150 protein-coding genes, 4 tRNA genes and 1 pseudogene are annotated in these 177064 nt (G+C 64.9%); 76 read left to right on the top strand and 79 right to left on the bottom strand.

What is annotated here, in order from left to right:
* The first annotated feature begins 157 nt into the window (after nt 1-157).
* Genes K2Y42_RS10045 through K2Y42_RS10030 form a run of 4 tightly spaced genes read left to right on the top strand, consistent with a single transcriptional unit; the run spans nt 158 to nt 3709 of the window.
* Complete coding sequence (locus tag K2Y42_RS10045) at nt 158-1111, top strand: metal ABC transporter substrate-binding protein (protein WP_291151802.1); 954 nt, start codon at nt 158-160, stop codon at nt 1109-1111.
* Nucleotides 1108-2001, top strand: coding sequence for a manganese/iron ABC transporter ATP-binding protein (locus K2Y42_RS10040; protein WP_291151800.1), 894 nt, complete (start codon nt 1108-1110; stop codon nt 1999-2001). The genes K2Y42_RS10045 and K2Y42_RS10040 overlap by 4 nt, the downstream gene beginning before the upstream one ends.
* Complete coding sequence (locus K2Y42_RS10035) at nt 1998-2849, top strand: metal ABC transporter permease (protein ID WP_291151796.1); 852 nt, start codon at nt 1998-2000, stop codon at nt 2847-2849. The genes K2Y42_RS10040 and K2Y42_RS10035 overlap by 4 nt, the downstream gene beginning before the upstream one ends.
* Entirely contained in the window at nt 2849-3709 is an 861-nt protein-coding gene (locus K2Y42_RS10030; protein WP_291151793.1) for a metal ABC transporter permease, read from the top strand. The genes K2Y42_RS10035 and K2Y42_RS10030 overlap by 1 nt, the downstream gene beginning before the upstream one ends.
* An 18-nt stretch (nt 3710-3727) precedes the next feature.
* Here the strand turns inward: K2Y42_RS10030 and K2Y42_RS10025 are convergent, their stop codons facing one another.
* Both K2Y42_RS10025 and K2Y42_RS10020 read right to left on the bottom strand, forming a co-directional pair.
* Nucleotides 3728-4495 carry a hypothetical protein gene (locus K2Y42_RS10025; protein WP_291151790.1) on the bottom strand — a complete coding sequence of 256 codons (768 nt, stop codon included), beginning with the start codon at nt 4493-4495 and terminating at the stop codon, nt 3728-3730.
* 58 nt (nt 4496-4553) lie between these two features.
* Complete coding sequence (locus tag K2Y42_RS10020; protein WP_291151787.1) at nt 4554-6854, bottom strand: EAL domain-containing protein; 2301 nt, start codon at nt 6852-6854, stop codon at nt 4554-4556.
* Nucleotides 6855-7108: 254 nt separating this feature from the next.
* On the opposite strand from K2Y42_RS10020, the gene K2Y42_RS10015 reads away from it, so the two are divergent.
* The 5 genes from K2Y42_RS10015 to K2Y42_RS09995 all read left to right on the top strand — a co-directional run bounded on the left by K2Y42_RS10015 (nt 7109) and on the right by K2Y42_RS09995 (nt 11787).
* A complete protein-coding gene (locus K2Y42_RS10015; protein WP_291151784.1) occupies nt 7109-7855 on the top strand; it encodes a transferase in 747 nt (248 codons plus the stop codon).
* Nucleotides 7856-8058: 203 nt separating this feature from the next.
* Nucleotides 8059-8550 (top strand): hypothetical protein, encoded by a 492-nt coding sequence (locus tag K2Y42_RS10010; protein ID WP_291151781.1) that lies wholly within the window; start codon nt 8059-8061, stop codon nt 8548-8550.
* 29 nt (nt 8551-8579) lie between these two features.
* The gene (locus K2Y42_RS10005) at nt 8580-9716 is read left to right on the top strand and encodes an ABC transporter permease (RefSeq protein ID WP_291151778.1); all 1137 of its coding nucleotides are present in this window, start codon (nt 8580-8582) and stop codon (nt 9714-9716) included.
* A 3-nt stretch (nt 9717-9719) separates the two neighbouring features.
* Nucleotides 9720-10550 carry an ATP-binding cassette domain-containing protein gene (locus K2Y42_RS10000; RefSeq protein ID WP_291151775.1) on the top strand — a complete coding sequence of 277 codons (831 nt, stop codon included), beginning with the start codon at nt 9720-9722 and terminating at the stop codon, nt 10548-10550.
* 7 nt (nt 10551-10557) lie between these two features.
* Nucleotides 10558-11787, top strand: coding sequence for an MlaD family protein (locus K2Y42_RS09995; RefSeq protein ID WP_291151772.1), 1230 nt, complete (start codon nt 10558-10560; stop codon nt 11785-11787).
* 40 nt (nt 11788-11827) lie between these two features.
* Here K2Y42_RS09995 and K2Y42_RS09990 read toward each other — a convergent pair whose 3' ends face one another.
* Together K2Y42_RS09990 and K2Y42_RS09985 are read right to left on the bottom strand one after the other, a co-directional pair.
* Nucleotides 11828-12097, bottom strand: coding sequence for a hypothetical protein (locus K2Y42_RS09990; RefSeq protein WP_291151769.1), 270 nt, complete (start codon nt 12095-12097; stop codon nt 11828-11830).
* Nucleotides 12098-12247: 150 nt separating this feature from the next.
* Nucleotides 12248-13213 carry a PfkB family carbohydrate kinase gene (locus K2Y42_RS09985; protein WP_291151766.1) on the bottom strand — a complete coding sequence of 322 codons (966 nt, stop codon included), beginning with the start codon at nt 13211-13213 and terminating at the stop codon, nt 12248-12250.
* Nucleotides 13214-13418: 205 nt separating this feature from the next.
* On the opposite strand from K2Y42_RS09985, the gene K2Y42_RS09980 reads away from it, so the two are divergent.
* Nucleotides 13419-13817: a hypothetical protein gene (locus K2Y42_RS09980; protein ID WP_291151763.1), complete on the top strand. Its 399-nt coding sequence runs from the start codon at nt 13419-13421 to the stop codon at nt 13815-13817.
* A 70-nt stretch (nt 13818-13887) separates the two neighbouring features.
* Here the strand turns inward: K2Y42_RS09980 and K2Y42_RS09975 are convergent, their stop codons facing one another.
* Entirely contained in the window at nt 13888-14556 is a 669-nt protein-coding gene (locus tag K2Y42_RS09975; protein WP_291151760.1) for a hypothetical protein, read from the bottom strand.
* Nucleotides 14557-14717: 161 nt separating this feature from the next.
* On the opposite strand from K2Y42_RS09975, the gene K2Y42_RS09970 reads away from it, so the two are divergent.
* The 12 genes from K2Y42_RS09970 to K2Y42_RS09915 all read left to right on the top strand — a co-directional run bounded on the left by K2Y42_RS09970 (nt 14718) and on the right by K2Y42_RS09915 (nt 31115).
* On the top strand, nt 14718-15566 hold the full coding sequence (locus K2Y42_RS09970) for an ImuA protein (RefSeq protein ID WP_291151757.1): 849 nt from the start codon (nt 14718-14720) through the stop codon (nt 15564-15566).
* Nucleotides 15460-17031: a DNA polymerase Y family protein gene (locus K2Y42_RS09965; RefSeq protein ID WP_291151753.1), complete on the top strand. Its 1572-nt coding sequence runs from the start codon at nt 15460-15462 to the stop codon at nt 17029-17031. The genes K2Y42_RS09970 and K2Y42_RS09965 overlap by 107 nt, the downstream gene beginning before the upstream one ends.
* Nucleotides 17032-17039: 8 nt before the next feature.
* On the top strand, nt 17040-20351 hold the full coding sequence (locus K2Y42_RS09960; protein ID WP_291151750.1) for an error-prone DNA polymerase: 3312 nt from the start codon (nt 17040-17042) through the stop codon (nt 20349-20351).
* A gap of 114 nt (nt 20352-20465) precedes the next feature.
* Nucleotides 20466-22916, top strand: a complete 2451-nt coding sequence (locus K2Y42_RS09955; RefSeq protein ID WP_291151747.1) for a TonB-dependent receptor — start codon at nt 20466-20468, stop codon at nt 22914-22916.
* A 75-nt stretch (nt 22917-22991) separates the two neighbouring features.
* Nucleotides 22992-23198, top strand: a complete 207-nt coding sequence (locus K2Y42_RS09950; protein WP_291151745.1) for a TOBE domain-containing protein — start codon at nt 22992-22994, stop codon at nt 23196-23198.
* 8 nt (nt 23199-23206) lie between these two features.
* Nucleotides 23207-23728, top strand: coding sequence for a hypothetical protein (locus K2Y42_RS09945; protein ID WP_291151742.1), 522 nt, complete (start codon nt 23207-23209; stop codon nt 23726-23728).
* 248 nt (nt 23729-23976) lie between these two features.
* A complete protein-coding gene (locus K2Y42_RS09940; RefSeq protein WP_291151739.1) occupies nt 23977-25089 on the top strand; it encodes an efflux RND transporter periplasmic adaptor subunit in 1113 nt (370 codons plus the stop codon).
* Between the two features lie 11 nt (nt 25090-25100).
* Nucleotides 25101-28211, top strand: coding sequence for an efflux RND transporter permease subunit (locus tag K2Y42_RS09935; RefSeq protein WP_291151737.1), 3111 nt, complete (start codon nt 25101-25103; stop codon nt 28209-28211).
* Nucleotides 28212-28335: 124 nt separating this feature from the next.
* Nucleotides 28336-29013 carry a response regulator transcription factor gene (locus tag K2Y42_RS09930; RefSeq protein WP_291151734.1) on the top strand — a complete coding sequence of 226 codons (678 nt, stop codon included), beginning with the start codon at nt 28336-28338 and terminating at the stop codon, nt 29011-29013.
* Entirely contained in the window at nt 29010-30398 is a 1389-nt protein-coding gene (locus K2Y42_RS09925; protein WP_291151731.1) for a HAMP domain-containing sensor histidine kinase, read from the top strand. The genes K2Y42_RS09930 and K2Y42_RS09925 overlap by 4 nt, the downstream gene beginning before the upstream one ends.
* A 146-nt stretch (nt 30399-30544) precedes the next feature.
* On the top strand, nt 30545-30808 hold the full coding sequence (locus K2Y42_RS09920; protein ID WP_291151728.1) for a DUF1344 domain-containing protein: 264 nt from the start codon (nt 30545-30547) through the stop codon (nt 30806-30808).
* 40 nt (nt 30809-30848) lie between these two features.
* Nucleotides 30849-31115, top strand: coding sequence for a hypothetical protein (locus K2Y42_RS09915; RefSeq protein WP_291151726.1), 267 nt, complete (start codon nt 30849-30851; stop codon nt 31113-31115).
* A gap of 68 nt (nt 31116-31183) precedes the next feature.
* On the opposite strand, the gene K2Y42_RS09910 is transcribed toward K2Y42_RS09915, so the two are convergent.
* The 7 genes from K2Y42_RS09910 to K2Y42_RS09880 are packed head-to-tail and all read right to left on the bottom strand — an operon-like array spanning nt 31184 to nt 39861.
* Nucleotides 31184-32263: a lipocalin-like domain-containing protein gene (locus K2Y42_RS09910; RefSeq protein ID WP_291151723.1), complete on the bottom strand. Its 1080-nt coding sequence runs from the start codon at nt 32261-32263 to the stop codon at nt 31184-31186.
* Complete coding sequence (locus K2Y42_RS09905; RefSeq protein WP_366512376.1) at nt 32253-34718, bottom strand: ABC transporter permease; 2466 nt, start codon at nt 34716-34718, stop codon at nt 32253-32255. The genes K2Y42_RS09910 and K2Y42_RS09905 overlap by 11 nt, the downstream gene beginning before the upstream one ends.
* Nucleotides 34715-35431 (bottom strand): ABC transporter ATP-binding protein, encoded by a 717-nt coding sequence (locus K2Y42_RS09900; RefSeq protein WP_291151721.1) that lies wholly within the window; start codon nt 35429-35431, stop codon nt 34715-34717. The genes K2Y42_RS09905 and K2Y42_RS09900 overlap by 4 nt, the downstream gene beginning before the upstream one ends.
* Before the next feature lie 2 nt (nt 35432-35433).
* Nucleotides 35434-36072: a nucleotidyltransferase family protein gene (locus K2Y42_RS09895; protein WP_291151719.1), complete on the bottom strand. Its 639-nt coding sequence runs from the start codon at nt 36070-36072 to the stop codon at nt 35434-35436.
* A gap of 15 nt (nt 36073-36087) precedes the next feature.
* Nucleotides 36088-37155, bottom strand: coding sequence for an XdhC/CoxI family protein (locus tag K2Y42_RS09890; protein ID WP_291151717.1), 1068 nt, complete (start codon nt 37153-37155; stop codon nt 36088-36090).
* Between the two features lie 5 nt (nt 37156-37160).
* Nucleotides 37161-39389, bottom strand: coding sequence for a xanthine dehydrogenase family protein molybdopterin-binding subunit (locus K2Y42_RS09885; RefSeq protein WP_291151716.1), 2229 nt, complete (start codon nt 39387-39389; stop codon nt 37161-37163).
* Between the two features lie 13 nt (nt 39390-39402).
* The gene (locus K2Y42_RS09880; RefSeq protein ID WP_291151715.1) at nt 39403-39861 is read right to left on the bottom strand and encodes a (2Fe-2S)-binding protein; all 459 of its coding nucleotides are present in this window, start codon (nt 39859-39861) and stop codon (nt 39403-39405) included.
* A gap of 311 nt (nt 39862-40172) precedes the next feature.
* Between K2Y42_RS09880 and K2Y42_RS09875 the strand changes: the two genes are divergently transcribed.
* From K2Y42_RS09875 to K2Y42_RS09860, 4 genes are all read left to right on the top strand, one after another.
* Nucleotides 40173-41264 carry an alkene reductase gene (locus K2Y42_RS09875; RefSeq protein ID WP_291151713.1) on the top strand — a complete coding sequence of 364 codons (1092 nt, stop codon included), beginning with the start codon at nt 40173-40175 and terminating at the stop codon, nt 41262-41264.
* Nucleotides 41265-41388: 124 nt separating this feature from the next.
* Nucleotides 41389-42090, top strand: a complete 702-nt coding sequence (locus K2Y42_RS09870) for a pirin family protein (protein ID WP_291151712.1) — start codon at nt 41389-41391, stop codon at nt 42088-42090.
* Between the two features lie 99 nt (nt 42091-42189).
* Nucleotides 42190-42789: an NAD(P)H:quinone oxidoreductase gene (wrbA, locus tag K2Y42_RS09865; protein ID WP_291151710.1), complete on the top strand. Its 600-nt coding sequence runs from the start codon at nt 42190-42192 to the stop codon at nt 42787-42789.
* A 193-nt stretch (nt 42790-42982) separates the two neighbouring features.
* A complete protein-coding gene (locus K2Y42_RS09860; RefSeq protein ID WP_291151708.1) occupies nt 42983-44506 on the top strand; it encodes a tetratricopeptide repeat protein in 1524 nt (507 codons plus the stop codon).
* 123 nt (nt 44507-44629) lie between these two features.
* Here the strand turns inward: K2Y42_RS09860 and K2Y42_RS09855 are convergent, their stop codons facing one another.
* From K2Y42_RS09855 to K2Y42_RS09840, 4 genes are all read right to left on the bottom strand, one after another.
* On the bottom strand, nt 44630-45658 hold the full coding sequence (locus K2Y42_RS09855) for a caspase family protein (RefSeq protein WP_291151706.1): 1029 nt from the start codon (nt 45656-45658) through the stop codon (nt 44630-44632).
* A gap of 36 nt (nt 45659-45694) precedes the next feature.
* Nucleotides 45695-46372, bottom strand: a complete 678-nt coding sequence (locus K2Y42_RS09850; RefSeq protein WP_291151704.1) for an OmpA family protein — start codon at nt 46370-46372, stop codon at nt 45695-45697.
* A 280-nt stretch (nt 46373-46652) separates the two neighbouring features.
* The gene (locus K2Y42_RS09845; RefSeq protein ID WP_291151702.1) at nt 46653-47213 is read right to left on the bottom strand and encodes an autotransporter domain-containing protein; all 561 of its coding nucleotides are present in this window, start codon (nt 47211-47213) and stop codon (nt 46653-46655) included.
* A gap of 44 nt (nt 47214-47257) precedes the next feature.
* Nucleotides 47258-47692, bottom strand: a complete 435-nt coding sequence (locus tag K2Y42_RS09840) for a hypothetical protein (RefSeq protein WP_291151700.1) — start codon at nt 47690-47692, stop codon at nt 47258-47260.
* A gap of 630 nt (nt 47693-48322) precedes the next feature.
* Here K2Y42_RS09840 and recQ point away from each other — a divergent pair.
* Nucleotides 48323-50518, top strand: a complete 2196-nt coding sequence (gene recQ / locus K2Y42_RS09835; protein WP_291151697.1) for a DNA helicase RecQ — start codon at nt 48323-48325, stop codon at nt 50516-50518.
* Between the two features lie 263 nt (nt 50519-50781).
* Nucleotides 50782-52416, top strand: a complete 1635-nt coding sequence (locus K2Y42_RS09830; protein WP_291151694.1) for a peptide chain release factor 3 — start codon at nt 50782-50784, stop codon at nt 52414-52416.
* Nucleotides 52417-52431: 15 nt separating this feature from the next.
* Here K2Y42_RS09830 and K2Y42_RS09825 read toward each other — a convergent pair whose 3' ends face one another.
* From K2Y42_RS09825 to K2Y42_RS09815, 3 genes are all read right to left on the bottom strand, one after another.
* Nucleotides 52432-54366, bottom strand: coding sequence for a hypothetical protein (locus tag K2Y42_RS09825; RefSeq protein WP_291151693.1), 1935 nt, complete (start codon nt 54364-54366; stop codon nt 52432-52434).
* 120 nt (nt 54367-54486) lie between these two features.
* Nucleotides 54487-55656 (bottom strand): hypothetical protein, encoded by a 1170-nt coding sequence (locus tag K2Y42_RS09820; protein ID WP_291151690.1) that lies wholly within the window; start codon nt 55654-55656, stop codon nt 54487-54489.
* Between the two features lie 35 nt (nt 55657-55691).
* Complete coding sequence (locus tag K2Y42_RS09815; RefSeq protein WP_291151687.1) at nt 55692-57032, bottom strand: amino acid permease; 1341 nt, start codon at nt 57030-57032, stop codon at nt 55692-55694.
* A 403-nt stretch (nt 57033-57435) separates the two neighbouring features.
* Here K2Y42_RS09815 and K2Y42_RS09810 point away from each other — a divergent pair, with 403 nt between their 5' ends.
* Nucleotides 57436-58509 carry an alpha/beta hydrolase gene (locus K2Y42_RS09810; protein ID WP_291151685.1) on the top strand — a complete coding sequence of 358 codons (1074 nt, stop codon included), beginning with the start codon at nt 57436-57438 and terminating at the stop codon, nt 58507-58509.
* Between the two features lie 194 nt (nt 58510-58703).
* Entirely contained in the window at nt 58704-60074 is a 1371-nt protein-coding gene (locus tag K2Y42_RS09805; protein ID WP_291151683.1) for a methyl-accepting chemotaxis protein, read from the top strand.
* 89 nt (nt 60075-60163) lie between these two features.
* Here the strand turns inward: K2Y42_RS09805 and K2Y42_RS09800 are convergent, their stop codons facing one another.
* The 5 genes from K2Y42_RS09800 to K2Y42_RS09780 all read right to left on the bottom strand — a co-directional run bounded on the left by K2Y42_RS09800 (nt 60164) and on the right by K2Y42_RS09780 (nt 65720).
* Nucleotides 60164-61438 (bottom strand): FAD-binding oxidoreductase, encoded by a 1275-nt coding sequence (locus K2Y42_RS09800; RefSeq protein ID WP_291151681.1) that lies wholly within the window; start codon nt 61436-61438, stop codon nt 60164-60166.
* 149 nt (nt 61439-61587) lie between these two features.
* Nucleotides 61588-62409, bottom strand: a complete 822-nt coding sequence (locus K2Y42_RS09795) for an ABC transporter permease (RefSeq protein WP_291151679.1) — start codon at nt 62407-62409, stop codon at nt 61588-61590.
* Nucleotides 62406-63287, bottom strand: coding sequence for an ABC transporter permease subunit (locus tag K2Y42_RS09790; RefSeq protein WP_291151678.1), 882 nt, complete (start codon nt 63285-63287; stop codon nt 62406-62408). Before K2Y42_RS09790 ends, K2Y42_RS09795 begins: the two co-directional genes overlap by 4 nt.
* A 35-nt stretch (nt 63288-63322) precedes the next feature.
* Complete coding sequence (locus tag K2Y42_RS09785) at nt 63323-64513, bottom strand: ABC transporter ATP-binding protein (protein ID WP_291151677.1); 1191 nt, start codon at nt 64511-64513, stop codon at nt 63323-63325.
* Between the two features lie 103 nt (nt 64514-64616).
* A complete protein-coding gene (locus K2Y42_RS09780) occupies nt 64617-65720 on the bottom strand; it encodes a polyamine ABC transporter substrate-binding protein (RefSeq protein ID WP_291151673.1) in 1104 nt (367 codons plus the stop codon).
* Nucleotides 65721-66020: 300 nt separating this feature from the next.
* Here K2Y42_RS09780 and K2Y42_RS09775 point away from each other — a divergent pair, with 300 nt between their 5' ends.
* From K2Y42_RS09775 to K2Y42_RS09705, 15 genes are all read left to right on the top strand, one after another.
* Nucleotides 66021-66686, top strand: coding sequence for a GntR family transcriptional regulator (locus tag K2Y42_RS09775; protein ID WP_291151671.1), 666 nt, complete (start codon nt 66021-66023; stop codon nt 66684-66686).
* 254 nt (nt 66687-66940) lie between these two features.
* Nucleotides 66941-68344: a glutamine synthetase family protein gene (locus K2Y42_RS09770; RefSeq protein ID WP_291151669.1), complete on the top strand. Its 1404-nt coding sequence runs from the start codon at nt 66941-66943 to the stop codon at nt 68342-68344.
* A gap of 233 nt (nt 68345-68577) precedes the next feature.
* A complete protein-coding gene (locus K2Y42_RS09765; RefSeq protein ID WP_291151667.1) occupies nt 68578-70002 on the top strand; it encodes an aspartate aminotransferase family protein in 1425 nt (474 codons plus the stop codon).
* A complete protein-coding gene (locus K2Y42_RS09760) occupies nt 69999-70742 on the top strand; it encodes a gamma-glutamyl-gamma-aminobutyrate hydrolase family protein (RefSeq protein ID WP_291151665.1) in 744 nt (247 codons plus the stop codon). Before K2Y42_RS09765 ends, K2Y42_RS09760 begins: the two co-directional genes overlap by 4 nt.
* On the top strand, nt 70739-72088 hold the full coding sequence (locus K2Y42_RS09755; RefSeq protein WP_291151663.1) for a glutamine synthetase family protein: 1350 nt from the start codon (nt 70739-70741) through the stop codon (nt 72086-72088). Before K2Y42_RS09760 ends, K2Y42_RS09755 begins: the two co-directional genes overlap by 4 nt.
* A 27-nt stretch (nt 72089-72115) precedes the next feature.
* Nucleotides 72116-73606, top strand: a complete 1491-nt coding sequence (locus K2Y42_RS09750) for an aldehyde dehydrogenase (RefSeq protein ID WP_291151661.1) — start codon at nt 72116-72118, stop codon at nt 73604-73606.
* Nucleotides 73607-73633: 27 nt separating this feature from the next.
* Nucleotides 73634-75082 (top strand): NAD-dependent succinate-semialdehyde dehydrogenase, encoded by a 1449-nt coding sequence (locus K2Y42_RS09745; protein WP_291151659.1) that lies wholly within the window; start codon nt 73634-73636, stop codon nt 75080-75082.
* A 42-nt stretch (nt 75083-75124) separates the two neighbouring features.
* Nucleotides 75125-76420, top strand: coding sequence for a 4-aminobutyrate--2-oxoglutarate transaminase (gene gabT / locus K2Y42_RS09740; protein ID WP_291151658.1), 1296 nt, complete (start codon nt 75125-75127; stop codon nt 76418-76420).
* Nucleotides 76421-76457: 37 nt separating this feature from the next.
* Nucleotides 76458-77780, top strand: a complete 1323-nt coding sequence (locus K2Y42_RS09735; RefSeq protein WP_291151657.1) for an aspartate aminotransferase family protein — start codon at nt 76458-76460, stop codon at nt 77778-77780.
* 11 nt (nt 77781-77791) lie between these two features.
* On the top strand, nt 77792-79288 hold the full coding sequence (locus K2Y42_RS09730) for a CoA-acylating methylmalonate-semialdehyde dehydrogenase (RefSeq protein WP_291151655.1): 1497 nt from the start codon (nt 77792-77794) through the stop codon (nt 79286-79288).
* A gap of 281 nt (nt 79289-79569) precedes the next feature.
* Nucleotides 79570-81060 carry a CHASE3 domain-containing protein gene (locus K2Y42_RS09725; RefSeq protein WP_291151654.1) on the top strand — a complete coding sequence of 497 codons (1491 nt, stop codon included), beginning with the start codon at nt 79570-79572 and terminating at the stop codon, nt 81058-81060.
* Nucleotides 81060-81512, top strand: coding sequence for a response regulator (locus K2Y42_RS09720; protein ID WP_291151652.1), 453 nt, complete (start codon nt 81060-81062; stop codon nt 81510-81512). Before K2Y42_RS09725 ends, K2Y42_RS09720 begins: the two co-directional genes overlap by 1 nt.
* A 14-nt stretch (nt 81513-81526) precedes the next feature.
* Nucleotides 81527-82552, top strand: coding sequence for a histidine kinase dimerization/phosphoacceptor domain -containing protein (locus tag K2Y42_RS09715; protein ID WP_291151649.1), 1026 nt, complete (start codon nt 81527-81529; stop codon nt 82550-82552).
* A gap of 94 nt (nt 82553-82646) precedes the next feature.
* The gene (locus tag K2Y42_RS09710; RefSeq protein WP_291151646.1) at nt 82647-83486 is read left to right on the top strand and encodes a lytic transglycosylase domain-containing protein; all 840 of its coding nucleotides are present in this window, start codon (nt 82647-82649) and stop codon (nt 83484-83486) included.
* Nucleotides 83487-83556: 70 nt separating this feature from the next.
* Nucleotides 83557-84315 (top strand): glucose 1-dehydrogenase, encoded by a 759-nt coding sequence (locus tag K2Y42_RS09705; RefSeq protein ID WP_291151644.1) that lies wholly within the window; start codon nt 83557-83559, stop codon nt 84313-84315.
* 115 nt (nt 84316-84430) lie between these two features.
* Here the strand turns inward: K2Y42_RS09705 and ald are convergent, their stop codons facing one another.
* Nucleotides 84431-85549, bottom strand: coding sequence for an alanine dehydrogenase (gene ald, locus K2Y42_RS09700; protein ID WP_291151641.1), 1119 nt, complete (start codon nt 85547-85549; stop codon nt 84431-84433).
* A gap of 137 nt (nt 85550-85686) precedes the next feature.
* Here ald and K2Y42_RS09695 point away from each other — a divergent pair, with 137 nt between their 5' ends.
* From K2Y42_RS09695 to hspQ, 4 genes are all read left to right on the top strand, one after another.
* Nucleotides 85687-86187, top strand: coding sequence for an Lrp/AsnC family transcriptional regulator (locus tag K2Y42_RS09695; protein ID WP_291151638.1), 501 nt, complete (start codon nt 85687-85689; stop codon nt 86185-86187).
* A gap of 274 nt (nt 86188-86461) precedes the next feature.
* Nucleotides 86462-87841 (top strand): polyhydroxyalkanoate depolymerase, encoded by a 1380-nt coding sequence (gene phaZ, locus K2Y42_RS09690; protein WP_291151636.1) that lies wholly within the window; start codon nt 86462-86464, stop codon nt 87839-87841.
* A 95-nt stretch (nt 87842-87936) separates the two neighbouring features.
* Nucleotides 87937-88992 (top strand): CoA ester lyase, encoded by a 1056-nt coding sequence (locus tag K2Y42_RS09685; RefSeq protein WP_291151634.1) that lies wholly within the window; start codon nt 87937-87939, stop codon nt 88990-88992.
* Nucleotides 88993-89135: 143 nt separating this feature from the next.
* Nucleotides 89136-89456 carry a heat shock protein HspQ gene (gene hspQ, locus K2Y42_RS09680; RefSeq protein WP_291151816.1) on the top strand — a complete coding sequence of 107 codons (321 nt, stop codon included), beginning with the start codon at nt 89136-89138 and terminating at the stop codon, nt 89454-89456.
* Between the two features lie 165 nt (nt 89457-89621).
* Here the strand turns inward: hspQ and K2Y42_RS09675 are convergent, their stop codons facing one another.
* Nucleotides 89622-90476, bottom strand: coding sequence for an invasion associated locus B family protein (locus tag K2Y42_RS09675; RefSeq protein WP_291151632.1), 855 nt, complete (start codon nt 90474-90476; stop codon nt 89622-89624).
* Between the two features lie 419 nt (nt 90477-90895).
* On the opposite strand from K2Y42_RS09675, the gene K2Y42_RS09670 reads away from it, so the two are divergent.
* The 6 genes from K2Y42_RS09670 to K2Y42_RS09645 all read left to right on the top strand — a co-directional run bounded on the left by K2Y42_RS09670 (nt 90896) and on the right by K2Y42_RS09645 (nt 97230).
* Nucleotides 90896-92701 carry an extracellular solute-binding protein gene (locus K2Y42_RS09670; RefSeq protein ID WP_366512374.1) on the top strand — a complete coding sequence of 602 codons (1806 nt, stop codon included), beginning with the start codon at nt 90896-90898 and terminating at the stop codon, nt 92699-92701.
* A gap of 34 nt (nt 92702-92735) precedes the next feature.
* Entirely contained in the window at nt 92736-93248 is a 513-nt protein-coding gene (locus tag K2Y42_RS09665; RefSeq protein ID WP_291151630.1) for a DUF1801 domain-containing protein, read from the top strand.
* A gap of 315 nt (nt 93249-93563) precedes the next feature.
* Nucleotides 93564-94376 (top strand): DUF6232 family protein, encoded by an 813-nt coding sequence (locus K2Y42_RS09660; protein ID WP_291151627.1) that lies wholly within the window; start codon nt 93564-93566, stop codon nt 94374-94376.
* A gap of 284 nt (nt 94377-94660) precedes the next feature.
* A complete protein-coding gene (locus K2Y42_RS09655) occupies nt 94661-96199 on the top strand; it encodes an AMP-binding protein (protein WP_291151810.1) in 1539 nt (512 codons plus the stop codon).
* A gap of 173 nt (nt 96200-96372) precedes the next feature.
* Nucleotides 96373-96675: a hypothetical protein gene (locus tag K2Y42_RS09650; RefSeq protein WP_291151625.1), complete on the top strand. Its 303-nt coding sequence runs from the start codon at nt 96373-96375 to the stop codon at nt 96673-96675.
* 120 nt (nt 96676-96795) lie between these two features.
* On the top strand, nt 96796-97230 hold the full coding sequence (locus K2Y42_RS09645) for a hypothetical protein (protein ID WP_291151623.1): 435 nt from the start codon (nt 96796-96798) through the stop codon (nt 97228-97230).
* Nucleotides 97231-97282: 52 nt separating this feature from the next.
* Here the strand turns inward: K2Y42_RS09645 and K2Y42_RS09640 are convergent, their stop codons facing one another.
* The 3 genes from K2Y42_RS09640 to K2Y42_RS09630 form a co-directional block, all read right to left on the bottom strand.
* Entirely contained in the window at nt 97283-97810 is a 528-nt protein-coding gene (locus K2Y42_RS09640; RefSeq protein ID WP_291151621.1) for a dihydrofolate reductase family protein, read from the bottom strand.
* 96 nt (nt 97811-97906) lie between these two features.
* Nucleotides 97907-101383, bottom strand: a complete 3477-nt coding sequence (gene mfd, locus K2Y42_RS09635) for a transcription-repair coupling factor (RefSeq protein ID WP_291151808.1) — start codon at nt 101381-101383, stop codon at nt 97907-97909.
* 93 nt (nt 101384-101476) lie between these two features.
* A complete protein-coding gene (locus tag K2Y42_RS09630; RefSeq protein WP_291151619.1) occupies nt 101477-101746 on the bottom strand; it encodes a succinate dehydrogenase assembly factor 2 in 270 nt (89 codons plus the stop codon).
* A gap of 275 nt (nt 101747-102021) precedes the next feature.
* Here K2Y42_RS09630 and recG point away from each other — a divergent pair, with 275 nt between their 5' ends.
* Complete coding sequence (gene recG / locus K2Y42_RS09625; protein ID WP_291151617.1) at nt 102022-104136, top strand: ATP-dependent DNA helicase RecG; 2115 nt, start codon at nt 102022-102024, stop codon at nt 104134-104136.
* A gap of 160 nt (nt 104137-104296) precedes the next feature.
* Here the strand turns inward: recG and K2Y42_RS09620 are convergent, their stop codons facing one another.
* The 4 genes from K2Y42_RS09620 to glmU form a co-directional block, all read right to left on the bottom strand.
* Entirely contained in the window at nt 104297-105148 is an 852-nt protein-coding gene (locus K2Y42_RS09620) for a DUF502 domain-containing protein (RefSeq protein WP_291151615.1), read from the bottom strand.
* 86 nt (nt 105149-105234) lie between these two features.
* Nucleotides 105235-106899 carry an SPOR domain-containing protein gene (locus K2Y42_RS09615; protein WP_291151614.1) on the bottom strand — a complete coding sequence of 555 codons (1665 nt, stop codon included), beginning with the start codon at nt 106897-106899 and terminating at the stop codon, nt 105235-105237.
* A 106-nt stretch (nt 106900-107005) separates the two neighbouring features.
* Nucleotides 107006-108826, bottom strand: a complete 1821-nt coding sequence (glmS, locus tag K2Y42_RS09610) for a glutamine--fructose-6-phosphate transaminase (isomerizing) (protein ID WP_291151612.1) — start codon at nt 108824-108826, stop codon at nt 107006-107008.
* 125 nt (nt 108827-108951) lie between these two features.
* Entirely contained in the window at nt 108952-110310 is a 1359-nt protein-coding gene (glmU, locus tag K2Y42_RS09605) for a bifunctional UDP-N-acetylglucosamine diphosphorylase/glucosamine-1-phosphate N-acetyltransferase GlmU (protein WP_291151609.1), read from the bottom strand.
* A 433-nt stretch (nt 110311-110743) separates the two neighbouring features.
* On the opposite strand from glmU, the gene K2Y42_RS09600 reads away from it, so the two are divergent.
* Entirely contained in the window at nt 110744-111652 is a 909-nt protein-coding gene (locus K2Y42_RS09600; protein WP_291151606.1) for a hypothetical protein, read from the top strand.
* A 46-nt stretch (nt 111653-111698) separates the two neighbouring features.
* Here K2Y42_RS09600 and K2Y42_RS09595 read toward each other — a convergent pair whose 3' ends face one another.
* The gene (locus K2Y42_RS09595) at nt 111699-112352 is read right to left on the bottom strand and encodes a glutathione S-transferase family protein (RefSeq protein WP_291151604.1); all 654 of its coding nucleotides are present in this window, start codon (nt 112350-112352) and stop codon (nt 111699-111701) included.
* A gap of 107 nt (nt 112353-112459) precedes the next feature.
* Nucleotides 112460-113455: a neutral zinc metallopeptidase gene (locus tag K2Y42_RS09590; protein WP_291151601.1), complete on the bottom strand. Its 996-nt coding sequence runs from the start codon at nt 113453-113455 to the stop codon at nt 112460-112462.
* Between the two features lie 413 nt (nt 113456-113868).
* Here K2Y42_RS09590 and K2Y42_RS09585 point away from each other — a divergent pair, with 413 nt between their 5' ends.
* The gene (locus K2Y42_RS09585) at nt 113869-114051 is read left to right on the top strand and encodes a hypothetical protein (protein WP_291151599.1); all 183 of its coding nucleotides are present in this window, start codon (nt 113869-113871) and stop codon (nt 114049-114051) included.
* Between the two features lie 189 nt (nt 114052-114240).
* Here K2Y42_RS09585 and K2Y42_RS09580 read toward each other — a convergent pair whose 3' ends face one another.
* The 3 genes from K2Y42_RS09580 to rpiA form a co-directional block, all read right to left on the bottom strand.
* Nucleotides 114241-114996, bottom strand: a complete 756-nt coding sequence (locus K2Y42_RS09580) for a glucose 1-dehydrogenase (protein WP_291151598.1) — start codon at nt 114994-114996, stop codon at nt 114241-114243.
* 63 nt (nt 114997-115059) lie between these two features.
* On the bottom strand, nt 115060-116424 hold the full coding sequence (gene gor / locus K2Y42_RS09575; RefSeq protein ID WP_291151596.1) for a glutathione-disulfide reductase: 1365 nt from the start codon (nt 116422-116424) through the stop codon (nt 115060-115062).
* Between the two features lie 130 nt (nt 116425-116554).
* The gene (gene rpiA / locus K2Y42_RS09570) at nt 116555-117277 is read right to left on the bottom strand and encodes a ribose-5-phosphate isomerase RpiA (protein ID WP_291151594.1); all 723 of its coding nucleotides are present in this window, start codon (nt 117275-117277) and stop codon (nt 116555-116557) included.
* A 137-nt stretch (nt 117278-117414) separates the two neighbouring features.
* Between rpiA and K2Y42_RS09565 the strand changes: the two genes are divergently transcribed.
* Nucleotides 117415-118107, top strand: coding sequence for an HAD-IA family hydrolase (locus tag K2Y42_RS09565; protein ID WP_291151592.1), 693 nt, complete (start codon nt 117415-117417; stop codon nt 118105-118107).
* Nucleotides 118108-118360: 253 nt separating this feature from the next.
* On the top strand, nt 118361-121111 hold the full coding sequence (gene topA / locus K2Y42_RS09560) for a type I DNA topoisomerase (protein ID WP_291151590.1): 2751 nt from the start codon (nt 118361-118363) through the stop codon (nt 121109-121111).
* An 11-nt stretch (nt 121112-121122) separates the two neighbouring features.
* Here the strand turns inward: topA and K2Y42_RS09555 are convergent, their stop codons facing one another.
* Nucleotides 121123-122031: an AraC family transcriptional regulator gene (locus K2Y42_RS09555; protein WP_291151588.1), complete on the bottom strand. Its 909-nt coding sequence runs from the start codon at nt 122029-122031 to the stop codon at nt 121123-121125.
* 196 nt (nt 122032-122227) lie between these two features.
* Here K2Y42_RS09555 and K2Y42_RS09550 point away from each other — a divergent pair, with 196 nt between their 5' ends.
* From K2Y42_RS09550 to rpmG, 5 genes are all read left to right on the top strand, one after another.
* Nucleotides 122228-122962 (top strand): SDR family oxidoreductase, encoded by a 735-nt coding sequence (locus K2Y42_RS09550; RefSeq protein ID WP_291151586.1) that lies wholly within the window; start codon nt 122228-122230, stop codon nt 122960-122962.
* A gap of 178 nt (nt 122963-123140) precedes the next feature.
* Nucleotides 123141-125456: a ribonuclease R gene (gene rnr / locus K2Y42_RS09545; RefSeq protein WP_291151585.1), complete on the top strand. Its 2316-nt coding sequence runs from the start codon at nt 123141-123143 to the stop codon at nt 125454-125456.
* Between the two features lie 87 nt (nt 125457-125543).
* Entirely contained in the window at nt 125544-125990 is a 447-nt protein-coding gene (locus tag K2Y42_RS09540; protein ID WP_291151583.1) for a DUF983 domain-containing protein, read from the top strand.
* A 13-nt stretch (nt 125991-126003) separates the two neighbouring features.
* The gene (locus tag K2Y42_RS09535; protein ID WP_291151581.1) at nt 126004-126750 is read left to right on the top strand and encodes an NUDIX domain-containing protein; all 747 of its coding nucleotides are present in this window, start codon (nt 126004-126006) and stop codon (nt 126748-126750) included.
* A 170-nt stretch (nt 126751-126920) separates the two neighbouring features.
* Nucleotides 126921-127088 carry a 50S ribosomal protein L33 gene (rpmG, locus tag K2Y42_RS09530; protein ID WP_291151579.1) on the top strand — a complete coding sequence of 56 codons (168 nt, stop codon included), beginning with the start codon at nt 126921-126923 and terminating at the stop codon, nt 127086-127088.
* A gap of 623 nt (nt 127089-127711) precedes the next feature.
* On the opposite strand, the gene K2Y42_RS09525 is transcribed toward rpmG, so the two are convergent.
* Together K2Y42_RS09525 and K2Y42_RS09520 are read right to left on the bottom strand one after the other, a co-directional pair.
* The gene (locus K2Y42_RS09525; protein WP_291151577.1) at nt 127712-129082 is read right to left on the bottom strand and encodes a PleD family two-component system response regulator; all 1371 of its coding nucleotides are present in this window, start codon (nt 129080-129082) and stop codon (nt 127712-127714) included.
* Between the two features lie 44 nt (nt 129083-129126).
* Nucleotides 129127-129534, bottom strand: coding sequence for a response regulator (locus K2Y42_RS09520; protein WP_291151575.1), 408 nt, complete (start codon nt 129532-129534; stop codon nt 129127-129129).
* Nucleotides 129535-129713: 179 nt separating this feature from the next.
* On the opposite strand from K2Y42_RS09520, the gene K2Y42_RS09515 reads away from it, so the two are divergent.
* Nucleotides 129714-130019: a DUF3572 family protein gene (locus K2Y42_RS09515; RefSeq protein WP_291151572.1), complete on the top strand. Its 306-nt coding sequence runs from the start codon at nt 129714-129716 to the stop codon at nt 130017-130019.
* The gene (locus K2Y42_RS09510) at nt 130012-130944 is read left to right on the top strand and encodes an ROK family protein (protein ID WP_291151570.1); all 933 of its coding nucleotides are present in this window, start codon (nt 130012-130014) and stop codon (nt 130942-130944) included. The genes K2Y42_RS09515 and K2Y42_RS09510 overlap by 8 nt, the downstream gene beginning before the upstream one ends.
* 16 nt (nt 130945-130960) lie before the next feature.
* Here K2Y42_RS09510 and K2Y42_RS09505 read toward each other — a convergent pair whose 3' ends face one another.
* Nucleotides 130961-131842: a cell envelope integrity EipB family protein gene (locus K2Y42_RS09505; protein WP_291151568.1), complete on the bottom strand. Its 882-nt coding sequence runs from the start codon at nt 131840-131842 to the stop codon at nt 130961-130963.
* Nucleotides 131843-132018: 176 nt separating this feature from the next.
* On the opposite strand from K2Y42_RS09505, the gene K2Y42_RS09500 reads away from it, so the two are divergent.
* Nucleotides 132019-132486 (top strand): RidA family protein, encoded by a 468-nt coding sequence (locus K2Y42_RS09500; protein ID WP_291151565.1) that lies wholly within the window; start codon nt 132019-132021, stop codon nt 132484-132486.
* A gap of 38 nt (nt 132487-132524) precedes the next feature.
* Complete coding sequence (locus tag K2Y42_RS09495; protein WP_291151563.1) at nt 132525-133286, top strand: glycerophosphodiester phosphodiesterase family protein; 762 nt, start codon at nt 132525-132527, stop codon at nt 133284-133286.
* A 13-nt stretch (nt 133287-133299) separates the two neighbouring features.
* On the opposite strand, the gene K2Y42_RS09490 is transcribed toward K2Y42_RS09495, so the two are convergent.
* The 9 genes from K2Y42_RS09490 to K2Y42_RS09450 form a co-directional block, all read right to left on the bottom strand.
* Entirely contained in the window at nt 133300-134166 is an 867-nt protein-coding gene (locus K2Y42_RS09490; RefSeq protein ID WP_291151560.1) for an SH3 domain-containing protein, read from the bottom strand.
* A 145-nt stretch (nt 134167-134311) separates the two neighbouring features.
* Nucleotides 134312-135502, bottom strand: a complete 1191-nt coding sequence (locus tag K2Y42_RS09485; protein ID WP_291151558.1) for an NADH-quinone oxidoreductase subunit D — start codon at nt 135500-135502, stop codon at nt 134312-134314.
* 8 nt (nt 135503-135510) lie between these two features.
* Complete coding sequence (locus K2Y42_RS09480; protein ID WP_291151556.1) at nt 135511-135942, bottom strand: GFA family protein; 432 nt, start codon at nt 135940-135942, stop codon at nt 135511-135513.
* Between the two features lie 5 nt (nt 135943-135947).
* Nucleotides 135948-136385 carry a GFA family protein gene (locus K2Y42_RS09475; protein ID WP_291151553.1) on the bottom strand — a complete coding sequence of 146 codons (438 nt, stop codon included), beginning with the start codon at nt 136383-136385 and terminating at the stop codon, nt 135948-135950.
* Nucleotides 136382-136843 carry a thioesterase family protein gene (locus K2Y42_RS09470; RefSeq protein ID WP_291151552.1) on the bottom strand — a complete coding sequence of 154 codons (462 nt, stop codon included), beginning with the start codon at nt 136841-136843 and terminating at the stop codon, nt 136382-136384. Before K2Y42_RS09470 ends, K2Y42_RS09475 begins: the two co-directional genes overlap by 4 nt.
* Nucleotides 136840-137274, bottom strand: coding sequence for a hypothetical protein (locus K2Y42_RS09465; RefSeq protein WP_291151549.1), 435 nt, complete (start codon nt 137272-137274; stop codon nt 136840-136842). The genes K2Y42_RS09470 and K2Y42_RS09465 overlap by 4 nt, the downstream gene beginning before the upstream one ends.
* Nucleotides 137271-137867, bottom strand: coding sequence for an NADH-quinone oxidoreductase subunit C (locus K2Y42_RS09460; RefSeq protein WP_291151546.1), 597 nt, complete (start codon nt 137865-137867; stop codon nt 137271-137273). Before K2Y42_RS09460 ends, K2Y42_RS09465 begins: the two co-directional genes overlap by 4 nt.
* 83 nt (nt 137868-137950) lie before the next feature.
* Nucleotides 137951-138457, bottom strand: a complete 507-nt coding sequence (locus K2Y42_RS09455) for an NADH-quinone oxidoreductase subunit B family protein (protein ID WP_366512378.1) — start codon at nt 138455-138457, stop codon at nt 137951-137953.
* Nucleotides 138458-138528: 71 nt separating this feature from the next.
* Nucleotides 138529-138894 (bottom strand): NADH-quinone oxidoreductase subunit A, encoded by a 366-nt coding sequence (locus tag K2Y42_RS09450; protein WP_291151541.1) that lies wholly within the window; start codon nt 138892-138894, stop codon nt 138529-138531.
* A gap of 387 nt (nt 138895-139281) precedes the next feature.
* On the opposite strand from K2Y42_RS09450, the gene K2Y42_RS09445 reads away from it, so the two are divergent.
* On the top strand, nt 139282-140541 hold the full coding sequence (locus K2Y42_RS09445; protein ID WP_291151538.1) for a sensor domain-containing diguanylate cyclase: 1260 nt from the start codon (nt 139282-139284) through the stop codon (nt 140539-140541).
* 95 nt (nt 140542-140636) lie between these two features.
* Here the strand turns inward: K2Y42_RS09445 and K2Y42_RS09440 are convergent.
* The 3 genes from K2Y42_RS09440 to K2Y42_RS09430 all read right to left on the bottom strand — a co-directional run bounded on the left by K2Y42_RS09440 (nt 140637) and on the right by K2Y42_RS09430 (nt 142065).
* Nucleotides 140637-140713 (bottom strand) — tRNA-Asp (locus tag K2Y42_RS09440).
* A 172-nt stretch (nt 140714-140885) separates the two neighbouring features.
* Nucleotides 140886-141401 carry an AAA family ATPase gene (locus K2Y42_RS09435; RefSeq protein WP_291151535.1) on the bottom strand — a complete coding sequence of 172 codons (516 nt, stop codon included), beginning with the start codon at nt 141399-141401 and terminating at the stop codon, nt 140886-140888.
* 148 nt (nt 141402-141549) lie between these two features.
* Nucleotides 141550-142065: a DUF1993 family protein gene (locus K2Y42_RS09430; RefSeq protein ID WP_291151532.1), complete on the bottom strand. Its 516-nt coding sequence runs from the start codon at nt 142063-142065 to the stop codon at nt 141550-141552.
* A 173-nt stretch (nt 142066-142238) separates the two neighbouring features.
* Between K2Y42_RS09430 and K2Y42_RS09425 the strand changes: the two genes are divergently transcribed.
* On the top strand, nt 142239-142574 hold the full coding sequence (locus tag K2Y42_RS09425) for a hypothetical protein (protein ID WP_291151530.1): 336 nt from the start codon (nt 142239-142241) through the stop codon (nt 142572-142574).
* A gap of 184 nt (nt 142575-142758) precedes the next feature.
* On the opposite strand, the gene K2Y42_RS09420 is transcribed toward K2Y42_RS09425, so the two are convergent.
* The 9 genes and pseudogenes from K2Y42_RS09420 to K2Y42_RS09380 all read right to left on the bottom strand — a co-directional run bounded on the left by K2Y42_RS09420 (nt 142759) and on the right by K2Y42_RS09380 (nt 155522).
* Nucleotides 142759-142833: transfer RNA gene (locus tag K2Y42_RS09420), tRNA-Val, on the bottom strand.
* Between the two features lie 451 nt (nt 142834-143284).
* Nucleotides 143285-143563 (bottom strand): annotated as a pseudogene (locus K2Y42_RS09415) (HU family DNA-binding protein); the annotation flags it as partial.
* A 329-nt stretch (nt 143564-143892) separates the two neighbouring features.
* Entirely contained in the window at nt 143893-146316 is a 2424-nt protein-coding gene (lon, locus tag K2Y42_RS09410; protein ID WP_291151529.1) for an endopeptidase La, read from the bottom strand.
* Between the two features lie 411 nt (nt 146317-146727).
* The gene (gene clpX, locus K2Y42_RS09405; protein ID WP_291151526.1) at nt 146728-147981 is read right to left on the bottom strand and encodes an ATP-dependent Clp protease ATP-binding subunit ClpX; all 1254 of its coding nucleotides are present in this window, start codon (nt 147979-147981) and stop codon (nt 146728-146730) included.
* A 395-nt stretch (nt 147982-148376) separates the two neighbouring features.
* Nucleotides 148377-149024, bottom strand: a complete 648-nt coding sequence (locus tag K2Y42_RS09400) for an ATP-dependent Clp protease proteolytic subunit (RefSeq protein ID WP_291151524.1) — start codon at nt 149022-149024, stop codon at nt 148377-148379.
* Between the two features lie 185 nt (nt 149025-149209).
* Nucleotides 149210-150565, bottom strand: a complete 1356-nt coding sequence (gene tig / locus K2Y42_RS09395; protein ID WP_291151521.1) for a trigger factor — start codon at nt 150563-150565, stop codon at nt 149210-149212.
* A gap of 101 nt (nt 150566-150666) precedes the next feature.
* Nucleotides 150667-150751 (bottom strand) — tRNA-Leu (locus tag K2Y42_RS09390).
* A 362-nt stretch (nt 150752-151113) separates the two neighbouring features.
* On the bottom strand, nt 151114-154299 hold the full coding sequence (locus tag K2Y42_RS09385) for a multidrug efflux RND transporter permease subunit (protein WP_291151518.1): 3186 nt from the start codon (nt 154297-154299) through the stop codon (nt 151114-151116).
* A gap of 71 nt (nt 154300-154370) precedes the next feature.
* Entirely contained in the window at nt 154371-155522 is a 1152-nt protein-coding gene (locus K2Y42_RS09380) for an efflux RND transporter periplasmic adaptor subunit (RefSeq protein WP_291151515.1), read from the bottom strand.
* A gap of 296 nt (nt 155523-155818) precedes the next feature.
* Between K2Y42_RS09380 and K2Y42_RS09375 the strand changes: the two genes are divergently transcribed.
* Complete coding sequence (locus K2Y42_RS09375; protein ID WP_291151512.1) at nt 155819-157438, top strand: glucan biosynthesis protein; 1620 nt, start codon at nt 155819-155821, stop codon at nt 157436-157438.
* A gap of 31 nt (nt 157439-157469) precedes the next feature.
* Here K2Y42_RS09375 and K2Y42_RS09370 read toward each other — a convergent pair whose 3' ends face one another.
* The 7 genes from K2Y42_RS09370 to K2Y42_RS09340 form a co-directional block, all read right to left on the bottom strand.
* Nucleotides 157470-157961, bottom strand: a complete 492-nt coding sequence (locus K2Y42_RS09370) for a ferritin-like domain-containing protein (RefSeq protein ID WP_291151510.1) — start codon at nt 157959-157961, stop codon at nt 157470-157472.
* A 74-nt stretch (nt 157962-158035) separates the two neighbouring features.
* The gene (locus K2Y42_RS09365) at nt 158036-158251 is read right to left on the bottom strand and encodes a CsbD family protein (RefSeq protein WP_291151507.1); all 216 of its coding nucleotides are present in this window, start codon (nt 158249-158251) and stop codon (nt 158036-158038) included.
* A gap of 129 nt (nt 158252-158380) precedes the next feature.
* Nucleotides 158381-159064: a VWA domain-containing protein gene (locus tag K2Y42_RS09360; RefSeq protein ID WP_291151504.1), complete on the bottom strand. Its 684-nt coding sequence runs from the start codon at nt 159062-159064 to the stop codon at nt 158381-158383.
* Nucleotides 159065-159155: 91 nt separating this feature from the next.
* Nucleotides 159156-160028 carry a 3-mercaptopyruvate sulfurtransferase gene (gene sseA, locus K2Y42_RS09355; protein WP_291151805.1) on the bottom strand — a complete coding sequence of 291 codons (873 nt, stop codon included), beginning with the start codon at nt 160026-160028 and terminating at the stop codon, nt 159156-159158.
* A gap of 404 nt (nt 160029-160432) precedes the next feature.
* A complete protein-coding gene (gene bcsS / locus K2Y42_RS09350) occupies nt 160433-161848 on the bottom strand; it encodes a cellulose biosynthesis protein BcsS (RefSeq protein ID WP_291151501.1) in 1416 nt (471 codons plus the stop codon).
* A gap of 254 nt (nt 161849-162102) precedes the next feature.
* The gene (locus K2Y42_RS09345; protein WP_291151498.1) at nt 162103-162639 is read right to left on the bottom strand and encodes a VOC family protein; all 537 of its coding nucleotides are present in this window, start codon (nt 162637-162639) and stop codon (nt 162103-162105) included.
* Between the two features lie 79 nt (nt 162640-162718).
* A complete protein-coding gene (locus K2Y42_RS09340; RefSeq protein WP_291151495.1) occupies nt 162719-163432 on the bottom strand; it encodes a peptidoglycan DD-metalloendopeptidase family protein in 714 nt (237 codons plus the stop codon).
* Between the two features lie 634 nt (nt 163433-164066).
* Here K2Y42_RS09340 and K2Y42_RS09335 point away from each other — a divergent pair.
* Entirely contained in the window at nt 164067-168128 is a 4062-nt protein-coding gene (locus K2Y42_RS09335) for a Pls/PosA family non-ribosomal peptide synthetase (RefSeq protein ID WP_291151492.1), read from the top strand.
* A 183-nt stretch (nt 168129-168311) separates the two neighbouring features.
* On the opposite strand, the gene K2Y42_RS09330 is transcribed toward K2Y42_RS09335, so the two are convergent.
* A tRNA-Lys gene (locus tag K2Y42_RS09330) sits at nt 168312-168386 on the bottom strand.
* Between the two features lie 202 nt (nt 168387-168588).
* Here K2Y42_RS09330 and K2Y42_RS09325 point away from each other — a divergent pair.
* The 3 genes from K2Y42_RS09325 (at nt 168589) to K2Y42_RS09315 (ending at nt 169924) form a co-directional block, all read left to right on the top strand.
* Complete coding sequence (locus K2Y42_RS09325) at nt 168589-168837, top strand: hypothetical protein (protein ID WP_291151489.1); 249 nt, start codon at nt 168589-168591, stop codon at nt 168835-168837.
* A gap of 385 nt (nt 168838-169222) precedes the next feature.
* Nucleotides 169223-169432 (top strand): hypothetical protein, encoded by a 210-nt coding sequence (locus K2Y42_RS09320; RefSeq protein WP_291151486.1) that lies wholly within the window; start codon nt 169223-169225, stop codon nt 169430-169432.
* Between the two features lie 6 nt (nt 169433-169438).
* Complete coding sequence (locus K2Y42_RS09315) at nt 169439-169924, top strand: hypothetical protein (protein ID WP_291151483.1); 486 nt, start codon at nt 169439-169441, stop codon at nt 169922-169924.
* A 344-nt stretch (nt 169925-170268) separates the two neighbouring features.
* Here the strand turns inward: K2Y42_RS09315 and K2Y42_RS09310 are convergent, their stop codons facing one another.
* The 8 genes from K2Y42_RS09310 to K2Y42_RS09275 form a co-directional block, all read right to left on the bottom strand.
* Nucleotides 170269-170550, bottom strand: coding sequence for a hypothetical protein (locus tag K2Y42_RS09310; protein ID WP_291151481.1), 282 nt, complete (start codon nt 170548-170550; stop codon nt 170269-170271).
* A 40-nt stretch (nt 170551-170590) separates the two neighbouring features.
* The gene (locus K2Y42_RS09305) at nt 170591-170899 is read right to left on the bottom strand and encodes a hypothetical protein (RefSeq protein WP_291151478.1); all 309 of its coding nucleotides are present in this window, start codon (nt 170897-170899) and stop codon (nt 170591-170593) included.
* A 135-nt stretch (nt 170900-171034) separates the two neighbouring features.
* Nucleotides 171035-171727 (bottom strand): M15 family metallopeptidase, encoded by a 693-nt coding sequence (locus tag K2Y42_RS09300; RefSeq protein WP_291151475.1) that lies wholly within the window; start codon nt 171725-171727, stop codon nt 171035-171037.
* A gap of 278 nt (nt 171728-172005) precedes the next feature.
* Nucleotides 172006-172404 (bottom strand): hypothetical protein, encoded by a 399-nt coding sequence (locus K2Y42_RS09295; RefSeq protein WP_291151472.1) that lies wholly within the window; start codon nt 172402-172404, stop codon nt 172006-172008.
* Nucleotides 172401-172709 (bottom strand): hypothetical protein, encoded by a 309-nt coding sequence (locus K2Y42_RS09290; protein WP_291151470.1) that lies wholly within the window; start codon nt 172707-172709, stop codon nt 172401-172403. The genes K2Y42_RS09295 and K2Y42_RS09290 overlap by 4 nt, the downstream gene beginning before the upstream one ends.
* Before the next feature lie 3 nt (nt 172710-172712).
* Entirely contained in the window at nt 172713-173441 is a 729-nt protein-coding gene (locus K2Y42_RS09285) for a hypothetical protein (protein ID WP_291151467.1), read from the bottom strand.
* A 903-nt stretch (nt 173442-174344) separates the two neighbouring features.
* A complete protein-coding gene (locus K2Y42_RS09280; RefSeq protein ID WP_291151464.1) occupies nt 174345-176051 on the bottom strand; it encodes a hypothetical protein in 1707 nt (568 codons plus the stop codon).
* A partial coding sequence (locus K2Y42_RS09275) for a hypothetical protein (protein WP_291151461.1) occupies nt 176051-177064 on the bottom strand: 1014 nt, incomplete at its 5' end. The genes K2Y42_RS09280 and K2Y42_RS09275, both read right to left, overlap by 1 nt.

Here is a 177064-nt window from a genome sequence, read left to right as displayed (position 1 = left end):
CTGCCCACTGCCCACTGCCCACTGCCCACTGCCCACTGCCCACTGCCCACTGCCCACTGCCCACTGCCCACTGCCCACTGCCCAACCCCGCCCTCTTGATTGTTGCAAATCATTCCTATATGCAGTTAAGGACAACCTCCGGAAGGACACTCCACAGATGTCGATGGGTGATGGCGCGACGCGCCGGTACGTGACGATCGCCGCGCTCGTTGCCGCCGTCGTACTCGCAATCGTGGCCTACCGGGGCGGAGCCGAGCACGAGGCGGCAGCCCCCCAAGGCCCCGAAGCCCCCAAGACGTTCCGCGTCGTCACCACCTTCACCGTCATCCAGGACATCGCCCAGAACGTCGCCGGCAGCGCCGCCGTCGTCGAGTCCATCACCAAGCCCGGCGCCGAGATCCACGACTACCAGCCGACCCCCGGCGATATCGTCAAGGCGCAGCACGCCGACCTCGTGCTCTGGAACGGCATGAACCTCGAGCGCTGGTTCGAAAAGTTCTTCGAGAACGTCAAGGACGTCCCGAGCGCGGTCGTGAGCGCCGGCATCGAGCCGGTCGGCATTCGCGAAGGGCCTTACACCGGCAAGCCCAATCCGCATGCCTGGATGTCCCCCAGCAACGCCCTCGTCTACGTCGAGAACATCCGCCGCGCCCTGGCCGAGCACGATCCCGCCAACGCCAAGACCTACGCCGACAACGCCGCCGCCTACGCCGAAAAGATCAAGGCGCTGGACGCGCCCCTGCGCGCTCGAATCGCGGCCATCCCCGACGCCCAGCGCTGGCTTGTCACGAGCGAAGGCGCCTTCAGCTATCTGGCGCGCGACTATGGCATGCGCGAAGCCTACCTGTGGCCGATCAACGCCGACGAGCAAGGCACGCCCCAGCAGGTGCGCAAGGTCATCGACCTGGTGCGCGAGAACAAAATCCCCGTCGTCTTCTCCGAGAGCACCATCTCCGACAAGCCCGCCAAACAGGTCGCCAGCGAAGCCGGAGCGCGCTACGGTGGCGTGCTCTACGTGGATAGCCTGAGCACCGAGACGGGACCCGTGCCGACGTACATCGACCTTTTGAAAGTCACCGTCGAAACGATTGCCGAAGGTTTCACCTCTTGAGCCTTCCGTCGATCAGCGCTCGCGATCTCACCGTGGCCTACCCCAACGGCCACGTGGCTCTCAGGGACGTGTCGTTTGAGCTCGCCTCCGGCACGATCTGCGGCCTCGTCGGCGTCAACGGCAGCGGCAAGTCCACCCTCTTCAAGACCATCATGGGCTTCGTCCGCCCCACGCGCGGCGAGGTCCGCATCTCGGGCCTCTCCGTGCGCGAGGCCCTGAAGAGCAACTGCGTCGCCTACGTCCCCCAGAGCGAGGAAGTCGACTGGAACTTCCCGATCCTCGTCGAGGACGTGGTGATGATGGGCCGATACGGCCACATGGGGCTCTTGCGCATCGCCTCACAGGAAGACCGTCGCAAGGTCGACGCCGCGCTCGAACGCGTCGGCATGACCGCCTACCGCAAGCGCCAGATCGGCGAGTTGTCGGGCGGCCAGAAAAAGCGCGTGTTTCTCGCCCGCGCGCTGGCCCAGGAAAGCCAGATCATTCTGCTCGACGAGCCGTTCACCGGCGTCGACGTCAAGACCGAGGCCGCCATCGTCGATCTCCTGCGCGCGCTCCGTGAGCGCGGCCACCTTATGCTCGTCTCGACCCACAATCTCGGCAGCGTGCCCGAGTTCTGCGATCAGGTCGTGCTCATCAATCGCACGCTTCTGGCCGCCGGGCCGACGCGCGAAGCATTCACACAGCGCAACCTCGAAAAAGCCTTCGGCGGCGTCCTGCGCCACTTCAAGCTCGAAGGCCCAGCCCTGCACGACGACGACGACAGCCGCGCCGTCACCGTGCTCACCGACGACGAACGCCCGCTCGTCTTCTATGGCGATACGCGCGCCTCTCCCCAAAAGGAGACGGCGCCCGCAGTGAAGCCGCAAAAGGACGAGGCCGGCACATGAGCGAGCTGCTGGTCCCGTTCGGATACGACTACATGGTCAAGGCCATGTGGGTCAGCGGTCTCGTCGGCGCCACCTGCGCGTTTCTTTCTGCCTACCTGATGCTGAAGGGCTGGTCGCTGATGGGCGACGCCCTCGCCCACGCCATCGTGCCGGGCGTGGCCGGCGCCTACCTGCTCCACATTCCGTTCGCCGCCGGAGCGTTCTTCGCGGGCTTTCTCGCCGCCCTCGGCATGTGGTTCGTGCGCCAGACCTCGAAGCTGCGCGAGGACGCCGTCATCGGCATCGTCTTCACGACCTTTTTCGCGGCCGGCCTGCTGATGGTCTCCATCTATCCGACCGCCGTGAATATCCAGTCGATCGTGCTCGGCAACATTCTCGGCATCTCGGACGGAGACGCCCTTCAGGTCGTCATCATTGCCGCGATCTCGCTCGCCATCCTCGGCCTCAAGTGGAAAGACCTGATGGTCGTGTTCTTCGATGAATCGCACGCCCGCACGGTCGGCCTCAACCCGACAGCCCTCAAGCTCCTGTTCTTCACGCTGCTGAGCGCCTGCACGGTCGCCGCCCTCCAGACGGTCGGCGCCTGCCTGGTGATCGCGATGGTCGTGACGCCGGGCGCCACCGCGTATCTCCTGACGGACCGCTTCGGCCGCCTTCTCGTGCTCAGCGTCGCCATCGGCGCGACGACGAGCATTGTCGGCGCCTATCTGAGCTTCTTCCTCGACGGAGCGACCGGCGGCATCATCGTCACGCTGCAAACGCTGCTGTTCCTGGCCGCGTTCGTCTTCGCGCCGAAGCACGGCCTGCTGGCCAGCCGGCGCAGCGCCAAGCTCGAAAGCGCGGCCTGATGGGCGATCCGCTCTCCTTCCTCACGGCCCCGCTCGCCTTCGAGTTCATGCAGCGCGCGCTGCTGGCCGCCGTGTTGATCGGCGCGGTCTGCTCCGTGCTCTCTTGCTATCTCGTGCTCAGGGGCTGGTCGCTGATGGGCGACGCGATCTCGCACGCCGTATTGCCCGGCATCGTGCTCGCCTACGTCACCGGCCTGCCGCTGGCTGTCGGCGCCTTTGCCGCCGGCCTCTCGTGCGCGGTCCTGACCGGCTATTTGAAAACGAACAGCCGCGTCAAAGAAGACACCGTGATGGGCATCGTCTTCTCCGGCATGTTCGGCCTCGGCCTCGTGCTGATGACAAAAGTCGAAACCGACCAGCACCTCGTCCACATCCTGTTCGGAAACATGCTGGGCGTGACGTGGCGCGACGTAGCGGAGATCGCGCTCATCTCGGGCTCCGTGCTGATGATCGTGCTCGCCAAGCGCCGCGACCTGGTGCTCTACTGCTTCGATCCGCAGCACGCCCGCGCCATCGGCCTGCCCGTCGGCCTCCTGCACTACGGGCTGCTCGCGCTGCTCTCGCTGACCATCGTCGCGTCGATCAAGGCCGTCGGCGTCATTCTCGTCGTGGCCATGCTCGTGACGCCGGGCGCCACCGCGTTCCTGCTCACGCGCCGCTTCGAAAACATGCTGGCGCTCTCCGCCGCCGTCTCCATCGGATCCTGCGTGCTCGGCACCCTGATCAGCTTCCACATCGACGGCGCGACCGGACCCTGCATCGTGCTGATCCAGTCGGCGGCCTTTGTGCTGGCCTTCCTGTTCGCGCCAGGTTCAGGCGTCCTGCGCACGCGCTCCGGAAACGAGACCGGAAACGCCTGACGCCGCGACGGCTCAGCCTCAGCGCGCCGTGCCCGTCAGGAAAATGAAGCCGGAATATCCGCTGCGGATCTCGCGGTCGACAATGCCGATCATCTGCGCCTTCACATGCCCCGCGTGGTGCTTGAACACGTCCTGGATCGTCTCCGGCGAGAGCTTCAACACGGGAAAAGGCCGGTCCGCCACGACATAGCCCTCGGAGCGCACCAGAAACGCTGCCGCCAGCGTGCCGCCCGTGCGCACCGATCGCGCGAACGCCGCGCAGGCCGCCTCGAACTCGTCCATCACGCCCGTGATCGACTCGGCGCAGAAGAACATCGTCGCCGCGTCCCACGTCCGCGCCGGGAGATCGAAGATCGAGCCTTGCGTCACCTCGCATTTGGATCTGAGCGACGGGATCGGATTCTCAGGCAAAGCATAGTCCGGCCCGTAGGCCTCGCGTGTCACGCCCCAGAAATGCTCCCATTGCGGGCGGAGATCGTCGCGCGCAAGCTCCGCCTTGAGCCATGCGACATTGGTCTCGGCATATTCCCATGCCGTCAGACGCCGCGCCCGCGGCAACGCGCAGAAGAACGGGATCAGGTTGGGGCCGGTGCCGACATCGACGACATCGAGATCGCCGGCCACGGGCGCCGCGCCCTTGAGCGTTTCCACGGCGACGCGGATGACGAGATCGTCATCGGGATGCGGTTCGCCGTAGTAATGCTGGAAATAGGCTTCCGAGTCGAACTTCGCCCACTGGAAATCAGCGTTGCCTTGCGGCCCGCTCGCCTCGCCGTTCCCGCCCATGACTGCTCCCACGTAATTTGCGCCTCGGACAGACACAAATCCCAACGTGGCGCCAAAATCAAGCCGATGCGGCGTGCGGAGGCGTTTCCAACTGCGGAACCTCGGTCACGGGCGAAACGCGGGGCACGAACCGTTCGAGCAGGCTCGTGAGCTGCGCCGCCTCGAGCGGCTTCGAGAAGTGGAAGCCCTGCATTTCTGTGCAGCCGAGATGGTTCATCATCAGCGCGTCGTAGTCCGTCTCGACGCCTTCCGCGACGATGCTCATGCCGAGACCCCGCCCGAGCGAGACCACCGACTGCACGATCGTGCGCGAAGCAAGCGCGTTCGAAACGTTGCTGACGAACGAGCGGTCGATCTTGATCTTGTCGAACTTGAAATTGCAGAGGTAGGACAAGCTCGAATAGCCGGTGCCGAAGTCGTCGAGCGCCGTCTTGAAGCCCATTGCCTGGATCGACTGCAGCACTTCCTTCGTGTGATCGGTCGCTTCGAGCAGCACGCCTTCCGTGATCTCGAGCACGATGCGCTCCGGCGCGACGTCATGCTCGGACGTGAGGCGCTGCAGGCGGCCCGCGAAATCAGCTTCCCCGAACTGCATCGGCGAAAGATTGACCGCGATCTCGAGATCCGGCCAGAGCTTGGCGTCCTTGATGGCGCGCTCGATGATCCAGTTTCCGAGCGCCGGCATCATGCCCGACACTTCGGCGATCGGAATGAAGGTCGCAGGCGAGATGTCGCCGCGCATCGGGTGGCGCCAGCGCAGCAGCGCCTCCGCACCAACAATGGCTCCGGTCCGGCACGACACGATGGGCTGATAGTGCAGCCGCAGCTCGCCGCGCTCGATCGCCGCGCGCAAATCGACTTCGATCGCACGCCGCGTCTCGACTTCCCGCGCCATCTCGGCGGAGAAGGAAACGGCGCGGTCACGACCGAGCCGTTTCGCTTCATAGAGCGCAATGTCGGCGTGGCGCATGAGCTGATCGGCCGTCTGGCCGTGTTCGGGCGCCATCGCGAGGCCGACTGAAACCGAGGCACGGATGTTCTGTCCGTCGATCGCGAACGGCTCGTCGAACGCATTCGTGATCCGCGCCGCAAGCCGCGCCGCGGCGTCCTGCGCATTTGCGGAGATGCACATGACCGCGAACTCGTCGCCGCCGAAGCGCGCCAGGAAATCGTTCGTGCGCAGCCGCGCCTTGAGGCGCCGCCCCACGGCCTTGATGAGCTTGTCGCCGACCTCGTGGCCGAGCGTATCGTTGATGTCCTTGAACCGGTCGATGTCCACGTAGGCCGCAACGGCGTGCTCACCTGAGCGGCCGCCGTCAGAAGTCCTCAGCCAGGCCTCGACCTTCTCGATCATGTTCTGGCGGTTGGGCAGGCCCGACAGCGCGTCGTGCTTGGCTTCGTGGCGCGAGCGCGCCTCACGTTGCGTGAGTTCTTCCGATGCCAGCTTGAGACGGGCGAACATGTCATTGCAGAACATGCCGGTCGCAAACACGCCGCACGCCAGCAGCGGCAGCAGAACGGCCAGCAGGAATTGGCCGGGACGCCGCGTCTCCCACGACAGGTATCCGACCAGCCCACCGTCGTCGCCGACGAAGGGATCGGACACGTAGCTTCCGGCCAGCACCTGGTTCGGCGTGAGCGAAAGGGTCGGCAGAAGGAGCGTGCGCGACAGCTTCGAGATGAAGTCGGCGTCGATGTAGACGACGCTGATGAGCAGCTTCGGCGTGCCCTTGAGCAGGGTCAGCTCGACGTTCGGCACGATGGTGAGGGCAGCAACGACCGCATAGCGCCCGCCGACCGAGAAGATGTGTCCAGACCAGCGGGCCGCTTCCACGGCGCCCGCGAGCACGCGATAGTTCTTCTGGGCCTCCAGGAACAGGTCGGGACGCGCCTTGAGCGTCGAAGCCCCGCCGCGCGCTTCCGAAATGACGGGAGCCAGAACGGCGCGCCGCTTTTCGAAGTCCGCCGGATCATGGCGCGTCGCATCCGAATACGCGTACAGAGGCCGATCTTGCGCGTCGAGGATGTAGACCTCGTCGTGGCCGTACGTTTCGGTCAGGAAGACGCCGAAGTTGCTGTCGGTAAAGTCGAGGTCGATGGCATCGGGCCCGATCTTGGTGACGGACTCGTCCCACCACGCCACGCTCTTCTGGCCGTCGAGCACATTCGCGATGCTTTGATTGAAGGCATTTTCGAGCAGCGAGCGCTCGGTCTCGGTCGCCGCGCGATTGGCGGACCAGCCGGCGAATGCAACCGTGGCGAGCAACACCATACCGAAAAACGAGACGGCGATCCGCGTCAGCCGTGTCAGGCGACGAAGATCGCCCTCGTAGAGGTCAGTCGTTTCTCCAAGTGCCATAGCTACTCGACCACACCTTGATGTCTGGGTCCCAGCTAAACCGCCGAACACCTAAGTCATTCTTAGGCGGAGCCACATTTGCTGCCTTCTCTCAGTTCGTAGTGAACAAAGGGTTAACGCTCGTTTTGAGATAACACAGCTTCGTGCGTTAACTCTTTTTCGGTTGCATTCAACAGATTAACGCTTTATTAAACCAATCGTCGGGGAACGACTTCAAGTTCTCTTGTTTATAGTGCCGTTGAGCAAATCTGACCATGGATGCACATCTCGTTATTCGTACGCGTGCAGACAGCGAAGAACTCCGGAAAGCCTCGCTCTCGATAGAGCAAGCCGCGTGGAGCGAGCTGGGATACTTAAATTTCACCCGCGCTCATTACGACCTCTACGCGAATCTACTGACGGAATACTCTGACTACCAACTTTGCCTCGTTGACGAAGACACGAACTATCCTGTCGCCGTCGCGAACTGTGTTCCCATCGACTGCACCGGCTCCGACGACCTCCCCCCGGAAGGGTGGGACTGGCTTGTAGAGACAGCCGCACGCCCGAAGGGCCGCCGCCAGATGCTGGGCGCCCTCGCCATTTCCGTGCCGGTCATCCATCGCTCCAAGGGCTACGCCCGCATGATGATCCGCGCTCTGATGGATCTCGCGGAGGCCAAGGGCCTGCATGGTCTGGTAGCGCCGGTGCGCCCCTCTGCGAAGGCGTTGCACCCCTGGGTCTCGATCGACGACTACATCACCTGGACGGACGACCGCGGCCGCGTGTTCGACCCGTGGGTGCGCAGCCACCTGTCGTCCGGCGGCAAGCTCATCGGTCCCTGCAAGCGCTCCATGGTCGTCGACGAGCCGCTCGCCTTCTGGGAGACCTGGGGCCGCCAGACCTACACGCGTTCGGGCTCCTATGCCCTTGATGGCGCACTGGTTCCTGTCGATATCGACGTCGAGCGCAAGGTCGGCCGCTACGAAGAGCCGAACATCTGGGTCGCCTACTCCTGCTGATCGGCGCGCCGGGCTGCTTTCGCCGCCACAGCCCCCAGCCACAGGCGGTCGCCCGCCCGACCGTCAGCACCCGGCCAGATGCCACAGTGATCCCACATTGTTGTCACGCAGCCGAGTTGCGCGGCGGCGATAATCAGTGTCTGGTGTGCCGGCGTATCGGATGACCCGGGGCTCCCGGACGCGAGCACAATCGAGGGACACACATGACCTCTGCACGGCCTCTGAACCGGCGTCGCGGCTTCGCCGCCCTGGTGGCACCCATCATGACCATCGGCCTCGTCTCGCCGAGCGCGGCCGAGCCGACCTTTTCACCCTTGCTCGGTTCCTGGGCGGGCGGCGGAACCTACAAGCTGCAGGACGGCACGACCGAACGCCTGAAGTGCGACGCCTATTACACCGGCAGCGGCACGCAGCTTGGCATCGCGGTGCGCTGCTCGAGCCCGAACAACAAAATCGAAATGCGCAGCAAGCTGAGCGCGAACGGCACATCGCTCAGCGGAAGCTGGGAGGAACGCACCTATAACGCCGGCGGCGACGCCAAGGGCACTCTGTCCGACGCCAAGCTCCACCTCGCCATCGTCGGCGGCGTGACAGGATCGATGACAATCACCTATGATCAGACGAAGCAAAACGTCGCAATCGCGACCGAGGGCACGGCCCTCAAGAGCGTGACGATCACCTTGTCGCGCAAGTAGGCTTCGAACATGAAGGAAGTGAAGGTCAGATGGGTTCGCCGCCCTCTCTAGCAGCCCGGCTCGGAACGGATCAGACCGTTCTGACGGCCGAAGGCTCTTGGACCATCGATCATGCCCACGACCTTGACGGACTGATCGACCAGACGCTGCGTCAGGCCCCCGCCGAGCGGCCCGTCGTGGTCGCCCTCGACCGGATCACGAACCTCGACACCTACGGCGCCTGGATGATCGAGCGCGTCGTGCGCGCGCGCGAAACCGGGATCGGCAAGGCCCGCCTGCAAGGCCTCCCGGACCGCTACCGCAGCCTTTACGAAGAAATCCGCAGCACCGAGCACGCCCCGCCCCCCGCGGCCTCGTCTCCGACGCCCCTTTCGGACCACCTCGCCAACCTCGGCCGCGGCACGGTTGCGTTCGGCCATGAGCTCGCCGCCTACGCCTCGATGCTCGGCGCGCTCGTCCTCGCCATCGGGCGTGCTATCGCAAATCCTCAATCGTTTCGCGGCACGTCCACCCTCCACCACCTCGATCGCGTTGGCTGGCGGGCCGTGCCGATCATGGTGCTCATTACGTTCCTGATCGGCTGCATCATCGCCCAGCAGGGCTTCTTCCATTTCCGAAAGTTCGGCGCCGACGCGTACGTGGTCGACATGGTCGGCATCCTCGTGTTGCGCGAGATCGGCGTGCTCATCGTCGCGATCATGATCGCGGGCCGCTCGGGCAGCGCCTACACCGCCGAGCTCGGCTCGATGAAAATGCGCGAAGAGGTGGATGCGCTGCGCACCATGGGCCGCGACCCGATCGACGTGCTGATCCTGCCGCGCATCATCGCACTCGTCATCGCGCTGCCGATCTTGACGTTCCTGGGATCGATGGCCGCCCTCTACGGCGGCGGTGTGGTGGCCTGGCTGTACGGCGGCATGAGCCCTGAAATCTACCTGCAGCGCCTGCGCGAGGCGTTGTCCGTCACCCACTTCGAGGTCGGCATGATCAAGGCGCCGTTCATGGCGCTGGTGATCGGTATCGTCTCCTGCGTGCGCGGTCTCGCGGTGAAGGGTAGCGCGGAATCGCTGGGCGCCGAGACCACCGCCTCGGTCGTGAAGTCGATCTTCCTCGTCATCGTCCTGGACGGCCTTTTCGCCATCTTCTTCGCCGCGGTGGACATGTAGCCCATGGTCGAAAAAGCAATCGAGAGCATGGCCGCAAGCAGAGACGTGAACGCGAGCGCGGACAACGTCATCGAGGTGCGCGACCTCGTAGTCGGCTTCGGCGACCGCACCGTGCTCAACCGCGTGACCTTCGATGTGAAGCGCGGCGAGGTGTTCGGCTTCGTCGGCGGATCGGGCAGCGGCAAGTCGGTCCTGCTGCGCACCATCATCGGGTTGATCCCGCGCCGGTCCGGCAGCATGAAGGTGCTCGGCACGCGCCTGGATGCCGCGACCGAAGAAGAGCGCCGCGCCATCGAGCGCCGCTGGGGCGTGCTGTTCCAGCAAGGCGCGCTGTTCTCCTCGCTCACCGTGCTCCAGAACGTGCAGTTCCCGATGGTCGAGTATCTCGATCTTCCCCAGCGCCTTATGGACGAGATGGCCGCCGTCAAGCTCGACATGGTCGGCCTCAGCCGCGCCGATCACGACAAGATGCCCTCCGAGCTCTCCGGCGGCATGACGAAGCGCGTCGCCCTGGCGCGCGCGCTCGCCCTTGACCCGGAGCTCGTCTTCCTGGACGAGCCCACCTCGGGCCTCGACCCCATCGCGGCCGGCGATTTCGACGCATTGATCCGCACGCTCCAGCAGACGCTGGGCCTCACGGTCTTCATGATCACGCACGACCTCGAAAGCCTGCACACCATCTGCGATCGCGTCGGCGCACTGGCCGACGGGCGCGTGGTCAACACAGGCTCCATCGAGAGCATGCTGGCCAGCGATAACCCGTGGGTGCAATCGTACTTCCGCGGGCGCCGCGCGTCCGCCTATCACACCCGTCCTGCCAACTCTGAGGCTTGAGCCGACCATGGAAACGAAGGCGCGCTATACCCTGATCGGATCCTTTGTCCTCGCGGTCACACTGGCCGCGTTCGCCTTCGTCTACTGGCTGGCGAATTCCGGAGGGCTCGCGGACCGGCAAGTCTTCCGCATCCGCTTCCAAAGCTCCGTCTCGGGTCTTCTCAAAGGATCGAGTGTCGTCTTCAACGGCATCCGTGTCGGCGAGGTGGTCGACATCGCGCTCAACGCGGACGCACCGAAGGAGGTGATGGTGACCATCGCCGTCGATCCTTCGACGCCCGTGCGCGACGACACGGAGGTCAACGTCGACTTCCAGGGTCTGACCGGCGCGCCCGTGATCGAATTGAGCGGCGGAGAGGCGACTGCCGCCCGCTTCGCCGCTGTTGCCGGCGAGCCGCCGCTGCTCAATGCCGGTACGGCCAGCACGCAGAGCCTGACGCAGTCGGCGCGCGCAACGCTCACCCGGCTCGACAAGGTGATCGACGACAACAGCGCGGCCCTGCATGACGCCATCCAGGGCATCAGCACCTTCGCGGGCGTGCTCTCGCGCAACTCCGAGCGCATCGACGGCATCCTCGCCGGACTCGAACGCTTTGCCGGCGGCGCCAAGGCGAAGCCCGGCATCTATGTTCTGACGGCGCTCTCCGGCAAGCAGGCCTGCAAGGGCGCGAAGCATCCGCAGCTCGTCGTCCCCGAGCCCGCTGCGGCCATGGCCTTCAATTCCGACAAGGTGATCGTGATCGGCACCCCGCCCGACAACAATCCGTTCGACAAGGCGCAGTTCACCGACAACATCCCCTCCGTCGTGCAGTCGAAGCTGATCGAAAGCTTCGAGAACTCGGATTGCTTCGACGGCGTGACGCGCCCGCTCGACAATCTCGAGCCGAGCGAGCAGCTCCAGGCCGAGATCCGCAGCTTCGCGCTCACGATGACGCCCACGCCCAGCGCAACCGTCGAGATCGCGGTCAAGCTCGTGAGCGCAGGCGGCAAGATCGAAGGCTCGCGCGTGTTTACGGAACAGACGCCGCTTGCGGCCGTAGACTCGCCGTCGGCCGTTGCCGCGCTTGATGCGAGCTTCGGCAAGGTGGCGGCTGCCATAGTGCCCTGGGTTGCGGACCTGCCGCGCGCTGCGGCGCCCGCAAAGGGCGCCAAGCCGGCAGACGGCGCAGATCCGAAGGACGACGATCTTCCGAAGGATGATGGGCCGGAGATGCCGGAGCCGCCCGCGGCGCCCTAGCGACAGCTAGAAGCGCCCCCGTCGCTTAGAAGCGGTTGGCTTAGAAGCGGTCGCGCCGCACGTCGACTTTCACGAGACCGGTTGCATAGGCGATACCCGCCAGCACGATGGCCAGCGGGATGGCGACGATGAGCACCATGGCAAACGTCATGGCCATGCCGAGCAGCGCGGCCAGTCCCACCATGACGACGAGCGCGAAAACGACGTAGGCCGCCCCGGTCGCAAGCCAGCGCCGCCAGCCGGTCAGTTCGGCGGTTTGCTGTCCATGACGATCGATGACGATGATCGTCTCCTCGGGTTTCGGTTTCATCGGTGTCTCCAGCCTCAGATGACGCCCTGGGGCGCACCGCGCAATATATAGGAAGACGCGAGCGAATTTCGAGCGCCATCGACCTAACCCTAGGGAACCGCTCCAAGATCCGGTGCGTCGATGATCCGGTGTGTCGAAAGGCCCGCGCCGTCAGGCGTCGGCGTCGGCCGCTAACGCCAGCCCGCCCTCGACGAGAAGCGGCTCCGGCAGCCCTTCCCCCGTCTGCTCCGTCAGAAACGCGTCGAGCTCGATCGCCGTCGGCAGCCCCAGCCGCGCGCCGAGACGCCGGCATTTGAGCGCCGCCGCAGCGGACGCGGCACGCGCCGCCGCCGCATCGCTCAAACCCGAGGCGAGCCCCAGCGCAAAGATGCCGTGAAACGCGTCGCCCGCCCCGGTCGTGTCGACCACCGGCACGGCGAAGCCAGCCTGCTCGCCACGTCCATCGCGGCCGCTCCAGACGTATCCGCGCGCGCCGCGCGTCACGCCGGCGTGCTGCACGCCGCGCGCATGCAGAGCCGCAAAGCGCGCTTTGTCATCCGGCCCTGCCACGAATGCCTCGAAGGCAGGCGCCGAAAAGATCGCGTAGTCCGTCAGCGCGATCACGCGATCGAGCAGGATGCCGCCACCGAGATCGATATCCGCAATCGTCGGTACACCCTGCCGCCGCGCCTCACTGAATGCCGCCTGCGTACCTTCGAGCCACGAGAGATCGCTGAGCACCGCGCCTGAGGACGCGATCTGTCCGAGCGGCAGCCACCCTGCCTCCATCGGCATGACGTGGTCGTCTTCGCTCACCACCAGCCGCTCGCCCTTGGCGTCCACCACGATGGCCGCCGTCGGCGTAGTCGCGCCCGCGCACGCGACGACGAACCCGGTGTCCACGCCACAGCGGTCGAGCGCGCGCAGCACGAGCTCACCGGTCTCGTCATCGCCGATCCGGCTCCAAAGCCGAGGCATGCCGCCAGCTCTCGCGATGGCAGCCGCGGCGTTCGAGGCCGAGCCTCCGCCCTCGTCGCGATGATCCAGCGCGCGCACCTTAGTCGGCTTGACGGGAAAGGCCTCGATGCGATAGAGGCGATCGAGCGCCGCATGTCCAACGACGATGACGGGTTTCATTTGGCGGGCATGATCCTGAAAGCAGAGCCTGGTCTCACACTGAAACGCTCCAGACGCCCGGAAGGTCCCACAGCGCGAAGCGACGCGCACCGAAAGCTCCGCTCATGTTCCAGCCGGGACAGAAACACAGAGGCCCCCGTGGCACTTTCCGGTCATCGGCGACCCGCACCGGGCGCCACACCGAGAAAATCGGCAGGAGCCCACCATGTACAAGATCGTCGCCATCGTTCTGTCCACGCTGCTGATTGCCATCTTCCAGATCCAGGCCGCATCGGCCGGCTGCGGCGGCGGACACGGCGGTTTCCACGCCTACCAGTCGAAGGCTCCGAGCCGCCACGCCGCCCAGCAGTCGCGCGCCCGAAAGGCTCAGGCCGTCGCGGCCGCCAAGCAGAAGAAGGCAGCTCAGATCGCCCGCGCCGAAAAAGCAGCCGACAAGAAGCCCGCAGCAACCGCGTCCGCAACCTTCACCGAGAAGACCGCCGAGACCGCAAGCACCACGGAAGTTTCTGACGAGAAGGTCACGGTTGCCGCGATCGATGGCGGCTGCACCAAGTTCATCGCCGCCACCGGCACGACCGCCAAGGTCGAATGCGCCAAGCAGTAAGCCGTTGCCGCACTGACAATCGAGACCGGGGCCCCCGCTCCGGTCCTTTTTGTTTTTAGGCGTCTTGCTTTCAGGTACCGAGCCACCGCCGCCGCATCTGCCATCCGCAGATCGCAAACCCCAAGGCGGCAATCGCACCTGTGAGTTCGGCGACATGCGTCTGCATGACGTAGTCCTGCCCGAGACGCTCGTCATACGTTGCGCGCGATAACCCAACCAGACGATCCGCACGAAACACGCGCCGGCCGTCCTTGTCTTCGAGGCGCCCGATCGCCATCACCGGACCATTGGCAACCAGCCCCGCAATGCGCACCGCGCCGCGAAAGTATCCGGGCGGCGCGTCGTCGCGCTTGGAATCGGTCCAGCGCGTTGTCAGTCGGTCGAAGTCGTAGTCGTCATTGCCGATCCGATACGTCCCCGACGCGGTGGTGACGTCGAGCGGCTGCTTGCCGCTGTCGAGGTTCCGCCAGCCCTGCCCGCGGCGCTCGCGCCGGTAGGCGACGAACCCGCCGTACAGCGGAGCGACCGAGGCCGAAATGTGCCCGTCGATGATCGCGAGCTGACCGGGCACGGCCGTGCCCACATCCGGAAGCGTTGCCAGCAGCGCGCGCTGGTCGGCGATGTCGCGTCTGGCCACGATGGCCTTGCCCGAGATCAGGGCCGAGACGAAAGCGAGCGCAGCAAAAGCGATGAAAAGCCAATCGGCATGCGGAGTTTTCGGATGCCTGAGGACTGCCATGATGCGATACGCCAAAAAGATCCGACGTCAGACCGACCCGCGCGGCACCATGCGACGCAGAAAGGGTTAGGTCAAATTTACTACGCGGCATCCTTGCTTTGTTCTCATTTTGTTCTATATTGTTGGCACATCCCAACCACCTGATCGGAGGCTTGCCGCTGATGACGCCCCCGCATGCCCCGCCCCCGCATGCCCCGCCCCCGCATGCCCCCACGGCCTCCCACACGCGCGATGAAACCGTGCGTGAGCTGCGCCGCATGCTGTCGCGCATCGAAAGCCTGCACATCGAAGGTGTGGACGGCGACGCCCCCCGGGGCCTGTCGTTCGGGCTCCCGGCGCTCGACACTCATCTTCCGCGCGGCGCTCTCTGCTTCGGGGCCATGCATGAGATCGCCCCCGAGAGCGAGGCCGATCTCCCCGCCGCGATCGGATTTCTGATTTCGCTTCTCGCCCGTGCGCCGGGCGCCGCGCCCCTTCTGCTCATTCTCGAAGCGCGCGGAATCGCCCGCAACGCACGCCTCTCCGGCCACGGCCTCAACACGCTCGGCCTCGACCCCGGCCGCGTCGTCCTGGTCGAGACCGCCAACGAGAAAGACACCCTCTGGGCAACCGAGGAAGCCTTGCGCTCGGGCGTGCCCGCAGCCGTCGCAACCACGCTCGGCGTCAAGTTGAACCTCAAGACGAGCCAGCGCCTGCAGGTCGCCGCCCGCGAGGCGCGCCTCCCGCTCCTGCTCCTGAGGCCGCCGGCTGCAGAGAACGCCGCCACCGCCACCACACGATGGCGCATCGCCTCGTCCGAAGCCGCCCGCGACCGCTTCGGCCTCACAACGCGTTGGCGATGGCGCGCCGCGCTCGAACGCTGCCGCAACGGCCGGCCGGGCGAATGGATTTTGGAGTTCGACCATGCCACGCATCGTTTCAGTCTGGCTGCCGCGCTGGCCGATCCTGCGCTTCCTGAAGGACGAAGCGCGCCACCGGTCCGAGAGCAAACTGCAAGGCGAGCCGGTTGACCCGAAGCGGCCGTTCGTGCTGGCCGATGCCGCTGACACGGCCAGCATCCTGGCCGTCAATCGCGCCGCCGGAGCGGAAGGCCTCGCACCAAGCATGCGCATCGCGGACGCACGCGCGCGCATCGGCTTCCTGCAGGTCCGCACCCACGATCCGGAAGCCGACGCGAATGCGCTCGCGCGCCTCGCCCATTGGAGCACGCGCTACACGCCCTCCGTCGCCCCGTTGGATGCCGCCAATGGCGCCGACGGCCTGTTTCTCGACATCACGGGGGCCGCCCATCTTCTCGGCGGCGAAGAGAAGCTGCTGGCCGACCTCGCGCGCCGCCTCGCCGCCTTCGGCCTCGACGCGCGGCTCGCTTGCGCGGAAACACCCGGCGCCGCATGGGCGATGGCGCGCTTCTCGCGCACGCCCGCCCCAATCCTGGCGGCCGGAGCGGAAGCCGAAGCGCTTGCCCCTTTGCCCGTCGAAGCCTTGCGGCTCGATGCGGAAACCGCGCTCACGCTGCGCCGGCTCGGCTTCAAGCGTATCGGCGCGCTGATGGGGCAGCACCGCGCGCCCTTCGCGGCCCGCTTTGAAAAAGCGCTCCTGAAACGCCTCGATCAGGCGCTCGGCCGTGTCGCCGAGCCGCTCGCCCTGCTCGCGCCGCCCGCGGTCTATCTCGCGCGCCGCTCGCTCATGGAGCCGATCTTCACCGAGGACGCCATCGTCGAGGTCGCCGGCACGCTGATGCACGATCTTGTCCCCGCCCTCGAACGCGATGGCGCAGGCGCACGCGCGGTGCGGCTGTCGCTCTATCGCGTCGACGGCCTGGTCGAAACGCTCGACCTCGCCCTGGCTCTCCCCACGCGCAACCCCGATCACGTCACGCGCATGCTGAAGCTGCGGCTCAATCGCATCGCCCAGGAGCTCGACGCCGGGTACGGCTTCGAAACCCTGACCCTCGCCGTCGCACTCGCCGAGCCGATGCAGGCGGCGCAGGTGGAAATGAGCGCTGCCGGCGCCAGCGCGCTCGAGGCAACGACGCGCCTCGCAAGCCTTCTCGACGCCCTGCGCCAGCGTCTCGGCCAGCACAGCGTCCGCCGGCTCGAAGCGCGCGCGCGCCATACCCCGGAGCGCAGCGAGACGGTCACGCTCGCCGCGCCGCAGACGCTGCACTGGCCGCCCCCGCGCAGCACACGCCCGGTTCTGATGTTTCCGCATGCCGAGCCGGCGGATGTCATCGCGCTTCTTCCCGATGGACCGCCACAGCGCCTCACGTGGCGCGGCCGCCATCACACGATCGCGCACGCACAAGGCCCCGAGCGCATCGCGGCCGAATGGTGGAGCATGCAATCGCCAGCCCCCACCCGCGACTATTATCTCGTCGAAGACAAAGCCGGACGCCGCCTCTGGCTCTATCGCGAAGGCATCCCTGGCCGTGAAGCCGCCGCCCCGCGCTGGTTCGTGCACGGCCTCTTCGCATGAGCCTGCCCATGCCCCGCCACATCACGCCGCGCTACGCCGAGCTGGCCGTCACCACCAATTTTTCGTTTCTGCGTGGAGCCTCCCATCCCGCCGAGATGGTGGCGGCGGCGGAAGCTTTGGGGCTCGACGCCATCGCCATCACCGACCGCAACACCTTTGCCGGCGTTGTCCGCGCCTTCGATGCCTGCAAGCAGCACAAGGCGATCCGGCTGATCGTCGGCGTGCGCCTCGTCACCGTCGACGGACTGGAGCTGCTCGCCTATCCCACCGATCGCGAAGCCTATGCCCGCCTCTGCCGCTTGCTCACGCTCGGAAAGCGCAAAGCCCCCAACACCGAATGCCACCTGACGCTCGAGGACATCCTTGCCGCCAGGGACGGCCAGATCTTCATCGCCCTCCCGCCGGACACGCTCACGCCCGGGTTTGAAACGCATCTCGAAACGCTGGCCCGCGCCGCACCTGCCGCGAGCTTCCTCGCCGCCGCTCACCGCCATCGCGGCGACGAGCCGCAACGTTTCGGGCGCTTGGCGGCACTGGCAAGTCTCGCCGGCACGCCCCTCGTCGCCATCAACGACGTGCACTATCACGAGCCCCGGCGCCGCCCTCTCGCCGACGTGCTCACCTGCATCCGCGAGACATGCACGATCCACGACGCGGGCTTCCGCCTCGACGCCAATGCCGAGCGCCATCTGAAGACGCCATCCGAAATGGCGCGCCTGTTCGCCGATTATCCCGACGCGATCCGCCGTACGATCGAAATCGCCGAAGCCTGCCGCTTCAAGCTCGACGACCTCAAGAACGAGTATCCCGACGAGCCGGTGCCGCCGGGCAAAACGCCCCAAGGGCACCTCGAAGATCTGGCATGGACCGGCGCCCGCTGGCGCTATCCGCGCGGTCTTTCGGAAAAGGTCGAACATCAGATCCGCGACGAGCTGCGCCTCATCGCCAGGCTCGACTACGCCCGCTACTTCCTCACCGTGCACGACGTCGTGCGCTTCGCGCGCAGCAAGGACATCCTGTGCCAGGGACGAGGCTCGGCCGCCAACAGCGCCGTCTGCTACTGCCTCGGCGTCACGGAAGTGAACCCCGAGACCAGCAATCTCCTGTTCGCCCGCTTCATCTCCGAGCAGCGCAAAGAGCCGCCCGACATCGACGTCGACTTCGAGCACGACCGGCGCGAAGAGGTGATCCAGTACATCTACGACCGCTACGGCCGTGAGTACGCCGCCATCTGCGCCACCGTCATTCACTATCGCTCGCGCCGCGCCATTCGCGAGGTCGGCAAGGCGATGGGACTGACGCCCGACGTGACGGCCGCCCTCGCCAAAACCGTCTGGGGCAGCCACGCCGACGGCCTTCCCGACAAGCACATCCGCGAAGCCGGCTTCGATCCGGAAAATCCCGCGATCCGCCAATCCATCCTGCTTGCCCGCGAGCTGATCGGCTTCCCGCGCCATCTCTCCCAGCACGTCGGCGGCTTCATCCTGACCAAGCGACGCCTCGACGAGACCGTCCCGATCGCCAACGCCGCGATGGACAAGCGCACCTTCATCGAGTGGGACAAGGACGACATCGACACCCTCGGCCTGATGAAGGTCGACGTTCTGGCGCTCGGCATGTTGAGCATGCTCAGGCGCGGCCTCGACTTCCTGCGCACGCATTACGATCGCCCCCTGGCGCTCGCCACCATCCCTGCCGATGGCACCGACGACGCGGAGAAAGTCTACGACATGCTGGGGCTCGCCGATTCCGTCGGCGTCTTTCAGGTCGAGAGCCGCGCGCAGATGTCGATGCTGCCGCGCCTCAAGCCGCGCCAGTTCTACGATCTCGTCATCGAGGTCGCCATCGTCCGCCCCGGCCCGATCCAGGGCGACATGGTGCATCCCTACCTGCGCCGCCGCGAAGGTATCGAAGCGGAGGTCTATCCCTCTCCCGCCCCGCCTCACTCCAAGGATGAGCTGAAGGAGATTTTGCAGCGAACCAAGGGCGTGCCTCTGTTCCAGGAACAGGCCATGCAGATCGCCATCACCGCAGCGGAGTTCACACCCGACGAGGCGGATGGCCTGCGCCGCGCCATGGCCACGTTTCGCCACAACGGCAACGTCCATCTCTATCGCGACAAGTTTCTCGGCGGCATGACCCGGAAAGGCTACGATCCGAAATTCGCCGAGCGCTGCTTCGGCCAGATCGAAGGCTTCGGCGAGTACGGCTTCCCCGAAAGCCATGCCGCGAGCTTCGCGCTGCTTGTCTACGCCTCGGCCTGGATGAAGTGTCACTATCCGGACGTCTTCTGCGCCGCCATCCTGAACAGCCAGCCGATGGGCTTCTACCAGCCCGCCCAGCTCGTGCGCGATGCGCGCCAGCACGGCGTCGAGGTGCGCGAGGCCGATGTCAACTTCAGCGCCTGGGACTGCACGCTGGAGCACACCAGCGCCAAGAGCCCGCATCGCTTCGCCGTCCGCCTCGGTTTGCGCCAGATCGAAGGCCTTGTCGAAGACGAGATGAAGCAGCTCGTCGCCGCACGCGGCAACGGATACGGCAACATCGAACGCCTGGGCGCAGCCGGCATCTCGCGCGCCGCCGTCGAACGGCTCGCGGCCGCCGACGCCTTCCGCTCGATGGGGTTCGACCGGCGCCAGGCGCTCTGGTCGGCGCGCAGGCTGCGCACCATTGGCGCGGCCGCGCACTATGAGCCGGCAGGCGGATTTGACGAAGCCCGCCGGCCCGGATCCTCAAGAAGAAAAAAGGCGCACGTCAACGAAACGCTGCCGCTCTTCGATCCCCATCAGGGCGACGAGCTCTTCCCCGAGCCCGCCGTGAGCCTGCCGACGATGCCGCTCCCCGAGCACGTCGCCGAGGATTACGTCACGACGGGCCTGTCGTTGAAGGACCACCCCGTCGCCTTCTTCCGTGAACGTCTGGGCCGCCTCGGCGTGACGCGCAACGCCGACCTCCGCGATCCGCAGAAGACACCGCACGATGCAAAGATCGTCGTCTGCGGCCTCGTGCTGACGCGCCAGATGCCCGGCGGCAAGAAAGTGGTCTTCGCCACGCTCGAGGACGAAACGGACATCGCCAACATCATCGTCTGGCCGAAAATCTTTGCCCGCAATCGCCGCACGGTCATGAGCGCGCGATTTCTCGCCGTACGCGGACGCTTGCAGCGCGCTGGCATCGTGGTGCACATTTTGGCCGAAAGCTTCATCGATCTCTCGGACGACCTCGCGCTCCTGCGCGATGCGGAAAGCCTTCAGCAGGGCAAATCCGGCCCGGCACCAGGTGCGGCCTCATTCCCACTACGCAGCCGCGATTTTCATTGAGAACGTCAATCAACCGATTTCAAAACTAGACTTGTCCTCCGTTATATTCTTATGAATATATCGTGAAAGGGAGTGGATCTGGCTGGGGGCCGGGTCCAGAGTTGGGGGACTAAGATGTTCAAGCATGTTTGCGCTGCCGTCGCGGCAGCAAGCCTTTCCGTGGCCGCTTCATCCGCGCTCGCACAAGATGCCAGCACCGCCACCGCAGGCGGCGACGTCACCGCAGACGAAGCAACGCCGCTTCCGCCCATCGTCGTCCAGTCGCCGAACGAGCCCATCGCGAGCCGCCGCCGCTCGAAGGGCGCCGGCGCATCGTCCACCCCCTCCACCGCGGCCGCATCCGATGGATCCGAAGGCTCCGGCAACACCGCCGTCCAAGGCGAAGGCCCGGCCATCGGCGTCTTCACGCTCGGCCAGCTCGACATGATCGGCGGTTCCACGATCACCAACGAGGCGATGTACACGTTCAACAAAAGCTCGCTCGGCCAGGCCGTCAATATTCTTCCGGGCGTCACTTGGCAGAGCACCGGCGCCCCGTCGGTAAACTCGAGCGGCGCGCGCAACGAGGGCGACATCTTCGTGCGCGGCTTCAATCGCTTCCAGGTCCCGCTCTACATGGACGGCGTCCGCGTCTATCTCCCGGCAGACAACCGCATCGATATGAACCGCTTTCTGACGGCGGACCTCGCAGAAGTGCAGATCGCGAAGGGCTACGTGTCGGTACTCAACGGGCCGGGAGGAATGGGCGGAGCGATCAATATGGTCTCCCGCAAGCCGACCAAGGAGCTTGAGATGGAAGCCCGGGTCGGCTCGGTGTTCGACGGCGACCTCGGCTCGATGGGCCAATGGAGCAGCTACGGCTACACCGGCACGCGGCAGAAGGGCTACTACGCCCAGATCAGCGGCTCGATCGTCGATCAAGACCACTTCGACATGTCGAGCGACTTCTCGCCCTCATCGTATTCGGTGCCAGGTCCCGGGCACGTCGCCACCTTCCCCTATGAGCAAGGCGGCAACCGCGATCGCTCCGACTTCAAGGACTGGCGCATCAATGCCAAGGTCGGCATCACTCCCAATGCCACCGACGAATACAGCATCAACTACACGACCCAGTCCGGCGAGAAGAATTCCCCTCTCCACACTGACCGCCAGATCGTGCAGGGTTATTTCAACGCTGGCTACCCCAATGGCAGCAACGGGAACTACCCCCGCTTCTGGACATGGCCGGAGTGGGACACGTCGAGCCTATCGTTCCTGTCGAAGACACAGCTCGGCTCGGCCTCGTACATCAAGACCAACGCCTACTACAACACGTTCGCCAACACGATTTCGTTCTTCCCTGACGCCACCTACACGAACCAACGAGTGGAGAGCCCCTACGAAGACGACTCGTACGGCGGCTTCATCGAAATGGGCACCGACCTCATCCCGATGAACACACTGAAAGGCGCGATCCACTACCGCAAGGACGCGCACGAAGATCAAAACGTCAGGTACGCCTATCCGAGCGGCAACCAGACCATTGCCGGCTATGGAAACTTGAGTCGCCAAGCGGAGGAGGGCTGGTCGTTCGCCCTCGAGAACACGTTCCACGCCACCCGCAACCTCGATTTCGTTGCCGGCGTGAGCTACGAGACCAACGAGGTGCTTGAGAACAAGGTCAACGGCATCGAGGCAGCATCTGACAGGCCTAGCATCGACGCGTGGAACTGGCAGGCCGCCGCCATCTATAATTACAGTCAGACCGGTAGCGTGCACGCCGACGTTTCGAGCCGCATGCGCTTCCCAACGCTGTTCGAACGCTACAGCACGCGTTTCGACAGCAAGATCCCCGATCCCAACCTGCCCCCCGAACGCGCGACCAACTACGAGATCGGCGCGAGCGACACCCTGTTTCCGGGACTGCGCGTATCGTCGGCCGTCTTCTATTCCGATATCGAAGACAGCATCCAGAATGCGTTCGTTGCTGCAAATGGCACCAACGGCAACAACGCGGGAATTATCGGTGTTTCTCCCGATGGCTACTACTACGGCGCGGAGCTGTCGGCCGATTACGATGTAAGCCCGACCCTACGCGTGGGCGGCAATTACACCTTCACAGAGCGCGATCTCGACTTCGCCGATGCTTCCACAGAAATTGCAGCCGCGTGGCAGAGAGAAGCTGTCGGACTGAATCGGATGGAAGGCCTGCCCAAGCACAAAGCGTTCTTCTACGTGGCCTGGAAAGCAACCAATCAGCTCACCCTGACGCCGAGCCTCGAGCTGGCTAGCGACCGTGTGGCGCTGGTTACGAACTGCTCGTCGACGCTTGTCTCAAACGGAAATGCGAACAATGCTTCCGCAGGCGCTTGCGGCAAAACCGCCCCCACGGCGCAGAACACATACCCCTCTTACGTCAATATCGGCAGCTACGCGCTGCTCAACTTCCGGGCTGATTACGCCTTCACCGAGAATTTCTCGGCGGCCGTCGGCGTGACCAACCTGCTGGATCAGAACTATTCGCTTGCCCAAGGCTTCCCGGAACCAGGCCGCCAGTTCTACGCCACTGCCCGCGTGAAGTTCTAGGTCTGAAGAACCCTACCGTCTCCTGGGCTGGCGTTGTATATGTGGCAAGCCAACGTCAGCCCTTGGAGCCGTCACATGAAAATCAGCGCGCGCAATGTCCTCGCCGGCAAGATCGTCGATGTGAAGAAGGGTGCGACCACGGCCCACGTGCGCATCGATGTCGGCGGAACCATCGTGACCGCCTCGATCACCAACGAGGCCGTCGATGAGCTGGCGCTGAAGCCGGGAATGGCGGCGTCGGCCGTCATAAAGTCGTCGGACGTCATGGTGGCGGTGGAATAGGAACGAAAATGCTGCGCATTCTTTTGCTGGCCTGGGCCGCCCTCGTCGCGGGAGCCGCCCCCTCCGCCGCGGCACCGGCTGTCGGCTGCGAAGGTTTCCTTTGGCCGCTCGCAACCGAAATCGCCTGGATGAAGGCGACCGACAGCGAAACGGTCGCAACCGGCGCGTCCCTGCCAGCACCCCCGAACGACAAGGCGGTCACCCTCGGCTTGAAGCCGGCCGCCGAGGTCACGCTGCCCGCCACGCCGACGAAAACGCCGAAGCCCGGCGACGACAAGACGTTCGCCGGCGTCGTCACGTTCGAGAACATCCCTCAGGGTCACTATCAGGTCACCCTCTCCGCCCATGCCTGGATCGACGTGGTCCAGAACGGAAAAGCACTCGAAGCGACCGGCCACACCGGCTCGTCCGATTGCCAATTCGTCCGCAAAAGCGTTCGCTTCGAAGTTGCCGACGGCCCAGTCGCCGTGCAGATCTATGGCTCTGCCGCCACAAGCATGAAATTCACGATCCGTCCGGCCGCGGACTAGAATCCGGCAAAGTTGCAACGCCTGATTGGGATTATCCCCCGGTAGAGCCGCATAGTCAGGCTTTGCCGCACAATGCGCTTGACCAACGCCAGTCCGTTGCTTGAAAGAATGCGCTGCATTTATTTTGATCACATGTCGGCTGCGACGATCGCGAAACGTCCTATGGGCGACGGACCGCAATGCCTGACGAACCAGCCATCGCAAAGGTGTGACGGCCGCCGAACATAGAGCAGAAGCTGAGAATTCTCATGTTGAAGCATATCTTTGCCTGGATGCTCGTGATCCTGGCCATTGCTGGCACGACAGGCGGGCTCGGCTACTACAAATACTCGGAAATTCAGTCCGCCATCGCCGCGTCCATGAATTCGCCTGAACCGAGCGAGGCCGTCCAGTCCGTTCGCGCTCACTCGGGCACATGGTCCGCCACGACGCGCGCCATCGGGTCCGTCGTCTCGATGCGCCACGTCGCGATCAAGAACGAGATCGCAGGCGTCGTGGCCGAGATCGGCTTTCGCTCCGGCGATATCGTCGCGAAGGACGCGCTTCTGATTCAGTTCGACGCGCGCCAGGAGCAAGCAGCCCTCGCCGCTGCCGAAGCCGACGCGCGCCTCGCCAAGATCACGCTCGAGCGCCGCGAAAGCCTGCGCAGCAGCGCCGCCTTCAACCAGCAGGAACTCGACCGCTCGCGCGAGGAATTCGCCGCCGCCACCGCCCGCGCCAACAACCTCGCAGTCGTTGTCGACAAGAAGCGCATCGTATCGCCCTTCCGCGCGCGCGTCGGCATCACCGATTGGCAGCCCGGCGCATACCTCGACATCGGCACCTTGATCGTCACCTTGCAGGGCGTCGATCCGGACGCGTATGTCGATTTCACCCTGCCTCAGGATAGCGCCGCGGCCATCCGCGCCGGCAGCGTCGTCACGCTGTCGGGCCCGGCCGTCCCGAACGGCACGATGACGGCCACCATCCTCGCCGAGGACAACTCGGCCGACGGCTCGAACAGCGCTGTGGGCTTCCGTGCAGTCGCCCCAGGGTTCGGCGAGCTTTTGCGTCCGGGCACCTTCGTCGATGTCACCGTCGAAACGTCGAAGCCGCAGCAAGCGGTGATGGTGCCGCTGTCCGCCATCCGCCGCTCGCCGAACGGGCAGAACGTGTTCGTCCTCGTCACGGAGGACGGCAAGCTGCGCGCGCGCGCCCGCCCCGTGACCACCGGGACCGTACAGGGTAGCGACATCGTCATCCTGCATGGCCTTGAGGCCGGAGAGCTGATCGCCTCGTCCGGATCGTTCAAGCTGCGCGAAGGTTTGCTCGTCCACACCGAGGCTCCGGCTGCCGCGACGCCCGAAGTCGGCGTGAACTGAGCGAGCCAGCCATGCGCGTCATCGACCTGTTTGTCCGCCGCCCGGTGATCGCGCTGGTTCTGAACCTGGCGCTGGTTCTGATTGGGCTGCGCGCGGCGACCCAGTTGCCGATCCAGCAGTATCCGCGCATCGAGAGCTCCTCGATCCTGATCACGACGGTCTACGTCGGCGCCTCCGCCGAGAGCATTCGCGGCTTCGTCACCACGCCCATCGAACGCGCCGTGTCGTCCATCACCGGCATCGACTACGTGGAAAGCTCGAGCGTTGCGGGGCTGAGCACCGTCACCGCCCGTCTCAAGCTGAACCATCCGAGCACCGTCGCCCTGACCGAGGTCGGCAACCGCCTCGGCCAGATCCGCAGCGAGCTGCCGCAGGAAATCGAAAGCCCTGTCGTCGAGGTGCAGCGCGCCGACCGGCCCTACGCGACGTTCTACGTCAGCGTCACGTCCGACGTGATGAAGCCGCCCGAGATCACCGACTACCTCTCGCGCAGCATCCAGCCGCGCCTGAGCACGATCGCCAACGTCCAGCGTGTCGGCATGGAAGGCGCCCGCCCTCAGGCCATGCGCATCTGGCTCGACGCCGACCGGCTCGCCGCCTTCAACCTCGGCGCAAGCGAGGTCGAGGCAGCCCTCCTGCGCAACAACTTCCTCGCCGCCGTCGGCCGCACCAAGGGCAGCGAGGTCCAGGTCGATCTCCTGGCCAACACCGATCTCAAGAGCGTCGAGGAATTCGAACGCCTGATCGTGCGCGAGGACAGCAACCGCATCGTCCGCATCTCGGATCTCGGCCGCGTCGAGCTTGGATCGGAAGAAGAAACGTCGAATGTGCGCCACAACGGCAAGGACGCGGTTTACCTGTCCGTCTGGCCGCTACCCGGCACGAACGAGATCGCGGTTGCCTATGCGCTGCGCGCCGAGCTGGAGCGCATCCGCCCCGATCTGCCCGCCGGCACCGAGATCGACCTCGCCTACGACGGCACGGTCTACATGGAGAACTCGCTGAAGGAGATCGCCAAGACCTTCAGCGAAACCGTCCTCATCGTCGGCTTCATCGTGTTCCTGTTCCTGGGCTCCTGGCGCAGCGCGCTGGTGCCGCTGGTGACGATCCCGATTTCGCTGATCGGCGCCATCGCGGCCATGATGGCGATGGGCTTCTCGCTCAATCTGTTGACGCTGCTCGCCATCGTGCTCTCGGTCGGCATCGTGGTCGACGACGCCATCGTCGTGGTCGAGAACGTGACGCGCCACATGCAGAACGGCATGGGACGAATCCAGGCGGCGCTTATCAGCACCCGCCAGCTCTTCACGCCCATCATCGCCATGACGATCACGCTCGCCGCCGTATACGCGCCGATCGGGTTCCTGTCGGGCCTCACGGGCGTGCTATTCAAGGAGTTCGCCTTCACGCTCGCGATCGCCGTCATCTTCTCCGGCTTCGTGGCAATCACCCTGTCACCGATCATGAGCGCCTACACGGCGACCGAAGGCGGCCACGAGGGACGCTATGCGCGCTTCGTCACGCGCAGCCTCGATCGCCTCTCCGAGGCCTACGGCAACGCACTCGACGTCATTCTCACGCTGCGCAAGCAGGTTCTGACCTTCGGCGCCTTCATCTGCGTGCTCACCGTGCCGTTCTACATGTTCTCCTCGCAGGAGCTTGCCCCCGTCGAGGATGAAGGCTTCATCCTCCTGATCGTGAACTCCGCACCCGACGCGTCTCTCGCCTACACCACCTCGCACATGGACAAGATCAAGAACGTCGGCACGGCGCTGCCGGAGTACGAAGCCATGTTCGAGATCGTCTTCCCCTCGAACGGCTTCGGCGGCTATTTGCTGAAGAACTGGCACGACCGGGCGCGCAGCGCCCACCAGATCCAGCCCGAGATTTTCGGCGCGGTTTCCCAGATCAAGGAGCTGCAGGTGTTTCCCGTGTTGCCGCCCGCCCTCCCGGGCGCCGGCAACTACGACGTGGAGCTCGTGCTGAAGGGCCCGGGCGCGCCCGAGCAGATGGCCGAGTACGCCGGCAAGCTCGTCAACGCCGCCTTCGCCAGCGGCCAGTTCATGTTCGCCGACACCGATCTCAAGATCGACCTGCCGCAGGTCATGGTGACGGTGCATCGCGAGCGCGTCGCCGACCTCGGCCTCGACCTCGCCGACGTCGGCCGCCAGCTCGGCGTGCTCGTCTCGGGCAACTACGTCAACCGCTTCACGCGCGAGGGACGCGCCTACAAGGTGATCCCGCAGGTGAACCTCGAAGCGCGCACCGCCGCCTCGCGCCTCCTCGACTACAAGATCCGCACGCGCGACGGAAAGCAGATCCCGGTCTCCGCCATCGCCAGCCTCGAAACGAAAACAGCCCCCCGCACGCTGACGCGCTTCCAGCAGGCCGACAGCTTCCGCGTGTTCGGCGGCGTCGTGCCCGGCGTGACCAAAGGCACCGCCCTCGCAACGCTCGAAGCCGCCGCGCGCGAGATCCTGCCCGCCGACTACACCATCGATTACGCCGGCGAATCCCGCCAGATCCGCCAGGAAGGCGCAACCCTTGCCGGCACACTCGCGTTCGCCATCGTGCTGATTTATCTCGTGCTCGTCGCGCAGTTCGGCAGCTTCCGCGATCCCCTGGTCGTTCTCGTGGGGTCGGTGCCGCTGGCGCTTTCCGCAGCCCTTCTGTTCACGTTCCTCGGCTTCACCACCATCAACATCTACAGCCAGATCGGCCTCATCACGCTCGTCGGCCTCATCGCCAAGAACGGCATTCTGATCGTCGCCTTCGCCAACGAGTTGCAGACGCAGGGATTGACCAAGCTGGCCGCCATCCGCGAGAGCGCCAAGACGCGCCTGCGCCCGATTCTGATGACGACGGCCGCAACCGTCTTCGGCCACCTTCCGCTGGTGTTCGTCACCGGGGCTGGCGCGGAAGCGCGCAACAGCATCGGCATCGTGCTCGTCACGGGCATGGCCATCGGCACGCTGTTTACCCTCTTCATCCTGCCGGTGATCTACCTCGCGGTGGCAGCCGAGCACCGCGCCGACGAGTGGGACACCGAAGTCGAAGCCCTGGACGCCGGCGGCACTCCGCCGCGCGAAGTGAACCACGGCGGCTCTGGCGCGTTCGTGTAACCGCCGCGCGCCGCAAAACAACGGTTTACCCTTACGAAATTGTAACGGCGCGGACAGTGGGCGGCCAACTCGGCGCAGCTATACTTGCTGCACGCCCACTCCATCCGACACCGAGGACGCGACAATGCGCGTGCTACTTATCGAAGACGACCCCGACACCGCCCAATACGTCATCAACGGTCTCGAGGAAGAAGGCCACACCATCGACCACAGCGCCGACGGGCGCGAGGGCATGACCCAGGCCATGGGCGAAACCTACGACGTGCTCATCGTCGACCGCATGCTGCCCGGCATAGAAGGCCTCGCCATCGTCAAGACGATGCGCTCGGCCGGCTGCAAGATCCCGATCATCTTTCTGACGGCCCTCGGCGGCGTCGACGACCGCGTCGACGGCCTCGATGCGGGCGGCGACGACTACCTCACGAAGCCGTTCGCCTTTTCCGAGCTCTTGGCGCGCATCAACGCACTTTCGCGCCGCCCCCACCTCAAGGGCGAGGAAACGCGCCTCAAGGTCGGCGACCTCGCTCTCGACCTCATCACGCGAAAGGTCTACCGCGGCTCCGCCGAGATCGACCTCCAGCCGCGCGAGTTCCGCCTTCTCGAAGTCCTCATGCGCAACAAGGGCCGCGTGGTTACGCGCACCATGCTGCTGGAGCGCGTCTGGAGCTTCCACTTCGATCCCAAGACCAGCGTCGTCGAAACGCACATCTCGCGCTTGCGCAGCAAGATCGACAAGCCGTTCGCGACCGAGTTGATCCACACGGTGCGCGGCAGCGGCTATAGCCTCCACGAGGGCCCGTGACGGGAAGCGCCGCCGTTCTGAAACGAACCCCGTTCCGGCTCGCGGCGACATTCACGGCTCTGTTCGCGGCAACCGTCGTCGCCCTCTTTGCGATCCTTTTCCTCGGCATGACCTCGCGCCTGACGGACCAGATCCACGTCCGCGCTCAGGAAGCGATGGAAGCGTTCCAGGCCATCGACGACGAGCGGTCGTTCCACGACCTCGCGGCCGTCGTCGCCAGCGAAAGCAACTCCGTCCGCCACGCCGACTTCATCGTCGAGCTGGTCGACAAGGACGGCCGCCACATTGCCGGCAACGTGCGCGACATTCCCGCGGCCGACGGCTGGATCATCCTCGAACGCGCCAAGGTCCAGCCTGGAAGCACCACCGGAGAACCGGACGATCGCTTCCACGCCATCTGGGAAAACGTCTCCGAAGGCCGCCTTCTCGTCGGCAGCAGTGACGGCGAGCTCAGGCGCACACAGACGTTCCTGCTCGAGGTGCTCGGCATCGGTCTCTTTGCAACGACCCTGCTCGGCGCCGCCTGCGGCGCCTTCATCGCGCGCCAGACCCAGCACCGCATCGACGCGTTCGCCCACACCCTCGCCGCCGTGTCCGACGGCAACATCAAGGCCCGCGTGCCGATGTCCGGCTCGGGCGACGACATCGACCACGTCGGCGAGCAGGTGAACCGCACGCTCGATCATCTCCAGAAGCTGATGGAAAACGTCAACCAGTCTTCCTCCGACATCGCGCACGATCTGAAGAAGCCCGTCGGGCGGCTGCGCCAGCGCCTCGACATCGCGCGCCGCGGCGCGAGCACAGCATCCGACTTCCGCGCCTCCCTCGACGGCGCCCTCGACGATCTAGACGGCATCATGGAGACGTTCGACGCATTGCTGCGCATCACGCAGATCGAAGCAGGTGCCCGCCGCGCCCGCTTCGCCAACGTCGATCTCGTTTCAATACTCGATGATGTCGCCGAAATTTATACGGCCGTTGCGGAAGACGCCGGCCATAGCCTCTCGTGGGCCGATGCGCGCTGGAAGCCCGCGCTCGTCAGAGGCGACCGCGAGCTGCTCGTCCAGCTTTTCGCCAACGTGATCGAGAACGCGATCCGCCATTGCCCCGCCGGCACCAGCATTTCCATCGCCCTCCACGAAGAGCCCGAGGGCTTCCGCGCCGAGCTTTCCGACAACGGTCCCGGCATTCCCGAGGCCGACCGCGAAAAGGTATTTCGCCGTCTCTACAGGCTCGAACGCGCCCGCACCACGCCCGGCAGCGGCCTCGGCCTCACGCTCGTTGCAGCCATCGCAGAGCTGCACGACGCGACAATTGCGCTGAAGGATCAGGCCCCTGGGCTCTGCGTTGCGATTTCGTTCCCAGGCGCCGCAGAGGCCGCCTGATCCGCCCCGTGCGAACGTGATCGGCCCTTACGAAACCGTATGCTCCCGGCCAAGCAGCGGCAAGATGAAGGGCGCATATCAAGGGGGCGCCAGGCAATGACCAACTGAAACGAACCCGAAGCCCGGCGAAACAACAGGAGCCCCCGATGTCTCTCAAAGTTGCCACGCCCCTCGTTCTCGCAGCTCTCACCGCCATGTCCGCAACCGCATTCGCAGCATCCCAGATGAAGACCGGCGACGTGAAATCCACCGACGCCGCAAAGCACGAGCTGACCCTCGCAACTGGCGACACGTTCGAAGTCGGCAGCCACGTCAAGCTCGACAAGATCAAGGCCGGCGACAAGGTCGCGATCACCTACGAGGTGAAGGACGGCAAGAACATCGCCTCTAAGGTTCATCATACGAAGTAACGCCGCTTAGGCGGCGAGAAAGAAAACACGGAGAGATCCCATGAAAGCCATGAAAACGATCGGCACTGTTGCCGTTGTTCTTGCGACCGGCGCGGGCGCTGCCGCGGCTGCCGGCGGCACGCACGAAGCCAAGGGGCGCATCGAGCATCTGAACCCGCGCGCACAGCACCTCACCGTCGGCCACCAGACCTATCGCTACGATCCCCGCGCGATGGGACAGGGCCTGCGCCGCGGCGAGAAGGTCAGCATCGTCTATCGCGAGGCCCACGGCCATCGCTACGCAATCAGGATCCTCCCTGCCGTGTGATCCAAGCTCACCGGTTGAGAGGGGGCGGGCTGCACTCCATCCCCCCAGTGCCCCGCCCTTCTCCTTTTTCAGTATCCGGTCATCTCAAGATACCCGTTGCCGGCGTGCGTGCCGGTAAAACGGATCGGCCCTTCCCAATAGGGAAACGTCGTGCCCATCCAGGCATCGGCATTGAGCGGCGCCGTCTCGATCCTAAGACCTTTGCTTTTCACCTCGACCCGCCACGTCACCGGGAGCGCTCTGCCTGCAACGCGGCGCGCCTCGCCCGGCGTCAGCACGATGTCTCCACTCGCAAGCGGCGTGACGTGGCCGTCGCGCCCGATCCAGTTACCCGACCTGTAGACGTCGCCCACCCCCGTGCCGCGAAGCTGGAACAGCATGAGCTTCTCGCCATCCGGCAGATGCAGCGACAGCCAATCCCATCCCTTCTGCTCCGCCGCGAGCGGCTGGCTGCTCCACTCGCGGTCCATCCACGCCGTGCCCGTGACGGCGACATCGCGCCCGTCGATGGTGAGCGTGCCCGACACCTCGAAGTTGGGCTGACTGTAGTAATAGGACGCCTGCCCGCGATCCGATTTTCGGCTGTAGCCGCGGTCGCCCTGCAGCACGGGCGCGCGATCCGTCTTGAGCGTCAACGCATACGAGAAATCCTTGCCCCCCGCCGTGAGCGTCAGCGCCCGTATTGCCGCATCGTGCGCATCCGTGCTCTTGAACGACCAGTCGTTGATCCAGGCCTGAAACGGCTGCGCCTCGACGCCCGCCTGCCCGATCCCGCCGCGGGCGAGCGTTTCCCCAAACCGATGCGTTGTTGCACTCGTCACGGCCGCATGCCCCATCCAGACCTGCTGGCTCGCCCAGCCGTCGCGCTGCGGCCCCGGCTCGAGCGCCTGCCGGAACAGCGTCCATTGCACGCCGTAGTCCGCGCCCGATGCGTCCTTGAGGTTGGCGGTCACGTACCACCACTCGATGCGAAAATCGGGGTGCGCGCCGAAGTCAGCGGGGAACACGATCTCGCGTCCCGGCACGACGGGCGCGAACCCGGCGGCATCGTCGCCGAGCCCCGCAAAGCCGCCCGCCGTGACGCGCGCGCTCCCCCACACGCAGAGCGCCAGCAGAACAGCGGCGGCAATGGCGCGGCTAACGCTCATTGGCGAACACCTTGAGCAGATCCTGCGGCGCCGTCCGCGCCAATCTCACGACCGGAATGATCGCCGCGACGAACGCCGTCAGGACCGCCAGCGCGAAAATCAGCGCCCATTGCGAGGGGAAAACATGAAACGGCAGCCGCCACCCGAACGCCTGCACGTTGACGATGGCCACGAGACACCACGCGAGCGCAAGCCCGAGGGGAACGGCGAGCACCGCCGTCACGGCCGCGAGCAGCACCACCTTGCCCACTTCGAGATCCCCGAGCCTGCGCCGCGTCACGCCCAGCGCCCACACCGGCGCGACCTGCGCCAACCGGACGCCGCTGAGCGTCAAAAGGCTCGCAAACAGCGCCACCCCCGAGACGAGCAGCGTCAACGTATTGAGCGCGCCCGTCACCGCGAACGTACGCTCGAAAATCTGCTTCGACATGGTCTTCAACGCCGCCTGATCCACGACGCGCGCGAGCTTGCCCCCGAGCGCCGCCTGCATATCGCGGATCAGATCGCCCGCCCGCCCAGGCACAACGCGCAGGCTGTAGCTCGTACGCCGCGCGTCCGGCCAATGCGCCACAAGCGCATCGACGTTCACGCGCACCTGGCCTTTGGGATTGCCGTAGTCCGGATAGAGGCCGACGATGGGCACGCGCCAGGTGTCGCGCGCCGTCGGCAGCTCGATCGCATCACCGATGCCGAGCGACATGCGCCGCGCCAGCTGCTCGCTCACGAGCGCGCCTCGCCCGTCGCGCATGGCATCCCATGCGCCGTCCGATTGCGCGAGTAGAGTGAAATGATCGCGATAGGTCGCATGATCGCGCGTGCCGAACACATCCACCGGCCAGCCCGCAATGCGCGTCTCGGCTTTCCACACCGGCAGCACCGCCGACACGTCCGGCCGTTGCCCGAGCCAGGCTTCGATCTCGCGCGCCTCGGGCACGCCTGCCGCATCGAAGTAGATTTCCGAGTTGAGCCGCTCGTCCAGCCACGCCGTGAACGTCTTGCGAAACCCTTCCACCATCGTGCCGACGCCCACATTGGCTGCGAGCGCCAGCAGCAACGCCATCAGCGCCAGCGACAGCCCCGAGAGCTGCTGGCGCGTATCCGCCCAGAACCATTGCGACAGCGCGCTGGAGGCGCCCCGCTCGCCCAGCCGCAGCACACCCGCCAGCACGAGCGGCAGCAGCAGCGCGGAGCCGAGCAGAACGCCCGCGATAACCGCAAAGCCTGCCTCGAGCCCCGTCCCGCCAACATAAGCCGCCAGCGCGATCGTGAGCGCCACGACGGCTGCGATCCCCTGCCGCTTGAGGTGCAGCGCCTGCGCCTCGCGCCACGCCAGCGGTTTCGCGATCGCCAGCACCGGCATGCGCGCGATCTTGAGCAATCCTGCGCCATACGCGGCGAGCGCCCCAGCCAGCGCCATGCCAAGCCCCGAGAGCCACCAGCGCGCATCAATGGCAAGATGTCCGCCCACATGCGCGCCGTAGAGCCCCTGCAGGCTCGCCGCCACATCCGGCAGCAACGCGGCCGCGATCAAGTAACCGCCGATGACGCCGAGCACGCCGGTGACCAATGCGAACATCACTGCCTCGCACATGTGCGCGGCGATCAGCGTCTTGAGCGACACCCCCGTCGCGCGCAGCGTCCGCACGCTCGTGAGCCGCTGCTCGAACGCGAGCCCGATGGACGCATGCACGATGAACAGCCCGACGATGAACGCCAGAAAGCCGAACGCCGTCAGGTTGAGATGGAAACTGTCGGTCAGCCGGGCGAGATCGCCGGTCTCGTCGGCCTTCTCAATCCGAAGCGTCTCGCGCAAATCGGAAGGCAAGGCCCGCGTCTCGGTGCCGGCCCCGGCCGCCAATATCAGACGCGACAGTTGCCCATCGCGGCCCAGAAGCGTCTGCGCCGCTCCGATATCGACCACCAGCAATCCTGGCGCGACGGCATCGGCCGCGGCCAGCGGCGGCAGCGTGCGGCCCTGCTCAGTTGCGGGCTGCGCACCGGGCGCGACGCCGAGCTCCGCGAGCGTTTCCGGCGCAACGAGAGTGCGGCCCGGCTGCTTCAAGAACGCTTCGAGATCGGCGCTTGTCGCAAGGTGGCCACCGGCTGAACTCTTTGGGCTGGTCAGCGGCTCGATGCCGACCACCCGGTAGGAAACCCCGCCGATGCGTAAAGTGCCTTCGAGCACCGGCGATACGGGCAACCCCGCGCGCCGCAGAGCCACGTAGCTTGTCTGGGGGATGAAGGAGCTGCCGGCCGCGACGAAACTCGCCGCGCCCGCTTCGCCCAACACGGCCGCCGCCTTGTCGTAGCTCGCGCGCGCCTGCGCGTTGAGCGCAGCCACGCCGCTCCACAGCGCCGTTGCGACGGCGAGCCCGATGACGAGCGTCGCCAGGTTCATCGGATGGCGCCGCCAATGACTGAGCAGCGTTGCGAACGTCCAGAGCGCCTCGCTCACGGCACCACCAGCACGCCCTTGGCGAGCGTCACCTGCCGGTCGAGGCGCTGCGCCAGCCGCGTGCTGTGCGTCGCCATCAGGAACCCGCACCCCGTCGCCGCGACGAGATCGAGAGCGAGCCCCAGCACGTCGTCGCCTGTTGCTTCGTCCAGATTTCCGGTCGGCTCGTCGGCGAGCAGAAGGCGCGGCTTCACCGCCAGCGCCCGACCGATCGCGACACGCTGTTGTTGTCCGCCCGAAAGCTGCTCCGGATACCGCCGCTCCAGCCCCTCGAGACCGAGCCGCCCCACGAGCTCCTTCTGCCACGCCGCATCGAACCGTCCCGCGATGCGCGCCTGAAACGCGAGATTGCCCGCGACCGTCAGGCTCGGCACGAGATTGAACTGTTGAAACACGATGCCGACACGCTCGCGCCGAAGCTCCGAGCGATCGCCGTCGCTCTGCCCAGTGAGATGCACGCCGTCGAGCACGATCTCGCCGCCGTCCGCGTCATCGAGCCCGCCGATGAGATGCAGAAGCGTGCTCTTGCCACTGCCGGATTCGCCGAGCAGCGCCAGGCTCTCGCCGCGCGCCAGCGCGAGGTCGACACCGCGCAGCACTGGCACTGCTCCCTGCGGCGAAGGATAGGCTTTGTGAACGCCCGACACGCGAAGCAGCGGCGAGGCGCCAGCCGCTGCACGATCCAACCCATGCGGCGCGTCGATGAGGGTCACGGTCAGATCCCCGAGATGAGAGAGTGTCCGGCAATGAGGCGGTTGAGGTCGGCCTGCGTGTCGATGTCCGCGAACAGGGCCGCATCGTCGAACGCCACATCAAGCCGCTCCGCGGCCAGCGTGTCCAGCACCGACTTCCCGCCCCGCGCGCCCGAGAGCGCAGCCAGCGCCGCAAACGCGCTCCGCGGCCACAACACGGGATTGCGCTGCGCTCCGTCCGCCGTGACCGGCACCACGATTTTGCACCCGCCGTGCGCTTCGAATTCGCCTGCGAGATGGCGGAACATCGCGGCCGTCAGGTTCGGAAGATCACCCGGCACGATGAACACGCCCGCGGCGCGGCCGTCCACGAGCGACATGCCCGACGCAATCGATCCGCCCATGCCCTCGTCCCACGCCGCGTTCGCCGCGAACCGCACGGCCAGCCCATCGAGCGCGCGCACATACGCCTCGTGATCCGCGCCCGTGACGACGATGATATCGCGAATGCCGGCACTGAAGATTTCCTCGGCCACCCGTCGCAGCAGAGGCGTGCCCGAGATGCTGGCCAAGAGCTTGTTCTCCGCGCCGAACCTGCGCGACGCTCCACCCGCAAGCAGCACGGCGGCGAGCGGAAACTGCCGCGTGTCCGCAACGCTCATGGCACGTCGATCATGTCACGCCCCGTGCCGGGCTTTGATCAACGCCCCGAGGATGGACACCGCGATCTCTCCCGGACCCTTCGCGCCGATGCGAAGGCCGACCGGCCCATCGATGCGCGCGATCTCTGCATCTGTAAGCCCGGCCGCGCTCAACCGCGCGACCCGCTTCTCGTGCGTCCGCCGCGACCCCAGCGCGCCGACATAGAAACAGGGCGAGCGAAGCGCGAGCATCAGCGTTTCGTCGTCGAGACGCGCTTCGTGCGCGAGCGTCACCACGGCCGTGCGGCTGTCGAGGCCGAGCGCCGGCAGCGCACGCTCGGGCCAGTCGTGGTTCAGCGGCACGCCCGCGAAGCGCTCCGCAGTGGAGAACGCGGTGCGCGGATCGACAACCGTAACCTGGAACCCCAAGCGGGTCGCGAGATCGGACAGCACCTGCGCGATATGGCCCGCGCCGACGAGAATGACGCGCACCGGCGGCGCCAGCGCATTGAGGAAGCGGCGCGCACCCGGCGCATCGTCGAGCTGGCATTCGCCAGCCGAGAGATTGGCGGCAACGCCGGTTTCGAACGCACCCGCGTCTCCGTGCAGAACCCGGCTGCCGCTTTCGAGGTTCGTCTCGACCACCAGCAGCGACCGCGACGCGCGCGCGGCCAGAACCGCATCCAGATAGCGGGCATCGTCCGCCCCGGTGAGCCGCTCGACGAGCACCTCGATCTTGCCGCCGCACGGCAATCCCACATGCCATGCCGTCTCGTCCGAGACGCCGTAGGCGAGCACCTTCGGTTGCCCTGCGAGCACGCCCGCGGCTTCGGTGATCACGGCCGCCTCGACACAGCCGCCGGAGACGGACCCTTCGAACCGATCCCCGGGACCGATCACGAGCTGTCCGCCCACCGGAACCGGGAACGACCCTGAGGTCTTGATCACGGTCGCAACACCCACCGTGCCGTACTGATCGAGCCAGCGGCGCGCGACGGAAACCGCATCACGTTCACCCGCACCCGCAACAGCATCGAGCGCATCGCGCTCCGAGAGAACCCCACCGGCTTCGCCGCCGGCATGCAAGAGGCCGGCATCCGGCATAGCGTTCACCCCAGTTTCAATCCGACATCGAACGGTAGCACCCGCACGCGCTGCCCCGTTCCCGCGGAAATCGCGTTGGCCACCGCAGGACCGACGGGCGGCACGCCGGGCTCGCCGATGCCCGTCGGGGCTTCGGCAGACGGCACGATATGCACCTCCACGCGCGGCATCTCGTTGATGCGCAGCACTTCGTAGCTGTCGAAGTTGCCCTGCTCGACGACGCCGTCTTTCAACGTCACCTTGCCGTGCAGCACAGCTCCGAGCCCAAATCCGACGCCGCCCTCGACCTGCGACCTGATGTTATCAGCATTGACCGCGAGCCCGCAATCGACCGCCGCCACCACGCGCTCGACTTTCGGCTTGCCGTCGACGAGACGCACCTCGGCCACTTCGGCAACGAAGCTCTTGAAGCTCTCGTGGACGGCGACACCGCGAAACACGCCCTCGGGCGCGGGGGTGCCCCAGCCCGCTTTTTCCGCGGCGAGCTTCAGCACGCTCGTATGGCGCGGATGTTTGGCGAGCAGCGCCAGCCGGAACTCCACCGGATCCTTGCCGCCCGCCGCCGCAACCTCGTCGATCATCGTTTCCATGACATACGCCGTGTGCGTATGACCGACCGACCGCCACCACAACGGGCGCACACCGACGGTCGTGCTGTGCAGCTCCACGTGCATGTTGGGAATTGCGTAGGGCGTATCCGATACGCCTTCGACGGATGTGCCGTCGACGCCATCCTTCACCAGCGCGCTCTCGAACATCGTGCCTGAAACGATGGACTGCCCCACGATGCGGTGATGCCAGCCCAGGATCGCGCCGTCCTTGTCGAGCCCCACGCGCACCTTGTGCACGTAGACAGGCCGGTAGTAGCCGCCCTTGATATCGTCCTCGCGCGTCCAGACCAGCTTGATCGGCTCGCCGCGGCCCGTGACCTTTACGATCTCGGCCGTTTCCGCGATGTAGTCCGCATCATAGGTGCCGCGCCGGCCGAACGAGCCGCCCGCCCACAGCGTGTTGATCGTCACGTCCTCGGGCTTGATGCCGAAGATCGCAGCCGTCACGGCCTGGTCCACTGTCTGAAGCTGCGACGCCGTCCACAGGGTCGCGCGGCCGTCCTTGAACTGCGCCACGCAGTTCATCGGCTCCATCGGCGCGTGCGCAAGGTAGGGAAAAACATACGACGCCTCTATCACCCGGTCAGCCTTGGCGAGCGCCGCCTCCGCATCGCCAGCCTTGGCGACAACGCCCGGCGTGTCCGCGAGCTTCTGGTATTCCGCGACCAGCGCGTCCGTGCCGCGCATGTCGGCCTTGGCGTCGTCCCAGGTGATCTTGAGAAGCTCGCGCGCGCGAATGGCCGGATAGGTCGAGGTTGCAAGAACGGCTACGCCGCGAGAGGTCGTCACGACATCGACCACGCCCTTGACGGCGCGCGCGGCCGTGTCGTCGACCGACTTCACCACGCCGCCGAAGCGCGCAGGCCGCGCGAGCGTCGCAACAAGCATGCCCGGCAGTTGCACATCCTGCGTGTAGAGACGCGCACCCGTCGTCTTCGCTTTCGAATCGAGGCGCGGAAACGATTTGCCGATGTAGGTGAACTGATCCGGCGTTTTGAGCGTGGGATCGGCCGGCACGGGAACGGCGGCGGCCTCCTGCGCGAGATCTCCGAAGGTCGCCGAATGCGCACCCGAGGTCACGACACCCTTGGAGACTTTGATGCTGTCCGCTGCGACACCCCAGCGCTTCGCAGCCGCCTGCACGATCATCGAGCGCGCCGCAGCGCCCGCCTTGCGATATTGCTCGAAGGAGTTGGAAATCGCGGTCGAACCGCCCGTGCCCTGCACACCAAACGCAAAATTCTTGTAGAGCGCGACATTGGCGGGCGAGAATTCCGGCACGACCTGCGCCCAGTCCGCATCGAGTTCATCGGCCACGAGCGTCGAAAGCCCGGTCGTGACACCCTGCCCCATGTCCTGATGCTTGATCAGCACCGTCACGACGTTGTCGGGCGAGATCCGCACGAACGGCGTGAAGACGCCGTCGTACGCGTTCGAGGCAGCGGCCGCTTCCGCGCCCGCGGGCACGCTTTCGATCAGGCCGCCAATGACAAGCCCCGCACCCGTTCCAAGCGCGAGGCGCACGAACGAACGGCGGTCCAGCGGCAACGCTGCACGCGCGCCAACCGCGCGGCGCGTCTCAGAAAAGGAAGGCAACCGAGAAAGATCGACTGGTCCCAGCATCGCGTGTCCCTCCTCAGCCCTTCAACGTCGTTGCGGCGTCATGAATGGCCGTCCGAATTCTCTGATACGTGTTGCAGCGGCAGATATTGCCGCTCATGGCGGTGTCGATATCCGCATCCGATGGCGCCGGGCTCTCAGCCAGCAGCGCGACCGCACTCATCACCTGTCCCGATTGGCAATAGCCGCATTGCACGACGTCGAGCTTCACCCACGCGTCGCGCACGGCGTCGGCGACGCTGCCCGAGATCCCCTCGATCGTCGTGACCTTGCGTCCCGCCACATCCGACACCGGCGTCACGCACGCGCGCACGGGCTGGCCGTCGAGGTGCATGGTGCACGCTCCGCACTGCGCCACACCGCATCCGAATTTCGATCCGACGAGCCCCAGTTCGTCACGCACCACCCAAAGCAACGGCGTGTCGTCCTCGACCGAAACCGTCACGTCCCGGCCGTTGATTTGAAACGTCGTCATGTGGAGATCCCCCTGTCGTCGCAATCCGTGTCATCGCACGCAGTATCCGCGGCCACGTGTTGGCCGTCGCGTCATGGGCAGCCTGGCCGCGCGCACCGGGCGAAAGCGCCGAAACAGCCCCGAGACCGGCCCCGAGCGGGCATCCGGCATGCGAAATTGGCATATGCGAACACCGCGGCAGTTTTTCCAGGGGTCGGAAAACTCTTCGCTTTCCGGTGTGCTTTACCGGTCGTTCGCCTAGAAATTCGGCACAGCACTTCCAATTCTCGCGGCGCGCTACATATGACCGCGAGGCCCGAAGGAGATCCCCAATGACCGACAAGCTTTTCACGCCGCTCACGATCGGCACCATGACGCTGCCAAACCGCATTGTCATGGCGCCCCTCACGCGCAATCGCGCAGCCGACGGCAATGTTCCGCACACCCTCAACGTGGACTATTACGCCCAGCGCGCGACGGCGGGCCTCATCATTACCGAGGGAACGCAGATCTCGCAGGAAGGTCAGGGATACCTCGCGACCCCGGGGCTGCACTCTCCTGAACAAGTCGTCGGCTGGCGCGCCGTGACTGATGCCGTCCACGCCAAGGGCGGCCACATCTTCGCTCAGCTCTGGCACGTCGGGCGCGTATCCCATACGTCGCTCCAGGCCGGCAACCAGCCGCCGGTCGCACCATCCGCCATCACGGCCAAGACGCAGGTCTTCACGACATCGGGCTTTGTCGACGCCTCTCCCCCGCGCGCCCTCGAAACGGCGGAAATCGCACGCGTTGTCGAGGACTATCGGAAAGCCGCCGAGAACGCCAAGATCGCGGGCTTCGACGGCGTCGAGCTGCACGGCGCCAACGGCTATCTCGTCGACCAGTTCCTGCGCGACGGCTCGAACAAGCGCCAGGACATGTACGGCGGCAGCCTCGAAAACCGCGTCCGCTTCCTGTCCGAAATCCTGGCCGCGCTCATCACCGTGTTTCCCGCAAGCCGCGTCGGCGTGCGCTTCAGTCCGTTCTCGAACTTCGGCGACATCGACGACAGCAACCCGATGGCGACCTTCGGCGCCGCCATCGCGCGCGCCAGTGAATTCGGCCTCGGCTATCTCCACCTCGTCGAGGGCCAGACGGGCGGCACGCGCGACCTGCCGGCGGGCGCGAGCATCCAGGCATTGCGCAAGCTGTTCTCCGGCGCCTATCTCGCCAACAACGGCTACGACAGGGCAGCCGCCATCGACGCCGTCAACTCCGGCGCTGCCGACCTGATCGCGTTCGGCCGCCCGTTCATCGCCAACCCGGACCTCGTCACGCGCCTGGCCCGCAACGCGCCCCTGAACGAGCCGATCCAGCGCACGTTCTACGGTGGTGGCGCTGAGGGCTACACGGACTATCCGACGCTCGACGCGAAAGCCGCCTAATCTCATTGCATCCAAAGCGGAACCAGTGTGCTCCAAACCAGCCCATTGGTTCCGCACCTGAACGATGGCATCTATCTCCTCGAAACCGGCGGCGCAGCACGTGCCGCCCGAAAGGAGCAGAGCCATGATCACCGTTCGCAAAGGCAACGAGCGCGGCGCCAGCAACTTCGGCTGGCTCGACAGCAAGCACACCTTCTCGTTCGGCCACTACTATGACCCCGAGAACATGGGCTTCGGCACGCTGCGCGTCATCAACGAGGACGTCGTGTCGGGCGGCAAGGGCTTCGGCACCCACCCGCACGACAACATGGAGATCATCTCCTACGTGCTCGAGGGCGCGCTCGCCCACAAGGACAGCATCGGCACCGGATCGGTCATCCGCCCCGGCGACGTGCAGCTCATGTCGGCCGGAACCGGCATCGCCCACAGCGAGTTCAACGCCTCCAGCAGCGAGCCCGTCCACTTCCTGCAGATCTGGGTGCTGCCCGAAAGCCGCGGACTTGCGCCGAGCTACGAGCAGAAGTCGTTTCCGGCTGACGCACGCCAAGGCCGCCTGACGCTGGTCGGCGCACGCGATGGCCGCGACGGCTCCGTCACGATCCACCAGGATCTCGATCTCTACGTCGCCAGCCTCGGCAAGGGCGATGCCGTGACGCACACGCTGCGTCCGCGCCGCAAGGCGTGGGTGCAGGTCACGCGCGGCGAGGTGGTCGTCAACGGAACCGCCATCGGCGCGGGCGACGCGGCCGCGCTGACGAACGAAACGGCCGTGAGCATCGGCGCCAACGACAACGCCGAGATCCTGCTGTTCGATCTCGCGGCCTGATGCCTGAGACCACCTGACACACGACCCGGAGCGGCCACTTCATACGCCGCTCCGGGGCACCCATCCGATCCAGCCACACCCAGCAAGAGGGCCCGCCCCATGACCAAAGTTCTCGTTCTCTATTATTCGAGCTACGGCCACATCGAACGCATGGCGGAGGCCATCGCCGAAGGCGTGCGCGAAGCCGGCGCCCACGCAGACATCAAGCGCGTACCGGAAATCGTCCCCCCCGAGGTCGCCGAAAAGAGCGGCTTCAAGCTCAACCAGACAGCGCCTATCGCCACCGTCGACGACCTCGCCGGCTACGACGCGATCGTGATCGGCACGCCGACGCGCTTCGGCAACATGGCCGCGCAGATGAAGAACTTTCTCGACCAGACCGGCGGCCTCTGGTTCCACGGCAAGCTGGTCGGCAAGGTCGGATCCGTCTTCACGTCCACGGCCACTCAGCACGGCGGCCAGGAGAGCACGATCCTCTCGACCCATACCGTGCTCCTGCATCACGGCATGGTCGTCGTCGGTCTGCCGTACTCGTTCCAGGGCCAGACCATCCTGTCGGAGATCACCGGCGGATCGCCCTATGGCGCGAGCACCATCGCCGCCGCAGACGGCTCCCGCCTGCCGAGCGAGAACGAGCTGGCGGGCGCCCGTTTCCAGGGCCGGCACGTAGCCCAGATCGCGGCCAAGCTCGCCGCATAGTTCGCGCGCAAGGTCCGCACCGCACGATCGGCCGGAACGGATATCCGTTCTGGCCGAAGTTGCATTCCGCGACCGCGAGAAATCAGCCACGTTGCCGTGAAAATCCCTGTATACCAGCGCTTTACATGCTTGCGCGTTTCGGGCCGATCATGGAAAGCTCACCTCGCTCTGCCCGCAGATCGAGGAGCTTCGCTTGAAACGGAAAATCGCGGTCATTCTTGCGGCGGATATCGCCGGCTACAGCCGCTTGATCGCCGAGGATGAAGAGGAAACGCTCCGTCGCTTCGAGGGCTATCGCGCCGTCTTCGAGGAGTTCGTCGAGCGCGGCGACGGCCGCATCTTCAACACCGCGGGCGACGCCATCCTCGCCGAATTCCAGAGCGCCGTGGAAGCCGTGCGCTGCGCCGTCGACGTGCAGGAGAGCCTGAAGGCGCGCAATCTCGCCTACCCGCCCAGCCGCCATATGAACTTCCGCATCGGCATCACCATCGGCGACGTGGTCGAGCGCGAGGGCGGCGACCTGCTTGGCGACGGCGTGAACATCGCCGCCCGCCTCGAATCCGTCGCCCCACCCGGCGGCATCTGCGTCTCGCGCTCGGTGCATGAGGCGGTCTCGGGCAAGATCGGCCTGCGCTTCGCCGATGCCGGACCGCAGACGCTGAAGAACATTCCCGAGCGCGTCCATGCCTACACGCTGACGCTCGACGAGCCGGAAACGCCTGTCGCCGTGACGAAGGCCGACACGCCGCCGCCATCCGCCCAGGCCATGGCTACGGCGCAGAAACTGGCCACAGCCCTGAAATTGAAAGGTGAGGCGAACGCGCTCAGCATCGTGCTCTCGCTTCTCGCGGTCGTGCTGGCCGGCGTCTACGCCTACGAATACCTGCCGGACTCGGTGCGCGAAAAAATCGGCCTCGCGAGCAAGCAGCCTCTCGATCTCGACAACGGCCCGGCGCCGACCGCGGAGGTCAGCCTGCAGCCGAAGGCGGACACCACTCCGCCGCCGGCAGCGGACACCCCGCCACCGAAGAGCGATCCTCCGGCCAGCATCGAGACTGCTCCTGAAGTGCAGCAACCCGAGCGTAAGGCCGAACCGAAAGCGGACCCCCAGCCCGAACCGAAGAGCTCGACGACGCCATCCAATCCTCTGGCCTCCCGCTACGTCCTGACGCGCCAGTGGAAGGACTGCCAGAACACGGAAAAGCCAGACGAGGCCGAAAGGGCCTGCAACGACCTCCTCGAAATCGGCGGCCTGGTCGATGCCGACTACGCCACCATCCACTACTCGCTCGGCCGCGCGCTCCGCGACAAGGGCGAGACCGACCAGGCCATCGAGCACTACGACGAGGCGATCAAGCTGAACCCGACCGCCGACGCCTTCAATCATCGCGGCGTCGCCTACTACGACAAGGGCAACTATCAGTCCGCGATCAACGACTACACCGAGGCCCTGAAACTGGCCCCGTCGAATGCAGACGCCATCAACAATCGCGCCTGGACCCGCTACAAGGCCGGCGATCTCGCGATGGCGCTGCAGGATGCGAACCGCGCCATCTCGCTCGATGGGAACAAGGCCTACATGTTCGACACGCGCGGGCACATCCACGAGGCGCGCGGCTCGCGCAGCGCCGCCATCAGCGACTATCGCAAAGCCCTCGCGCTCGACGCCGCAACCGACTCCAGCGCCGAGGGCCTGCGCCGTCTGGGCGTGAACTGAAGCGGGACGCGAGGCCAGCCTCGCACCGAACCAGACACGAAATGAACCCGCCCCCGAAATGAAAAAGGGTGCGGACCTTTTGGTCCGCACCCTTCAAACTTCGATCCGTCAAAGCGCGCCTGACTAGAGACCGGCGCCAACGCCCATGCCGAGACCCGGGGGCGGACCGCGGCGTGCCTGACGCGGAGCACCGCCACCACCCTGATTGCGCCGCTGCGTGGCCTGCGCGGCACCCTTCTGGCGCTTACCCATGTTCGGGGCAGCGCCCTCCTTGCGATACGTGGGCAACAGCGGGGCGGCCATGCCCGGAGCCGACGGCGTGAAGTAGTACGTGTCCGTCAGCGCGCTCTCTTCCCACGGAACCTGCCGGTTGGACGTCTCCGTCTGAACGTCGAGGCGAACCTTGATCATCATCTGGTGAACGTCGAGACCCGGCGTGCCGAGATGCTTCAACAGCGCCTTCGTAAACGGGCTGTTGCGTCCGCCGCCGTCGTCCGAAACGTTGTTGGGCTGCGTGGCGTAGGCGCGGAAGATGCCCGACGCGCCGCTCGTGGACGCAACGTTGACCTTCGAGATGCCGCGATGGAACGACAGCGAGCGAAGCTTCCGCGTCGCGCCGTCCTGCGCCACGATCTGCAATCCGAGCTCTTCCTTCGACGGCGTGTTGCGGCACGCGTCGAGGAAGATCATGCCGAGCTTGGCCTTCTGCATCGGCTCGATCACCGACGCAATGTTGACGAGGCTGTTGTCGAGCGCTTCCTTGCTCGCCGCTTCGTCCTCGACCTTGATCTCGGCCGGCATGTCGACCGGGATCAGGAAGTTCTCGCCGCTCAGCGAAATGCCGTGACCGGCATAGAAGAACAGGCCTTCGTCGCCGGGCTGAAGCTGCTCCGCGAAGTTCGCGAACGCCTCATGCATCTGGTCGCGCGTGAGGTTCGTGCCAAGCATCACGTCGAACGACAGCTTGCGCAGCTTGTCGGCCACGTCGGCCGCATCGTTCTGCGGGTTCGTGAGTTCCGACACATGCTGATACGTCGAGTTGCCGATCACGAGCGCCAGACGCCGGCCGGCCGCTTCGGCTGGCGCGACGCCACCGGCCAAGAAGGCCAATGCGATCGTCAGGATGGAATACGAGATCGTGCGCGTCCGCATGTCACTCTCCTTTGGATGAACCGCTCGCGGCGGCGATCACTGGTTCGGGTCGCTGCTCAAGGGCTTGCTGACGGACGCCGTCTTGTCCGTCATGTTGATGATCTGTACGCGACGATTGACGCTCGCGTAGGGCGCCTGCTTGTCCTTGAGACGCTCGGCGCCATATCCGACGACCGTCACGTTGCTCTCCGCCACGTCGAACTTCTCGGCGAGATACTTCCGCACCGCGTCCGCCCGCTTTTCGGACAGCGAGAGATTGTACTCGTTGCGGCCCTTCGCGTCCGTATGCCCGGCGACCATGATCGAGGCGTCCTTGAGCGAGTCGTCCTTGAGCGCCGTGCCCAGCGCGTCGAGCGACGCCTTCGACTTGCTCGAGATGTTGGCCGAGTTGAAATCGAAATAGATGACGAAATCGAGCGAGGGCTTGTCGCTCACCGCCTCGGCGAGCTGCTGGCGCTCCGGCACCGACAATCCGCGCGAGGCCGCCTTCGTCTTGAGATCGTCGATCACCTGCGCCTTTTCGATCTCGGCCTTGCTCGGCTTGACCGAAAGCCCGCGCGTCTTGCGCGGCTTGAGCGCTTCGATGATCTGCTGAACCGACGGCGTCGCATCCGCGCTCGCCGCGTCGCGGCTGGAAAACGCCGCCACGGATACGGAGAGGGCCGCCACAGCGCCGCAAGTCAAGGCTCGCGACCAGAAAACAAATGTCGACATCGGAACCTCCAATAACTCAGTCATCAGCATATCCCAGAGCTCAAACCCTGGCCAGTACTGATACTGCTCGACAAATCCCTTGAGCGGCAAATTGGTTAAAGCCGCCGCTCGTTGTTTCCTAAGGCACCACAAGCGGATAGGTGACGCTGTTCCCCGCGTGACAACCTTTCAAAATCACTCAGACAATTCTTGGACACGGCCCCGGATGCGGGTGCCGATGTGAACAAAAAAAAGACGGGCACGTAGAACGTACCCGTCTCCAATCGCGCTGTCGTGGCGTCTACTGCAGCTTGAGCGAAACGCCCAACCGCCCGCCAACGGTGTTCTGGTCGCCGGAGAATTCCGTGTAGACGGCTGCGCCGTATGTCCAGGGACCCTGGACATAGTCGTAGCCAGCCTCAACCAGACCGAAGTTGTTGTCCTGATCGAAGTCGGCGGTGAAGTCGCCGCGCACTTCGATATCCTCGGAGAAGACGTTCTTGTAACCGGCCGCGAGGTAGGGACGAGCAACGCCGCCGCCCATCTCCATGATGGTGAAGATCGTGCCCTTGATGCCGGCGTTCCAGCCTTCGGCGTGTCCGTTGATGGCCGTCGCTGTGCCGGGGATCGTGAAGCTGTCGCCGTCGACGTCGTACGAGCCGAGGTTGACGCGCGTGTCGAACTTCCAGCCGCCTGCCATGTCGAACGTGTAGCCGATCACGCTGTTCGTGTAGTAGCCGTCGACGTCGTAGTTGTACTTCCCGCCGGCGTTCTTGCCCTCGGCTTCACCCGAGAGGCCGATGATCAGCGACATGCTGTAGAAGTTGCCCTTCGACCAGAGATAGCTGCCGCCGTAGATCAAGGCGTCGATATCGTTCTTGAACGTCTTGGCCTCGTCGTCCTGCGTCAGGCCGTTGTAGCCGAGCAGGCCGCTGATGCGGACCTTGCCGCCGAATACGTGCCCGGCAGATCGTAGCTGACGTTTCCGAACACCGATCCTTCGTCCGTCTCGAAGTCCTGCGTGGTGCCGCCGCCCTTGACCTTCAGGCCATCGTGATTGGTGTGGCGCACGCGGCCGGTTGGCGCGGCGAAGGCCGCGAACGATCCGACGTTGAGCTGCTGGTTGACCATGGCATCGCCGATACCGTTCAGCGAGTTACCGAGCTGGGTGGCGACGTTCGCGGTGTCGCCGCACTCCGGGTAATCGATGAAAATGCCTGGCGAAACTTCGTAATTGTAGCAAGGCCCGAGCTGTGCCTGCGCTGCTCCCGGCGTCAGCGCCGTGAACAGAACCGCGGCGATACCGCCACCAAAGACCTTACCGAAAATGCCCCGATCCATATGCCCGTCCCCATGCACCGATGTGCGCCAGACTCAAAAATCCCGTTCGACTCACTTACTGCGATTCTCCAACGTGAAAACCGCGTCGCGCCGTCAGATGATGTGTCCACTGCGTTTATTCAGGGGATGTTGCGTAACGGCAACCTGTCCGTCGATCCAACCCGGGGCAAATGTAGACTGGCCGAGACAGGTTTCGAAGTTCAATTCGCCCTCGGACGATATGCTCAAAACCGCTTCGTGGGCTCATGTTGCTGAGGCGCAACTGAAATGCCTGGAGAGGGCGGGCGGGGGAAGCGCAGCCAGGAGCCCAACAGCCGTATTCGGTCTATTCGGGCCGCCCCCCTCCCGACGAATGGCGTCAAGGAGGGCGGGGGTGAAATGGACCCCTGGCGCGATCCGCATTTTAGGCGATCTGCCCCCGCGCCTCAAATAGCTGGTCCCGCATGACGAGCGTCTGGCCCGTCGACGCCAGCACAGAAGACTGCCAGCCGCCGAATACTTGGGATAGTGGACCGGGCTGGCCGGAGGGACCTTTCAGAATCGCGCTACAACTTTACGGCGCGCGACGCTTTCCTGCCGCGCCCGACACACAGCTCGATCCACGCCCAATCCACGCCATGGGACCCCAGCATGCCGCCTGCCGCGCTGCGCAAGACCGCCTCCCTCGCTCCCCTGGCTGCCGCCCCGAGCCTCGCCGAGGCGCGCAACGTGCTCGAGGAGGTGTTCGGCTACACGAGCTTTCGCCCTCATCAGGCCGAGATCATCGAAGCCCTGATTGGCGGCGGCGACGTGCTCGCCCTCATGCCCACGGGCGGCGGCAAGTCGCTCTGCTACCAGATCCCGTCCCTCGTGCGCCGCGGCACGGGAATCGTCGTCTCGCCGCTCATCGCGCTCATGCAGGATCAGGTCGATGCACTGAAGGAAGCAGGCGTCAGGGCCGCCTTCCTCAACTCCTCGCAGGACCGCAACACCCAGGATGCTATCGAGCGCCAACTCGTCGCCGGTTCGCTCGATCTTCTCTATGTCGCCCCGGAACGCCTGGTGCAGGATCGCACGCTGCGCCTGCTCGAGCGCGCCGAGATCGCGCTCTTTGCTATCGATGAAGCCCACTGCGTTTCGCAATGGGGCCACGACTTCCGCCCCGAGTACCGCCAGCTCAAGGTGCTCGCCAGCCGCTTCCCGAGCACGCCGCGCATCGCACTGACGGCCACCGCCGACCAGCGCACGCGCGAGGAGATCGCGACTGAGCTCTGCCTCGAAAACGCGCTCCGCCGCGTCGCCAGCTTCGATCGCCCCAACATCCGCTACACCATTGCCGAGATGGGCTCGATGAGCGCCCGCGAGCGGCTCTGGAGCTTCCTCGCCGCCGAGCACCCGAGCGACGCCGGCGTCGTCTACTGCCTCTCGCGCAAATCCGTCGACGAAACGGCCGCCTGGCTCGTGCGCAAGGGACGCAACGCCCTCGCCTACCATGCCGGGCTCGATCCCGAAGTTCGCCGCGCCGCCCAGGAGCGCTTCCTGAAGGAAGACAACATCATCATGGTGGCCACGGTCGCCTTCGGCATGGGCATCGACAAGCCGGACGTCCGCTTCGTCGCCCACCTCAACCTGCCGCGCTCCATGGAAGCCTACTACCAGGAGACCGGCCGCGCCGGCCGCGATGGCGAACCGGCCAACGCCTGGCTCGCCTACGGCATGCAAGACATCATCCAGCAGACGCAATGGATCGCCCAGAGCGAAGGCTCGGAGCTGTTCAAGCGCGCCCAGCGCCAGAAACTCGATGCGCTGGTGGGCCTCTGCGAAGCGGCCACCTGCCGGCGTCAGCAGTTGCTCGCCTACTTCGGCGAAACCGGCTCGCCCCCGTGCGGCAACTGCGACAACTGCCTCAACCCACCGCAAACCGTCGACGGCAGCGTTCCCGCCCAGATGGCCCTCTCGGCCGCCTACCGCACCGGCCAGCGCTTCGGCGTCGGCTATCTCATCGACGTGCTGCAGGGCAAAGAGAATGAGCGCGCCTGCCGCAACGGCCACGATCGATTATCGGTCTGGGGCATCGGCAAGGACACGGACGCTACCGTCTGGCGCAGCCTGTTCCGCCAGCTCACCGCCCTCGGCTATCTCGCCTCCGACGACGAAGGCCACGGCACCGTGCAGCTCACCGAAAAGGCACGCCCCGTCCTGCGCGGCGAAGAGAAGTTCCTGCAGCGCCTGGCGCCCGCCCGCGAGAAAAAAGCCAAATCCTCGAAGAGCGCCGCCGCCTCCGCCGAAAAGGTCGCCGCCTCCGACCGCCCGCTCTACGACGCGCTGCGCGCCTTGCGCCTCCGCCTCGCGACCGCCGCGAAGCTGCCGCCCTACGTCATCTGCCACGACAAGACGCTGGTGGAGCTTGCCACCAGCCGCCCGGCGGACGAAGAGGGCCTGCACGGGATCACGGGGCTCGGCGCGAGCAAGATCAAGCGTTACGGCAAAGCCATCCTGGAGGAAATCGCGAGCTTCGGCGCCAACACCGGCTTCGACAATCGCCTCTCCCCGACCGTCAATCGCACCCTGGCGCTGCATCGCAATGGCGTCACGCCGGAAGACATCGCCTCGGACCGCAACCTCGACGTCTCGACGGTTTACACCCACTTTGCCGACGCCATCGAAGCGGGCGTCCTCGCAGCCGACGACGTGCTCGATCTCGACCCGTCCGACCTCGACGAAATCCACGCCGTCTTCGAGCGCCTGGGCACGCTCGACTCTGGAAAGCTGGGCCCCGCCCACGCCGCCCTCGACGGCCGCTTCGAGTACGGCATCCTGAAATGCCTCCTCGCCGAGTTGGCCTAGCGCCGCTCCCGGCACGCACGCCGCCTCGCTCTTAGTGGAGAAATGCGCCCTGGCGCGGACCAGGGCCGGTGTGGCGTTGTGCTCATAGAAGCGACCCGCCTGCCTACTAACCGTCATCCCGGCGCAGGCCGGGATCCAGACACGTCGACAAATCAGGCCATCCCGCCGCCCGGTACCCCCGTCATTGGCCGTCGGGACAGGAGACCTGTCATTCTCCCCAAACGGTGCTATAGAGCCCGCAAAACGACGTTCCGGACAAGATGATGAGCAACGACGATCTGGCGGAAACGCCGGAGGACAGCGCCTCCGCCGCCGCACCGAAGCCCGCAGCAAGTGGCAAGCTCGCCGAGGAAATCGGCAGGCGACGCACGTTCGCGATCATCTCGCATCCCGACGCCGGCAAAACGACCCTCACCGAAAAGCTCCTGCTGTTCGGCGGCGCGATCCAGCTCGCCGGACAGGTCAAGGCCAAGCGCGACGGACGCGCCACGCGGTCCGACTGGATGGCCATCGAGAAGGCGCGCGGCATCTCCGTCGTCACGTCCGTCATGACGTTCGAGTACGGCGGCGCCGTCTTCAACCTGCTCGACACGCCGGGCCACGAAGACTTCTCCGACGACACCTACCGCACGCTGACCGCGGTCGACTCCGCCATCATGGTGATCGACGCCGCACGCGGCATCGAAGCGCGCACCCAGAAGCTGTTCGAGATCTGTCGCATGCGCGACATCCCGATCGTCACCTTCATCAACAAGCTCGACCGCGAGGCGCGCGAGCCGCTCGACCTCTTGGACGAAATCGAGAAGACGCTTGCGCTCGACACCGCTCCCATGGTCTGGCCGGTCGGCAAGGGCCGTGAGTTCCGTGGCACCTACGATCTCTATCAGCCGCGCATCCGCCGCCTCGACGAGAACCCCGACGGCCAGCCGATCACCGGCCCGGACGATCCGCTGCTCCACGAGTTGTTGGAGCCAGACGCCTACGCGCGCTGGCGCGAGGAAATCGATCTCGTCGACGCCGCGTGCGGCCGCTTCGATCTCGAAAAATTCCGCCACGGCGCGCTGTCGCCTGTCTTCTTCGGCTCGGCCTTGAAGAACTTCGGCGTGCGCGACGTGCTCGACGCGCTCAAGACCTACGCGCCGCCCCCGCTGTCTCAGCGCGCCTCCACGCGCGAGATCGAGGCAACCGAGCCCGCCATGACCGGCATCGTCTTTAAGATCCAGGCGAACATGGATCCCAATCACCGCGACCGCATCGCCTTCATGCGCGTCTGCTCGGGCAAGCTCACGCGCGGCATGAAGGTGAAGCACGTGCGTTCCGGCAAGAGCATGGCGATCAACTCGCCGCAGTTCTTCTTCGCCCAGGACCGATCGATTGCCGAGGAAGCCTTCGCCGGCGACGTGGTCGGCATTCCGAACCGCGGCGTGCTGCGCATCGGCGACGCCTTGACCGAAGGCGAGGACATCACGTTCCTCGGCATTCCGAGCTTTGCGCCCGAGATCCTGCGCCGCATCCGGCTCGAGGACGCGATCAAGGCCAAGAAGCTCAAGGATGCGATCCGCGAGATGGCCGAGGAAGGCGTCGTGCAGGTATTCTCGCCCATCGACGGCACGCAGCCGGTCGTGGGCGTCATCGGCGCGCTGCAGCTCGACGTGCTCGCCGACCGGTTGAAGCACGAGTACGGCCTGAAGACGGATTTCGACCCCGCCCCGTGCGACGCGGTGCGCTGGATCCGCTCCAAGGACCCCGCGGCCCTCAAGAAATTCATCGAAAGCAACCGCTCGTCGATCGCGACCGACCTCGACGGCGACTACGTCTATCTGCCGGGCTCGATCTTCAACCTCAATTACAACGCCGGGCGTAACCCGGACGTCGAGTTCCTGGAAATCAAGACGTAGGCGACCGGCCCACGATCACGCCTGATACGAAACCTGGGGCTGTGGCTGCGCTTGCTGCGGCGCCAATTCAGCGACCATGATGCTGGGATTTTGCCCGATCACGATTGGCTGGCCGAGCACGGCAACCCACTGCACCGTCGCCTGGTATCCGACATCGTTGAGCAACTGCTCGGTGGGACGGAATCCGGGCGCCTGGCTGATCGCCAGCGCCACCATCTTGCGGAACTCCGGCACCTCGAAATAGGACGTGTGCACAAGCTCGTTCCACGTCAGGTAGTCGGAGATCAGTCGCGACCGCGCATCCTCGCCCTCGGCATAGGAGAGCGTACTGATCGCCTCGCGGAATTTCGCGATCGACTGCGAGGCCATCGAATTGCTGTGCGCTGAAATCCTGTCGGCAACGTCCGCCGGCAGCTCCCACGTCACCGGTTCGAGCCACGACGGCCCGTAGTCAGCTCCGACGACGATTTCGCCTTCCGTGTCGTTGCCGAACGTCGACCGCTTCATCTCGGCCAGCGTGACCGTATTCAACGCCCGCGCAAGCAACAGGCTCGCGAACTGCGCCACGTATTCGATGATCTTGAGAATAACGAGGGCGATCACAGCAAAGACGAACGGCACCAGCACCACGGGGATCAGGAGCCGAAGAAGCCCGCCCATCCGTCCGCCCACGATCTCGTCATCGACGACCGCGCTCGACAGCTCGTCCGTCACGACGTGGAACAAAAGCTTGCTGTTGAGCACGTAGTCGGTGCCGCCACCGCACAGGCGCCCGCCCTCGCACGGCTGGCCGTTGCGTTGCAGGAACCGCCGCTTGAAGCGCTGCGCACGCTCCACGCTCGTGAACTCGGGGAACGACTGCTCAAGCTGACGGCGCTTTTCGCGCAACTCGCGCCGCGCATTGGCGGCCCGTTGCCGGGCCTCCTCGGCTGCAACCGGATTGAGACCGCTCTGTTGATCGGCCTGCTCCTGATACTCGCGCATACGGCCCGAGAAGTTCCGCAACTCCTCGCGCGCCCGGGTCGCCGCGCTGTCTTCCTCGACGAACTCCTGCACGTCGTAAATGCGGGTCTGCAGGAAATCCGCGATGCCGAGCATAATCGTCGGCGAGGTCACGAACAACAGATAGACGAGCGGCAGCGCGATCACGGACGCTTTCGTGATCGTCGAGGCGGCAAAGCCATCGTCAAAAAAATGAAGCTTCATGTTGGGCAGCATGCGCAGCCCCTGCACGGCCTCGTCGTTCTTGTGACTGAGCGGCAGCCATTTGCCCGCGTAGTGCTCGCGCGCTCTTCGCACAGTTCCTGCGCTGTACCCCTTCAACTCCCGCCCATCGAAGAAACGGAACACGATGTAGGAGAACAGGATCGGCAGCGTCATCATCACGCCGGAAAACAGCAGAGCCGTGTAATAGCGCTCGTTCCGCGCGCGGAAGCCGTGCGTGTAGAGCTCGCCCAGCACATAGAACAGAAACATCATGAACAGCATGAACGAGGCGACAAAGATCACCTTGCGCGTCAGCGTCAGCCGCGAGAACAGGAAGCGCTCCTTGCGCATCCCCACGAACGGCGTTCCGATGGTGATCCAGCGCTGGAGGTTCACGAGCGGCTTGCGCCGCGACACGCTCTCGATGAGCGCCGAGGCAATCACCGACCCGCCGTGGCTGTGCCCGACGACGACATACGGCTCGCCCTTCTTGTCGAGCCCGCGCAGCGTTTCGAGCAACGCCGAGCCCGCCTGGCGCCGGTCGATCTCGCTGTTCTGGGAGCGCCACGTGAACGGCACGACGTCGACCGGACCGTCATCACCCGCGACGTAGCTTTTCACCTCCTGCTCGAAGGTGCTGCCCTGCTGCCACCACTGAACGGGCGCCTGCGGGTTAATGTTGAGGGCGTCGGCTGTGCCCGCCGAATGCACAAACGTGCCATGCACATTGACGACGGTAGCCACGCAAGCCTCCCCACACCGCAAACAGAACGTCCCCGGAGATCACCGCGGATAACTCACAACCGTGACTGAAGCTAGGCAAAATCGCTGGACCCTTTCATCCATCCAGCGACCAGCCGCATGCTAAGGCTTTGCTTCTGCTCGCGCGGCCGACGTCCGGACCGCCACGAGCAGATTGGATTCGTTGGGGCGCCAACGGTAGCCGACCCCGAAATCGATCGGCGTCGCCCGGCCCTTGGCGAACAGCTCCTGCATTTTCGGCTGGTAAGCCCTGGGAAAAATTCCGAGCGGCCGCAGATAGCGCCCATACGGCTCCAGCCGCCAGGCGGAGTCTTCCAGGAAGCGCAACGGCACACCCGAGTCGTCCTGCACCAGCGTGCCGCTGTTCTCGACGATGAACGACCGCACCATCGAGAAATTGTCGGAATGCATCAGGTAGGATGCGCTCTTCACAAAACTGTCGCCCTCGCCGAGGCCCTTGCAGAACGCAAGAAACCCGCTCGCCTTGAGCCCGCCGTCCGACAGGTCGGTGTTGAAATAGTAGAGCGTCTTGTCGGGACCCGATCCGGACGAGAACTGGATCTTGGCGCCCGGGCTCGCCCCCTTGGGAAGCTCGCCGTTGAGCGGCGTGACAGTGCCGTCGGTATTGAGCGAGACGAGCGTCGTCTCCTTGATCGTTTTGCCGGAGCGCGCCAGGAACGTGTAGAGAATGGGCAGCGTGCCGGTGAGCTGTCCGTCGCGCAGCTGCGTCTTCATCTTCTTGGTGATGAAGAAGCTGTAGCTCAGCACCGAATTGAGCGAGTTCTGCAGGCCCCTGAGTTCGCCGCCGAAGGCACGCGGTGTCAGCAGCGTCAGGTCGGGCACCTGCCCCACCGGCTCGAGACCCGAGAGCACGTAGGTCGAAGCGCCATCAAAAAACGCGTCCGCGTAGAGGAAGTCAGGCCCGCTGAACATGTAGAACAGCACCGGCTTGCGGTTCGGTACGTGCTTGGCCGACCAGGCTTTGATCTTGGAGAGCTGGCGCACGGAAAGCTGCGACCAGGCCGTGTTGAAGTACTTCGAATGCGACTGCCACGACGCCTCTTTGGTGAACGCCTCGAGCGGAGAACCGGCCGAGGGGGCGAGCCCCCCGAGCACGCGCGCCGTGTCGTCGGGCGTGGCCTTGGCCACCGCGGCAGGCGCCTTTGCGGCCGGCGCGGCGGACGTCTGGGCGCTCGCCTGACCCGCCATCGTCATGTTCGCGAACGCAAGTGCCGCCGCGAGCCCCGCGAGAACCGCTCGACGCAATCTCATCTGCTGCAATCCCTCAATGTGTGAGTTGGTTGGCGTCACGTCCGTGCCTCATCCCGTTTCGACAGCGCAAACAGCGCAAGACCGGACGCCATAAGCGCGAGGCTGGCGAGTGACTGCCAGGGTTTTTCGAAAAGAAGGTAAGCCATCATGAAACCTGTGACGGCGAGGAACACGACCGGCGTTAGCGGAAAGGCCCAGACCTTGTACGGCCGCGAAAGATGCGGCTGCGTCACGCGCAGCACGATCACGCCCGCCACGGCCAGGAACGAGCACAGCGTCAGGCTGAACTGGATGAAGTCGAGCACGGCTTCGAAGCTTTGCGTCAAAAGCAGAAGCGTCACCACCGAGATCTGGAGCAGGATGGCCGTCGCTGGCACGCCGCTCCGGGTGTAGCGCGCAAACGGGCGGAGCAGCGCAAAGTCCTCGCCCATGGCCACCGTCACGCGCGGACCGATCCACATCATGGCGCTGATCGCGGACACGAGGCCGACACAGATGAGCCCCGCCACGATGCGCCCGCCCGTGGCGCCGAAAATATGCTCTCCAGCCACCTGCGCGACGTTGAGCTGCCCGGCCATGGCGCTCATCGGCGTCGTATAGAGAAACACGGCGTTGAGCAGCACATAGAGCGCAATGACGACCAGCGTAGCCCAGAACATGGCGCGCGGCAGCGTGCGGGCCGGATCGTGCACGTCGCCCGCAATGTAGGTTGCCGCGTTCCACCCCGAGTAGGAGTACATGACGAACACGAGGCTGACGGCGAACGGCGCGCTCATCAGGTAGCCGAGATCGCCCTCTTTCGGCAAAAACGAGATCGGCTGCGGCTCGCCGACCGAAAACCCTGCGATGATGAAAACGAGGATTAACGCCACCTTGATCGCCGTGGCCGCGTTCTGAAAGATGACGCTGGGCTGAGATCCGGAAAGCTGGACAAGCGTCACAGCCCAAGCCACGGCCAAACCGCACACGAGGGGCGGTGCCTCCGGCACGGCGCCCGCGAAGTACTCGCCGAACGCCATCGCGGCCAGCGCCACGGGTGCCGCAAACCCAACCGTCGCCGACACCCAGCCGGCCATGAAGCCGAGCATGGGGTGATAGATGCGCGATAGAAAATTGTACTCACCGCCCGAACGCGGAAACGCTGTTGCGAGCTCGGCGTACGAAAGCGCCCCGCACAGGGCCGCCGCGCCGCCGACGATCCACAGCATGAGCACGGCGAAACCCGACGGCAGCGACATGAGCTGAAAGCCGAGGCTCGTGAACACGCCGATGCCGATCATGTCCGCGACGGCGATGGCCGTTGCGGTGCCCGTCAGCACCGTCCGTCGATGAACGTCGGGTGCCCCGCCTGTCAAAGCGGCATCTGTCGCGGTCATGGTTTCGGGTCCGGATTGAATTGAGCCGGAACCCTATAAGGCGGAACACGGACCAACAAGCGCGGGCGGCAAAACGCCATCGCACGTGGCCGAAATGCACCTCCGGAGCAAATCGATCACAGTCCGCCCGCCTCATATCTTGGACACGATTGGTCGCTATGGCCAACCAGACCTGCTGATCTGCGGCCTGAAACAGCCGTCAAGGCTCAAGAAACCATTCCGAGCCTAGGGTGTTCGCAATGGGTACTCGCAGACCAGCGCTTGCCGACCAGTGTTCGGAGACCAGTGCCCGCAGACCGGTGGTCCCAACGAGGGCAATGACCAGGGCCTGACATGCCCCCTCGGACGACCAGCGGCGATGGCAAACAACGGCGATGACATGAGGCGTTTGGCCGGACCAGATATGACCCCTGTACGCACCGCTCGGCGCTCGCCTGCGCGCGCAGTGGGCGTTTGCGCAGTCGTGGCCGCCCTTGCCACCCTCTCAGCACCCGCCGCCTGGGCCAAGGCGACGCCCGTCAAACCCAACCCGGCCCGCGTCGCCAAACCGGAAGCCGTGCCGAAACCCCATCAGGTGCAGTCGCGCTCGGCCCCTCTCGCACAAGGGCGCACCGCACTGCTTCCCTTCCAGACGGCGCCTTTCCCCTATGGAGGCGTCGATCCCGGCTCGGGCCACCCGTTCTTCGATGTCGTCAACGAAACCGGACGCCGTGGACACACGACGCCGTACGGCCGCCTCTACTGGGAGGACGAGACCTACCACGACAACCGCGTCCTCCTGCACATTCCGAAGGGCTTCGACATTCGCCGCCCGTCGGTGATCGTCGTCTTCTTCCACGGACACGGCGCCACCCTTGAGCGCGACGTCCTGCGCCGCCAGCATGTTGCAGATCAAATCACCCGCTCGGGTGCCAATGCCGTCCTGATCGCCCCGCAGTTTGCCGTCGACGCGGCGGATTCGAGCGTCGGCCGGTTCGGAGAACCCGGAGCCTTCGGCCGCTTCATGGGCGAAGCCACCCAGGCCCTGACCAAGCTGCACGGTGATCGCCGTAGCGCCCTGAGCTTCGCCTCCGCCCCCGTCGTCTTCGTCGCCTACAGCGGCGGATACGTTGCAGCCGCGACCTGTGCCACGAAGGGCGGCCTGAAAAAACGCCTGCGCGGCGTCGTACTGCTCGACGCACTCTATGGAGAGCTCGGCAAGTTCACGTCGTGGATCGAAAACGACCGTTCCGCATTCTTCGTGAGCGCCTATCTCGGCTCCACGCGCGACAAGAACGTCGAGCTGGCCGGCATTCTGGCATCGAAAGACATCGCCTACGAAACCGAGCTGGACCGGCCGCTGAACCAGGGCGACGTGACGTTTCTGTCCGGCGCATCGGGCGGCGAGGACGTCTCCCACCGCAGCTTCGTCACCCGGGCATGGGTCGATAATCCGATCCAGGATCTGCTCCAGCGCCTGCCCGGCTTCCGCCGCTGAGCGCGTTGCGGACACCCCACAGTTATCAATCGCAGAACTAAAGTATATCGCACCCCGCCTCGGTTAAGCGGACTTTAATGCATGCTGATCAATTCTACAGACTGATGATTCCTCTACCGGACGGAAGAGTTCGCGGGCGGCTGTTTGCCCGTGAGCGCCCCGCACCGGCCGCCATCAGCCATGGAGAATTCCACGTGTTTGCAACGCGTCGCACCAACGAGACCACGGATAAGGCGCCGATTCAGGCTGCGGCCTCCGGAAAAGCTGAGCAACAGCTCGTCGACGCGCTCGAAGAGCTCATTCGCAGCAAGCTCGCCGCCAAGGTTGCCATCGACGGCAACTTGGGCAAGGCCCTCGAACGCGTTGTAGACCTCGTGAAGACCGGCTACTCCAAGCAGCTCGTCGTCGCCAGCGGCCTCGGCAAGGAAGCGTGCGAAGCAGCCATCAACATCGGCTGGCTGTCGCACGATTTCAGCGAAGTCGCCCAGTCGACGGTTTCGATCTCGAGCGCCGTCGAGCAGATGGCAGCATCCATCGCCGAGCTCTCCACCGTCTCCGCCGCCAGCGCCACGCAGACCGAGAATGCGCGCGACACGATGCGCAGCTGCATTAACGACAGCCGCGCGGCCGTCGAAGCCATGACGAACATCCAGGGCCAGTCGAGCAAGATCGGCGAGCAGGTTGCGGTGCTGCAGAGCGCCGTCGACCAGATCGGCGAAATGGCGACCTCGATCGACTCGATCGCCCGCCAGACCAACCTTCTGGCTCTCAACGCCACCATCGAAGCCGCCCGCGCCGGTGAAGCAGGCCGCGGTTTCGCCGTCGTCGCCGCCGAGGTCAAGAGCCTCTCCGTCGAGACCGGCAAGGCCACCCAGGAAATCCGTTCGCGCGTCGAAGCTCTCACCCGCGAGATGCGCGAGATCCGCCACGCCGTCGCCGACAGCCTGAAGTCGGTTGCGTCCGGCAACTCGGTCGTCACCCAGGTCGGCTCGATCATCGAAAGCATGGGCGATGAAGTCGCCGAGGTCGCCGAGCGCATCCGCGGTCTCTCGAACGTGCTCGAACAGCAGCGCGCTGCCACCACCGAAATCACTCAGAACGTCGTCCGCATCTCGGAGAAGGCCACCAAGAGCAAGGACGAGGTCCAGAAGATCGGCAAGCGCCTCGAAGAGTGCGAAGGCACGCTGCGCAAGGCATTCGAATCTGCCGACCTGCCCATCCGCGGCCCCGCACTCATTCGCGTCGGCTCCGAATCCGTCTCGTGGAAGCTGCAGCTCGCCCGCATCCTGCTCGGCGCAACGCCCGTGCCCGCCACCGCCCCGCAGCTCTCGCAGGCCGGCGTCATGTCGGATGCCGAAGCGATTGCCAACGCGACCGGCGCCTCCGCACTCGCGGCAGACCTCGCCTCGGCGATGTCCACGGCCCAGACCCACGCAACGAAGATGGTCGACGAAGTTCGCAACCACAACTGGGGTGCTGCGACCCCGGCCTACGTCGCCTGCGACGAAGCCATCGCGAAGATCCAGCAGGCTGCAACGCGCCTTCTCGAGCGCGCGGCCGGCTAAGCCTACCGCCTCCAAAACAACAACGGCGCGCAAACCAATTGGCTTGCGCGCCGTTTTTATTGCCGCCGACTGATCGGGGATACGCGCCCCTAGAGCAGGTCGCGCAGCCGGTAGTACAGCATCCCGAGCGCCAGCATCTGGTTGCCGAGGAACTGCCCCACGGGCAGCCGGATGTGGCGGATCTTCTCGAACAGATCGAGCCGCTCCATCGTGCCGGAAATGGCGTCGGCTACGATCTCGCCCGCGATATGCGTCGCGTTCACGCCATGCCCGCAGTAGCCCTGCATATAATAGACGTTGGGCTCACGCCGCCCGATCGCCGGCACGCGCGTCAGCACGATGTCGATCTTGCCGCCCCACGCGAAATCGAGCGCGACGTCCTTGAGCTGCGGAAACACCTCGACCATGCGCGGCCGCAGCGTTTCGCGGATATCCGCCGGATCGCGGTTCGAATAGTTGCAGCGCCCGCCGAACAGCAGACGGCGATCGGCCGACAGCCGGAAATAGTCGAGCACCACGTTGCTGTCCGCAATCGCGAGGTCGCCTGGAATGATCTCGCGCGCCATATCCTCAGCTAGCGGCTCAGACGCGACGATGTAGCTGCCGGTCGGAAACAGCAGGCCGTTGAGCCGTCCGGTCTGGAACGAGGGATCGAGATATCCGGCGAGCACGACCGACGATGCCTCCACGCGGCCCTCTTCCGTCACGACCACGGGCGACGCGCCCCCCGTCACAGACACGACCGGGCTTTCCTCGAAGATGCGCACGCCAAGCCCAGCCGCCGCGCGCGCCTCTCCCAGGCAGAGGTTCAAGGGATGCAGATGCCCGCTGCGCCGGTCGACATAGGCGCCGTGATAGGCGTTCGAACCGATCACCCGCTCCATGGCCTCTGGCTCGACCAGCTCCAGCGGGTCGCCGTCGCCTTCGGCCCGGCGCTCGTCGACGTAAGCGCGCAGCAAATCCATGTGCCGCGGCCGAGCCGCCACCTCGCCCCAGCCATGCTTGAGATCGCAGCGGATCTGATGCGTCTCGACGCGACGCTCGATGATGTCGTGGCCGAGATAGCGGATGTCGGCCAAGAGCCGCCGCCCATCCGCGCCGAGCTGGCTCTCGATGCGATGCTCGCCGCTGATGCCGGCAATCATCTGCCCGCCGTTGCGCCCCGAGGCCCCCCAGCCGATGCGTCGCGCCTCGACCAGAGCCACCGCGTAGCCGCGCTCGGCCAGGCTGAGCGCCGTCGACACGCCGGAGAAGCCGCCCCCCACGACGCAAACGTCGGCCTTGATCGTGCCTTCGAGCTTCGGGTAGCGCGTCGGATCGTTGGCCGTCGCAGCGTAATAGGAATTGATATGGGTGGCTGACATGGACCTTACATAGGCGGTTGAGGCGTGTTTGCAAACGATCCGGGCCGCGAGCGCATTCAATCGCGTCGCGGCCGTTTCGCATGGCTGCGGGCCCTGACACACTTGGCGCAGAGGCGCCGTGAGCGCAGAGACCCGGCCGAACCGGGCGCCTACTTGGCGCCCGCGTCAACCGCCTTCAACTCCCGCTCCTGCTGTTGGCTCGCGCGTTTCGTCGAATAGGACGCAACGAGCACGCCGATGGTCACAAGTCCAATCATGATCGTAGAGATCGCGTTGATCTCAGGCGTCACGCCGAGACGCACCTGGCTGTAGATCTTCATGGGCAGCGTCGTTGCACCGGGGCCCGTCGCAAAGCTCGCGATCACGAGATCGTCGAGCGACAGCGTGAACGACAAGAGCCACGCCGAGATCACCGACGGCGCGATGATCGGCAACGTCACCTGCAGGAACGTCTGGATCTGCGTCGCGCCGAGATCCATGGCCGCCTCTTCGACCGACTTGTCGAAGTCGTAGAGACGCGCCTGCACCACGACCGCCGCAAAGCACATCGAGAACGTGGCGTGCGCGATGACGACGGTCCAGAAACCGCGGTCCATGTTGAGCGCCACGAACAGGAGCAGCATCGAGAGGCCCGTGATCACCTCGGGCATGACGAGCGGCGCAAAGATGAGTCCCGAGAACAGCGTGCGCCCGGGGAAGCGCCCCGCCCGCACCAGCACGATGGCCGCCAGCGTGCCGAGAATGGTGGCCAGCGTGGAGGACAGGATCGCCACCCGGAGCGTCACCCACGCAGCGTTGAGGAGACCCTCGTTCTGCAAAAGCGACGCGTACCACTTGGTCGACCAGCCGCCCCACACCGTCACGAGCTTCGACTCGTTGAAGCTGTAGATCACCAGCAGCAGGATCGGGATGTAGAGAAACGCAAATCCGAGCGCGATCGACGTCGCGTTGAACCAGCTAAAGCGTCTCATCGCGCAGCCTCCCGCTCTTTTTCCTGGTTGCTCTGGAACATCACAATCGGAATGACCAGCACGAGAAGCAGCACTACCGCCACCGCAGAGGCCACCGGCCAGTCACGATTGCCGAAGAACTCACCCCACAGCGTCTTGCCGATCATCAGCGTATCCGAGCCGCCAAGCAGATCGGGAATGACGAATTCGCCGGTCGCCGGAATGAAGACGAGGAAGCAGCCCGCCAGCACGCCCGGAAGCGACAGCGGGAACGTCACCTGCCAGAACGACTTCCACGGCGGCGAGCCGAGATCGGCTGCCGCTTCGAGCAGCGCCGGGTTGATCTTTTCGAGGCTCGCATAGAGCGGCAGGATCATGAACGGCAGGTACGAGTAGATGATGCCGATGTAGACCGCGAGCGGCGTGTTCATGATCGTCAACGGCTCGCTGATCACGCCGAGGTTCATCAGGAACAGGTTGAGCAGGCCCTCCTTCTTCAGGATGCCGATCCACGCATAGACGCGAATGAGAAATGAGGTCCAGAACGGCAGGATCACCAGCATCACGAGCGTGGGCTGCCATTCCTTGGGCGCCCGCGCCATGCCGTAAGCGATCGGATAGGCGACAAGCAGCGTCAGAACCGTCGAGATGCCCGCGATCTTCAGCGCCGAGAAGTACGAGTTCACATACAGGCTGTCGTTGAAAATGAACCTGTAGTTCTCGAAATCCAGTTTCGAGATGAACTCCCCGATGCCCATCGAGAAATCGAACACCGGAGTATACGGCGGAATGGCCGTCGCGATATCCGACAGCGAAATCTTGAAGACGATGAAAAACGGAATGAGAAAGAAAACCAGGAGCCACAGGTAGGGCACCGAGATGAGAAGCCAGCGGCGCATGGGATCAAATCCTTCAACACGAGGCGAGCGGCGAACTACTTGGCGAGCACGATTCCGGTTTCGGCCGGCCACTGCAGCCAGACCTTGTCCTCCCAGCTGATCGGCCGGTCGACGGTGCGCGACGAGTTCGTTCGCAGCGCCTTCACGCGCTGCCCGTTGGCAAGCTCGACGTGGTAGTGCGAGATCGACCCGAGATAGCCGACATCCACCACCTTGCCCGGCAGCGCATTGCTCGCGTCCGTCGGCTTGTCGAGATCGATGTGGATCTTTTCCGGACGCAGCGCCAGCCAGACCTGCTGCTGTCCCGCGCATCCTTCGGGCGCAACAGCCTTGAAGCGGGCAAGCCCCGGACCCCAGTCGATTTCGGCGAACCCGCCCGCCACGTTCACGACTTTGCCCTCGAACAGGTTCACGTCGCCGATGAAGTTGGCGGTGTAACGCGAGTTGGGCGCCTCATAGATGTCGCCGGGCGTGGCGATCTGCACGAACTCGCCGTGATCCATTACCGCGATGCGCGACGACACCGTCATCGCCTCTTCCTGATCGTGCGTGACGATGATGAAGGTCGTGCCCGTACGCTCCTGAATGCCCATCAGCTCGAACTGCGCCGTCTGGCGCAGACGCTTGTCGAGCGCGCCGAGCGGCTCGTCGAGCAGAACGATGCGAGGCTTTTTCGCGATGGCGCGCGCCAGCGCCACGCGCTGCTGCTGGCCGCCCGAAAGCTGGTGCGGTTTGCGCTTGCCGAACTTGCTCAGCTCCAGCATCGCCATCGTCTCTTCGACGCGCTGCGCGATCTGGTCCTTCGGCATTCCGTCCTGCTTGAGGCCGAAACCGATGTTCTGCTCGACGGTCATGTGCGGAAAGAGCGCGTACGACTGGAACATCATGTTGACGGGCCGGTCGTAGGGCGCGAGCTCGGTGATGTCCTGGCCGGCAACGAGAATGCGCCCGCTCGTCGGCTTCTCGAACCCGGCGAGCATGCGCAGCAGCGTCGTCTTTCCGCAGCCGGAGGGGCCCAGCAGCGCGAAGAACTCGCGCTCATAGATGTCGAGCGTACAGTCCTTGACGGCGACGAAATCGCCGAAGCGCTTCACCACGTTCTCGAACCGAACCATCGGCGTCTTGGAAGGGTCCTTCCACGGTGCGAACCCGGATTGCGGCGCCGCCGTGCGAAGCGGCGACCGCGAAGCGCCCGTCGGCGAAGAACTCAGCGCAGCCTCACTCATGATGAAGACCCTCGATCAAATTTCTGCAAGAAAAGAGCTTGTCCGGAACACCCGGCAGGTATGAAAAAACCGCGCCCGAAGTGTTCCGGGCGCGGTTCTGATTTTATTGTCCGGTGACGACTTTCGTCCAGATCCGGGTCACCACTCGTTGCGTCTTGGCGTCGTAGGGCTCCTTGACGAACAGGCGCTTGAGAGTCGCATCATCCGGGAAGATGGAGGTATCAGACTTCACCTCCTCTTTGATGAACTCCTGGGACGCGAGGTTGCCGTTGGCGTAGTTGACGTAGTTCGACGCCTTGGCGATGACCTTCGGATCGAGCATGTAGTTGAGGAAGGCATGCGCCTCCTCGACGTTCTTTGCGTCGGTCGGGATCGCCATCTGGTCGAACCACATTTGCGCGCCTTCCTTGGGGATCTTGTAGCCCACGGTCACGCCGTTCTTGGCTTCATCGGCACGATCGCGCGCCTGCAGGATGTCTCCCGAGAAACCGACGGCGATGCAGATGTCACCGTTGGCCAGCGCGTTGATGAACTCGGACGAATGGAACTTCTGGATGTTGGGGCGAATGCTCTCGAGCAGCGCGCCGGCTTTCTGGAGCTCGCCCGGGTCCTTGCTGTTCGGATCGAGACCCAGATAGAGCAGCGCGACGGGCAGGATGTCGTCAGCCGCATCGAGCAGGAAGATGCCGCAATCCTTGAACTTCGACACGATCTCGGGCTTGAAAATCAAGTCCCAGGAATCGACCGGCGCATCCGCCATCCGTTCCTTGATCTTGGCCTCGTTGTAGCCGATGCCCGTCGTGCCCCACATGTAGTTGATGGAGTAGTCGTTGCCGGGATCGTAAAGGGCGGTCCGCTCGTTGATGAGCGGCCAGGTGTTCTTCAGGTTCGGAAGCTTCGACTTGTCGAGCTTCTGAAACACGTTTGCCGAGATCTGACGCGCCAGGAAGGGCCCCGTGGGAACCACGACGTCATAGCCGCTGCCGCCAGCGAGCAGTTTCGTCTCGAGCAGCTCGTTGCTGTCGAACACGTCGTAGACGACCTTGATGCCGGTTTCCTTCTCGAAGTCCTTGAGAACTTCCTCGTCGATGTAGTCGGACCAGTTATAGACGCGGACCTCTTTGGCCAGCGCGGGCGCCCCGGCGAGCAGCGCTGCCGCAGCGGCAGCACCGGCAAACGACCGGCGCATTCCTGCAAAATCGAACATTCACGACCTCCCATCGGAGCGATAAAGACGGAACGGATAAAGCTGCAGCGGCCCCGTCACCATCCGCCGGCCTGACCTCCCCATTGTGATCACATTAATCGCGCGCTACAAGTATTTCCTTGGAGCAATCGTGACCGTTATCGCCACGAACCTGCTCAAAAAATGATCGGACTGCTCTACTGCGCTGCAGCATTTGAACCCTACCTCTTGGAGGTGGCGACGAAGTCCATGTCACACAGCGAGAGAACAGAGACCCGGAAAGCGACCACGCCTCGTCGCTCCGCGGCGGCGCTGAAGCGGATGCCCCAGCGCCTCGGAGACATTGCCCTCACCACCCACGAAAGTGTCTATCGCGGCCTGCGCAATCGCATTCTCTTCGGCGGCTTTCTGCCGGGCAGCGCGGTGACGCTGCGCGGACTCGCCGAGGACATGGGCGTGAGCCCCATGCCGATCCGCGAGGCGGTCCGCCGCCTCATCGCCGAACGCGCCCTGAAGATGATGGACAACCGCCGGGTGCTGATCCCGCCCATGACCGAGGAAGCGTTCGAGCAGATCATCTTTTCCCGCAAGACACTTGAGCCGGAACTCGCCTCCCGCGCCATGGATCGCATCGGACCTGCCGAGATCAAGGCCATCTCCACCCACGACCGCGCCGTCGACCGTGCCATGGCGATCGGCGACGTCGAAGGTTACATGCAGGCCAACTACCGCTTCCATTTCGCCATCTACGAGCGCGCCCGCGCCGACACGCTGCTGGCTCTCGTCGAAAGCATCTGGCTCCAGTTCGGGCCGTTCATGCGCATGGCCTACGGCCGCTGGGGAACCTCGTCCCTGGAGGACCAGCACCAGGCCGCCATCGCCGCCCTCGAACGAAAGGACCGCAAGGCCCTCAAGGCCGCAATTGCCGCCGACATCAGCCAGGGCATGAACTTCATCGGCGAAGGCATTCTGAAACGGTCCAGTTAACGGCTTGAACGCCGCGCGGGCGCGCCCCCGGGCCGTCTCAGCCCAAATGTCCAGCCGCGACCGCTTGAGTTTGCGGTCCACTTGTGATCACATTAGCGGTGAATTGAGCTTAGGTGCGTCCTGCAAGCGGCGGCGTCTCGATCGGCCGGCATGCGAAAGTGTGTCTTCTGCGCCGGAGTTCCGCCCTCGATGAGCGCACGCAAGGCCCACTGCGTGCATGACCAAACCGACGTGCATGAAAACCAAGGTGTAGCATGTCCCGCGACAACGGATCTCCGTCCACGCCCGCTCCCGATGAGTTTTCGTTCGGCACCGAGCCCGAGCACCTGCGCGCCTGGCTGACCCACCATCGCATCGAGGAAGTCGACTGCGCCGTGCCCGACATCGCGGGCGTCGCGCGCGGCAAGACCATGCCGGCCGGCAAGTTCGTCAAGCTGGACGCCGTGCATCTGCCAATCTCGATTTTCCACCAGACCATCACCGGCGACTACGTCGGCTTCGAAGAGGACGGCCAGCAGCTCTACGCCGAGAGCGACCTGATGATGGTCCCGGACCTCGACACCATTCGCCCAGCGCCTTGGGCGTCGAGCCCGACCGCGCAGGTCATTCACGACGCGACATGGCAGACGGGCGATCCGGTCGAGATCGCGCCGCGCCAGGTTTTGAAGCGCGTGCTCAAACTCTATGAGGACGAAGGCTGGCTGCCGGTCGTCGCGCCCGAGCTCGAATTCTATCTCACCAAGACCAACCCCGATCCGGACTATCCGCTCGAGCCGCCGACGGGACGCTCCGGTCGCGCAGGCGCGGGCCGTCAGGCCTACAGCCTCGGCGCCGTCGACGAGTACGACAAGATCGTCGACGACATCTACGAGTACGCCGAGCGCCAGTATCTGAAGATCGATACGATCATTCAGGAAGGCGGCGCCGCCCAGCTCGAAATCAATCTGATGCACGGCAACCCGGTGGATCTTGCCGATCAGGTCTTCCTGTTCAAGCGCACCATCCGCGAGGCCGCGTTCACGCACGGCTGCTACGCGACCTTCATGGCCAAGCCGCTCGCCAACGAGCCCGGCAGCGCCATGCATATCCATCAGAGCCTGACCGACAAGAAAACCGGCCGCAACGTCTTCACCGACGAGAACGGCGGTCCGACCAAGCTGTTCTACCAGTTCCTGGCCGGCCAGCAGCAGTACCTGCCGCAGGCCACGTGCCTGCTCGCTCCCTACGTCAATTCCTATCGCCGCCTCGTGCCCGGCGGCGCCGCACCCATCAACGTCGAGTGGGGTAACGACAATCGCTCGGCGGGCCTGCGCGTGCCGTTCTCTCCGACTGCGGCGCGGCGCGTCGAGAACCGCCTCGCGGGCTCCGACGCCAACCCCTACATCGCCATCGCCGCCAGCCTCGCCTGCGGTTATCTCGGCATCAAGAAGGCTCTCGAGCCGCGTCAGGCCGTCGTAGGCAACGCCTACCGCAGCGACCACCAGTTGCCGCGCGGCCTGCTCGAAGCGCTGACGGAGTTCGAGGACAGCACGGACCTGCACGAAATTCTCGGCAAGCGTTTCTCGCACGTCTACCTGGAGCTGAAGCGCTCCGAGTTCGAGGAATTCATGCGCGTCATCAGCCCGTGGGAACGCGAGCATCTCTTGCTCAGCGTTTGACAGGCGCGACTGGTGTGACGGACGACCCAAGGAAGCAGACGAAGTGACACGGTTCGATCGAGTATCGAAAACGCGCAAGACAGAGCTCCTCGAGCTGTGCGCCCGTATTGGATTCACGCCGTCCACGGCCCGCTGATCTGCGCCTGACGGCCCTCGCCGATCCGCACTGGAACGCGCCCCCCGGAAGGCGGCGCACACAAATCGAACCTCGATCCCACCGGAGACATCCCCCCATGTCTGAGTCCCAAAAATCTAAATCCGAAAAGAACGCCGATACCCGCGTCAAGAACAGCACCGCCGAGTGGCGCGACCTCGACGCCCTTCATCACCTTCATCCCTTCTCCAACCACGCCTCGCTGCGCAGCGGCGGCGCGCGCGTGATCGTCAAGGGCGACGGATCCTACATCTGGGACAGCGAAGGCCACCGCATCCTCGACGGCATGGCCGGCCTCTGGACCACCAACGTCGGCTATGGCCGCGCCGAGCTGGCCGACGCCGCCCGCGATCAGATGCTCGAGCTGCCGTTCTACAATACGTTCTTCCGCACCACCCATCCGCCCGTCATCGCGCTCGCCAGGAAGCTGGCTGAGCTGGCGCCCCCGCACATCAACCAGGTGTTCTTCGGCTCGTCGGGTTCGGAATCGAACGACACCGCCATCCGCCTGATCCGCCACTACTGGGCGCTCAAGGGCGAACCGAAGCGGCGCATCATCATTTCGCGCAAGACCGCCTACCACGGCTCCACGATCGCCGCAGGCTCCATGGGCGGCATGCCTCACGTCCACGAGCACAGCTATCCCGTGTATGACGGCTTCCGCCACATCATGGACCCCTGCTGGTTCGACGCGGGCCGTGACGGAGAAAGCCTCGAGGCATTCGGCGTGCGCGCCGCCCAGGCCCTTGAGGACGAAATCCTGGCCATCGGCCCTGAAAACGTCGCGGCCTTTGCGGGCGAGCCCGTGCAGGGCGCGGGCGGCGTCAAGATCGCGCCCGACTCCTACTGGAGCGAGATCCAGCGCATCGTCGACAAGTACGGCATCCTGTTCCTCGCCGACGAGGTGATCACCGGCTTCGGGCGCCTTGGCACGTGGTTCGGCTCGGACTACTACGGCATCAAACCGAACATCATCACCTTCGCCAAGGCCGTGACGTCGGGCTACCTGCCGCTGTCCGGCATCCTGGTCGATGATCGCATCGTCTCGGCCCTGATGGCGCACAACGACGACTTCAACCACGGCTACACGTTCTCGGGCCACCCCGTGGCCTGCGCCGTCGCCCTCAAGAACATTGAGATCATGGAGCGCGAGAACCTCGTGCCCAAGGTCAAGGAGTTCGGCGCGCCGCGCATGGCCAGGATGCTTGCCAAGTTCAAGGACCACCCACTCGTCGGCGAGGTCCGCTCGGTCGGCATGATGGCGGCCATCGAGCTGGTGGCCGACAAGCGCACGCGCCGCCGCTTCGACAACCCCGGCCGCGTCGGCCTCATCTGCCGCGACCACTTCTTCCGTGAAGGCTTCATCATGCGCGCCGTGTTCGACACCATGGTCTGCGCCCCGCCCCTCATCTGGCGCGAGGAAGAGTTCGTCGAAGCCGAGCGCGTCATCGCCAAAGCCCTCGACCTCACACTCGCCGAAGTTTCCGGAGAACTCGCTGCATGACACGGCCGATCGTCATCATCCCCTGCGACACCAAGGTGATCGAAGGCATGACCTTCGACGCCGTGGGCCGCAAGTACTCGGCCGCCGTGGCGGAAGTCGCCGACTGCCAGCCCCTGCTCGCGCCCCTCGGGCCGAGCATGCTGGACATGAACGCATTGCTCGAAATTGCCGACGGCATTCTGCTGTCAGGCAGCCTGTCGAACGTACATCCAAGCCTCTACGGCGCCGACGAGCCGCCCCTCAACGACAAGGCCCTCGATCCTGAGCGCGACAGCCTCACGCTGCCTTTGATCCGCGAAGCGTTGAATCGCAAGAAGCCGCTGTTCGCCATCTGCCGCGGCTTCCAGGAGTTGAACGTCGCCCTCGGCGGCACGCTCGACCAGGCCGTGCACACGGTCTCCGGTCGCAACGACCATCGTGAACCCGCTCACCCGATGGTCGAGGATCGCTTCGGCCCCTCCCATCCCGTCGCGCTCTCGGGCACGCTCAAGAGCTGGGTGGGCAAGGACGAGATCATCGTCAACTCGCTGCATTGGCAGGGCATCCAGCGTCTCGCCCCGCCGCTCACCGCCGAGGCCCACGCCAAGGACGGCTTGATCGAGGCCGTACGCGGCCCCGCCGATCATCCGTTCCTGTTCGGCGTGCAGTGGCACCCGGAGTGGCAGGCCAAGAACAATGCGGCTTCCATTGAGATTTTCCGCCGCTTCGGTGCGGCTGCAAGAGGGTCTTCCACGACATGAGCAATCACTTCCTCACTCCCAACGCGGCGGAGGCCTTCCTCGCCGCGCATCCCTCGGTGGAGTGGATCGACGCCTTCGTCCTCGACATGAACGGCCATCCGCGCGGCAAGCGGCTGCGGCGCGGCGACCTCGTCGGCATCGCCAAGAGCGGCATGATGATGCCGGGCTCTGTCTTCATCATGGACCCGCGCGGCAACTGCATCGCGGAAACCGGCCGGCTCTGGTCGACGGGCGATCCGGATTTCAATTTCCGCATCCTGGCCGGAACGCTCGCGCCCGTGCCCGTCGCGGGCGGACGCTTCGCCCAGGCCGTCATCGTGCCCGAGAAGGATGATCCCCTCGATCCGCGCCACGTGCTGGCAACGCAGGTGTCGCGCTTCAAGGCCAAAGGGCACACGCCCGTCGCCGCCGTCGAGCTTGAGTTCTACGTCACCGTGCCCGGCCCCGGCGGCGCCTTCACGCTCGATGCGCCTCCCGGCGTCTCGCGCGAAACCGACATCCCCCTCACGTTCCAGTTCGACGACATGGACGCGCTGCAGGCGTTCAACGACGACATCTATCGCATCGCCGAAGCGCAGGGCCTGCCGGTCGACGCGCTGACGCAGGAAAGCGGGCCGTCGCAGTTCGAGATCAACCTCAAGCACACCGATGACGTGGTCCAGGCCGCGCTCGACGGGCTGCTGCTGAAGCGCGCCGTCAAGGCCGCCGCACGCGCGCACGGTCTCACCGCAACCTTCATGGCCAAGCCGCATCACGAGTGGGCCGGCTCCGGCATGCACATCCACATGAGCCTGCTCGACAAGGCCGGCGCCAACGTCTTCGCCGGCAAGCCCATCTCGCCGCTGTTCCGCGACGCGCTCGGCGGCCTTCGCGAAACCATGGGCGACTTCATGGCCATCTGGGCCCAGACCGCCAACGCCTACCGCCGCTACGTGCCGGAATCGTACGTCTCGATGGCCGCGCACTGGGGCCACAACAACCGCACCGTCGCGCTCCGCATTCCCGATCAGGCCGGCCCGGCCACCCGCGTCGAGCACCGCGTTGCGGGCGCCGATGCCAATCCCTATCTGGTCATTGCGGCGATCCTGGCCGGCGCGGCCCACGGCATCGCCAACAAGATCGACCCCGGCCCCGAGGTGAAGGGCAACAGCGAGGATCTCGACGCGACCCCGTTGCCGAGCGTCTGGGCCAACGCACTCTCGGCATTCGAAACGTCGCCCGTCGTCCGCGAGGCCTTCGGCGCCGACTTCCAGCACGTCTACACGCGCCTGAAAGATAAGGAGCGTACGGACTTCGAGCGGATCGTCACGTCGCTCGATCATCTTTGGTACGCGAACGTAGCCTGACGGCAGAAAGGTTGCAGGAGGCACCCCATGACGTCACTTGCACATTTTGAAAAAGTTGCAGGATCGATCGCGCTGCCGGGCAAGGCCGTCATCGACGGCAAAACGCTCGCAGCCGCGAGCGGCGCGACGTTCGACAACGTCTCCCCTCGCGACGGCCGGGTGCTGAACCAGGTCGCCGCCTGTTCTGCCGCCGATGTCGACTTCGCCGTCACCTCCGCCCGTCAGGCATTCGAGGACGGACGCTGGCGCAAGCTGCATTACCGCGAGAAGAAGCGGATCCTGTTCGCCCTCGCCGATCTCATGGAGCGCGACGCCGAAACCCTCGCGGTTCTCGAAAGCCTCGACATGGGCAAGCCTATCTCGAACTCGCTCGAGAGCGACGTTCCGGGCTCGATCAACACGTTGCGCTACTACGCCGAGGCCCTCGACAAGGTCTACGGCGAAGTCGCGCCTGCCGCCCCGAACCGCTTTTCCTTCGTCGAGCACGAGCCGCTCGGCGTCATCGGCGCCATCGTGCCGTGGAACTTCCCGCTGCTGATGGCGATGTGGAAGATCGCGCCTGCTCTCGCCATGGGCAACTCCGTGGTCCTGAAGCCGGCCGAGCAGTCGCCAATGACCGCCCTCAAGATCGGCGAGCTGGCGCTCGAAGCGGGCCTGCCACCTGGCGTGCTCAACATCGTCCCCGGCCTGGGCGGCGAGGCCGGCAAGGCCATCGCGCTCCACAACGACGTCGACATGATCGCGTTCACGGGATCGGGCGCCGTTGGCCGCTTGCTGATGCAGTATTCCGGCCAGAGCAATCTGAAGCGCGTGAGCCTGGAGCTCGGCGGCAAGTCTCCGCACATCGTCTTCTCCGACTGCCCGAACCTCGACACCGCAGCCGAGCATGCGGCCTGGGGCATCTTCTACAATCAGGGCGAGGTCTGCACGGCCGGCTCGCGCCTCCTTGTGCACGAGAGCATCGCCGAGCCGTTTGTCGAGAAGGTGCTCGCCGTCGCGCGCACCATCGTGGCAGGCGACCCGCTCGAACCCAAGACGTCGTTCGGCGCCATGGTCTCCGGCGAGCAGATGAACACCGCCTTGCGCTACATCGAGACCGCGGGACGCGAAGGCGGCGACCTGCGCCTCGGCGGCAAGCGCACGCGCCTCGACTCCGGCGGCTTCTATGTCGAGCCGACCGTGTTCGACAACATCGCGCCAACGTCCACCCTCGCCCGCGAGGAAGTGTTCGGCCCCGTCCTCGCCGTCACGCGTTTCGCCCAAGTCGACGACGCGATCCGCTACGCCAATGACACGCCCTATGGCCTGGCCGCCGGCCTCTGGACCCGCGACGTGTCGCTGGCCCACCGCGCCGCGCGCGAGATCCGCGCCGGCCTCGTCTGGGTCAACGGCTGGGACAGTTGCGACCTGACGATGCCGTTCGGCGGCTTCAAGCAATCCGGCTTCGGCCGCGACCGCTCGCTGCACGCCCTTCACAAGTATGCGGACCTCAAGTCCGTCTCGATCACGCTCCCCTGAGCCAACACGCCACGAACGGTGCAAGCCATGAATGTCTCTCCTCCGAAGTATCCGACCTCCGCTCTCATCGACGGCCGTTGGGTCACGTCTGCGAACACCTTCGCGGTGCTCGACCCGGCGACGGGTGAGGAAATCGCGCGCGTGCCCGATCTCGGCGCGGCCGAAACCGCGGCTGCCATCGATGCGGCGGAGAAAGCCTTCCCGGCCTGGTCGAAGAAGACCGCCAAGGAGCGTGCCCAGATCCTGAAGCGCTGGTTCGACCTCGTCATCGCCGACACCGAGGCGCTCGCCCAGCTCATGACGGCCGAACAGGGCAAGCCGCTCGCGGAATCCCGCGGTGAGGTCGCCTATGGCGCATCCTTCATCGAGTGGTTCGCCGAGGAAGGAAAACGCGCCTACGGCCGCACGATCCCGAACACGATGGCCGGCAAGCGCTACCTCACCATCAAGCAGCCGATTGGCGTCATCGCGGCCATTGCGCCGTGGAACTTCCCGATTGCCATGATCACGCGCAAGATCGCGCCAGCCCTCGCCGCGGGCTGCACGGCCGTGGTCAAGCCCGCCGAGGACACGCCCCTTTGCGCGCTCGCCATCGCCAAGCTCGCGCTCGATGCCGGTGTGCCGCCCGGCGTCTTCAACGTTGTCACGACGTCGGATGCACCGGCCGTCGGCAAGGTGCTGTGCGATGACCCGCGCGTGCGCAAACTCTCGTTCACGGGCTCGACGGAGGTCGGCAAGGCGCTCTATCGCCAGTGCGCGGGCACTGTGAAGAAACTGACGCTCGAGCTTGGCGGCAACGCGCCGCTGCTCGTGTTCGACGATGCGGATCTCGCCCAGGCCGTCGCGGGTGCGATGGCCTCTAAATATCGCAACGCAGGCCAGACGTGCGTCTGCGCCAACCGCATTCTCGTGCAGTCCGGCATCTACGATCGCTTCGCCGAAGCCCTCGCCGCGGAAACAAAGAAGCTCAACGTCGGCCCCGGCCGCGACGCGGGCGTCACCACAGGCCCGCTCATCAATGCCGACGCGGCCAAGAAGGTCGATGGCCTCGTGCGCGACGCCGTCTCGAAGGGCGCCAAGGTCCTCGTCGGCGGCGCACCCGCATCCGCCGGACCGCTCTTCTACCAGCCGACGGTGCTCACTGGCGTCAAAGCCGGCATGACCATCACGGACGAAGAGATCTTCGGCCCCGTCGCCTCCCTCATCCGCTTCGAGACCGAGGCGGAAGCGATCGAACTCGCCAACGGCACGCCTTTCGGGCTGGCAGCCTATCTGTTCAGCCAGAACATCGCCCGCGCCTGGCGCGTCGCCGAAGCGCTCGACGCCGGCATGGTCGGCGTCAACGAAGGCATATTCTCGAATGAAGCCGTGCCCTTCGGTGGCGTGAAGGAGAGCGGCCTCGGCCGCGAAGGCGCCGCTGAAGGCCTCGACGAATACTTCGAAACCAAATTCATCTGCCTCGGCGGAATAGCCTAGGCCGCAACGCGCAAACGACATTCGCAACGAAAGCTCGCCCGCATGACCACCTCAGCCGAACTTCACACCCGCCGCATGGCCGCCGTTCCCCGCGGCATCGGACATGCGACTCAGATCTACGCCAAGCGCGCCAAGAACGCCGAGCTCTGGAGCGAGGACGGCAAGCGCTACATCGATTTCGGAGCGGGCATCGCCGTGGTCAACACGGGCCACGGCCACCCGCGCATCCTCGCCGCCATCGAGGAGCAGATGAAGTCGTTCAGTCACGTCTGCTTCCAGGTGACGCCGCACGAGAACTACGTGTCGCTCGCCGAGCGGCTGAACGCCGTCGCCCCCGTCACCGGCCCGGCAAAAACGATGCTCGCCTCAACCGGCGCCGAAGCGGTCGAGAACGCGGTCAAGGTCGCGCGCTGCTTCACGGGCCGCCCGGGCATCATCTCGTTTTCGGGCGGCTTCCACGGCCGCACGCACATGGGCATGGCGCTCACCGGCAAGGCCGTGCCCTACAAGAAGGGCTTCGGCCCTTTCCCGGCCGACATCTACAACGTCGCCTTCCCGAACCTCTATCACGGCACCTCGACCGCCGAGAGCCTCAAGGCCCTCAAGGCGCTCTTCAAGTATCAGGCCGATCCCTCGTCGATCGCCGGCATCATCATCGAGCCGGTACAGGGCGAAGGCGGCTTCAACATCGCGCCGACCGACTTCCTGCAGGCCCTGCGTGCCCTCTGTGACGAGCACGGCATCGTTTTCATTGCCGACGAGATCCAGACCGGCTTCGCCCGCACGGGCAAGCTGTTCGCGCTCGAGCATGCGGGCGTGAAGGCCGACGTCGTCACCCTCGCCAAGGGCCTCGCGGGCGGCTTGCCGCTGTCTGCCATCACGGGGCGCACCGACATCATGGACGCGTCCGCTCCGGGCGGCCTCGGCGGCACCTACGCCGGCAACCCCATCGCCTGCGCCGCAGCCCACGCCGTGCTCGACATCATCGAGGACGAGAACCTCTGCGCGCGCGCCAACGCCATCGGCGACATCATCCAGTCGCGCTGCCGCGATCTCGCCGGACGCTCGAACCTCAACTGCATAGGCGACGTGCGCGGCCTCGGCGCCATGTGCGCGGTCGAGTTCGTCAAGAACACCGCGAGCGGCGAGCCCTCGCCGGAATTGACCGCGCAAGTCCTCAAGATCGGCAACGAGCGCGGCCTGATCCTGCTGTCGTGCGGCACCTACGGCAACGTCATCCGCTTCCTGCCGCCGCTCACCGCATCCGATGCCCTCGTCAAGGAGGGCATGGACATCTTCGAAGCGACCCTGACCGAGGCCGTCAGCAAGCTTCAGTGATCCACCAAACCTTTTCACCTACGCAAGGCACGTGTCCATGACCGTTCAGCTCAAGACCAACGACCTCGAAGCCTTCTTCATGCCGTTCTCGGCGAACCGGCGATTCAAAAGCGCGCCGCGCCTGCTCGCCTCCGCCAAGGACATGCACTACTTCACCGAGGACGGCCGCAAGATCCTGGACGGCACATCCGGCCTATGGTGCGTCAACGCCGGCCACTGCCGCCCGCGCATCGTCGAGGCGATCCAGAAGCAGGCGGCCGAGCTCGATTTCGCCGGCACCTTCCAGATGGGCCACCCGAAGGCGTTCGAGGCGGCCTCCCGCCTGGTCAACATCGCGCCCAAGGGTTTCGACCACGTCTTCTTCACGAACTCGGGCTCCGAGTCCGTCGAGACCGCGCTCAAGATGGCGCTCGCGTATCATCGCGCCAGGGGCAACGCATCGAAGGTTCGCCTGATCGGGCGTGAGCGCGGCTATCACGGCGTCAACTTCGGCGGCACCGCCGTCGGCGGCATCGCCGCCAACCGCAAATGGTTCGGCACCGTTGTGGCCGGCGTCGATCACCTGCCGCACACGCACGACCTCGCCCGCAACGCCTTCAGCCGCGGCGAGCCCGAGCACGGCGTCGAGCTGGCCAACGAGCTGGAACGCCTCGTCGCGCTGCACGATGCGTCCACCATCGCGGCCGTCATCGTCGAGCCGGTCGCCTGCTCGACAGGCGTTCTGATTCCGCCCAAGGGATACTTGAAGCGCCTCGAAGCCATCTGCCGCAAGCACGACATCCTGCTGATCTTCGACGAGGTCATCACCGCCTTCGGCCGCCTCGGCACGCCGTTCGCCGCCGACTACTTCGACGTATCGCCCGATCTGATCACGACCGCCAAGGGCATCACCAACGGCACGATCCCGATGGGCGCCGTGTTCATGAAGAAGAACGTCAACGACACCCTCATGTCCGGCCCCGAGAACGCCATCGACTTCTTCCACGGCTACACGTATTCCGGCCACCCGATGGCAGCGGCGGCCTCGATTGGCACCCTCGACACGTACCAGGAAGAAGGCTTGCTCACGCGCGCTTCGCAAATCGCACCCTATTGGGAAGAACGCATGCACGCCCTCAAGGGGCTGCCGCACGTCATCGACATCCGCAACATCGGCCTGATTGGCGCCATCGAATTCCAGCCCGATCCCGACGCCCCCGGCGAACGCGCCTACTCCCGCTTCGTCAAATGCTTCGAGAAGGGCCTGCTCGTGCGCCAGACCGGCGACATCATCGCGCTCTCGCCGCCCCTGATCGTGACCGAAAGCCAGATCGATCAGCTCTTCGACATTTTCACAGACGTGCTGAAGCACGCCGATTGATGGGAATTCAGATGCGCACGATCGAGAACGGCATCGGCGGCAAGAAGGTTGCTTCGGCATCCTCGCAGGCGTCAAACGTCTATGACCCGGCAACCGGCGAGGCGACGGCGCGCCTCCCGCTCTCCACCGTCGCAGAGGTCGCCTCCGCCGTCGCCGCCGCCAAGGCTGCGTCGGAAAGCTGGGGCGCCACGCCTGCCATGAAGCGCGTCTCGCCGATGTTCCGCTTCAAGGACCTGCTGCAGAAGAATGCCGATGCCATCGCGCGCGCCATTTCCTCGGAGCACGGCAAGACCCACGCCGACGCGCTCGGCGAATTGCAGCGCGGCATCGAGGTCGTCGATTTCGCGTGCGGCATCCCGCATCTTTTGAAAGGCGAGTTCAGCCGCAACATCGGCCCCGACATCGATAGCTGGTCCGATCGCCAACCGCTCGGCGTCGTCGCCGGCATCACGCCGTTCAACTTCCCGGCCATGGTGCCGATGTGGATGTTCCCGGTCGCGGTCGCCTGCGGCAACACCTTCGTGCTGAAACCCTCCGAGCGCGATCCGTCCGCGCCGATGCTGATCTGGGAGCTGTTCCAGGAAGCAGGCTTCCCGAATGGCGTCCTCAACGTCGTGCACGGTGACAAGACCGCCGTCGACACCCTGCTCGATCATCCAGACGTAAAAGCCGTGAGCTTCGTCGGCTCGACGCCCATTGCGGAGTACGTCTACACGCGCGGCGCCAAGGCCGGAAAGCGCGTGCAGGCCCTCGGCGGCGCCAAGAACCACATGATCGTGATGCCCGACGCCGACATGGACAAAGCCGTCGATGCGCTGATGGGCGCGGGCTACGGTTCAGCCGGCGAGCGCTGCATGGCGATCTCGGTCGCGGTGCCTGTCGGAAAGCGCACGGCCGACCAACTCGTCGAAGCCCTCGCCCCGCGCGTGCGCGCCCTCAAGGTTGCGCCCGCCACCGATCCCGAGTCCGAAATGGGCCCCGTCGTCACCGGCGAAGCCAAGCGCCGCATCACGGACCTGATCGCGCTCGGAGAGAAGGAAGGCGCCGAGCTCGTCGTCGACGGCCGCGGCCTCGTGCTGCAAGGCTACGAAAACGGCTTCTTCCTCGGCGGCACGCTGTTCGATCGCGTGACGCCCGACATGACGATCTACAAGCAGGAGATCTTCGGCCCCGTCCTCTCCGTCGTGCGCGCAGAGAGCTATGACGAGGCAGCCAACCTCGTGAACAGCCACGAGTACGGCAACGGCACGGCCATCTTCACGCGTGACGGCGACACCGCCCGAGCCTTTGCCGACAAGATCGAAGTCGGCATGGTCGGCATCAACGTGCCGATCCCGGTTCCCGTCGCCTATCATTCGTTCGGCGGCTGGAAGCGCAGCCTGTTCGGCGATCACGCCGTGTACGGCCCCGAGGGCGTGCGCTTCTATACGCGCATCAAGACGGTGACGGCCCGCTGGCCCACCGGCATCCGCTCCGGCGCCGAGTTCAACTTCACCGGCCGCAGCTAAACACCACACGACCGCCACGCTCTCCGGCAAAAATTGCACGCGCCTGAACCGGCGCGCGGCACGCATATGCACGCGACCAAACGACGTCCCGTAAACGGAACAAAAGCGGCGCCCCCGGCGTTCAGTGCTCGCACGGCATGCGCGTAACCCTTTTTCGCGACGACGGGATGGGCTGATCGCAATTTCGCTATATCGTCGTGACACGGCTCGAGTTGCAGGCACCAGCAGAAAAGCCTGCGCGCCGCCGCCGCCCGGAAACCCCGACAACCGAGATGGATTGAATGTCGATTTTCTCTTCCGGCTTCGCACGCAAAACGCTCGGCCTGATGACGGCCGCAACATTCATCCTTGTCCTAATTGCCATACTCTCGATCTGGATGGTCGTGCGCACGCAGGAAAGCGCCAAATCCGTTGCCAGCGACCGCGAGGTCCGCATCGCCGCAACCGTCATCCTGACCGCGCTGCTCAATGCCGAAACCGCCCAACGCGGCTTCCTTCTCACCGGCAAGGAAGAGTACCTTGCCCCCCTCGCCTCAGCCGAAAGCGGACTTCCCGGCTATCTCTCCACCTTGCGGAAGGCCACGCGATCGGTTCATGAAAACGACGCGAACATTACCCGCCTGCAAGAGCTTACAAGCATCAAGATGCGGGAATTGACGCGCACGATCGATCTGCAGCGCGAAGGCCGCCACGCAGACGCGTTGATGATCGTCAACGCGGGCGAAGGCCGTACTGCGATGGATGAGGCGCGCAACGTTCTCGGCCAGATCATCGCCACGGCGGAAAGCAGGGTCGGCACCAGCCTCGGCGCCATGGAGGCAGACGCCAGACAACTGGCTTGGGTGACTGGCATCGGCGGCCTCAGCATCATCCTCTTCTCTCTGATGGCGCTGCATTTCGTGAAGGAGAATACCGCCGGCCTCGTCGCAGCCCGCCAGAAGGTGATGGAGCTCAATACAGGCTTGGAAGACCGGGTCGCAGAGCGCACGACATCGCTCACGCGCGCCAACGAGGAAATCCAGCGCTTCGCCTACATCGTCAGCCACGACCTGCGCGCGCCCCTTGTGAACATCATGGGCTTCACGAGCGAGCTGGACGTCAGCACGACGGCGCTCAAAACCTATTTCGACGCCGACGAACCGACCGAGGAGCAGACGCTGGCCGCCAAGCGCGCCGCCGCCGAAGAGATCCCCGAAGCGGTCTACTTCATTCGCGCGTCCACCACCAAGATGGACGCCTTGATCGGGGCCATTCTCAAGCTGTCGCGCGAAGGGCGCCGCGAGCTCAAGCGCGAGCGCGTCGATCTCGACACGCTCTTTGCCGCCAGCGCCGCCAACCTCCAGCATCAGCTCGATACGGCCAACGCGACCATCGAAATTCCCCAGGAGCTTCCGAGCGTCGTGGGCGATCGCCTGGCGCTCGAGCAGGTTTTCGGCAACATCCTGGAAAACGCCGTCAAGTACCTCGCCAAGGACCGGCCGGGGCTTATAGAGGTTGCCGGCGAGGAATCGGGCGGGCGCGTCAAGATCCGGATTAAGGATAACGGCCGCGGAATCGAGGAGAAAGACCTCGAACGTGTATTCGAACTCTTCCGCCGCGCAGGGACCCAGGATCGGCCAGGCGAAGGCGTGGGCCTTGCTCATGTGCGTGCACTTGTGCGCAGGATGGGCGGGGACGTGACCGTCACTTCAACTTTCGGCCATGAAACGACGTTTGAAGTCGATCTCCCGAAAAAGTCGCGCATAAAAGAACCTCACGTGGAGAGCCTATGATGTCCGACCCCTCTAAAGCCGCCCACGTCACCATCGTGATGATCGAAGACGACGAGGGCCACGCCCGCCTTATCGAGCGCAACATCCGCCGCGCGGGCGTCACCAACGAGATCATCCCGTTCCAGAACGGCACCGCCGCTCTGTCGTATCTGTTCGGCGCCGACGGCTCGGGCGACACCAACGCGCGCCGCGCGCTGCTCGTGCTGCTCGATCTCAACCTGCCCGACATGAGCGGCGTCTCGATCCTGGAAAAGATCAAGTCGAACCCGAACATTCGCCGCTCCCCGGTCGTCATCCTCACGACCACCGACGACGAGCGCGAAATCCAGCGCTGCTACGATCTCGGCGCCAACGTCTACATCACCAAGCCGGTGAACTACGAGAGCTTCGCCAACGCAATCCGCCAGCTCGGCTTGTTCGTCTCCGTCATGCAAGTGCCGACAACAGACTGAGAGCGCTCCACGCGATGGTGCACGTCCTCTACATTGACGACGACGAAGGACTGGCGCGCCTGCTGAAGCGCGTGCTGGCCGCGGAGGACATTGCCCTTTCGCACGCCGTCAACAGCCGCGACGGCCTGGCGCTCCTGAGGGCGAACACCTACGACGCCATCGCTCTCGACCACAATCTCATCAGCGAAACCGGCCTCGATCTCATTCCCGAGATCCTCGCCATCGAAGATGCGCCGCCCATCATCTACGTCACGGGCTCTGAAGACGCCCGCGTCGCCGTCTCCGCTTTGAAGGCGGGCGCCGTCGATTACGTCTGGAAGGATGTGGACGGCCACTACCGCGAGCTTCTCGCTCAGTCGGTCAAGCAGGCCATGGTTCAGCGCCGCCACCAACGCGAGAGCGAAGAGCAGCGCCGCGCCATCGAAGCCGCCAAGGAGCGCGCCGAGCTTTTGCTCGCGGAAGTCAATCACAGGGTCGCGAACTCCCTGGCCCTCATCGCTTCGCTGGCATCGTTCCAGGCCAGTGCCGTCAGCGACGAGGCCGCGAAAACCGCGCTTGCGGAAATGAAGGCGCGCATCATCGCCATCGCCGGCATTCACCGGCGGCTCTACACGTCAACCGATGTCCGCTTCGTCGACCTGGACGCCTACCTCAACAACCTCGGCGAGGAACTGGTCGCAGTGCTGGGCAACGACGGCCAGAGCGCCATCAAGGTCTTCGCCGACGAGAACATTCGCTTGCCGACCGACCGCGCCATTTCCCTCGCCGTCATCGTCACGGAGCTTGTCACCAACGCCTTCAAGTACGCCTACCCGGTGGATCAGGCCGGCGACATCCGCGTCTTCCTGCGCCGCGTCAACGGCAGCCGCCTCTCACTCGTCGTCGAGGACGACGGCATCGGCTGGGACGGCTCCGACAAACCCAAGAGAACGGGCCTCGGCACGCGCATCATCACGGCCATGGCGCGCGGCCTCGAAGGCACCTTCCACTACGAGACCGGCAATCGCGGGACACGCGCGACGCTAGATTTCGCGCTCTGATCGCCTTTGCCCGGCCGAACCATCACGCAACTTTGACCACCCAGACGCGAGCCGCTATCACTCCGGCGCATCGCAACACGAGGATCCGCGAGCCATGCCAACCCCACCGTCATTCGCACACGCGGCTCGCGTCGCAATTGCAGCCGGCCTTGTCGCGCTCCTGAGCGCCACGCACACCCAGGCCGCATCCTGCGGCTCGAGCGCGGGCGGCTTCGGCGCCTGGCTTGCGGGATTCAAGAAACAGGCCGCCACGGCGGGCATTTCCCAGCGCGCCATCGCCCAGGGCCTCGACGGCGTCAGCTACGATCCGCGCGTCATTCATTTCGATCGCAATCAGAAGTCCTTCAAACTGTCGTTCGAGCAGTTCTATGCCCGCCGCGTCGGCTCCGTCCTCGTCGGCCGCGCACGCGCCCGCATGAAGACCCACCGCGCCACCCTGGACCGCATGGAGCGCCAGTTCGGCGTCCCCGCCGAAGTCGTCATCGCCATCTGGGGCCTCGAGACCAATTTCGGCGCGGACACGAGCGGCAAGTTCGCCATCATCCGCTCGCTGGCCACGCTGGCCTACGACTGCCGCCGCTCGCCGTTCTTCACCGGCCAGCTCATGGATGCCCTGCGCATCGTCCAGCACGGCGACATGACGCCCGCCGCCATGCGCGGCGGCTGGGCTGGAGAAATCGGCCAGACGCAGTTTCTGCCGACGCCTTATGTCAAATACGCCGTCGACTTCGATGGCGACGGCCGCGCCGATCTCGTCCATAGCGTGCCCGATGTGCTGGCCTCCACCGCAAACTTCCTCAAAGGCCACGGCTGGCAGAGCGGCCAGCCCTGGCACGCGGGCACCAAGAACTATCAGGTGCTGAAGGATTGGAACCGCGCCGAAGTCTATCAGCGCACCATCTCCGTGATGGCCTCCAAGCTCGCCGGACACTAATCGCGCGCACGCCTGCAACCCCGCGCGCGCCGCGCGGTTGTAGAGAAACAGCGACGAGGGAGGCCAGGACATGAAAGTCGTCGCCATCACAGGCGGAGCGCAAGGCATCGGCCGCGGCATCGCCTTCGGATTTGCGGACGCCGGCTACGCCGTTTCGATTGCCGATCCCGACGCGGAGGCCGGCGCCGAAGCGGTTGCGAAGATCGAGGCGAAAGGCGCCCGCGCGCTCTTCGTCAAGACCGATGTCGCAGACAAGACCGAGGTCGACCGCTGGATGGATCAAACCGTGCGCGAGCTCGCCTGCCCGGATGTCCTGATCAACAATGCCGGCATCATGGTCCGCGCGCCGTTCCTGGATCTGGCGATAGACGACTTCGACCGCGTGATGGCGACCAACGTGCGCGGCACGGTTCTCTGCTCGCAGGCCGCCGCAAAGCACATGGTGAAACGCGGCCAGGGCGGCGCCATTATCAATATCGCCTCGACCCGCGCCTTCATGTCGGAACCGGATACGGAATCCTACACGGCCTCGAAAGGCGCCATCGTCGCCCTGACGCACGGCATGGCGATCAGTCTCGGCCCGCTCGCAATCCGCGTGAACGCCGTGAGCCCCGGCTGGATCGAAACGCGCGACTGGCAATACACGCCCCGCGCCGAGCACCCTCACCATTCGGAGCGCGACAAGACCCAGCACCCTGTCCAGCGCGTCGGGCGGCCGGAGGATATCGCGGAGGCCTGCCTCTTCCTCGCCCGGCATGCCGGCTTCATGACGGGCCAGAACATCACGATCGACGGCGGCATGACCGTCAAAATGATCTATGCGGAGTGAGGGCTAAAAAAAAGGCCGGTCCGCCCCACGGGGGGAATGGGGAGGCGGACCGGCTGGACGGCGCACGCGTTACGGGGGGGAAAGGCGCGCGCCGGATAGAATGGCCGAACGTGCTCTAGGCGGCGGCCACCGAAGGTCCCGTACCGATGCGATCGAACCCGAGCGAGGCTGCGACCGCGGAATGCGTGATGCGTCCGTCCCTCACATTCAGTCCGGCCGCCAGATGCTTGTCCCTGTCGAACGCGGCAAGCCCATGATCTGCGAGCTTCAGCACGAACGGCAGCGTTGCGTTGTTGAGCGCCTGCGCGCTCGTCACCGGCACCGCACCCGGCATGTTGGCCACGCAGTAGTGAATGACACCGTCGACTTCGAACGTCGGATGCGCGTGCGTCGTCGGCCGCGAGGTCTCGAAGCAGCCGCCCTGATCGATGGACACATCGACCAGCACCGCGCCGCGCTTCATCGATCCCAGCATCGCGCGCGACACCAGCTTCGGCGCGCTCGCGCCAGCAACCAGCACCGCGCCGATCACCACGTCCGCTTCGAGCACCGCGCTTTCGATGGCGTGCATCGTCGAGGCGAGCGTCACGACCCGGCCCTGGAATAGTTCGTCGAGCTGGCGCAGACGCGGCAGCGACTTGTCGATGATCGTCATGTCCGCGCCGAGCCCCACGGCCATGCGCGCCGCATGCGTACCGACAACGCCACCACCGAGCACCACGACTTTGGCCGGACGCACGCCGGGCACGCCGCCCATGAGAACGCCACGTCCGCCGGTCGGGCGCCGAAGCGCGATCGCCGCCGCTTCGATCGAAAGCCGTCCCGCAACCTCGCTCATCGGCGCCAGCAGCGGCAGGCCGCCCGCCTGGTCCGTCACGGTCTCGTAGGCAATGGCCGCCGCGCCTGAGGCGAGCAGACCGCGCGCCTGCGCAGGATCGGGCGCGAGATGAAGGTACGTGAAGAGAATCTGGTGCGGCTTGAGGCGCGCCACTTCGACGGCCTGCGGCTCCTTCACCTTCACGATCATTTCGGCTTCGGCGAACACCTGCTCGGCGCTCGGAACGATGCGCGCCCCGCTCTGCTCGTAGACGGCGTCGTCGGCGAAGATGCCCGCACCCGCGCCGGCCTGCACCAGAACCTCGTGACCCCTCGCGGTCAGCTCCCGCACCGATCCCGGCACGAGGCCAACGCGAAACTCATCGCTTTTGATCTCCGTCGGAACGCCGATGCGCATGAACCATCTCCCTGAGGACGCTGATTTCCGGCATTCATCCTATTGGGAAACAGGCAGCGAGAGTCCGCAATTTTCGTTGAACAACAGGACGCAGGCGCAGATAATCGTCGCAATTTTCACTTTTTCGCAGAAATCCAATGCCAGAAACACTAGATGCGCTCGATCACGCCATCATCGACGCCCTCGTCGAGGACGGACGCCTCAGCCAGGTCCAGCTCGCCGAACGCGTTCCCCTCTCCCCGACCGCCATCGCACGGCGCATTCGCGCACTCGAAGAGGCCGGCGTCATCGAGGGCTATCAGGCGCGCATCAACCGCGGCGCCATCGGATTGGGCATGACGGTGCACATCTTCATCAGCTTGCAGAACCAGACGGAGCAGAGACTGGAGGCCTTCGAGGCCGCAGTGGACGCGTCGCCCTCGGTCATCGGCTGCGAACTGATGTCGGGCGAGGACGACTACCTGCTGACCGTGCTGGCCCGCGACCTCGCCGACTACGAGCGCATTCACAAGCAGGAACTGTCGCGGCTGCCGGGCGTGACGCGTCTGCGCTCGAGCTTCGTCCTGCGCGAGGTAAAGACCCGTCCAATCCCCGGGCTCGCGGTCCGGACGTCGTCGCGGGACGCGCGCAAAAAGTAAGTCGTCGCGGGACGCGCGCAAAAGTAAGTAGTCGCGGGATGCTCGCAACGGGCAATTGCCCCCGAATCTCCGGCGCCTTAACCCTGTTGCAATGCACAAGCGGCAACCCAATCGACTTTCGTCTAATTGCCCGATTATTGGGCCCGCCGATGACCGAAGCGTCACAAATTTGTCTGTGATTCGGGCAATTACGACATTTCTGAGACGGAATGCTTGACGCGCGTCAAAGGCCCTGCTGCATTGCAACTTCGAGCCCCGAGGGGAGTGGTCGCTAATGCACTACTACACGTATGAGCTCACACACGCTCTGATGCACCCGGTCCGCCTTATGACTCGGGCGTTCAAAACGCAGCTCGACGCCCCGTACAATCCCTTCCACTCCACCGAACTGGCCAAGAACCTGTCGGCCGCCTGCGAAGTGTTCGAGGGCATGACGCGCCGCTACGGCAAGCCGGAATTCGGCATCAAGGACACCAAGATCCACGGCCTGACGGTACCGGTCAAAGAAGAAATTGTTCTAACGAAACCCTTCTGCAATCTGCTGCACTTCGACCGCGACGAGAACGTCGTCGGCAAGCGCTACGATCCGAAGGTGTTGCTCATCGCGCCGATGTCCGGCCACTACGCCACGCTGCTGCGCGGCACGGTCGAGGCGATGATTCCCGAGCACAACCTCTACATCACCGACTGGGCCGACTCGCGCGACATCCCCGCCCTCACCGGCCCCTTCGGCCTCGATGACTTCATCGACTACATCATCGAGTTCATCCAGTTCCTGGGGCCGAACACGCACGTCATCGCCGTGTGCCAGCCGGCCGTGCCCGCGCTCGCCGCAACCGCCATCATGGCCGCCAACAACGATCCCGCGCAGCCCGCCTCGATGACCCTCATGGGCGGCCCCATCGACACGCGCCGCAATCCAACGCAGGTCAACAAGCTCGCCGAGGAAAAGCCGCTCTCCTGGTTCGAGAACAACGTCATCAATCACGTGCCGTTCCCCAACGCGGGCTTCGGCCGCCGCGTCTATCCCGGCTTCATCCAGCTCACCGGGTTCATGACCATGAACCTCGAGCGCCACACGCAGGCGCACATGAAGCTGTTCGAGAACCTCGTCAAAGGCGATTGCGACTCGGTCAACCAGCACAAGACGTTCTACGAGGAATACCTCGCCGTCATGGACCTGCCGGCCGAGTTCTATCTCGAAACCATCAAGACCGTGTTCCAGGATCACGCCCTGCCCAAGGGCGAGATGATGCACCGGGGCAAACGCGTCGATTGCTCGGCCATCCGCAAGACCGCGCTCATGACGGTCGAAGGCGAGCGCGACGACATCTGCGGCCTCGGCCAGACGCAGGCCGCCCACGATCTCTGCCCGAACATTCCGCTCGACGAGCACTACACCTATGTGCAGGCCGGAGTCGGCCACTACGGCGTCTTCAGCGGCACGCGCTGGCGCACCGAGATCCAGCCCCGCATCCGTGAGATGATCCGCTCGATCCAGTTCAAGCGCCGCTCCGGCTCCGAGGACACCAAGGTCCCGCCGCCCTACCGCGCCCTGCAGCCGACGCGTGAGAACGTCATCGACTGGCGCACGCCCGGCGAGAGGGCCCAAAGCGACCGCCCGAAAAGCGAGCTGAACGGCTCACCCCGCTGATTTCGGCGCGCAAACCACCGCGTTGACACCCGCCGCTCGGGCACTAGAGTGCGCGCGCATTCTGCCATTTCCCAATCAAGACCGAGGTTCGCCCGATGAGCGCCGTCCGCACGCCCGCGAAGCATTTCGCCCCCCTCGCCATCGGCGCACCCGAACCCTTCCGCGCAGCCCCCGTGCGCATCGAGCGCATGATCCACTTCGTGCCGCCGCATAACGAGAAGATCCGCTCGAAGATCAAGGAGATCGCGAGCCAGGTCGACGTCGTCCTCGGCAACCTCGAGGACGCGATCCCGGTCGGCGACAAGGAAGCGGCCCGCCGCGGGTTCATCCAGATGGCGCGCGAGAACGACTTCGGCGACACGGGCCTGTGGACGCGCATCAACTGCCTCAACTCGCCTTGGATGCTCGACGACGTCATCGAGATCGTGCGCGAGGCCGGCAACAAGGTCGACGTCATGATGCTGCCCAAGGTCGAAGGCCCCTGGGACATCCACTACCTCGATCAGCTCCTCGCCCAGCTCGAAGCCAAGTACGGCGTCAAGAAGCCGATCATGATCCACGCCATTCTCGAGACGGCCGAGGGCGTCAAGAACGTCGAAGCCATCGCCGCCGCCTCGCCGCGCATGCACGGCATGAGCCTCGGCCCGGCAGACCTCGCCGCATCGCGCGGCATGAAGACCACGCGCGTCGGCGGCGGCCACCCCGACTACAACGTGCTGGCCGATGCCGGGGCCGATGCCAACGCCCCGCGCGCCCGCGCGCAGCAGGATCTCTGGCACTACACCGTCGGCAAGATGGTCGATGCGTGCCTCGCCTATGGCCTGAAGCCGTTCTACGGCCCCTTCGGCGACTTCTCCGACGGCGCCGCCTGCGAGGCGCAGTTCCGCAACGCGTTCATCCAGGGTTGTCTCGGCGCCTGGTCGCTGCACCCGACCCAGATCGACATTGCCAAGCGCGTCTTCTCGCCCGACGAGAAGGAAGTCGCCTTCGCCAAGCGCATCCTGGAGGCCATGCCCGACGGCACGGGCGCCGTGATGATCGACGGCAAAATGCAGGACGACGCGACCTGGAAGCAGGCCAAGGTCATCGTCGACCTCGCCCGCCTCGTGGCCAAGAAAGACCCCGAGCGCGGCGCGGTTTACGGGTTCTGATGCCGCAGCCGTCAACCATCTTACACTGTTGAGTTGACATCACGACCTCGCTCGCCTCGTATGCGGGCGGGACGGAGACAATGTCGCAAAAACCGAAGAAATTGACGCAGCGCCGCCGCAAGCGGAATGAGCCAGGAACGGCTATCCGCAATGCGAAGTACGCGATCGGCCAGGTCGTGCGCCATCGCGTCTACGCGTTCCGCGGCGTCGTGTTCGACATCGATCCGGTCTTCAGCAATTCCGAGGATTGGTGGCTCGCCATCCCGGCCGAGATCCGCCCCGTCAAGGACCAGCCCTACTATCACCTGCTGGCCGAGAACGAGGAGACGGAATACATCGCCTACGTCTCGGAGCAGAACCTGCTGCCCGACACGAGCGGCGAACCGCTGCGCCATCCGCAGCTGAGCGACTACTTCGTCGAGGACGAGGACGGACGCTACCGCGTCTTCAGCCCGCCGCACTAAGCCATCCGCCGCCGACAATCGCCCGACGTACCGAGTGCCCGTTGGCATTGGGCGCGCGAGCACGCATTTCTCGCGCAATCGCGCACCCAGCGCCGGAAATCAAAACCCGGAAAACAAAAAAGGCCGCTCGTGAGAGCGGCCTTTTTCGTGTGGGGCGAATTCCCCTTACTTCTTCGCAGCCGGAGCAGCGGCCGGCGCATCGCCACCCGGAGGCGGCGGCAGTTCCTTCATCTTCTCAGCGCGGAACTTCTCGTAGGCTTCCTGCTGCTTCTGGCGGATCTGAGCCATCAGCTGGCCGCGCGCCTTCTTGTACTCGGCGTTGTCGACCGGCTTGCCAGCGAATGCGTCGGTGAAGCCGTCAAGCGGAACCGGGAAGCCGATCGGCTGGGCCTGCGCATTCATGGCGAGAACCATGATGCCGCCGCCGGCCTTCATCTGGTCGATGATGTCCTTGGTAGCCTCGATTTCAGCCGTGCAGCCCGAGGAATGGCAGAGCGAGTACTTGAGATCGACGGGCTTCAGCTCCTTGTCGTCGACCTGCTCGTTCTTGGCAGCCTTTTCCCACTGCTCCTTGGTGTAGACGGCAGCCTTAAGGCCGGGCGGGAGCGCCATTCCGAGCGGCACCATGATCATCAGGTGATCGTGCTCGCTGCCCTCAACCTGGCGGATCGCCGCCGAGACGAGAACCATGCCCGAGTTTCCGTCGAGACGCTCATGATGCGTCAGGCAGATGTTCTTCTCTTCCTTGACCTCTTTGCCGTCCTTGTCCTTGTGGACGAGCGGCGACTTTTCGCAAAGCTTCACCCAGGCGCTCTGCTTGCCGGCCGGTGCCGCCTTTGCGTCCTTGGGTGCATCCTTGCCGGCCGGTGCCTCTTTCTTCGCGGCAGGCGCGGGCGCGTCCTTCTTGTCCTGCGCTCCAGCCGGTGCGCTCAACGCCAACCCGGCGATGAGGGCGAGCGTGGCTCCGCCTGCCAACATCCCGCGGCCGAAACCGGTTGCGATGCCATCTCTCTGCGACATAGGAAATTCGACCTTTCGTATATGAGCCAGTCCTGGAGCCGCCCGGCGTCCCCGGCCGGTGGCTCAGCCCCTTTCCGCAGCGCTCGAACGATGTCAATTATGGGAGCGCGCGCCCTGACGCCCGCGGCGTCATCCGGAGCGGCAATAAGGCCCCGAATACGGCAATCCCGTGGCCAGTTGGGCCGCCGCCCAGTCGTGCACAGGACGAAACGACGTATCCGTTGCAATAGCGCAACGCGCCTGCCTCATCCACGCACCAATTGATGGGTCATAAGGTGTGCTACGAAGCAAGCGCGGTGCGAGCGAATCCAAGGTGTTGCATCCCGACGGTCATTTCCGGACGCGAGGTTCGCGCCCGGCCCTGCCCCAAGCGGCCGCCCGCAGCCGCCATCCGCGACCGCCTGGCTGAGGAGAGATCGGTGCGACGATTATTTTTCCCGGCGATCGCGGCAGCGTGCCTCGCGGCAACCGTGGGATTTTTTCCTGCGCCGGCCCGCGCCGAGCCCGCGCACGGCATCGCCATGCATGGCGCCCCCGCCCTTGCCGAAGGGTTCGCAGCCTTTCCCTACGTCAATCCGGACGCGCCCAAGGGCGGCCGCGTCACGCTCGGCTCGTCCGGCTCCTTCGACAACCTCAATCCGATGATCGTGCGCGGCGAGCCCGTGCAGGGCATCCGCGAGTTCGTCGTCGAGAGCCTCATGGCGCGCAGCCAGGATGAACCCTTCACGCTCTATGGCCTCATCGCCGAAAAGATCGACGTGGCCGAAACCCGCGGCGAGGTCACGTTCCACCTCAATCCGCTCGCGAAGTTTTCCGACGGCCAGCCGGTGACGACAGCCGACGTCCAATTCTCGTTCGAGGCCCTGCGCGACAAGGGCCGCCCCAACTACCGCACGTACTACAAGAAGGTCGCCAAAACCGAAGTTCTGTCCGATCGCGTGATCCGCTTCGTGTTCGCCGACGCCAGCGACCGCGAGCTGCCGCTCATTCTCGGGCTCATGCCGATCCTGCCGCGCCACGCCATGTCGGCAGACACCTTCGACCAGACGACCCTCTCCCCCATCGTCGGCTCCGGCCCCTATCGCATCGCATCCGTCGACCCCGGCCGCGCCATCACCTACGCGCGCAACCCGGACTATTGGGGACGCGACCTGCCCGTCAATCGCGGCCGCTTCAACTTCGACGAGATCCGCTTCGAGTACTTCCGCGAGGGAACGACGCTGTTCGAAGCCTTCAAGACCGGCAACATCGATCTGCGCAACGAGGACGATCCGGGCACGTGGGCCAAGAACTATAATTTCCCGGCCGTCGCCGACGGGCGCATCGTGCGCGAGGAAATGCCGATCGCGCTGCCCTCCGGCATGACCGGCCTCGTCTTCAATACGCGCCGTCCCGTCTTCGCCGACGAGCGCGTCCGGCTCGCGCTCATCCATCTGTTCAACTTCGAATGGGTCAACAAGAGCTTCTTCCACGGCCTCTACAAGCGCAGCCAAAGCTATTTCGAACGCTCGCTTCTCTCCTCGAACGGCCGCCCCGCCGACGAGCGCGAGCGCATGCTGCTGGCACCGTTCGCGAACGCGGTGCTGCCGGAGATCATGGACGGCACCTACCGGGCGCCCGAAAGCGATGGCACGCCGCACAACCGCGCCAACGCCCGCATAGCCTTCGAGATGCTGGAAGCCGCCGGCTACACGATGAAGGGCACCAGCCTCGTCGACAAGACGGGCACGCCCTTGACGTTCGAAATCCTCGCCGCCACGACGAGCCAGGAGCGCCTGCTCGGCGCGTTCACCGGCGACCTCGCCAAGCTCGGCATCAGGGCACGCGTCCGCGTCGTCGACAGCGCGCAGTACCAGGCGCGGCTGAAAGACTACGACTTCGACATGATCCAGTTCACTTGGCCGTCGTCGCTTTCGCCGGGCAACGAGCAGCTCTTCCGCTGGTCGTCGAAAGTCGCCGTCGATCCCGGATCGTACAACTACGCGGGCGTCAGGAACGCAGCGGCGGACGCCATGATCGCGAGCCTGCTGGCCGCCGAAAGCAACGAGGATTTTGTATCCTCAGTGCGCGCGCTCGACCGCGTCCTGCTCTCGGGCCACTATGTGATCCCGCTCTTCCATTCGCCCGCCCAGTGGATTGCGTCGTGGAAGCGGCTCGCTCATCCCGAGACGATCCCCCTCTCCGGCTTCAACCTCGACACCTGGTGGGACCGCCCGAAGAGCTGACGATCTCAACTCTGTCTCAACGCGAGGAGTGGCCATGGCGACCAAAACCCCCGCCACGCCGAAAAAGACCGCCGTCAAACGTGCGCCCGCGAAGGCCACGAAGCAGCGCCAGACCACATCGCAGCGGCAGGATGAGACCTCGGCCAAACCCAAGCTTCTCTCGGGCGGCAATCCCCAGATCGCCAAGGGTTACGGCGACGCGCCCGTGCAGGCCTACATCGCCGCCATGCCGGGCTGGAAGCGCGACCTGGGCCGCCGCCTGGATGAGATCATCGCGAGCACGGTTCCCGGCGTGCGCAAGGCCGTCAAATGGAACTCGCCGTTCTACGGCATGGAGGACGACGTGTGGTTCCTCTGCTTCCACTGCTACGCGCGGTTCGTGAAAGTGGCCTTCTTCCGCGGAGCATCCCTGCGCCCCGTCCCGCCGGGCGCCTCGAAGCAACCGCACGTGCGCTATCTCGACATCTACGAGACCGCGAGCTTCGACGAAGCCCAGTTCACGGCCTGGGTGAAACAGGCCAGCCGCCTTCCGGGCGAGAAGATGTGAGGCGTACGTGTGCGCACTTCGCGCAACACGAGCCCCCCATCGTGAACTCAAGCAGACGTGCAGCAGACGTTTCGCTCTCGACGTCACCGCTTACGCACATAATCAATTGCGTAATGGGGGACGGAGGCGACCTGCGCCAGGACCAACGGCAGTTGCCTCCCGTCGACACGATGCTATGATCACAGACCAATGGGGGCCTCTGAGCACGCGATAATATATTGATGAAAACGGCAACCGGCGGATTTGCTCGATTGCCTATGCCTTTGACGGTACGCGCGAGCGTATGGTGATCTTTGCCAATTTAGGTAGCTATACATGACCGGGAACTCGCCAGACGGGGCACAGTACGAACGAATTCGAGATGACATTCTGAGGATCGAACGAAGCTTCATTATCGCGGGGTCGAGATCACATCAGATTAGCAACATTGTATCTATGGAGGTGGCTCCGACGGGCGCCAAACGCAAGTACGTTAAGTACGCACTGGAACTCGCGTTATTGGTATTCGTTGTTTTTACCGCTGTGGGATATTTCGGATTTTCAACACACCCTTCTCCGCAACCTCCTGCGGCCACCGGCGCGCTATCAGCAATTGCTTTCATCGCCTCCGCAGCGGCAGTTTATTGGCTGTTCAAGGAATATATCGATCGCTACTATCTCAATATCTTCACAAACGGTCGCACGATTTACAGAATAATGAGCAACGACAAGAATTTCTTGCAACAACTCAAGTCTGCGATCGAAAACGCCCAAAGCGGAAATGCGCGGTCGATGTCGTATGTTGTGAATATCGGCGACCATAAAATTGAAGCGAACACAACGAACATCTCCGGATCTCCCGGCGCGATTGTGAACGCAGGCAGCGGCACGCAAGACGTCAATATCGTGAACCAAGGGCTGACGGACTTGACCGCTCTCATGTCGATCGTGGAAAGCAGCAACGCGCGAAACGCCGATTTCCTACGGAGCCAGCTGGATATCGTTCGGACGCATATCGCTAGCGGGAATCAAAACAAGCCGGAAGCAAAGGCGGCCTGGGAGAGGTTTACGGAGCAAGTTGGCACAATTTCAAACGCCGGCGTCGGCGTTTGGAATCTTGTGGCGAGCATTGCGCGCATTTTCGCCTAAGGCCTTCTTCATAAAGTTGATGCGCTGAGCCCGGGGATAGAGGGGTTTTCACGTCTTCGTCACGCTTAAGCGTCGCCACCCTCCGTTTGTCGGCAACAAACCACGGCTCGGGCGGCGCGTAAGCCGGCCTTCCTCGAGCGCGTGACGAGCGCAATTCGCCCGCACCCCACTGAGCATCCGCTACATCCCGGCGCGCATCTCCGCTTCACGACCCTCGACGCGCCGCCACCCCCGTGGCATGAGCTGGTGACCCCTCCAATCGAGAACCCCAGCGCACCGCCTTGATGTACACGCCCCTCTATACGCCTGCCGCAAATCCCCCCTTCAACATGGCCCGCTACTGCCTCGCAGGCGCGGCCGCGTCGACACCCGCCAAACCCGCGCTCATCGTCATGGCGGATGCCTCCGCGCCCGCACCATCCGAGATCTGGACCTATGCCCATCTCGAAGACGCCGTGTTGCGCACGGCCGGCGCCTTGCGCGCGGCCGGCTTCGCCGAGGGTGATCGCATCATGATCCGCCTCGACAATACGTCCGCCTACGCGATCCTGTTTTTCGGCGCCGTCGCCGCCGGCCTCATCGCCTTGCCGGCCTCGAACCAGCTGACGGACGGCGAAGCGCTGTTCCTCGCCGAGGACAGCGGCGCCTCCGCCATCGCCTGCGCCACGCCGCTCGACACGTCGCGCCTCTCCCGCGCGCCCCGCATCCTCTCGCCGGACGACGTGACCCGCATGATGCGCGAAGGCCCGCGCGCGGACTACGCGAACACGCTCGCCGAAGCGCCCGCCTTCCTCATCTACACGTCGGGCACGACAGCCAATCCGAAAGGCGTGCTGCACGCCCAGCGCGTCGCGGTGGGACGCACGCCCATGTATCAGGGCTGGTACGGCATCACGGCAGCCGACCGCGTCTTCCATGCGGGCGCCTTCAACTGGACGTTCACCCTCGGCGTCGGCCTGACGGACCCCTGGGCCAACGGCGCCACCGCCCTCATTTACACCGGCCCGAAAGATCCCATGCTGTGGCCGCGCCTGATCAACAGCAATGGCGCGACGATCTTTGCGGGCGTGCCCTCGCTCATGCGCCAGATCCTGAAATATACCGACGTCGCGCCGTCCTCGGTGCCGACGCTGCGCCACGCGCTGATCGCAGGCGAAGCCCCGCCGCCCGATCTCTTCGACGACTGGCGCGGCCGCACCGGCACGAGCCTTTTCGAAGGCCTCGGCATGAGCGAGCTCTCGACCTACATCTCGACCGCACCCTCCGTGCCGAAGAAGCCCGGCGCGGTCGGCAAGGCTCAGCCCGGCCGCCACGTCGCGATCATTCCCGTCACGGAGGGCACCGAACCGCTCCCCCCGGACACGGAAGGTCTGATCGCCGTGCACCGCTCGGATCGCGGCCTAATGCTCGGCTATTGGAACCGCCCCGCTGAGCAGTTGGACATCGCGCGCGGCGATTGGTTCATCGGCGGCGATCTCGGCCGCATGGACGCCGAGGGTTACATCACGCACGAAGGCCGCAACAACGAGATCATCAAGGCGCTCGGCTACCGCGTCTCACCCGCTGAGGTGGAAAGCGTGCTCGCCAATCACCCGGACATCGCCGAGGTTGCCTGCACCGAGCTGGCCGTGCGTGCGGACGTGCACGTCGTCGGCGCGTTCGTGGTTCTGAAACCGGGCGCAACCGCAGACGCCGCCGCCATCATGGCGTACGCGGCCGAGCGCCTCGCCGCCTACAAATGCCCGCGCGAGATCCGCTTCCTCGACCACCTGCCGCGCACCGCCAACGGAAAAATCCGCCGCTCGGCCTTAGCCGGCCTCTGACCCGAGCTTCTGCTTTTCGTGAGCACCTTGCGGCCGCGAGAAGCGTGGCAATTGCGGCACGCTTTCGGGCTCCTCGCGGGATATCCGCGCCCGCGCGGGGTCGTCTCTGTTGTAGCGGGCCACGCGCTCCCCTAGTTTCTTAGACTTGGATAGGTAATTTTACTGAGGGGCAAATGCGCAATTTCAAAATCGGCTTAGCCGCCATGGCGATCATCTGCGCACTTTCGGCGACGGCTCAAGCCGACTGCGTCAGAGTCGGATCCGTCGGCGAGTTCGCGAGCCATGATGTCGCTGCGCTCTTTGCAACGAACGGTCTAAAAAACATCATTTACGGGCAGGGCCGCGAGGGCAAAGGCCCTGTCAGCCTGAAGTGCGAAGACGGCTCGGGCACAACGACGTGCCGCGCCTCGCAGATGGCGTGCAAGGTGTCGTCGCCCAAAACCTGCTTGGGCGCCTGGTTGTGCTTGCCGGGTTGACCTTCGCCGTTCGGAGCGCATGGTGATAAGCGCGGCGTAGAAAGGCCATCACGTCCTCTGCGCCGCGCCGGCATGACAGCTCTGTCCGGACAAGGGCTCTGACCCGACGAGAGAAAGACGATGTACTTTTTCATAGTCGTCGCCGCGGCCGCGACCTGCTACTTCGCGATCGCAGCCATCCGCCAACCGCGCCTGGGCGCGATCGTCGCAGCGCTCGTGTGGCTGGCTTACACGGCCTACGAGGTGCTGATCGCCAACGGCACCCTGTGCGACGCGAATTGCAACATTCGCGTCGATCTCATCGTGCTTTGGCCGCTCCTGTGGATCGCCACCTTGTTCGGCGTCTACGCTCCGGGTCAATGGCCCGCAGCCGCCAAGATTTTTGCGAAGGTGAGCGGCGCACTGCTGGCGGTCATGACAGCCGTGGCGCTCTACATGGTGCTGGTGGAGGGCCCGGCCGCAAACCGGACCGCAGCCCCGACACCTGGCGAAGCGACATCAGGCGAAGCGACGTCAGGCAGCACGACATCAGAAAGCGCCACCGGCGCAAAGTAACAGCCAACGCCCTCACCCGCATCGGCGCAATCCATCAAGACACGACGCGCGATCACGCAGGAACGTACGTCAGCCGGACAACATCTCCGCCGATCCGCTCACTCGCCACGAGACGAAGCGGCGGCCTCGGCCCGGCGAAAAATGGCATGCCGCGCCCGAGCACGACGGGGTGAAAATAAAGCCGGTACTCATCGATGAGACCAAGCTCGGTCAGGCTTTGCGCGAGCTCCGGCCCGGACACGGAAATCTCTCCGTCGAACTCCCGCTTCAGTCTTCGCACCACGGCCCCGGCATCCTCGACGAGCGTAGCGTTCGGGCCGACCGCCGTCAGCGAACGCGACACCACCCATTTCGGCAAGCGCCGCCACGCCGCAGCGAAGTCGCGCCGCTCGGGGCTCCACTCGGGATGCTCGTCGTCCCAATAGCGCATGGTCTCGTACATACGACGCCCGTACACGCTCGCGGTCAGGCCGCCCACATGCTCGATCCAATGACGGAACAGCACGTCATCGGGTTCAAATTTGTCGGGATCGATGTACCCATCCAGGGACAGGTTCATTCCGAAGACGATCTTCGCCATGCGCTTCTCCCTCACGATGCGTGAGACTAGCGCGCGCGGGCCTTGCACAAAACGCAAGATTGGATCACCCCCCGCCCGGCCAGACGCACGCCGCGGCTAAGCCGCCTTCGCGCCCTTGGCTGCGATCTCGGCAAGCGTCGAGATTAGCGCGCGCACACCCTTGAAGCGCACCTGCGGCAGGTCCCAGTCGCCCTTGAAGATGATCTTGTGATCCGGCTGGACCTTCGCTTTCCCGCGCGAAGTCTGCAGGAATTGCGCAAGCCCCTGTGCGTTCGCGAAGGTATTGCGATGGAAGGAGATGACGCAGCCCTTGGTGCCGGCCTCCACCTTCGCGATACCCGCAATCCGGCACAGCCCCTTGATCTCCATGACGTCGAGCAGGTGATCGACCTCGGCCGGAAGTTCGCCAAACCGATCCACCAACTCCGCTGCGAACGCATCGATCTCCTCGCGCGTCTCGAGCGCCGACAGCCGCCGGTAGAGCCCGAGCCGCAACTGAAGATCCGCCACGTAGGTTTCCGGAATGAGCACCGAGAGCCCGATCGAGATTTCCGGGCTCCACTGGTCGGCCGCTTCCAGATCGCCGCCCTTGAGCGCCGCGACCGCCTCCTCCAGCATCGATTGATAAAGCTCGAAGCCGACCTCGCGGATATGTCCCGATTGCTCTTCGCCGAGCAGGTTGCCCGCACCGCGAATGTCGAGATCGTGCGAGGCAAGCGAGAACCCCGCACCGAGCGTATCGAGCGACTGCAGAACCTTGAGGCGCTTCTCCGCGCCTTCCGTCAGCGCCTTCCCCGGCGGCGTCGTGAAGTACGCATACGCACGCCGCTTCGACCGGCCCACGCGTCCGCGGAGCTGATAGAGCTGCGCCAGCCCGAACATGTCGGCGCGATGCACAATCAACGTATTCGCGTTCGGCACGTCGAGGCCGGATTCCACGATCGCGGTCGCCAGCAGCACGTCGTACTGGCCCTCGTAGAATGCGGTCATGATGTCTTCCAGCTCGGTCGGCGCGAGCTGGCCGTGCGCCACCGCCACCTTGAGATGCGGCACCGCCTCGCGCAGGAACTCCGACACCTCCTCGAGATCGGAAATGCGCGGCGCGACGTAGTACGTCTGCCCGCCACGATCGCGCTCGCGTTTCAGCGCATCGATCAGAATGACCGGATCGAACTGCGAGATGTAGGTGCGCACCGCAAGCCGGTCGACCGGCGGCGTTGTGATCAGCGACAGCTCGCGCACGCCCGTCAGCGCCAACTGCAGCGTGCGTGGGATCGGCGTCGCCGACAGCGTGAGCACGTGCACGTCCTCGCGCAGTTGCTTCAGCCGCTCCTTGTGCGTCACGCCGAAGTGCTGCTCCTCGTCGATCACGAGCAGGCCCAGGCGCTGGAAGTCGATCTGCTTGCCGAGCAGCGCATGCGTTCCGACCACGATATCGATCGTGCCGTTCTTGATGCCGTCCTTGACGTCGGTGAGATCCTTGGCCGAGACGAGACGCGAGGCCTGCGCGAGCTTCAGCGGCAAGTTCTTGAAGCGCTCCATGACGGTGCGCGAATGCTGCCGCGCCAGCAGCGTCGTCGGCACGACGATCGCCACCTGCAAGCCGTTCATCGCCGCCACGAACGCCGCCCGCAGCGCCACTTCCGTCTTGCCGAAGCCGACGTCGCCGCACACCAGCCGGTCCATCGGGCGGCCCGATTGCATATCGCCCAGCACCGCCTCGATGCTCGCCGTCTGGTCCTCGGTCTCTTCGTAGGGGAACCGCGCCACGAACTCGTCGTAGGCGCCCGCAGGCGGCGCGAGCACCGGGGCTTCGCGAAGCTGCCGCATTGCCGCGATCTTGATCAACTCGCCCGCCATCTCGCGCAGGCGCTTCTTGAGCTTGGCCTTGCGCGATTGCCAGGCCACGCCGCCGAGCTTGTCGAGCTGCGCCGTGCCGTCGTCCGAGCCGTAGCGCGACAACAGTTCGATGTTCTCGACCGGAAGATAGAGCGTGTCGCCGCCGTGATACTTGAGCTCCAGGCAATCGTGCGGTGCACCCAGCGCAGTGATCGTCTTGAGGCCCGCGAAGCGCCCAATGCCGTGGTCCGCGTGCACGACGAGATCGCCGACAGAAAGGCTGGTCGCCTCGGTCAGGACGTCGGCGGCCTTTTTCGCCTTGCGGCGTGGCCTCACGAGACGATCGCCCAGGATGTCCTGTTCCGCCACCACCACCAGCTCGGGGGTCTCGAAGCCTTGCTCGAGCCCCAGCACCGCAAGCCCCGTGACGTTGGGATCGAGCGCCAGCGCGTCAGCGTAACCCTCGACCTTCGCCTGCGACTTGAGCCCGTGATCGGCCAGCAACGAGCCGAGCCGCTCGCGCGCACCCGTGGTCCACGCCGCCACGATCACGCGCCGGTGCTCGCCCTGCACGCGCTTGATGTGCCCCACGACGGCATCGAACACGTTGCCGTCCGGGTTCTGCCTCTCAGGCGCGAACGAGCGCCCGCCACGGCCCCGCCAGGGACGCACTCCGGCGCCTTCTGTCATTTCGAACGGCGTCAGCCGCACGACCTTGTGCCCCGCCAGCGCCTTCTTCCAGCCGCCCGCATTGAGGAACATCAGGTCCGGCGGCACGGGCTTGTAGGGCGGCGCGCCGAAGCGCTCCGTCTCGAGCCCTTCCGTGCGCGCGAGGTAGTGCTCCTTGATTTGCTCGAAGCGGCTCTTGACCGCGTCGTCGACAAGATTGTCGAAGCTGACGACCGCGCCGTCCATGTAGTCGAACAGAGTTTCGAGCGTCTCGTGGAAGAACGGCAGCCAGTGCTCCTGGCCCGCATAGGTCCGCCCGCTGCTGACCGCTTCGTAGAGCGGATCGTCGCCCGTCGCGCCGCCGAACAATTCCACGTAGCGCGTGCGGAACAACGCCGTCGCCGCCTCTCCGAACGCCACTTCGGACACCGGCATCAGGATCAGCTTGCGCAGCACCTTCGATGTACGCTGCGTCTCGGCGTCGAACGCCTTGATGGTCTCCAGCGTGTCGCCGAAGAAGTCGAGCCGCACGGGGTTCTGCCGCCCCGGCGGAAAGAGATCGACAATGCCGCCGCGCACCGCGAACTCGCCCTGCTCCATCACCGTGCCGGTGCGCGTGTAGCCCGCCCGCGAGAGACGCGCGACGAGACGGTTGAGATCGACGCGTTGACCGGGCGCAAGGCTCTTCATGGCCGTGCGGATGAACGCTTTCGGCGGCACCTTCTGCAGCACGGCGTTGACGGTCGTCAGCACCACCACCGGCTCGCTGCGGTTGCCGAGCGCCAGCCGCGAAAGCGCAGTGATGCGCTTCGCCACGATCTCCGCATTCGGCCCCGAGCGATCGTAGGGCACCGTATCCCACGCCGGAAACGGCACGACGCGCACCTTGGGCGCAAAAAACTTGAGCTGGCCTTCCAGCACGTCGAGACGGCGGTCATCGCGCGCCACATGCAGCAGCAGGCCGGAACGCGCGCCGTCCGCCGCTTCCTCCACGAGCCGCGCGAGCACGAGCGCATCGAGCCCTTCCGGCACGCCCGTAAAGATCAGATCCGCCCGCTCGCTCATGTGCCGCACAGCCTTCGTCAATCGCTTCGTCTTACACGTACCCCGCTCGCGCGGGCCTCGCCTCGCGCGAGGCCACGTCGCTTGGGTCTCGTTTCACCCGAGACCGTGAAATTTGCGGATCGCCGTCACGATCTCGGCAAACTCGCCCTCCGCGCTTGCCGCCTCCGGCGCCAGGAGCCAGGCTTGCAACTGCGGCTCGCTGAGCGCGAGAAACGCCTCGAAGCGGGCAAGCTCACTGTCGTCCATCGTGCCGAGATGCGCGTCGGCAAAGCGCCCGACCAGGATATCGAGCTCTTTGGTGCCCCGATGCCCCGCGCGCCACACCGCACGCCTGCGGCGGACCTCGATGTCCTCGCTCATCATCCGAACCCACCAGAGACCTGATCGATGCCAACCGGCGACGGAGCCTGCCGATCGGCGCTGTTGGAAGAACCCCGTCCATTCCGCATCCGGAAGACGCCGGTTTTCGGATGATCAGCACGGCAGAACAAGGGAAATCCGGCAGCGCTTTGCGTCGCCCGTCGAGGGGTGTCATATAGCGCCCTGGCCGGTCGATGTCAGCCCGTCCTACCCTTCTCGGAGCGCCCGCGTCGCCGCAGGCGCCCCCGAGCCTTCACGCGAACCCGGCTTCCTGCGTCATGCGGCCTCCAGAGCTCACACCCCTGTTTGCGTCGGCGGAGGTCCTCAAGGGCGTCGGCCCGCGCGTCATTGCGCTGCTCAAGAAGGCCCTGCGGTTGCCGCCGGGGGTTCTTCTCCCGCGCGTCATCGACATGCTCTGGCATCTGCCGACCGGCGTCATCGACCGCCGCGCCGAGCCCACCGTGGCGGCAGCCCTTCCCGGCACCATCGCCACCCTCAAGGTCCGCGTCCTGAAGCACAAGGGCCCGCCGCGCGGCAACACCAAGGCCCCCTACAAGGTCGCGACCGAAGACGAAACCGGCCGCCTGGACCTCGTCTTCTTCCGCGTCGAGCGCTCGTTCGTTGAGCGCCAGCTCCCGGTTGGCGAGGAGCGTTACGTCTCGGGCCGCGTCGAGCGCTACGGGGAGACCCTGCAGATGGCGCACCCCGACTACATCGTCGCCCCCGACAATCGCGGCGATCTTCCCCTCCTCGAGCCGGTCTATCCGCTGACCGGCGGGCTCTCCGGCAAAGTGCTGCTCAAGGCCGAGCGCCAGGCGCTCGAACGCGTGCCGCCGATGCAGGAATGGCAGGACGCCGCCTGGTTGAAGCAGCGCGGCTGGCCGTCGTTCGCCGAGGCCCTGAAGCGCCTCCACCACCCGGAAGACGCCGCCGACGTTTCCCCGGGCAGCGCACCGCTCCAGCGCCTCGCCTACGATGAGCTGCTGGCCAACCAGCTCGCCCTCGCCATGGTCCGCGAGAGCTTCAAGGCCCAGCGCGGACGCCCCGTGCACGGCGACGGCAGGCTGCGCGCGAAGATCATCGACGCCCTGCCGTTCGCACTCACCAATTCGCAGAAAACGGCGCTCCGCGAGATCGAGGCCGACATCAGCGCGCCGCGCCGCATGCTGCGCCTGCTGCAGGGCGACGTCGGCTCGGGCAAGACGGTGGTCGCGCTGCTTGCGATGGCGGTCGCCGTCGAAGCGGGCGCGCAATCGGCGCTCATGGCGCCGACAGAAGTTCTTGCCCGCCAGCACATGGAGACCATCGCGCCGCTGGCCGAGAAAGCCGGCATCCGCGTCGGCCTGCTCACGGGCCGCGAAAAGGGCCGCGTCCGCGACGACATCCTCGCGCGCCTCGACGCCGGCGACATCGACATCCTGATCGGCACCCACGCGCTCTTTCAGGCCGATGTCGTCTTCCACGATCTCGCCTTCGCCGTCATCGACGAGCAGCACCGCTTCGGCGTCCACCAGCGGCTTGCGTTGCAGACCAAAGGCGGAGGCGGCGGCGCCAACATGCTCGTAATGACCGCGACGCCGATCCCGCGCACCCTTCTCATGACCCACTACGGCGACCTCGAAGTCTCGAAGCTCACCGAAAAGCCCGCAGGCCGCAAACCGATCGTGACCAAGCAGATCGCGAACGGCCTGATGGAAAAACTGATCGCCCGCATCAAGGCGCAACTGGCCGAGGGCGCGCAGGTCTATTGGGTCTGCCCGCTTATCGAATCCTCAGATGTTTCGGATCTCGCCGCCGCCGAAGAACGCCACGCCCATCTCACGCAGGTGCTCGGCGAGGGCGTCGGCCTCCTGCATGGCGGCATGAATGCAACCGCCAAGGACGCCACCATGGCCGCCTTCGCCGACGGCAATCTGAAGGTGCTGGTGGCGACCACCGTCATCGAGGTCGGCGTCAACGTGCCGAACGCCAACATCATGGTCATCGAGCACGCCGAGCGGTTTGGGCTGGCCCAGCTTCACCAGTTGCGCGGCCGCGTGGGACGCGGCAGCCGCGAGAGCTTCTGCATGCTGCTCTACGCGGAACCGCTGACGCGCACGGCGCAGGAACGGCTCGCCATGATGGAGGACACCGAGGACGGCTTCCTGATTGCGGAAAAGGATCTGGAGCTGCGCGGCGGCGGCGAAGTGCTGGGCGCGCGCCAAAGTGGCGAAGCGGAATTCCGCGTCGCGGGCGGGGCTGGATTTTCCGAGCTCCTCTCAGCAGCCCACGACGACGCGCGCATGATCCTGTCGGCCGACCCGCACCTCACGACCGAGCGCGGCGAAGCGCTCCGCCGCCTGCTCTACGTCTTCGAATGCGATGAAGCCATCCGCCTCTTCCGCGCCGCGTAACCAAGACGCGCCGAGCACACGCGCGCCAGCCTCTCCCCGTACGCTCGTCCCTCCCCCCTTGTGGGGGAGGCTAGGAGGGGAGAACCCCGAACGGCAGCGTTGGGCATCCCCCCACCCCTACCCTCGGAACACCGTTGAGTCTGAAAGATCGAAAAGCGGTCTAAGCCCCGCCCGCCGGCGGCGGCACGCCAGCACCGGGCGCACCCGGCGATTGCCCCGGCAACACCACGCGCTTGCCCTCGGTCTTGACGGCCATGTCGGCAAGCTGCTTCAGGCGCGCCTCGTAGTCGGGCACCACCATGCCCGCCGAGATGACGATCTTCGCCGCATCCTCGACGCTCATTTTCAAAAACGTCACGTCACGCCGCGGCACGAAGCAGATGAACCCGGTCGGCGGCACGATGCCCGTCGGCATGAACACCGTCACGAGGTCGTCCTCGCCGCCCGGTTTCGTGACGCCGATCTCGCCCTTGGTCTCGCCCGTCACGAACACGATCGACCACAATCCCTTCGAGGGAAACTCGATCAGCCCGACCTTCTGGAATCCGGCCTGCTGGTTTCCGGTCGCCGTCGCCGAGACCAGCGACTCGAAGAACTGCTTCAGCGCCCGGTACACGTTGCGCACGATCGGCATGCGGTCGAGCGCCATCTCGCCGAACGAGATCATCGACCGGCCGATCAGGTTGGCGGTGAGCGCGCCGATCAGCGTCAGGAACACGATGCCGAACAAGAGCCCGATGCCCGGCACGGAGAACGGCAGATACGTATCCGGCAGGTAGGCGCTCGGCACGAACGGCTTCAGCCACGCATCCGTAACGTTGATCACCCACCAGATGATGTAGATCGTGAGCGTCACCGGCCCGACGATAATCAGTCCCGTGAGGAAGTAGTTGCGCAGCCGCGCGCCAATGCGGAGCGGAGCGCCGTCATCGGTCGCCAAGCGTTGCAAACCAGCCGAAAGGGCGTGGCTGTCGTCGCTCTTGGGAGGAGGCTTACCGGACTGCTTGCTCATGGCAGCCATCGTGGGGTCTCGCGCCCCCACTCGTCAACACTGCTCGGGCCCACGCCGAGGCGCCGCGCGGCCGCAGGCATCGCCTGTTACTGCGTCACCACGAGGCAATCGAAGCCCTGCGGCCTCAGCGTGGCGCAGAGCTGCCCCGGTTCCTTGGCATCGGCGTAGGGGCCGAGCCTGACCCGGTAGAAGGTGCCCATGCTGCCGATCACCGCCTCGTCGATCTCGGTCCGCACCGTACCGTTCTGCACCGCCGGATAGGTCGACAAAGACTGCGCCAGGCTCTGGGCTTCCTCGCGCGAGCGCACGGCGGCGACCTGAAGCTTGTAGTTCCCCGCCGCAGCCGTGGGCGCGGCGTTCGCGACTTTCTGAGGCGCAGGCTTCGCCGCAGCGCCCTGGCTCTGGGTCGTCCAGGACGAGGCGTCCGCACCCGCCGAAGAGGGCGGCGACTCGGGGCCGCGCTGAACCATCGACGATGTCTGCGAGGTCACGACCGACGTGTCTCCGCTCCAGCCGCCGGGCTGAGCCTCTGTCGATCCGGTCGTCACGGCATCGGCCGCGGGCGCCGGTTGGGTTCCGGACGATGAGCCGAACATGTTGCTGAAGAAACCAGTCACGGCCTGCCCAGCGCCGGCGAGCGGGTTGCTGGTGCCGGCGGATGCGTCTGGCGCGGCGGCGACCGGAGCCGCGGGCGCAGCCGGCGGCGGCACGTAAGCGTCATGCGGCGGCGCGAGGCTCGCGACTACCGACTGCGAGGGCGCGGCATGCGTTGCAGCGGACGTGGCCGTCTGCGTATCCCAGGCCGTAGGCTGGGCCATCTGCGCCGGCTCTGCGGTTGTTGCAAACCCCATCGCAGGGGCCGATCCAGCCTCGGACGAAGCCGCGACCGTCGTGGTCGAGAAGCCTGCGGCCTCCGGCGGCACGCCCTCGGCCGCCGGCTGCGAGGCCCCGCCGCCGAACGACGGCAGGAAATTCCAGAACGAGGACGGCTGCTGCGCGCCGGGAGCCGCGGGGGCCGCGGCCTCCGCCGTCTGCGTCGGCTGGCCGCCGCCGAAGGTCGGCAAAGAGGGCAACGACGGCATGGAGACGCCGCTCCAGAAGCCCTGTTCCGTCACCTGTACGATTTGCGTGCCCGTGACCGCCTTCGGAGCAGCCGCGGCCGCGCTCTGGTCAAGGGGCGCGGCTCCGACCGGCGGCGGCGACGTACCGAGACCGGCTTCCTGATAGGCGAGCTTGCGGGCCTCGACGGCCTTCGCCTTGAGATCATCCGGCAAGCCGCCCTTGAGCCAGACGGCCGTCGTGAGATCCGAGATCGCCTGCGCCGGCCGTCCGAGCTGGCGATAGGCCGATCCACGATAATAAAGCGCGCGCGCCATCTGCGCGTTGGGCAGTCCGCCGCCCGAAAGAGCGACGCTGAGCTGCTGCTCGGCGCCCTGAATGTCTCCGCCCTCGAAAGCCTTGATGCCCGCTGCATAGGCGCGCTGGCCGGCGGCCGCGCCTTCCCGCTGAGCTTCCGCCGCAGCCTTGGCGTCTTTCATCTGCTTGGCTTGCTGGGCCGCGGTCAGGCGCTTAGGTGGGGCAGCCGGCTTGGCGGGCGCCGCCTCCTGAGCGGCCGCGTCAGTCACCAATGGCAAGCCCGTCACGAGCGGCAACACGGCGGCCGCAGCCAGCAACCCGCCCGCCAGCATCACGCCTGAAGGCGTGCTGAGCGAACGAAATAGACGTAGCCCCCGATGCGTCGCACCGACCATGCGCACTTTTCCCAGCCGCTTATCCAGACGCAGCACCCCGCGAACCTTTAGGTCAACCAGATCGAAGAGGCAAATCCGCGGCGGCAGTGTGGCCGGGCTTATCCCCTCATTCTACCGTGACCGACTTCGCCAGGTTGCGGGGCTGATCGACGTCCGTCCCCATGAAGACGGCCGTATGATAGGCAAGAAGCTGCACGGGCACCGCATAGATCAGCGGATTGGTCAACGCGTGCGCCTTGGGGGGCACGATGTGGGCCGCCAGCTCACACCCGATTTTTTCCGGATCAGCGTTTGAAATCAATATGATCTGCCCGCCGCGCGCGGCCACTTCCTGCACGTTCGAGATGGTTTTTTCGAGCAGGTCGTCATCGGGCGCCACGACGATCACCGGCACGTTTTCGTCGATCAGCGCGATCGGCCCGTGCTTCAGCTCGCCCGCCGCATACCCCTCGGCGTGGATGTAGGAGATTTCCTTGAGCTTGAGCGCCCCTTCGAGCGCCAGCGGATAGCTCGATCCGCGCCCCAGGTAGAGCACGTCACGGGCCTTGGAGAGCTTCTGGGCCAGCTCCACGAACTGCTCTTCGTTGTGCAGCATCGACGAGATCAGCCGCGGCACTTCGATCAGCGCCGACACGAGCTCCTGCTCCTGCGCCTCCGTCAGCACGCCGCGGGCGCGCCCGAGCGCAATCGCGAGGCAGGCAAGCGCCGCGAGCTGGCACGTGAACGCCTTGGTGGAGGCAACGCCGATTTCAGGTCCCGCCAGCGTCGGCAGCACCGCGTCCGACTCGCGCGCGATGGTCGAGGTGCGCACGTTCACGACGCTGCCGATGCGCTGGCCGTTCGCGCGCGCATAGCGCAGCGTCGCAAGCGTATCGGCCGTCTCGCCGGATTGCGAGACGAACAGCGCGAGCCCTCCTTCCGGCAGCGGCGCCTCGCGGTAGCGCATCTCGGAGGCCACATCGATCTCGACCGGCAGGCGCGCATAGCGCTCGATCCAATACTTGCCCACAAGGCCCGCGTAGTACGCCGTGCCGCACGCCGAGATCGTGACGCGCGAGATCTTGGCGAGATCGACGCCGAGATCCGGAATGGTCACGCGCGCGTTCGCCATGTCGAGATAGTTCGCGAGCGTGTGGCTGATGACTTCCGGCTGCTCGTGGATTTCCTTCGCCATGAAGTGGCGATGGTTGCCCTTGTCGACCAGCAGGGAGCTGGCGATGGACTTGATCTGCGGCCGCGTCACCGCTTCGCCGTCGCGGTTGAACACGTTGACGCCCGCGCGGCGCATCACCGCCCAGTCGCCCTCTTCGAGATAGGTGATCGCATCGGTGAACGGCGCGAGCGCGATGGCGTCGCTGCCGAGATACATTTCGCCTCGCCCGTGACCGATGGCGAGCGGGCTGCCCTGGCGCGCCGCGATCATCAGGTCGTCTTCACCGGCGAAAATGATGCCGAGCGCGAATGCGCCGCGCAGCTTGCCAAGCGCCGCCTTCACCGCGTCCACCGGACCCGCCCCGCGCTGCATCTCGTCGGTCACGAGGTGCACTACGGCTTCGGTATCGGTGTCGGTCTCGAACGTGTGGCCCTTGGCCGAGAGCTCTGTGCGCAGCTCGCGGAAATTTTCGATGATGCCGTTGTGGACCACCGACACGGCCGCCGTCATGTGCGGATGCGCGTTGCGCTCCGTCGGACGCCCGTGCGTCGCCCAGCGCGTATGCCCGATGCCCGTGTGCCCGCTCAGCGGCTCGGACAGCAGGCGCGTCTCAAGGTTACGCAGCTTGCCTTCGGCGCGCCGCCGCTCCAGGTGCCCGTTCTCGACGGTCGCGATGCCGGCACTGTCGTAGCCGCGATACTCAAGCCGGCGCAGCGCGTCGACGAGGTCCGTCGCGACGGGCTTGCTGCCGAGAATGCCGACAATCCCACACATCGATAAGCCTTTCGCTTGCCCGCGCCCCGAAACGAGAATCGTGTCCGGCCCAGCGCCCCCTCATGTGCCGTAAGTGACGCCAGCGACCCGATCAAATCAAACAATATGTCCGTTCTTAACGCGGCTCACTTGCCGGCGGCTGCCTTCCGGCGCGCCATCATGGTGCGGAATTTTTCAGCCCATCCCGGCCGCACGTCCTGGTCCGACCGTTCGAGCGCCAGCGCATCCGCCGCCACGTCCTTGGTAATTACGCTCCCCGATCCGATGTACGCCCCTGCCCCAATTTTGAGCGGCGCCACCAGCGACGAGTTCGAGCCCACGAACGCTCCCGCGCCGATCTCCGTCTTGTGCTTGAAGAAGCCGTCGTAGTTGCAGAAGATCGTGCCCGCGCCGATGTTGGCCTTGGCCCCCACCGTGCCGTCGCCGAGATACGAGAGATGGTTGGCCTTCGCCCCGTCCGCCATCGCGACGTTCTTCACCTCGACGAAATTGCCCACGTGCACGTCGCGCCCGAGCACCGCGCCGGGCCTGAGACGCGCGAACGGGCCGATGCGCGCACCCTCGCCGATCCGCGCCCCTTCGAAGTACGAGTTCGCCTTGATCTCCGCGCCCTCGGCCACCGAGACGCCGGGTCCGAAAAAGACGTTCGGCTCGACCACGACATCGCGCCCGATGACCGTATCGAACGACAGCCACACGGTGTCGGGGGCGATCAGCGTCACGCCCTCGTCCATCACCTTGTTGCGCGCGCGACGCTGCCAGATCGCTTCCGCCGTGGCCAGCTCGCGCCGGGAGTTGACGCCGAGCACCTCGTCCTCGTCGCACACCACCACGGCTCCCCGCCCGCCGCGCTTGCGCACAAGCTCGACCGCGTCGGTGAGATAGTACTCGCCCTTCGCGTTGGCGTTTCCGATCTCATCCAGCACCGCCAGCGGCTCGTCCAACCTGAACGCCATCACGCCCGAATTGCAGAGCCGCACGGCGCGCTCGGCCTCCGTCGCGTCCTTCGCCTCGCGGATTGCAACCAGCGTCCCGTCCTCGGCCGTGAGAAGCCGCCCGTAGGCTCCCGGATCGCGCGCCTCGAAACCGAGCACGGCGATCGAAGCCCCCCGATCCAGCTCGCCAAGCAGCGCCTTGACCGTCGCGGCCGTGATCAGCGGCGTGTCCGCGAACAGCACCAGGAGATCACCCCGCTGCGATGCGATTGCCTCGCGCGCCGCGAGCACCGCATCCGCCGTCCCGAGCTGGTTTTCCTGCACGAAGACATCCGCGCCGGGCGCCGCCGCCAGCGCATCCGTGCGCACCACGTCCATGCCAGGCCCGACCACGACCGCGAGCTTGTCCCCGCCCACCCCGTTGGCGAGCGCCAGCACATGCCCGAGCATCGAGCGCCCGGCGATGCGATGGAGCACCTTCGGCAGCGCCGAGCGCATGCGGGTGCCCTTGCCGGCAGCCAGAATCACGGTGAGAAGGGGGCGAGCCATGAGGCGGTCCTGAACGCTGGAGCATCTTCCGACGAGGTGGAAACGGCTCGTCGGCACTTGGCCGAAAGTTGCCGCGCAATACGAGGCTTTGCGGCCACAAGTCAAGAATCGGCTGACGCTATCGCCCCAATGCGCCGGGCGCAAATGCCGGTGCGATCGGGGGCGTCTGCGCCACGCGGGCGGCCAAATGCAGTGCGGCCGAAAAGCCCTTGTCCCGCAGCGCGTTCTCTATCCCCAAATCGTCCACAGTTGCATGCCCCCGTCGCGTTGACCCCCTGGGGGGACTCAGCCACCTAGGACGTTGGCGGAAGGGGTTTTGAGAGCCCCGCGCCGGAGTTTTGAGCGTAGCAACGTGCGTTGCCAAGAGAGTTGCGAAGCGTGCCCCGAAGCGCGCGAAAGTCCTCAAATTTCTAGTAGGGTCCGGAATCTGATCATGACGGAAAAGAGCAATCCTCAGCCGAGTTCACCGCAGGTCCGGAGCCGCACGCTGACACCCTACGTGGTGGGCTGGTCGGCCGCCGCCGCCCTGGCGCTCATCTACCTTGGGCTCCTGATGATGAAGCCGACGGACGTCGCCAGCTACCTCACCCCGGAAGCGGAACACTCCGACGGGTCTGGCGATCCCGCCGATCCGATCGAGACCGCCGTCAATCACGCCACGGCCGAGGTGCGCACCCTGCGCAACACCATCGACCTCTTCCGCAACGAGCTGATCGAGCTGCGCGCCCAGGTTTCGAGCCAGACAGAAGCGGCCCGCGATCTCACGACCCGCGTCGCAGCCATCGAAGCCGCGCCCGCCCAGATGGCCGCGCTGACGCCGAAGGAAAGGGCCGCCCTCGCCAAGGCCGAGAAGGCCAAGGCCGCCGAGCCCGCACAGGTTGCCGCCGCAGCCGCCGAACAGAAGAAGGCGAAGGACGACAAGAAAGCCGCCGCCGCCAAGGCCAACCAGCCGGATCTGGAGACGGGCAGCGTCGCGGCGCCCGCCGCAGGCGCGATCACGTTCGGCCCGCCGACGGTCACGACCACAATCGCCGTCCCCGGTCCGCAGTCGTCGAACGCGGCCACGCCTGAAAACCCCAACCGGCCGGTGGGCGTCCGCATCGCGACCGGCCCGTCCGTCGACAGCCTCCGCCTGAGCTGGACGCTGCTGAACGAGCGCCATGGCCAGGCCATCAGCTCGCTACAGCCCCGCGTCGCCACCGACGTCTCGGGCACCGAGCAGACCTTCGATCTCATCGCCGGTCCCGTCGCCAACATCGACGAGGCCCGCAAGCTCTGCCAGGAACTCGCCCTCAAGGCGACGCCCTGCCAGGTCGCCCGCTACACTGGCGACGCTCTCTAGGGTCAGGGCGCACAGAACTCGGATAGCGCCTTCAAGCCGGCCTCGATCAGCCGGCCGGCGGCGCAGCGGCATTGATCGCCAGTTGCGCCGCAAAGGCCCGCTTGTAAGCGGGCCGCGCTTCGCCGCGCGCGACATAGGCGGCCAGGTTCGGATACTCGTCCAGAAGACCTGACGATCTCAGCCTGAGCAGCACCGACACCATCATCAGGTCGCCCGCGCTGAAGTCGCCGTCGAGCCAATCCGCATCGCCAAGGCGACGAGAAAGTTGGCCCAGCCGATTGCGGACACGATCCTCGATCAGAGGCAGGCGGTCCTTGGTCCAAGGCTTGTCGCCTTCGAGGATCTTGGCGGTTACGAGTTCAAGGATCGCCGGCTCCACCGAATTGACCGCGGCAAACATCCATGCGACCGCGCGCGCCCGGCCGTTCGCATCGCGCGGGAGCAGCCCCGCATGGCGCTCGGCGATGTGAAACACGATCGCGCCTGTCTCGAACAGCGCAAGATCGCCTTCCTCGTAGGTCGGAATCTGGCCGAAGGGATGCAGCGCCAGATGGGCCGGCTCCTTCATCGCCTGAAACGAAACGAGCCGGACCTCGTAAGGTTGGCCCACCTCTTCAAGCGCCCAGCGCACGCGCGTATCGCGCGCCAGTCCCTTGCCGCCGTCGGGTGACCGTTCAAAGGCGGTAATTGTGATGGTCATCGCGAAGCTCCTCCTGGCGAAACTCTTCGGCCGCTGGGCTGGCAGACACGCAAAAGGCCGCGCTCATTCCGGAGCGCGGCCTTTTTCTATCTCGAGCGAAATTCGCTTTAGAGCGCGCCCGACTTGAACGTATCGCAGGCCTTCATCTCCCCTGAATCGAACCCGCGCGTGAACCACTCGACGCGCTGCGCCGCCGAGCCGTGCGTGAAGGCGTCCGGCACCACGCGGCCCTGCGTTCGCTTCTGGATCATGTCGTCGCCGATCTGGCTCGCCGCGTTGAGACCCTCCTCGATGTCACCGGTCTCGAGGCGCTTCTTGAGCTGGTCGTTCAGGTTGGCCCAGACGCCGGCCAGGCAGTCCGCCTGCAGCTCCATCATGACCTGGATGCGGTTGCCTTCGCGCTCGCTCGCTTGCTGCTTGGCCCTCTGCACCTGATCCGAGATGCCGAGCAGCGTCTGCACGTGGTGCCCGACCTCGTGCGCGATCACGTAGGCCTGCGCAAAATCTCCAGGCGCGTTGAAGCGCTTCTTGAGCTCGTCATAGAACACGAGATCGACGTAGACCTTCTGGTCGAGCGGGCAATAGAACGGCCCCATCGCAGACACGCCGGTGCCGCAAGCCGTTTGCGTGCCCCCGCTGAACAGCACGAGCTGCGGCTCCTTGTACTTGCGCCCGAAGCTCTCGAACACGCGGTTCCATACGTCTTCCGTGTCGGCCAGCACGCGCGAGATGAACACCTTCATCTCGTCTTCGCCCTTCGGAACGGGCGTGCCCTTGGTGCCAGGCTCGGAGCCGGGCAGACCCGGAATGTCGAGCGGGCCGCGATCGGCGCGCCGTTGCGGCGCTTCCTGCTGCTGGGGCATCTGCTGGGAGATGTCGGGGAAGCCCTGCCCGCCGCCGAGCAGCACTTCGAGCGGATTGATTCCGAAAAACAGCATGATCGCGCCGAGGATCAGCAGCGATGTGAGGCTCATGCCTCCCCGTCCGCCGATCGGGATCTGGATCCCGCGTCCGCCGCCGGAGCCTGGAAACCGGAAGCCGCCACCCTGGCCGCGCCGGTCATCGACGTTGTTGCTTTGGCGGTCGTCGTCTTCGTAGCGCATGAGACACCCGTATTGCCTTCCAATTCGCCGACCATAGCGTCAGAGACGGGTTGCTTTCCAGTCGTTTGACCCCGACGCGGCCCGGAACTGCCGACGCGTGAGGCACGATCCGCCGATTCTTTGATCGCCGTTCGCGCCCGAGCTGCCATGCAAACGAAGATGCTTCAGCCAACAGCTTGGCCGCGCGCGGCTTTTTTTGCGCGCGGTGCGCTGGCACGACGATTGCTGAGAGAACGGCTGAGAGAACGATTGCGAATTCGATTGCCGATCAAGCGATGGGCGGGCGCTGAGCGGGCTTCGGGACATGACGGCCAATTCGCCTGTGGGCGAACGACCTGCACCGATTGCCTGCGCAGAACACCGGGTGCTACTCCCGCCGCCTGTCGACAGCAGCAAACCTCAAGGAGGCGTCATTGCAGCGTCCACTTCCCCCGTTCCGCGCCCAGCCCTCGCGCCGCGCCATCGCACCCAAGCCTTCGGCCGATGCCCGCCGCGAAACCGTCGTCGAGATATCGATCAAGGCCCGCCGCCATCCCGTCAAGCTGGCCCGCCTCAACGCCACCCCGTCTCTCAAGGTGCTCAGCCCGCTCGCGTGAGCATCGCGCGTGCTGACGCCGAAGCGCGACGACCCTCGACGCCGCGCATCCCTCCCACCCTGTCGTCCTAGGCCTTGTGCCTAGGACCCAATCCTCCGCGTGGGAAAGCAGCAGCGAGGTAGCCCGACGGGCCAACACGACGGGCCAACGCCGTCACCCCGAGGATGACCGTCTTACGGACGACGGCGTCTACAGCCCCGCCGACATGCCGCCGTCCACGGTCAGTTCCGCGCCCGTCACGTAAAGGGAATCGTCGCTGGCGAAAAACAGCGCCGCGCGCGCGATTTCTTCCGGCGTCCCGAAGCGGCGCATGGGCGTCTTGTCCAGCAGCGCCTTGCTCACGAACGGGTTCTTGAGGAACCGCTCGGTCAGCGCCGTATCGATGTAGCCCGGCGCCAGCGTGTTCACCCGGATGCCGTACTGCGCGTACTCGACCGCCAGCGCCTTGGTCAGCGCCGTCACCGCGCCCTTGGTGGCCGAATAGGCCGCAAGCTGGCGCAGCCCGCGATGGCCCATGATCGACGACACGTTGATCAGCGATCCCGCGCTCGACGCCTTGAGCAGGCCGAACGCATCGCGCGCGATCCGCACCACGCCGTCGAGGTTCACTTCGCGGATCTTCACCCAGTCCGAATCCGACAGGTGGCGAAAGTCGCTGCGCACGTTGAGGCCGGCATTGTTCACGACAACGTCCGCCCGCCCGAACGCACGCTCGACCTCACGGCAGAGCGCCGTCACGTCCTGGCCGCGCGAGACGTCCACGGTCATCGCCGTCGCGCGGAGCCCCTGCCCGGTGAGCGAGGCGGCCGCCTCCTCCGCACTCCCGCCATTGAGGTCGGTCACGAACACATGCGCGCCTTCGGACGCAAACAGCGTCGCAATCGCCCGGCCGATGCCGGCGCCCGCGCCAGTCACGACGGCCACTTTGTCTTTCAATCTTGTCATGGCGTGCTCTCTAGCGCGGTTCTGGGCACGCGGAAACGGCTTCCCGCCTGCTAAAGTAAAGGATCAGGGCGCGACCCACTTGTCGCGCATGGTCACGAACTCCTCGGCCGCCGACGGGTGCAGCGCCACGGTCGCGTCGAAGTCGGCCTTCCGCGCGCCGAGATGCAGCGCAATGGCGGCCATCTGCACCATCTCCGCCGCGTCCGGCCCGATGACATGGCAGCCCAGCACCCGGTCCGTCGCCGCATCGACCACGAGCTTCATGAACGTCCGCTCCTCGCGCCCCGAGAGCGTGTTGCGCATCGGCCGGAACCGCGACTTGTAGAGGTCGATCTCGAAGCCCTGCGCCCGCGCCGCCTCTTCCGAGAGACCGACCGTTGCGAGCTCCGGCGTCGTGAACACGGCCGTCGGCACGAGCGAGTGATCGACCTTCACCGGCTTCTTGCCGAACACCGTGTCGGCGAACGCGTGGCCCTCGCGAATGGCGACCGGCGTGAGGTTGATCCGGTCCGTCACGTCTCCCACGGCGTAGATGCCCGGCGCGCTTGTCTCCGAATAGGCATCGACGATGATCTCGCCGCGCGGCCCCGTCCGCACACCCGCCGTCTCGAGGCCGAGGTCGTGCGTTGCGGGCTCGCGCCCGATCGCCGACAGCACGAGTTCGGTCTCGACCGTCTCACCTCCGCGCAGCGCGAGATTGAAACCGCCGGGGCATTCCGCGACGCCTTCCAGCACCGTGTCCATCCGCAGCGTGATGCCGCGACCGGCAAGCGCTTCCATCAGGCCGTCGCGCAGTTCCTCGTCGAAGCCGCGCAGGATCTTGGCCCCGCGATGCATCAGCGTCGTCTCGACGCCGAGCCCCGCGAAGATCGCCGCGAACTCGACCGCGATGTAGCCGCCCCCGCACACCACGATGCGCTTCGGCAGGCGCGGGAGTTCGAAAATCTCGTTCGACGTCACGATGTGCGCGGCACCCGGAATGTCGCCGTAGCGCACAGGCCGTCCGCCGGTTGCAATGAGGATCGTGCGCGCCTTGATGCGCGTGGCGTCCGAAAGCGCCACCACGCCCGGCCCCTCGAGGCGCGCCCGCGCCGCGATCGTCGTCACGCCGCGCGCTTTGAGGTTTCCTTCGTAGATCCGCTCGAGCCGCGCGATCTCACGATCCTTGTTGGCGATCAGGCTCGCCCAGTCGAAGCTCGTGTCTCCGACGCTCCAGCCGAAGCCCCGCGCGTCCTCGAAGTCGTCGCCGTAGCGCGACGCATAGACGAGCAGCTTTTTCGGCACGCAGCCGCGGATCACGCACGTGCCGCCGAACCGATCGCTTTCGGCAATGCCGACCTTGGCCCCATACCCGGCTGCGATCCGCGCGGCGCGCACGCCCCCCGAGCCGCCGCCGATGACGAAGAGATCGTAGTCCGTCGCTGTCATGGCTCGCGCTTCCGGCCGCAGGAAATAGACGCCTCAGAGATGAAGTGAGGTCGATCAGGATCGGACGCACCGTGCCGGAAGCGCGCCACGCCCGCAACACGTGCGCGACAAGAGGGCGCGCACGCCCGCCTTAAACCGCCTCCGCGCTTTCGCCGTAGTGGGCTTCGAGCACCGAAACGCCATCGGCCCCTCCGATGATCGCGACGTCTGCGATGCCGAGGAAGAGGCCGTTCTCGACCACGCCCGGAATGAACTTCAGCGCCTCATCGAGCGACTCCGGATCGTCGACGCTTCCGAACGAGCAGTCGAAGATGTAGTTGCCCCCGTCCGTCACGAACGGTGTGCCGTCGCGCGCAAGCCTGAGCGTGATGTCGCCCTGACAGCCTGAATCGTGCGCCAGCATCTCGATCATGTTGCGCGTCGCGGTCACGCCGAAGCGAACGACCTCGACGGGCAGCGGAAACGTGCCGAGCTTGTCGACGCGCTTGCTCTCGTCCGCGATCACGATCATGCGGTCGGAGGCAGTCGCGACGATCTTCTCGCGCAACAGCGCGCCGCCCCCGCCCTTGATCAGACGCAGCTCTCCGTCGACCTCGTCGGCGCCGTCGATCGTGAGATCCAGGAGCGGCGTCTCGTCGAGCGTCGTCAGCGGCACGCCGAGCTTGGCGGCAAGCGCCCGCGTCTCTTCAGACGTCGGCACGCACAGCACCGACAGTCCGCTCTGCACCTCGGCCGCAAGCAGCTCGACGAAGAGAGAGGCCGTCGAGCCCGTTCCCAGCCCGAGACGCATCTTGGGCTCGACAAAACCGAGCGCACGCCGCGCTGCGGCCAGCTTGTGGTCTTTCACCGACATCACGCATCCTTCTAATGCCTTCCTGTCTGCCAGTCGTTGGCGGCGAGAGCAAGGGTCAAACGACGCCGCGCCCAAGCGAATTGACCCGTTGCTGCATGGCCTTGCTGCGGCCGTGCGATGGGCCTAAACGAGGGGCCATGAAAAACGCCACACTCGTCTTCGACCTCGACGGCACCCTCGTCGACAGCGCCCCCGATCTCGTCGCCGCCACCAATCACGCGCTGGCCGATCTCGGCCTTGAGCCCATCGCCGCCGGAACGTTGCGCGGCACGATCGGCTTCGGCGCGCGCCGCATGATCCTGGAGGGTCTGAACCAGACCGGCCGCACGCTTCCGGAGGCCGAGGTCGATCGCCTGCTCGCCCGCTTCCTCGCCTACTATGAGCCCAACATCGCGCGTGAAAGCCGGCCCTTCGACGGTGTGGTCGCCGCTCTCGAAAGCTTCCGCAGCCGCGGCGCACGCCTCGCCGTCTGCACCAACAAGCGCCTCGCGCTCGCCACGCATCTGCTGGCCGAGCTCAACCTCGACGGGCTGTTCGACGCCGTCGCCGGACGCGACAGCTTTCCGGTCTTCAAACCGCATCCCGACCACGTCCTGGGCGCGATCCGCATGGCCGGCGGCGATCCCCGGCACGCGGTCATGATCGGCGATACCGCGATCGACGTTTCGGCCGCCAAGGCCGCCGCCGTCCCGGCCGTCGTCTGCACCTTCGGCTATTCGGACCAGCCCGTGGACGCTCTCGGCGCCGATGCGGTGATCGGTCACTTCTCGGAGCTTGACGCGGCCGTCCGCCGGCTGCTGGCGCCCGCTTCTGCCGGCCCCTCCGGTTAACCGTCTAAGCCACGGGCCAGGGCCATTTTCCCGCCCTTGTGCCTGAAATTATGCTTAATGCCGCCCCTCCCGGCCGGACGGGGCCAAAAAGCAGGCCGTTTGACAGGCGGCAGTTCCTCTCCCATGTTCCCGCCCCGAGTTTCGAGCATTGAACCGCCTGCGCGCAAAGCAACGCGTCCGACAATTTTAGGTGGAGCGCCCGCCGCACTTTCCTCAGGGCGCCACAACAAGTTCAAGGCCAAGAAAGCACAAGATGAACGTCGTTATTGTTGAATCGGCCGCCAAGGCGAAGACGATCAATAAGTACCTGGGCAGCAACTATAAAGTGCTCGCGTCGTTCGGTCATGTGCGGGACTTGCCGTCGAAGGATGGCTCCGTCGCCCCCGACCGCGATTTCGAGATGACGTGGGAGATCGACAGCGGCTCCCAGAAGATCATCCGCGAGATCACCGAGGCCGTCAAAGGCGCCGACAAACTGATTCTCGCGACCGACCCTGATCGCGAAGGCGAGGCCATTTCCTGGCATCTCCTCGAGATCCTCACCCAGAAGAAGGCGATCAAAAAGGGCCTCGAAATCGAGCGCGTCGCGTTCAACGCGGTCACGAAGCAGGCCATCCTGGCCGCCATCGCCGCCCCGCGCCAGATCGACGAGCCGCTCGTCGACGCCTATCTCGCCCGCCGCGCGCTGGACTACCTGGTCGGCTTCACGCTCTCTCCTGTGCTGTGGCGCAAGCTGCCCGGCGCCAAGTCGGCGGGCCGCGTGCAGTCGGTCGCGCTGCGCCTGATCTGCGACCGCGAGGCCGAGATCGAAGCCTTCCGCACCGACGAGTACTGGACGGTCGAGGCAACCCTCGCCACCGCGGCGAACGAGGAATTCCCGGCCCGCCTGCAGGCCATCGACCGCACGACGCTGAAGAAGCTCGACATCAAGGACGAGGCCTCCGCCTTCGCCATCAAGCGCGCCATCGAGAAGGGCGACTTCCGCGTCATGAGCGTCGAGAGCCGCGACGTGAAGCGCAACCCCTACGCGCCGTTCGCCACCTCGACGTTGCAGATGGACGCCTCGCGTAAGCTCGGCTTCTCCGCCAAGCAGACCATGCAGGTCGCCCAGCGCCTCTATGAGGGCGTCGACGTCGGCGGCGAGACCGTCGGCCTCATTACCTATATGCGAACCGACGGCGTCACGATCATTCCCGAGGCCATCAACGCCATCCGCGGATTGATCGCGCGCGAATATTCGCAGCGCTACGTCGCCCCCTTCATCCGCGAATACAAGACCAAGGCCAAGAACGCGCAGGAAGCGCACGAAGCCATCCGCCCGACCGACGTCACCCGCACGCCGGCCTCCGTCGCCCGTTACCTCCAGGCCGATCAGGCCAAGCTCTACGAGCTGATCTGGAAACGCGCGGTGGCAAGCCAGATGGCGTCCGCCGAAATGAAGCAGACGACGGCCGACATCGAGGTTAAGGGCCGCGACGGCAAGGTCTACGGCATGCGCGCGACGGGCTCCGTCATGCAGTTCGAGGGCTTCCTCAAGGTCTACGACGAAGGCCGCGACGACCGCGTCCTGACCATCAACAAGGGCAAGGACGATCAATCCGAAGACGACGCCCTGAGCCGCCGCCTGCCGACGCTCAACGAGGGCGACACCGTGCGCGACCGCGCCATCGAGCCCGAGCAGCATTTCACGCAGCCCCCGCCCCGCTTTTCGGAAGCCACCCTCGTCAAGCGGATGGAAGAGCTCGGCATCGGCCGCCCGTCGACTTACGCATCCACGCTCGCCGTGCTGCAGGAGCGCGACTACGTCCGCATCGACAAGAAGCGCCTCGTGCCCGAGGACAAGGGCCGCCTCGTCATCGCCTTCCTCGAAAGCTTCTTCGGCAAGTACGTCGAATTCGATTTCACGGCTGCCCTCGAAGAGAAGCTCGATCTCATTTCGTCAGGCGAGATGGAGTACAAAGAGGTGCTGCGCGACTTCTGGCGGGATTTCACGGGCGCCATCGACAGCATCAAGGATCTGCGCGTCGGCGACGTGCTCGAAGCGCTGAACGAGATGCTCGGGCCGCACATCTTCCCCGCCAAGGAGGATGGATCGGATTCACGCACCTGCCCGAAGTGCGGCACCGGCCGTCTCTCGCTCAAGATCTCGGGCAAATCCGGAGCCTTCATCGGCTGCGGCAACTATCCCGACTGCAAGTACACCCGCCAGCTCTCCGGCGAGGCGACGGGCGGCGGCGAGCGTGAGCTCGGCTTCGATCCCGACACCGGCCTGCCGGTCGTCGTCAAGGCCGGCCGCTTCGGCCCCTATCTCCAGCTTGGCGAGGGCGAGGGCGACGAGAAGCCCAAGCGCTCGTCGATCCCGAAGGGCATCGACGCCGCCACCATCGATTTCGAAAAGGCGCTGCAGCTTCTCTCGCTGCCGCGCGAGGTCGGCATCCATCCCGAGACCGGCACGCCGATCATGGCCGGCCTCGGCCGCTACGGCCCCTTCATCCAGCACGACGGCACCTACGCCAACGTCGAGAGCATCGATGACGTCTTCACCATCGGCCTCAACCGCGCCGTGACGCTGCTCGCAGAAAAGCGCGCCGGCAAGGGCGCGAGCCGGTTCGGGCGCTCCGCGGCCAAGACCGTGCTGAAGGATCTCGGAGAGCATCCGGGCGGCGGCGGCAAGATCCAGGTGCTCGACGGCAAGTACGGCCCCTACGTGAGCTGGAACAAGGTCAACGCCACGGTGCCGAAGGGCACCGAGCCCGCAAACCTCAGCGTCGACGAAGCGGTCCGCCTGCTTCAGGAGCGCGCGGCCAAGGGAGGCGGCAAGAAGCCCGCAAGAGGCGGCGCGAAGGCGGCAGCGGCTCCGAAAGCCAAGGCCGCACCCAAGGCCAAGAAGGCCGACAGCGATGTGGAACCGAAAGCCGCAAAGGCCAAGGCGCCCGCCGCAAAGAAGCCCGCCAAGAAGGCCGCTCCGAAGCCTAAGAAGACCTCCGCCAAAGCCGACGGCTGAGCTGGCGACGCCTAAGTCGGCAACCGCTGCCCGTCCTCGATGATGCCCCGCAGTCGCTCCGCATCGCGGAGCGGCGGCGCGCCGAACAGGCGCCGATACTCTCGGCTGAATTGCGATGGACTGTCGTAGCCGACCGCGTGCCCCGCGTTGGCCGCATCGAGACTCTGCGTGACGATCAGATTGCGCGCTTCCTGCAGACGAAGCTGCTTCTGATATTGAAGGGGGCTCATCCCCGTCACCGTCTTGAAATGCTGATGCAGAGCGGATGCGCTCATGCCCGCGGCCCCTGTCAGATCCTCGATGCGGAACGGCTCGCGGTAAGTGCGTTTGATCCACCGGATGGCACGATTCACCTGCTGAAGCTTGCTCTCCGCGAAGGCGATCTCGGAGAGTCGCGAAGTCTGATCACCGCGCAACAGGCGATAAAGAATTTCACGCATGGCCAGCGGCGCCAGGATCGGAATGTCGCGCGGTGTTTCCAGAAGCCGCAGCAAGCGTATCGCGGCATCGACGATTTCGCCCGAGAGATCACTGACACCGAGCGCCGAGCTCGGCGGCGCGGTCGCGGCCCGCTTCACGTCGCTTTCCATCATGAGCGCGCCGATCGCAGCGCTGTCGAGGTCGAGGCGCAGGCCGAGAAAGGGCTTGGACGCGCTGGCGTCCGTAATGCTGGCGACAATCGGTACGTCGACCGAAACGATCAGATAGTTGGCGGGATCGTAGACATAGACTTGATCGCCGGCCAGCACCCGCTTGCTACCCTGCGCGATGATGCAGAACGCGGGCTCGTAGACAGCGTGCATTTGCACCGCAGACTCAGACAGCCGATGCAGGAAAAGGTGCGGGATGGCCGTGGCGTGCGCGCCGTCTCCGTCGGTAAATCGTTCAATCAACGCAGCAAGCTCTGCGATCTCCGCCATGGCTTACGCCCCTGCTATCGTTCGAATTTTCGCATCCTACACTACCCCTTGGCCAACAAACTCGCCAGCGCTGTCACGCTCAGGCGGAGGATCGTGCAAGACGTTCGGAGGATCTGTCTATCGGATTTCGGCCCTTCGACCTCATCTTCTCCTCACCGGCGGCACACGCCGCGATAACCCCAAATGGAGAGTGATCATGAGTGGTATCAAGGACAAGGTCGTCCTCGTGACGGGCGCATCGAGCGGCATCGGCGAGGCCACCGCCCGCCTTCTGGCCGAACAGGGCGCCAAGGTCGTGGTCGGCGCACGGCGCACAGACCGGCTGGACAAGCTCGTCGCGGACATCACCGCCAAGGGCGGCACAGCGAAGGCCAAGACAGTCGACGTCACGAGCCTCGCGCAGGTACAGGCGTTCGCAGACTTTGCCCGCGAGGCGTTCGGACGCGTCGACGTCATCGTCAACAATTCGGGCGTCATGCCGCTCGCGCCGGTTTCGGCGATGAAAATCGACGAATGGGAGCGCATGATCGACGTCAACATCCGCGGCGTGCTCTACGGTGTCGCGGCCGTGCTTCCTGAAATGAAGGCGCGCGGATCGGGCCAGATCGTCAACGTCGCATCGATTGCCGCCCATTTGGTGATGCCGACGGCCGCGGTCTACTGCGCGACAAAGCATGCCGTGTGGGCATTCTCGGAAGGTCTGCGCCAGGAGAACCCCGACATCCGTGTCACGACGATCTCGCCCGGCGTCGTCGCAACGGAGCTTGGCGATGACATCTCCGATCCCGCAACCCGTGACATGCTGGTCGGCCTCCGCAAGGCCGCTTTGACTCCGGACGCCATCGCCCGCGCAGTATCCTATGCCATCGCGCAGCCCGATGACGTCGAGGTCAACGAGGTCGTCGTCCGCCCGACGGCCAGCCCCCTCTAGAGTAGCGGGGGCCGGCAGCCGCCGGCCCTCGGCCTTCGCGCCGACCCTTCGGGCAGGATTTCGTGGACGCGGGACGCCCAACCGTGTTCCTTGCTCTGCCGGATGGCCACAGGGCGCGCATGAGGCAGTCTTGCCCCACCGCGCCCCGCTCGTCGACGAAGGAACTCCAGGGTTACGTATGGCCAAAAAGCCGCCTGCCAAACGATCGGCCCACAAAGGATCAAAGGGCTTCCGCACCAAGCCAGCGCCGCGTCGCGGGCGCGAGGACACCCTGCCCTCCCGCGAGGAGATCCTCGCCTTCGTGCGCGAAAGCGAAGGCAAGGCGGGCAAGCGCGAGATCTCCCGCGCCTTCAACATCAAGGGCGACGCGCGCATCGGCCTCAAGCGCCTTCTTGCCGAAATGACCGATGAAGGCCTCCTCTCCGGCACCCGCAAGGAGATGCACGAAACCGGCAAGCTGCCGCCCGTTACCGTGCTCGAAATCACCGGCCGTGACGACGACGGCGACCTGATCGCCCATCCTGCCGTCTGGAAATCCTCCGACGGCGATCCGCCCTCCGTGCTCGTGCTCGCCCATCGCGCGCGCGGCGAGGAGCGTGAAGCCGCCCTCGGCGTCGGCGACCGCATCCTGGCCCGCATCACGCGCCTCGAAACGCCGGACGTCGAAGGCCACGCCTACGAAGCCGAGCCGATCAAGATTCTGCCGCGCGACAAGCGCCGGCTGCTCGGCATCTTCCGCTCGCGTTCGGGCGGCGGCGGCACGATCGAACCCGTCAACCGCCGCGAGCTGCGCGCCTGGCAGGTCCGCCAGGGCAACACGGGCGACGCGAAGGACGGCGATCTCGTCCGCTTCGACCTCTCCGCACGCAATCGCCAGTCGATGGCGGAAGCGCGCATTCTCGAAACGCTCGGCAACCCGAACGACCAGCGCAAGATCAGCCTCATCGCCGTCCACGCCCACGGGCTGCCGGACGACTTCCCGGCCTCCGTCATGGCCGAGAGCGAAGCGCTGATCCCATTCTCCGTCGAAGACCGCACCGATCTGCGCGCCATCCCCTTGCTCACCATCGATCCCGTCGATGCGCGCGACCACGACGACGCCGTCCACGCCGAACCCGACACGGATCCGAAAAATCGCGGCGGTTTCGTCGTTCTCGTCGCCATCGCCGACGTCGCCCATTACGTCCGCCCCGGCTCGCGCCTCGACAAGGAAGCCCAGCTTCGCGGCAACTCGGTCTATTTCCCCGATCGCGTCGTGCCGATGCTGCCCGAGCGCATCTCGAACGACCTCTGCTCGCTACGCGAGCTCGAAGACCGCCCCTGCCTCGCCGTGCGCATGATCTTCGACGCCAACGGCCGCAAGCGCCGCCACGAGTTCCTGCGCGGCGTCATGAAAAGCGCAGCCAAGCTCTCGTACCAGGAAGCTCAGGCCGCCATCGACGGCAACGTCAGCGAGAAGTGCGCGCCCCTCATGGAGCGCGCGCTGCGCCCGTTGTGGCAGGCTTACGCCGCACTTGCGCGCGCCCGCGACGAGCGCGGCCCCCTCGACCTCGATCTGCCGGAGCGCAAGATCCTGCTCGACGCCGCAGGCCGCGTCGCACGCGTCATCATTCCCGAACGCCTCGATGCCCACCGCCTGATCGAAGAGTTCATGATCCAGGCCAACGTCGCCGCCGCCGAAACGCTCGAGGCCGCCAAGACGCCGCTCATCTACCGCACGCACGATGAGCCCTCGAAGGAGAAGCTCAAGAACCTGCGCGATTTCCTCGAAACGCTCGATCTCCAGCTCGCCCCGGGCACGGGCCTGAAGCCGGAAGCATTCAATCGCATCCTCGCCCGCGCCAAGACGCTTCCCGTGCCCGAGCTTGTCAACGAGGTCATCCTGCGCTCGCAGGCCCAGGCCGAATACACGCGCGAGAACATCGGCCACTTCGGCCTCAATCTCGCGAAGTACGCCCACTTCACGTCGCCCATCCGCCGTTACGCCGACCTCATCGTCCACCGCGCTCTGATCCGCGCCATGAAGTTCGGCCCCGATGGCTTGACGGACGAAGAGGCCACGCGCCTCGTCGATGTCGCGAAAGACATATCCGATGCCGAGCGCCGCGCCATGGCCGCTGAGCGCGAGACGATCGACCGCCTCATCGCCGCTCATCTTGCCGATCGCGTCGATGCCTCGTTCGAGGGGCGCATCGCGGGCGTCACGCGCTCGGGCCTGTTCGTGAAGCTCAAGGACACCGGCGCCGACGGCTTCGTCCCGGTGTCGACGCTGGGCCAGGACTTCTTCAACTATGTCGAAGAGGCGCACGCGCTGGTCGGCAATCGCAGCGGCGAAACCTACCAGCTCGGCGATCCGGTCACGGTCCGCCTCGTGGAAGTCATTCCATCCGCCGGCGCCGTCCGCTTCGAGATGCTGACACCCGGCAAGAAGAGCGCATTCGCCCAGATCAAGGGCGCGCGCCGCTTCCAGCAGCGCCGCGGCCGGCGCAGGTGAGCATGGCGCGATGGCCGCGGGGCGATTTGCACCGTTGAGCAGGCCACACGCGGCGCTAGACTGGCGCCTTCGAGAGGACCGTTCACCATGACGATCGAGTTCAAGGCACCATCACCCGCCCCGGCAGAGCCGAGACGCTCCGTCGCCGACGCCATGCTGCGCGGCTGGCGCCAGCGCTGCCCCGCCTGCGGCGAAGGCAAGCTGTTTCGCGCCTATCTCAAGGTCGTCGACACCTGCCCGCACTGCGGCGAGGACCTGCACCACCAGCGCGCCGACGACGCGCCGCCCTACTTCACCATGGTCATCGTCGGGCACGTCGTCATCGCGGGCGTGCTGGTGCTTGAAAAGGCCTATGCCCCGCCGAGCTGGGTGCATCTCGCGCTCTGGCTTCCCTTGACTGTGATCCTCAGTCTCTGGCTCCTGCCGCGCGTCAAGGGCGCGCTCGTCGGCCTCCAGTGGGCACTGCGCATGCACGGCTTCGGCGGCGAGACCGACGACGAGACGACCGAGCCCGACGTGAGCATGAAGACGTGACCCGTCCGCTTTCATGAGCCCTCCGCAGAAACCAGCCCGTAACGAGGCCGCCACGCCGTCGCGCGCGCCAGCCAAGCGCCTGCGCCCGCGCGACGCCGCAACGCTCATCGTGGTGGATTGGAGCGCCCCCGCGCCGCGCATGCTGATGGGACGGCGCCGCCCGGACCAGGTCTTCCTGCCCGACACGTATGTCTTTCCGGGAGGACGCGTCGAACCCGGCGACCGCACCCTGTCGCGCCACGTCCGCCTTCCCAGCACCGAGAGCGCCACCGTGCAGGCGTCCCTGCGCGGCACTCCGTCCGATGCGCGCGCCGCCGCACTGGCCCTCGCGGCCGTCCGTGAAACGTTCGAGGAAACGGGCGTCGTGATCGGCACCGCCCATACGAAAGAGCCCGCACGATTGGCAGGCGGCTGGGATACGTTCCACGAGACCGGCTTCGGCCCGTGCCTCGACCACCTGACCTACTTCGCCCGCGCCATCACCCCGCCCGCGCGCCCGCGCCGCTTCGACACGCGCTTTTTCCTCGTCGATGCGGCCCGCATTGCCCATCGCGCGGAGACGAACGACGGAGAGCTCCTCGACATCGGCTGGTACACCGTATCCGACGCGAAAGCCCTGAAGCTGCCCTCCATCACGCGTGTCGTGCTGGAGGACATCACCCGCTTCATGGCCGCAACGGAGGCGGAGCGGCGCGCTGAGGCCGTGCCGCAGTACGCCCACCGCAACGGTGTTTTTCACCGCACTCTTCAGCCGCGCTGATCACGTGCTTAGGCGGCGTAGGCCGAGGTCCCGGCCCCGCGCAACGCTGAGGACACGCCAACCCGCCCGTGCGCGCGTGTCGCCGATCTCCAGCTTGACACCGAAAGCGCGGTCAGTATGGTGCCCAATCCGAATTCGAGAATTATTCCACTTTCGAGGTCTGAAGACCAATGGCCAAGCAGATTACCCAGAAGATCAAGCTGCTCTCGTCCGCCGGGACTGGCTTCTTCTATGTCACCAAGAAGAACCCGCGCACGTCGACGGAAAAGCTCGTGTTCAAGCGCTACGACCCTGTCGTCCGCAAGCACGTCGAGTTCAAGGAAACCAAGATCAAGTAGGTGTCGGGGCTGCGCTCGCGCAGCCGCTGCCCGGGCCGCCAACATGCGCGGCCGCCTCTCGCGACTAACCCTATCGGAAATTGTGGTGCTGGAAGGGCTCAACCAGGGTCCGTAACCGCTCTCGGCAGCGGGGTAAGCATTTCCGAGGTTAGCCACGGACCCTGGCCTAGTGACCAGATGGGGTCAAAGAGGGCGTTGACGTTCCACCTGGTGTCGTAGCGGTAGGTAACGGTAAACTATCGGAGGTAACTCCAAGCCGTAGCCGACCCACTACAATTTCCCGCTCCATCAGGAGATGCGGCGGACCCAACGGGCCGCGGGAACCGATTGCCCACACGATCACGCCTTGGCAGATCCGCAGCCGATCACGTTCCGGGCAAAGATTGAAATCCCCTCCGTTCAAGGTAAGTCTGGCAGAACACTTAGAGGATTGCAAGTTTAGAGCTTGACCATAGCGTGGCAGGCACAAATCTTCGATTCGTGCGCCGACGGGCAATCTCCGGCGATTTCAACGCGAAATGACTCGAGCGCTTTTCTGCACGCTTGTCCCGACAGCCCGGCCAATCCGCGCGAGACGGCGCAGATTCCTAAATCCTATAAATGACTTATAACCAGAGGACGCGTTACGCCGCGTCGGCAACCACCTGGTTGCGCCCGCGCCGCTTGGCGGCATAGAGCGCGTTGTCGGCCCGCTTGAAGAGCGCTTCGGACGTGTCGTGCTCACCTTCCCAGGTTGCAAGACCCACACTCGCAGTGACCGATATCTCTTGGCCCGGCGCGATCCGGAAGCCCTGAGATGCGACACATTCGCGCACGCGTTCCCCAACCTGCCAGGCCAGCCCCTTGTCGGTGTCCGGCATGATGATCAGAAACTCTTCGCCGCCGAGCCGGCAGGCCAGATCCACGCCGCGCGTGTAGCGCCGGAAGCGATCCGAGAACTCCTTGAGCACCGTGTCGCCCGCGTCGTGGCCGTAGGTGTCGTTGACGGCCTTGAAGTGGTCGATGTCCGCGATCAGCACCGACAGCGACCGGCCCGACCGCTTGGCGTCCGCGATCAGCGTCTTGAGGTGCCGTTCCATGTAGCGGCGGTTGTGCAGCCCCGTCAGAGGGTCCGTGATCGACAGCTCCACGCTTTCGCGGATCTGGTTGCGCAGGTAATCCGAGAAGCGCTTGCGCCGGATCTGCGTCCGCACGCGCGCGAGCAGCTCGTGCCGTTCCACCGGACGCATCAGGTAGTCGTTGACGCCCATGTCGAGGCCGCGCAGCAGGCGGGCTTCGTCGCCCGTGTCCACCATCATCAGGATAGGCAGATGGCGCGTCCGGTCGAGCGAGCGCACTTGCGAGCAGAACCGCAGCCCGTCCGAATTTTCCATCCGCAGCGCCACGACGACGAGGTCGAACGGCTGCTCCGCCAGATGCATCAGTGCAACCTGCGGATCCGGCTCGATGTAGGCCTCGTGCACCTTGGCCAGCGCACTCATGACGCGCGAGGACGAGCGCGGGTGATCGTCCACCACGAGCACGCGCCCGGGCCGGTCGCCCAGGATGCGGGCCACCGTTTCTTCGTCCGAAAGGCCCATTTGCCGGCTCGTCGAGACGCGCATCAGCATCTCGTCGTTGAGCATCTTGAGGCGCGCGAGGCTTTTCACACGCGTGACGAGCGCGATGTCGTCGACGGGCTTGGTGAGGAAATCGTCGGCGCCGCTGTCGAGACCCTGGATCTTGTCCGCGGCCTGGTCGAGCGCGGTCACCATCACGACGGGGATATGCAGCGTTTGCGTCGAAGCCTTGAGACGGCGGCAGACTTCGAAGCCGTCCATGCCGGGCATCATCACGTCGAGCAACACGACATCGACACGTTCGCGCTCGCAGATGGCCAGCGCGTCCAACCCGTTGGTGGCCGTGACGACATCGAAATACTCGGATTCCAGCCGGGCCTGCAGAAGGCGCACGTTGGCCAGAATATCGTCGACGATAAGAACTCTAGCAGTCATGCTGACTCACACACCGGAACGCACGCAAACAAACGGCACGCCGTTCAGGCATCCCCCACAAAACGCCGGACAGTTTCGAGAAATACTGCGACTGAAATCGGTTTCGACACATAAGCCTCGCAGCCACCGGAACGAATCCGCTCCTCATCGCCTTTCATGGCGAAGGCTGTGACCGCCACGACCGGTATGTCGCGAAGGTCCTCGTCTTCCTTGAGCCACTTGGTCACCTCGAGCCCCGAAACCTCCGGTAGCTGGATGTCCATGAGAATGAGATCGGGCCGATGCACCCGGGCGAGCGTCAGCGCGTCGAGCCCATTGCGCGTTTGAACCGTCAGGTAGCCATAAGCGTCGAGCAGGTCGTGGAAGAGCTTCATATTGAGCTCATTGTCCTCGACGATCAGCACGGTTTTAGCCGCGCGGGCAGCGCCCTGCGTCGGGGCCTCGACGGCCATTCTGGTCTCCTGATAGGTCATCGTCGAAGATCTTTGCTCCCGCTGCGAAACTGCACCGATTCTGCGGGCCCTCGAGCGGCAGTGTGCCCGCTTTAGCTTAAGCAACTGTTGAAACATGCGTAATGAGGATCAAACGTGTCCCAAGTGCCCGTCCGGACACGCAAAACGGAGAAATGCCGATGGCAAAACCCGCACCCAAACCGACCGCGGAAAATGCGGCGGCTCTGGCCTTGTCCGGCCTGGCGTTCCTGGCTGAAGACGCCCCCCGCCTCGTGCGCTTTTTGTCCCTGACGGGCATCGGCCCGGACCACCTGCGCGAGGCGGCAGGCGCGAACGACACCCTGCTCGCCGTGCTGGATCATCTCTTGACGGACGAATCCCTCCTCCTGGTGTTCGCCGCCTCGAAAGGCATTTCCCCGGACCAGATCGCGCCCGCCCGCGCGGCGCTGGCGCGTGAGCTTGGAAGCGAGGCGGTGCATGACTGACCGCGAGCCTCCGCCGGCGGCAGGCACATCCCGCCTCGGCATCGACCTCGGCGGCACCAAGATCGAGGGGCGCGTCCTCTCGCCGGGCGGAGAGGAAATCGCGCGCCGGCGCATCCTGGCCCCCCAGGGCGACTACGACGCCAGCGTGCGTGCCCTCACCGACATCATCGGAGCGTTGATGGGCGACGCGGGCGGCGACGCCACGGTCGGCATCGCCATGCCAGGCTCGCTGTCCCCCTCGACCGGCCTCGTCCGCAACGCCAATTCCACCTGGCTCAACGGCCGTCCGCTGCGCCAGGACCTCGAGGCCGCCCTCGGCCGCCCGGTGCGCATGGCCAACGACGCCAACTGCTTTGCGCTCTCGGAAGCCGTCGACGGCGCCGCTGCGGGCGCGCGCTCGGTGTTCGGCGTCATCGTCGGCACGGGCTGCGGCGGCGGCATCGTCATCGACGGAAAGGTTCTCGAAGGCGCACGCGGCATCGGCGGTGAATGGGGCCACAATCCCCTGCCCTGGGCGGATGCGGACGAGCACCCGGGGGCTCCCTGCTGGTGCGGCCGCAACGGCTGCATGGAGATCTGGGCGTCCGGCACGGGCCTGTCGGCCGACTACCGCCGCCGCACGGGCGAGCTGGTCTCAGGCCACGAGATCGTCGAGCGCGCTCATCTTGGCGAGCCTGCCGCGCGAACCAGCCTGGACCGCCATGCCTCGCGCCTCGCACGCGGCCTCGCCCACATCGTCAACGTCATCGATCCGGATGTGATCGTGCTCGGCGGCGGCCTCTCGAAGCTGCCCCATCTCTACGAGGTGCTGCCGAAGCTCGCCGCGCCGTATGTATTTTCCGACGTCGCGGCACTCGACATCCGCCCGCCGAAATGGGGCGACGCCAGCGGCGTCCGCGGCGCCGCCTGGCTGTGGAACACGTGAGAAGCGCTTCGGAAGCCTAAGGCGTCGGCGCCTTGCAGGGCGACGCCTCGAAGTACTTGAGCTCTTTCAGCTCGCCGCGGATGGCGAAGTCGCCGTGGTTGATGCGCAAGCTGCTGGTGACGCCATTGTCGTGAAACCGGTAGCTCATCTCGTAGAGCGGCAGCGTATCGCCGGGCTCGGGCGTCGTCGGGAAATAGCTCACCGAGATCGGCCACGACGGCACCTGGTCGAGGTTCGTGCCCTTGGCCAGCGACACGATCGGCCCTTTGCTTTCGCGCCCGATCGCCGTCGACGTGGAGAAGATCTTGTCGCCGCTCTCCGAGCCGTCGAAGAGATCGGCGGCCAGGATGGTCTGCCCCGCGCGCGCGGCCCGAATGATCGCCATCGAATGCTGGATCGGGAAATAAACATCGCCCGCGAGCTTCACCTGCCGCGTGCTGGGGCGCACGAGATCGACAGTCGCCGTGCCGGTCGCAGCCGTGCGCCGCGCCACGCCCTGCGTCTGCTCCGCCTGGATTTCGTTCTGGTACGTGCTGGTGGAGAAGCGCAGCCGCTTGGCCGGAACCTCTTCCCAGCTCGATGTGCGCAGGTCCGTCGTTTGCAGGTTGCCGTCCTGATTGACCGTCTGCGTCACGAACCGCATGCTCTGCGCGTAGCCTTCGCACGCATTGCCGGACAGCTCATAGACGATCCGGCCGTTGACGCCCGTCACGCTCGATCCCGAGCGCGTGCTGTCGAGCGACAGCTCGTAGACTGCCCGGTGCGGCGCGAACACGACATCCTTGAGCTGAGGAGCCGCGTGCCCCTCCGTCACGGCGAACGAGACCGCGCCCGTCAAGACCGCCGCCAACGCCGCGACCACACATCCGAGAGCCCGGTTCCGGGCGGCATTCCGCATTCCAGTCATCCTGTTACCTTGGGCCCCAAATGCGGCAACGCCGCGCCCTCTGAGCGGAATCTAGGGTACTGTCAGGCCGTTGCAAAGTGCGTTCGACGCGTTAACAAGAAAAGGACGCACAGCACACTATCGCCTCAACGACCCCATATCGCCCAACGACCAGAGAGACCCCGAACATGACCGGAACCATCGAGGCCCGCCTCGCCCAGCTTGGCCTGACCCTTCCCCCGGCCCCCAATCCGGTCGCCAACTACGTCCCCTATGCGGTTTCGGGCAACCTGCTCTTCATTTCCGGCCAGATTTCGAAGGCGGCCGACGGCACGATCGTGACCGGCCTTCTCGGCCGCGACGTGACGGTAGAGGCCGGGCAGGCAGCCGCCCGCCTCTGCGCGCTCAACATCCTGGCCCAAGCCAAGGCCGCGCTCGGCGACCTCGACCGCGTCGCGCAGGTCATGCGCCTCACCGGCTTCGTCGCGGCAACGGCCGACTTCGCCGACCACCCGAAGGTCGTCAACGGCGCCTCCGACCTGATGGTCGAGGTGCTGGGCGACAAGGGCCGCCACACACGCGCCGCGGTCGGCGTCGCGAGCCTGCCGATGGCCTCCGCCGTCGAGATCGACGCCATCATCGCCATCGCTGGATAAGACGGCGCGCGAGCCACTTCAACGCGGGATCATCCGGCATGCTCGATCGCGGCAAGTTCCTGCGCCCTATCGCCCATCGCGGGCTGCACGACGCCGCAAAAGGCATCGTCGAGAACACGGCGCCCGCATTCGAAGCCGCGATCGCGAAAGGCTATGGCATTGAATGCGATCTGCGCCCCGCGGCAGACGGCACTCCGCTCGTCTTTCACGATCTGGAGCTTGATCGCCTCACCTCCGGCACCGGGCTCATCACGAGCCTCGCGCCCGGCTGTGCGGCCAAGCTTCCCTTCAAGGGTGCGCGCCTCACCGGCATCCTGACGTTTGCGGACTTACTGGCGCTCGTAGCCGGACGCGTGCCCCTGCTGGCCGAGATCAAAAGCGAGTGGGATAGCCCCTCGCCCGCCTTCCTGGTGGCGATCGCCAATCTCGCGACGGCTTACACGGGTCCGCTGGCGCTGATGTCGTTCGATCCGGACGTTATGGCCGAGATGCGCCGGCTCGCGCCCGGCGTCCCCCGCGGCATCGTCACGGGCACCTACCATTATCCAGATGGCAAGCCCTGGTATCCGGACAAGCTCACGGACGCCCGCCGAACGGCCCTCGCAAACATCGCAGAGAGCACACTGGCGGATCCGTACTTCTATGCCTACGACGTGCGCGGGCTCCCCTCGCCCGTCGCCCAGCGCATCCGGAACGAGCTTCGCCTGCCGCTGTTCACCTGGACCGTGCGAACTGAGGCCGACCGCCGCGCCGCCACCGAACACGCCGACGCCCCCATCTTCGAAGGCTACGAGCCCTAGGCGCGCAGCGCTCTCAATCGTTCTCGTGGCAACCTTCCTGCGCGTTCCAGCCCATGCCTTTGGGGCAGCCCTTCTTGATCGCCTCGATCTGCCACGAGGGCAGCTTCTCCTGCGGCTTCGGCGGCTTGTAACCGGCCACGCATTTGTTGCCCTGCAGGCGGAACCCAGGACCGCAGTGCGTCGCGGCGTCCTGCTTGAGCACACACCGGCCGTCGACCTTCACGCGCCCCTTTGCGCACCCCTGTGCGGCCTTCTTCGGTTCTTCGCGCTTCGGCTCTTCACGCCGGGGCTGCTCCACGTGACGCTTGAGAGGCGTCGGACAAACCTTGTAAACGTCCGCTCGCTCAACTCCGACAGCGCAGAGAATGCCGCCCCATTTGAAGCCGATTTTTCCGTCGCGATAGGCGATCTTGAACCAGGGGTAGCCGTCCTCCATCACGTTGGAGCGACCCATCAGCGTAATCTCTTCGCCCTCTTCGAGACTGTCGATTTGCCGATACTGTTTGCCGGGCTTGTCGCGCACGATGCCGCCCCACGATCCCGCCACCACCGGAAAATCGTCGTATGCAGCAGCGGGCGCCGCCGCCGGTGCGGGCTTCGCTTCGCCTAGTTTTTTCACGTAGGCGCGCGCCAGATCGGCATGAAAGCCGGTCGGAAAATTCGACAGGAACGCGTCCCAGGCTTCGACGGTGCCGAGCTCCTTGGCCGCTTCGAAGGCCTCCTTCTCCGACGTGCCAGACTTTTCGGAAGCATTTGGCGCCTGCGCGAAGGCCGCGCCATGGGGCCACGACATTGGCTCGCGGACATCGAATGACGGCGCGCACAGTACGGCGAAACACAGACCGGCCCGCACTACGAGACCGGAGATCGTCGACGTCATTGGATTGGATTCCCCACAAGGCCATGCCGGAACGGCAAGACACCTTCGGGCAAACACCGAACGCGGGCAAGAGATCAGTTTGCTGACGGCCGCCGGAAACTGAGCCAATCACGTCGTCCAGCTCGCCAGGGGCCGGTTCGAAGCCCTACCGGTCGATCTCGCCGAACACGATGTCGAGCGACCCAAGGATCGCCGAGACGTCAGCCAGCATGTGGCCCTTGTTGAGGAAATCCATGGCGGCGAGGTGCGGAAAGCCCGGCGCGCGGATCTTGCAGCGATATGGCTTGTTGGAGCCATCCGCCACCAGGTAGACGCCGAATTCGCCCTTCGGCGCCTCGACCGCGGCGTATACCTCGCCTGCCGGCACGTGGAAGCCCTCGGTGTAGAGCTTGAAGTGATGGATCAGCGCTTCCATCGAACGCTTCATCTCGCCGCGACGCGGGGGCACGACCTTGGATGCGGCCGCCGTCACCGGGCCTCCGCCGTCCGCGCTCATCAGCTTTTCGCAGCACTGCTTCATGATCTTGATGCTTTCGCGCATCTCAAGCATGCGGATCAGGTAGCGGTCGTAGCAGTCGCCGTTCTTGCCGATCGGAATGTCGAAATCGAGTTCCGAATAGCACTCGTAGGGCTGCGACTTTCTCAAGTCCCACGCCGCGCCCGAGCCGCGCACCATCACGCCCGAGAAGCCCCACGCGAACGCGTCCTCGAGGCTCACGACGCCAATGTCGACGTTGCGCTGCTTGAAGATGCGGTTCTCCGTCAGGAGACCGTCGATGTCGTCGAGAACTTTGTGGAACGGATCGCACCACGCGTAGATGTCTTCGACGAGCTTGGGAGGCAGATCCTGGTGCACGCCGCCGATGCGGAAATACTTGGCGTGCATGCGGCTGCCCGACGCGCGCTCGTAGAACACCATCAGCTTCTCGCGCTCTTCGAAGCCCCACAGCGGCGGCGTCAGCGCGCCCACGTCCATAGCCTGCGTGGTCACGTTGAGAAGATGCGAGAGATGGCGCCCGATCTCGGAATAGAGCACGCGAATAAGCTGCGCGCGGCGCGGCACAACGATACCGAGCAGCCGCTCCGCCGCGAGGCAGAACGCATGCTCCTGGTTCATCGGCGCGACATAGTCGAGACGGTCGAAATAGCCGATGGCCTGCAGGTAGGTCTTGGCCTCGATCAGCTTCTCGGTGCCCCGGTGCAGCAGCCCGACATGCGGATCGACACGCTCCACCACTTCGCCGTCGAGTTCGAGCACGAGCCGCAGCACGCCATGCGCGGCCGGATGCTGCGGACCGAAGTTGATGTTGAACGGACGTATCTCTGTCTCAGCCATTGTGCATCTCAGTTGGGTTTGTCGCCGATATAGCCCGCCATCGCCTCGGCGCCGGCCTGCTTCTCGGTTGCATTCGCGAAGTCATAGAACCCGGGCTTGTCCTCGACGAAGATCTCCTTCGTGAGCACCAGCTTGGACGGATCGTCGAGCGCGCCGGCGGCGAACGTATAGCGATCCTCGCCCGCCACCTTCCAGAACAGTATCGAGCCGCAGCGCGCGCAGAAACCGCGCTCCCCCACGTCCGAAGAGCGGTAGACGCCGATGGCCTCGCGCCCCTCGAACGCCGGCACGCCCGCGACCTCGACGTACATCAGCGGCCCGCCCGTCCAGCGCCGGCACATGCCGCAATGGCACACAGCCACGTCGTGCGACGTCAGCGCCGCCGTGAACCGCACCGCGCCGCAGAGGCACCCTCCGGAAACATCGTGCTCGCCTGCCATCCTCGTTACTCCGTCCCCTCGGCCTGGAACGCCGCAATGAACTCCTCGCCGGTCAGTTTCGGCGTGTCGTTCGCGAACTCATAGTAGTCTGGCTTTTCGTCGATGAAGATCTGTTTGGAGAGGCTGAGGCGCGCCTGGTCGTCGAGCGTGCCGGCCGACAGCGCATAGAACTCACTTCCGAGCAGATGATAGTAGAGCGGACTGCCGCACACCTTGCAGAACGCGCGCTCCGCCCACTCGGACGACTTGTAGACGCCGATGTTCTCAGCCCCGCTGAACGCCACCGGCCCGTTGTGGCCGAACGCGATGTAGGGCCCCGCCGACCACCGCCGGCACATGCCGCAATGGCAGACGTCAGCGTCCTTCTTTTGCGTTTCGACCTGGTAGCTGACCGCGCCGCAGAGGCAATGTCCCGTCACGGTTGATGAAGGCTCTGACGTCATGCCTGCCCTCCCTGCCCGGGAACCGCGATCTCCGCCGCGCCCGCGCGCGCGGCCTTGGCGTTGACGAGCCCGACGAACCGCTTCCACGGCACAACCATGCGATCGTGCGTGCCGGACCCGATCGCCTCGATGCCGTCATGCGCAACGACCTTGAACGAGACGCGTCGGCCGTTGACGGCCGTGCACTCGCAATCGACGGTCACGGTCTGGCCGGGAACGGTCGCCGCACTGTGCGAGACGTTGACGTGAATGCCGAGCGAGCCTTCACCCGCTTCGAGATGCGGCTTCAAGACCTCCAGGCATCCCCATTCCATCAGCCCAACCATGAAGCCCGTGGCGAACACAGCTGGCATCGCCTGGAAGTCGGGCGATTCCGGGTAGAGGTTCGGCACGGTCTTGCTCGCCGGAACCGTGAACTCGAGCCGCGACCGGTCGCCGACTTTGAGCGTATCCTTCATGACGCCCCGCCGTTGCTGCGCGCCTGCTCGGCGAGCTTTCCGGTCGCGATGAAATCCACGCAGACGTCGTAGAAGCTGAGGATCGACTCGCCGGCCGCGAGCCCCTGGTCGAATTGCTTGCTCACCTTGGCGAACGGATAGGCCATATCGCCGTTTGCGAACGCGACGCCAACGCCTGCGTCGTCGCTCCGCCATTCCCCGCCGGTCTTCGCGATGATGGCTTCGCCGAGGTAGCTGCCGATTACGGACACGACGCCACTCGGCGCGCCCTCATCTCCGTAGCGAACCCGCATGCGCTCGATGAACCCCTCGACCCACGCCACCGACTCCCGGTCGAGCGTGAACTCCGTGCCGCTGACCTCGCTGAACCCGCGGATCGCGAAAGCCGCGTTGTCGCGAACCTGCGCAAGCCACTCGCCCGCGAGTGTCATGACAGCCCGGCCTTTTCATCGCCCGGCAACGCGTACGGCGATCCTTCCCACGGGCTTTCGAAATCGAACGAGCGGAATTCCTGCACCAGCTTGACGGGTTCATACACCACCCGCTTGGCCTCGTCGTCGTACCGCACCTCGACATAGCCTGTGAGCGGGAAATCCTTGCGCAGCGGATAGCCCTGGAAGCCGTAGTCGGTCAGCAGGCGCCGGAGATCGGGATGGCCGGAGAACAGGATGCCGTACATGTCGAAGGCTTCGCGCTCATACCAGTTCGCCGCCGGATAAACGCCGATCACGCTCGGCACCGGCGTCTCGTCGTCGGCATGCACCTTGATGCGGATGCGCTGGTTGAGGCGCGGCGACAGCAGGTGATAGACGACGTCGAAGCGCATCGCGCGCGACGGCCAGTCCACACCGCAGATGTCGATGAGCACCACGAACTGGCAGCTCCGGTCGTCGCGCAGAGTCGTCAGAACCTGCACGATGTCAGCTGCTGGAACCGTCACCGTCAATTCACCGACGGCGATCCGCTTGTCGAGAACGGCGGCCCCCAGCTTTGACGTAACGTGCGCTTCAAGTTCGGTCAGCATGCGTTTGGTCCCAAGGCAGCAGGCAGCGGGCAACCGCGTCGCGTCTCAACTGCTGCCGGCTGCCCGTTGCCGGCTGCCACGATTTATCTCTCAATCGTACCCGTGCGCCGGATCTTGCGCTGCAGCAGCAGCACACCGTAGACGAGCGCTTCGGCCGTCGGCGGGCAGCCGGGCACGTAGACGTCCACCGGCACGATGCGGTCGCAGCCGCGCACGACGGCGTAGGAATAGTGATAGTAGCCGCCGCCGTTGGCGCAGCTTCCCATCGAGATCACGTAACGCGGCTCCGGCATTTGGTCGTAGACCTTGCGCAGCGCGGGGGCCATCTTGTTGGTCAGCGTGCCGGCGACAATCATCACGTCCGATTGGCGGGGCGAAGCGCGCGGCGCAAATCCGAAGCGCTCGAGATCGTAGCGCGGCATCGACGCCTGCATCATCTCGACGGCGCAGCACGCAAGCCCGAACGTCATCCACATGAGCGAGCCGGTGCGCGCCCAGTTGATCAGTTCGTCGGTCGAGGTGACGAGGAAGCCTTTGTCGCCAAGCTCGTTCGAAAGATCCGTGAAGAACGGATCGTCGGGCCGAACGATGGGCTTGGCGCGCGCGGCACTTGCCCCCGCACCTTCCCTGACCTTGTCGAACGTGAACTCCGGCGGAACGATCAATCCCATTCGAGAGCTCCCGTCTTCCATTCGTAGATGAAGCCCACCGTGAGCACGCCCAGGAACAGCATCATCGACCAGAAGCCGAACGTGCCGACATCCCCGAACGCCACCGCCCAGGGAAAGAGGAACGCGATTTCGAGGTCGAAGATGATGAACAGGATCGCCACGAGGTAGAAGCGCACATCGAACTTCATGCGCGCGTCGTCGAAGGCGTTGAAGCCGCATTCGTAGGCGGAAACCTTCTCGGGATCCGGATTGCGGTAGGCGATCAGGAACGGCGCCACCATCAGCGCGCCGCCGATGGCGAGCGCAACGCCGAGGAACACCGCAAGCGGCAGGTAGTTGGTCAGCAGGTCATTCATGAAGTCACGTCCTTGGCAGCCCGCACTCAGGACTTTCGCACCGCAAAATCACAGCCCTGGTGTTAACCTATCGGGGCTTCTCCGCGCAACTGCTACTGAGGGCCTAGTCGGGAATCACAGGCAGGCAAAATTGCCCATAGCCCATCGATTGCCCCTTGTCCCGCATAGAGAAAAATCTGACACTCCGACTACACAATAGTGCCTCCCCCTGACCTCGACCCGTCCGTGGCCACACCGACTGCCCAACGATCCCCCCCTAGAGGCCGCAGGCCAGGCAGGAATGGTTTTTGGCCTCGTTCTGGCGGCCTGCATGCTGGGCATCGTCACCCGCCCGGCGGGCTTGCTCGCAGCATTTGGCCCGCCAACGCCGTGTTGCTTGGCATCTTCGTGCGCAGACCCGAGCTGGCGACGCCCTTAGGCTGGACGGCCGCCATCGCGGCCTACATGACCGCCGATCTTGCAACGGGCTCGACCGTCCTAAAAACGCTCCTCCTGACGGCCGGCAATGTTTCAGGCGTCGCCTTCGGTTACGCCCTCTACATGTCTTTTTTTGAAGAGCCGGAACGGAACCTCAAACACCCGTCCTCTGTGCTCCGCATGTGCCTGATCACCACGGCCGCGGCGGCAGCCGCCGGCATCGTCGGCGCATTCATCAATCCAGTCCTGTTCCACGGCACCATGCTGATGGGCCTGACGTTCTGGTTCGTCACGGAGTTCGTGAACTACATCGCCATCCTGCCCGTGATCCTGACGTTTCCGGCACTCAATGCATCGACCTTTCGAAACTGGCGAAATCCCGATCGGCGCGTGTGGCTCGCGCGCGCACCGCCGCTGCTCGCGTTGATCGCAACATGCATCGCCAGTCTTTGGATCGGAGGGCCGGGCGCATTGGCATTTCCGGTGCCGGCCCTGCTTTGGTGCGCGCTGATCATCGGCTTGCCCGGTACAGCCATCGTGACGTTGCTCTTCAGTGCCTGGACCTTGGCTGCAATTTCGGCCGGGGCCATTCAAATCGGCGCAAACGCCAGCGACGTCCATTCAGCCCTGTCTATACGCATTGCCGTTGCGATGGTGGCTCTCACACCCATCACCGTCGCGAGCATGATGGCCGCGCAAAGCGAGTTCCAGGTCCTGCTGCAACGCTTCGTGACGAACGACGCGCTCACGGCCGCACTTACCCGGCGGGCATTCAACGTACGCAGCCGCAATCTCCTCGCCGACGCGGCACCGTCGAACTCCAACGTTGCCCTGCTCCTCTTCGACATCAACCGCTTCAAGCAGATCAACGCGATCTTCGGCCATGCCGTGGGAGACGACGTGCTCAAGATCCTGTCGCGGGTCGCACGCGCGGCCCTCCCCAACGCGGACGATTTCGGCCGCCTCGGCAGCACCGAATTTGCGGTTCTGCTGCCGGATTGCGCGCGCGATGAGGCGGCGCGACTTGCAAAAGTCATCTGCGAGGACTTCGCCGACAAGGTGGCCCAGTTGGCGAGCGACCCGGCACTCAGACCGTCCGTCAGCATCGGCGTCGCTCTCGCCTTCAGAGCGCCGTCCACGGTCGAGCCCCTGCTCGCCCAAGCAGACAACGCACTGACCAAAGCGAAAAGCGCCGGCGGCAACCGGTTCGCGTTCGTCGACGATCTCTGAGAAAGGGAACGGGACACAGCCAGCCAGACCGCGGCTGCGGGGCGCGACCGCGCCCTTTGAGCGAAGCCTATTTCAGCTTGTGTCAGCAGAAAAAATGGCGCGAGAGACGGGACTTGAACCCGCGGCCTCCGCCGTGACAGGGCGGCGCTCTAACCAACTGAGCTACTCCCGCAATCCGCATCGGACCCTGTCGTGGGGCCGCGACGCAAAAGCGAAGCGTCGAAATACGAGGTCACGGCCCTCAAGTCAAGCGACGCGGAGGGCCAATTCGCGCAGTTTTTTCGCGGGCCTGGATTGCCGGCCCAGGGAGGATTGCCGCAGGCCGCCACGGCTGCCCGATCCGATCAGCCGATCCGCGACAGAACGAACCGCACGCGCTCCGCTACCGGTGCGCGCGGCAGCGGGACAAGTCTATATCCGGCCTCGGAATAAGCCTGCGCCAAAGCGTGATAGGTCGCCTCCGCCTCGTGGGGCGACTGCCGGCGCTCGGCATCGGACGTGAAGATCTCGGGCCACGGCGGCGCAATGAACACGTCCGGCCGATAGCGAAAGGCCGCCACGGCCCGCGTGACATGCGCCCCGACCGGCAATCCCGAGAGCGCGAGATACCCCGCCACATCCGGGATCCCGCGATCGAACAAAACTGTGCCGGCGTGCCGCTGCGCCTCGCGATAGGATCTGAGTTCCCAGCCGAGCATCAGCTCGGAGAACGCAAGGCGATCACCCCACGGCAGCGCCGCGCCGCCGATCGCCACCTGATCCTGGATGATCGCCCGCCCCGCCTCGGGCATCGCCGGATAGCCCTGTGCGCCCAGCGCTTCGATGAGCGTCGTCTTGCCCGATCCCGGCCCTCCGGTCACGACGATGAAGCGCTCGATGCTGGGCTCTCCTGAAAATGGCGGTCATGCCGGAGGCGTGCAAACCTAAGTCATGCCGGAGGCGTGCGAAGCAAAGTGCCATGCCGGAGGCGTGCAAAGCCATAGACTGGCCGAAGGCGTGCGTCGCATGTCACGCCGGAGGCATGCGACGCATGAAATCGCGCTTGCCGATCTCCACGCCGTTGTGGCGCAGGATGCCGTAGGCCGTCGCGCAGTGGAAATAGAAGTTCGGCAGCGCGAAGTGCAGCAGGTACTCGCGGCCCGAGAACTTGAGCTCACGCGGCCCCGCCTTGATCGACACCTCGCGGTCGGCGGCGGCCTCCATCGGCTCCGCCTTCGCCTCGGCGAGCACGGCAAGCGTCTCGGCGATGCGCGTCTTCAATTCGGCGAAGGTCTTCTCGGTGTCGTTGTGCACCGGCGGTTTCAGATCCGCGAGCCGCCCGATGGAGAGCTTCGCGAAATCGCAGGCCGACTGCACCTGCTTCGTGAAGGTATACATGTCCGGATAGAGCCGGGCCGTGAGCAGCACCTCGGGCTCGATCTTTTTCGCCTCGCAGTGCGCCGCCGCCTTGTCGAGGATCGCATCGAGCGCCTCGAGATGCTTCGTAAAGCTCGGCACCGCGATCTCATACATCGAAACCGTCATTTTCATTTCTCGCTTCGTTGAGCCGGCCTTAACCACATGCCGCAGTCGTTCAGCCGCTGTTGATGAAAGGCACTTAGGACTAGGGATCGCAAACACTGCGTCTGTTCAAGTCATCGCGGATTTAAGTCGTGCAACGCTTCCATTCAACAGCCCTCCTTGCCGCCGCCGTTGTGATGTTGCCGCTGGCCGCCACGCAGGCGCAATCGCCCCTCGATGACCCGCAATTGCGCGCCACCGACGTCAGCGTGAATTTCAGCCTGATCGTGCCGTATCAGAGCGCCGACATCGATGCGCAAGAGACCGCGCTGCAGGCTGGCCGCAGCAAGCTCTACGAGATCGCAGGCAGCGAGTGCGCCAAACTCCTCAAGACGATCGCCAGTCAGTGCCAGTTGAGCAGGTTGAACGTGCAGACCGCAATGCCGCGGAACCCACAGCGTCAAACCGAAATCGTGCTCAGCGCCAACGCATCCTATCGCATCCGCACCAAAGAGCTACTCGCGCCGAAGTGAGTTGAGCATTGGCCATCCGCATCGCGCCGCTCGCCTCGGCTGTGTCGCACTTGGCCCAAAGGGTTTGCCTTGTACTTGGGCCCGGAGGGCTCGGGAGCAAAGCGACCCGCGACAAGTGTCGCGGCCATCCACAGAGCACCACGCGGATTAAGCGAAGCTTCTCTCAGCTTGTGTCGCTGGAAAATGGTGGGCGATGAAGGGATCGAACCTCCGACATCCTCGGTGTAAACGAGGCGCTCTACCGCTGAGCTAATCGCCCGGTAGGCATTCCTTACCGGCCTCTGGCAGCAACTGCAAGCGGGCCTGACAGACCATTCTCGCCCGCGGCCGCCCAGGCAATCACACCCGCGAGTTTCTTTGTCACCCACGCGGCGCGAAGCGCCCGGGAGCAAAGCGACCCGGCGCCAATGCGCCGGCCCTCCACAAAGCACCACGTCTGTCGAACGAAGCCTCTCTCAGCTTGCGTCCGAAAACAAAAAAGCGCCAACGGCGCCCACACAAGCCCCCACGTCGGTTGCGGCCGGCAAGGCCGCAACCGCGGGGCGCGACTGCGCCCCCGGCGCCAATGCGCCGGCCCTCCACAAAGCACCACGTTTGTCGAACGAAGCCTCTCTCAGCTTGTGTCCGAAAACAAAAAAAGCGCCGCGGCATGGCCACGGCGCTCTCTGTATCCAATGTCAGCCTTCCCACGCCCCAACAATGCGGCGCGCTTAGTTCAGCGCGTCCTTCAGGCCCTTCGACGGCGTGAACTTGGCGACGCGCGAAGCGGGGATCTTGATCGTTGCGCCGGTCGCGGGATTGCGGCCCTCGCGCGCCTTGCGGCTCGTAACCTTGAACGTTCCGAAATCGGGGATGCGCACTTCGTCGCCGTTCTTGAGCGAATTGCGGATGTGCGCCAAAGCTGCATCAACGGCCGTGCCCGCCTTCTCCTTCGTCAGCTCGCATTCCTTGGCAACAGCGTCGATCAAATCTTTCTTGCTCATTTCTACTTCCTCGTGACTGGAATTATTTTTCGAGTGTCCAGAATGGCTGGGAGAAGCGCCGCTGGCGCGCGCCGAGATCTCGAACGATCAGCGCTAGTGGGCGCACAAAAGCCCCGAAATACGGGCCTCGTCAAGGGGCAAATCGACCCTGAGGGCCCGAAAATCCGGGGTAAAAATTGAGCAGCCGAGCCCCACGAAAGCCGGCCTCGGCGCCTGTTTCGAAACGATAAAAAGCGAGCGGCTCGGAGGGTTGCAAAACCTCGTTCACCGCTCGCTTTGATAAGGTCAAACGTTGCACTTCGGCGCCTCACGGAAGGCGCCGAAGCGTCGGCGTGCTAGTGCGCGGTGGCGCGGGGACCGCCCTCTGCGCCATCGGCGGCAACCGCAGCCGCTTCCGCCTGCTCGTCGAGCTGGATCGGCTCAGGCACGCGCGTGAGCGCAGCCTTCACCACGTCCTCCATGCGCGCAACGGGGATCAGCTCCAGTTTCTTCTTCACCTCGTCCGGAATATCGGCGAGATCCTTCACGTTCTCCTCGGGGATCAGCACGGTCTTGATCCCACCGCGCAATGCCGCGAGCAGTTTCTCCTTGAGACCGCCGATCGGCAGCACGCGGCCACGCAGCGTGATTTCGCCGGTCATCGCCACATCCTTGCGCACCGGCACGCCGGTGAGGATCGAGATGATCGCCGTCGCCATCGCAACACCGGCCGACGGACCGTCCTTCGGCGTCGCGCCTTCCGGCACGTGCACGTGGATATCCTTCTTGTCGAACAGCGACGGATGGATGCCGAACTCGATCGAACGCGAGCGCACGTAGGCGTTCGCGGCCTGGATCGACTCCTTCATCACGTCACGCAGGTTGCCCGTGACGGTCATCTTGCCCTTGCCGGGCATCGACACGCCTTCGATCGTCAGCAGCTCGCCGCCAACTTCCGTCCACGCCAGACCCGTGACGATGCCGACCTGGTCTTCCAGCTCTGCTTCGCCGTAGCGATACTTCGGCACGCCGAGATAGCTTCCGACGTTCTCGGCCGTAACCGTGATCGACTTCTTCTCGGACGTGAGCAGCTCCTTCACCGCCTTGCGCGCAAGCTTGGCGACTTCGCGTTCGAGCGAACGCACGCCGGCTTCACGCGTGTAGCGACGGATGAGCTCCAGAAGCGCGCCGTCCTCGACGATCCACTCGGCCGGCTCGAGCCCGTGCGCCTGGCGCTGCTCGGTGAGGAGATGGCGCTTGGCGATTTCGACCTTCTCGTCTTCCGTGTAGCCGGCGAGACGGATGATCTCCATGCGGTCCATCAGGGCCGGCGGGATGTTGAGCGTGTTGGCCGTGGTGACGAACATCACGTTCGAAAGATCGTAGTCGACCTCGAGGTAGTGATCGTTGAACGAGCCGTTCTGTTCGGGATCGAGCACTTCGAGCAGCGCCGCCGCGGGATCGCCGCGGAAGTCCTGACCCATCTTGTCGATCTCGTCCAAAAGGAACAGCGGATTGGTCCGCTTCGCCTTCTTCATCGACTGGATGACCTTGCCGGGCATCGAACCGATGTAGGTGCGGCGATGGCCGCGGATCTCCGCTTCGTCACGCACGCCGCCGAGGCTCATGCGCACGAACTCGCGTCCCGTTGCGTTCGCGATCGACTTGCCAAGCGACGTCTTACCCACGCCGGGAGGACCGACGAGGCAGAGGATGGGCCCCTTGAGCTTGTTCGTGCGCGCCTGCACCGCGAGATACTCGAGGATGCGCTCCTTGACCTTTTCGAGACCGTAGTGCTCCGCGTCGAGCACGGCCTGCGCTTCGGCGATGTCCTTCTTGACCTTGCCCTTGATGCCCCACGGGATCGAAAGCAGCCAATCGAGGTAGTTGCGCACCACCGTCGCTTCGGCCGACATCGGGCTCATCTGCTTGAGCTTCTTGAGCTCGGCAGTGGCCTTGTCCTTGGCTTCCTTCGAGAGCTTGGTGTTCTCGATCTTCTCTTCGAACTCCGCGATGTCATCGCGCTCTTCGGTGTCGCCGAGCTCCTTCTGAATGGCCTTCATCTGCTCATTCAAATAGTACTCGCGCTGCGTCTTCTCCATCTGGCGCTTCACGCGCGAGCGGATCTTACGCTCCACCTGCAGCACGGAGATCTCGCTCTCCATGAGCGTGTAGACCTTCTCGAGCCGGTCCGAGACCACCGTCGTCTCGAGCACGTCCTGCTTGTCCGCGATCTTCACCGCGAGATGCGAGGCAACCGTGTCGGCAAGCTTCGAGTAGTCCTCGATCTGCGCGACGGTGCCCAGCACCTCCGGCGAGATCTTCTTGTTGAGCTTGACGTAGTTTTCGAACTGCGAGACGGCCGAGCGCGCGAGCGCTTCGATCTCGCCCTTCGTGCCCAGCGTCTCAGGGATGCGCTCGACCTCGGCTTCGAAGTAGTTCGGGTTGTCGGTGTAGCGCAGCACCTTCGCGCGCGCCGTACCTTCGACGAGCACCTTCACGGTGCCGTCCGGCAGCTTCAGAAGCTGAAGCACCGAGGCGAGCGTGCCGACCTGGTAGATCGCGTCCGTCGCCGGGTCGTCGTCACCCGCGTTCTTCTGCGCGGCAAGCAGGATGTGCTTGTCGGCGCGCATCACCTCTTCGAGCGCGTTGATGGATTTTTCGCGGCCAACGAAAAGCGGCACGATCATGTAGGGGAACACGACAATGTCGCGCAGCGGAAGAACCGGATAGTGGTCCTTCGCTCCGGCCTTGTCTTTCGTCTGCTTTTCGTCGGTCATGTATCGTCACCCGTTTAGCGTTGTGCCGCGCAGCCTACCCTTGGCCTCACGAGCCCACCTTAACTGTCGAGACCCGCCTCATTAAGGCCGAAAGCGGGAAACCCACGTGGCATCTGTGATCGAGATCATAAGGGTAGGAAATGGTCGAAAGTCGGCGTCATAAACAAAGATGGGGATGGTTCCCCACCTTATCAATCCGGCCTTATCGAGGATGTGCATTCGCCGCGGCCGATGCCGCCGCAAGCACCTAGCCCCGTGCGCGCCCATCCCGGTAGCCCGAGCATCCCGGTAAGCCAGAGGCTCGGCTGAAGGCCCCAGATCGCCGGTGATCGCCGGTTCGCGTGCTCCGCGCCCTTCGCCCCCGGTCTCCCGGTTGGGCGCGGCGGCGGCGAGCGAAGCCGGCGGCGTCCGTTAGGACGCCGTCGAGCCCTTTTCTTCGGCCCGCTCGGAGTAGATCCGGAGCGGCCGCGCGCCGCCCTCGACCACTTCCGGCCCGATGACGACCTCTTCCACGCCCTTGAGCGCCGGCAGGTCGAACATCGTGTCGAGCAGGATGCCTTCCATGATCGACCGCAGACCGCGAGCGCCCGTCTTGCGCTCGATGGCCTTGCGCGCGATGGCCTTCAGCGCATCGATGGTCAGCGTGAGCTTGACGTCTTCCATCTCGAACAGGCGCTGATACTGCTTCACGAGCGCGTTCTTCGGCTCCGACAGGATCTGCACGAGCGCAGTCTCGTCGAGGTCTTCAAGCGTCGCGATCACCGGCAAGCGGCCGATGAATTCCGGGATCAGGCCGAACTTCAGAAGATCCTCGGGCTCGACCTCGCGCAGCACCTCACCGGTGCGGCGTTCATCGGGACCAAGCACCTTGGCGCTGAAGCCGATCGACGTGCCCTTGCCGCGGCGCGCGATGATCTTTTCGAGACCCGCGAACGCGCCACCGCAGATGAACAGGATGTTCGACGTATCGACCTGCAGGAATTCCTGCTGCGGATGCTTCCGGCCACCCTGCGGCGGCACCGAGGCAACCGTGCCTTCCATGATCTTCAGCAGTGCCTGCTGCACGCCCTCGCCCGACACGTCGCGCGTGATGGACGGGTTGTCGGACTTGCGGCTGATCTTGTCGATTTCGTCGATGTAGACGATACCGCGCTGCGCACGCTCGACGTTGTAGTCGGCGTTCTGCAGCAGCTTGAGAATGATGTTCTCGACGTCCTCGCCGACGTAGCCGGCTTCCGTGAGCGTCGTCGCGTCCGCCATCGTGAACGGCACGTCGAGGATGCGCGCGAGCGTCTGGGCGAGCAGCGTCTTGCCGCAACCCGTGGGGCCAACGAGCAGGATGTTCGACTTCGCGAGTTCGACGTCGTTGTTCTTCGCTGCGTGGTTCAGGCGCTTGTAGTGGTTGTGAACCGCGACCGAGAGCACGCGCTTGGCATGGAACTGACCGATGACATACGAGTCGAGCACCGTGCAGATTTCCTGCGGTGTCGGCACGCCGTCGCGCGACTTGACCAGCGTGTTCTTGTTCTCTTCGCGAATGATGTCCATGCACAGCTCGACGCATTCATCGCAGATGAACACGGTCGGGCCGGCGATCAGCTTCCGGACCTCATGCTGACTTTTGCCGCAGAACGAGCAGTAAAGGGTGTTCTTTTCCTGAGCCATTCTGTTCTCTCACCCGCAGCCGGGAAGTGCCGGAATTTGCGAAAATACGAGACTCTATTGAGCCTTACGAAAGGGTCCAAGCCATCCGCTGCGATGACATAAAACCGCTAAACCCGATCTCAGCACGCTAGCGTTCCCGAGATCAAGATTCGATTAATGTCTATCCAAGCCCTGACGAGCCTGACGGCCCGATTACCACAGCCTTGACGCGACGTTGCCAAGGTTGCTTGTCGGACCGACAGATCAGCCTAGCGTGCCAACCTTGCGTGGCCCCAATGCGGCCACGCAGGCGGGCAGATCCCAGCATATCAAAAGGCGTGCCGGGGGCACGGAGATCGGACGTTATGCGACCCTACGGCACACCGCTGGGGCCAACGTCCGATAAACGCCAGGCTTTACGCCGGCTTTCCGTCGCCGCTCTTGATCTCGACGTCGTCGCGCTGGCTGAGCACCCGGTCGATAATGCCGAAATCCTTGGCCTGATCAGCAGTCATGAAGTAATCGCGATCGAGCGTCTTTTCGATCGTCTCATACGGCTTGCCGGTATGCTTGACGTAAACTTCGTTCAGACGCCGCTTCATCTTAATAATGTCTTCGGCGTGCCGCTCGATGTCCGATGCCTGGCCGGAGAACCCGCCGGACGGCTGATGCACCATGATCCGGGCGTTGGGGAGCGCAAAGCGCATGTCCTTGTTGCCGGCGCAGAGCAGCAGCGAGCCCATGGAGGCCGCCTGGCCGATGCACAGCGTGGCGATCGGCGGTTTCACGAACTGCATCGTGTCGTAGATCGCCATGCCGGCGGTCACGACGCCGCCGGGCGAGTTGATGTACATGGAGATCTCTTTCTTCGGGTTTTCGGCCTCGAGGAAGAGAAGCTGCATGCAGATCGACGCGGCCATGTGGTCTTCGACAGGCCCCGTCACGAAGATGATGCGTTCCTTGAGCAGGCGCGAGGGCAGGTCGTAGCCCCGTTCGCCGCGTGCCGTCTGCTCGACGACCATGGGCCAGAAGGAACCGGTGAGAGTGGCGACGGGATCGCGCATGTGAGGTGTTGCTCCTTGGATTGACCGCACCCGGCTTTGGGCCGCGGCCTCAAGCCTCCGAATCGGTCGGCAGGCGAGACATCAAATCAGCATAGCGGCGCGCCACTTCAAGCCCCTTGCCACACACACCGGCGAAGCGCGCCTGCAAAAACGCGCCCGCCTGGCGGCAAAAGGCCAACTCGGCCTTAGGCTTCCGTCGCCTTTTCGAGACTGTCGAAGAGCTCCTGGCGAGACACCTTCTTCTCGGCCGGCTTCACCAGCTCGAGAACGAAATCGATCACCTTGTCCTCGAAGATCGGCGCCCGCAGCTCCTGGATCGCGCCGGGCGTCTTCTCGAAATATTCGTAGACGTTCTTTTCCTGGCCCGGGAACTGGCGAGCCTGCTCCATGAGCGCGCGGCGCAGCTCGTCCTGCGTCACTTCGATCTTGTTCTTGTCGCCGATCTCGCCGACCACGAGGCCGAGACGCACGCGGCGCTCAGCGATGGCGCGATACTCGGCCTTCGCCTCGTCCTCCGTCTTGCCTTCATCCGAGAACGACTTGTTCTCGCGGGCAAGCCCGTCCGTGACCTGCTTCCAGATCGCCTCGAACTCGCGCTCCACCAGCGTCGGCGGCAGCTCGAAATCATGCGCCTTCTCGAGCGCATCCAGCAGCTCGCGCTTGAGCTTCATGCGCGAGGCCTGGTCCAGCTCACGCTGGATCTGCGCCGACACGAGGCTCTTGAGCTGGTCGATGCCTTCGGTGCCGAGCGACTTGGCGAACTCGTCGTTCATCTCGCTCTTCACGGGCTTTTCGACGTCCTTCACGGTGACGGCGAACACGGCATCCTTGCCGGCCAGATCGGCCACCGGATACTCGGCCGGGAACGTGCCCTTGACGTCGCGGCTCTCGCCCTTCTTCGCGCCCTTGAGGCCGTCCTCGAAGCCGGGAATGAAGTTGGCGTTGCCGATCACGAGCTGCAGGTTCTCACCCGAGCCACGCTCGAACTCCACGCCGTCGATCGTGCCCTTGAAGTCGATGGTTGCACGGTCGCCGGTCTCGATCGCGCGACCCTCTTCCGAAACGAACGTCTGGTTGCGCTCGGCGATCTCGGCCAGCGCCTTTTCGAGCTGCTCGTCTTCGACCTCGGACACGAGGCGCTCGAGCTTCAGCGACTTGAAATCGGCGAGCTTCACCTCGGGCAGCACCTCGAAGCTCATCTCGTAGGCAAGGTCGGCCTTGCCCGCGACGACGTTCTCGATCTCGGCTGCGTTCTCGCCGAGCGAGATGTCGGGCATCATTGCCGGACGCTCCTGGCGGTCCTTGATGGCCTTGCTGCTCGTCTCGCGGATTGCTTCCTGCAGCACGTCGTTCATGACCGAGCGGCCATAAACCTTCTTGATGTGCGCAATCGGAACCTTGCCCTTGCGGAAGCCCTTGAGCTGCACCTGGTCCTTGATCTTGTCGAGATGCGCCGTATAGCGCTCGCCAAGCTCATCTGCACCGACCACGACCTTGAGCTTGCGCTTGAGGCCTTCCGAACTCGTTTCCGTAACCTGCATGACGTCCTGCTGCCTTCGCTTCGCTCGAATAATCCTGCGCCTCCCGCGGGAGGCGAACTGCTGAACCCGTCAGCCGACGAGCCCGTCTCCGATAGGTCCCCTGGTGCGGGCGGAGGGACTTGAACCCCCACGACTTTCGCCGCTGGAACCTAAATCCAGTGCGTCTACCAATTCCGCCACGCCCGCATTTTTTGACCGGGACCGCGCGCCCGTTGTCAGGCTGGGCGCAAATCCCGCTTGTAATTCAAATCGGTAAGGCACGGCGACCGCACGCCGGGACAGGCACGTCCCGGCCCGGATGGACCAGCAAAGAAAGAGGAAGCCGGCCCCGCTCGGGCCAACGGGCCGCGCCAGGATGGGCACATATACTAGCGGCCCCCCCGGAAGATCAAGGCATTCTCCCTCTTCCCGCAACGTAAGGGAAAAGGGTGCCGATGCACCGGGGCGCACGCTCCGCCGTTGGTGCATCCGCGCAAGCGCCACTCATCCATCGCGAGGGAGGAACTTGGGTTGCAGGGACGACACCCGCGATAGGCGGAGAGCGGGGCTTACCCCCCAGCCGCCTCCGCCCCCGGCTCGCCCGCGCGCGCTTCCGCTTTCCGGCCCGCAAACCGGCTGGTCAGCACATAGAACACGGGCGTGAAGATCAGGCCGAACAGCGTCACGCCGAGCATGCCCGAGAACACCGCCGTGCCGAGCGACTGGCGCATCTCCGCGCCCGCTCCCGTCGCCAGCACCAGCGGCACCACGCCGAGGATGAAGGCCAGCGACGTCATGAGGATCGGACGAAGCCGCGTCCGCGCCGCGCTCACCGCGGCGTCGTAGCGGCTCAATCCCTGCTCCTCGGCCTGCTTGGCGAACTCCACGATCAGGATCGCGTTCTTGGCCGCGAGCCCGACCAGCACCACGAGCCCGATCTCGACCAGGATGTTGCGGTCGAGGCCCATGTAGTTGACGCCGATCATCGCCGCCAGGATGCACATCGGCACGATCAGGATGACCGCCAGCGGCAACAGCCAGCTTTCGTAGAGCGCGGCCAGCACCAGGAACACGAACACGACCGCAAGCCCGAACGCGACCACCGCCGTGCTGCCCGCGAGCTTTTCCTGCAGCGCGATCTCGGTCCACTCGAAGCCGAAGCCCGACGGCAGTCCGCTGTCGACGATGTGCTCGATCGACGCGATCCCCTGCCCGGACGAGAACCCGCGCGCGAGCCCCACCTGCACTTCCGCCGCCGGGAACAGATTGTAGCGCGGCACGCGGTACGGGCCCGTCGTATCCGAGAAGGTCGCCACCGAGCCGAGCGGCACCATCTCGCCGGAATCGCTCCGCGTCTTGAGGTTAGACACGTCCCGCAGCGTCTCGCGGAACGGATTGTCCGCCTGCGCGGTCACGCGGTACGTGCGGCCGAGAATATTGAAGTCGTTGACGAACGCCGAGCCCATGTAGATCGAGAGCGTCTCGAACACGCGCCCGATCGGCACGCCGAGCTGCTCGGCCTTCGTACGGTCGATGTCGGCCCAGATCTGCGGCGTACGCGTATTAAAGAGCGTGAACGGCTGCACGATGCCCGGCACCTGCCCCGCGCCGCCCGCGACCGCCCACGCCGCGCCCTCGAGCGCCGGATAGCCGCGCCCGGCCCGATCCTGCACGTAGCCCTTGAGACCGCCGCCCGTGCCGATGCCCGGCACCGAAGGCGGCTCGATCACGAACGCGAACGCCTCCTTGATGGTCGCCATCTGCTGGCGCAGGTCACCCAAAATCTGATCCTTGGTGATGCCCGCCTTGATGCGGTCCTCGAACGTATCGAGCCGCACGAAGATCACCGCCGTGTTCGGCGCGTTGGTGAATGTCGCGCCGTCGAAGCCCGCGAACGCGACGGCATCCGAGACGCCAGGACGCGTTAGCATGAGCTCCGACGCCTTGCGCACCACCGCGTCGGTCCGGTCGAGCGTCGAGCCCGGCGGAAGCTGGAACGCGGTGATGAAATACGTCCGGTCGAGCTGCGGGATGAGACCCGTGGGCGTGCTCGCAAGGCGGTTGTAGGTGAGGAACAAGAGCCCGCCGTAGAGCAGCAGCAGGATGAGCGGCAACCGGATCATCTTGCTCGTCGCGCTCGCATACCCGTGCGAAAGCCCTTCGAACATCGCATTGAAGCCGCGGAAGAACAGCCGCACTGGCGCGCCGAAAATCCGTGACGCCCAACTCTTCGGCGCATCGTGATGCGCATGCGGCTTGAGCAGCAGCGCCGCCAGCGCCGGCGACAACGTCAGCGACACGAAGCACGAGATCGCCGTCGACGCGGCAATCGTGATCGCAAACTGCTTGTAGAACGTACCCTGCAGGCCCGAGATGAACGCCGTCGGCACGAACACCGCGATCAGCGTCGCCGTGATGGCGATCAGCGCGCCGCCCACTTCGTCCATCGTCTGATGCGCCGCCTCCTTGGGCGACAGCCCCTCGGTCAGCTTGCGCTCCACGTTCTCGACCACGACGATGGCGTCGTCGACGACGATGCCGATGGCCAGCACCAGTCCGAACAGCGACAGCGTGTTGAACGAGATCCCGAGCGCGCCCATGACGATGAACGCGCCGATCAGCGACACCGGAATGGCGATGATCGGAATGACCGCCGCCCGCCACGTCTGAAGGAAAAGAATAACGACCAGCACCACCAGCACCAGCGCTTCGATGAACGTGTCGATCACCGCGTCGATGGAGTAGCGAATGAAGTCCGTCGGGTTGTAGACGATGGTGTAAGCGACGCCGGGCGGGAAATCCTTCGCCAGCGTTTCCATCTCCGCCTTGACGGCAGCGGCCGTCGCCAACGCGTTCGACCCCGGCCGCTGGAACAGCACGACGGCCGTCGCCACCTTATTCGAAAGGTAGGCGTTGACGGTGTAATCCTGCGAGCCGAGCTCCACGCGCGCGATGTCCTTCACGCGCACCACCTCGCCGCCCGTCTCGGCGCGAACGACGATGTTTTCGAATTCCTCCGGCGTCGTCAGGCGCCCGAGCGTGTGCACGGAAAGCGTGAACGCACCGGGGGACGATGCCGGCGGCTGGTTGATGGAGCCGGCCGCCACCTGCAGGTTCGCCGCCCGGAGCGCCGCCACGACCTCGCTCGCCGTCAGGTTGCGCGAGGCGACCTTGTCCGGATCGAGCCAGACGCGCATGGAATAGTCGCGCGCGCCGAACACGCGGCTGTCGCCGATGCCGTCGATGCGCGCCAGCCGGTCGCGGATGTAGAGCGTGGCATAATTCGAGATGTACTGCTGGTCGCGCGTGCCGTCCGGCGAGATCATATGCACGACCATCATCAGGTCGGGAGACGCCTTGAGAACCGTCAAACCGAGACGGCGCACGTCTTCCGGCAGCCGCGGCTCGGCGATCGAGACGCGGTTCTGCACCAGCACCTGCGCCTGGTCGATATCGGTGCCCGGCTTGAACACCACGCTGATCGAAAGCCGCCCGTCACCCGTCGACTGCGACACGATGTAGAGCATGTTGTCGACGCCGTTGACCTCCTGCTCGATCGGCGCCGCGACCGTTTCCGCGATCACGGCCGCCGAGGCGCCCGGATAGGTGGCGGAGATGTTCACGGTCGGCGGCGCGATCTCGGGGTACTCGGCAATCGGCAGGGACGCGCCCGCGATCACACCCACGATGGTGAGGATCACGGACAGCACGGTCGCGAAGATCGGCCGGTCGATGAAGAAGTGAGAAAAGCGCATGGGTGTGTTCCGTGGGCGATTGCCCCAGTCCCGATAAAAATGGGTGTCCCGTAAAGGTGTCCGCCGTGAACTTAAGGTGCCGCCGCCTTGATCTCGCCCGTCTCGACCGTGACTTTCGTCCCCGGCCGCACCATCGGATTGGCGAGGCCGTCGATGATGATCTTGTCTTTTGCTTCGATCCCGGCCGTCACAACGCGCAGCCCCTCGTAGATGGGCCCGAGCGTCACCGAGCGGCCCTGCACCTGGCCGTCGTCTCCGACCACGAAGATCATCTTCTTCATCTGGTCGGACACGATCGAGGCATCAGGCACCAGCAATGCGTCGACTTCCCCGCCGAACAGCCGCAGGCGGGCGAAGATTCCCGGCGCAAACAGCTGATCCTTGTTGGGCACCAGCGCGCGCCCGCGCATCGTGCCAGACCGGGGATTGAGCTGGTTGTCGACGAAATCCATCGCGCCCTCATGCGGCCAGTCGGTTTCGTCCGAAAGCCGGATGCGCACAGGATTGGAGCTGTCGCGGGACGACGCCCGCTTGCCGGACGTCGCCAGGCGCGAATAGCGCAGATAGTCGGACTCCGAAACGTCGAACAGGAAATGGATCGGGTCGAGCGAAACGATCGTCGTCAGCAGCGTCGTGCCTTGCGCGCCGCCGATGACGAGATTGCCGATATCTACTTTGCGGTCCGAGATCCGCCCCGATATGGGCGCCTTGACGATTGTCCATTCAAGGTTGAGCTCGGCGTTCTTGAGGTTGGCTTCCGCCACCTGCAACTGAGCTTCCGTGACGCTGAGGTTGGCGCTGCGCTGCGTATAGTCGCGCTCCGTCACCGCACCCGATTTCACCAGGGGTGCTGCGCGCTCCACCTCGCTCAACGCCAGCGCCACGGTCGCCTTTGCCCGGACAATCTCGGCACGCGCGCTTTCCGCCGCAATCTCGAACGGCCGCGGATCGATGGTGAAGAGCGGATCGCCCGCCTTGACGATCTGCCCGTCCTTGAAATGCACCTTGTCGACGAAGCCCGAGACGCGCGGACGCACCTCCACAGACTCGACCGCCTCGAAGCGGCCGGAATATTCGTCCCATGTCGTGATGTGCTTCGCGATCGGCGGCGCGACCGTAACTTTCGGCGCCGGAGGCGCTTGCGCGATCGCGGCGGAGTAGAACAGAAACACGGCCGGCAATCCCAGGAGCAGGGTGCCAAGCGCTTCGCGGCAGCAGCGCATCGCTAATCTCTCGAATTCTGAGCGGACGGGAATGAAACGCAAATCTGGAACCCCTTCTTTATACGTGGCACCAGCAGAATCCCAGCCCGGCCTCCGCTTCGTCCCCACGCGCCAGCGGCAGCACTCCGTGCGCGGACGTGAGGAGGCCGGTCGTCAGCATGCGCACGGCAAAACGGGCTCCGCCCGCCAAGCGTTTCGCAAGACAGTGCACGGTCGATGCTGGCAACATCCGCCATTCTGCGGTACGGGGAACACAGGGACGGCGCTCAAAAAAGCAGCAACGAGAGAGTTGGATCGTGACGGGCTCTAAATTCGATCGGCGGCAGATCCTCTCAGGGGTCGCAGCCACCGGCCTCGCCGCAACGCTGAACGTGGCCGCTGCCGATCCGGCAGCCGCCGAGAGCGTCGCCGCCAAGGCAGGAGTAAAGGCCGGCCTGAAGCTCGGCGCGCCTGAAAAGTTCTCGTATGCCCTGCTCGAACAGCGGGCCCGCGAGCGCGCAGCCCTGCCCTGGGAGCCGCCCGTTCCCGTCGCCCCGGACCTCCTGGACCGCATCACCTACGACGCCTACCAGGAAATCCGCTTCCGGCGCGAAGCCACCTTGATGCTCGATGAAGATCGCGCGGTGCCGGTGCAGCTCTTCCATCTCGGCAAGCAGACCCGCGACTCCGTCAAGGTCTACCTCTACCAGGACGGCGAGGCGCAGGAGGTGCTCTACAGCTCCGCCCTGTTCGACACGCCCGAAGGCCATCCCGCCCGCGATCTTCCCCCCGACGTCGGCTTCGCGGGCTTCCGCGTCATGGCGCCCGACCTCAAGACAGACTGGCTGGCCTTCCTCGGCGCGTCTTACTTCCGCACCTCCGGCCCCTTCAACCAGTACGGCCTCTCGGCCCGCGGCCTGGCCATCGACACCGGCGCGCCAACTCCCGAGGAATTCCCCCGCTTCACCGATTTCTGGCTCGAAAGCGGCGACAACGACGCCCAGATCTTCACCGTCTACGCCTATCTCGACAGCCAGCGCGTGACAGGCGCCTACCGCATCACGGCCAAGCGCAACGTCGATGCCCGCAACATCGCGCGCGTGGAAATGGAGGTCGAAGCCAGGCTGTTCGCGCGCGCCGACATCACGCGTCTCGGCATCGCGCCCTTCTCGAGCATGTACTGGTACGGCGAGACGAGCCGCCGCCAGATCGTCGATTGGCGCCCGGAGATCCACGACTCGGACGGGCTCGCGATCTGGACCGGCTCGGGCGAGCGCATCTGGCGCCCCCTCAACAATCCCCCGCGCGTCATGGGCAACGCCTTCGTCGACAACGACATCCGCGGCTTCGGCCTGCTCCAGCGCGACCGCGACTTCGTGCACTACCTCGACGACAGCGTGTTTTACGAGCGGCGCGCCTCCGTCTGGGTCGAGCCCATCACGCCGTTCGGCGAGGGCGAGGTACACCTGCTCGAAATCCCGACCGACGACGAGATCCACGACAACATCGCCGCCTACTGGTGCCCGAAGGCGCCGTTCAAGGCGGGCGAGAGCCGCACGTATGTCTACCGGCTGCGCTGGCTCGACGACATTCCGTTCCCACGCGCGCTGGCTAAAGCGACCGCGACCTGGACCGGCATCGGCGGCCGACCCGGCCACAAGCGGCCCGAAGGCGTGCGCAAGTTCGTCGTCGATTTCCAGGGCAGCGTCTTCCGCGGCATCGGCCGCGAGGACGGCGTCGAGATCGTCGTCACGCCCTCGCGCGGCACGCTGAGCAACGCCTACTGCCATCCGGTGGTCGATCAGCGCGAGCGCTGGCGCGCGCTATTCGATCTCGAAGCGTCCGGAGAAGAGCCGGTCGACATCCGCATGTTCCTGCGCAAGGACGACCGCGCGCTCACCGAAACGTGGGTTTTTCAGTACTTCCCGGAAACCTGACCGGAGAAGGCACGCACCTTCGTGCTACGAATTACGCGACGGCCTCCTCATTGAGATGGCTCTCGGCAATTTTCGTGAGCTTGGCATCCGCGCCGTGCTCTTCTTTAAGTGTCTTGCCGAGTATCTGCGCAGCCTTCGTATTGCCGAGCAGATTTGCCCACGACACGAGAGTTCCGTAGCGCGTGATCTCATAGTGCTCAACGGCCTGAGCGGCGGCGATCATGGCCGCGTCGCGCGTATCGGGATCCTTGATTTCTTCCATCAATTCACCCGCCTCTTCCAGAATGCCGTCGATCGCCGGACATTTAGCGGCTTTCGGCTTCTTATCGAGGGTTGCAAACACGTCTTCGAGGCGCGCGACATGCTCTTTGGTTTCGGCGAGATGACCGTCGAATGCCTTGGCAAGTTCTGAAGAATCGGCGGTCTTCACCATCTTTGGCAGCGCCCGTACGATGCGCTTCTCAGCGTAATAGATGTCCTGCAGCGTATGCAGGAACAGGTCGCTCAGCTTTTCGATTTTCATGTGTTTCCTCCAGAAGCTTCAACGAAAAAAAAGCCGGTCAGGTGACCGGCCTTTTTGGGGAGAACGAATCCGTATCAGAGCTTTTCGTTGATCTTGTCGGCGACCTTATTGGCCCCGTCCTTTACGGCTTCCTTGGTCTTGCCAACGGCAACCTGAGCTTCGCCCTTGAGTTCCTGAACGGCGCCTTCGGCTTGCAGTTTCTTCGAACCGACAACCTTGCCCACGCCCTGCTTGATATTGCCGGCGGCCTCGTTGGCGTAACCTTTAATCTTGTCTGACGTGCTACCCATGGATCAGAACCTCGCGAAAATGCTCGCGGCATTGCGAGCGTGGGACCAACGCTCAAGCGATCGGTTGGTTCCGATGTCATCGCGCGCTGTCGTTTTGCGCGGAGCAGACCCCTGCGCAGCCCTCGCGGTTCAGTTGCGCGCGTGGGAAAAAAGCGGACACGTCAGCGTCTTCTGCAGCGCTTCGACGAGCTCTTGTCGGTTGCGCGCCGTGAGCGCGAGTCCACCGGTCTCTTCCGCCATGCACGCAGATCCCGTCCCGCTCGCGAGCCACGTCGAACCCGCCACCTTGAACTGAATGACGTGAATGGTGAGCTGGTTGGCTTCCGCCCTCAGTTGCCGCGCAAGCTTGCACGGATCGCCGCCGCAGGTCTCCTCGCCGTCCGTCAACAGCACGACCACCGCGGGTTTCTCCCGGAACGCCAGCGCCTCAGCCGCCTCTCGCACCGCCGTCGTGATCGGCGTCTGCCCGGCCGGCACCAGACCGTCCACCTCGCCCATGATCGTCTGGGCGCTGTTGCGAGCAGGCGGCAAACGCAGCTCGACGTTATCGCAGCGCGAATGCGGACCCGGCCCGTAGACGATGAGGCCGAGATCGCGGCGCGGCGCGACCTGGGGAAGAACCTTGTCGAGCGCATCGCGCACCTTGGCGATGTGCGGCCGCTGCTCGTTCATGTCCGTTCCGGCCATGGATCCGGACGCGTCGAAAACGAGCATGGCGTCGTCGAGGCACCGCGTATCGTCGCCCGCCCACGCCTGCCCCGCGACCAGGGCAAGCAGGCCGAGCAGCACGCATGCTGGAACGGAGCCGCGCACGGAGCGCCTCCTTCAGGGGAAACGAAAACGGCCGGAGGCGCGAGCGCGCCACCGGCCAGATGTTACACGATTACGTCGAAGTGGGGCAGCCTCAGCGCGCCTTCGCGGGGCCCGTTTCGACCGGCGTATCGAGCCCTTCCTGGCCCCACTCGGCCCACGATCCGTCATACACGGCGGCGTTGGTCTGCCCGATCACGGCCAACGCCAGCGACAGCATCGAAGCGGTGACACCCGATCCACAGGTCGTCACCACGGGCTTCAGCGGATTGATGCCGACATCGGCAAAAATCTTCTCAAGCTCGGCCTTCGACTTGAGCGTGCCATCCGCGTTGAGAATGGTCGGCGACGGAACGTTCGCGGCGCCGGGGATGTGCCCCGAACGCAGGCCCGGACGCGGCTCAGGCTCCGTGCCCTCGAAACGCGCCTTGGGGCGCGCGTCGACGATCTGCATGTTGCCGGCGGCGACATAACCCTTCATGTCGTCAATATCCCGGATCAGCGACGTGTTCTGCAGCGGCGTGAAATGACGCGCGGTCCGCGAAACCGGAGCCATATCCTCAAGCGGCCGGCCCTCGGCCTTCCACTTCTTGAGGCCGCCGTTCAGCACCGCCACGTCCTGATGCCCCATGGCGCGGAACGTCCACCACACGCGCGCGGCGGAAAACAGCCCGTAGGTATCGTAGACCACGATGCGCATGCCGTCGCCCACGCCGATCTTCTTCATGCGCGAGGCGAACTTCGGCGTCGGCGGCAGCATGTGCGGCAGCGATGACTTCTCGTCCACGAGATCGTCGATGTCGAAGAACAGCGCTCCCGGAATGTGCTCTGCGAGGTATTCGGCTTTCGCATCGCGCCCCGAGTTCGGCAGATGCCAAGAGCCGTCGAACACGATCAGGTCCGGCGCATCCAAATGCTCGGCGAGCCACTCTGTCTCGACGATCCAATTCTTGGCGGTCACCGGCACGAAATCCTCCTTGAGTGCGTGTTGTCGCGAGTGCTTGTCGTCCACGAGGCCGACGTCCATGTGGCCACTGGGTCGCGGCCGGAACGTGGCGTGAAGCGGCGCCATCTCGTCGCCCCGGTCCGCGAAGCTTGGCGGCTCCAAGGGGCGGCGCGGGCCGCAGGCGGAATGCCCGGGCACCGAAGCGCGCCGTACCCTAATGGCGACATGTGACGGCCGCAAGTAGCGCGCGCGGCACTCTAGGCGCCCGTTTCGTCCAACATGGCGGATAGCCCGGAAAACCGGGCTCCGCCGCGCTTGCAAGCGACCAGAGCGCCTGCCGGCAGTGGGTGGGGCCACAAAAGAAACCGCCCCATCGGCTGTCCGATAGGGCGGTCGCAGTCTTTCGCCAATCCAGACGAGCCGGATCAGAAATTGATCTTCAGATTGGAGTTGAAGTAGGCGCCCTCGCCACCGCGAACGCCGCCGAAGGTGATGCCGCGATCGTTGTCCTCGACCCACTGGTAGCCGCCGCTAACCGAGACTTCAGCCGGGAGCGTGGGACGCAGGTTGAAGGGCAGAACCGCGAAGGCGCCGAGGCGATAGGTCGAGTCGCCTTCCTCGTTCCAGATCTCACCCTCAGGACCGAACTTGGTCCCGTTGAGGTTCCAGCCGACGCGTGCGTTGCCGTAGAAGGTGTCGAACGCCGTCGAGTAGCTCGTGTCGAGCGCGAAGTAGTACGGCTGCTCATCGCCCGTCTCGAGCTCGAAGGCGAGCTTGAAGCCGGTCTCAGTGCCGCGCACCTTGTTGCCCGTGTCATCCGGCGAAAGATCGATGTCGCGAACTTCCATACCGACATAACCGATGGCCACCATCGGGCCCATGTAGTGCATGTAGCCGAGCATGACGTCGAGTGCGCGGTCTTCGGCGTCAACCGAGCCCGTGCTGTCGCCGTACTCGTATTCCGAATACCAGCCGAACGTACGAGCGACCATGCCGCTGCGCGTGAAGTCACCGTTCAGAGCGACCAGGTTGCCCGAGTAAAGGGTCCAGATGTCCTTGGCGACATCGACGCCGCCATAGCTGATGACCTTGATGTTGCCGTCAGACGATCCGCCACCGAGCGGTCCGCTGCCACGGTCGAACTTGTAGACGAGGCCGAGCTTGGCGGTAACGATCTCAGGGTCTTCCTTGTCGACCCAGCTCGTGACGCCATCGCTGTTCGCGTTCGTGGTCTCGGCATCATACTTCGCGTAGCGAACTTCGCCGCGCAGGAAGAAGCCGTTGCCGAGCATCGTTTCGAGACCGCCACCGATGAAGTAGCCGTCGAAGTTTGCGTCGCCCCTGCCGGGATAGATCACGCCGCCGTCGTTGATGTCCCACCAGCCGTCGTTATCGAAGTGAGCGCGCGAGTAGCCCGCCGTCACGAAGGCAAGGGTCGTCGGCCTCACGAGATAACCGATGCGGCCGCCAATGTTGTAGGAGCGGTCGATCGTCATGCCGTCCTGGTCGCGGCCACGGCTAATGTCCGACCAGTCGATGTCTCCGAACACGCCGACGACGATGCGGTCCCACTGACAGTCGTAGCCCCAGACGAGCGACACGAGACCGCCATCGGCGTCTTCGCCGACGACCGAGTGTACGCCGTCAGTGTCGTTGTAGACGTTGTCGGAATCGTTCCAGCCGTAGCCGATGCTGCCGCCGAAATACATTCCGGACCACGTCGGCGCGGCGGGCTCTTCAATCGTGTCCTTGAGCGACACCATGCCATCTGCGAGTGACGGCGTTGCCATGAGCGCAAGTGCGAAGCCGCCCATTACAGACGTGAAAATGCGCTTTCCCATAGGAAGCCCCCATAAACGGTGCGGGAAAAACGCAGTTACAGTCCCGGCGAAATTTTAGCTCTATACCCCTAAACAAATGATTCACGCCGGTCTGTCGACGGCCGTATCGCTCATGGCGCGATTTTCCGGCCCTAAGCTGGCGCAAAGGATACAGATTTTCCCGCGCCCCCCTCGATAGGGACGATTGAGCAACCCAAATGCGCCAGGCATGTTGTGGATAAGATCAACTCGCCTGACGCCTCATCAGGCTCGGGTCAGTTCACCGGAGTAGCCGCCTTCGGCGTCACGAGACCGACCGGAATTCCATCGGGATCGGCGACAATCGCCATGCGGCCGCTGTTGGCATCGTCGAAGGGCGCCTTCAGCACGCGGCCGCCATTCTTCAGCGCCTCGACGACGGCGTCATCGACGCTCGCCACCTGGATGTAGGTGATCCAGCCGGGGCGGCTGTCATCCATATCGCCGGCTTCCAGCTTCGATGCACCGGCGACTTCCACGCCGTCGCGCATGAAGACCGTGTACTCGGCTTCGCCCGGGTTCGGCGCGCGCGTTGTATCGACGGCCGCCACGGTCTTCGCGGTCCAGCCAGCGACACCGGCATAGAAATCGCGGGTTCGGGCGGGATTGGAACTCAGGATTTCGGACCACCAAACCGTGCCCGTTTCAGAGCCCGTGCCCGCGGCCGGAGTTTCAGCAAGGGCCACGCCGGAGTTGACGGCGAGGGCCGCGAGGCCGGCGATGGCGAGGCCACGCGCGAACTTGGTGACAGAGGTGGACTTCGAGCGACGCATTTTCAGCTCCTGTCGGAAAGGGAAACTGAAAGCACCGTCTGCAAGCCGGATGCCACCGCGCCGCCGCCTGGACTCAGACTCAGGCCTTCCGGCAGGGGAAGATGTAGGTAAACCCACGAAAATTCGTGTAATCCGCCTTTGGGTCGAACGGGACGATGCGGACGGATTTGCCGTCTTGCGGCGGCTCGTGAATGCCAAGCATGTACAAGGGATCGATGAGCCGGGCCTCGGGATTGCGCCATTCCTGGCCGCCGTGCCGGTTCGTGACCCACGTCAGCGTCTCGGATTGAACCTCCCACACCTCCCAGTGCACCTCAGGCAGGTAGAAGGCGTGACCGCCCGGCCGGTAGACGGTCGCGAGCCGCTCCCCGCGCGAAATCCGCTGACCGGCCTTGAGGTGCTTGATGTCCTGATACCTCAGATGGTCATAGACCGAGAGGTAATGAGACGCGCCGTCATCGAGATTGAGCTCGGCGGCCGTATGCGAGATGAGCAGCGCGCCTTCCTTGCCCCATCCCCAGTTGGCTTCCCACACGGCTTTCACGGCGCCTGATGCGGGCGCGAGGATGTCGTCCCCGAGCGCTCCACCATCGACACCGGAGTGCGCCTCATCCCGGCGCGAACCGTCGACGTCGCGCCAGCTCGCATAGAGAGAGGTCAATGGGGAGCAGCGATAGCCCTCAGGATAGATCGGAACGAGCTTGCTCCGAGTGATGTCATACCCCTTGTTCACGTCGGCAGATCCGCCCTCGAGGTAATGCGCCACAGCCGAGACACCCGTGGCGCCCAGCACGAGAATTGATCCTATAGGAAGCACGAAACGCAGCACTGTGGTCTACCCCGGCGAGGGTTAATATTAACTATCTTATATCGCTCGCATCTTATTGGATAAGAACGAATTTAAGCGCCGATTGCACGCACAATTTAATGCGGCCCCCGTTGCGAATGCGCCGCACGATCACCCCTGTTGAACCGCCTCGGTATCACCGCGGGCGGCCCGAGCCCGGATCGCGGGTGCGCTGCGGGCGCGTACCACTCTAGGACACGGGTGAAGCATTTCGGAGCGACGCCACCCCTGGCGGGGGCTCCGTGCAGAGTTGAGCACAACTCTGCCGGCCGTTTTGAGCCGCTGGCCGGCATACGTAAGTACCAACAAAATAAGCGGCTTACGCGCCTCCGGTGCGCATGGGGGGACTTTGCAACCCTCCCGAAAAGCCGTGGCATACGCCTTGCGACCGTCTCCTCAAAACTAGAAATCGAAGCGAGGTAGACCGTCTGAGTTTGCGACATCGTTCTTTCGGGACGTCCGAAATGCGGGCCGCGGCCTAGCCGATCCTGACAATCGAAGCCTTTGCAAGCTGTGGTCGAACACCGACTCCAGCAACGGGATCGATTTGTGCCTCGCCTCGTCATCGAGGCGCACGCAAATGCTCAATACGGGCCAGGGAACGCAAACGCGGCGATCCTACGAGACGCCAGCTCTGCGCCTCCTTCATCTCTATTTTGAAGCACAGGTCGCGCTGCATCCGGACAAGCCGGCGGTCGAGTTCTCCGACGACATCATCACGTATGCCGAGCTCGATGCCTACGCGAACCAGATTGCGCACGGCCTGATCTCGCGCGGCGTGCGCCCGGGCGACCTCGTGGCGCTCTACCTCAACAAGTCCCACCGCCTCTATGCGGCGATGCTCGGCATCCTCAAAGCAGGCGCGGCCTACGTGCCGATCGATCCGAGGTTTCCGCTGGAGCGCATCCGCGCGATCCTCGAGGACTCGGCCGCCAAGGCTTTCGTGACGGAACATGCGCTGTTCAGCGCAGTCGACGGCGCCATCGACACCGCCATCGTCAACCTCGACCGCGACCACCCGGCGATCTCGCGCTCGCCCGTGACGCAGCCGTTGCTTTCGCGCGCGATCGATCCCACCGACCTCTGCTACGTGATCTACACGTCTGGCTCCACCGGACGGCCCAAGGGCGTGATGATCGAGCATCGCAACGCCGCCGCGTTCGTGCGCACCCTCAAGACCGTCTACAAGATCACGCCGGACGACCGCGTCTATCAGGGCTTCTCGACGGCGTTCGACGCCTCGGTCGAAGAGATCTGGGCCGCGTTTTCGCTCGGCGGTACGCTCGTCGTCCCCACCGAGGAGATTCTGCGTTCGCCGTCCGACGCGGCCCACTTCATCGACGAGCAGGAAATAACGTACTTCTCCACCGTGCCCACGATGCTGGCGATGATCGATCGCGATCTCCCCACGGTGCGGACGCTTGTCCTCGGCGGTGAAGCCTGCTCGGCCGAGCTGGTAGCCCGCTGGGCCACTCCCGAACGGCGCATGCTCAACACCTATGGCCCGACGGAAGCCACCGTCGTTGCGACCTGGAGCGAGTGCACACCCGGCCAGCCGGTCTCCATCGGTTTTGCCCTCCCCGGATACACCACCCATGTGCTCGACGAGAACCTCAATCCCGTCGCGGCGGGAGAGACGGGCGAGCTGTACATCGGCGGCGCGGGCGTCGCGCGCGGGTACATGAACCTGCCCGAGCTGACGGCCCAGCGCTTCATTCCCAATCCGACCGACGCGAGCGAAACCCTCTATCGCACGTTCGACCATGTCCAACTCTCCGACACGGGCGAGCTCTATTTTCTCGGACGCCTTGACGACCAGATCAAGATCCGCGGTTTCCGCATCGAGCTGAGCGAGATCGAAGCGGTCCTGCTGTCGCATCCCGCCATCAAGGCCGCGGCCGTTACCGTCGTCAACACGCGCGACCTCAAGGAGCTCGCCGCCTACGTCGTCACCGAGAACGGCAGCGAAACCTTCGATCGCAACGAGCTCGCCGCGCTGATGCGCGAGCGGATGCCGGCCTACATGCTGCCGCAGTATCTCGACGTGACGGACGCGCTGCCGATGATGTCGAGCGGCAAGATCGACCGCAACGCGCTGCCCGCGCCGCAGAAGCTTCTGATCGACACCGGCGCGGCCGTCGCCCCGGCGAACGACCTCGAGCGGCGCGTTGCAGACGCCTGGCAGCGCGCATTCGGCATCCCCGAGATCTCCGTCGAAGCCGACTTCTTCTTCGACCTCGGCGGCCATTCGCTGCTCGCGGCCCAGACCGTGGCGCGCACGCGCGAAACCACCGGATCGATATCCCTTTCGGTGCGCGACATCTACGAACACCGGACCGTCCGCGGCCTCGCCGCTCACCTATCCGAATCCTCGGACCACGGGGCGGACGCAGCCCTCTTCGCCGAAGACGAAGCCCGCGAGACCCGCGCGGCCGAAAGCGCGAACGCGGACGTGCATCCGCTGGTGCGCTGGACCACGGCCACGCTGCAGGCGGTCTTCGCCGCGAGCTACTATGCCATTCTCGCGCTGCCCCTCACGTACGTCGCACTCGTCATCACGGCCGTTGTCGACGGCAAGATGCACTGGACGGTCGCCGCACAGCTCTCGACGGTCGTTGGCTTTCTCGCCTGGCCGTTCCTGCTGCTGCTCAGCATCGCTGTGAAATGGATCGTGATCGGCCGGTACAAGGAAGGCCGCTATCCGGTGTGGGGCTTCTATTACCTGCGCTGGTGGATCGCCAACCGCTTCCAGGCTCTCGCCTGGGCCGAGATGTTCAAGGGCACGCCGCTCATGAGCCTCTACTGGCGCGCGATGGGCGCAAGGATCGGCCGCGACGTCACGATTTCCACGCAACTATCCAGCGCGTGGGACATGGTGACCATCGGCGACAACTCGAGCGTCGGCGTCGAGACCCAGATCCTCGGCTATCGCGTCGAAGACGGCTATCTCGTGATCGCACCGGTCACCATCGGCAGCGATTGCTTCGTCGGCATGCAGTGCGCGCTCGGCCTTAGATCGCGCATGGGCGACGGCGCGCGCCTCGACGACATGTCCCTCCTTCCCGACGGCATCGAGATGCCCGAGGGCGACGCCCGGCGCGGCATTCCCGCGCTGCCGGCAACCGTTCCCGTGCCTGAACGCACGCGCGACCTGAAGAACGCCTCGACGGTGCGCCGCACCGGCCACAAGCTCGTTCGTGTCTACTACGGCCTCCTGCACCTCGCCCTCATCTACGCCATGGGCTACTTCCTGCTCATGACGTCGCTGCCCTCCATCGCGCTGGTTCTCGGCGCCTTGTACCTGGGCGGCCCGTGGTGGGGCGTCGCGGCGGCGTTCGCGTCGATCCCGCTCGGAATATTCGTGTACATCCGCGGCGCGATCATGCTCAAGCGCCTGATCGGTCCGCTCAGCGCCGGCACGATGTCGATCTACAGCTTCAAGTACCTTCGGCACTGGTTCTCGGCGTACCTGCTCGAGAACACCAAGACGCTGCTGATGCCGGTGTACGCGACGATCTACCTGCCCAGCCTGCTGCGCGCGTTCGGTGCGAAGATCGGCAAGGGCGTCGAGATCTCGACGGTGTCGCATGTCTGCCCGGACGTGCTCGAAATCGGCGACTCGAGCTTCCTGGCCGACTCCTGCCTCGTCGGCGGCGAACGCATTCACAACGACAGGCTCGAGATCGGCGCGGTCAAGATCGGCTCGCGCACGTTCATCGGCAACAGCGCCGTGGTCACGGGCGGCCACACCATCGGCGACGACGTGCTGATCGGCGTCTCCTCGACACCGCCGGCAGACACCCCCGTCGTGCCGAACGGCACGCGCTGGCTCGGCTCGCCGAGCTTTGCCCTGCCCAAAACGCAGAATGATAGCTGCTTCGCGGAGACCGAGACCTTCAAGCCGAGCCTTCTTGCGCGGTTGGAGCGGGCGCTGACGGACGCAATGCGTGTCCTGCTGCCGAGCGTGATCGCAGTCGCCTGCATCGTGGCGTTCGTCGCGTTCGTCGTTGCCGGTTCGCGCACGATGCCGCTGTGGCAGGTGCTGGCCCTCATGCCGGCTGTCGCGGTTTCACTCGCCTTTGCCGCTATTCTCGTCACCGCCGTGATCAAAGCGCTCCTGACCGGCACGCACGGTCCGGTCGTGAAGCCGCTGTGGTCGCGATACGTTTGGCACAACGAGCTCGTCAACGGGGTGTACGAGACCATTGCAGCGGCCGCCATGCAGCCGCTCATGGGCACGCCGCTGATCGCGCCATGCCTGCGCATGATGGGCTGCAAGATCGGCAAGTGGTGCTTCATCGACACCACGCTGTTTTCCGAGTTCGATCTCGTCGAGATCGGCGACAACGTGTGCCTCAATCTCGGCGCCACCGTTCAGACGCATCTGTTCGAGGATCGCATTTTCAAGGCCGATCGCCTCAAGATCGGGGACGGCTGCACGGTCGGCAACATGGCCGTGGTGCTCTATGGCACAGAGATGCAGCGGGAATCGGTGCTGGGTCCGCTCTCGGTCCTTCTCAAGGGCGAGATTTTGCCCTCGCGCACGTCCTGGCATGGAATTCCGTGCGAGCGCGTTTTCAGACCCGGCTTCGTCGACCTGGACACGCCCCACGTCCAGCTCGCCGAGCCGCTGGCCGCCTAGCACCGGCGAGAGGCACCGTGCGGAAAGCACAGCCTGAAGAGCGGAAGCCGGCATCCCAGGCTTCCGCGCGCACATAACGCTTTGAAATACATTCCATTTAGCGGAAAGCGCCGCCAACCCATCGAAAGCGTGCGCAATCAAGGAGACCTTGAAAAGCAACACACTGACAATGTTGGCAAAGTTTGGTGAGCCGGGAGGGAGTCGAACCCTCGACCCCATGATTAAAAGTCACGTGCTCTACCGCTGAGCTACCGGCCCGAAATCGTCATGGGAGGCCGGTGCTTACAGGGGTTTTGCAGGGGTGGCAAGGGGTGTGGAACATGGACAGAACCGGACGGAACGAAACGTGAGCCGGTTGCCGAGAGTCCCAACAAGAATCACCGACAGTCTGTGACGTGCCGATCCCCGTCGTGCGTGCGGTAGGTGCGTAACCCCGGTTCAACAGGAAAGGACGACAAACATGGACGAACGAGCGTGGCTGATTGAGATGCAGGATGGCGGCCGTCCGATGTACTGGTGCCGTCTAGACGATGAAGACGGCGTGTGCGGGTGGGCGAAGGATCACAACAAGGCTATCCGCTTTTGCCGCGCTCAGGACGCGCAAGCCATTATCGATGATAACGGTTGGACCAGGCCCAATCCGGTTGAGCACATGTGGCCGGACATGCCGCGGCGCGACTTCAGCAGACCCAAAATGGGATTGAGATAGCCCAGTAGCGGTTCAACACACAGGACAAGGAAAAGAGGGAAGGATGCCACTGATCGAAATACCGAAAGACGCACGAAAGGGAAAACCGCCTTGTGGCGAATGCCACCTCCCCCAGGGCGAGACGTGCGACATCTGTGGAGCGCGCGAACCAACGGCAGCGCAAATGGCCTATGGCCTCCTCTGGCGAGACCACACCGCATCGCCACTCATACACCGGGCGCGCAAGTTGCTGCTGGGGACGCTAACCAAGGCCGAACAGCGCGAAGCTATCGAGTGGGTGACGCGCGAAGTCGGACCGACGACAACTGCCGAAGTTCTTCAACTAGATTTCTGACCGTCATAACCCCGCAGGAAGGGAACAGACGACTACATAGGAGACGACGAGATGCGAACAGGCGACCATGTCCTGCACAAGCCGACCGGCGAGAAGTGGGTTGTCCGCTGCGTCAAGCCGGAGGAAGACCGCTTGTCATGGTGCGGGTGGCCGCCCGGCGAGGCCAAGCTATCCGACTGTGATTTGGTCTACTCGTGCAGCGATGACGAGCACGCAAAGCTTGTCGCGGAACTAGCCGATGACAGCCTAAGGAAAGGGTGAGGAGAGATGGCGACTGAGATTTCAGAACAACGCGCGGAGGAACTTCGGGCCGCGTGGGACGCAGCAACGCCGACGGAACGCCTATCGCTCAATCGGGTGAGTTGGTTCTCTGCCGGCCAGGACGTTACCTATTGGGAAAATACGCCGTCTGAGCTTGAACGAGCGGCCGCATCACGCATTGCGGCGCTCGAAGCGGATGTCACCTTCGTTCGCGAATTGCTGGCTAGATACGCGGATGCGAACTTCGATCCGTCGATGATGGGCCCCACGTTGGACGAAATACGGTGGCACTTTGAAAAGGGTGGCGCCCCCATACGTGCGGCGCTCCGCGCGCCAGTCTCGGATTTGGGTGTTAAACTCTGCCCGCATTGCGAGGGCGCTGGAACGTTTGGCGACCGCGCCTCGGGCGGAGAGATCGATTGCGCATGGTGCGGAGGAACTGGGGACTACCGAGAGCGAGGACGTAACTTCCTGACCGTTGACGACGTATGAAAGATAATCCCTCAGGAAGAGGGACGGCAATGGACATCTCGCCCTACAACGAGCAAGACGACGACAGGATTTTCGCCCTGACGTGCGCCCGCAAAAACGCTCGCTCTGACAGAGACGCAGCGGCTATAGCGTGGGCAGAAGAAGAGATTGAAACCTTACGGGCAGAGCGCGACCAAGCGGTCCGGCAGTGCAATGCCCTGGTCGAGAATCTGCATCGCCTTAGCACGTCGAATAAGGTAGCCCCCTCTTAATCCCGCAGGAAGGGAACAGAACAGATTAAGCCACGATCACACGAACAATCCCGACCACGCAAATCAGCGTGACGAGAGCCCAGCCCACCCGCATCACCGGAGAATATGTTGCGCGTACTCTTTGGTTTCTGACGGGCTGATGGCTCCGGTGAGACCGAGCACTGTCAGCACCAACATGCCCAGCAGTTGGACCCACGGAAGGCCGTGCCACCATCGGGGCTTTCTGTCTTCCAGCACCGTCACCCTCCGCTCTAGGCCGTCCACTCTCCCCGACAGGTTGCCGAGCAGGAATTGCGCCTGGCCTTGCAAGGAAATCCACGACTGCTGCCAATCGTTCCGATGCGTCGGGTCTTGGTTCGGGCGTCGTGTGTTCATGGATATCCGCCCCTGGGGTGCGCGCGAGCATGAGTTTACCTCACGAGGTTTTCTGGTCGGGTTCTGACGCGGGCACTGGTTTCGGAGCTTCTTTTTTGTCGTACACGCACGGTGGTGCAAACACCTTCTTGCCCCCGCCGGCCGCTTCCTTGCGGGTGTTGTCGGCGCTCCATTCCTTCTGCATCCAGCACGGAGCCTTGTCGTAAACCGGGACCGGCTTCAGAAGCTCGCTCACCGCCTTGCCGTCACTCAGAGACGGAGTTTGGGTCTCGAACCAGCCCGCGCACCCGCCCAGGCTGGGCAGCGCGAGACAGAGCGTCAGCCTTGCGAATGTGTTGAGCCGCGGCATTGTCTTTCCTTTCGATCTTTGCGACTGCCTTCTCGGCGCCGCGCTGGCGTTGGTCATACGCAAAGATACCGAGGAAGATGAGCACCCCGCCGCCGATGAGCGCCGGGAGGATGAGCTTGTCGAGGCCTAGATTGATCATGTCGCCTTCCTCGTGATCTTGGGCACGAGGTACATGGCTGCGAGGATCCACGCAGCGAGGCCGAGCGTGATGAGCGGGTTGGCCCAGGCCCAGCTTCCGATGTCGGCGAGGGTGGTTCCAGTACCCTTCCAGCCGGTGAGCCACGAGGTATCGGGCGGGCTCGGCAGTGCGACGGCAGGAGCCGGGTCTGGAACTGGTGTGGAGGCCGGTGCCGAGGCCACCTTCGCGGCCGTACCACCAGTGGCCACCGTCAGAACCGGCCTGGAGGTGATGACCTTGGACGCGATTTCCGTAGCCTTCGCCGTCAGGCTGATGCCGCTCGCCGGGTAGACCTTCCTGTCGAGCTCGAAGTGCGGCGTGTCCCGCTGTTTCCAATCCCCACCCCAGACAATCGGGATATCGAGCTCTCGTGACGCCTGCTTCATCGCAGCGGCGATCTTGGTCAGATCCGGGATGTCGTATTTGAAGTCGTTTGCGTCCACGACGTCGACGGCATGGCCAGTCAAATGCCTACTGTCGAGCGTCCAGCTCTTGCCGGCCGCCTTGAGCTCCTTCTGGCGCTTGAGGTTGCGAAGGCCCTCCGTCACGACGAATGGCACAGAGCAGATCTCCGCCGCCCGGTGCACAACGCGCACGAGATCGGCATGGACACCTTCGAGGTTCTTGAGCGATCGTTCGTTCAGGATCATGGTCTTTCTCTCGCCTGAATCATCAAGGAGTGATTGCGATATGGATTTTGGCGCGACGCTCATTTTGACGGTGCTCCTAGACGGTCAGGAGCGGACTCGGACTGAAGAATTCCGTTCGGTCCCAGAATGCGAACGCTACGCTGCCGCCGTGAAGACGTTCATGCCCGACGACATGAAACTCGTGCGGTGGACCTGCCAGAAGTACGTTCAGCGCGACATTCCACCGAAGTAGAGCGACATGATGAGCCCGCGCCGACAGCGCCCGGCAACATCATGGCTCAGCCCGCCTTTCGTTCGTCCAAGAGGGTGATGTCGATCTGCTCGATCACTTCGAGTTTCGTCACCAAAAATTGGTTGACCTTTTCCTGATCGACGATCCGCGCCTCGAGGCGTTCGCGCGTCTCTGTCAGCATGTCAGCCATTTGCACCAGCAGGCCGTACAGTGGGGCAAGATCGGTCGGCTCCGCCGGCGGCGAATAGGGGACGACAGCCTGCGTTTCAACGACGGCCGGCACTTGAGGCACACTCGTGCCGTACACCGTCTCCACGCTGACCGGCTTGATGCCCTGAGCGCGAAGTAGCGCCGCGTGGGCCTCGTCGTAGCCGGCCGCCGCCAACCCGCCAAAGCGCTTGGCGAACTCGTCTTCCGCCATGTCGTGCTGGATGGAGACCTTCACCGCGCACCCTCGACGAGAGCCTGGCGCCGGGGCGCGTCGATGAGCCCGGCGACCTCGTTTGCCCTCACCATCTCGTTGCGGAACGATTCCACCGCGGCGCCGGTCTGCCGCTGCTGTTGCGAATTCTCAATCATCAGCATCGGCATCAGCGCGTCTACGCACTCCCACCTGCTCACGATGTCGCCAGTCTGTGGGTTCGCTCCGTGGACCTGAACCCACTTCCTGCACTTGCACCGCGTCACCATGTCGAAGCACGACTTCTCGAACCCCGTGTGGTGGCACATCACCTTTTCATCTGGGAGCATGCGCTAGTCCTTCGTGGCGATGATGACGTCGACATACTGCACGGCGAAATCAAGCGCTGTGCCTGAGCCGCCGGAAGTAACAGATCCGGTAATCCCACCTGTGATGCCGAGCGTTGTGGTGTCCGTTGCGCGCAAGATGTCGGACAATCCGCCGCCGCTGCCAGGGCCACCAATCGTATTGCCACCGCTGCGCCGGATTAACGTAGTGTCCCCGGACAGTGCGATGTTGTGCCCGAGCGTGTTCGGCAACGTGTAGCTCGGAAGGTTGGCCTGCGTCAGCGTGCGGTCTCCGAACACGGTCGTGAATGCCGTGGTGCCACCGGTCGATGCCGTGCCGTTTACGATGCGAAGCGCCTTGTTGTTGTGGGTGGTGTCTTTGGTCCAGCCCGTCGGCGCCGCTGTCTGCTGAAACAGCATCTTAGTCCCTGTCGGGAAACCGAGCAGTGCGCGCAGCGCCGAATAGGCCATCGCCTTGTTGGCGCCCGCGGACGCGTCCCAGAACGAGATCTCGTCATCAGTGGCGAAAGCCGTCTCGTTGGGGAGATCGTTTGCGTTGCGCGAATAGCGCCCATCCGCCGTTTGTCGGTTGAGCGCGTGCGTATCTCCCGTGGCGTCGGCCAGCGCCGTGATCTTCTTGTTGTTGAATGGAATGTCGGCGGTAATCGTGGACTGCCCGTCGCGAGCAATGCAGTTGGAGAGACCCGCGGCGAAGCCGTCGTCTTCGGCGTCCATTCGATCTGAGCGCACCTTGATGCCGTTGGAGCGGTCTGCAGTCCAAGAGTGGACGCGCTGAAACGTCCCGGAACCATTAAAAGACAATTGACCGTCCTCCAATTCCATTGCATGCTACGGCCACATGGAGGCGCGCAATGCAAAAAGGTGATGTGTTCACGCGGCTAACTGTCATCGGCATGCGAGGCCGATACGCTGTTTGCATGTGCAGTTGCGGATCAAAAAAGGAGGTCAGGGCTGACCATCTTCGCAGCGGCGCAACCCGCTCCTGCGGTTGCCTTCATTCCGAGCTATCAAGCGCTCGATCAGGCAGGTTGCGTGAAGCCACGACGAAGCACGGGAAGAGCAGGAGCCGCTGTTACTCAATATGGTGCGGCATTGTTCAGCGATGCGAGAACCCGAAGTCCCGTTTCTTTTGTCACTACGGCGGACGCGGGATCACACTGGCGCCGGAATGGCGAACGTTCTCCGCCTTTCATGCCGACATGGGAGACCCGCCTGACGGCTACACCATTGAACGTCGTAACAACGACGGGCCATACTCAACGTCGAACTGCATTTGGGCTAGCCGTCGTACTCAGCAAAATAACCGGCGCTGCAATCGGTCTTTCACCTCGGATGGCGTGACGCACACTGTGGCAGAGTGGTCCAGGTTGACCGGTGTGCACCACAACACAATCACGAGGCGGATAGACATGGGGTGGCCTGCGTCAGCCGTTCTGTCGCCAGAGCACAAAATGGACTTATCCGGTCTCTCAAGGGGTGGAAAGGCGAACGGCGAACGATTGAAGGCCCTGACGCACTGTAAGCGGGGTCATCTGTTCGACGAGGCGAACACTCATTGGAATGGCAAACAGCGAGTATGCCGCCTTTGTAGGCGTGATGCTGCGCGGGATTACCGAGCTACTCGCCGCTCAATTCAGATGCAGAACTGAGTTCACCAGCGCCGCGAGCGCCTAGCAGGATCTGTGCAAGCGCTTCTTTGCTGAGGCCCGTTTTGCGCGAGAGAGATTCAAGCATGCGGCCGGCCGTACCGGTGGCATACGCTGCCTCGCCCATCAAGCGAGGCGACATGAATGGCAGCGCAGCAAGCGACATAGGATTGACCGCTGCCACGCCAGTCGCGCCACCGAGGCCAGTGAGGCCAGTGCCTACGGCCGCCAGGCTTTGGAGGCCGCGCGGCGTCGGGCTGCTCATCGCTTGACCGGCTAGAGAAGCCGGTAGATCAGGCTCGTAGCGCGCCAACTCTTCCATCAGCCGAGTGCGTCGGCCGTAGTTGGTGTTGACGTTGTTGCGCATGACCGACTGGAGCTTACGCGCCGTCGTGTCTGGCGCGGCGCGCTCGCCCAATGAGAAGGTCTTGGAGAGATCATTGATCTGATCCGACGCCTGCGAGTACGCCTTCATAGTCTTGGCGTACTCAGGAACCTGCCGGGTAATCTCAGATTTGATCGTGTTGTAAATGCCGTCGGCAACGCTGCGCGCCTTCGTGTTGGGCATTGTCCGCTGCCGGATCTCGCCAACGGCTTGCTTCAGGGCGTCGAGCGCCTCTGCGGACCGGTATGAGACGTCCGCGGGGGACGCCTTTTCAATCTCCCGGAACTGATTGATCTTGCCTTGGATCTCGTCCAGCGTCTTCGCTGCCACGTCATCGATCGGCACGTCGCGGTAGTAGGCTTTCTTATGAGCCTCCGAGAGCGACTTCATGATCGGCGCGTAACTGACCGGAGCGTCGCTCGCCTTTACGGTCTCCATGCCCGCCTTGTAGGCGTCAGAGCGCTCTTTGCGGATCTGACCCATGGCGGATTGGGCCATATCAATGGTGTCGTTGATACCGGCTTGGCCGCGCATGTTCTCAAGGAACGCGCGGTTTCCCTGAGCGCCTGCCTGGCCCGCAGCGCGGACGGATTCGGTACCGGCGCCGGTCATAGTGCCAATGATCGGAGCGACGACATTCCTCCCGGCAAATTTCGTCGCGTTGATTGCGCCTTCGACAGGGTTCAAAACGCCGCGCGCGATGGCAGCGGATTTGCTTCCAGCGGCCCGCAGTGGTTGTTCGAGCCTGCCGGTTGCGCTAACCGCTGTGTCGGCGATCCGGCCTGCCTTTGATGCTGCCGAAGCCACACCAGGGATGCGTGACGCCACTGCGGTGCCGCCCGATAGGATGGTGCCGAGATCCGCGGCCATGCCAACCGGATCTTCCGCGAGGGTGCGCTTGATATTCTCCTCGCCGCCGTAACGTTCCGCAAAGAAGTCTTTTACAGCGTTGAATTTGGCCTCACGGTTCGCCTTGGCTTCTTGGTCCATGTCGATACCGACAGCATCGGCGGCCGCTCCGACGGCTTTCGAACCAGCGCCGTACCCCACCTCGGCAATGTTGCTCACCGTTTCAACCGGGTTCGTCACCGCATGCCAGATCGATTCACCGAACCGCTGAGCGCTGGCCGGAATGTTAGAAACGGCTGTGCCAGCCGCCTGGCCCCACGACATGGGGTCTTGCTGCTTCGGGCCGCTGAATTGCTTGAACGCTCCAACGGCCGCCTGGACATCCGGGGCCTCGACCTCGAACGTCTTTCCGGACGCCGGGTCCTGAAGCTCGAAAACGGGCATCAGCGCTGCTCCATCTTCTCTCTGATACGAACGCCGTTGATTTCAGTCCAGCCGTCCCCGGCGTGCGCCGGGCTAGCCGATGTGCCATTCGGATTCGGCACGTTACCCTCACCGAAGCGCGCGACGTCATCATTATACGCCTGCCGCTTTAGAACGGCGTATTCCCGCTTGATCTCTTTGAGCCGATTTAGGTTATAGCGGAACTGCGATTCGCTCTGGGACTGCATGAGAGAGCCCCACGTCGACTGCAGAAGCTCGATTTCGCGTTCCGTGACCGAGCCGAGTGCACCGCCAGTTGGAGAGTTCTCGCGCATCTGCTGGAGTGTATCGAACCCAAGGTTTGACTGAATGCCGACAAGGGTCTTTGAAAGGTCGTGCGCTGGCGTTCCAGCGACGTAGCTGGCGACGTTGCCGACGAAGCCAGTGGTCCACGGCCCCGCTTGAGAGATCGCGCGGTCGATTTCATCATTCACGAGGCGGCTCTTGATCTCGTAGTCGGCAAGCGCCGTTTTCGCCTTCGGGAGTCCCAGCTGCCCCTTGGCCTGCCCCTCCCCCAAGGTCTTCTGACGCTCAGCTTGCGCGATATTTCCTCCTACATCTCGGATAGGAGCGCCTGTTGCCTTGTCGTACATTTGATCGCCTACCACATCGACGCCGCGCGACGGCGTAAGAGGCATGGGCGGCGGCTGTGCGGCGGACATGCCTGGCGCCGCAAAACGACCCGCGCCTTCTTGAGGCATAGGCGCCTGAGGTTGCGCGGGCCCTGAGCCGCTCGACGCCTGCCCCTGTCCAGGCACCTCGAGAGGCAGGATGACCCTGCTGCCGTCACCACCAAACTGGATGCTATAGAACTTGCTGTCCGGACCTTGAAAGATGGATCCCGACTTGCCGTAAGTTGTGCCGGCTTCCGCCGCGTCTCGCCGCAGCTTTTCCGCCTGCGCGCGCTTGTAGTCCATCTCGAGCTTTTCAGCTTCGGTCGGCTCGCGGGTTCGCTGGTACTCGTCCCACCGACG

The sequence above is a fragment of the Hyphomicrobium sp. genome (assembly GCF_019744875.1).
In the GTDB taxonomy this organism is placed as follows: Bacteria; Pseudomonadota; Alphaproteobacteria; order Rhizobiales; family Hyphomicrobiaceae; genus Hyphomicrobium_C.
This window is presented reverse-complemented; position numbering and strand designations above follow the sequence as displayed.

Excerpts from the sequence above, each read along its gene's own strand:
- K2Y42_RS10045 (WP_291151802.1), top strand. The coding sequence starts at position 158 with ATGTCGATGGGTGATGGCGCGACGCGCCGGTACGTGACGATCGCCGCG.
- K2Y42_RS10035 (WP_291151796.1), top strand. The coding sequence starts at position 1,998 with ATGAGCGAGCTGCTGGTCCCGTTCGGATACGACTACATGGTCAAGGCC.
- K2Y42_RS10030 (WP_291151793.1), top strand. The coding sequence starts at position 2,849 with ATGGGCGATCCGCTCTCCTTCCTCACGGCCCCGCTCGCCTTCGAGTTC.
- K2Y42_RS10025 (WP_291151790.1), bottom strand. The coding sequence starts at position 4,495 with ATGGGCGGGAACGGCGAGGCGAGCGGGCCGCAAGGCAACGCTGATTTC.
- K2Y42_RS10020 (WP_291151787.1), bottom strand. The coding sequence starts at position 6,854 with ATGGCACTTGGAGAAACGACTGACCTCTACGAGGGCGATCTTCGTCGC.
- K2Y42_RS10015 (WP_291151784.1), top strand. The coding sequence starts at position 7,109 with ATGGATGCACATCTCGTTATTCGTACGCGTGCAGACAGCGAAGAACTC.
- K2Y42_RS10010 (WP_291151781.1), top strand. The coding sequence starts at position 8,059 with ATGACCTCTGCACGGCCTCTGAACCGGCGTCGCGGCTTCGCCGCCCTG.
- K2Y42_RS10005 (WP_291151778.1), top strand. The coding sequence starts at position 8,580 with ATGGGTTCGCCGCCCTCTCTAGCAGCCCGGCTCGGAACGGATCAGACC.
- K2Y42_RS10000 (WP_291151775.1), top strand. The coding sequence starts at position 9,720 with ATGGTCGAAAAAGCAATCGAGAGCATGGCCGCAAGCAGAGACGTGAAC.
- K2Y42_RS09995 (WP_291151772.1), top strand. The coding sequence starts at position 10,558 with ATGGAAACGAAGGCGCGCTATACCCTGATCGGATCCTTTGTCCTCGCG.
- K2Y42_RS09990 (WP_291151769.1), bottom strand. The coding sequence starts at position 12,097 with ATGAAACCGAAACCCGAGGAGACGATCATCGTCATCGATCGTCATGGA.
- K2Y42_RS09985 (WP_291151766.1), bottom strand. The coding sequence starts at position 13,213 with ATGAAACCCGTCATCGTCGTTGGACATGCGGCGCTCGATCGCCTCTAT.
- K2Y42_RS09980 (WP_291151763.1), top strand. The coding sequence starts at position 13,419 with ATGTACAAGATCGTCGCCATCGTTCTGTCCACGCTGCTGATTGCCATC.
- K2Y42_RS09975 (WP_291151760.1), bottom strand. The coding sequence starts at position 14,556 with ATGGCAGTCCTCAGGCATCCGAAAACTCCGCATGCCGATTGGCTTTTC.
- K2Y42_RS09970 (WP_291151757.1), top strand. The coding sequence starts at position 14,718 with ATGACGCCCCCGCATGCCCCGCCCCCGCATGCCCCGCCCCCGCATGCC.
- K2Y42_RS09965 (WP_291151753.1), top strand. The coding sequence starts at position 15,460 with ATGCCACGCATCGTTTCAGTCTGGCTGCCGCGCTGGCCGATCCTGCGC.
- K2Y42_RS09960 (WP_291151750.1), top strand. The coding sequence starts at position 17,040 with ATGCCCCGCCACATCACGCCGCGCTACGCCGAGCTGGCCGTCACCACC.
- K2Y42_RS09955 (WP_291151747.1), top strand. The coding sequence starts at position 20,466 with ATGTTCAAGCATGTTTGCGCTGCCGTCGCGGCAGCAAGCCTTTCCGTG.
- K2Y42_RS09950 (WP_291151745.1), top strand. The coding sequence starts at position 22,992 with ATGAAAATCAGCGCGCGCAATGTCCTCGCCGGCAAGATCGTCGATGTG.
- K2Y42_RS09945 (WP_291151742.1), top strand. The coding sequence starts at position 23,207 with ATGCTGCGCATTCTTTTGCTGGCCTGGGCCGCCCTCGTCGCGGGAGCC.
- K2Y42_RS09940 (WP_291151739.1), top strand. The coding sequence starts at position 23,977 with ATGTTGAAGCATATCTTTGCCTGGATGCTCGTGATCCTGGCCATTGCT.
- K2Y42_RS09935 (WP_291151737.1), top strand. The coding sequence starts at position 25,101 with ATGCGCGTCATCGACCTGTTTGTCCGCCGCCCGGTGATCGCGCTGGTT.
- K2Y42_RS09930 (WP_291151734.1), top strand. The coding sequence starts at position 28,336 with ATGCGCGTGCTACTTATCGAAGACGACCCCGACACCGCCCAATACGTC.
- K2Y42_RS09920 (WP_291151728.1), top strand. The coding sequence starts at position 30,545 with ATGTCTCTCAAAGTTGCCACGCCCCTCGTTCTCGCAGCTCTCACCGCC.
- K2Y42_RS09915 (WP_291151726.1), top strand. The coding sequence starts at position 30,849 with ATGAAAGCCATGAAAACGATCGGCACTGTTGCCGTTGTTCTTGCGACC.
- K2Y42_RS09910 (WP_291151723.1), bottom strand. The coding sequence starts at position 32,263 with ATGAGCGTTAGCCGCGCCATTGCCGCCGCTGTTCTGCTGGCGCTCTGC.
- K2Y42_RS09895 (WP_291151719.1), bottom strand. The coding sequence starts at position 36,072 with ATGAGCGTTGCGGACACGCGGCAGTTTCCGCTCGCCGCCGTGCTGCTT.
- K2Y42_RS09890 (WP_291151717.1), bottom strand. The coding sequence starts at position 37,155 with ATGCCGGATGCCGGCCTCTTGCATGCCGGCGGCGAAGCCGGTGGGGTT.
- K2Y42_RS09885 (WP_291151716.1), bottom strand. The coding sequence starts at position 39,389 with ATGCTGGGACCAGTCGATCTTTCTCGGTTGCCTTCCTTTTCTGAGACG.
- K2Y42_RS09880 (WP_291151715.1), bottom strand. The coding sequence starts at position 39,861 with ATGACGACGTTTCAAATCAACGGCCGGGACGTGACGGTTTCGGTCGAG.
- K2Y42_RS09875 (WP_291151713.1), top strand. The coding sequence starts at position 40,173 with ATGACCGACAAGCTTTTCACGCCGCTCACGATCGGCACCATGACGCTG.
- K2Y42_RS09870 (WP_291151712.1), top strand. The coding sequence starts at position 41,389 with ATGATCACCGTTCGCAAAGGCAACGAGCGCGGCGCCAGCAACTTCGGC.
- wrbA (WP_291151710.1), top strand. The coding sequence starts at position 42,190 with ATGACCAAAGTTCTCGTTCTCTATTATTCGAGCTACGGCCACATCGAA.
- K2Y42_RS09855 (WP_291151706.1), bottom strand. The coding sequence starts at position 45,658 with ATGCGGACGCGCACGATCTCGTATTCCATCCTGACGATCGCATTGGCC.
- K2Y42_RS09850 (WP_291151704.1), bottom strand. The coding sequence starts at position 46,372 with ATGTCGACATTTGTTTTCTGGTCGCGAGCCTTGACTTGCGGCGCTGTG.
- K2Y42_RS09840 (WP_291151700.1), bottom strand. The coding sequence starts at position 47,692 with ATGGATCGGGGCATTTTCGGTAAGGTCTTTGGTGGCGGTATCGCCGCG.
- recQ (WP_291151697.1), top strand. The coding sequence starts at position 48,323 with ATGCCGCCTGCCGCGCTGCGCAAGACCGCCTCCCTCGCTCCCCTGGCT.
- K2Y42_RS09830 (WP_291151694.1), top strand. The coding sequence starts at position 50,782 with ATGAGCAACGACGATCTGGCGGAAACGCCGGAGGACAGCGCCTCCGCC.
- K2Y42_RS09820 (WP_291151690.1), bottom strand. The coding sequence starts at position 55,656 with ATGAGATTGCGTCGAGCGGTTCTCGCGGGGCTCGCGGCGGCACTTGCG.
- K2Y42_RS09815 (WP_291151687.1), bottom strand. The coding sequence starts at position 57,032 with ATGACCGCGACAGATGCCGCTTTGACAGGCGGGGCACCCGACGTTCAT.
- K2Y42_RS09810 (WP_291151685.1), top strand. The coding sequence starts at position 57,436 with ATGACCCCTGTACGCACCGCTCGGCGCTCGCCTGCGCGCGCAGTGGGC.
- K2Y42_RS09800 (WP_291151681.1), bottom strand. The coding sequence starts at position 61,438 with ATGTCAGCCACCCATATCAATTCCTATTACGCTGCGACGGCCAACGAT.
- K2Y42_RS09795 (WP_291151679.1), bottom strand. The coding sequence starts at position 62,409 with ATGAGACGCTTTAGCTGGTTCAACGCGACGTCGATCGCGCTCGGATTT.
- K2Y42_RS09790 (WP_291151678.1), bottom strand. The coding sequence starts at position 63,287 with ATGCGCCGCTGGCTTCTCATCTCGGTGCCCTACCTGTGGCTCCTGGTT.
- K2Y42_RS09785 (WP_291151677.1), bottom strand. The coding sequence starts at position 64,513 with ATGAGTGAGGCTGCGCTGAGTTCTTCGCCGACGGGCGCTTCGCGGTCG.
- K2Y42_RS09780 (WP_291151673.1), bottom strand. The coding sequence starts at position 65,720 with ATGTTCGATTTTGCAGGAATGCGCCGGTCGTTTGCCGGTGCTGCCGCT.
- K2Y42_RS09775 (WP_291151671.1), top strand. The coding sequence starts at position 66,021 with ATGCCCCAGCGCCTCGGAGACATTGCCCTCACCACCCACGAAAGTGTC.
- K2Y42_RS09770 (WP_291151669.1), top strand. The coding sequence starts at position 66,941 with ATGTCCCGCGACAACGGATCTCCGTCCACGCCCGCTCCCGATGAGTTT.
- K2Y42_RS09765 (WP_291151667.1), top strand. The coding sequence starts at position 68,578 with ATGTCTGAGTCCCAAAAATCTAAATCCGAAAAGAACGCCGATACCCGC.
- K2Y42_RS09760 (WP_291151665.1), top strand. The coding sequence starts at position 69,999 with ATGACACGGCCGATCGTCATCATCCCCTGCGACACCAAGGTGATCGAA.
- K2Y42_RS09755 (WP_291151663.1), top strand. The coding sequence starts at position 70,739 with ATGAGCAATCACTTCCTCACTCCCAACGCGGCGGAGGCCTTCCTCGCC.
- K2Y42_RS09750 (WP_291151661.1), top strand. The coding sequence starts at position 72,116 with ATGACGTCACTTGCACATTTTGAAAAAGTTGCAGGATCGATCGCGCTG.
- K2Y42_RS09745 (WP_291151659.1), top strand. The coding sequence starts at position 73,634 with ATGAATGTCTCTCCTCCGAAGTATCCGACCTCCGCTCTCATCGACGGC.
- gabT (WP_291151658.1), top strand. The coding sequence starts at position 75,125 with ATGACCACCTCAGCCGAACTTCACACCCGCCGCATGGCCGCCGTTCCC.
- K2Y42_RS09735 (WP_291151657.1), top strand. The coding sequence starts at position 76,458 with ATGACCGTTCAGCTCAAGACCAACGACCTCGAAGCCTTCTTCATGCCG.
- K2Y42_RS09730 (WP_291151655.1), top strand. The coding sequence starts at position 77,792 with ATGCGCACGATCGAGAACGGCATCGGCGGCAAGAAGGTTGCTTCGGCA.
- K2Y42_RS09725 (WP_291151654.1), top strand. The coding sequence starts at position 79,570 with ATGTCGATTTTCTCTTCCGGCTTCGCACGCAAAACGCTCGGCCTGATG.
- K2Y42_RS09720 (WP_291151652.1), top strand. The coding sequence starts at position 81,060 with ATGTCCGACCCCTCTAAAGCCGCCCACGTCACCATCGTGATGATCGAA.
- K2Y42_RS09715 (WP_291151649.1), top strand. The coding sequence starts at position 81,527 with ATGGTGCACGTCCTCTACATTGACGACGACGAAGGACTGGCGCGCCTG.
- K2Y42_RS09710 (WP_291151646.1), top strand. The coding sequence starts at position 82,647 with ATGCCAACCCCACCGTCATTCGCACACGCGGCTCGCGTCGCAATTGCA.
- K2Y42_RS09705 (WP_291151644.1), top strand. The coding sequence starts at position 83,557 with ATGAAAGTCGTCGCCATCACAGGCGGAGCGCAAGGCATCGGCCGCGGC.
- ald (WP_291151641.1), bottom strand. The coding sequence starts at position 85,549 with ATGCGCATCGGCGTTCCGACGGAGATCAAAAGCGATGAGTTTCGCGTT.
- K2Y42_RS09695 (WP_291151638.1), top strand. The coding sequence starts at position 85,687 with ATGCCAGAAACACTAGATGCGCTCGATCACGCCATCATCGACGCCCTC.
- phaZ (WP_291151636.1), top strand. The coding sequence starts at position 86,462 with ATGCACTACTACACGTATGAGCTCACACACGCTCTGATGCACCCGGTC.
- K2Y42_RS09685 (WP_291151634.1), top strand. The coding sequence starts at position 87,937 with ATGAGCGCCGTCCGCACGCCCGCGAAGCATTTCGCCCCCCTCGCCATC.
- K2Y42_RS09675 (WP_291151632.1), bottom strand. The coding sequence starts at position 90,476 with ATGTCGCAGAGAGATGGCATCGCAACCGGTTTCGGCCGCGGGATGTTG.
- K2Y42_RS09665 (WP_291151630.1), top strand. The coding sequence starts at position 92,736 with ATGGCGACCAAAACCCCCGCCACGCCGAAAAAGACCGCCGTCAAACGT.
- K2Y42_RS09660 (WP_291151627.1), top strand. The coding sequence starts at position 93,564 with ATGACCGGGAACTCGCCAGACGGGGCACAGTACGAACGAATTCGAGAT.
- K2Y42_RS09655 (WP_291151810.1), top strand. The coding sequence starts at position 94,661 with ATGTACACGCCCCTCTATACGCCTGCCGCAAATCCCCCCTTCAACATG.
- K2Y42_RS09650 (WP_291151625.1), top strand. The coding sequence starts at position 96,373 with ATGCGCAATTTCAAAATCGGCTTAGCCGCCATGGCGATCATCTGCGCA.
- K2Y42_RS09645 (WP_291151623.1), top strand. The coding sequence starts at position 96,796 with ATGTACTTTTTCATAGTCGTCGCCGCGGCCGCGACCTGCTACTTCGCG.
- K2Y42_RS09640 (WP_291151621.1), bottom strand. The coding sequence starts at position 97,810 with ATGGCGAAGATCGTCTTCGGAATGAACCTGTCCCTGGATGGGTACATC.
- mfd (WP_291151808.1), bottom strand. The coding sequence starts at position 101,383 with ATGAGCGAGCGGGCGGATCTGATCTTTACGGGCGTGCCGGAAGGGCTC.
- K2Y42_RS09630 (WP_291151619.1), bottom strand. The coding sequence starts at position 101,746 with ATGATGAGCGAGGACATCGAGGTCCGCCGCAGGCGTGCGGTGTGGCGC.
- recG (WP_291151617.1), top strand. The coding sequence starts at position 102,022 with ATGCGGCCTCCAGAGCTCACACCCCTGTTTGCGTCGGCGGAGGTCCTC.
- K2Y42_RS09620 (WP_291151615.1), bottom strand. The coding sequence starts at position 105,148 with ATGAGCAAGCAGTCCGGTAAGCCTCCTCCCAAGAGCGACGACAGCCAC.
- K2Y42_RS09615 (WP_291151614.1), bottom strand. The coding sequence starts at position 106,899 with ATGGTCGGTGCGACGCATCGGGGGCTACGTCTATTTCGTTCGCTCAGC.
- glmS (WP_291151612.1), bottom strand. The coding sequence starts at position 108,826 with ATGTGTGGGATTGTCGGCATTCTCGGCAGCAAGCCCGTCGCGACGGAC.
- glmU (WP_291151609.1), bottom strand. The coding sequence starts at position 110,310 with ATGGCTCGCCCCCTTCTCACCGTGATTCTGGCTGCCGGCAAGGGCACC.
- K2Y42_RS09600 (WP_291151606.1), top strand. The coding sequence starts at position 110,744 with ATGACGGAAAAGAGCAATCCTCAGCCGAGTTCACCGCAGGTCCGGAGC.
- K2Y42_RS09595 (WP_291151604.1), bottom strand. The coding sequence starts at position 112,352 with ATGACCATCACAATTACCGCCTTTGAACGGTCACCCGACGGCGGCAAG.
- K2Y42_RS09590 (WP_291151601.1), bottom strand. The coding sequence starts at position 113,455 with ATGCGCTACGAAGACGACGACCGCCAAAGCAACAACGTCGATGACCGG.
- K2Y42_RS09580 (WP_291151598.1), bottom strand. The coding sequence starts at position 114,996 with ATGACAAGATTGAAAGACAAAGTGGCCGTCGTGACTGGCGCGGGCGCC.
- gor (WP_291151596.1), bottom strand. The coding sequence starts at position 116,424 with ATGACAGCGACGGACTACGATCTCTTCGTCATCGGCGGCGGCTCGGGG.
- rpiA (WP_291151594.1), bottom strand. The coding sequence starts at position 117,277 with ATGTCGGTGAAAGACCACAAGCTGGCCGCAGCGCGGCGTGCGCTCGGT.
- K2Y42_RS09565 (WP_291151592.1), top strand. The coding sequence starts at position 117,415 with ATGAAAAACGCCACACTCGTCTTCGACCTCGACGGCACCCTCGTCGAC.
- topA (WP_291151590.1), top strand. The coding sequence starts at position 118,361 with ATGAACGTCGTTATTGTTGAATCGGCCGCCAAGGCGAAGACGATCAAT.
- K2Y42_RS09555 (WP_291151588.1), bottom strand. The coding sequence starts at position 122,031 with ATGGCGGAGATCGCAGAGCTTGCTGCGTTGATTGAACGATTTACCGAC.
- K2Y42_RS09550 (WP_291151586.1), top strand. The coding sequence starts at position 122,228 with ATGAGTGGTATCAAGGACAAGGTCGTCCTCGTGACGGGCGCATCGAGC.
- rnr (WP_291151585.1), top strand. The coding sequence starts at position 123,141 with ATGGCCAAAAAGCCGCCTGCCAAACGATCGGCCCACAAAGGATCAAAG.
- K2Y42_RS09540 (WP_291151583.1), top strand. The coding sequence starts at position 125,544 with ATGACGATCGAGTTCAAGGCACCATCACCCGCCCCGGCAGAGCCGAGA.
- K2Y42_RS09535 (WP_291151581.1), top strand. The coding sequence starts at position 126,004 with ATGAGCCCTCCGCAGAAACCAGCCCGTAACGAGGCCGCCACGCCGTCG.
- rpmG (WP_291151579.1), top strand. The coding sequence starts at position 126,921 with ATGGCCAAGCAGATTACCCAGAAGATCAAGCTGCTCTCGTCCGCCGGG.
- K2Y42_RS09525 (WP_291151577.1), bottom strand. The coding sequence starts at position 129,082 with ATGACTGCTAGAGTTCTTATCGTCGACGATATTCTGGCCAACGTGCGC.
- K2Y42_RS09520 (WP_291151575.1), bottom strand. The coding sequence starts at position 129,534 with ATGGCCGTCGAGGCCCCGACGCAGGGCGCTGCCCGCGCGGCTAAAACC.
- K2Y42_RS09515 (WP_291151572.1), top strand. The coding sequence starts at position 129,714 with ATGGCAAAACCCGCACCCAAACCGACCGCGGAAAATGCGGCGGCTCTG.
- K2Y42_RS09510 (WP_291151570.1), top strand. The coding sequence starts at position 130,012 with ATGACTGACCGCGAGCCTCCGCCGGCGGCAGGCACATCCCGCCTCGGC.
- K2Y42_RS09505 (WP_291151568.1), bottom strand. The coding sequence starts at position 131,842 with ATGCGGAATGCCGCCCGGAACCGGGCTCTCGGATGTGTGGTCGCGGCG.
- K2Y42_RS09500 (WP_291151565.1), top strand. The coding sequence starts at position 132,019 with ATGACCGGAACCATCGAGGCCCGCCTCGCCCAGCTTGGCCTGACCCTT.
- K2Y42_RS09495 (WP_291151563.1), top strand. The coding sequence starts at position 132,525 with ATGCTCGATCGCGGCAAGTTCCTGCGCCCTATCGCCCATCGCGGGCTG.
- K2Y42_RS09490 (WP_291151560.1), bottom strand. The coding sequence starts at position 134,166 with ATGACGTCGACGATCTCCGGTCTCGTAGTGCGGGCCGGTCTGTGTTTC.
- K2Y42_RS09485 (WP_291151558.1), bottom strand. The coding sequence starts at position 135,502 with ATGGCTGAGACAGAGATACGTCCGTTCAACATCAACTTCGGTCCGCAG.
- K2Y42_RS09480 (WP_291151556.1), bottom strand. The coding sequence starts at position 135,942 with ATGGCAGGCGAGCACGATGTTTCCGGAGGGTGCCTCTGCGGCGCGGTG.
- K2Y42_RS09475 (WP_291151553.1), bottom strand. The coding sequence starts at position 136,385 with ATGACGTCAGAGCCTTCATCAACCGTGACGGGACATTGCCTCTGCGGC.
- K2Y42_RS09470 (WP_291151552.1), bottom strand. The coding sequence starts at position 136,843 with ATGAAGGATACGCTCAAAGTCGGCGACCGGTCGCGGCTCGAGTTCACG.
- K2Y42_RS09465 (WP_291151549.1), bottom strand. The coding sequence starts at position 137,274 with ATGACACTCGCGGGCGAGTGGCTTGCGCAGGTTCGCGACAACGCGGCT.
- K2Y42_RS09460 (WP_291151546.1), bottom strand. The coding sequence starts at position 137,867 with ATGCTGACCGAACTTGAAGCGCACGTTACGTCAAAGCTGGGGGCCGCC.
- K2Y42_RS09450 (WP_291151541.1), bottom strand. The coding sequence starts at position 138,894 with ATGAATGACCTGCTGACCAACTACCTGCCGCTTGCGGTGTTCCTCGGC.
- K2Y42_RS09430 (WP_291151532.1), bottom strand. The coding sequence starts at position 142,065 with ATGACGGTTTCGATGTATGAGATCGCGGTGCCGAGCTTTACGAAGCAT.
- K2Y42_RS09425 (WP_291151530.1), top strand. The coding sequence starts at position 142,239 with ATGTTGCCGCTGGCCGCCACGCAGGCGCAATCGCCCCTCGATGACCCG.
- lon (WP_291151529.1), bottom strand. The coding sequence starts at position 146,316 with ATGACCGACGAAAAGCAGACGAAAGACAAGGCCGGAGCGAAGGACCAC.
- clpX (WP_291151526.1), bottom strand. The coding sequence starts at position 147,981 with ATGGCTCAGGAAAAGAACACCCTTTACTGCTCGTTCTGCGGCAAAAGT.
- K2Y42_RS09400 (WP_291151524.1), bottom strand. The coding sequence starts at position 149,024 with ATGCGCGATCCCGTCGCCACTCTCACCGGTTCCTTCTGGCCCATGGTC.
- tig (WP_291151521.1), bottom strand. The coding sequence starts at position 150,565 with ATGCAGGTTACGGAAACGAGTTCGGAAGGCCTCAAGCGCAAGCTCAAG.
- K2Y42_RS09385 (WP_291151518.1), bottom strand. The coding sequence starts at position 154,299 with ATGCGCTTTTCTCACTTCTTCATCGACCGGCCGATCTTCGCGACCGTG.
- K2Y42_RS09380 (WP_291151515.1), bottom strand. The coding sequence starts at position 155,522 with ATGCGCTGCTGCCGCGAAGCGCTTGGCACCCTGCTCCTGGGATTGCCG.
- K2Y42_RS09370 (WP_291151510.1), bottom strand. The coding sequence starts at position 157,961 with ATGAAAATCGAAAAGCTGAGCGACCTGTTCCTGCATACGCTGCAGGAC.
- K2Y42_RS09365 (WP_291151507.1), bottom strand. The coding sequence starts at position 158,251 with ATGGGTAGCACGTCAGACAAGATTAAAGGTTACGCCAACGAGGCCGCC.
- bcsS (WP_291151501.1), bottom strand. The coding sequence starts at position 161,848 with ATGGGAAAGCGCATTTTCACGTCTGTAATGGGCGGCTTCGCACTTGCG.
- K2Y42_RS09345 (WP_291151498.1), bottom strand. The coding sequence starts at position 162,639 with ATGCGTCGCTCGAAGTCCACCTCTGTCACCAAGTTCGCGCGTGGCCTC.
- K2Y42_RS09335 (WP_291151492.1), top strand. The coding sequence starts at position 164,067 with ATGCTCAATACGGGCCAGGGAACGCAAACGCGGCGATCCTACGAGACG.
- K2Y42_RS09325 (WP_291151489.1), top strand. The coding sequence starts at position 168,589 with ATGGACGAACGAGCGTGGCTGATTGAGATGCAGGATGGCGGCCGTCCG.
- K2Y42_RS09320 (WP_291151486.1), top strand. The coding sequence starts at position 169,223 with ATGCGAACAGGCGACCATGTCCTGCACAAGCCGACCGGCGAGAAGTGG.
- K2Y42_RS09315 (WP_291151483.1), top strand. The coding sequence starts at position 169,439 with ATGGCGACTGAGATTTCAGAACAACGCGCGGAGGAACTTCGGGCCGCG.
- K2Y42_RS09310 (WP_291151481.1), bottom strand. The coding sequence starts at position 170,550 with ATGAACACACGACGCCCGAACCAAGACCCGACGCATCGGAACGATTGG.
- K2Y42_RS09305 (WP_291151478.1), bottom strand. The coding sequence starts at position 170,899 with ATGCCGCGGCTCAACACATTCGCAAGGCTGACGCTCTGTCTCGCGCTG.
- K2Y42_RS09300 (WP_291151475.1), bottom strand. The coding sequence starts at position 171,727 with ATGATCCTGAACGAACGATCGCTCAAGAACCTCGAAGGTGTCCATGCC.
- K2Y42_RS09290 (WP_291151470.1), bottom strand. The coding sequence starts at position 172,709 with ATGCTCCCAGATGAAAAGGTGATGTGCCACCACACGGGGTTCGAGAAG.
- K2Y42_RS09285 (WP_291151467.1), bottom strand. The coding sequence starts at position 173,441 with ATGGACGCCGAAGACGACGGCTTCGCCGCGGGTCTCTCCAACTGCATT.
- K2Y42_RS09280 (WP_291151464.1), bottom strand. The coding sequence starts at position 176,051 with ATGCCCGTTTTCGAGCTTCAGGACCCGGCGTCCGGAAAGACGTTCGAG.